Here is a 166,319-nt window from a genome sequence, read left to right as displayed (position 1 = left end):
TCGTTTGTGGCAGTAGCTCCATACGCTGCGGCGTCAGTTGGTACGTTGTCACCAGCATAAATGGTGATTCCGTGAGCGGTAATGTTGGCTTGGTTGGCTAAAACCGTTACTGGCACAAAGAACGTCTTACCGTTTGATGCGGTAATGGATACTTGATACTGGCCGGGTACTTGGTTATTAACTTTAGATGTGTCAATTTTGGTAATCATTGCCTTTGTGCCGTCTTCGTTTGTGGCAGTAGCTCCATACGCTGCGGCGTCAGTTGGTACGTTGTCACCAGCATAAATGGTGATTCCGTGAGCAGTAATGTTAGCTTGGTTGGCTAAAACGGTGACTGGGACATAGAACGTCTTGCCATTTGAGGCAGAGATGGCAACTTGATACTGTCCGGGAACTTGGTTATTAACCTTAGATGTATCAATCTTGGTAATCGTTGCCTTTGTGCCATATTCGTTTGTGGCACTGGCACCGTAAGCAGCTGGGTCCGTTGGCACGTTGTCGCCAGCGTAAATGGAGATGCCGTGAGCCGTAATGTTGGCTTGGTTAGCTAGAACAGTGACCGTAACCGTCATACTTTGACCATTGGAGGCCGTGATGGTTACTGGATACTGACCCGGTACTTGGTTATTAACTTTGGAAATATCGATTTTGGTAATGGATGCTTTTGTGCCATCTTCGTTGGTAGCTCCAGCGTTATAAGCCGCAGCGTCGGTTGGGACAGCATCACCGGCATAGATCGTAGTTCCTTGAGCATGAATTGAGGATTCATCTTTTACTGGATTTCCCCAAATCCATGTTCCGGGATGAGCTTCACCGTTGGTTAATTCATCTGAAGATAAGGCATTCTGACCAGGAATCACGTGGCCATTGGCGTCGACTTGAACCCAACCAGCATATTGACTAGGAACCGCTGGCAAATGGGAATCCAGCAAACCAGTTTCATTGCCTAACTTGAGCTCACTTAAACTTTGATCGTTTGCAAGCATGTCAGTCGTGTTAGTGGTTTGGGTATCAAAGTTGGAAAGGTCCAAACTTTTAAGGTCATAGCAGTTGGCAAACATGTTACTCATCGACGTCACGTTACTAGTGTCCCAGTTGGTAATTCCACTTAGGTCCGTGATGCTTTGATCACCGTTAAACATGTAACTCATGTCAGTTGCTTTACTAGTATTTAAGTTTGAAAGACCTTTGATGTTGAAGCCGTCAGTTAAAACACCGGTTCCGCAGAACATGTAAGCCATATCAGTTACATGACTGGTATTAAAACTACTTACATCTAATCCTTCCAATCGATAAGTAGATTGGAACATGCTGTGCATTACTTGAGCACTATTAGTATTTAGCTTGTTTATACCGTAGATACGCTTCAAAAATTGATCATCTTTAAACATGTTATAGAATCTAGTTACCTTTGATGTATCAATGCCACCAAGGTTTACATATTCAAGTTTAGTTCCGGTCATTCCATCCAAACCAGCGTTGGTGTAAAACATAGCATCCATGTCGGTTACATTACTGGTATTCATTCCCGTCAAATCAACCGACTTAAGTGCATGGTTGTCTAAGAACATATTGGTCATTTTGGTACAGTTCGAGGTGTCAAGGTTGTACAAGTTTTGATAATCTTGAACACCACTCCAATAAGCGAAGAGACCGTTAGCGTCATCAACAATTACCTTGGAATTAAAGACAACGTGTTGAACTTGTTTATAATTTTCTTGCAACCAACTATCAAGTTGAAATTCATTGCCTAAATCTCCACCGTCATTAAAAGAGAGTGTTCTAGTTTGGGCATCATAAACGTACTTAGCAGAACCCCAGGTTCCCTGTTGCGTCTGGTCAGCCAACTGAACATTTTTGACTGGTTGAGCGTTAAATTGAACAGCTTGGTTATTTTGAACGTTGTTAGCAACTGAATTAGCTTGATCATCAATCTTTTCGACTGGTTTTGGTTCTGGATTCGTTGGAACAACAGCCGCTTTGTTTTGGTCCACCTGTGGCTGGTCGGCTTTGACCGGGTTAGTTTGCTGCTTCACACCCTGGTTATCAGCGTTTTGATTGGTAGCTTTTTGATCGGTTACTTGTGATTTGTCGGGCTGAGCGTTTGAAGCATCAGTCGATTGGTTATTAGTTTGGGACTGGTTCTGTTTAGCAGGCTGAACAGTTGATTGACCATTATTTTGCTGGTCATTCTGTTTTACGACTGCCGGTTGATCGTTACCGCTTTGGTCTTGCACTGATGGGATAACGGTGTTCTTCTGAGTCGTTTGTGATTCTGATTGCGTATTATTTGTTGCAGGCTGACTTGATTGGTCATCCGACTTCTGTTCGTTAGCAGTCGGTGCCTTATCAACCTGAGTTTGATTATTAGTTGTCGTTGGGGCAGCTTTAGTAGAATTTACAGAAACTGCGCTCCCCGCCGCTTGTGCATCGGTTTTCACATTATTTGCAGCTGGTTGAGCGGTGGTATCAGCACTCGCTCCGATAGCTAAGCTACCAACAGTAGCAAATGTCACCAGCCCGGCGACCACCCACCGTTTTCCCGCTTTATACATTTTGAAATGTTTCTTTGGATTACTTAACATAAAAACTCCTCCCACTCCATTTAAAAACACGCTTTGTGAAGTAATAATAATTACAATCACGGCAATTAAGGTCCATTACCAATCAAGCAATTAATTAATACTTCACAAGAATAACGTGGATTGAACAAAGTTAACGAAGTATTTTATGAATAATTTATCCAAAATTAAAATAATAAGTTAAGAAATACGTAGAATAGCACTAGTTTGCGTACATCATCACAATTTGAGTGATTTTAAAACATATGTTACATAACATAATATTTGTAACTTTTATCATTGATTATAGGTAATTTGTGAAAAATAACTATGTAATTTCAATAATAATTTAATAATCATTGTTCGCTTATAATCGCCGTCTTATGCGTGATTTCTCTGATTATAATTTTTATTCAATAATAAAAATTGATGTATCACAACATTATTAGCAATTCAAATATGAGAACAAAAATAAAAAGAGTTCACTATCATTTTTGGTAGTGAACCCTTTTGAAGTTGTTATAAACGGTCCTAAGGACTGGTAAAATAAATATATACTATGTGATGGGTGATGTGAACGTGACTAAACCAATTATCAGAAATACCTACAATGCAATGATTATCTTGTTAGCAATAATTTCCATTGTGCTGACCGTTCTTCAGTTCTTAAATAAGCTTAATCTTGACGCTGAACCATACGTGGCTATTGACGATGCCATCTGGGTGATTTTTACCGTCGACTACTTCGGTGGGCTCTTGCTTGCCAAACCAAAATGGCAGTACGTAAAAACTCATCTGTTTGATTTACTCGCAATCATTCCGTTTGGGTACGGCTTATTTTTCTTCAAAATCTCTCGGGTAACCCGATTAACCCGCATCTTCCGACTTTTCAGGGTCGCGGGTGTCCTTGGCAAATTCAAAGAAAGAATCGAACGGTTTTTTAAAACCAACGGCTTTATTTACCTATTACTCATATGTACGATTATTATCTTGCTATCAGCCGGCCTCTACTCCATCGTCGAAAACACGTCGCTCACTAACTCGATCTGGTGGGCCATTGCGACCACCACGACCGTTGGTTACGGCGACATTAGTCCTAAAACCAGGATTGGCAAAGGAATTGCCGTCATTTTGATGCTGGTTGGGATTAACTTTGTGGGGATGCTGACAAGTACCCTCACTACCTTCTTTTCCAAGGAAACAGACCACGGACCCGTTTCAGAGGCAGATGAAATCCGCAAGTTCAAAAAGTTGATGGATGATCACATTATTACTAGAGAAGAGTTTGAACAAAAGAAGCGGGAATTGTTGAGAAAATAGAACATGATTAAGACTTAACGTTAATACTTGCGATTATCAAATATTCATAAACTATTACGACAATATAAAGTAAAATATTGGTACAAGGAGGATATTCATTATGTCAACTCAAAGTTTTAAAACCAATTTAAATTTCACAACAAAGTCTGCTCTTTCACTATATGACGCAATAAACGAATCCAAAAGAGTAGATATTAAAGCGGAAAATCCCGTCAAAGAATTTAGCAGTAAAGATCCTAGTAGTTTACATCAAGAATTTGATTCATTATTTAGGAGAAAATAATTAAGAAGTTATTCCATATAAAACAGTAAACAAACAAAACCTAAAAATCATCAAATGTTTAATTAGATATTTATACCAATAAAGAAAATCATCCTCAAATAGGGATGATTTTCTTGCTTAACTTATACAATTCACATGAAGCTAAAGTAATACAATTAAAAATGCATTCTCTAATCTAAGTCAAAACATTTAATGATTTATAGCTTAACTTTCTTTTTAAAAACAATTGCATTGAAATTAATCTCAGAGTATCATTCTAATCAATCAAGTGGAATTAGACACAAGAGGAGAGGAATTTATACTATGGAAAAATTTGACAAGCAGCACAACCAGATGGCACTTGCCACTGGTGAAAAGAAACAACGTAACAAACTCGTTAAATCTCACAAGGGTTGGCTAAAGGTTACTACCGGAACCATCTTTGCGGCTTCAGGTTTGTTCGTCATGGGATCATTAAATAACCAAGTTAATGCCTCTACTACCCCCCACTCAGCAATCGAGTGTAACTAACGTTGCCTTAGCAGCTGATGCTACACCAAACACGGTTCAAAGTGATCAGGGTAAAGTAGATAATGCTAAGACTAGTGTTAATAATGCTCAAGCTGGAGTAGATAATGCACAAAAGAATGTTGATAATGCTCAAAACAATGCCGACACAGCCCAGAAGAATGCTGACGCCAGTTCTCAAGCAGCTAGTGACCAACAAGGGGTCGTTAATAATGACCAAGGAGCTGTCGATAAAGCTCAAAAAGACGCTGATAACGCAACTCCAGACAACATTAAAAAGACCCAAGACGGAATTACCCAAGCAGGGAATGATGTTGCTAACGATCAAAAACAAGTAGCTTCTGATCAACAAGGAGTTGATCAAGCTCAAAGTGATGTCAATAAAGCCCAAGGTACTGCTGACCAAGCTCAACAGGCACAAAATCAAGCCCAAGATGGGGTTAGTAATGCCCAAAAACAAGTTGATCAAGATTCTAGCAATGTAAACAAAGCACAAAGTGCTGTTGACCAAAATCAACAAAGCACCCAAGACGCCCAAAATAAGCAAAGCCAAGCAGAACAAGATAAGACTAAAGCACAAAGTGATTTGGATACTTTGAACCAAGGTCAAAGTGCCGCACAGCAAAAACAAGATCAAGCTAAACAAGCGGTTTCTAACGACCAAAGCGCGATCAATCAAAAGAATTCTGACATTGCCAATGCTCAAAACCAAGTTAATAACGACCAAGACCAAATTAATCAAACAAATCAACAAATTGATGGTTTGAATCAATCTAAGAGTGCTTACAGTCAGGATATTCATATTCCAGCTGGTATGACGTTGCAAGGATTCCAACAGTGGAAACAACAACACCCTAATGAAGACCCTGAAGACTGGTTTGCTCAATTTGATCAACCCGGTATGACAGGAAACAAGTATCAATCTAGTGACGCAGCTAAACAAGACAAAGTTAAAGTTGTTACTAGTGATAAAGGACAACAAGTAGCACAGTTTACTAGTAATCAATACCAAGAAATGCAAAATTATGTTGGCTGGTTAATTAATCAAATTCATCAACAATTCGGTACTCCTGAAGTTCAAGTTGGTGGAGAGGGCATGGATCAATTTGTTCAAGATATTTTGAATGGATACGATAATGATAACTGGAATATTGATGACCATAAAGATCATGACATTGACGCTATTAATCGTGCAGCCGCAGCTAGTGGATTAGAAACTTATGATGGCATGAATGGATATGAAAATGTTATCTCTGGAGCTATGGGTTTTGATGGCGATACGAATATGAATGATATCTATAGCAGACTGTACTACGCAATTTTAGACTTTATGTTTGAAGATAGTACCGCATATCATGGTCATGAAGTAAGTTTATTAGGAGTTGATCCATACAGTGGCAACGCCAATAACAATAAGTATTTAGGAGTTGGCGTAGACGCATACGGTCAAGTTCATATCATATTTGTTAGCCCTGACCAAATCAAGGACGCTAATAAGTTCAATCAATCTGCTGCTTATGTAGCTAGTCCAGATACTCTGAATCAACAAATTAGTGACGCTCAAACAAAGCTAGCAAGTCAAAAGGATCAACTATCTAAAGATACGCAAGCTCTTCAAGGACTACAAAGTCAACTTCAAGACTTACAAAAGCAGCTAGCTAGTGACCAAAGCGATGTACAAAAGTTTGATCCGGCTAACTACCAAGACAGTATTAATAAGACCAAGGCTCAAATTAATGATCTTAATAATGAGATTAGCCAACAGAAACAAACGATCGCTAATAATCAAGCTGCTCTACCGGGTCTTCAAGCTCAATTAACCCAAGCTAAGCAGCAAACCGCTGGTGACGTTAATAAGTTAAACGACGCTAAAGACACCTTACAAAAAGCAACTACCACTAAGCAGCAAGCACAAAGTGCCTTAACTACGGCTAAACAAGATTTAGCTAATAAACAACAAGCACTCGTACAAGCACAACAACAGCTAAAAGATGACCAAGCTAAACTTGCTGCTTTAAAGCAACAATTAAGCGATTACCAAAATGCTGGTCCTAACTTAGCTGCCGCTAAAGATAAATTGGCAGGGGATCAAGTTAAATTAGCTGATTTGCATAAACAAAGTGACACTGACCAAGCTGCTTTACAGCAAGCCCAAGACGCTTTGAACCAAGCTAAAGCTACTCTTGCTGACAAACAAGCTGACCTTTCAAAGGCACAAGCTGAATTAGCACAAGCAGAACAAGTCGAAAAACAAGATGAAGCTGACAAGGCAGCTAAAGAAGCCGCTAAGAAAGCTCATGACCAAGCTATTAACCATGCGATTGATAACGCCCAGCAAGGTACTCAACCAAGAGCTGCTTATGGTAACCAACAAGGAACCGTTGCTACTGGCAATGTTATTCCTCAAACCTTTAAAGGTGTTACTCAATTGAGTAATGGAACCTACAGCTTTGATAACGGTAAGATTGTAGTTAATGCTAACGGAGACGTTATTAAGCTCAATGGTCAAAACGTTACTGGATTAAAGCTCTTGACTAACGGTGAAATTGTTAATGCTAATGGTAAAGTGATTGCTACTATTGCAACTTCCTCTTCTTCTAATTTCAAATTTTCAATCGATAAGAAAAATTCACAAAATAATCAAAGTCTAAAGAACCAAGTGTTACCACAAACTGGACAATCAGATACAACGTGGATGACAATTGTTGGATTATTAGCAACTATTATAGGAATCTTTGGATTTGCAGGTAACAGACGCAGATTTACAAAATAATATCTAAATAATTATAATAAGTTTTATAATCATATTATAAATATATGGGTTCTAAATCAGTTAGTTTTGTCTAACTATTTAGAGCCCATTATTTTTGATAAAGTAAAGTTTATTACTATTAATAATAAATTAATTTAATATTATACACAATGAAATGGAAAAGATGTTTTAAATGCTTCCATACTAGTGTATTGTAGTAACTGTAGTAAGGAGGTGATGACTATGGCCTCTAAAAACAACAAAAGACTTAGATTAACGGCATTTGAAATCAGCTTCAAATTGCCTTCTCTAAGTCTCACATTTGTTTTTAAATGATAATTCATTTAGGGAGCGATTTGCGCTCGCTCCTTACTACATTTTTAGTATAACACACTATCATCAATTACATATGGGAGGTATGACATGAAAACTAGAGAATGGAAAATTGGAAAACACATAACCATCACGATGACACCACATCGGCCAACGTATAAAGACTGGCTCGGACTAGCCTTAATCGTCTTCATCATCGCTTTGATTATTTGGTGGCTCGTTTAACTTCAACCTGAATACTAGTAAACCAGCGCTTTAAGTGCTGGTTTTTATTTAACAAAATAAAATCAACTCACATAATTATCATTTTTTACTTAAAACAATTGTATTATAAAAATTCATATAGTATTATCAATTATGTAAAATAATTTATAAGCAGAAAGGACTTATGTTATGAGTAAATTTATTAAACATGATAATTGTAAGGTATCAAAAGAAGATAGTCATCAGTCGCACGTGAATCCAGTAAGGCTACATAAACATTGGCTAAGGATTACTACTAGAAGCGCTTTGGTAGCGTCGGGAGTGTTTGCAGTGGGAGTATTCAACAATGCTGCTAGTGCAAACGTCCAGACGCAAGCCACTAGTCAACAGCAAAATGGCACGTCTAATGCCGTCTCAACTGATCAAAACCAGGTCACAAATGACCAGACGGCTGTAAACACCGACCAAAAGAACGTCGACTCCGACTCTCAAGCCATAAGTAATCAACAGGGTGTGGTGAATAAGGACCAAGCTGCCGTTGACCAGGCCCAAAAAGAAGCGGCCGATGCCACTCCCGAAAACATCAAAAAGACTCAGGACCAAATTAATCAGACCGATAACGACATTAAAAATGACCAAAGTCAAGTTGATAACGATCAAAAAGCCGAGAATGACGCCCAGGCGACCGTGGAGAAAGATGAGAAGAACGCTGATAATACTCAGCAGGCCCAAAATCAAGCCCAAAACGCTGTTAATAACGACCAGAATCAGTTAAACCACGATACTGACGCGCAAAATCAGGCGCAAAGTGCCGTTGACAACAACGAACAGAGCACCAAGGACGCCCAGCAAAAACAAGACCAAGCTGAACAACAAAAAGCGGATACTCAGACCACGCTTGACAACCTAGACAAGTGGCAAGCCGCCACCAAGAAAAAGCATGACGAGGCCGAAAACAACGTTAAACACGACCAAGATGCCATCAATAAAACGAACCAAGCAATTAGTAATGCGCAAGACGACATTAGTTCGTGGAACTCGACCCTTAGTGATGCGCAAAGTACCTTAAACGACGAGAAACAGTCCGAGAGTGCCTTTGAGCAAAGCATTCACATTCCCGCTGGCATGACCTTACAGGGCTTTCAGCAATGGAAACAACAACATCCAAACGAAAACGCCTCCGACTGGTTCAACCAGTTTGATAATGCGGCAATGGCTGCCAACCACTATCAACCAAGTGACATTGCGAAGCAGGATTATGTCCAGGTCGGAACTAACAGTAACGGTCAGGAAACCCCACAATTCACCAATAATCAAAAACTCGAAATGGCAGAATACGTCCAATGGCTCATTAATCAAATCCACAAACAGTTTGGTACCACGGACGTTGAAATTGGTAGTTATAGTATGGGCCAATTCGTTGACGACTTGGTAAATGCTTATAACCAAGATGATTGGAACATTAATAACCAAAACGGTTATGACGTCAACGCCATCAACAACTTGGCAGCCAAGTATGGCCTAAAAACTTATCCCGGAGAGGACGGTTATGAAATCGTTACTCCTGGTGACATGACCTTTGATAACTACACCACCATGGATACCATCTACTCCAAACTCTACAGTATGATTATGAACTTGCTGTTTAATGACAGTCAGGCATCGGATGCCCACGAGATGAGTCTTCTGGGTCTCGACCCGCATAACGGAAACGTCAATAATGACAAGTACCTTGGCATCGGTGTTGATAACTATGGTCAAGTTCACTTGGTTTTGATTAGCCCAAGTCAAATTCAGGATTCGAATAAGTTTAATGTAGTTGCTACATTTATTGCGACTCCCGAAAAACTAGAACGCCAAATCGCTGACACGCTCGAATTAATCTCGGACTGTAAAGGAGCAATAAAACGTGCTCAACAAACGCTAGAAAACTTACAAAACAAGCTAGGACGTCTGACCAATCAGTTAAGTAACGATGAAAAACAAGTTACCCAGTACAATCCAGCTCAATGGTCGGCTAACATTCACAAGGCTAAGACCGAAATCAACGACTTAAACAAGCAGATTGCTCAAAAGCAACAGACCATCGACCACAACAACGCTGCCCTTCCTGGCCTCCAGAACAAGTTGGCTCAGGCTAAACAACGGGTCGCAAACGACACCAACCAACTTAATAACGATCAAAACAAGTTACAAAAGGCAACGGCCGCAAACAAACAGGCTCAAAGCAATTTAGACAAGGCTACCCAAGACCTCATCAATAAACAAAAGGCTCTTGAACAAGCAGAAAAGCAACTGCAAAATGACCAAGCTAAGCTAGCTTCTTTACAAAAACAACTGATTAATTACCAAAATGAAGCCAATAACTTAGCGAACGCCAAGGCCAAACTAGCCAACGATAAGGCGAAGTTGGCCGACCTTGAAAAACAAGTGGCCGCTGATCAAGCCGCTCTGGACAAGGCTAAAAGTGAGTTGGCAAATGACCAAGCCGCACTGGCTCATGACGAACAGGCTGCTAACCAAGCTAGTGGTCAAAACACGACCAAAAAGGCGCACGCTCAAATCATCAACCACGCCATTGACCACGCGCAACAGACCACGAAACCACGGGCAGCTTACATCAACCACACGGAAACGGTTCGTCCTGAAAGCGTCCACACCAATGCGTCTGGCGTAACCCCGTTAACCGAAGTTAAGTACCGCATCAGTAATCAAGCTGGTTCTCGTTTAGCCACCTTACCCCTTGTTTATCGTCAATCTGTCAAGATTGATAAGCTGACGAGTAAGAAGCAGGAAAATTCAAACGTGACCCTTCCACAAACCGGACAATCAAGTACCAGTTGGTTGTCAATCGTCGGACTTCTAACCGCTCTGATGGGCATCTTTGGGTTAGCTGACAAGCGCAATAAATACCTCAAATAATCTTTCACTCATTGATATCCTAATAAGCCCTAGTGATAATCACTAGGGCTTATTTTTAATGGTGGTAATGGTACTTTATTTTAAATAATCGAAATTCATGAAAAATTGCTCCCTAAAGTGCGTATCTAAATAATGAACAAACAAAAAAGGAGAAATATCATGGAATTAAATGAATTACCACTGAATCTATGTGAACCACTTAAGCGAAAGATGCGCAACGAATTCGCGGTCGACATCAATTCGATTTTACCGTCACAGGTGAACCGGAAACTAACCAACTACACCATCAACTGGGATTCGGTCCTGTTGCTCATCAATTTAAAGGACGCCCGCAATCAATTTAATTCCCTCGTCGTCGACCGTGTCTCAGGCTTTACCCTCGTGAAGCAAACCACCAACGTCCTGATGAAGGAGTTGTGGCAAAAGAACCACCTGTCCCTTAATAAAATCAAAACACTGGCGGGTCACTGTCAGATTAACAAGAACATCCCGTACGTCAGAAATGACGTCCAACTCCTGCGCCTAAAGTCCATTGACCACTGCAAGCGCAACACGTCGTGGGTTGCCTATCACAACCTCAATCATGTAATTCGCAAGGGAGACGACCGCCTGGAACTGTACTTCAACGACATCGCCACTCCGATCTATCTGGACGGCTCTTTTCCCTTTATCAAGAAACAGGAGGAGTATTCATACAAAATCAGAAGTTTGGAGGAAATGATATCCAGACAAGTGAATAACTTGTTTGGCTGTCAAAATAATGGAAATTCTAACTATCACGGTCCGACTTCAGGTGGATGCGGATGGGAAGACTTAAGTAATCTATTAAAATAATTTAGTAGTCTTTAATGTACCGAAACTCACGATGATACCTGCGACCAGCTAACTTCTGCGCCAGTTGCTTACTACGATAAAAGTGACCACCCTCGTTCATGTTAACGATTGGATTCACCCCGTTATTGACGAACGTCAACATATCAACGTGGTAATCGTCGACCTTTTGGCGTCGTTCTTGAAGATAAATCCCATCACCCGTTGATTGCGTCCAACCGTACAGATTAACGGTGGCCGCCCTTCCCTTTGGACCTGATTGCCAAGGGATGTAACTCATATTACGTAACAACGACCAATTTTCGGTCTTTTTGATGTAATTGTTACTTAGTTTAGTGCGATTACCAATTTCTTTAAAATGGGGCTTATACTTGGTTTGATGGATCGTGACACGATATGTATCTGGTTTGGAATCGACATCGTAAATAGTCGCTGAACTCGTCCTTTTCGTGTTGCGGATGATGCTGTACCGATTGGTTTTAGTTGAATAGGAGTACCAGGTCCCGCGGAATTTCGCTGGAAAACTAGCCATGCTCATCCCTTTACTGGTCTGTTTCTTGTGAGCATGGTGCAATGCTGCAAAACCCGCACCAGCTAAAACCATCATTAACAGTATTAATGCCCCAGTAACGATGAAATATCTTTTCTTTTTCATGGACCCCTCCTGATTAAAGTTAAGTAATTAATGTTAATGGATAATCATTACAGTTTAAGCATAGCGCACTGAGTGGTGATGTACCAGGTAAAATCGTCATTATACAAATTTTTGAAGGAGGAATTACTAATGAAACTTAGAAAAGTTGGAAATAAAAGTGTAATTACGATTCCAAAAAGATTTAGCTATCCTGAAGGCACTGACTTTGACATCAAAAAAGAAAATGATGGGTCATTAAAGTTAACGCCTAAACATCGAAATCCATTTGAAGGAACATGGTATCTAGATGGACTAGATGAAAAACAAAAGAAAGCCCTTAGACAAAGGGAAGAGTTAGGTAAAGCAATGGGAAGAGAGATAATTAAATAATGTGTATACCAAAAAAGTGAGATTATCTCCTTAGATTTTATTCCCAGTGCTGGAAAAAATTAGAAAAAAATAAATATAATAGTTGACAATGATTCAAATTAAAATTATAGTACTTGGCAACAATAACTAAACAAATAATATTTACCAGTTGAGTACAGATTGAAAATTTGTATAGAGAGTTCCCGGGTGATGAAAAGGAATCAAATTGAGATTTGGAATATGGACTGGATTCAAAATTATTAGTGAAATTGATTAGCTAATAACGGTCCTGTATCCGATATCAGTACAAAGTTATACTGGGTTTCCTGGTGCAACTTACTGAGGTTAGATTCAAGAGAATCTAGCAAATTAAGGTGGTAACACGATTAGCAGTCGTCCTTTTATTAGGACGGTTGCTTTTTTATTTGGTTATTGAAATATATTAATTCACATTTTGGGAGGTAGAATCATGAAGAGAAGAACCAAGTACATTATTTTAGGAATTATCGTTGTTTTAGTGGTGTTGGCAGCTTATTTTAGTTTTTTTCATAACACAAGTGCTACTAACAAAAAGAAAACCATTACAGTCGGCATCATGAATGGATCCAAAAAGGATGACCAGATTTATCAATCAGTTGCTAAAACAGCAAAAGAAAAATATGGCTTACATGTCGTTTATAAGAAGTTCACTGATTACTCGCAACCTAACCGTGCATTAGCTGAACATGAAGTTGATCTTAATTCATTTCAACACAGTGCTTTCCTTAATGCTTGGAATAAAGGCAATCACGGTAATATCGTTCCAATTGGAAAAACTTTTATTGGACAAGGTCGGATTTATTCTGACCATTTAAAAAATCTCAAAGACATCAAACCAGGATCAACCATCACGATTCCAAATGATGCAACTAACGAATCTCGTGGTCTCTACATTCTCCAAAGTGCTGGTCTAATCAAACTCGATCCAAATAAGAGTCTGGTCAATGTAAAAGATATCAAGAGTAATCCCAAAAAATTAAAAATTGAAGAAATCGATGCCAATCAGGCACCAAGAACATTACCTGATGTAGCTGCCTCATATGTCCTTGGTAATTTTGCTCAAAGTGCTGGATTAGATCCAAATAAGGCCATCTACGTTGAACCAATCAACAAAATTTCTGCCAAATGGATTAACATCATTGCAGCAAATAAAGATCAACGAAATAACAAGTACTATAAAGAATATGTAAAAGCTTATCAAACCCAAAAAACTAAAAAATTATTAAACAAACTATACGGAAAAGTTGAAATTCCAGCATGGGACATTAATTTAAAATAACGGAGGTTTAGGAAATGCAAAAATATCCAGAATTATTAAATGATTTTCTCAATTATGTAAAAATTAATACGAGATCTGATTCTTCTAAAAATAGCATTCCCACTACCATTGGCCAAACAGAGTTCCTTAAAAAACTCGCAAAACAACTAAATAACAAAAAGCTAACCAACGTTCATTTTAGTGATGGAAGTTACTTATTTGCTACTCTACCTAGAAATACTACCAAAGCTGTTCCAAAAATCGGCTTCATTGCTCACGTTGACACAGCTGACTTCAATGGCGAAAATATTCATCCGCGCATACAAAAAAATTATCAAGGTAAAAACATTCAGCTTAACTCAAAATATCAACTAAACCCAGACGAATTTCCGAACCTAAAAAATTACATTGGCGATACCATCATTACTACTGATGGTTCAACGTTGTTAGGTGCCGACGATAAAGCTGGCATTGCAGAAATTATGAGCATGATTGATTACCTTCAAAAGAACCCAGAAACTAAACATGGTGACATTTTAGTTGGATTTGGACCAGACGAAGAAATTGGTAAAGGCGCCGATCATTTCAATCCAACGGATTTTGGGACCAACATTGCTTATACTCTTGATACAGGAGCTGCTGGTGAAATTAATGATGAAACTTTCAACGCGGCAGAAGCTAATATCACAATTAATGGCACTAGTGTCCATCCCTCTCATGCCAAAGGAAAAATGGTAAGTGCAATCCAATTAGCAATCGAATTTGACAATCAAATTCCTTTATCACAACGCCCTGATGTTACTGACGGAAGACAAGGATTCTATTTTGCAACCGACTTTAAAGCTACTCCTGATGTCGCACATATCAACTACATTATTAGAGATTTCGATAAAATTGCCTTTGAGAATAAGAAAAATCATCTAAAAAAAATCGTCAATCAATTAGATAACAAATACGGAAAAAATCGAGTACAAATCACCTTTCACGACCAGTACTACAATATGAAGAAACTAATTGATCCAAAAATCGTTAAAAGAGCCGAAAAAGCAACCAAAGATGCCGGTCTTAAACCGAAGATTATTCCGTTTCGTGGTGGAACAGACGGATCTAAAATCACTTTCAAGGGTTTGCCTACTCCTAACTTAACTAATGGAAGTGAAAACGCACATGGTAGGTACGAATTTGCAGTATTAGAATCAATGAAGAAAGTTACTGACGTATTAGTTAATATTTCAAAAATTAGTTTATAGTTAATCTGATTTCATCATCTTTGATAGCATAAATGATTCTACACTCGTAAAACAAACCAACAGTGTATTAATGAAAGAATTATGTAAAAACAACCATTATTCCTTATTAAGGAATATCAACATTGCCGCCAATACAACGAATCAAGGTTCTATAATTATAAAATTATAGAAATGTTTTAACAATTTATGAAGAGTATATATTGATTTTCTAATATCTTCTTTCAATAAATTTTTTACTTCACTAATTGTATATTATAAATGAGGGGGTAATTGGAAAAAATTGTTGAAATAAATTTAATCAACAATTATACGTTCATAATTTAATAATTATTTATTAATAAAGGAGATAATAAAATGAAACTTAATGATTTAAGAAATATTCAATACGTTATCGATTTAATACTTCAAACCCAGAGTGATAGAAATGAAGTTAATTCGGAAAACAGTAATGAAAAGCAATTTGAGTTATCAAGTTATGCTTTAGTAGTATATTCACCGGCAATGGGCATCATTCAGTTTGACCCATTTCTTGAAAAACATAATCAAAAGTATGATAAAAATAATTATTCTCCAAAATATTATGATATTCATATTAACTGGGGACTTAATTATAAACTTTATTCAATCGAACACATTAACATAAGTAATGAAAATAAATTTAAATTTATAAATGAACAATTTAAAAGTAATTATGCGCTTAATGATAAAAACACTATCAATAATTTTAGAGAAATAACAAAAAATCCAGAGGTGCTTCTTAGGTTTGCTATCAACTTCATGGAAGAAATTAATAAATTAAAAGATAATAAAGAGAAGTCGTTAATATCCAACTATGATAATGCTATACCAAATCCTGTGGTGTACAATGTAACTCACTTTAGAGACAATATTACTCTAGAATTTGAGATTATGAACAAAGATGAAAATTTTAAAATCATTAGTCTTCAACCAAGGACAAGATTACCTAAAATTAAATAGTTATAGAATAAAGACCCATTCCATTGATATGAAATGGGTCTTTATTAATTCATAAAATAATAACATGATTATGATAGGCAAGTCTCATTACGAATAATTATAATCCAAACCACCAATATTCATAATCATCAAAAAATATTTTTATAGCATCATCACGTAAATTATTAAAATAATCTTCGTATTCAACTCTTGAATTTGTTCGCTTAGTTACATTGCCATTCTTATCTTTTCCAATTCCATTAATAAACCAATCCTTATTAAACAAAGCAGCAAATTGTACAGTAGGTTTAGGCTCTCCATTTAAGTGATTTAAAATATCTTGATATAATTTCCTTTTATTAACAAAGCCAAACATTTTTTCATCCACAGATCCTGGTGTTTGCTGCCACTTCTTTTCGACGATAAATATAGTATTTACTTCTTCATTAAAAAATACTTCGTCTGGTTTCCATCGTTTATTATTTGTGTTATCTAAACCATATATTTCATGAAGAGCGTTATAAAAAGCATATTGTTTAGTTAAAATTCCAACATACTTTTCTTCATGTTTATCATTAGATTTTCTATAAAGATCATAAGAAAGTGTTTTAGTATTTACTATTTTGTCTTTATCATCATATTTATGTAGCTTTAAAATATACTTATTAGATAAATCACGATTAATTCTTGATACCAAATCTGTACTATTTTCAAATTTTAATCCCGAAGCATTAGTATGTGATCCTCCTACACCGTTTTCCTTCAAAAATAACCACTCCCTTTATAAAACAATTATAAAGGAAATGGTTATTTTTATAAAGATTATTAATAATTCGTTATTACGACTTCTCCAACAACCCCTCTCTTCTTACCATTACTATTAATAGATCTTTTAGCTTTTACACTGTTTATCTTAAAGTCTTTATACAAATCCCTAGTTAATTCTGTGTCAGAATTAGAAAGCATTACTTTAACTCCTCTTTTAGACAATTGTTTTGCAAGATTAGCTAACTCTTCCTGCTGGATTAAACCAAAGCCATCTTTCGTGTAACTTGTAAAATTAGAGATTTGATTAATTGGAATGTAAGGAGGATCAAAATAAATAAAATCATTTGCATTTGCATTTGCAACAGCAGCTTTATAATCACCACTTGTTATTTTTACATGTTTTTTTAGATAATCGCTAGTTGAATTAAGTGTATCCGGTAATAAATTTAACGTTTTATGATTTCCAAAGGGAACATTGTTTTGCCCTTTTTGATTAACCCGCCAAAGACCATTATATCCAGCTTTATTTAAATATATAAATCTTGCTGCTCTTTCCGTATCTGACATAGAAGTAATCTTGCCATTTCTATCTACCGATCTTAATTTATAATAAAATTCCTTATTATCTTGCTCTTGATAAATATCCAGAAGAGCTTTTAACTCGATAATATTATTTTTAACTACCTTCCAAGTATTAATTAATTCCTCATTAAAGTCGTTTATATACGCCCTATTTGGAGTTAAAGATAACAAAAGTGCTCCACCCCCAACAAAGGGCTCATAGTAATCTTTAAAATTATCTGGACAATAATATTTTAACTTAGATAAAAGTTGTCTTTTTCCACCTACCCATTTTATGAAAGGGCTTGGACTAGGGTGAATCAAATATTTTTCAAAATTATCATACGACATATTAAGGCTCTCAGAAATCTTAATTAATGTATCTTTATAATTTCTTATTACAGAATCATAAGGTCTATCTATTTGACTAATTAAAGTTGTATAAGGAACATTAATCATTTTGGAAATTTGCTTAAAAGTAAGATTATGTTCTTTCAAAATGTCATTTAAATTATTTTTCATACCATTCTCCCTGTTTCGTATTACGTAACCTAATCATATCATAGAATACGAAACGAATTCATTTTTTATTAAAATAATATTTAATATTATTAAGAATGATATATTTATTAAATATTATTATCTAAACATTGTGCATGATTATACATGTATAAAATACACTTGTATCCAATTATTATCATTTAATAAATAAACATTATGCATATAATCGTTGACATATTAGTACATAGTCACACAAATGCCACTTTCACTAAATTTTATCAAAAAACATTTTTACTGATATGTTTAAAAATTGTGTTATGTTGAACAAAGGTTTAATATAATCAGCGTAACATGCAATTACAATATTAATGTTTTTTATGGAGGCGTTTTTTATGAATACAAGTAGTGATGACGAATATAATTATAAAAATTTGGATTTGAACGCTTTATTTATCGGTGACAAATCTGAGAATGGACAACTCTACAAAGATCTTCTAAATAAATTTGTAGACGAACATCTTGGATGGCGTAGAAACTATATGCCCGCAGATAAACATATGATTACTCCTGAAGATCAATCATCCTCAGAATTTCAAGGAACAGTAAATCATTTAAGAAGTGTAATGGATGTTGTTTCACGAAAACTCCGTTCCCAATCAGTCCCTTGGCAATCAGCCGGAAGATATTGGGGCCACATGAATTCTGAAACCCTTATGCCAGCAATTCTTGCTTATGATCTTGCAATGTTATGGAATGGAAATAATGTTGCTTATGAATCTTCTCCTGCAACTTCTCAAATGGAAGAAGAAGTTGGTAATGATTTTGCCAAATTAATGGGATATACACATGGCTGGGGACATATCGCGGCTGATGGCTCCTTGGCAAATCTAGAGGGATTATGGTACGCAAGAAACATTAAGTCCCTACCTCTAGCAATGAAAGAAATAATCCCTGAACAAGTTAAAGGAAAAACTGATTGGGAACTCCTTAATATGTCAACCAAGGAAATTATGGATATTCTCGAAAATAATCCTGATAAAATTGATGCACTTAAAGCTCATTCAGCACGCAGTGGTAAAAACATTCAAAAACTTGGTAAATTATTAGTTCCACAAACAAAGCATTACTCTTGGCTAAAGGCAGCCGACATTATTGGGGTAGGTCTTGATAACGTTGTCTCTGTTCCCGTTGATAGTAATTACAGAATGGATACTAATGAACTAGAAAAAATCATAAATAAATTAGTGAAAGATAAGACTCCTATTTTGGGTGTGGTTGCTGTAGTAGCATCTACTGAAGAAGGGGCAGTGGATCCCGTAGACAAAATCGTAGATCTCCGTAAAAAGTTTGCTAAACAAGGTGTAAATTTTTATTTCCATGTTGATGCAGCATATGGTGGATATGGGAGAGCGATGTTCTTAAATAAGGATAATGAATTTATTCCTTATAATGAATTAAGCAAAGTTCAATATGATAATAACGATTTTACTGAAGATAAACAATTCTTTAAAGAAGAAGTTTACAACGCGTACAAAGCAATTGAAGATGCCGATTCAGTAACAATCGATCCACACAAAATGGGATATGTTCCATATGCAGCTGGTGGAATTACAATAAAAGATATTAGAATGCGAGATACAATTTCATATTTTGCAACTTATGTATTTGAAAAAGGAGCACATATTCCCGCATTATTAGGTGCATATATTCTTGAGGGATCAAAAGCTGGGGCAACTGCAGCATCAGTATGGGCTGCTCACCACACCTTACCATTAAACGTCGAAGGATACGGAAAACTAGTAGGAGCTTCGATCGAGGGTGCCAATCGTTATTATAATTTCTTGAAAAACCTAGAATTTAAAATTGGAGATAAAACAATTGAAGTCTATCCTCTCACGAAACCGGACTTTAACATGGTTGACTACGTATTAAAGGAAAAAGGAAACAATAGTTTAAGTGATATGAATAAACTAAACCATGATATGTATGACGAAGCATCATATGTGTCTGGCAATTTATATAGTAAAGGATATATCGTATCTCACACAGATTTCCCAAAGAGTGATTATGGAGACAGTCCATTAAAATTCGTCAAATCAACGGGAATTAGCGAAGATGACTGGAATAAAGTAAGGACTGTTACAATCATTCGTGCTTCTGTCATGACGACTTATATGAATAAAAAAGAAAATTTTGAATATTTTGCTCCAAAAATTAAATCAGAAATGCAAGAAGATTTAGAAAAAATATTTGAAAATAAAATTGTGAAAAAATTAGAAAAAGAACATAAATAAGAGAGTTGGTGAATAACAATGGCTAAAAATGCCAAAAAGATTAGCTTAATTACTTTTGTAGGTATGACAATGGCATTATGTGCAACCGTCCGTTCGATTCCTTCCATTGCTGCTAGTGGTTGGACGCAAATAACATATATGTTATTTGCGGTATTATTCTTTGCTCTTCCTATTGCTTTAATATCGGGGGAACTGGGTACTATGATGCAAGCTGAAGGAGGTCCTCAACTTTGGGTAAAGTCAGGACTAGGAGATCGCTGGGGATTTGTTACAGCATGGCTTTTATGGGTTCAAATGTTCCCAGGAATGGTCATGGTTGCTTCAACACTAGGCCCTTTATGGGGAAATACCTTTGGATTCATAGCACTTGGAAATAATCATTGGTTTATATTAGCTAATATATTAATTTTTTATTGGATTATTACCATTCTAAATTTAAAGTTCGACATGGCTAAGGTTGGGGGATCCATAGGCGTCTGGCTTGGAGTATATATTCCAATCGTTGTAATGCTAATAATGGGTGTTTGTGCATTAACAAAAGTAGGAATTATGCCTAATGGATATCTAGGTTCATTTTCATGGAGTAAACTACTTCCCAGCCTGAGCAATGTGTCTTCACTTCAGTACTTTGCTGCTATTGCCTTTGTATTTGTTGGATTAGAAATGTCATCAGTATTTATTCCAAGATTAAAGAAGCCTGAAAAAACATATACTCGTGGTATTTTTATAGCTTTAATTGGTTTAGTATTAATGAATATCATTAATTCATTACTTGTTGCAAATGTTATTCCTAATGGACAAATTCAATTAGCAAATATTACTCAACCAATTCTTTTATGGTGTAAAATTCTTGGCTGGCCAACAATAATCGCTAACATTTTTAGCTTTATGGTGGTTATTGGCGTGATTCTTCAATTATCGGCCTGGGTAACTGGACCATCTCAAACAATTGTACAAGTTGCTCGAGATGGTGAATTGCCACCTAAATTTGGATTCCAAAAAGTAAACAAATTTGGAGTTTCAAAAAATGTTGTTTTAACACAGTCAATTATGATTACGTTGTTTGCTCTTTTATATGGATTAATGAAAAATGTTAATGGTGTATTTTTAATACTAACAAATGCAACCACAATTATATATTCAATCGTATACGTATTAATAGCAATCACATTAATTGTACTGAGAATTAAAAAACCTGAAGCACCTCGTCCTTATAGAATTGGAAAAAAAGGAAATTTCTTAGGATTCTTCACAGCAGCTATTCTTCTCTTTGGAATTGCCGTTATCATAATATCAACTCTCTTAGCTAATAGTTTAATGACAGCAATCTTAGTTATTGTTATCACTGCTGTATTGTTTGTTATTCCGCTTATTATTGATAAATATAAAAATCCAGCTTGGAAATCTAAAGCTGACAAAAACATGTGATTAAGAAGTCCTAAGATATTCATTAATCATTAAATAAATGATGACTCCCAAAGAATTAGTTATAACTAACCTCTTGGGAGTTTTTTAGTTAAACAAATCTTTTTTATATTTAATCAAAATATACTTTTCATAAATACCATTGTTTTAATTAATTTTTAAATTTTGTGTTCTTACTCTCATCTATTTTTCAACTAACATTGAAATTTACATTTAATGTAACCGCTTGCAAAAAAATATTTGAAGGACTATAAATATCTATGTTGGAATATTTATTCTGATTGAAATGAAATCACATTATTAAAAATATAAAATGATAGCTACATTGTTATTTATGTAATTGTTTTCTAAAAATTGTTTATTGATCAATTTCTAAAAAACATTCATAAATAAAGGAGGAAATCTCATGGACACAAAAGCAAAAAACAGTAATTCTAATGATAAAACTGAACCAAAAAGTTTTGCATCACATCTACCAAGTTTAAAAGTAAGTATGATATTTGCAATGACATTCGGATTTTTTGGTGTTAACATGGCATTTTCATTGCAGCAGTCACAAATGGGCCGGATTTTTCAGACCATTGGTGCTAACCCAAACAACTTAGGATTTTTCTTCATCCTTCCACCATTGGCAGGAATGATTATCCAACCTTTAATTGGTAAATATTCAGATCGGACTTGGAACCGTTTTGGCAGAAGGATGCCTTACTTACTTATTGGTGCGCCAGTTGCAGCCATTGTCTTAGTATTGCTTCCCAATGCTGGTTCATTCGGTTTTGGATATGGTTCATCTGCTGCTCTTTGGTTTGCAGCCATTGCTACTCTATTCATGGATCTATCATCTAATGTATGTATGCAACCATTCAAGATGATCATTGGTGATATGGTTAATGAAGATCAAAAAGATATGGCCTGGTCATGGCAACAAGCATTCTCTAACCTTGGTGGTGTTCTAGCCAGCTTGGTACCATTCTTTTTAGCATTCATCGGTTTACCTAATATTGCCAAAAGAGGGGATGTTCCAATTACAGTTAAATTGGCTTACTATTTAGCTGCAGCGGTATTGTTACTAACTTCCTTTTATACTATTGCCAAAGTTCGTGAATATAATCCTGAAGAATATGCTTTTTATCATAATATTGATTTGACTAAACAAAAGAAGCAACCCAGTCTTTGGACTCTAACCAAAAAAGCTCCTCGAGTATTCTGGGAGATTTCAATTGTTCAATTTTTTACCTGGTTTGCCATTCTTTATTCTTGGACTTACGCTACTGGTGCCATTTCATTAAACGTGTATCATACCACTAACCCATCATCTGCAGGTTATCAAGCTGCTGGTAATTGGTATGGTGTTCTTACCTGTATCCAAGCAGTTGCATCAGTTATCTTTGGTTTCTTAGTACAAGCTAAGACAAAGCCAAAAAACAGAAAGGGCTGGTATGTCTTTGGCTTACTTGCTGGAGCCCTTGGATTTATTCTAATTTTCTTTATCCACAGTAAGTTACTCCTAATATTACCATTCTGTTTGATTGGAATTACTTACATTACGATGAATACGCAACCATTTTCATTATTAACTGAAGCGTTAAACGGTGAAAATGAAGGAGCATACCTTGGATTATTCAATTGCGCAATCTGTTTACCACAAATTGCCGCATCACTTTGCAGTTTCTTTATCTTTCCAATGGTCGGACACTCAATGCCAGCAATGTTCTTGGTAGGCGGCGTTTCACTGATAATTGCTGCACTCTCAGTAAGATTTATCCATTCTAAATTGAGTAATCAAGTAATTTAATATAATTATTGATGATAAAATTCCCTAAACAATTAATATATTATGTAAAATTTATGTTTTCATGGATTCATAAAAGGAGGCCCAATACCGATATTCAATCGGTATTGGGCCTCCTTTTTTCTCAAAATTCATTTAATATATTTTTATTATTTCATTCTATACACTTTACTCTCATACGCCCTCAACTTCTTACTAACATCATCAGCGTAATTTCCAATTAACTCTTCAGCCCCATCAGGTACCTCATAATCACGTTCCACCTCGTGGTCAGTGAAATTACTGATAACTAATAAAGTTTCGTCTTGATAGTGACGCTTATACGCAAAGACTTCCTCATCGTCTGGATCCAATAGTTCAAAGTCCCCTTCAATAATGATTGGATTATTCTTACGTAATTCAATTAACTTCTGGTAGTAAGCAAAGACCGAGTTTAGATCATCAACCTCATCTTTCGCGTTAATTTCTTTATAGTTCTTGTTTACCGCAAACCACGGTGTACCAGTGGTAAAGCCAGCGTTTTTTGAATCATCCCACTGCATCGGTGTTCTGGCATTATCACGAGACATATTGGCAAGATATTTCATCATTTTTGTTGGCGAAACAATCTTTTCTTTTTTGACAAATTGGTCGTAGGCATTAATTGTTTCAATGTCTTCATACTGACTCAAGTCCTCTTTATGGGCATTCGTCATTCCGAGTTCTTCACCCTCAAAGATGTACGGCGTTCCTTGCATCATATGAAGCGTGGTGCCAAGCATTTTAGCAGCCAAAACACGATACTTGGGATCATCCGTCGCAAATCGACTCACGGCACGAGGTTGGTCATGATTACTCCAGTAAAGTGAATTCCAACCCTTACCATTTAGCTTCGTTTGCCAGTTATTAAAGACTTGTTTTAATTCAGTTAACTTCACTGGTTGATCGTTCCACTTTCCTAAACGTTTATCTGAATTAGATGATAAAGTAACATGATCAAACTGAAATACCATATTCAATTCATGAGCATCAAATCCAGTGTATTCAATGGCTTGTTTGGGGTTAATGCTCGACATTTCGCCGACAGTCATCACGTCATAATGAGAGAGAACATCTTGATTTAATTCTCTTAAGTATTGATTCAGCTTCGGACCATTAAAGACATCTTGGCCTGGTGCACCATACATGGCGTTTTTAGCCTTATCTACATCAGGCAATCCCACTGGTTTTGAAATCAGGTTAATGGCGTCCATCCGGAAGCCGTCAACCCCCTTATCTAACCAAAATTTCATCAAACTCTTAACTTCTTCTCTGACTTTTGGATTCTCCCAGTTCAAATCGGGTTGACCGTCCGCGAAAAGGTGCAAATAGTATTGACCAGTGGTTTCATCGTATTTCCACGCTGGCCCACTAAAGAACGAACCCCAATTATTCGGTTCGTGGCCATCGACAGGGTCCTTCCAGTAGTAATAATCACGATACGGATTGTCTTTTGATTTCCGACTTTCTTGAAACCACTTGTTTTGATCAGACGTGTGATTAACAACTAAATCCATCACAATTTTAATTCCCAACTCATGCGCCCGGTCTAACAATTTTTGAAATGACTCCATGTCGCCGTACTTCGGATTAATTTTGCGATAATCGGCGATATCATAACCATTATCTTCTTCTGGTGATTCATAGATTGGATTCAACCAAATCACGTTGGCACCTAATTTTTTAATGTACGGCAACCGTTCTCTAATACCATTTAAATCACCGACTCCATCACCATTACTATCCTGAAAGCTCTGTGGATAAACCTGATATACCACTGCATTTTTCCACCATTGCTTGTTTTTCATAATTTCCACCTCTCAACTAAACTTCCGTTAAAAACAGGCCCATCAAGGTATGGTTTGATGAGCCCGGTTTTTATTTACTTAAATAAACTTTTGTTTCGTAAGGACGTAACTGACCTTCAATGTCATCATTGTAGTTTCCAATCAGTTCCTTAACGCCAACTGGAACCTCATAATTACGACTCAATTTTTGACCAGTAAAGTTACTTTCAACGAGTAATGTCTGTCCATTGTAGTGTCGCTTGTACGCAAAAACCTGGTCGTCGTCAGGATCCAACAATTCAAAGTCTCCTTCGATAATAATTGGATTATCCTTCCGTAACTTAATTAGGTCATGGTAATAAGTGAAGACTGAATCTGGATCATCAACTTCATCGGCTGCGTTAATTTCATGGTAATTCTCGTTAACAGCAAACCAAGGTTTCCCCGTAGTAAATCCAGCGTTCTTAGAAGTATCCCATTGCATTGGTGTTCTAGCATTATCACGCGAGATGTTAGCTAAGTAACTCATCATTTTCGTTGGCGATACCAACTTATCCTTGTTGACGAACTGATCGTAAGCGTTCAGTGATTCAATATCTTCATACTGACTCAAATCTTCTTTGTGAGCGTTCGTCATCCCGAGTTCTTCACCTTCAAAAATATAAGGAGTTCCTTGCATCATATGAAGCGTGGTGCCAAGCATTTTAGCAGCCAAAACACGATACTTGGGATCATCCGTCGCAAATCGACTCACGGCACGAGGTTGGTCATGATTACTCCAGTAAAGACTATTCCAACCCTTACCGTTTAGCTTGGTTTCCCAGTTATTAAAGACTTGCTTCAACTCAGTTAGTTTAACGGGTTGATCGTTCCATTTGTCCAGGCGTTTATCTGGATTAGGTGATAGCCCAACGTGATCGAATTGAAAGACCATGTTTAATTCATGAGAATTAAAACCAGTGTATTCCAACGCTTCATCAGGCGTTGATGAAGGCATTTCACCAACAGTCATCACGTCATAATGAGAGAGCACGTCGCGATTTAATTCTTTTAAGTATTGATTCAGGTTAGGTCCATTTAACACGTCTTTGGCCGGTTCAGCATATTTAGCATTTTCAAGTTTGGGTGCATCTGGTAAGCCCTTTGGTTTAGAAATCATGTTGATAACGTCCATTCGGAAGCCATCGACTCCTTTATCAAGCCAAAAACGCATGATGTTCTTGACCTCGCCTCTAACCTTGGGATTATCCCAATTCAAATCCGCTTGTTCATCGGCAAAGAAGTGCAGGTAGTACTGGCCAGTTTTAGGATCGTATTTCCAAGCCGAACCCGTAAAGAAGGAGCCCCAATCGTTAGGTTCATGACTATCAACTGGATCACGCCAGAAATAATAATCACGGTATGGATTATCTTTAGACTTTTCACTTTCCTTAAACCATTCATTATCGGTCGAAGTATGGTTAACCACCAAATCCATCACGATCTTAATGTCTAAGTCATGGGCAGCATCAAGTAACTTATTAAACGATTCCATATCACCGTATTTAGGATTGATTTTCCGATAATCAGCAATGTCATAACCGTTGTCAACTTCGGGTGAGACGTAAATTGGGTTCAACCAAATCACGTTGGCGCCTAATTTTTTAATGTACGGAAGCCGTTCTCTAATCCCGTCTAAATCTCCAACTCCGTCTCCATTACTGTCCTGAAAGCTTTGGGGATAGACTTGATAAACGACTGCATTTTTCCACCATTGTTTATTTTTCATAACTAACTCCTCAACTAAAATTTAAAATTATTTTTTACTTTCAATGGGTTTAACGTGAATAGCACTAACGGCTATCACTCCTAATAACATCATAATTCCAGCAACCAAAATCATGCCAGGCATTGATTTTCCAATAAGCGGGAAAATGGCGAAACTAACTAGTGAAGCAATGATCTGAGGCATGCAAATACTGATATTAAAGAGGCCTAAGTAGGCACCCTCATCCTCACCGTTCAAAGCCTCAGTCACGATTGACAGTGATTCAGACTGCATGGCAAGAAAGGCAATTCCAATTAAAACAAAAGCAACAACTGAAAGAGCTTGAGAATGGATAAATGCCAACCAAACAAAGCCAACCCCACCAGCAAACAGTCCAATCCGATACCACATTTTACGTGAGTTGGGTTTCGTTCGTGACAATACTAAGAATCCAAAGATAGCGGCGGCTAATGCTTCAACTCCTGACAGAATTCCAAACCAGTTCCCGGCTGCTTGATATGCGGCTGACGATGGATCAGTAACATGCCAGATAGTCTTAGCAATTGAACCAGTTCCATAAGTCCATAAGTATTGAAAAGCAAACCAACTAAAGAATTGGACAAACGAGACTTCCCAGAATGGACGAGGCGCCGTCTTTAATAATTTAATTAAACTACTCTTCGTTTTTTGGGCATTAACATCAATGCCATGATACTTGGCGTAGACAGTTGGACTGTATTCATGAACTGACATAACGGTATATAAAGCCGTGATTAGTAAGACAGCTGCAGCAGTATAAAATGCAATCTTAACTGATAATGGAACCACACCTTTAGGTGCTACGTTTGAAATTCCAAGCGCCGTTAAGACGAATGGAAGTAAAGTTGCAAACACTCCACCTAAGTTTGAGAAGGACTGCTGCCATGACCATGCTAAATCCTTTTGGTCTTCATTAACCATATCACCAACGATCATCTTAAATGGCTGCATACATGCATTTGATGAAACGTCCATCATGGCAATCGTAATTGCACCAAATAGAAGAGCTGCAAGCGATCCATAACCAAACCCAAATGAACCAGCATTAGGTAACAATATCAGTACAATCGCTGCAATTGGAGCTCCTACTAATAAATATGGCATTCGTCTACCAAACCGATTCCAGGTTATATCTGAATACTTACCAATCAATGGTTGCACAATCATTCCAGCCAAAGGTGGTAAAAGGAAGAAGAAACCTAACTTTGTTGGATCCGCACCAATAGTCTGAAAGATTCGTCCCATTTGTGAACTTTGAAGCGAGAATGCCATATTGACCCCAAAAAAGCCAAATGTCATCGCAAAAATCGTATACAAACTCAACTTAGGAAGTGTATTCTTCTTAGGCTTGTCAGCAGATTTAGAATTATCCATAACGATCCTCCTATTAATTCATTTATTACTTTTTAACGAATATATTGTGATCACAGTTTTAGTATAGCTAGTTCTTTTATAATGTAAAGCGCTTACATTTAAAATAACAAATAAATTCAATTAATTATGAATATAAAAGTGCATAAAAATAGTCATTGACTAAGCAGTCAATGACTATTAGTTATTTTACTTTTGCTAAGAAGTAATGTTTCTTCCCTCGACGAATAATAACAAATTTTCCTTCAAAATTATCATTAGGATCAATTTGATCATCGACTGAAACTACCTTTTTACCGTTAATCGTGATGGCACCATTATTTACATCTTCTCTAGCTTGTCGTTTGGATTTATCAACCCCAGTTTCAACAAGTAAATCAATAATATTTACAGGATTATTTTCAATCTCTGAAGTAGGAACATTGTTAAATGCCTGACTAACTTCCTCAACAGATAATTTCTCTACATCACCGTTAAATAATATATTACTTATATCTTCAGCTTGTTTGGTTGCTTTTTCACCATGAACAAAATTAGTTACTTCTTCTGCTAATACCTTTTGTGCTTCCCGTTTTTGTGGTTCTTTTTTAACTTTCTCAGCTAGTTCATCTATTTGGTCCTTATTCAAAAATGTGAAGTACTTAAGGTACTTTATGACATCTCTATCGTCTTGATTAAGCCAAAATTGATAGAATTCAAATGGTGAGGTTTTGTTTGGATCTAACCAGATCGCACCACCAGCAGTTTTACCAAATTTAGTTCCATCTGCCTTTAACATCAGTGGGATAGTCAGTCCATAAACTTTAGTTTCAGGACCATCGATTTTGTGTATTAAATCAATTCCAGCTGTTATATTACCCCATTGATCGGCACCACCGATTTCTAATTGAATATTATATTTATTGTGTAATGTCAAAAAATCAACAGACTGTAGTATTTGATAAGTAAATTCAGTAAATGAAATTCCTTGATCTAGACGACTAGCAACTATGTCTTTAGCAAGCATTGAATTAATATTAACTAATTTTCCATAATCTCTAAGAAAATCTAAAAGAGAAATTTTTGATAACCAATCATAATTATTTACAAAAGTTATATTTGAATCTTTACCAAATAATTTTTTCATTTGTTTAGTTAAAGAATCAACATTATGTTGCACTTTATCCATTGTTTGAAGAGGACGTTCTGTTTTACGACCACTTGGATCTCCAATGGAACCAGTTGCTCCACCAATCAAAATGTATGGATGATGACCTGCACGCGAAAATCTTTCCATCATCATAAATGGTATTAGATGTCCGATATGCATGCTGTCTCCAGTAGGGTCAACCCCACAGTATAATGAAATCTTATTATTTTCTGTTAAATCTTCAAGAGCTTTCTCATCTGTTTCTTGATTGATCGCCCCTCGCCACTTTAATTCATCAATAATGTTCATTACAATAACCCCCTTTGAAAGAAATAACTTAATGTTTTATATTAAAAGTTTACTTAATACTAAATAAAAAACGTCCCTGTAGAAAAACTACAGGGACGCAATTTGCGCGGTACCACCCAAATTTGGATAATAAATATATCCACACTCATTAATGTAAGAATTGACTAGTATTGCTTACATTTATTATTTAATTTAAGTAATTCATTTAACTGTCCTGCATGACTCACACCAACCGTCAATTCTCTGATCTCACAAACAGCAAACTAATATAACTTTTAATATGATAAGAATACCACATTAATTTCTTTAAAACAACAATAATGTAAATTCTTTCACATTGTTGTTGTTTTTCTATCTTTATTAACAAACAAATTATAATTCGCAATTATCTACAAATTCCACCTGTTCACCCTTCTATCACAATTAAGTCAAACAATTATTTTACAGAATAAAAATCTTGACTTACCATATGAAAACGCTTACTCTCAAAATAGAAATCACTACAAATAAAATGATTTCTAAGGAGATGTTTTAAATGACCGAGAAAATAACTTCAACTAACAAAATCATTAGTAATTTAAAGGATAAATTTCAAAACTTGTATCAACAGGAACCGACCAAGGCGTATTTCGCGCCTGGCCGAATCAACCTGATCGGGGAACACACCGATTACAACGGTGGTCACGTCTTTCCGTGTGCCATTAGCCTCGGAACGTACGCCGTGGTTACCCCGACTAACGATAAAAAGGTCAACATCTATTCGGAGAACTTCCCGGATACGGGAGTCAACTCGTTTCAAATCGACGACCTAACCATTAACCACGATGATGGCTGGATTAACTATCCCAAAGGGATGTTTAAGGCCTTTGCCGACAAGGGTCACAAGCTGGATCATGGTTTTAACATTCTAATTTACGGCACTTTACCGGACGAGTCGGGGCTATCATCCTCTGCTTCCATTGAGATGCTGTTTGGCAAGATTTTAAACGACCAGTTTAACGACGTCTTCTCGGGACCAGAACTAGCCAAACTCGGACAGCACGTTGAAAACACTGACATTGGCGTTAACTCTGGCATCATGGACCAGTACGCCGTTGAGATGGGCAAAAAAGACACGGCCATTCTGCTCGATACCAACACGATGAAGAGCGAGTTCGTTCCGATTAAACTCGGAAACGATAAAATCGTCATCATGAACACCAACAAGAAACGGGGCCTCAAAGATTCCAAGTACAACGAGCGCCGCCAACAGTGTGAAGACGCCTTAAAACTCGTCAACAAGGTGGCCGACTTCTCCTCGTTTGGTGCCATGTCAAATGATGAATTCGACGAGTACACCTACACCATTAATGACGCAACGTTGTTGAAACGAGCCCGTCATGCGGTTTCCGAAAATCAACGAACCTTAAGAGCCGTGAAGGCTTTACGCAACAACGCCATTGCTGAATTTGGTCGACTGGTGAACGCATCTCACATTTCCCTTGAATACGACTACGAAGTCACTGGTCCGAACTTGGATACGCTAGTTCATGAAGCTTGGAAGAACGGCGCCGTTGGATCGCGAATGATCGGTGCTGGCTTCGGTGGGTGTGCGATTGCAATCGTTCCATCTGACCAAGTCGCAAACTTCACCAAAAACGTTGGTGACACCTACAACTACCGCTTCGGCTACGACGCTGACTTCTACATCGCCAACATCTCGGATGGCCCTAAAGAAATCCAGATTTAGGTGAGGTGAACAACATGGAAAATCTCGTTGAACATTACGCGGACCAGGTCATTGATACCGGACAAACGTACCGACCCACGGATCGCACGTATCTCATAAATTATCTTTACCATTTGGTTGGTGAAAAGAACGTGTCCAATCCGAACTTATCTGACCAATTATTGGTAACGGTCGACCAGTTAATCGACGTGGCCATTAAGAATAGTCAAATTGACGATACCCTCAAAAACCGTGAACTATTAGAGGCGGAACTGACTAATCTCTACACCCCGCTTCCAAGTGCAGTCAATGACAAGTTCTGGAACCTGTATCAGCAATCTCCCGACCGGGCCACAAACTATTTTTACAATTTAAGTCAACAAAATAACTACATTAAAACCGCTCGCATCAAGAAGAACCTGCTCTGGGACATTGACACCAAGTTTGGGGATCTGGAAATCACGATTAACTTGTCGAAACCGGAGAAGGACCCCAAGGACATTGCCAAGGCGGGTCAAAACACTCACTTTGGTTATCCAGAATGTAACCTGTGCGCTCAAACCGAGGGTTACTACGGTAATTCGCAAATTCCGGTGCGGGTTAATCACCGCATCATTGATGTTTTAGTCGGCGGGAACCCGTGGGGCTTTCAGTATTCACCGTACTCCTACTTTGATCAGCACTGCATCTTTTTGGATGAGGTTCACGAGCCGATGAAAATTAGTGCGCAGACGTTTTTCAACTTAACTGAAATTGTTTCGATGTTCCCTGCGTACTTTATGGGGAGTAATGCAGATCTGCCAATCGTGGGTGGTTCAATTCTGAGTCACGAACACTACCAGGGCGGCTATCACACCTTCCCAATGATGAAAGCACAGACCCGGTTCACCTTTGACCTGGACCAGTATCCAGACGTTAAGGCCGAGGTCTTAAACTGGCCGATGTCGACGATTCGCCTGACTGGGACCGATAAACAGGAACTAATTGATTTTGCGACCCATATCTTAAATGAATGGCGCAAGTATTCGGACCCGTCCGTCGACGTGCGTGCCGAAACAAACGGGACACCGCATCACACGGTCACACCGATTGTCCGTATGAACGAGCAGGGACAGTTTGAGGTCTACGTGGTTCTGCGTGATAACCAGACGTCCAAGAAGTATCCCGATGGCATTTTTCATCCCCACGCCGAATACCAACACATCAAAAAGGAAAACATTGGCCTGATTGAGGTGATGGGACGTGCCATCTTGCCCGCTCGTCTGAAATCCGAACTGGCCGAGGTCAAGAAGTATCTACTTGGTCAGCCTAACGACATCGCGGATTATCACGTTGCCTGGGCCAACCAGATCAAACAAAGTTACCAACTCAATCCCGACAACGTCCAGGACGTGATTGACAAAGAAGTCGGGATTACCTTTATGCACGTCTTGGAAAACGCCGGGGTCTTCAAGCTCGATGACCAGGGGACCGCAGCGTTTCAAAAATTCATTCACACACTTTAGGAGGTTATTATTATGAATTGGCTAGCGATATTAATTGGTTTAGGACCAATGGTCGGTTGGGGACTTTTCCCAACGATTGCTTCGAAGGTGGGTGGAAAACCCGCCAACCAAATCTTAGGTGCCACCCTTGGAACCTTAGTCTTTGCGGTCGTCCTGTTTTTCATTGAAGGATTAGCCCTTCCTGGCTGGATCAGCACCACCTTTGGGATTATTTCCGGACTTGGCTGGGGCTTTGGTCAGATCATGCAGTTCAAGGGTTTTAAATTAGTTGGATCATCACGAGTAATGCCGATTACCACGGCCTTTCAGCTGATCCTGACGTCGCTTTGGGGAGTCTTTGTTCTAGGCGACTGGACTGGCATTATCGGAAAAGTCTTAGGATTTACTGCCCTAGTTATCGTAATCCTTGGTGCGACTCTCACCGCTTGGGTCCAAAACCCAGAATCCACCAATAAGGGTGCTTTAAAGAAAGCTACGATCTTTCAGCTGATTGGTGCCCTGGGATACTTAGTTTACTCAGCCGCTCCACAGGTGGTCATCATGCCATCAATGAAATCTTTATTGCCAAACATGCAAGCCATGGACGGAAACCATGCGTTTCTTCCCCAGGCTATCGGAATGGTACTCTGTGCCGTGATTTACGATTTGTGGAACCTAAAAGACGAAAATGTCTTCATTCAATCCGTTTCATACAAGAACATTCTCGCTGGATTATCGCAAGGCTTTGGTATGTTAATGTACTTAATCTCAGCTCAACCTGACATGAACGGTTTGGCCACTGCCAACGTTCTGGGTCAACTAGCCGTCCTCGTTTCCACTCTGACCGGGATTTACTTCTTGCACCAGAAGAAGACGCCAAAGGAAATGACTCTGACCTACCTCGGGTTAGTTCTCATTGTCTTTGCTTCCGCCATTACGGCATTTATTTAATTAAATTGAAATGGTATTATAGAAGTAACGAGGCTCCCTGCGTTAGTGGGAATGGCACCATCTTGTCAATGTCTCCACATTAGCGAGACCTATAGTACCAAAAAGGCTGGAACCAATTTAGGTTTCAGCCTTTTTATGTGAATTTATTGATGGATAAAAAAAGAGCTCATCAGCGACAAACCGATAAGCTCTCGATCATCAATCCTACCGAAAACCGGTGATCATGTATTACTTGTTATGAATATATTATAACCTAACCAGATAATAAGTCAATTATACTGTATAATAATTAGAGTGGGAAATGATTTACCGAAAATCTAACTGTTCCCACTGGTGAAATCATGTATTACTTGTTATTTATTATCGTATCTATCACGATTAGTACTTTATCACATTTAATCATTCGATTAATAGATATGTTATTTGACCGTTTAAACAGACACGATAATTAAAAAGTGCAGCTTCCTAAATGGAAGCTGCATTTTTTAATGCTAAAGACAAACGAATTCATCAGCAATAAACTAACAAACTCTTACTCATCAGCCCTATTAAATCGATGAGTTGATTGCATAATCTTCATTTGTTATTATACAGCATAATTATGTTAAATTAACTATTATTTCAAATGATTCGTTTTTCCATTTTTCAATTGCTTCTTCGAATGTTCCAAGAACTTCAAATTATCACCATTTCCTAAGACAAACAGATTCTCGATCATGCTATCATATTTCTTTTTTGAAACGAGCACCGCCGAATCACCATTCTCACAATGAATGGTAACTTCTTCATAATCCTTCATAACCTGATCCATGTATGTTTCAAAGTTCACTTTGAAATTATTACAATTAACCACTTTCATGTAGTATCATCTCTCTTCATACGTAAAAATGAAATTTTTTATAGTGATGATTATACCATATAGAATAAAAAGTAAAACTAAAAAGAATGTCTTTTGATGTGAATCCTTAAATTGAATTTTTTGTCCAACTTAAGGAAGTCATATCACTCATTTTTTTTATATGTTATATTTCTCCAGAAAAAGTTTTTTATATTTATCCCAGCAAAGTATATTGAAAGTAAAAAAAGTATAAGAAAACAAATAAGATCCCACTTAAAATAACTTACAATATAAATTAAACTAATCCTTGTTCCAATAATAATTATTAATCCTATGATTAATAATGAAAATATTAATTTACTAAAATTATATAAGTATTTTAGATATTGTTCTGCACTTAATCGTTCTATACATTTATTGTCTGGTTTTTGATCTAATGTTCCCTTATATCCATTTTTAGCTCTATGAACATTAATAAAAAATGAAATTCCGATTACTAAGTAAAATATTAAAATTATTACTGTCACTAAAAGTAATATAGTATTAATAATTAAATTATTCGAATTCATAAATTTTAAAATACTTATTTTAATTTGGAAAAATGGATTTATTTTTTTAGATATTGTAATAAAACCATTAAAGCCAAAAGTAACTAATAAAACAATCAACAAAAAAACATTTGATATTGTTGAGTTAAGTCCATCCAAAGTCTTTTTTATCTCACTAGACATATTATTCAACATTACTGATCTCCTTATATTAATATTATGATATTTTATAAATATCTAATTATTAAATTTTAGTAGAATGTAAATTAACTTAAATAAGTCAATAACCATCACAAATTTTATTAAGCATATTCTTGATAAAAAAAGCGCGGTATTTTTAATGTAAACTACTATATCGATATTGAAATTATTAACAAGAGTAACATCTCCTCTATAATTAGAAATTTTTAAACTACCATTAATAATATAGATCTAATCATCATTGATAATGTAGTGTCCTGTCGTACTTCATATTGATATTACTCAAGTGAATTATTGGATTCTAATGAGGCGTTACAACAATCCATTGATGAATTTTTAGCTACGTCAATCAGTCAAACGCTTAACTATGAATTAGTTTATGTTATGTTACATAACCTTAGTAATCAATTTTCGAGGTGGGTTCGTCCTTTAATTCATTATGATCAAGACTTTCATTATCACACTTATGACTATAGTAGATGGATTAAGTGTCACCACTACCAACAAAGTACGTAACATAAAAATTTTCACGATAATTCTCTCATTAAAAGTTATTCCCATTTCTTAAACCGATAATGTTTGAAACGAATTTCGGATAATAAAAAGACTCACATCAATTAAATACCGATATGAATCCTTGAAATTGTATAAATTTATATAAAGTGTCTAACTTTTATATAGCACTTCAGACTCCTCAACAACTATTTCATTTCCGTTTTCTTATCCTTCTTCTCCATTCTCATCTTTTCCTTATGCGTCTTCTTATGCTTCATCTGGAGATGTGAAGTGATTTCTCGATGATGCAACATATCCAACTGGTTATTTGATGAGCAATAGAACGCAATGAAGAAGATCAAAGTCGCAAGTAGTGCATACACGGCTCTTCTAAAATACTTAATGAAGACCGTCTGATCCCAACTGTATCCTTTACCTAAAGCAGCCATAAAGTAGCGAACCAAGTAGTAAACAAACAGGACGAAGGCAATCACAAAGCCAGCAACTGACAAAATGTTTCTGGTGGCGACGGCAAAAGTTACAACAGCAACCAGCATACATACGACAAAGAAGCAGTACGTCCAGCTCTTGATATAACTTTTATCGTCAGCCCGACCGCGATTCGTCCAATACAAATAACAGGCAATGATTAAGGCAATCACTGCGATAATCAATAAAATTGGTTTAAACATCTAATTCCTCCTTTAAATTTTATCTCCCAAGACACAATTTAAACTGTGAATCAGCATTCCGATCACCATCATGTACATTGAGACCATACTGAAACCCATGGCTAATACCACGAAAGTCACAATCCAAAAAACAACTAAAAACCAATTAACAAATCCTTTAAAACTCATTATATTTCATCTCCGATATCCTCTTGTGATTACTTTCATCATACCATTAAATCGCCGTGAGCTGAGGAATTTGCTCAAGTTTTTACATCCTCTATTTGCCCACAAAAAAGAGCTCTCAATGAGAGCTCTTTTTCATACTTATTAAAGTTGAACATCGTATTTATCGAAGAAGTCCTTAAGTGGTAACAAGCCTTCACCACCATATTCTGCGAAGAATTCTGGTAATGTGTAAGTCTTGTTGTCATTCTTGTCCTTCTTGTAGTTTGGACTGATGGTTTCAACAATTTGACCATTTTCAATCTTAACGATCAAATCTTCAACTGGAAGTCCACGGTCTTGGTTAATCTTTGCGTCAATCAAGAATGGGTGACCAGCTTTGGTAACCTTAACGGCCTTGTCAAATGCAGCAGGAAGTTCAGAAACATTATGAACAGTTGTAGCGTCAATTCCCATTCCCTTAGCGATCAATTCAAAGCTTTGACCTTGAAGTTGAAGTCCGAAGAATTGCATTGGTAAATCTTCTTGTTCACCTTCGATGAAGCCTAAGTCTTCGTTTGAAGTAACCACGTTAATAACTGGAAGTTGATACTTCGTCAAAGTTACGAGGTCTTGGATAACCATTGAAAGGGCACCGTCACCGGCAATGTTGAAGACTTGACGATCTGGGTAAGCTTTCTTAGCAGCAATGGCACCAGGAAGTCCAGAACCCATCGTTGCAAACAATGCGGAGATGACCCACTTGTTAGTTGGTTGAATGTCCAAGTATCTGAAACTGTTGATGATGTTGTCACCAACGTCGATTGAGAAGACGGCATCTTTGTCGGCTACTCGGTTAATTTGTTTGTAGATTGGGGCAACTGGCATGGTTGAGTTAGCGTTAGTCATGGTGTCCTTCAAGTGCTTACCAAAGTCCTTGAATTCTTCCATGAAACTACCATTACTCTCATCGGTCTCGTCACTACCAATGTTTAACATCTTGTGAATGTACTCCATCCAGTTAGCTTGGTCAGCAACGGCAGCCTTGTAGAATGGACTTGGAGCAACTTTTTCACTTTGAGCCAATGCCTTGTCAACAAATGAGCCCGCGTCAGACCAGATTGGGAGGTCAACTTCGTGGTGACGACCAAGTTGGATTTGAGAGTCATCAACTTGGATGTAAGCGAATTTGTGACTTGCATAAACTGATTTAGCGAATGGGAAGTCACCACCAATGGCGATAACTAGGTCAGCGGTACTTAAGATTTCGTCAGCGGCCTTTGATGCGGCACGGTTGGCGGTTCCTAGGTTAGCTTCGTAGTTGGCGTCAACGTAGCCTAAAGCTAATCCGTCCATAATAACTGGAATCTGGAGTTTCTTTGAAAGTTCGATTAACTTGTCGCCGTTGCCCTTGATTCCACGACCAACGTGAAGCACTGGACGTTTAGCGTTCTTAATCATCTTAAGGGCTTGATTTACTTCGTCATCAGTTGCGACTGGTTCTGGAGCTGGCTTGTCGTAAGTCTTTGATGCAGAACTGTACGGAACATCTGGAATTTCGTCAAAACCGAAGTCATTTGGAATGACAACTACGGCAACACCTTTCTTTGCGTATGCTTCGTGAATCGCACGGTCAACAACGTGTGGCAAACTTTCAGGAGTCATTACGATACGGTCATAAACCGAAACGTCAGAGAACATTGGGGTCTCTGGAAATTCTTGGAAGTAATTATAGTTCATGTTGTCGTGACCAACTTGGCCAACGATGGCAAGCACTGGAGCGTGGTCTTCCTTAGCGTCATACAAACCGTTTAGTAAGTTGACCGCACCAGGACCAGCTGATCCAAAGGCCACCCCGATTTTACCAGTGAGTTTAGCGTGAGCAGCGGCCGTTAATGCCCCAACCTGTTCGTGTCGAATTTGTACGTAATTAATGTTATCTTTTTCTTGATCGAGCGCAGCAAGCGTTGAGTTAATGGAACCACCAGGGTATCCATAAACGTCCTTAACGCCATATGATTCAATAACTTTAAGCATTGCTACTGCTGCAGGAATTTTCTTTACATCTGTCATAATTTCTTCCTCCCAAAAGTACTTAATTCTTTTGTTGACCCTAATATACTCCCATATGAAAACGGTTGCAATAAAAACGCTTGCTTAATTTATTAAGTCTTTTTAATGTAAATCATGAAATTAACAAAAGGCAATAAATTCCCAATTTAACGGCAATTTGAGCGTGTTATTAGTTATCTTTTGGCGCGTCATATGTAATAATACTAGTAAGGAGGTGAAAAACATGAACTTTTCTGGATTAGTAGAAACTGGCGACGGTCGTTTGATTAACGTGAACAACGTGAACTCAATCCATCCCCGCGAATCAGAAGGTAACATCATTTCATACCAAGTTACCTTCAACAACAATACTACTGAAGAAATCGACATCGATGCTTTTGAAGCCCTTAAGAACATCGCTTTGAACAAAGATAACAAGTAGGATTGGCAATACTTAGAAAAAACAGGCCAACTGTGAGGTTGACCTGTTTTTGTGTGGAATAAGCTTCACGTGAAACAAAAAAATCCTCCAAACATTGGGAGGATTTGATCGTATTTTTAGACACAGTGTTCAATTATTTCTCAGGAATTTCCCACTCATGGTCCTGATTGTGTTTCTTCATGTAATTCATGAACTGTTTGGAGTTGTAAGCCTTCTTGACGTCCTGAGCCCACTTGGTGTGCTCATTCTTTTTGTTTACAACGGCTAGTAGCATATACTGACTCTGTGGATTTTCCTTCAAAAGCATTGAACTAGCGGGAATCTTGGCTCCGTAAGTGTCAGAACCAGGGATGATGGCGTAGTCCACGCTGTTTCTGGAACGTGGTTCGTTGGCCGAATCCATCTCGTCAAACTTCAGGTCGTACTTGTTGTCGATGATGTCATTTTTAGTGGCCTTGATGGGATCCACGCCTTTCTTCAGCTTAATCCAACCGGCTTTTTCCATTACTAGAAAAGCCCGTGACATGTTGGATGGATCGTTTGGAATGGCAACCGTGTCACCCTTCTTAACGTCCTTTAAGCTATGCTTTTTAGCGGGATAAATCCCAGTTGGAATCGTTGGCACCTTGGTTAATGAAACCAAGTTTCCGTGATTTTCCTTATTAAAGTTATTCATGTAGGCGCCGTGTTGTTCAACGTTTAAGTCAACCTGACCCTGGTTTAATGCCATGTCGGCATTCAGTAAGACGGAGAATGATTTATTTTTTACCTTGTACCCGTCTTTTTCAAGAATGGGTTTGATGCCCTTCATAAACAGGTCACTGTAAGGACCGGGTGAACTTGCTAAAGTGATGGTTTTCTTGTTTGACTGTGGTGCATGGGCCTTCTGATACGGCCGATACACAAACGTATATCCAAATAAAATCACGATAATTGCGACTAAAGCGGTAATCCAATATCTTTTCTTCATCCTATTTCTCCCTTTCAACTAAATAATCCTGTTTCTGCCAAAACCTCGTTAAACGAAACAATTAAAAAAATCAGTTAGACTATCCATAAAGTTAGCCTAACTGATCCTTTTTTTCCACGTAAATAGAGTAGATTAGTATATTCGATTGAGTTGGAATTCACCAATCTCAGCTAGACTAACAAAATGTTGTATCTAACTGAGCACAAAATTACTACACTTAGATACAGGCGTTTGATCAACACCCGCATCTAAAACTACGAACGCTGACCTACATGTAACAAGTACAGCAACAGTAAGTATTTTGATAGTTCATAGTAATCGTTGTCATTGGTTTCATCCCTTTCTTATTTTGCATTAATTTAACCACAGAAATCGCGAGTTGTAAAGGATAAAGTTCACAAATCACTTAATCCTGTTTCACTTTCTTCAACTTGCGATGTTTCAGATACAGCATCACCGCAATGGTCACGGGAATGGTCAGAACCACTCCAATGGCGGAAATCAACGTCATGATTAACTCCGACGCAAAAATCTTGTCGTTCATGACCATGCCGATACTGTAGTGCAAACGCGCAAACCAGATGAACAAGCCAACTAACTCCCCGTAGAAACTAAAAAACAGGGTGTTAAAGGCCGTTCCAACAATTTCTTTTCCAATCGAAACTCCGATATAACTGAAGTCCTTATCAGAAATCTTGATGTTATGGTCCTGAATCTCGACTAAACCAGTGGCCATGGCAACGGCCGCTTCGGCCACTGCTCCCAGACAACTCAGAATCGTCATCGCACACGAAACGTTTAGGAATTTCACGCCGATTAAGAGTGACATCCCTTCTAAATCCTCGGTATTCTCGGGTCCAAAGCCTTGCACCTGCGCCCAATGTTCCACCGGAATGATCAACGCAATTACGATTGCCACCACGATTAATGAGGTCACAAACGCCACGTCGGCGTTCCGACCCTGTTCATTACCGAAGTAAATTGTAATGACGAGGATAATGACGGCGTTAACCAGTGTGACCCAGAGGTATGGAATGCCAAACGCAATCAAAACGACGGACATGAAGACCAAACCAAAGTTACACAAAAGACCAATAAAGGCCACGAAACCCTTGGAACCACCCGCCAGTAGCATTGCGAAAAAGAGAATGATTAATAAGACGGTCATGGTACTCATTTAATCACCTTCATTTCACAAAGCGCACTCGCAATCAGGCTGGTAATCGGCACCGTCAGCGTGATTCCAATCGCACTAATCAGACTTTGAATGATTCCAAGTGACATAATCATTGAGAACGAGTAGCCCCAGCTATTGCCGTTTCTTAAAAACAGCACCATCATTGGAAAAGTCCCAGCAACGAAGATAAGGAACAAGACGTTAATCAACGGTCCCATGATTGACCGCCCGATGTTTTGACCATTCTTTAAGAGTTTCAAGAACGAAAGACTGTGGTCTTCCTCGTAAACCGCAAACAGGCTGGACGTGATATCGGCTGAGAGGTCCATGATGGCCCCCAACGACCCAATCATACAACCGACGAAGTAGATTGGCAGTCGTTTTTGGGTCACGTAGTCCATCATCTCAAAGTTCATGCCCCGCTCGTGCGTGACCGACAGGACAATGAACGCTATCAGAATCGCGACCGCGGTTCCTAGAATCGTGGACGAAATCGTCACGACCGTCTCCTTTGACACGCCAAAAATCAAAATGGCGGTGACAATCGTGAAAATTACCGACAAGATGGCAAACAAGATGAACGGATTAAAGCTCGTCCCCACGTCAATTGAGACCGCCAAAAAGAACAGGACCGCGTTGATGATGATACTTAAAAGCGCCATGGAGCCACTGAACTTCAAAATCACCAGCAACAGCATCACCGTTAGCCAGATTAAGAAGACGACCGCGGTGTCCCGCTTAAAGCCATTGATCAAAATCGACGAGGGCTTTAAGTTCTTGTTAGCGACGTGGATAAAGACCTGTTGGCCAGCATGATACTTCATGTCGGTCGCCCCGGCACCAGAATACTGGTTGTTAGCGGTAATCGTCTTGCCCTTGTATTCTCCGTTTAAGACCTTGAGGGTCAGTTTCTGATTTTCTTGGTAGTCATGATTCTTAAATTCATCAGTTTGTGAAGTGCGACCGTAGTTGTGCACGTTTACGACTCGAGCCACCGTCTGTTTGTACATTGGTGCGTCGAAATGGGTAAAGGTTACGGCGACGATCCCCGAGATTAGCACCAAGACGATGGCGAGCCAACGAATCTTTAGCTTTGGATGGATTCGTTTCAAATTCTCATCCCCTAATTATTTACGTTCAGTGTATCATACTAAAATTAAGTTTCGCTAAACTTACGTATTTATAACTAGACAACAAAAAACACCTCTGAATTAAATCAGAAGTGTCATGAATTTTATTTAATAATTACCAAACGAATAATCCAACGATTCCAGCCGAGAGTAATGATACCAAGATTCCGGATAAGATTAAGTATCCAACATTTCTGGAAATAACGTCGTTCTTTTCCCGACTGACTAAGCCTTTCAGACATCCGATAACCATGCCAACGGTACTGAAGTTGGCAAAGGAAGTTAAAAAGACACAGAGTTGGGCTTGGTAGTGAGCTGGGAAAATGTGTAAGTTGTTGATATGGGGAGCAATGGCACCCATGACCACGAATTCGTTGGTCACTAACTTGGTTCCCATGTATTGAGCAAACTGGAAGGCGTGGTTAACGTCCATCCCCATCAGCCATGCAAATGGGAACATTACGATTCCAAGTAAGTGTTGAAGTGACAACCAAGGATTAATGAGTCCCAGTAACTTACTAATTAAGTTAGCAAGGGCCACGAAGGCAATGACGTTAGCAGCGATGATTAATACCAGTTTACCGGCACCTAAGATTGAGTCACCCAAAAATGAGAAGAACGGTTCTTTCTTGGGTTTTTCCGGCTTATCAGCAACCGTCTCTTCAGCCACTTGTTCTGAGGGTTCCGTCATCGTCGCAATTGTGTCTTCTTCAGGAGTAACGTGAACGGGGTTCAGTAGTGAGGTCACGATGATGGCGTTCAAGATGTTAAGCGGAATCGCGGTTAAAACGTATTGCCCAGGAATCATCTGGGTGTAAGAACCAACGATCGCAGCGGTGATACAAGACATCGACATCATGGCAACTGTCAAGAGTCGTTCACTGGATAATTTCTTGAGTTGCAGACTAGAAACAGCTAGGGCTTCCGTGTTTCCCAGAAACATCATTTCAACGGCGTAAAATGATTCGAACTTTGGTTGTCCCGTGACCTTTGATAACGCAATTCCGATCCATTTAATGATAAATGGTAAGATCCCAAAGTATGTAAGGATATCAAACAACGGAACAATCATTAGGATTGGAAGCAGTGCTGAAGTAACAAAGTTCATCTGTTTGACGTGCACCCAGTTAGGAAGCGCGAAGGCAATCCCAGTGTAGGCAACCTGCACGATCCAGTTGAATCCTTCAGCGGCCCCCTTGACAGCGTCTCGACCCAAACTAAAGCGAGTAAGGAGAAACGCGATGACTAGGTTTAAGACTAAAACGACGATAACCGATCGCCAGTTGACGTGCTTGTGATCCTTAGAAAACAAAAAGGCAATTCCGAGGAACACGGCGACCCCAATGATGTTAATGATTAGATAGTAATTCATCGAACTTTCTCCTCCATTTTATATGCAATGTTCGGATATTGTCAGATAACAAAATTCGAACAACCTGTTTTTTATAATAATAGTATTAAACATTAACAATTTCAACCTTCATCGCGGAAATGGTTCACGGATTGGTTAATTTTCCCGTAAAAAAAGACTAATTATCGGTTAAAACCAACAACTAGTCTAATTAATTTATTTCTTTTCTCGTTGTTTATCAATGCGTTCGTCGTACCACGTAAAAATCAGGAGCAGCCCAATCATAATCAGATTGACAATCGACTGCAGGACTTGATCTGGAACTAGTCCATACATTAAAACGGTAATCAAAAACAGCACCAGGTACTTAGCCGAACGCAAATACTCCTGGGTGTAGACGTAGCGCGCAAACTGCATGATTGACAGGATGGCGATGATTAAAAACGAACCATCCCGTAGAACGTGCTTTGACACATCTAGTTTCATATGCGTTAACCCTAAACCTGATCGGTTGGTCGAATCACGATTTCGTTGACCGAGGCATCCTTGGGCATGTCAATGGCGTACAGGATGGATTGCGCAATCCGTTTGGGACTAAGCGGCGTCAAATCGTATGACTCAAACTGCTTCTTGATGTCTGGATCGGTAATGTGATTGGGCAATTCGGTGGCTACCGCGCCGGGTGAAATCATAGTCACCCGAATACCAGACTTAGCCTTAGCCTCTTCCTCTCGGAGTGAATCACTAATCATCTTCACGGCCGCCTTTGTGGCACTGTACACCCCACTGTTAATTCCAGAAGTATGGGCCGCCACCGAAGCGGTGTTGATGTACTGACCGCTACCTTGACCACGCATCGTATCAAGGGAAGCGGTAATGCCATACAAAACACCCCTGATATTGACGTCAATCATGAGATTCCAACCCTTGACGTCACCCTTAATCAGTGGTGATTGGGGCATCACACCAGCATTGTTCATCCAAACGTCGATGCGACCAAACTGGTCAACCGCAGCGGACGCCAGGTTTCTGACCTCATCGAGTTTGGTGACATCGGTCTTCTGAATGGCAGCCACGCCACCGTCAGCTTCGATATCTTCCTGAATCGCACGTAAGCGATCCTCTCTTCTAGCGCCCAGCACGACCTTGGCGCCGTTTTTTGCCAATAACTTGGCGGTTGCTTCACCAATTCCACTAGAAGCTCCCGTAATTACAACTACTTTATCTTTAACAGCCATCTTAATTCTCCCTAACTATTTTAAATTGTTAAGTGCGGTTTCGATACTCATGTCACCACTGTGCATGATGATTACCTTGTCAAAGGCATGTTGGTTATTTAAAACGTCAAACAAGACCTGTGAAACGTCGTTGATTGAGTTCGAACCAGGCTTGTCATCATTAAAGGTTACTTCGCCGGTTCCAGGGGTCTCAAGCAAGGAACCCGGTTGTAAAATAGTGTAATTCAAGTCAGTATCATGAATTAACCAGTGGTCGGCCATGAACTTAGCAGCCTGGTAATCCTGCAACTTGGCGTAGTGTTTCTTTCCTTCCCATTGGTCTGGTTGAAGCGCAAAGGCTGAACTGAGCATGATGTAACGTTTGACGCCAGCTTTTTCGGCGGCCTGCATGGTCTTGATGGCTCCGTAACTGTCAACTAGGACCACGTTGTGTCCACCAGATCCAGCGGTGAAGTAGATGGCATCAAAGCCCTTCATTGCGTCGGCCATTGCGTTAACACTCATGTCGACGATGCTAAACTTCATGGTGTTAATTTTGGGACGTTCCTCAACGGTGTCCACAAACTTGACTTCTTCGGGATGACGAGCCGCAATGGTAACCGAATCGTCAGTGTTTTTTTGAAATTGTTTTACTAGGTCAGAACCGACTCTTCCGGTTCCACCAATAATCATAATCTTCATAATTGAAACCTCCTATATACGTCTAAAGCATAACAAATTCAACTAAACGTTAATAGCGATATGCATGTGAAGTTTATGTTAAAGCCGGCGTTAATTGTGCTACCATTCAATCACATAAAATAAATAAAGATAGACATTTTTATCATGTATGATATACTATGTTTGTACCGCGTAGGCGGTAGTTTTCAAACAAGATGCACTACTCCTTTCTATTTGATGGTTATGACCCACAAGTACCATGAAGTTCCCTTGCAACTATTTTTGATAGTTGCAAGGGAACTTTTTGTTTTAAAGACTAATCACGACATTGGATTACCTCTAACTAGATAAGAATAATCTTTGACATTTCGTTCTTAAATGCTAATATCAAATTGGAAAAATGGTTATAGTCCCGTTGAATCACTTAATAACAACTAAAAATCACCCAAAGACTAGTTCATAGTCATCGGGTGATTTCTTCAGTCGTTATTTTTTAATGACCGTTGCTCGACCATTTTCCTCAAAATCGGCAACGTTGTCTAATGACGTAATCACGGCTTCCTTGCCGGTGTTTTTCACAAACTGCATCGCCGCTTGAATCTTGGGTTCCATTGAACCCTTACCAAACTGACCTTGTTTTAGATACATGTCCAGTTCGTCAAGCGACACGTGTCCCAGTTCTCTTTGATTAGGCCGTCCGAAATTAATGGCCGCCTGGTCAATGCCCGTCAGGATAATTAACTGGTCGGCGTTCACCATTTGTCCGATTAGTGAAGCCGTAAAGTCTTTATCAATCACGGCTTCCACGCCTTCGACGTCCCCGTCATCGGTCATGACGACCGGAACGCCGCCACCACCACCAGCAATGACAGTGAACCCACTGTCAACCAGGGTGCTAATCTGCTTGGCTTCTAAAATGCTGATGGGATGAGGCGATGGAACAACCCGCCTGAATCCGCGACCGGCATCTTCGGCAAATTTCCAGTCCGGATGTTTCATTAAGACGGAATTAACGTCCGCGTAAAACGGACCGATGGGTTTGGTTGGATCCTTAAACGCTGGATCATTGGGATTGACTAATACCCGCGTGACAATGGTTGAACTAGTCATATCATTGTCTGAGAGGGCATCCCCAATCCACAGTCCTAACTCACCTTGAGTCATCGCTCCAACCACGTCAAGTGGCATTGGCGGATTTTCCTTCGTGCTACCGTTTAGTTCTTGGAGTAACAAGTTTCCAACCTGCGGGCCATTGCCGTGAGTAATCACTAACTGAAGGTTCTCAGTTGAATTACGCACGAACTTCACGATTTTTTTCGTGGTTTTTTTTAAAGCTTCTCTTTGCCCTTTTGCAGTTGGATCATCGGTTAAAATCGCATTGCCACCTAGAGCTATCACGATTCTCTTCATTTACGACACTCCTATCTTTCCCATAAATAGAGCAATTACCGCCCCAATGGCAGCAATCGTTATCAATGCCATCATGATCCATTCAAAGGTTGTAATTTTGCGTCCTTGATTCTTGATCGCTTTGATGTAGAAACCAAAGCCTAGAACGTATGCAATTGAGCATAACCACAAGAATTGTAGTCCCGCCACTGCGATTCCGACAACTTCAAACAATAGAGCTAGGATTCCTGGCATCATTTTCTTGACCGAATGAGCCTGCAGTCCAGCCTTAATTTGATCGGCACCAACCAGCGCGTAACAAATCACAATCGCTGCCGTACACAACGAGATTGCCAGGTTGTACGCCTGATCGGTAAATAGTAACGAAATCAAAACAATTTGTACCAAAATCTGAGTTAACCACAATGAGTGTGAAGGTGAATTGTGCTTGTTTAAGTAACCGAACCACCGGGGTAGTAGCTTCTGATCAGCTAGTTGTGACGTCGCTTCAACCGGAAGCATGGTCCATGACAGGAGGGCACCGACCATGGTGATTATAAGTGAGATACTGACAAAAGCCGCACCTATTGGTCCAATCATATCTTTAACAACGTAGGTCAGGGCCGGGTTGCTCAACTTAGCTAGTTTGGCTTGGGGTAAGTAACCATATGGTAGCATCGCAATCACGATGTTGATGATCAAGAGTGAGATGGTGCCAATAATGGTCGCCTTGGCCGCATCAGAACGCTTCTTAGCGCGTCCTGCCATCATCGTGGCACCTTCAATCCCGATGAAGATCCACATGGTGGTGATGATACAGCCTTTGACTTGATCAAATACCCCCATTGTCGTCGCCGGACTATACGTGAAGTTAGTACTAAAATTAGCCCAGAAGTGGGCGGTGAAAACGTTAGCTTTGAATAAGACAATTCCTAAGATTGCGAAAGCAACCAAGGGAATTATTTTTATTACGGTGATAATGGTATTGATGAAAGCCGCGTTCTCAATCCCCATCGTTACTAACCACGTGAGTAGCCACGTGAATACCGACGCAATGATTACCGCTTGAATTGAGTTGCCTGATCGAAAAACCGGAAAGAAATAACCGATCGCTGACATCATCATGGTGGCAAACGCAATATTACCAAGCCATGCCGATAGCCAGTATCCCCAGCCCGATAGAAATCCAGCAAAGTCACCAAATCCATCTCTGGCAAAATCGGAAATTCCAGTCAGTTCTGGTTTATCCTCACTTAGAGACTTCAAACTCATTGCTAGTGCAAAAATTCCGACTCCAGTAATAATCCACGCAACGAGCGCGGGTCCCGGAGTGGCCGCTGCCGCAATCTGTTCACTGGCATTATAAATTCCAGCGCCAATCGCGGAACTAATGACCAGCATGATTAATCCAAATAATGAAACTCCCTTTTTATTTCCCATATAATTTACGCAATCCTCTCAAATCCTAATTTAGGACATGATTGTCTCATTGATAATCCTATTTATGCTTTAGTAAAATTTAATTTTCGTTGTACATACTTAAGTCGCCTAAAGTGGCGGCCATAATTGCCATGATCGAGTGCTTACGGTTACCGGCCTCAACGAACTGGCGCCCGTAAGGACTTCTAAAGACCTCGTCGGTTACTTCCATTTCGGGACTGTTTAGGCCCTTGTATTTTTTAACTGCCTCTTTAGCAGTGGTGGTGTTGCCGTCATGAAAGGCTGGCAGACAGTGCATGAAAATCAATTCATCGTCAGGGGTGCCCGTCTTCTTCATTAAGTCCATGTTGACTTGGTATGGTAGTAGTTGGTCAATTCGTTGTTGCCAGTTGTTTTCACCCATTGACACCCAGACATCGGTGTAGATGATGTTAGAGTCCTTGACCCCCTTGTCAATGTCAGAGGTAATCATGAAGTGTGCTCCTGATTCCTTGGCGTACTTTTCGGCCAAATCGACGACTGCTTTTTCGGGGTGCAGTTCGTCGGGAGCCACGATGTGAACGTTCACACCTAGCATCGAACCAGTCACTAGTAAAGAATTGGCCACGTTATTTCGCCCGTCACCAACAAAGGTCAACGTGAGCCCCTTTAAGTGACCGAAGTTTTCCTTCACGGTCATGAAGTCAGCAATCATTTGAGTGGGATGCCACTCGTTTGAAAGACCGTTCCAAACGGGGACTCCCGAGTACTTGGCCATGATTTCCATGTCGGATTGTTCAAAGCCCCGGTACTCAATTCCGTCAGCCAGTTCGCCAAAGACTCGCGCGGAGTCTTCCACCGATTCCTTTTTGCCGAACTGACTTGAGGTTGGATCAATGTAGGCCGTGTTTCCGCCTAAGTCGTCACCACCAAGTTCAAACGAGAGTCTGGTTCTGGTCGAAGTCTTTTGAAACAAGAGCACCAGGTCCTTGTCGTGTAAATACTTGGTCACCTTGCCGTACTTCTTGTGTTCATTTTTCAAGTTAATGGCAAAATCAATCAAAGCTTCAATCTGGGCTGGTGTAAAATCAGACTCCTTTAAAAAAGAACGTCCCTGCATTGATTTTAATTCCTCTAGTAATGTACTCATTTAATTTGCTCCCCCTCTAATTATTTTTATCAAGTGGTTCACGAATGATTGGTTGTGACATACAACGAGCTCCACCACGGCCACGCGATAGTTCTGAAGACAAAATCTCGTAAACGGTAATACCGTGTTTCCGCATTACATCAATCGTGATTGTGTTGCGATCGTATGTGACCACTTCCCCAGGGGCAATTGCCAAGTTATTTGACCCATCGTTCCACTGTTCACGTGGAGCGGCAACTGGGTCACCATCGCCGGTCTCCATCATGTCAATCTCAGATAATCCAAGAACTTCTTTGAGTGTATCCGGCAGACTTTCACGATGTTCCATGTTGATGGTATTGTTTTTTCCGGGATGAAGGATGTTAATATTCATCTTACCACCGTTCATGATCCCTGGATATACGGTAAATTGGTCGTAGTTGACCATGGTGAAGACCGTATCTAGATGCATCATGGCATGGTTATGCGGAATTTGAACCGCCACGATTGTGTCAAAATGTGACTTGGGATCTTCAAAAAGTTTGTGAGCCAGTTTTTCAATCGAACGAGTTGAGGTTCGTTGTGAGCAACCAATTGCCATGACGTGATCGTTTAAAACGAGTTCGTCACCACCCTCAATCCGAGCATCATTATAGCGGTCCAGCCAAACGTCAACTTTTCCGGCAAACCGTGGATGATACTTCATCACGTACTCCGTGATGAGTGACTCCGGACGCCGCGCCTCAAAAGTCATGTGGTTAATCGTTAAACCAGATCCCATCGAAGCTTGCGGATCCCTGGTAAAGTACGCATTTGGTAGTGGATCCAGTAGGAAAGGATCAAAAGCGTTCGTCCCGGCCACGTCGTGCAAACTTGGGTGAGTAAAATGAATTTTATCTCGTCTTAGGCCGGCATAAATCGTACTGACCAGGTCGTGAATCGAGAGACTCTCAAAGTAGCGTTTGATGTCCTCTGCCGAACTACCCGTGTAGTAGTGTTCACTTAGGTAAGTTGACTCAAAATCATCCCTTACGTCATCCTTTTTCAAGATGTCTTCCAACAAATCCTCGATGTACACAACCTCCACTCCATGATCACGGAGTAGATTGGTAAAATAATCGTGCTCTTTGTCAGCGATTTTTTGATACGGAATGTCATCAAACAACATCTGCTTCATGGTATCCGGAATGACATTTTCAATCTCTTTTCCAGGCCTGTGCATTAAGACAGACTTCAGCTGCCCAATTTCAGAGTTCACTTCAATTGCAGATTTCATAATAATCCTCCTTAAGAATTGTTATTCATGCTTATGGTTAAACGATTTAACCACCCATATCGTACGGGGTTTCGCAATTTATAACAAGCATTTTAACCGACTAGAAAAAGTTTCCTAGTCGTACGTCAATAATGATAACTGTTTCACAAATTTTGTCAAATCGTTCAAAGGTTGATAATTTGTAAAAGCGGGTATGTGTTGATACAATGGGAAAGTTAAACATTTTTGTCAAATTTTAACTAACTTTTTAATAGTTACATGTTTAACAATCATCGCATCAGAAAAATCCTCGAACGTAATATAACTTGGCTCTTAATTAATTAACTTTGTTGAATGTACTGATTAATGATAATCCATTATTAGTTGATACTTAGACCGTTTAAATCAGCCTTAATCGCCAGTACTTGTCAACCATCTAAAATAATTAAAAATAATCTCGCTTTTGTTTTAACGCAATGGTATAATTAGTTCGGTAATGAGAAGTACCAATCAATCTCTTTTGCCATTTTAAAAACATACCTGTGCACCAAATCTATTGAGAGACCTCCACGTCTACTCGGATTTGGTGTTTTTAGTAAAACAGAAAGGGGGTTACTTGAATTGACAGTCTTTAAGGAACTACTTGAACTAGTGATTTTGGTGTTACTAATGGTCTTAACCTTTTTTCATCCCAATCCATGGGTGGGAATTGGTCTAAATGTCCTTTTAATCTTAATCTTGTGGCTCTTCCCCGAGGGAAGTAATAAGATTAACAAACTCTTCAAGTACATAATCACAGCGGTCTTCTTGATCTCGATTATCCTGATCGTCTTGCAGATGATTTTTCAATAAAAAAAGGAGCACTTCAAAAAAATGAAGTGCTCCTTTTGCGTATTTACTTATAAACCTAATTACCTAAAAGCTTGGTGTAAGAAGCAATGTCACTTACGGCATCCTTTAACTGCTGGGAGTAATATTCCACTGATGGCGCATTACTTACAAAATTGCCATCCTTTTCAAAGTTGTCGTCAATGTGGCCAATCATGGTCATGTGTGGCAGCATTACCATTCCCAACATGGATAAAGTGGGAAGGATGCCTAAAGCCGAAGCTTGACCAGACAAGGTACTGCTAGAATACGAAACAATTCGGGCAGGCTTGTCAGCCGTTTCAAAGCCGATGTAATCAAGGGCGTTCTTAAACGCACCAGAAAGACCGTTGTCATAGACTGGTTCAATAAATAGATAACCGTCACCAGCCTTGATGTTATCAATCCACTTCTTGGGGGCCCCCGTTAGTTTCCGGTCAGGATCACCCATTGGTGGAAGTGGCTCATTGAAGATTGGTAAGTCTAAATCACCAATATCAATAAAGTTCAACTTGACCTCGTTGTCAGACTCAAGTTCTTTTGCGTTCTTCTTTAAAAAGTTAAAAATTCCGGCACCACTAGAATTAGATCTGGCACTACCTAAAATTACGTCAACTGTTTTCATTTAATCTCTCTCCCTTTACTCACAAAAAGTAAGTTAATATGTACTTTAATTCTATTTAATTTCCGAAACAAAAGCAAGCAAAAAGCCCGCTTCGTAGTTGGCCTATCACAATTCTTTATAAATTAGTTAACTTTCATTACAATCAAAACCCACTATACTATAATAAGGTGAGAAGTAGATGAGGGGGAAGTAACATGAAGAATTGGCTTAATAAGATTCTCAAATCAGTCCATGGCGATTCTGACAAGAAGTCATCGGATCATGCCGAGAATAAAAATCAAAACACTCCAAATGAAGCAAAAAACAGTGATAGTAAGCAAACCACTGAACAAAACCAAGATCCAAAGCAAATCAAAAACGATAAATTACTTGGAACAAGCAACGCCATTGATAAGTGATTCTTAAGCAAGATGATTGTGATTGATTCAGTTGAACACTATACTTTAGTTAGTAGATAATTTGTAGGAGGTACTAAAATGACGAAAAAAATGGAAGTCCAAGTTTGGTCCGATATTGCATGTCCGTTCTGTTACATCGGACGGGCCCACTTCAAGTCCGCACTAAGTGATTTTGACCATAAGGACGACGTTGAGGTTCATTACAATAGTTTTGAACTTGATCCCAACGCATCTGGTGAACCAGAAACCATGGCTGACCATATGAGTAAGGAAAAGGGAATGTCAAAGGAAAAAGTTTCCGAGTTTCTATCAACCATCACCGAACTGGCAAACGAAGCTGGTTTAAAGATGGATACCGGAAAGATTAAAGTAGTGAACACCTTAAAAGCTCACCGTTTACTTCACTTTGCGGGAACCAAGGGCAAAGAATCCGAACTGATGGATAAGTTGTTTGAAGCTTACTTTGCCGACGGTTTAAACGTTGACGACAACTCCGTTTTAGTTGACCTCGCCATGAGTGTTGGTCTAAATCAGGACGAAGTCAAATCTGTCATAGACAGTGATAAATTCAAGGACGACGTCAGAGCTGACGAAGCCGCCGCTCAACAAGTTGGAATTAACGGGGTTCCGTTTTACATCTTTAACAAGAAGTACGCCGTTTCTGGTGCTCAACCGGTGAAGGTCTTCAAGTCCGCTTTATACAAGGCTTGGGCTAGCTTTCAACCAATTGAAATGGTTGGTGGCGATGACAACCAACAAAAAGGTGCTAACTGCGAAGGCGGCAGTTGCAGTATTGACCCAAATGATAATAAAAATTAATTAAACTAAACGGTCCGTTGGAATAATCCAGCGGACCGTTTTTTATTTAATCAGATGGAGGTGTCTTCCCCAGAGTTCCACAAAAGGACCCGAACACAACGAGATGATGACCGTCATAATTCCAATTGGACCAGAGACGAAGAACGCCAAAAACATGAAAAGCACATCCTGAATCACCCGCACTGACCAGTACGGCATGTGCAGTCTTTGAGAGAAAATGGGAGCAATCGCGTCATACGAGGACACCCCGAACTTGGCCGACATGTAAACGGCAATTCCGACCGTGAATATCAGGAATCCAAGGACAGCGAACAACAATTTCAACCAGAAGTTATCGAACACCAAGTAGGCACCGAACCAGAGCGTGAAATACTGAACCCCGTAACCCACCAGCATGTTAATCAAAGTCCCAAAGCCAATCTGATGGTAATCCAAAATCAGCACGATGACTAACAGAATCATGTAGTCGATGAACTGGATGTTACCTAAGCCAAGCGGTAAATGGTGCGATAATCCGACACTTAATGCGGTAAAGGCGTCCATTCCGAGGTTTTCTTTCCGCATCAACGTCATTCCCAAAGCGATAATCGCCGTTCCAATAGCGGTAATTAGAACTTGAACCAGAAAACGCAGCACCCGATGCGAATTTAAAATTTTCATTATTAATGACATCCTTTCGGCGTGTACGTGTAGTTGAAGCAAATATCCATATTTTACAAATAAAATAATAAAAAAAGCTAATCAGCCTGTTTCCTATTTATGGTACGGACTGCCGCTATTAATCATGAAAGCCCGATAGATTTGTTCGGTCAACACTAAGCGCATCAGCTGGTGCGGTAGCGTAAAACAACCAAATGACAGTTCAAAGTTAGCCCGCTTCAAGACCTTGGGAGCAAGTCCCAACGACCCACCAATCACAAAGGTAATGTCCGAGTGACCGTACGTTGCGAGATCCTTGATTTTCTTCGCAAAGGCTTCAGAGGTCAGTTCATCGCCTTGAATTGCCAAAGCAATCACATACTCGCGGTCTTTAATTTTAGCCAAAATTCGGGTTCCTTCTTGCTCCATCACCTCGTCCATTTCCGCTTGACTAAGGTTCTCAGGCGCCTTTTCGTCGGGAACCTGAACAATCTTAAACTTGCAAAAACGAGAAAGTCGTTTGACGTACTCATTAATTCCGTCTTTGAAGTATTTTTCCTTCAATTTTCCAACTACCACCAATTTAATGTTCATAAGTCGACTCCTTTAAACAGACTATCCACAAAGTTATCCACAGGTACCTTCACAAACTATCACGTTTCTGGAGAATTTAAAGACCTGTTAATATTTCGATTTTGTCAACAACATTTTTATTTATCCACAGAAATAAACAAGACATATGTTCGTTAACGCAATTTTCGTTGTTGTGATATCAACGTTTATCGCGTTCTTTTTTTAATAAAATTTTGTTACATAAACTTATGCACACTTCCTGTGGATAACTTCTTGATACTTTTCCACTATCATTAAAAGCCTAAATTACAGCTTTTGTGTTTTCACAATGAGTTTATCCCCAAAGTTATGCACAGACTTTTACCACTTGACATTTCCAACCACGTATTTTCTGATTATTAATTTTTTTTAAACCAATTTTGTTCGGAGTTTACCGTCAATCCCTCTATCACCGAATTCATAAGTATCGTTACAATCATCACAACTAAAATTCAGGCCTCAAACGGACAATTGCTTCAATTATCGCATTAAGTTATCCGAATGTCAGTTCACTCTTTTCAAACAAAAAATGTTCGCCGCATCTACTCTACGACGAACATTTTTTAAATTACTGCTGTTTTGCTTGCTGATCTAGCGTAATCTCAGCCGTTTTCATTTGTCCATTATGATAATAGGTAACGGAAATCTTGTCGCCAACGTTATGCTCATACAGGATGTCACGCAACTTACCCTGATTGGTAATGTCTTTTCCAGCCAACTTGGTAATCACGTCATTTTTCTTGAGACCCGCATTAGCGGCTGGTGATCCACCTCTAACGTCCATTACTACAACTCCATTGGTAACGTTTGAAGGAAGCTTTAAAATCGATTTCTGCTGCTTAACCGAGATGTTAGCCAGGTCCACGTACTTAATGCCTAGTTCGGGACGAATTACCTTTCCGTTCTTAATGAGCTGGTTGATAATCCGTACGACCTCGTTACTTGGAATGGCAAAACCCATCCCTTCAACACTGGTACCGGAACTATCCTTCGACAGTTTCATTGAGTTAATCCCAACGACCTGTCCGGCACTGTTTAGGAGTGGTCCACCCGAGTTTCCAGGGTTAATGGCCGCATCGGTCTGGATAACCGTTGCGTCACCGGCACTGGCGTTCTGCTGACCGTTCTCGGTGCTAGCCTGCGGCACTTCTCGCTTCTTTGCGGAAATGATTCCCTCAGTCAGAGACGAAGCGTACTCAGAACCAAGTGGTGATCCAATCGCAAGGGCGGTTTGACCCACCTTGATGTCGTCAGAATTACCGAAGTTAGCCACCTTATTGACACCATCACCGTTAATCTTAAGAACGGCAAGGTCGGTTACAGCATCATGGCCAATTAGCTTAGCTTCCTTTTTCTGGCCGTTACTCAAGATGACTTCCAGGTTGGACGAACCAGACACCACGTGATTGTTGGTCACAATGTACGCTGAGCCGTTATCCTTATTGTAGACAACTCCAGAACCCTCACTAATCTGTTGCTGATCCTTTTGGTCTTGACCGCCATTGTCTCCACCATTTCCTCCGAACACGCCACCAAACATGCCCTGAAGTGGATCAGAGTCACTGGACTTGGTCTTCTCGGTGTTAATCACCGAAACAACGGTATCCTTGTTGTCCTTAAAGACTTTTTCCGCCTGATTAGAGGCATTTACCCTTACATTCTCAACTTTTGCGGTTCCGCCACGATTGGAACCCGCAGGGACGGATTGAGTTCCTAGAGACATTCCGCCGTTATACCACGAAATCCCACCATAGGCAATTCCACCGCCCAATAGACCGGCTACTAGTGCCACGATGGCAACTGTTAGTAGCGGATGTGTTCTCTTCATATTTACACCCCATTTAATATTATTCTATCAAATAGTTTTTAAAAAAGTATCAATTATTCTCAAAGAGTTATTAAATCGGATGGTTTTTCAACATCGGTGTCAAACAAATTGAAGTCTTGTCCGACCCCAAAATCTTCATTTTCAAGCATGGAAGCGACGGTAAGATGAGCCAGTGACTTCATGTTGTTATGGTGACTGCGGTGCCCGATGAAGATGTTCTTGGTGTCACGTCCGATGATTTTCATCATGGCGTCCGCCCCGTCTTCATTTGACAAATGACCCTCATCACTCATGATGCGTTGCTTGGTTGGCCACGAATAGTCGCCGTTTCTCAGCATTTCCACGTCATGATTACACTCTAAAACGTACGCGTTGGCGTCTCTTATGACCCCTTCAATGTGATCAGAGACGTAACCTGTATCCGTCAACACCACAAAACTCTTATCGCCGTCGTGAAAATTATAGAACTGAGCGTCGGCAGCATCGTGGGACACACTGAAACTTTCAACGTCCAAGTCCCCAAATGACTTAGTGGTATCGGGATCAAAAATAAACTTTTGTTCCTCAGGAAATTTCCCGATCTTGTTACCCATCGCGTTCCAGGTCTTCTCGTTCGCGTAGACCTGCATGTCATACTTACGCGCCAAGATTCCCACTGACTTGGCATGATCGGTGTGTTCGTGGGTCACAAATAACTTATCAACGTCGGTCAAACTCCGTCCAATTGAATTCATGAGGTTCTCAATTTTTTTGCCCGACAGTCCGGCATCAAGTAAGACCTTGTGCTGGTTCGTCTCAATATAAGTAACGTTGCCGCCACTTCCGCTCGACAATACACTGATTTTCATTGGATCTTCGCTCAACTTATTCCCAGCTTTCTAATTATCTTCTGTCCCACTTGTGATTTTATTTTTAAAGTTCTCCTGAACGTTTTCGGTCTTTAAGACCGACCCAGTGAAGGCGTTAATCCGCCTTATGGAAACGTCCTTGGAGTTGCGGGTCTGGATGGCAATGACCCAAGTAGGGATATAGACCCCATTATTATTAATGTTTAACAATTTAGTGTATGATCTTCTGGTCCAAAGCACCCTGGAGTTGTTGGGAATCTCATTGTACTGGTAGAGCCAGATCAGTGCTCGCTCTTCCGAAATGGTCTCAGAACTCTCGTGTAAAATCTTGATGTTATTAAGTGCCGTTTGCGTATAACTCTTAATATTCCCGTCGTCATCTAAATAGAAGATGATTCTGGCATTATTGTCCATCAAATTACTCGTCAAAGCCTTCTGAATGTAGACAATCTTACTTGAATTGGACTGGTTTTGGTCGTACTCATAATCCTCACCGTTAATCACAAAACTCTTTCTTTTCATGAGCGGGTCCAGCGTGTTCTGTGGGTTCCGATTATCAATGTCAATTGGCGTCCGCAACGTACTTACGACCGCTCCATTTTCAAAGCGCGCGTCCTGATTTTTCAAGTTACCCATCTCATTTGCGAGATTACCATCATTAGAGGCGGAAATGTAGTAACCGTTAGAGCGCTTATTAGAGAGCTTGCCAACGGAAATTTCATCCCTGCGCATTTCTTTGATAATGGTGGAGTTCGCACTATTTTGACTCGTGTTCTCGGACTGCATGTTTTGGTTTTGAACAATCATTAGGACCAAGAAGACGTCTAAAATAATGAAAGCCAGCAAGAAGATCTCTTGAATTCGCTTAAAATTCATTAGAAGCTCTCCTTTCCGTTCCCATTGCCAATCAACTGGGAGTTAATCCAGGTGCCGTCGTAATTAACGAACCAGGATGGCTGCAAGGTGATTAACTGCTTATTGTTCTTTTCGGGAACAACTTGGTAACCAAGGGTGATGGATCTGACCTTCTTCATGTCAATTCCCTGAGCGGATAGTTGGTTTAAGATTGTTCCAGTACTTGGAAGGGTGGTACTTTCAGCGTTCGTTGGAATTGGAATTTGAAAACTTAAAAGTGAAAATTCGTAACGATTGGCTCCACCATTTCCCATCTTAAACGAACACGTCCCCAGCCGCTTCTGATTGAAGACGGGATAACCCTCCACAAACGTTCGGTAGGTGACGGTGTTTTTGACCGGATTATAACTGTCAAAACGAGCATTATCCAGTGGAATCCCCAGCTTAGTAGCGTAGCGATAAGCCGAGTTCAACACTTCCTCGTAACTGTGGCCCCGCTTACTTTGCTGGTAGTCCTGATAAATAACGTTGTCCTCATTGTCAAAGTTTAACGACTGGTCCCGACTACTGTAGGTCGTACTCTTCTTTCGGTGCTTAACGCTGGTATCCGTCGTATTACCCAATACCCGATTAATATAAGCCGTCTGGGACTGTTCTGCGAGTAAGTACCCGTAATTACGCATCTTGACCTGGCTTGGGTAGAAGAGAAACGGGCGATCGTTTAACGTCCGCATCTGAACGTCCACACTTTGAACTTTCGTAGTGAGAATGTTCTGTAACTTGGCTAAATTCCGCTTTTTAGTGGTGACCTGGTACACATGGTAACCGTCATCGCCCAACAGGTAAAAGTGGGTACTGTCATTTAGTGGGATGACCATGCGATCAACGTTGAAATCATTCTTTTTCACCTTGTGATTAAAAATCTTACTTAACAAATTAACTGGAACTTCGCCACCATAATTCAACATCAGCGAATTTTCAGAGTTAAGGGTATCGATATACCGCTTTTGATTATCCTTTGAGACCTCTTTGATTGACTTGACCTGATAGGTCTTGATGTTTTTGACGATTTCACCGGTCAAACTCGTGGTCTCACTTGTGAGCGACTTCTGTTTCCCACTCCTAGTGGTAGTAATAACCTCGGTGGGAGAATAGATATCATAACGATTCTTCGAAGAAACTTCGCTTTTAAGCGTAGCTGATTTATCCTGATGCATTCGACTCCCAAAGCGAGCTGGATTGACCAGTAGTGCCACGATGAGCACCAAACTGACTAGTACGGCAATACACAGTGAAACCGGTAAAATATAAGGTTTAAGCTTCTCCTTCATCCCAAAGATCCTCCTCGACTGGTTCGTTTGGTAGTGAAATATAGAACGTTGAACCCTTTCCTTCAATACTATCGACCCAAATATGGCCGCCAAAGGCTTCCACAATTTCCTTAGAGATTGCGAGCCCAAGTCCACTTCCACCTTGAGCCCGTGAACGAGCTTTATCGACTCGATAGAAACGATCGAAAATGTGTTTAATGGCTTTTCGTGGCATTCCTAGTCCCTGATCAGAAATACTCATGATGATGCGGTTGTTCTGTTCGTACAGCCGACAGGTAATGACACCACCGTCTGGTGAATATTTGATCGCATTATTCATAATGTTATCAATGACCTGGGTAAAACGGTCGGTATCGATGTCAGCCCACAGATCCTGCTTAGTAAAGTCCCGTTTAATGGAATAATTCTTCTTTTTCGGATCGTCATCGGTCTTAATGATCATGTCAAAACGATCCAAGATGTAGTTAAAGAGCTTGTTGATGTTAACTAATTCCGTATCATACTTCTGGGTCCCAGAATCCATCCGCGATAGTGTCAAAAGGTCGTTGATCATTCGAATCATTCGGTCGGTCTCGTCCTGAGTGACCTTCAAAAATTTGGGTGCCAACTTTTTATCCTTCCAAGCGCCGTCCTGCAAGGCTTCAATGTAGGAATGCACACTGGTTAAGGGCGTTCGCAGTTCGTGTGAAACATTGGATACAAACTGCTTCCGATCGTCATCAATCTTTTGTTGCAAGGTGATGTCATGGAACACGCAAACAAGCCCATTAATAAAGCCGGATTCACGCTGAATCAACGAAAAATGAGCTGATAAAATCAGCTTATGGTCGTGATCAGAAAAGTCCAAGTTGACCTGTCCTGGGTCTTCAATCAAGTTTTTAAGGGTGAACCGGTCGCGTAAATGCAAGACATCTAGGATGGACTTACCGATGACCTGTTGCTTACTAACGCCTAGAAAACTAAGCGCCTCATCGTTGATGATGATGACGTTTCCGCGACGATCCGTGGCAACCACCCCGTCGGTCATGTTATCTAAGACCGAATCCAGACGCCTTCGCTCTGACTCGGTTGACTCCTGAGACTCTTCAACCCGTACTGACAGGTTATTGACCGCCTTCGCTAGTTGACCCAACTCGTCATTTCCGTAGACCTTAACGTGCCCCGAATAATTACCGCGAGCAATCTGTTCCGTCTGCTTCTTCATTGCGTCGATTGGCTTCGTAATGGCCCGAGAAATAATGAACGTTAGAAGCAAGCCCAAGATGATGGCGACGATCGCCGCAAACAGGTAGATTAAGGTGATACTGTTGATGTTTTGGTAAACCGGATTCAGATTAGCCCGAACGTAAACGACCCCTTCCATGTTGTTTTCATTGCCCTGACTGTTAATCAAAGGTGTAATCATGGTGTAGTAACGGTTCCCATCACTGTAAGTATTTTTCTCGATGGTTTTACCGTTATTTAAGGCATTCTTGATGTCATTGTCGGTGGTCTTTTGTCCCACTAACGACTGGTCGCTACTCTGATTGGTTCCACGGATGTTGCCCCTGGAGTCCACCACCAGAATATCATCAGAATTGTTGGTATCAACGTCTTCAAGGATCGTCTGAATCTGCTTATTAGCCTTGGTTTGGTTCTTTTTGGCTAACTGCTTTTTAAGGGATGTATTAACGTAAGGCTTCAGTTGGATGGAGTCCTTAAACGTATTCAAATTTTGGTACTCGAGTTGACGCACAAAAACGGCACCCACTACTTCCAAGGTAATGATCATCATTAAGGCGAAAACTAACGCAATCTTAAAATGAATGGACCTTAAAAAGTGCCAACGTCTTTTCTTCTTCATTACATGAATACCTCTAAACTAATCAATTTGGGTTATTCTTCCTTTTCGGAATCCCGCAGGTAATAACCAACCCCACGTCTGGTTACTAACCACTTGGGGTGACTTGAATCATCTTCAATTTTTTCTCGTAAACGACGTACGGTCACGTCGACGGTTCGAACGTCACCGAAGTAATCGTAGCCCCAAACCGTCTGAAGCAAGTGCTCTCTGGTCATCACTTGACCAATGTGTTGGGCTAGATAATGAAGAAGTTCGAATTCTCGGTGGGTAAGATCCACACCCTTCCCACGTTTAGTAACGGAGTAAGAGTCCGGATGAATCACCAGGTCACCGATTTCGATATCGTGATTATCGTCTTTCCCTTCCCCAGCTGAGCCAGTGATGTTCTGCCGTCTCAAGTTGGCCTTAACCCGTGCCACTAATTCACGGTTGGAAAATGGCTTAGTAACGTAATCATCGGCACCGAGCTCTAGACCCAATACCTTGTCGAGTTCAGAATCCTTGGCAGTCACCATGATAATTGGCATGTTGTGGGTCTTTCGAACTTCCTTGGCAACTTCTAAGCCATCGACCTTTGGTAACATGAGGTCAAGAATAATGAGATCGGGTGTATTACTATCAACCTTATCAAGGGCCTCTTGCCCATCGTGTGCGACGTCAACGTCAAATCCTTCTTTGGTTAAACTAAATTTTTCAATGTCTGTAATTGGTTTTTCATCATCGACAACTAGAATTTTTTTCTTCATAATATTATTTGTCTCCTTTGAACTGCTGGCAGTCCCTATATCAATCAAGTTTGGGATCAAGGCTTATTTTACGCTCAATCCTAGTTAAATTGTAACACATCAAATTACTCGCTTCACGTTATTCAACAACGGTTGTTAATTAATAACAGCTCTTTTCAGTATTTCTTCCGTATCTGCAATTTCGTCTTTTTTGTAAATTAGTGTTGCATGGGGTTTTGCGGTATGCTATTATAATAAATGTACTTTTGATTTGGGCAGTTAGCTCAGCTGGCAGAGCAACGGACTCTTAATCCGTGGGTCCAGGGTTCGATCCCCTGACTGCCCATCACATATAATGATCATGGTTAACGCCATGATCTTTTTTTATATCATTAATTTCACTAAAAAAGGAAAGACCATCTTCGTTAATTGCGAAGGATCCTTCCTTTTTTATTTTTTAATTGCTAAAATCTCGGTTAAAATTGCTAAAGCAGCACAAAAGCCGGCCATCGCCAGACCAATCCAAATCAAGCTTTGATCCTCAATAAACGGAACGAGGATCAAAAACATTGCCGCCAAAAAGGCCAAGATTAACGATAGGACATGTTGCTTCTTCACGCTTAACACCTCTAATCCTTGAACACCATGGGATTACATCAATTGTTTCACGTGGAACAATTATCATTTAAAACAGTGAAACCTGTTGATAGGCAACTTCATCTAATTCTTTCAACTGATTAATCACAACTTGGACACCTTTGGTGGTAAAAGCCGCGTTTACGTATAGTTTATCCGCTCCACATGGTTGAGGCAAGTTAAAATGACCAATTTTTGGTACCATTAACTGCTTTTTCACACTCAGGTCACTGGGGCTATTATTTCCCTTGAGCCATTTGATGGTGTAGTGATGGGCTCTTAAGAACTGGTAAAACTCACGTTTCGTCATTTCCATCCTACTTACGTGTAACTCACCGTAAACGTCATCAATTGATTTAGTGATCTGATTCTGCTTTAAACTATTTCCGTAACGCAACACGATTGGTTTTACCTGCTGCTGAATCCAGCGCATTAGTCGGTCAGCACGTGGATAATTACTAAGGGAAGCAAGACGACACGTTCCCGCCACGGTTAATTGGTTAACTCCATTTTCATCAGTCACTAGTTCACTGTCTGAAAGTGAAACCATTTTGGGCTTCAATAAATTAATTACATCTAAGTAGTCAAAATAGACGTTCGCCCCATCGAAATAAACGGTCAGTGGATGCCCCCGAAAACCACCTACATCAATTACCTGCACGTTCTCACCTCCAACTAGTCCTTAATGTCGTTTAAGATCCATACTGAGATTGCCGCCAAAACCATGGTAACCGCCGCAATCGCAAAGATGTTAGCAATGGATCCGATTGCCATCACAACTAGTGGACTGGCAAGTGAAGCCACAATTTGGGGAATACAAATTTGAACGTTAAACAGTCCCATGTACACACCAATGTACTTTCCTGGAATCTCACGGGTTACAAAAGTCAACGGGTAGACCGAAACGCCAGCCCATCCAATGCCAATCAAAATAAACGCAAGCACCTGCAAGAAAACGGTGTGGGAGAATGCTGACATCAAAAAGCCGACTCCGCCAATTACCAAACTAATTGAAAAGAGCAACTTGTACTTTCGTTGGGGGATTCTTGATAGTAAAAGTGAAAAAATAACAGCTGATAAAGCATAAACGGCCGATAAAATTCCAAATAAATTACCACCGGACTGATAACCACTGCTCATCGGATTGGTTGTGTTGAAAACGTTTTTGGCAATGATACTCGTCCCGTACATCCACATGTAGGCAAAGCCAATGTAGGCAAAAAGTTGGATGATGGATACCACCCAGAAAACGCGTGGAGCATCTTTTAAAAGCATCCACGTACTCTTTTTGGCCCGTTCGCCATTCTGCTCCAGTCCATGATAATCATTAAACTGTCTAGGGGGGTACTCATCAACCTTCATGACGGTAATAAACGTACAGAAGATTAAAACGATCACCGCAACGTAGAACGAAAAAATGACTGAATTAGGAATCATCCCTTTACTAGCGGTGTTACTGACCCCGAGCTCGGTGAAAACCCACGGCGATAAACACGCTAACACACTCCCAATGTTTAAGAAAAAACTCTGAATTGAGTAAGCAAACCCACTCTGGCGTTGATTAACCATGTCACCAATCAACATCTTGTAGGGTTGCACACACATATTGAACGCAATCATCAAAACCAACGTGATGACGGCGGCCAGTGAGATCGTAATAATGCTCGGCCAGCCAAAATCACCAACGTTTGGTAAAAGAAACAGGGTAATGGCGGAAGCAACGGTCCCAATAATGAGATAGGGAATTCTTCTTCCCCACTTGGGCACCCAGGTTCGATCGGACCACGCTCCCACTAACGGTTGGACAAATAATCCCGCAATTGGAGGAATAATAAACAGAAGCCCTAAAAGACTCGGAGAAGTCCCGAGGGTCTGAAAAATTCTTCCCAGTTGCGAATTCATTAAGCCAAACGCCATTTGGACTCCAAGAATTCCAAAGGATAGAAACCAGATTGCGGCCGTGGTAAGTTTTGGCAACCCTTGTGTCTTTTCATTGTTATTCATTGAAAATCCTCTCAATCATTCTTAATTTTAATAAAAAGACCACTTACTCTGTAAGTGGCCTTTTACTGTACACCATCGTTTGAAGCGTATGAAATCGATGAAAACTTATTATACGATTTAATAAAGAGCAGTTTAACCGTTCCACGTGGACCCGAACGGTTCTTTTCGATAATAACTTCAACTTCGCCAACGTTATCATCGTCATTTTCAACATCGGAACGTGGATCTTGGTCCTCATCGTCTGAATCGTGTTCATAATAATCCTCTCGGTATAAGAATGCAACAATGTCAGCATCCTGTTCGATTGACCCCGATTCACGGATATCAGACAGTACCGGACGCTTGTCCTGACGCTGTTCCACTCCACGCGAAAGCTGAGATAACGCAATCACTGGCACCTGTAATTCATTGGCCAGTTTTTTAAGTTGTCTGGAAATCTCAGACACTTCCTGTTGCCGGTTTTCTTTATTACCACCCTCAATTAACTGGAGGTAGTCGACCACAATCAGCCCTAAGTTCCCCGTTTGTTTTGCCAAACGACGACAGTTGGCCCGAATTCCAGCCATTTTATTGCCGGGAGTATCATCAATGTAAATATGGGCCTTAGAAAGACTGCCCATCGCAATGACTAGGTTCTGCCACTCCTCTTCGGTCAACTGACCCGTTCTAAGGTGATTGGCGTCAATGCTACCTTCAGCACACAACATTCGGTTTACTAACGATTCGGCACTCATTTCCAAACTGAAAATGGCCACCGTCTTGTCGGTCTTGGTTCCCACGTTTTGTGCAATGTTTAGCGCAAAGGCGGTTTTACCAACGGCCGGTCTGGCAGCTAGAATCATCAATTCGCCGGGATGAAGCCCGGTCGTCATCTTGTCGAGCTCATGATAACCGGTCGCAAGTCCCGTGATGTCGTCGCCACCATTTTGAGAAAGTTGGTCAATCTTTGTAAATGATTCGTTTAAAACGTCCTTGATGTTCTTAAATCCCGACTGATTACGGTCCTCAGAGACGTTCATAATGTCACGTTCGGCATTATCTAAGAGGTCTTCGACGTCTTCGGACTGTTCGTATCCCTGAGTGGCAATGTTGGTAGCCGTCTGAATCAAGCGCCTGAGCAAGGCTTTATTTCTTACAATTTTAGCGTAGTAGACCAAGTTAGCGGCCGTTGGCACGGCGTTGGTCAGATCAATGATGTAAGGCACACCACCAACGTCTTCCAGCTGGTCACGCTGCTTCAAAAGATCGGTCACGGTGACGGCATCAATGCCCTGATCGTCATCATTTAGATCCAACATCGCCTTAAAAATTAATTGATGCGCCCGCTTATAGAAGTCATCTGGATTCAGATATTCCATCGCGTCAACTAAACCGTCGGTACTCAGAAAAATGGAACCCAAAACGGCCTTTTCGGCCTCAATATTTTGTGGTGGCGTGTGATCATTTAAAGTATCGTTGTTCATTATCGACTCTTTTCTAACTGCAACTTACGACTATTTTTCGCTGACGTGAACCCGAATTTGAGCGGAAACCTGGGGATGAACCTTAACGGGAACATCGGTGTAACCCATGGTCTTGATTGGCTCACTTAATTCAATCTTCCGTTTATCCAGTTTAATGTTGTATTGATCCAAAAGTCCCTGGGCAATCTGTTTACTGGTAATAGAACCGAACAAGCGACCGTCAGACCCAGCCTTGGCTTTCAACTCAACGACGGTTTTGTCATTTTCAAGTTCTTTTTTTAGTTTCTTGGAATCTGCTAGTTCCTCTTGCTCGTGCTCCTGTTCAACGTGTTGTTGAGCCTTTAATTCACTGATAGCCTGCTTGGTAGCTTCTTTAGCCAAGCCCTTCTTAATCAAAAAGTTGTTAGCATACCCAGATGGCATGTCCTTAACGTCGCCCCGGTTGCCCTTGCCTTTAACATCGCTTAAAAAGATTACTTTCATTTTAAATCCCTCCTTGTTTACTAATAATTTAACAGATTTAAACTAATTCTGCTATTGGTCGGTTTTATCATCGTTATTAACGATTTTATCAATGGCACCTAGCAGTGTCTTCTTAACCTCTGAAACACTTTCGTCGGGAATTTGCGTAGCTCCCGCTGATAAGTGGCCACCTCCACCAAGTGCTTCCATAATCAACTGAACGTTAATGTTACCATTACTTCGCGCCGAAATCCCAATGTTCCCGTTCGTCCGCTTAAAGACGATAAACGAGGCTTCCACTCCGTCAATCGTCAGTAGCGAATCAACGGCTTGCGCGGCAATGACCGAATCATATTCCTTATCATCTTCAGCGGTAATCAGGGCCATGTTCTCATCAATCTGTTCCATCATGGAAATCAGGTGGTTTCGGGCCATGTAATTATTGATACTTTCCTTCATGAAGTCGGCCATTTCGTCAGCGTTGGCACCCGCTGACCGCAGATAACTCGCCGCATCAAACGTTCTCGTTCCCGTTCTAATCGTAAAGGATTGGGTGTCAACCACAATCCCACTCAGCATGGCAGTCGCCTCTAACTGGTTGATTGGATCGGCGTCCTGAGACTGGTACTCAAACATCTCGGTAATCAGTTCGCAGGCTGACGAAGCGTAGGGTTCAATGTAAACCAGGATCGGATTCTCAGGAAAGTCCTCACCACGCCGGTGATGGTCGATGATGACCACGCGGTTCTTTAAGCGTTTGTAAAGGTCCCCAGAAACACCCATGTCAGGTTTGGAATGGTCAACCATAATCAGCAAACTGTTGTCAGTTGCCTTTTTCAACGCCTTATCTGGAGTAATAATTGATTCTTTAATGTCTGGATAATCATCAATCGCGTTTAATAACCGCTTGATGTCTGAGTGCGGTTCTTCGTCATCCATCACAATCCAACACTGCTTCCCGTTCATCTGGGCAATCCGTCTGATTCCCATGGCGGCTCCCATCGCGTCCATGTCAGGCTGTGCATGACCCTGCACAAAGATTTGATCCGATTCTTTCATTAACTCTTGTAAAGCGTGGGAAATCATTCGCGCCCGGACCCGAGTCCGTTTCTCCATTGGGTTCGTCTTTCCACCATAGTAGCGGGCCTCTTTATCCTTGGCCTTAACAACCACCTGATCGCCACCACGACCGAGGGCTAAATCAAGGTTACTCTGAGCCTGGTCGGCTAAGTTGTTCAGATTATTATCATCGTATGCAATCCCAATACTAAGGGTCAAAGGAAGGTTCTGTTTCGAGGTATCTTCTCGAATCACGTCTAAAATCTTAAATTTATCCGCCTCAATTTGATTCAACGCGGAAACGTACAACAGGATAAAGTAATGATCCGCATCAATTCGCTTTAGAAAAATCCCGTATTCCTGCGCCCACGAGCTCAGTTCGTTGGTGATGTAGTTTCTAAGGTTCGAGACGTCCTGGTCGCTCATTGACTGCGTAATTTCGTCAAAGTTATCCAGAAAAATCTGGCCGACCGCAATTTTACCGTTTTCGTACTTCTTTTCAATCTCAGCATAGCGGGTAATGTCCATCATGTAGACGGTGTTGTACTCTCTTTGAATCAACATGTCGAACATGTGACCGCGCCAGGTGACCTCAATTGGCTTGGTCTGGTCAAGGTTTGCCTGAATGATGTCAAAGAGGTCTGGAGCAGAATGGTCAAGTGGATATCCGACCACCTCCGTACTATCAAAGTATGGCTGTAAATATGGATTAATCCACTCCACCACGTGGTTATCATCAAGGATTAAGATCCCAATCGGCATCTCAAGCAGTGACTCCTGTTGTCCGCGCATGATTTGATAGGACAAATCGTTGATGTACTTATCGGATTCTTCACCCACGCGGTTCATCGTGTTAATGGTATAGACGAGCCCCACACAAGCAATCAGTAAAAGAACGATTCCGATAAAGAAGTTGTAGAGAAAGGCAATTACTAGTCCCAAAATCAATGAAATTGCAATAAAAATCGTAATTTTTCTTAATCGTGTATTTTTTAAAAATGGCGGCAACGTCATTTGTGAAAAGAATTTCTTCATAGTAACTCCCATCTTTGCTCCATTATAGCTTCTATTTTATCACATTGAGGCAACCCAATAATCGGATAAAAAAAAGACCTAACTAAATTAGTTAAGTCTCAAATTCTTAATTAGTCACCAACTACGAATGGCATTAAGCCCATGATGCGGGCACGCTTGATCGCAATGGTCAACTTACGTTGGTTTTTAGCGCTCGTTCCGGTAACTCGACGAGGTAAAATCTTACCACGTTCTGATACGAAACGTCTTAACAAATCAACGTCTTTGTAATCAATGTATTCAATGTGATTAGCGGCGATAAAGTCAACCTTACGGCGACGATGGCCACCTCTTCTTTGTTGAGCCATGTGTAATTCCCTCCTAAAACATTAATCAAATCGTTCCATTAAAATGGAAGATCATCATCGGAAATATCAATCTGGTCTCCAGAGTTAGCAAACGGATCCTTCGAATTGTCGTTACCTTTGCTATTGTTAGGAGTGGCCTGACCACTCGTCTTTGGAGTTCCAAACGGATTTTCGCTAGGAGCGTGATTGCCACCGTTGTTAACTTGACCCTGACCATTTCCGTTCTGTGAACGTGGTTCAAGGAGAGTGAAGTTCTCAACGACTACTTCGGTAACATAAACTCGTTGGCCCTGCTTGTTTTCGTAATTTCGGGTCTGAATTCGACCTTCAATTCCAACCAGGGAACCCTTATGCACAAAGTTGGCAAAGTTTTCAGCTGATTTGCGCCAAATGACACAGTTGACGAAGTCAGCTTCCCGATCACCATTTGAGTTAGTGAAACGACGGTCAACAGCTAGCGTAAAAGTACCCACTGCTGCGCCGTTTTGGGTGTATCGCAAATCAACGTCTCGTGTTAAGCGTCCAGTAAGAACTACTGTATTAATCATACTGAAAAACTCCTTTCATTCTAATTATTTGTCGTCTCTTCTTACGATCATATGACGTAAGATGTCTTTGTTAAACTTAGCAAGACGGTCAAACTCGTCTAGACCTTGGTCGTTGTCGCCTTCTTCAACGTTAACAATGTGGTAAGTACCTTCATTGTAACCGCCGATTTCGTAAGCAAGACGACGTTTTTGCCAGTCTTTTGAATCGATTACGTTTGCACCGTTATCAGTCAAGATCTTATCGAAGCGGTTGACCAAGTCAGTCTTGGCAGCATCGTCGATATCTGGTCTGATGATGTAAGTAATTTCGTATTTGTTTTCCATGAATTACACCTCCTTGTGGACTGTCGGCTCTTCAGTGATTTGAAGAGCAAGGGGAGTCAATTAAAATCTAATTAAACTCACAACGATTGATTATATCATTGATTGTTTTTTACTTCAACAGGACATTCGAGACGTTGACTTGCGATACATGATTAAATACGAAGCTTTTTTTAAATCTTTTTTTAATCACCATTATAAATTGAATTTTTTACGACCACGTAATCAACTTTTCTAATGGCATCAATGTCTTTTCCACCAGCATAAGAAATTGATGACTGCAAATCTTCCTGCATTTCTCTTAAAGTGTCGTAGATGCTGCCCTTAAACGGAACCAGCAACTTCTTACCCTCGACGTTCTTGTAGGCACCCTTTTGAAATTGCGATGCGGAACCAAAGTACTCTTTGTATTCCTTACCGTCTTTTTCAACGTTTTTACCGGGCGACTCTTCGTGGCCCGCAAACATCGATCCAATCATGCACATTGTAGCACCAAAGCGAATTGATTTCGCAATATCACCATCGGTCCGAATCCCACCGTCAGCGATGATGGGCTTTCTGGCACCCTTCGCACAGTAACGAATGGCAGCTAGTTGCCATCCTCCCGTCCCAAAGCCAGTCTTTATCTTGGTGATACAGGCTTTCCCGGGTCCAATTCCAACCTTGGTAGCGTCCGCTCCGGCATTTTCAAGTGCCCGCACGGCTTCTGGCGTTCCAACGTTTCCAGCAATCAGGAAGGTGTCAGGCATCTGTTCTTTGACGAATTTAATCATATTGATAACCGAGTCCGAGTATCCGTGAGCAATGTCAATCGTAACGTATTCAGGAAGCTGGCTGGCTTTGACCAACTCTTTAATGAAGTCATACTCGCCAGGCTTGACCCCAATGCTGATAGAGGCAAAGACCCCGTCAGCGTGCATCTTTTTAACAAAATCAAGTCGTTTCTCAGGTTGAAAACGGTGCATGACGTAAAAATAACCGTTTTTTGCGAGGCTTTCGGCTAAATCAGCATTAATGACCGTCTGCATGTTGGCGGGTACGACCGGAATCTTGAACTTACGGCCACCAAATTCCACGGAAGTATCACACTCACTTCTAGAATTGACCACACACTTATTCGGAATCAGTTGAATATCTTCGTAATCAAACACGTCCATCTTCATAACTCTCCTTGATTATTTTACGAACTATTTTGTCAAATTTAGTTTAAATGTTTCAAACACAACCAATATCATAATCGAATTGCACCATTTAATCAATATGAAAGTGCCAATTTACGAATGTTAACCATAAATTTAGGCAAAAAAATAGCACTACCGTTAACGTAGTGTTATTTTTAAAAATTATTCTTCGGATCGATCAGTAGATGAAGCTGGTTCATTGACCTTTGATTCGTTTTCTTCATCCTTAGCAACGACTGCCATCGTCGCAACTTTGGCATTATCGTCGACCCGGATTAAGTGAACTCCAAGGGTGGCACGACCAGTCTCTGAAACGTTATTAACCGCAAAACGAATCATAACACCCATGTTAGTGATTAACATGATGTCTTCATCACCCGTTACGGTACTCAATCCGACTAGGGGACCATTCTTCTTGGTAACGTTTGACGTCTTGATTCCTTTACCACCGCGACCCTTGATCGGGTAGTCGGAGGCTTTCGTGCGTTTCCCGTATCCATTTTCAGAAATGACAAACACGTCACTATCAGGTGTCAAGATGGCCGCTCCAACCACATAGTCGTTTGGTCTGAGTCGAACTCCTCTCACTCCTGAAGCGGAACGTCCCATAGAGCGAACGTCATCAGCTCTAAAGCTAACGGCGTAGCCCAAATGAGTTCCAATGATCATGTTGTCGCCGTTATCCACGATGGATACGCCAATCACTTCATCATTATCGTGCAAGTGAATGGCCTTTAAACCATTCTTTCGAATGTTCAAGAAGTCAGAGACTGGGGTTCGTTTAACCGTTCCCAGTTTCGTTGTAAAGAACAGGTACTTGTCCTCGTCATTATGCTGGGACGAAATACTGATAACCGTTTGAATCTTCTCATTTTGACCCAAGTTTAGGAGGTTAACGATTGGAATTCCCTTCGCTGATCGTCCATATTCCGGTACTTCGTAAGCTTTCATACTATAAACTTTACCAGCGTTGGTGAAGAACAAGAGTCGATCATGGGTTGCCGTTGACAGGAGATGTTCAATGAAATCGTCCTTATTGACACCCATTCCTTGAATTCCACGACCCCCACGGTTCTGAGCCTTGAACTCATCGGTTGGTAGTCGTTTAATGTAACCGTTGTGGGTCAAAGTAATTACGACGTTTTCCTCTTCAATTAAATCTTCGTCCTCAATACTGGTAATTTCACCAACCAGTAATTCGGTCCGCCGTTTGTCACCAAACTTCTTCTGAATCTCAAGGAGTTCATCGTAAATAATGCCGTTGATCCGATCCCGACTGTTTAAAATGTCTTTGTAATCTTTAATGTTAGCCAGTAATTTGTTGTGCTCGTCGGTAATCTTGCCACGTTCCAGTCCGGTTAATCGAACCAGCCGCATGTCTAAGATGGCCTGAGCTTGCTTGTCGTCTAAATCAAAATTGCTAATCAGTTCGTTTTTGGCGATATCGCCAGTCGCGGAATTACGAATAATCTTGATGACGGCATCAATGTTGTCAAGAGCAACCAGTAACCCTTCCAGAATGTGAGATCGAGCTTGAGCCTTACGTAAGTCAAACTTCGTTCTTCTGGTAATAACTTCCACCTGATACTCCAGGTAGTACTGCAAAATTTGTTTCAGACTCAAAACTTTCGGCGCACCATCAACGATGGCTAGCATGTTGAAACTAAAGGAGGTTTGCATCAGGGTTAACTTGTAAAGATTGTTCAAGATAACTTCGGCTGAAGCATCCCGTTTGACATCAATCACAACCCGCATTCCGTCCTTATCGGACTCATCGTTAATGGCGGTAATGCCCTCAATTCGTTTGTCCCTTACTAGTTCAGCAATCCGTTCGATTAACTTGGCCTTGTTGACCATATACGGCAATTCAGTCGCAATAATGCGCTGCTTGCCGTTTTTTTGTTCCTCAATGTCAACCTTAGCCCGAACAATGATACTACCACGACCTGTTTCGTAGGCTCTTCTGATTCCGGATTTACCCATGACTACTCCCCCAGTGGGGAAGTCAGGTCCGGGCAGAGCTTCCATCAGATCATTGGTGGTAGCGTCTGGATTTCGCATCAAAATGTGAATTGCACTAATTACTTCGCTTAAATTGTGAGGTGGAATGTTAGTGGCCATTCCAACCGCAATCCCAGAAGCTCCATTTAAAAGGAGGTTCGGAATTCTAGCCGGTAAGACCACTGGTTCACGTTCGGTGCCATCGTAGTTGGGCTGAAAATCAACGGTGTCCTTGTTGATGTCTCGCAACATTTCCATCGCAATCTTGGAGAGTCGTACCTCGGTGTAACGCATGGCAGCGGCACCATCACCATCGACGGAACCAAAGTTTCCGTGTCCGTCAACTAACATGTAACGATAACTAAATTCCTGAGCCATTCGAACCATGGCCTCATACACGGAACTGTCACCGTGAGGATGAAACTTTCCTAGAACATCCCCAACAATTCGCGCGGATTTCTTGTAAGGCTTATCCGGTGTAACTCCTAGTTCGTGCATATCGTACAGGATTCGACGATGAACCGGTTTTAAGCCGTCACGAACGTCAGGAAGCGCACGGGACACAATCACACTCATTGCATAATCCAAGAATGATGATCTCATCTTCTTCGATAATTCAATGTTTTGAACTCGACTTGGTTTATTATTTTCTTCATTTGCCAAGAGATTTTGCCTCCATTCCTTGTTAAATCAGTCAATTAACCTAATTGTTTCACGTGAAACAATTTATACATCCAGGTTTTCAACAAAGGTTGCGTTGTCTTCAATAAACTTCCGTCTTGGAGCCACCTTTTCACCCATTAACATGGTGAAGGCTTCTTGAGCAGCCGAAGCATCATCAGAAGTAACCCTTAGTAAACGACGATGATCTGGATTCATGGTGGTGTCCCATAACTGTGAGGCATCCATTTCGCCTAAACCTTTGTATCGTTGAATTTGTGGTTTTGGTGAAGCCGGAAGTTGAGCTAACAACTCCTGAAGTTCCTCATCAGAATCAACGTATCGTTGGAATTTGTTTCCCTGACGAACTCGGTACAACGGTGGCTGGGCAATGTAGACGTATCCAGCATCAATCATTGGACGCATGTAGTTATAAATTAAGGTTAGAAGCAAAATCTGAATGTGGGCCCCATCAACATCGGCATCGGTCATGATGATTAACTTGTGGTAGTTAACCTTACTAATGTCGAAGTCACTGCCAAAGCCAGTCCCCATCGCGGTAAACAAAGAACGAATTTCTTCGTTAGCCAGAATTTTTTCCATCGTGGCCTTTTCAACGTTTAAAATTTTGCCACGAATTGGCAGGATGGCCTGCGTCAGTCTAGAACGACCTTGTTTAGCGGAACCCCCGGCCGAGTCACCTTCGACAATGAACAATTCGGAGACTTTCGGGTCCTTACTGGTGTTGTTAGCCAACTTCCCGGGTAAACTGTTGATTTCAAGTCCGCTTCGTTTTCTGGTTACTTCACGAGCCCGTTTTGCTGCGGCTCGCGCTTTAGATGCCACGGAACCCTTTTCAACAATCTGTTCGGCAATCTGAGGATGTTCCATCATGAACTTGGAAAATTCCTGACCGAAAATGTGGTTCGTAGCGGTTCTCGCATCAGAGTTACCAAGTTTGGTCTTGGTCTGACCCTCAAATTGAGGATCGGGATGCTTAACCGAAACGACCGCGGTCATTCCTTCTCGAACATCGTCACCAGAAAGGTTCGGTTCGCTATCCTTAATTAAATTGTTGTTTCTCCCGTAGTTATTGATAATTCGGGTCAAAGCCTGCTTGAACCCTTCTTCGTGGGTTCCACCTTCATAGGTATTGATGTTATTAGTAAACGTCAAAAGAGTGCTGTGATAATCGTTAGTGTACTGAATGGAAACTTCGACCGTGATGCCATTTTCCTGACCCTCAATGTAGATGGGATCCTTGAAGATTGGAGTGCGACCCCGATCGAGGAATTCAACGTAGTGCCGAATTCCACCTTCGTAGAAGAAATCGTGTTCCACGGGTTTTTCGGGGCGATCGTCTCTAATTGTGATTCTTAACCCCTTGTTTAAAAAGGCCAGTTCTCTGACACGCGTGGTCAAAGTCTTCATGTTAAAGGTCGTGGTCTCGGTAAAGATGTCTGGATCGGGAACAAAGTGAACCTTAGTTCCGTGAGCATCCCTGGGTGCGTCCCCAATGACTTTCATTGGCGTCTTGACGTGACCCCTTTCAAAGTCCATGTAGTACCGCTTGCCACCTTTAGTAACAACAACGTCCAGTTCCTTTGACAAGGCGTTTACCACTGAGGCTCCAACTCCGTGAAGTCCACCAGAAACCTTGTATCCGCCACCACCGAATTTACCACCAGCGTGAAGGATAGTGAAGACGGTCTCTAGTGCCGATTTACCGGTATCTTTTTGGGTATCCACGGGAATCCCACGACCGTTATCAACGACCGTAATACTGTTATCCTTTTCCACGGTAACGTTGATTTCGTCAGCAAAACCCGCCAACGCTTCGTCAATTCCGTTATCGATAATTTCCCAAACTAAGTGATGGAGTCCCTGTTCGTTAGTGGCTCCAATGTACATTCCGGGACGCTTTCTGACCGCTTCTAGTCCCTTTAGGACTTGGATTTGACTAGCGTCGTACTCCCCGGCTCGTTCTCTTTTTGCTTCTTTTTCTTGATCAGTCACTACAATTCCTCCTCAACTACGTTACTCGGATACAATGACTCCCTTTTCAATGTGAAAAGTCTTGGGATTGTTGATTAAATCAGATGCGACCCCACTCATACTTGTGGTGGTTAGAAAGGTTTGAACCCGATCCTGAATGGCAGTCAGCAAGTGGGTCTGCCGACTTTCATCAAGTTCAGACAAAACATCATCAAGTAGTAAAACCGGGTACTCGCCGGTTTCTTCTTTCATTAAATCGATCTCGGCCAACTTCGTGGATAATGCCGCCGTTCGCTGTTGACCCTGTGAACCAAATATAGAGACATCCTTACCGTTAACCATGAAGTGTAAATCGTCACGATGCGGCCCAAAGATCGTCGTTCCTTGCCTCACTTCTTTATCTCGATTGGCCTTAAATTTAGCCAGCAGACTCTGATAGATTCGTTCCACCGACGTTAAATCGGTCTTTTTTAGCGCGGTGACGTATTTAAATCGCAACGTTTCCTTTTGCTGTGAAATTTCGTAATGGATGGCCGAAGACCATTTCTGTAATTTGGCAATCAGTTGGATGCGTTGAAAAATAATCTTGGCCGCATACGCTGAAAGCTGGTCTGACAATACATCCAGGTAGACCAGATCACTCTGTTTGTGAAGTAATAGTTCACGTAAATAGGCGTTTCGTTGTTTCAAAATTCGACGGTACTGGGTCATGTTGTATAAATAGCGATTACTCATCTGGCCAAACTCCATGTCCATAAAGTGCCTTCTAATCTGAGGCGAACCCTTTACAATCGACAAATCTTCGGGAGCAAACAAAATCACGTTCAGCTGCCCGACGTAAGACGATAGCTTGGGCTGTTCAATGTGATTGACCTTAGCTCGCTTGCCATTTTTACCAAAATCAAGCTCTAGTTCAGTGGTAGTATGGTTCTTTTTAACTCGACCCCACAATTGCGCATGGTGTTCTTCCCAATTAATCAAATCACGATTGGTAGTGGTCCGATGACTTTTGGTAAGGGCGAGCGCGTAAATTGCTTCAAGTAGATTGGTTTTGCCCTGGGCGTTTTGTCCAAGTAACACGTTCACTCCATCTGAGAAATGAACGTCAGCATCTTTATAATTACGAAAATTGCGTAATTTCAATTCTTCTAGCTGCATGCTTAACCCTACTTTGTCTTAATAAAAAACATCCCTACGTCTGGAATTGAGACCGTATCACCCTGGTAGAGTTTCTTGCCACGTCGATTCTCAGGCTCATCGTTTAGATACACCATATTTTCCTTTAGGTACCACTTCGCTTTGCCACCTGATTCAACAATGTTCTCTTCTTTTAAGAGTTGCCCTAAAGTTATGTACGGAGTCGTTATGAAAATGTCTTTTTTCATGAATTCACCCACTTTCAATCTATTTCTATTATACGCTAAAATTTGGTAAAAGTACATAAATCGGGCGATTTTATGCGTTTTATGCGCGTGTACGCATTTCTAGACAAAAATGCCTCAAATGATCTAAAAAGCTCATATTCGTAAATAAATGGAAATATGAGCTTTTTTAATATTTTGAGGTCTTTGGTAAATATAATTTGGTTTCATTTTAAAGACATAAAAAAAACGACCTCAAAATGAAGGTCGTTAATAATCATTCTTAATTAAAAGGTTCGAACTGGGGTAATCAATTGGATGAAATCTTCTTTATTTTCGGTTGGAACCAGCGTGAACGGACGAAGAGCTGAGGTAAACGCAATCTCAATGTCAGTTTGCCCAAAAACTCTGAGAGCTTCCTTCATGTAATCGGGGTTAAACGAAATTTCAAGGTCATCGCCCTCTGAAGTCTTTGGCTTTAAATCCTCTTCAACGGTTCCAACGTCAGGAGAATTCCCCGAAATGGTAACGACCTGGTCGGTTGGTTTAATCGTCAACTTAATGACGTTATTTCGCGATTCATGTGACAACAGCGAAGCCCGCTCGATTGCGGCGAGCAAGTCACCGGCCGCAAACTCCATCTTAGTACTTGAAGTCTTTGGAATCAGACGCGAAGTATCCGGATAATTGCCCTCAAGTAAACGTGAGTAGAACCGGGTGTCGCCGAGGGTAAAGAGGACCTGATTCTCTGACAGGTTCATCTGGATGTTTTGATCGATTCCGTCAAGCATGTGTGAGAGTTCTTTTAAACTGTCACCTGGGATGACCACGTCAAACTTACCGTCGTCATCAGCTGGAAGACTAACTCTTCGTTGGCTTAAACGGTGACTGTCGGTTGCAACCGCAAGCAACTTATTGTTAGCAAGCGTGAAGTGCACCCCAGTCAAGATTGGCCGACTTTCCTGTTTTGAAACCGCAATGACCGTCTGGCCGATAACCTGTCTGAAAATATCAGCCGCTAAATCAACCGTATTCTCGGAATCAATTTCAGGTAGATGTGGGTAACCGTTCGCATCAAGACCGTTGATTGTAAATTCTGAGTTGCCTGACTTAATCGTGGTCTGAAAGTTGTCACCAACTTCTAATGACATGGTTTTATCGGGTAACTTTTTAACGATCTCACTAAAAAAACGAGCTGGTAAGACGATGCTACCAGTTGAGTTAATCGTGAGTTCATTATCTGGATTAGAAGCTTGAATGCTCGTTTGAATTGAAACGTCAGCGTTACTACCAGTTAGTAGAATGTCACTTTCTGATACGTCTAATTTTAAACCCGTCAAAATTGGAATGGTCGTTTTTGATGAGATTGCTCTTGATACGGTATTTAGTGCTTTGATGAAAGCATTACGGTTAATTACGAATTTCATTGCCAAATTTCCCCCTCAAAATGTGGTGCATGTTTATTTACTTAATTAAAAAGATAAAAAACAGTAGAAGCAGTAGGCACTGTTAATACTGTGGATAACTCAATGATTAGTTACGGAATAAAAGTTATCAACTGTGGATAACTTTGTGGGTAAATCAACGGTTAAATTCCCGTTTATCCACACCCGTCATTATAACATTTTTAAACCGAGCAACGCTTAGTGCTGGAGTTCCGTCTTGATGTCTGAGATTTGCTTACTCAGATCAGAGTCATTTGCGGCCATTTTACTAATCTTGTCGTAGGCGTGAATGACGGTAGTGTGATCCTTACCACCGAATTCGTCGCCAATCTTTGGAAGCGAATTGTCGGTCATTTCACGTGACAGGTACATGGCAACCTGTCTAGGAACCACGATGGCCTTGACCCGTTTGGTGCCCTTAATTTCCTTTACACTAATGTGATAGTAAGAGGCGACTTTCGAGATAATGTCTGATACGGTCAGAGCCGAGCGCGCCTTGGCCAACTTCAGCGGCCTTAGGGCGTTTGCCACTAGTTCAGTGTCAATGGGAGCGTTATTGAGTTTGGAAAAAGCCTGCACCCTTGATAACGCCCCCTCCAGTTCTCTGACGTTAGACTCAATTTGACTCGCGATGTAGCCTAATGCGTCCGCTGGAATGTTCATGTTGTCAGCTTTGGCCTTGGCCCTAAGGATAGCGGTTCGTGTCTCTAAATCGGGAGCAGTAATGTCAACGGATAGTCCCCACGCAAATCGTGATACCAACCGGTCTTTTAGTTTTGGCACTTCGTTTGGCAAACGGTCAGACGTTAGCACAATCTGCTTGTGATTGGAATATAACGCTTGAAAGGTGTTAAAAAACTCATCCTGAGTTCCTTCTTTATTACCAAAAAACTGGATGTCATCAACTAAGAGGACGTCGACGTTTCGGTAAACGTTTCTGAAATCATCCATCTTATTGTTTTGGATGGCACCGATAAAGTCGTTGGCGAATTTCTCACTTGTAACGTACATCACCCGCTGACTCGGGTCGTGTTTGATAATGTTGTTGCCAATCGCGTGCATCAAGTGGGTCTTACCTAAACCAACTCCACCATATAAGAAGAGTGGATTGTACAATTTTCCGGGTGATTCACTGACCGCTAACGCTGCGGCCTGAGCCATCTTGTTACCCTGTCCAATCACGAAGGTTTCAAAGGTGTAATTGGGCTCTAAGTGCGTGTCGGTGTAACTATATGATTTTTCGTTCTCATCTTCCGGTGTAGGAGCTGGGGTTTGCTTCTTTTTTAATTCTTCTTCTAGAACAAATTTTGGTGAAATGTTCTTGTAAGTAATGGCATAAGCGTACTCAACCAGCTGACTTTTAAGCATTTTCTCCCAGTAGTCACGGTGAAGCGAGGATGGTAATTCGAGTGTTAGGGTATCGCCCTCATATGAGATTGGGTTCACGGTGGCGATCCATGTATCATATGTCGTTCCCTCAAATTTCGGATCCGCTTTAAATTTACTTTTAATTTTGTTCCATAATTCGTTTTGATCCATTGAGAGTGACTCCTTGTGTTTAAATTATGAATGTATAATATCATTTTTAAAAAAAGTTTTCCACAGAAAAAACAGGGTGTGGACAAATGTTTCACACCTTGTTTACTGTTTATCCACAGCATTGTTAATAAATATCAAAATCACGCGAATATTTTAGGTAATTAACACGAAAATGTGGACAACTAATTATTAATGTGACGGGGATGTCAGCGTGATTATTGATTTTATCCACAGATTGTGGTTAACGTTGTTAACATGCTGTGTTTTTGTTTAAAAACGTGTTGAATTCGTGTTAATTACGGGATGAGTTATCCACAATAATCCACAAGTAAATTTTATGAAACTTTTTTGAATCGAACGGAGTGTTACCTATGAATTTAAAATCCCTATTTGAAGATTGGTCGATTTGTGATACTATAAGTTAGAAAAGCTATTGAATAAACAATTTAATATAGGCGATTAATTAGTAAGGAGGGTTAGTAATGAAAAGAACTTACCAACCAAAGAAACGTCGTAGAAACCGCGTTCATGGATTTAGAAAACGTATGAGCACTGGCAAAGGTCGCAAAGTGTTAGCACATCGACGTCAAAAAGGTAGAAAAGTATTATCGGCATAGGCCACTGACCATTCAGTGGTCTTTTTCATTATTTTTTGAAAATACTTGGAGATTATTCATGAGAAAATCGTACCGTGTCAAAAAAGAAGCTGACTTTCAAAGGGTTTTCGAAAAACATGATTCGGTTGCTAATCGACAATTTGTCGTGTATCAACTGGAAAAGCCGGGACAAAAACACTTCCGCATCGGGATTTCCGTTGGAAAGAAGATTGGAAATGCCGTGCATCGCAACTGGGTTAAACGTAGAATTCGCCAGTCGATCACCGAATTAAAGCCAGACCTAAAAACGGACGTTGATTTTTTAATCATTGCGAGACCGAGAGCGGATGCGATGTCACAAAAAGACGTTAAGGCAAGTCTAATTCATGTTTTAAAGTTAGCTCATTTACTAGATTCTGATTATAGCGAGGAATAAAATTGAAAAAACTTAAACGAATCGCTACTACACTTGCGATTGCCAGTATTGGTCTGGTGCTCACGGCATGTAGTAACGCCCCAATTACTAGTCATAGTAAAGGAATTTGGGATGGCTTAGTTGTCTTGAATTTCTCAAGAGTGATTATTTGGTTATCAAAGTTCTTTGGCGATAACTATGGAATTGGAATTATCCTCTTCACCATTTTGGTTAGAATTATTCTTCTTCCATTAATGATGTATCAGACCAAGAGTATGAAGAAGACCCAGGAAATTCAGCCCCAATTGAAGGCCCTGCAAAAGAAGTACTCCAGTAAAGATTCAGAGACCATGGAAAAACTGCAGACCGAGCAGCAAAAGCTCTATAAGGAAGCAGGAATTAATCCATGGGCCGGCTGTTTGCCAATGGTAGTCCAGTTGCCAGTGATCTTCGCCTTGTATCAAGCCATCTGGCGAACTCACATTCTTCGAACTGGTCACTTCTTGTGGTTACAGCTGGGAACTCCAGATCCGTACTACATTCTGCCAGTTTTGGCCGCCGTGTTCACGTTCTTTAGTTCGTGGTTGTCAATGAAGGGTCAACCCGAATCAAACGGAATGACCACGATGATGACGATTGGGATGCCAATCATTATCTTCTTCACCGCGTTAAACGTGCCATCAGCTTTGTCACTATACTGGGTGGTAACCAACGCGTTCCAAGTAGTTCAAACGTTATTGATTCAGAACCCTTGGAAGATTAATCGTGAACGTGAAGAAAAAGAACGTGAAAAGCGTCAACACGATCGCGCCGTTAAAAAGGCCATTCGAAAGGCCAAGCAGAGTAAACATCACAAATAGATTACTAAACAAAAAGCAGACGTTGGTCTGCTTTTTTTATTTTTGTGACAAATGTAATATTACATCTCTAAAATCCTATTCCAACAGCTATTTAATTTGTGCTAAGATTAATAGCGTTAGACGTTTACAAAAATAGGAGAACAATAATGACGAAATACACCGGAGCCACCATCGAAGAAGCCGTTAAAAATGGCTTAAAATCACTTGATACTAATCGAAATAATGTTGAAATTAAAGTTATTAAAACCGCAAGTAAGGGATTTTTCGGACTTTTTAAACATCCCGCAGAAGTTGAAATGGAATTGAAATCATCTGCTCCAGACCCAAAACCAGCAGGTGGCAAGTTAAAAATTAAAAGAGAAGCGAGCACAGCGGTTGCTAATCCAGTTCAAACAGAGGATCGTCACGCTAGAAACGTTGAAGCTATTAGTGGACTAATTAAATATTTACAAGCAATTACTGATCAGATGGGGATTGAGGCCGAACTAAGTTATGAGATGCCCAACAATCGGCACGTGATCATTAATTTTGATACGCCCAAAGAGGGGCTTTTGATTGGCAAACACGGTCGGACCATCAATGCCTTACAGGAATTAAGTGGGATTTATTTAAATAATATGGGGATTAGCTACCTTGAAGTTGAGCTGGATACGGCTAATTATCGCAGTCGGAGACTTCAGATCCTTACCAGTCTAGCTGAGCGAACCGCAAGAGAGGTCGCTGCCACCGGCAAGCCGGTCTATCTGGACCCGATGCCATCTTTTGAGCGCAAACAGATTCACGTGACGCTGGAAGATAACCCCTACGTGATGACATATTCGGCAGGACGGGAACCCCATCGTTCAATCGTAGTAGCTCCACGGTAAAATGATTGACAAAATAAAACTTTCGTCCTATTATGTGTAGGATTGTAAATTCGAATAGGTAAAGTAGTGAAAGTACTTTATCCACGCAACGGGCGTGGTTTAAGTACTTTTTTTATGCGATTAAAAATGAGAAAGGAGTTTTCAAATGGCACTGACAACGACTGATTACGATACCATTGCGGCAATTTCGACCCCACCTGGTGAAGGTGGCATTTCGATTGTTCGGGTTAGTGGATCGGATGCAATGAAAGTGGCTGAAAAGATTTATCGGGGCAAGAACCTCGAAAAGGTGGCGTCAAACACGATTAACTATGGTCACATTGTTGATCCAGCAGACCACAACAGTGAAGTTGATGAAGTGATGGTATCGGTCATGAGAGCGCCTAAGACGTATACCAAGGAAGATATCATTGAGATTAACTGTCACGGTGGGATTGTGGCAACCAACAAGATTTTGCAGTTGGTTTTAAGTAACGGTGCCAGAATGGCAGAACCCGGTGAATTCACTAAGCGGGCCTTTTTAAACGGACGTCTGGACCTTTCACAATCGGAAGCCGTCATGGATCTGATTGAGGCGAAGACTGACGAATCGATGAAAGCGGCTTTAAATCAGCTCGATGGGAACCTGTCTCATTTAATTAAGCACCTGCGTCAAGACATCTTAGACGTGCTGGCTCAGGTCGAAGTCAACATTGACTACCCGGAGTACGATGACGTGGAGACGATGACGTCGAAGCTTTTAATGGATAAGTCCAAGGAACTAAAGGCGCAGATTGACCAATTGCTAAAGACGGCTAAACAAGGAAAAGTCTTACGAGACGGTTTAAACACCGCTATCATTGGACGTCCCAACGTGGGTAAGTCGAGTTTATTGAACCGTCTCTTACACGAAGAAAAGGCGATTGTAACCGACGTGCCGGGGACTACGCGGGATGTTTTAGACGAATACGTGAACGTTTCTGGCGTTCCCTTGCACCTAGTTGATACCGCTGGGATTCGTGATACTAACGATAAAGTTGAAAAAATTGGAGTCGATCGTTCTAGAAAAGCCATCAAGCAGGCTGATTTGGTACTACTAGTGTTAAACGCTAGTGAACCGTTGACTGACGAAGATCGGGAACTTTTGGATCTGACGCAGCACAGCAAGCGGATTATCCTATTGAATAAAACGGATTTACCAGAAAAAATTGATGTTGATGAGTTAAAGAACCGCTATCATGCTGATAACGTGATTAAGACCCAAGCCGTAAAGGATAACGGAACCAAATCCTTAGAGGATACGATTTCGAAGATGTTCTTTACTGGTGGCATTAAGAGTTCTCAAAACGACGTCATGGTTACTAATGCCAGGCATATTAGTCTCTTACAACAGGCCAGTGATTCCCTTCAGTCCGTTGAAAATGGGTTAAATAACGGGATGCCCGTTGATTTAGTTCAGATTGACATGACGAACGCTTGGGATTTACTTGGTGAAATTACCGGTGATAGTTACGATGGCGAATTACTGGATCAATTATTTAGTCAGTTCTGTTTGGGTAAATAAGACTTTGACTCAATGGAGGTTTTTAAATGAATAAAATGATACAGCAAGAAGTGAAGCAGACCTACAATGGTGGCGATTACGACGTCATCGTCGTTGGAGCTGGCCACGCTGGCTGTGAAGCCGCACTAGCCGCTGCCCGCATGGGTCAAAAAACACTGCTTGTGACAATTAATCTTGATATGGTGGCGTTTATGCCATGTAATCCGTCGGTTGGTGGCCCCGCTAAGGGAACGGTCGTAAGAGAAATCGACGCCCTTGGTGGTGAGATGGGGAAAAACATCGACAAGACCTACATTCAGATGCGGATGTTAAACACCGGGAAAGGTCCCGCCGTCAGAGCTTTACGGGCGCAAGCTGATAAGCACGCCTACCACCATGAAATGAAAAACACCCTGGAAAAAGAGCCCAATTTGACGCTCCGCCAGGGAATCGTAGAACGTCTGATCGTGAAAGACGGTCAGGTTGAGGGTGTGGTTACCAATACGGGTGCCAAATATCACTCCAAAGCCGTGGTCATCTGTGCTGGTACGGCCGCTCGTGGTAAGATCATTATTGGTGAACTGATGTATTCCTCGGGCCCAAACAACTCAATTCCAGCCATTCATCTTTCAGAAAACCTGGAAGATTTGGGCTTTGAACTAAAACGATTTAAGACGGGAACGCCACCGCGTGTCAACGGTGATACCATTCACTACGATGAAGCGGAGGAGCAACCGGGCGACGAAACGCCCCATCATTTCAGTTACACCACTCCGTATGCCGATTATTTACCGGTTTCAAAGCAAATTTCGTGCTGGTTGACGTACACTAATGAAGAAACCCATCAGATTATCAAGGATAATTTGGATCGCGCACCGATGTTTACTGGGGTCATCGAAGGGGTCGGTCCCCGTTACTGTCCATCAATTGAGGACAAGGTCGTTCGTTTTGCGGACAAAAAGCGCCACCAGGTCTTCTTGGAACCAGAGGGACGCCATAATGAGGAGTGGTACGTTGATGGGATGTCAACCTCTCTTCCAGAAAAAGTTCAACAACAGATGTTACATTCTGTGAAAGGCCTTGAAGACGCGAAGATGATGCGTCCTGGTTATGCGATCGAGTATGACATTATCTCTCCATATCAATTGAAGCCAACGCTTGAAACCAAGAAAGTTAGTGGATTATTTAGCGCGGGTCAAACCAACGGAACCTCGGGATACGAAGAGGCCGCGGGACAAGGCTTGATCGCTGGAATTAATGCCGCTCTTAAAATTCAGGGGAAAGACCCGTTGATTTTGCAGCGAGACCAAGGATACATTGGCGTTCTAATCGATGACCTGGTTACGAAGGGAACTAACGAACCGTACCGTCTCCTGACGAGTCGGGCTGAATATCGACTCCTGCTTAGAAACGACAATGCTGACATGCGGCTGACGCCAATTGGTCACCAGTTGGGTCTGATTTCAGATGAACGTTATGACAAGTTTGTTGAAAAACGTAATGCCGTTGAGGATGAAATCAAGCGTTTGAACACCGTACGGATTAAACCAAGTGAAAAGGTCAACCAGTTCGTTGAAGCTCAGGGTGATAAACCGTTAAAAGACGGGATCATCGCAGCCCAGTTCTTACGTCGGCCGTACGTAAATTACGAAAAGTTACTTGATTTTATTTCGGGACCCGACGAAAAATTGGATCCAGAAGTGGTGGAACAGGTCGAAATCAGAACGAAGTACGCTGGCTACATCAAAAAAGAAGAAGATAAGGTCGCCCGCATGAAGAAGATGGAGTCAAAGAAGATTCCTGATAAGATTGATTACTCCGTAATTGATGGGATCGCAACTGAGGGTCGCCAAAAATTGGAGAAAATCCAACCGGAGACGATCGCACAGGCCGCCCGAATCAGTGGGGTCAATCCTTCTGACATTGCCATTCTCTCCGTTTACATTCAACAGGGAAAAATTGCGAAGAAAAAATAAGATCAAGCTGGACTACGTGAATAGTCCGGCTTTTTGTTATTTCTAAGTTAAGTTTTTAACAATTTTTATGATAAACTATTGCAATCAATATGTAAGCGCTTTATACTATTAACAATAAACGATACAAAAAAATGGCAAAGGGGATCATTTTTATGCGATATGGAAGTATTGAAGCAGGTGGAACAAAGTTCGTTTGTGCGGTTGGTGATGACGATTTCAATATTGTTGATAGTGTTCACATTCCAACTACGACACCAGAAGAAACGTTAGCAAAGGTCGTTGAGTATTTTAAGAAGTTTGATCACATTGATGCATTTGGGATTGCATCATTTGGACCAATCGACGTTCGAAAAGACTCTGACAAATACGGTTGGATTATTAAAACCCCTAAAAAGGGTTGGAGTAACGTCAATTTTGTTGGAACCATGAAACGTGAATTTGGGGTTCCAATTTACTGGACGACCGACGTTAACGGTTCAGCTTACGGTGAATACATCAAACGTAAACAGGCTAATAAAAATATTGAAGCCGTTAGTTACATCACTGATGGAACTGGGATTGGTGCTGGAACCGTCATCAAAGATGAATTCTTAGGGGTTCGTGGAACTCCTGAATTTGGTCACATTCGAGTTAAGAGACACCAAGATGACATGAACTTTCCTGGGATTTGTCCTTATCATGGTGACTGTCTTGAAGGGGTTGCTTCTGGTCCTACTTTTGAAGCTCGAAACAACATTAAGGGTCAAGATACCCCGCCAGATGATCCAGTTTGGAACATCATTGCGTACTACATTGCCCAAGGGGTTATCAGTTTAACGGTTAACTTCCGTCCCGACCAAATTGTGCTTGGTGGAGGTGTATGTACTCCTCAATTTGTTCAAAAGGTTAGAGACCAATTCAATCTGTTATTTGATAACTATTTAGACGTTGGTCCTCTTGATGAATACATTAGTCGTCCAGTCGTACCACACAACGGTTCCGCTACTTTTGGTGATTTCGTATTAGCTAAAAAGGCTTTAGACGAATCAAAGAAATAATTAATTAAATTGTTTGAAAGGGATGCCTGCGGGTGTCTCTTTTTTTGTGTAAATTGGCATTTATGGTATCTTAAAAATAAGGAGGATTAATCATGATGTTTATTAGTAGGTCACAAATTAGTTTTAGAGTAGATGCTGAAACAAAAAACAATTTGATGCTCCAAATGAACGTTTAACTAAAGCAATTAAAAGTAATGATTATAAGAAGTTTGATAATCCTGGTGAAGGGTTGAAGTGGCTAAATGAGTGAAAATTCATATGTTTATAAACTTGCTATTGAAAACAAGTTTAAAAAACATCATTTTAGCTAAATCTATATACAACTATTTCCCGCAATGATATGATATACATAATGAAAGCGGTTGCAAATAGGGAGGCAGTAAAATGAGTAAAAAAGTTGTTGTGATTGGATCTACCAACGTTGATAAGGTTCTAAACGTTGACAAATATGCGTTACCTGGTGAAACCTTGGCGGTGAAGAATCACCAAGAATCTCATGGTGGCGGAAAGGGTGCCAATCAGGCAATTGCTGCGGCAAGATCTGGCGCCGATACCACTTTTATCACTAAGTTAGGTGATGACGAAGACGCTAAGTTCATGATTGAAGGATTTAAAAAGGACGGGATGAACCTTGATTCCGTGATTACTACGAAGGAGCAACAGACTGGACAAGCTTACATTACCGTTGATAGTACTGGTCAAAACTCGATCTATGTCTATGGTGGAGCCAACATGGCCATGACACCGGAGGACGTTGACCAACACGAAGACGCCATTAAGAATGCGGACCGTGCGATTGCGCAACTAGAAATTCCAGTACCAACGATTATCGAAGCATTTAAGATTGCGAAGAAAAATGAGGTTCAGACCATTTTGAACCCAGCACCAGCCAAGAAGTTACCAGAAGAATTACTTCAATTGACTGACATTATTACCCCTAATGAGACTGAAGCAGAGGCCCTCACTGGGATTAAGGTGATTGACGACGATTCCATGATGAAGAACGCGGAGTACTTCTTTAAACTAGGCATTAGAATGGTCATCATTACCGTTGGTGACAAGGGTTCGTTCTACGCAACCCCAGCCAGTCATGCCTTCATTCCAGCCTTCAAGGTCAAAGCTGTTGACACGACTGCTGCTGGTGATACTTTCATTGGAGCCTTGGCATCACGATTAGATTTAAACAGTGCTAACATCAAGGATGCAATGTTGTACGCCAACCACGCCTCATCACTGACGGTTCAAGTGGCTGGAGCGCAGAACTCCATTCCTTATGAAAAAGACGTCTTGGATGTCATCAGCAAAACTTCCAAGACCAAAGAAGTGATCGAAAAAGAGAAGAAACAAGCTGCTGAATACGCCGCTGCTCAAGTTCCAAATCACATTGTGCTAGGACTTGGATCTGGTAGTACGGCTGCCTACTTCGTCAAATCCATTAACGAACGAATCAAAAAAGAAGGCTTAGACGTTCAATGTGTCGCCACTTCGGTTGGTACCGAAAAGTTAGCCGAAAGTCTTGGCATGCCGATGCTTGACGTTAATACCATTGATCGGGTGGACTTGACGGTTGATGGCGCCGACGCCGTTGACGACAAGCTCAACGGAATCAAGGGTGGTGGAGCTGCCTTACTCTTTGAGAAATTGGTCGCAACCATGTCAGACAAGAACGTTTGGATCGTTGATTCGACCAAGTACCACAAGACCTTGGCTGGCCAAAAGTTGCCGGTTGAAGTCATTCCGTTCGGTGGGATGGGTGTCTTCCGATACTTAAACGAAGCTGGATACAAGCCAGAGTTCCGCTTCAGAGATGACGGTGATATTCTTCAAACTGACTCAGGAAACTACCTAATCGACATTACAATTCCAGAAGATGCTGACTTACAAAAGTTAGCTCACAACTTGAAGAACTACACCGGAGTTGTTGAACACGGTCTGTTCTTAAATATTTGTGATCAGTTAATTATCGGTGGCGATAAGGTGAAAGTAATTGATCGTCCGAAAAAAGAAGAAGCTAAGAAATAGTTGATAAGTAAATTTCCGGATTGGCGATAAAGCTGGTTCGGTTTTTTATTTTGATTTTAAAGGTATAATGATTAGAAAATGGGTTGAGGTGATGTTTAATGACAATTAACGTTATTTTAAGTAGTTCAAGAAAGGTTAGTCTGGGACGTCGGATCTTTAAGTACTTACGTAATCGACAGGGTGATTTTGAGCGGATTAATGATGCTGATTTCAATTTTATTAGTTTGGCGGACTACGATTTGCCGTTTTTCTACGAAGATGTTGCGCCAATGGACAATCAAAATCGAAGTTTAAAACCTAATGAACAAAAATGGGTGGATGACATGCGAAACGCGGATGGTTATCTCTTTTTGGTTCCTGAATATAATCATTCGTTTCCAGCTGTACTAAAGAATGCGCTCGACTTTTTGGCGTTTGAAGCCAAGGGCAAACCGGCCAAGATTATTACCTATTCTAATAATTCACGAGGTGGCCAATCTTCCTATCCAGCTTTGTTACCAACGCTTGGACAACTGGGCCTATTTACCCTGCCAAAGCCAACTTTAATTCGAAAGGTCGATAAAAATTTTGCTGACGATGGGAGCTTTTTAAAAGACGCTCCCGGTAAAACTGTGGACATAAAGAAATTAAATCGGGCTTTTTCCGAAATCGCGTTTTACAGTCAGTTATTTAAGGACCATCCCTTTAAATATGATGCCAGTATTTATGATAAATAAACAAAGTTAAGATAGTTTCACATGAAACAATTTGCCAAAGCTCCTGTCACTACTGGCTTGAAGTGACGTGGTACACTTATTAACATAAAAATAAATTGAAATGAGGAAATTCAAATATGAAAGCAGTTGCAGTATTTTGTGGTGCGGCTCCTGGCAATGATCCAGCATACCAAGAAGCCACCAAAAAATTGGCAAAATGGTTGGTTAACCATGACTTAGCGTTAGTTTATGGTGGTGGCGGTGTTGGTCTCATGGGATTGCTTGCCAAGACAGTTTTAGAACTTGGTGGAGTAGTTCACGGCATCATGCCAAAAGAGTTAGTTGAGCGTGGGGCCAGCATGGACGGGCTGACTAGTTTGGACGTAGTGCCTAATATGGATATTCGCAAACAAAAAATGTTGACTCAATCGGATGGTTGTATCGCACTTCCAGGTGGTCCTGGGACTCTAGAAGAGATTTCTGAAGCTTTTTCATGGGCTCGAATTGGCGACAATGATGATCCATGTGTGTTGTATAACGTTCAGGGATACTACGATCCGCTTAAACAAATGTTTGATGAAATGACCGAAAAGGAATTTTTGACGGTGGAAGATCGCAAAAAGTTACTTTTTTCGGATTCGTTGTCTGAAATCTATGAATTTATGACCACATACACAGCACCAAAGATTAGAACCTACACAAAATAAGATACGAAAAACATCCTCACTTTTTTGGAAGGGGGATGTTTTTTGAGTTTTATTCAATTATTAATAATAAATAATGTGTATATCATGTTTTCATTGTTTACATAATGCCTTACTATTGATTTAAGGGGATGGACATTATGATAAGAAGAAAAGCTGAAAGTAATATACGCGATGATAAAGATACTTTAGCAAATATTCAAGCTAGAAATGATGCTCTTAACGGCAAAACTAATAAAATTGGAAATATTGATGATTTTGATAAGTGGGCAGACAACTTATGATGAAGAGGTGAGTCGCTTGAATACAGAATAAAGTAGGTTACTGGGATTGTACCACTAGCAATAGTGGTTCTTATTATCTCGTGTGCGACCATTAATTGTGCTAAGGCATACGCGATAATAAAAAAGCTAACCGCAAAGATTAACTTTTTACCCAAATAACACATAAATCTGCGCGGGAAGAGATGGTAACGACATCTCTTCCTTTTTTATTACTCTTCAATTCTATTTCTAATTTATAAATCTGTCAATTATTTTATTATTTGGCATGAAATAATCATCAAAATAGTTTCACGTGAAACAGAAAATAATTTTATCTACCAAAATTTTCTTAAGGACAACTCGTACTTATTGGTGTTGTCTTTTTTGTTTGCTCTAATTACACTGATTACTAATATTCGTTAATTAATTAATATATTGGAAAACAAAGAATATATTGAGTGCATATTTAAATAAAATACGAACAATTAAAAGATATTTATTGAAAATTGTATGTATCATGATATGATTAATTTGTCTGGTACAACAATTTTTTGGGAGGGACTCGTAATGAAACTCAAGCAAGCTTTGAAATGGATCACAGCAGGTGCTGCCATTACATTTTTGTCGGTTGGATTAGTTGCATGTGGGAAACAATCTAGTAACTACAAACCAAAGAAATTGACGGTTGGTTTTACGCCGTCAGTGAACGCTGGGCAGGCCAATGCCGAAGCCAAGCCGCTCGCCAAACAGTTAGAAAAACAGCTCCATATCCCGGTCACGGTCAAGGTTTCAACTGACGGGAATTCACTTATTCAGGCCATGGGTTCAAAGACGTTGGATGTTTCTGAAATGAATCCTGGGGACTTTGTCTTAGCGCAAAAGAATTACAAGGTGGTTCCCCTCGTTCAAGCGACGCGCCAAGCACGCGATCCGAAGACTTTGCAACTTACTAACAAGTCATCAGATCACTTTTATTCCACAATTGTTGTCAGAAAAGATAGTGGTATCAACAACATTAACGATTTAAAGGGCAAAAAGATTGCCACTGGTACTACGAATTCAACGGCGGGTTATATTTACCCGGTCGTTGAACTTATGAAACACGGAATTAATATCAACAAGGATGGCATCAAGACCGACGTTATTAATGGTTATGATCAAGCTGTACTGTCCGTTTTAAACAAGAACAACGATGCTGCCTTTACTTTCCAAGGAGCTCAAACCTTAGTCCAAAAGGACAATCCGAACGTTATGAAGGATACCAAGGTTATTTACACGACTAAGGCTATTCCAAATGACGTGGTTGCTTGTCGAAGTGACATGTCGAAGTCGTGGCAGAAGAAGATTGCCAAAGCCTACGAGAACATGGCGAAGACTAAAGAAGGTCATGACGTTATCTTTAAGATTTATCAAGAAGAGGGCTACGTTCCGTACAAGAAGTCAGAATTTAAGCAACTTCATTCATACATGGACAAAGCCAACAAGATTAGTAAAACCAAAGAATAGGCGAGAGGGATTAAATTGAGCGATTCGGATATTTTACAAGTTAATCATGTTACCAAAACTTATCCTAGTGGTATTAAAGGATTAGATGATATTAGTTTTAACGTCAAACGCGGTGAATTCATCGCTGTCGTTGGACTTTCAGGTGCGGGGAAAAGCACCCTGTTTCGTTCCCTTAATCGGATGCAAGATATCAGCGACGGCAAAATTATCATCAACGGGACTGATATTTCTAAATTGAAGGGGAAAGCGCTCCGTCACTTTCGCCGAAAAATTGGAATGATTTTTCAAAGTTTCAACTTAGTGAACCGGCTTACGGTTCAAAAAAACGTTTTAAGTGGAAGAGTTGGTTACTATCCAGTATGGAAAACACTTCTCGGTTTGTATAGTAGAGAAGACAAGGAAAAGGCGGTTCGATCACTGGACCATGTTAACATGCTCAAAAAATTATACGATCGAGCGGACTCCCTTTCTGGAGGACAGATGCAGCGGGTCGCCATCGCACGAACAATGATGCAAGAACCTGATTTGGTTCTGGCTGATGAACCCGTTGCTTCCCTCGATCCCAAGACTAGTCACGGAGTTATGCAGGATTTGAAGAATTTAAACGTCAAGGATCACGATACTGTTCTGGTGAACCTCCATTCAGTTGAACTAGCACTTGAATTTGCGGACCGAATTATTGGAATTCGGGATGGAAAATTAGTGTTTGACAAGCCAGCGGCTGATTCTACTCCAGAAGATTTGAAGGCGATTTACGAAGGAGGCAATAGCTAATGCACACTAGCGACATGCCGAAGATGTCCTTTGTCAAAAAGTATCACGTTAAGGGCATCATTGTAATTGCCATTTTGATCGTTTTGTTTATTTACTCCATGAAAATTTGTGGGGTTGATCCCAGCTTGTTTATCTCGAACATCGCCCAGTTTGGGGTTCTGATTGGTCAAATGAGTAACCCGGATTGGTCGTACTTTAGTTTTATCTGGGACCCACTGGTTCAGACCGTTCAGATGGCAATCCTTGGAACTACGATTGGAACCGTCTTTGCGATTCCAGCTGCATTTCTGGCCGCGCGGAATCTTGATCACAGTAAGGTTATTCACGGCACGTCTCGGTTCGTACTGGACATCGTCAGAACGTTACCGTCACTTCTGTTGGCAGCTATCTTAGTTGCCATCTTTGGGATTGGTCCAACGACTGGAACCATCACGCTAGCCATCTTCTCATTTGGGATGATTTCCAAACTGTTCTATGAAGTACTAGAGACGGTCGACATGGGGCCAGCTGAAGCCATGAAAGCTTCCGGTGCCCGCATCCTTCAGATTATTCGTTTGGCCATTATTCCCCAGATTGCAGGTCAATTTTGTAGTTTCTTCCTGTACACGTTGGAAGTGAACGTTCGTTCTTCAACCGTCTTAGGATACGTTGGTGCTGGAGGACTTGGGTTGTATCTTCAACAAACCATCGATGAATTTAACTACTCCGAGACGGCGGTTGTGATTCTGGCAACCTTCGTAACGGTTCTGGTGATTGACATCCTTAGTAATTACTTGAGGAGGAAACTACAGTGACCATTCCAAAAATTAACGAAAAACAAAAACGATGGGACCGCTACAGCTGGACCATTTGGGCAATTGTCATTATTTTGATCTATGGCTGGTGTTTTTCAGACATGAAATTTAGTCAGATTCAGGAATCAGCTGGCACGGTTTCTAAGTCCATCTTCATGGGACTAATTCACCCTGATTGGTCCTATATTTACAACGGCAGTGGTGAAGATTTAGTGTCCCAATTAATTATGACGCTTGCCATTGCCTTTTTGGGAACCATCATTGCCGCTGTCATCAGTGTTCCGTTTGCGTTCTTCGCTGCTCATAGTAAGAGTAGTAAGTATAACGTAACGTCTAAGGTGGGAACCTTCCTTTTGACGGTCATTCGAGCTTTTCCTGAAATTGTTTTAGCGATTATGTTCATTAAAGCGGTGGGACCTGGTAGTTTTGCCGGAGTCATGGCCCTTGGGATTCACTCCATCGGAATGCTAGGGAAACTCTTCTCAGAATCCATTGAGGAAATGAATCATAGTTCGGAGTATTCCATCGTGGCGGCTGGCGGCAGCAAACCACAGGTCTTCGCACTATCGACGTGGCCGACCATCCTGCCAGCTTTGATTTCATACACTTTGTACAGCTTTGAAATTTCAGTTCGAGCTGCCTCAATCCTTGGTTTGGTTGGTGCTGGCGGAATCGGGGCGCCAATGATTATGGCATTGAACACTCGGAATTGGCCGAGAGTAGGAATCATCCTATTGGGGATCGTCATCATGGTCATGGTGATTGATGGCTGTTCCGGATACATTAGAAGGAAATTAATTTAATGAATAGTCAAAAATACCAACTAATTCCAAATGGGAGTTAGTTGGTATTTTTTTCGTTTATAGTATAATTTACCTAAGTAACGAATTTAATTGAGAGAAGAGTGTCTACATGCGATTTCTTAAGTCATTAGGTAAGTTTATCTTGGCACCATTGCTTTCGGCTTTGATTGTTTTCGGTAGTTTTCCAGAATTGTTTGCGGTTATAAACATTAAGACTAGCCTCACCCTTAGTCCCGCCATGTTTTTGATTATTTTAATCTACGGAATGGTGGTGTTTGCCGTGGTTTACGCTTTGTTTTATAACGTCTTGTTTAAAAAAGGTAAGCCAAGTTCGACTAAATACAGTAAGTATGCCTCAGTCGGTACGCTTATCATCAACCTGATTTATGTGGTTTCCGCGTTGCTGCTTGGTTTGATCATGATCGGAATGAAAATGCCGCAATTTATTGATCCAATTGTAAGTAGTATCACGATTATTGGCCTACCGATTTTACTAATCCTCAACTTGATTGTTTTCTTGTGTTATCCAACCAAGAAAACGTACGTAATTAATGGAATTTTCTTTGCGTTTGCCACTATTGTTTATGTAATGTTGTGGTGGAACTAAACATCAATATTGAATAACGAAATATTTTGATTGAGCTAATCAGTGATGATTGGCTTTTTATTTTTAATGGCATATTTTGATTATTTTATTAATTTAGTACAATAGACGTATAAGTGTTATCTACAAAAAATATCATTTAATAAAAAGAGGTCATTTGATTTTGAAAAGTAAAAAACATCAATTACTGACGCTGAGCGTGATATTTTCGCTGGTGTTTTTAATCATGCCGCTGATCTTCAATCCTAGTACGGTCGATGCTAGTAACAAAGAGCCGCCCATTTCACAGAATGAAATTAACATAAAGGCCAAAAGTGCCATTGCCGTTGATGCCACCAGCGGCCAGATCATTTATAGCAAAAACGCTAACCAAGAGTTGCCGATCGCATCCGTTAGTAAACTTATTACTACATATATTGTGTTAAACCAAATAAAAGCAAAAAAGATCTCGTGGGACAGTAAGGTTAAAATTAGCGCTGGAGTTGCTAATTTGAGTCAGAAGGATGATTTTACTAACGTTCCGTTGAAAGCTGGTCAATCATACACGGTTAAACAACTGTACGACGCGAGTCTGGTTTGTTCTGCTAACGGTGCTGCCATGGCACTTGGCGAATATTTGGCAGGTCCTAACCACGACTTCGGTAAAATGATGAATCAAGAAGTCAAAAAATTGGGAATTAAGAACGGGCAATTCTATAACGCATGTGGATTGGCTAATCACGATTTAGGCGCGCTAAAGAATCCTAAATTAAGTGATGACGCTGAGAATACGATGTCAGCTAAGGAATTAGCTCAATTGTCACAGAAATTAATTACTCAATACCCGCAAATCTTAAAGACTACCTCAATGACCACGTTGGAATGGGATGGAAAGACGCACAAGAACACTAACTTACTTCTGGGCCAAACTAATCCATTTAAGATTGACGGATTAAAGACAGGGACCAGTAATACCGCGGGTGAGAATTTTGTGGGAACCGGTACCAGTAACAACGATCGGGTCATCACCGTGGTTTTAGGGGCACCAAAGGAGCAGCGCTTTGCCCAAACCCAATTAATGCTCAATCAAATCAGTCAAAGTTTGGAACCAATTACGATTGGTGACAACGTGATTAAAAATAAAACTGTCAACGTTGTTAACGGACAAAATCCTAAAACTAAAATTGGCTTGACAGCACCTCAAACGTACTGGTTACCGCAAGGTGAAAAATTAAAGACAGACTTTGTCTCTACCAACCACTCTAAGGTTTTCAAAACGCCACTTGCTCCAATTACGAAGGGCGAGAGGGTTGGAACGTTTAACATCCAGGCGTCTCAAAATGAATTAGACTTATTACCAAACAGTTCCATGAGTGTCCCCGTCGTTTACAAATCGACCAATCCAGTAAATGTGATGAAGATGGTCATGGGCGCGATTGAATTACTGGTTATCCTTCTGTTGTTAGTCTACTTAATTCTGCAAATCAGGAAGTTTAATCGACATCGTCGCTAGTAATTAAAATTATGAAGTTTTCATTAATCGACTGCAAAAAGTGTTGTCGGACGTGCTAATATGCATTATACTAGTAAATGTAATTGAGTTTTGCTTGCGAGCGGCTAGCTCAACTTGTTAGAGCAACGAATTCTTTATTCGTGAGATTGAGGTTCAAGTCCTTGGCTGCTCATATAAATATAAAAAAATGATTGCCTGGTGGGGCAATCATTTTTTTATGGATTTTATTTAAATTGACATCTAATTATTTATTCCATATAATAAAAACGAGAAGAAATCTCTAACTTTTTTCTCATCGCAAGTTGGATGCGATTATCATAGGTGAGTTAGTCCACTATGATTGGCTTTTTTATTATTACGTCTGCTGTGGCGATTTTAATTGCTGACAGTATTAAAAACACACCGTAACTGCTAGAAGACTAGTGGTTATGGTGTGTTTTGGTTTTAACTGTATTTTTCAACGTTCTTTTTGATAAAGTTGGCGGAAGCTTGGAGTTTGTCTTTCTCTTCATCGGTTAAATCAAGTGGGACATCTTCAATGATGCCGTCTCTTCCAACTACAACTGGATAGGAGAAGTATACGCCATAGTCGGAACGGTAGTTTGAGACTGGCAAAACGGTGCGGGCATCAGAGAGAACGGTGTTGGCGAGCCGTACTGCAGCACTGGCCACCCCATAACTGGTGTAGCCTTTACCTTGCATTACTCTAAAACCGCCGTGGCGTGCTTCCTGATCTAAAGTGTCGAGATCAAGATGACGACTTTGGGCTAATTTTTCAATTGGTTGATCAAGAGCCCGAACGGTCGACCATGCGGTAAACTGGGAGTTACCGTGCTCACCAAGATTGTAACCAGTGACCGAGCGTGAATCAATCCCTAGTTTTTCGCCAACGGCACGTTTCATTCTGGCGGAATCTAGGAGTGTTCCCGTTCCAATGACGTGCTTTTTCGGTAAACCAGTAATTTGTTGGTACAACTGGGTAATCACGTCAACTGGATTGGTAATGGCAATCAAAACGCCATTAAAACCGGAATCACGAATCTTAGGTGCGACCTCTTTGACCTGTTCGATGTTGTAGGATAATTCGGCAAAACGATTGTCACTGTCGTTATTTGACAGTTTAATCTTACCAAGGGCTGAGATAACAACGTCAGCGTCCCTTAAAGCGTTGTAATCATTCACAATGATATTGGTGTGAAAGGGTAAATTAGGCATGCCCTCCCGAAAATCAATTGCGTCAGCGTTGACCTTGGCGTCGTTTTTATCAATCATTACTAAGTCATCGGCGAACCCACTTACAACGATGTAATTTGCCACCGTTGATCCCACGTGACCGTCACCAATGACTCCAATTTTTCTAGTCATAATATGCCTCCCATTAATTATTTGGTTTCAGTTTAACAGATTGAGGTTGATTGGGAGTAAAAAAAGTTGGATTGACATTTATACGTTTATCACATACAATAATAGTGTAATAAAAAAGGAAGAGATGTGTGAGATCTCTTCCAAGCGCGTATTTCAGGTGCGTTAATTTGGGTAAGCTAATCAGTGATGATTAGCTTTTTTTATTATCGCATATGCTTTGGCAAGGTAGAAAATGGCTTTTGAAATTGTCATTACTATCTGTGACGTGGCATATGCTAATAATATCCAAATAACGCACACCTCTCGATCTGTTCATCATACTCCTCCTTATTCAGGATGTTTTGGGAAGCAATGTAACACATCTGTACGCTGAGGCATTTGAGCCTGTATATCAATTCTACAGGATAAAACAATTCAAAACACTTAACTCCTTAAGTAATATTGTGTGGTTTAATCGTTGATATAATGAAGGAAAAACTTTTTAAATTTTTTGGCTTCTTTAATTTGATTAAAAAATATCATTCGGCAAAATAAAGAAGCTAGCATATTCGTATCTAAATATGCTAGTTCTTTACTTCCTAAATTTTATCAAACGCCTTTTTCAAATCGTCTAGTAAATCTTCTTTATCCTCAATCCCAACTGACAAGCGAATTAGACCGTCAGAAATCCCGTCCTTTAAACGTTCTGCTCTTGGAACGGAATCGTGGGTCATGACCGCAGGAACCTCAATCAAGCTTTCAACACCACCAAGACTTTCGGCCAAGGTGATAATTTGAAGATTTTCGACAAACGTCTTCGCTGAAAGTCCTGGTTGGAGTTCAAACGAAATCATGGGACCAAAGTTACGCATCTGTTTCTTTGCCACTTCGTAGTTCGGATTGTCAGGATCACCGGGATAGTAAACCTTCGCCACTTTTGGTTCATTTTTGAGAAAATCAAGAATGGCGTTCGTGTTGTCTTGGTGAACCCGCATGCGAGCACCAAGCGTCTTAATGCCACGTTGAACCAACCAACTGTCATCTGGTCCAAGCGTACTACCGATGGAATTCTGCAGGAAGGCCAACTGTTCGGCAATCTGGTCATCGTTAGTAACGGCAACGCCCGCCACGACGTCACTGTGTCCGCCGAGATACTTGGTGGCGGAGTGCACCACCACGTCTGCACCCAAATCCAACGGGCTCTGATTATAAGGGGTCGCAAAGGTGTTATCAACGATGGTTTTGGCACCGTGTTTTTTCGCCATTTCGGATAATTTATGAATGTCGGCTACCGTCAGCAGTGGGTTCGTAGGAGTCTCAAAGTAAATGGCCTTGGTGTTGGGCTGAAAAGCAGCCTTGACGGCGTCTACATCTTGCATGTCAACGGCCGTAAACTCTAGTCCAAAACGTTTCATTACTTGATTAATTAGACGAATCGTCCCACCATACAGGTCTTGGCCGACAATGATGTGATCACCCTTGGAGTACATCGAGAGGATGGTGTTGATGGCAGCAGTCCCCGAACTAAAGGCAAAACCAGCGGTTCCGTTTTCGAGTTCTGCCATCTGGGTTTCAAGGGCGTACCGGGTCGGATTGCCCGTCCGTGAGTATTCCCAGCGTGGATTCCCGCCAAGCTTAGTTTGTTTGAAAGTTGAGGCGCGATAGACCGGGACGGAAACGGCTCCCGTTTCCTTGTCACCAGTGATCCCTCCGTGAATTAATTTTGTATCAATGTGCAAATTAAAAACCTCCTTGAATGTGACTATTAGGATTGATTATAGACTAGTGGTGAAAGTTAGAAAAGAAATGGCATTATAGAATTTAATTTTGTAAAATCGGTTTTATCGTTTCGTGACATGTGTTAGACTTTCCCTATTCAATTAACGTTAGGGGTAGTTTATCATCATAAAAAAATTAGAAAACAAGAAAATCGTATACTGTCTTTTAGCGATTATTGTTGTTATTGGATTAGTGATTCTGTTTAAAGATTATTTTCCACAGATTCGGATGTTTTTTGATCCGAGTCAGAGGGGCGTGGCCGTTAAAGAAATTCATGAACATGGGTTTATCGATGCGGCTCTATTTTTAATTGTTTTAACGTTTGCGACGTTGTTACCGTTTGTTCCTTATCAAGTAATCTGTGTGTTAGCCGGCATTTGTTTTGGAAACGTTCTGGGCTTTTTTATTAATTTAATTGGATTAACCCTTGGTGGACTATGCAGTGTTAAGTTGATTAAGTCCGTTCGTAATATCGCAAGTAATTATCGAGATAAAGAATTGAGTTTTAGTAACGTTAAGCATCCCTTTATCATTCTATGTATTGGTTATGCCATCCCATTCTTCCCCGTTTATTTAATTAGTTACGCGGCTTCACGGTTCAAAATATCACGCAAACTACTGGTTCTAGCGGTCGTGATTGGGTCAATTCCACAGTCAATTATTTATATCGTTGGTGGGATGTACATCATTAACGGGAGTTTGAAGCGAATTGTCGGCGTCCTAGTTGGTGCCATCCTGTTTATTATTGTTTTACACATGGTCATTAATCACTTTACAAATAAAGATAGTTCTAAGAATAAGCATCAAGAAACAGCGAAAGATAGTCAAAGCAAATCGAACTAGATTAATTAGGCAATCCATCCGGGTTGTCTTTTTTTACGTTCAAAATTTGGCTTCTGGTAATGATAATGGTGTTATAATCAAGCCGTTCAATTGTTTGTAACAAAAAACTAAATAACGAGGGTTGCTTCCGATACGCCTCGCTAAAAACAATGAGGAGATGTTCATAATGTTACATGCATTAGCAAAAAGTCGATGGTTTGACCTAGTTGGAGTCGCAATCGTGGTGATTGCGTCGATTGCGAGTGGTTATCTGACGGAGAATCTGGCAGACGTCACGCACTGGGGCTCCTGGGCGGTCTTTGTTCCGTTTGGAATTATTTCGATCGTAAACGCCGTCCTCTCCATTTATTCAACGCGTTTAACTGGGAGAATGAATAACCTCGGCAACGTGATTGGCATCATTAACGTAGTTCTGTCCGGCTTTATTGATTACGTTTTAGGTAATAAAGCGGCGGTCGTTACCTATCCGGTGACTTTCATCATCTACACGTTTGCGATTAATAAGTGGATGAAGACCGCTAAGTACAAGGCGACCAAACCGTATACGGGAATCAAGAAGTGGGTCGTCATGACCAGCATTTTACTTTTGAGTCTGGTATTTTCGTTTGAAGCCAATCTGGTTGGTTGGCCTAACGGTTACACGCATTTGTTATTCTGGATTGTCGTGATTGCGTTTGATTTGTCGCTGACTGCGAACATTTTAAACGCCATGAAACTGACCGTTCAGTGGAAATACTGGTTCGTCTATAATCTGATCCAGTTACTAAAAGCCATCGTGCAGGGCAACTTCGCAAACGTTGGCAAATACATTTATTACATTATCAACTCGATTTGTGCGCTTGATTTCTGGGAGAAGCCAATCTTGAAGCCAGCGAAAATTAAATAATTAAGTAAAGGGAATCCATTTATTGGGATTCCCTTTTTTATACATAATTAAAGTTTATTCCATCACAATATTGGGGAATTTTTTTGGCTTTTGACTCTACTAGAAACACAAGGGTTTGAAAGAATAATTTCTTAGATAATTATGATTTTGATGTGTTATAACTTGAATTTTTTTAGAAGACGAGTATAACAATCTGTAAGCGGTTACAGATCAAACCAATCATTTCGAAAATTCCAATCCTGTTTTATAGAAAAGAGTTTAAAAAATCAATTGTTGATTAATGAAATCAGCTTTTTCTTTGATCATAATTGCTCAATAATTAACAATTTTACATTATGGGAGGGTTTACTTATGAAGATTGAAGCAGCGGTCGTTAATAAGAAAAATGGCAAGTTCGAAATTAAAGATGATGTCGAATTAGCCAAAATGCAACCAGATGATTTACAAGTTCACATGGTTGCAACTGGAATTTGTCACTCAGATGAAGCCTTGAGAAAGGGCACGGCTGAGATTGGTTATCCGATTATTCTGGGTCATGAAGGTTCTGGGATTGTCGAAAAGGTTGGTTCGGAAGTAAAAGACTTTAAGCCCGGCGATCACGTCGTTCTGTCATTTTATGGTTGTGGAAACTGCATTAACTGTTTAAGGGGAATTCCCACTCAATGTTTAAACTATGCGGCCAATAACCTATCGGGGGTTCGTCCCGACGGCAGTGCGCACTTTACCGAAAATGGGCACGATGTTGCCGACATGTTTGACCAATCATCGTTTACCACGACCACGGTGGTTCGTGAACGAAACGCCGTTAAGGTCTCAAAGGACCTCGATTTGAGAAAGTTAGGACCATTAGGTTGTGGCTACGTGACTGGTAGCGGAACGGTCTTTAATACTTTAAAGCCCGAACCCGGCTCAACGATTGCGGTCTTTGGAACTGGAGCCGTTGGGTTAGCTGCCATGATGGCTGGTCGCATTTCCGGATGTACCAGTGTAATTGCCGTTGACATCGTTCCTTCCCGTTTGAAGTTGGCCAAGGAACTCGGCGCCACTGATGCCATCAACAGTAAAGACGAGGATCCCGTTGAAGCCATCAAGAAATTAACTAATGGGCACGGAGTTGACTACGCCGTTGATACCACTGGTGTTAAACAGGTCATGGAAAGTTCGATTCAAGCCTTGGCTCAAGGCGGAACAACGGCTACGATTGCCGTAACCGACCAGCACATTAACTTGGATACTTGGAACGACCTTTGTACCAGTGATCGCAAGGTTGTCGGTGTTAACATGGGTGATTCGATCCCGCAAGTCGACGTTCCACGTTTAATTCGTTTTTACCAATTAGGCATGTTCGACTTTGATAAGACCGAGAAGTTCTACCCATTTGATGAAATCAACGAAGCCAATGCTGATTCCATCAGCGGAAAGACGATTAAACCGGTATTAGTAATTGATAAGGACTACCAACCCGGCAAATAAGGTTGATTAAATCACTTTAACATGATTGTTGAAATTAAATGTTATTGAAAGGAAGCATCATATTATGGCTGAATTAAAACATTACCAAATGTACATTAACGGAGAATTTAAAGATTCAGATTCAGGAAAAGTATTAACGGTACTCAATCCAGCGACGGGACAGGCAATCTCAACCGTTCCTAGTGCTAGTAAGGAAGAGACGAAAGCGGCCATCGATGCCGCAGCTAAAGCCGAAGAATCATGGAAGAAGGTTCCAGCTGCCACTCGTGGTCAGTATTTGCACGCGGTCGCAAACGAAGTTCGCAAACAAAAAGACCATTTGATTTACATGCTTCAAGAAGAACAGGGCAAGATTAAGTCACTTGCCACCACTGAGATCCTATTCTCAGCCGATTACTTTGACTACATGGGAAGTGCCAGTCGAACCTATGAGGGAGAAATCCTTCAATCTGATAACGAAGACGAAAGTATCATGATTGAAAAGCAACCAATTGGCGTTGCGGCCGGCATCTTACCATGGAACTTCCCGTTCTTCTTAATTGCCAGAAAGATGGGTCCAGCACTAGTCACCGGGAATACCATTGTGATGAAACCAAGTTCTGACACCCCTAACTTAGCGCTTGAATTCGCTAAGATCGTTGAAAAAGTTGGCATTCCTAAGGGCGTTGTTAACATTGTCACGGGACCAGGTTCGGTCGTTGGCGACGAATTATCAAAGAACAAAAAGGTTGGCATTATCAGTCTGACTGGTTCGGTTGAGTCAGGGAAACGAGTCATGACGAGTGCCGCTACCCATTTGGCCAAAGTGTCACTTGAACTTGGTGGAAAAGCTCCCGCCATTGTATGTAAAGACGCTGATATTGACCTGGCGGTTCAATCCATCATTGATTCCCGAGTTGATAATAACGGTCAGATCTGTAATAACTGTGAACGAGTATACGTCCAAGAAGACGTGGCCGACGAATTTATCAAGAAATTATCGAAGAAAATGTCAGAAATTACGGTTGGCGATCCGATGAAGGACGAAAACGTTGGGATGGGTCCGTTGATTAATCAAGGAGCTTTGGATAAAGTTTCGAAAATGGTTGACCGAGCCGTTGAAGCTGGCGGTAAGGTTACCGCTGGTGGTCACAAGTTGAACATCGAAGGTGGCTTTTACTACGAACCAACGGTCATCACGAACGTCAAACAGGATTCTGAGATTATTCAGGATGAAATCTTTGGACCGGTTCTCCCAATTGTGACCTTCAAGACCTTAAGTGATGCCATCAAGATGGCTAACGATAGTGACTTTGGCCTTACTTCATCAATCTTTACCGAGAATCTGGATAACGCTCATCGAGCCGCAAATGAACTCGAAGACGGTGAAACCTACATTAACCGTTACAACTTCGAAGCCATTAATGGTTCACATTCTGGTTGGAAAGAATCTGGAATTGGTGGCGACGATGGTAAACATGGAATTGATGAATTCTTAAACACCCACACCATTTACTTGCAGGGACACCCCGATAAGGCAAAATGATAATCAATATTAATAAATAGAAACGGGATGAACTCATAGAGTTAGACCAAAAGTCGACTTTATGGGTTCATTTGTTTTAGTTCTGTTTCTTCTTCATAAATTGTCAAAGTGGCGAAAGATTGATAAGATTTAGGCACTAATTAAAAGACAACCGAGGAATAATTAATGAAATTACGTGCTTTAGAGAAAACTGATTTACCCAAGCTCCACGAACTTTTTAATGATAAACGCGCCATGGACTACTGGTTCACCGAACCGTATCTTTCTGTGTCGTCCCTTAACGAAAGATACGAGCGTGAAAACAACGACCCCGCTATTCGCAATTTTGCGATTGACGTCAAAGGCAAGTTCGCTGGAATCGTGGCGTTGATTGATATTAATCCACGCGATCGAAACGCTGAGATTGAGATTGCGCTTGGTGACGAATTCGTTGGCAACGGCATTGCCCAGGCGGCGTTTGACGCTTGTGTGAACTATGGATTTGAGACGTTAAACCTCCACAAGATTTTCTTGTACGTTGACGTGCAAAACAAGCCCGCCGTTCATATTTACGAAAAGTTTGGGTTTAAGATTGAGGGAACCTTAAAAGACCAGTTTTACGTCAACGGAAGTTACCATGACGTGTACTGGATGGCAAAATTTGAAGATGAATCGGTTTAAGACAGCCAATCTTTGGTTGTTTTTTCTTTTCGACAAAACGCTTTACTTGCATTCAAGTCCAAGTAAAGGTGTAAATTATGGGTAGTCAATAAATAACAAATAAGGAGAGTTATTATGGAATACTTTACATTAAATGACGGCAACCAAATGCCCGCAACTGGTTTTGGGACCTTTCAAATCACCAACCCCGAAGAGGCCGAACAATCGGTTATCGACGCCATCGCCTCGGGTTATCGTTTAATCGATACGGCCCAATACTACCAAAACGAGGAAGCCGTGGGTCGGGGGCTAAAGAAGTCTGGCGTAAAACGCGAGGATTTATTTGTCACCTCTAAAGTCTGGTTCACTGACAGTGGTTACGACAAAACCATGAACATGTTTGAAACCAGCCTCAAGAAATTGGGACTGGATTACCTTGATTTATACCTGATTCATCAACCCTACGGCGATACCTTTGGTTCATGGCGAGCCCTTGAAGAACTTCAAAAAGCGGGCAAAATTAAGTCCATTGGGGTTTCCAATTTCTACGATGATCAGATTACCAATTTGGCATTATTTAACGACGTTAAGCCCGCCATCAACCAGATTGAGATTAATCCGTGGGAACAACAAAAGACCGCCGTCGACTATCTGGAATCATTTGATGTTCGTCCAGAAGCTTGGGCCCCATTTGCGGAGGGCAAACACGCCATTTTTAACAATGAAACCCTGAAAGCAATCGGTGACAAGTACAAAAAGAGTGTCGGTCAGGTCATCTTACGTTGGGAATTTCAACGTGGAATCGTGACCCTGGCTAAATCAACTCATAAGAATCGGATGGAAGAAAACATCGATATCTTCGACTTTGAATTAAGTGACGATGATATGAAGGAGATCGCCAAGTTGGACAAGGGTGAAAGCCAATTCTTTGATCACCGTGATCCAAAGACCATTCAAAATTTCGTTAAATAATGAGAATGCGAAAGGCATAATTTATGAAGAAAATTTTAATTATTGGAGCGACCGGAAACGTCGGTCAAGAGGTCAGAAAGAACCTGTTGGAAAAGACCGATGATTTTTTGACACTCTTTTCAAGAAGTGCAGGTCAAAGGTTTAGTGATGATGATCGTGAACGAGCCGTAAGTGGCGACGTAAATGATTTATCTGACCTTGAAAAAGTAGTGCATGGTCAGGATGAAGTGTTTGTGGCGCTTAGTGGCAACTTACCGGAAATGGCCAGGAACGTTGTGTCCGCCATGGATGATGAAAACGTCAAACGCCTAGTCTTCATTACGTCAATGGGCATTTATAATGAAGTCCCTGAAGAAATTTCGGCAAGTGGAAACCTGAAAAATAATCCGCGACTGGCACCGTATCGTGAGGCGGCCGATGTGATTGAAAGTTCTGATTTAGATTACACGTTAATTCGACCGGGATGGTTTGATAACGGCAGTAGTGAATACGAAATTACGTATAAAGGTCAAGATGTTAGCGGTAATCGGGTAGCCGTTGCCAGTATTGCTGACCTAGCGACGCGCCTGCTTCAAGATGACCAGCTGGATGTAAGAGAAAGTTTAGGAATTAATCGAAAAGCTTAGTTAAATGAATGTGAGGAATTGAAATGAAAGCAACGGAATTTATCAAACCGGGCGATGTTGAACTCGTTGACACGCCCAAACCCAAGATTGAAAAACCAACCGATGCCATTATCAAGGTGGTACGGGCCAGCGTTTGTGGATCCGACCTCTGGTGGTATCGTGGCATTGACGAACGAAAACGCGATACCTTTGTGGGCCACGAAGCCATTGGAATTGTGGATTCAGTTGGATCAGACGTCAAGGACGTTCAACCCGGAGATTTTGTGATTGCCCCATTTACCCATGGTTGTGGTCACTGTGCCGCTTGTTTGGCGGGTTTTGACGGTAACTGTATGAATCAGGAAAAGGGTGCCAACATTGGTTATCAAGCCCAGTACTTCAGATACATCAACGCGAACTGGGGACTCGTCAAGATTCCGGGTCAACCATCGGACTATTCGGACGAAATGTTGAAGTCACTGGTTACCCTTTCTGACGTCATGGCAACGGGTTATCACGCCGCTGCCAGCGCCGAAGTGAAGGACGGTGACACCGTTGTCGTCATGGGTGACGGGGCCGTTGGCCTCTGTGGTGTAATTGCGGCCAAGTTGCGTGGTGCAAAGCGTATCATTGCCATGAGTCGTCATGAGGATCGCCAAAAGTTAGCCAAGGAATTTGGCGCAACGGATATTGTTCCTGAACGTGGAGATGAAGCGGTTAAGCACGTGATGGAACTGACCAATGGTGCTGGCGCTGATGCCATTTTGGAATGTGTTGGAACCGAACAGTCGGTTGATACCGCAACTAAGGTCGCTAGACCAGGTGCTGTCGTTGGTCGAGTGGGCATTCCCCAAAAGGCCGAAATGAACACCAACAACTTGTTCTATAACAACACGGGTCTCCGTGGCGGCATTGCACCCGTTACCACTTACGACCGTGATGTATTACTGCAGGCGGTTCTTGATGGCAAGATTAATCCCGGAAAAGTCTTTACCAAGGAATTTGATTTAGATCACGTCAAGGATGCTTATGCCGCCATGGATAAGCGGGAAGCCATTAAATCGTTGTTGATTGTTGATAAGGATTAATTATGTTTGACTGAACAATAGTTTAATGAAATTAGAATGACTAGTTTTCCAAAAAAATGAGCCCTTACTCGATTTGAGTAAGGGCTTATTTGGTATATTCACTTACACATCCTGGTCGGTTGGACGAACCAAGACTTCGTTAATATCAACGTTTTCTGGTTGACTCATCATGAAGACCGCGATTTCCGCGATGTTTTCGGGACTCAACCAGCCATGCTTGTCAGCTTCAATCTGTTTTTTAATCTTGTCATCGTTGATGGTGTTCATCAGGTTCGTGTCGACAAAGCCGGGTGAGACAATCCCAGTCCGAATTCCATTTTGGTGTTGTTCCTGACGGAGACCTTCCATGACGGCTTTGACGGCGTACTTGGAACCGTTATAAACGGCGGAATTAGGGTAAACTACGTGACCAGCGACGGAATCGGTGGCCATGATTAAACCTTGACCCTGTTGTTTCATTTGTGGGACCGCCGCCACAATCCCGTTTAAAACGCCCATGATGTTGGTGTCAATGGCTTTTTTCCAATCGGCTAAACGATCCGGGTCATCGACAGGTCCCTGTGGCATAATGCCAGCGTTGTTATACATGACGTCTAGCTGGCCGTACTTGTCGATTGCCATGCCGGTCAGTTCCTGAACGTCTTCTTTCTTAGTAACATCCGTAATTTTGTAAGAAAAGTTTTTTGGATTATCAACTTCGGTGGAAAGCTCTTCAAGTTGTTCCTCGTTTCTAGCACCGACGACCACTTTGGCTCCCCGAGACAAAGCTAACTTGGCGGTGGCAGCTCCCATCCCAGAACTACCACCGGTGATAACTACAACTTTATTTTCGATTGTCATAATAAAACCCCTCTTCCAACTTATGACTTCCAATACGAGATCATTTAACGCTAAATTTAGTCCTGATTCAAGTAAATGGGTTTCAAAATTGATTAAGATTCTGTGACAAAAAACTCCTACTCATTGAGTAGGAGTCAAATCAAAGTTTTATTAGATGTTTTGGTCGGTTGGGCGAACCAGGACTTCGTTAATGTCAACATTTTCTGGTTGACTCATCATGAAGACGGCAATTTCTGCGATGTCGTCAGGTTCTAACCAGCCATACTTGGTGTTGTTATTTTGTTCAATACTCCTTTGGATTTTATCGTCGTGAACGGTTGACATCAGGTTGGTATCAACAGCGCCGGGTGACACAATCCCGGTCTTGATGCCGTTTTGGTGTTGTTCCTGACGCAACCCTTCCATGATGGCTTTGACGGCGTACTTGGAACCATTGTAGACGGCTGACCCAGGGTAAACCACGTGACCAGCGACCGAGTCGGTGGCCATGATTAAACCATGACCTTGCTTCTTCATTTGAGGAACCGCGGACACAATGCCGTTCAATACTCCCATAATATTGGTATTTAAAATATCCTGCCATTCGCTCAATTTAGCTGGATCGTCAACCATTCCCTGCGGCATGATGCCAGCGTTGTTATAAATTACGTCGAGCTTGCCAAACTTTTTGATGGCTAAATCGACTAAGGATTGCACCTCGTCTTTTTTCGTAACGTCAGTTTGTTGGTAGGCAAAGTTTTCGGGATGGTCAACTTCATCGGCCATTCGTTCTAATTTTTCTTCATTTCGTGATCCAACGACCACTTTGGCACCTCTTTTGAGGGCCAACTTAGCGGTTGCTTCTCCCATTCCAGAAGAGCCACCGGTGATGACAACTACTTTATCTTTAACAGACATCATAACAACTCCCTTCTTAATACAGGTAAAGGGTAAACCCTCATATGGCGTAAACGTCAAGAAAGGCGACTTGATGAAACTTTTCCGTCTTTCATGTAACGTTTTGAGACATTAAACCTGTTCAAATGAGAATTAAAGCCTAGACTATTGGTATACTAAATTGATGAACGGGCGTGACTTACATTGCAGCAAACGAGGTTTTTGTATTTATCTGTACGATTTTGGTGTTCTTCATGACACCGGGACTGGCGTTTTTCTACGCCGGGATGGTTTCAAGGAAAAACGTGGTGAACACCCTGATGTCGGTCTTCATCATGTGCAGCATCCCCGTTCTTTTGTGGGTCATCATTGGCTACTCGCTCTCGTTTTCGGGGAACTACTTCAACGTTATCGGTGGGCTGCATGATTTCATGTTACATAATTTCAACTTTACCGCACCAGCAACTGCCGGTCTCATCTCCAACGGTTCATACATGCTGTTTCAGATGATGTTTGCCATCATCACGCCAGCCCTTTGGATTGGTGGAATTGTTGGCCGGATGAAGTTTAAGTTCTTGATTATGTTCACGATTGCCTGGTGTATCTTGATTTACTATCCACTCGTCCACATCGTGTGGGGTGGTGGTTTCTTACAACAGATGGGAGTTTTGGACTTTGCTGGTGGAACGGTCATTCACATTAACGCGGGAATTACCGCCCTAGTATTGGCCATCATGCTAGGACGACACAAACGCGGCAAAAACGACAAGGCTTATAATCTGACCTGGGTCTTTTTGGGAACGGTCATCTTGTGGCTCGGTTGGTACGGTTTTAACTGTGGATCAGCACTCGCCATTAATCACATCGCTTTTCAGGCCATGCTAACGACCACGATTGCCACGGCAACCTCGATGTTAACGTGGATTATTTTAGACGTCTTTATCTTAGGCGCACCATCCCTGATGGGCGCATGTACCGGAACTTTGTGTGGCCTGGTTGCCATCACTCCGGCCTGTGGGTTTGTCGGGATTGGCAGTGCGATTGCAATTGGCATCATTGCCACGTTATGTAGTTACACCTTCATTAAATACTTAAAGCCCCGTTTGCACGTCGACGATACGTTGGATGCGTTCGGTTGTCATGGGGTATCTGGAATCGTTGGTAGTCTTTTGACCGGACTGTTCGCTAGTAAGGCAATCAATCCGCAGGTGAAGTTTAGCGGGATTTTCGCTGGTGGTTCACTCCATCAGTTTTGGATTCAGCTGCTGGCAACTGGTTTCAGTATCGTGTTTGTGACCGTCATGGTTTTCTTGATTGTGTTAGTGCTAAAGCACGTGATAAAGATGCGAGTAACACCAGAGGAAGAGGCTGAAGGACTAGACCTGAGCGAGCATAAGGAACGAATTGATTGTGATGCGATTAATCGCTAGGATAACATGAAAGAAAATAATTTTATGTAGCTTGCCTATTAAGTAAAAAAGCTCCTTCCTAAAGTGAAAGGAGCTTTTCTCTAGTCTTTAGTTCCAGAAAAATAGTTAAGTAAAAAGTCAATTAATTTTTCAATCAAATGAGTTAATAAATTAATTATTACTGGAATAATGACTGATAGTAAGAGATACATCAAATCACCGACGAGTATAGTTAGTATTGTGGTGTAAATACTCGCCTTAATTAGGATATCATTGACTAAATAATAATATTAGATATAATTAAAACAGTAAGAGATACACAAGTCACCAGTTTGTGGTGAACTGATGATTGAGCTTATCAGCTAAAGCTGGTGGGCTCTTTTTTGTCTTACTATCGAAGCTAATGCCAATTGAATTACCACGTTTTTGATTTTATTTTTTTCATTTTAAAACTAACATTGTTAATATTGTCTATTCAGTTTGATTATTCTATCTCTATATACTTCACTTGAAATTGTGGGAATAAAATTTTGAACCCAGAATAGTTTAGATAACCATAAATGCCAATGCTTTTGTTGCCAATTGATCCTACATAATAATGAAGATTAACTGACCCTTGATCATCTGATAAATTTTTTAATGTCTCATATTTATGGCGTTTTATGTAGTTATAAGTGGCTAAATTCTTGCTAAACTTTTTAATTTTAGTATTTGATAAAGTTATTGCTCTCATTTGAATGCTTACTGCTGCATGGTCAGCAAATAAAAGGTCAAAAGCAAAAAAACCAATCGATAAAATGATGGTGAGTGATGTTGATATAAGAATTGTTTTAGCTTTCATTTTGTAGTCCCCTTAATTTATTATTTTTCGTGATAATATTTTATCACGAAATGTTATTTATGTAACATAACACCTATGAAAACGGATAAGTTAATTTTGTTTGTTGTAATTTCAATTTTCTCGGTGCTTTTGGTTGTTTTTAGTAATATTAATTCAAATCCAATTAATATTTTTAGCAAGGACTTAATGAGCATGGACACGGAGTCAAAGACTGCTCATCAGGGAAGAGTCAAAAGAAACGACATCACAATTGGCCTAAAACTGCATGGTATCGAAATTAGAAAAAGTACTATTAGATATTATAGGTAGGCATTTATGTGATTTTCTGTTTCTCATTATAATGATGATACAATTGTCACAGGAGCCTTTATAACTCTAAAAAACAAAAATCGAGGTAGATATCTATGTCACAAGAAGATGATCTTTTAAAAGCCGCCTTAAACGGTGGAACGTTTGACTTTCGTGACCCGTCATTTAAACCAATTTTTGATATTCATTTTAAAAATGCTGAACTATTGAAACAGTTTAACAGTGAACCAGATCCAGTTAAGCAACAGGAAATCTTGACGAAAATTACTGGCAGAGAAGTACCGGAAAACGTGATTGTCTTTCCACCACTTCAGACTGATTTTGGTCGCAACATTTTCCTAAAACCAGGGGTCTTAATCAACACTGATTGTCTGTTTGACGACGCTGGTGGGATTTATCTCGATGAAAACGTTTTGATTGGACCACGAGTTTCACTGATCACGCTTAACCACGATACGCGACCAGACCACCGAAATTTGATTACCGCTAGTGCCATTCATATTCACAAGAATGCTTGGCTGGGAACTGGTGTCATTGTCCTTCCAGGCGTTACCATTGGTGAGAATGCCATTATCGGTGCTGGCTCGGTTGTCAATAAGGATGTTCCCGCCAATTCAACTTACGTAGGTGATCCGGCTAAACCAATTAAGCGGCATGACTAAGAGTGAAATTGATTTTAGCGTTTTGAAACGTGGAATGATATGATAATACTGTTAGTACTAACAATATGAATGCCAAAGCCTCTAACTAATTCGATAGTTAGAGGCTTTTTGTGGCGTATCAGTTTTTTATTACTATTTGTTTTATCCCTGGCTAGGGAAATTAAAGATCTGACCTACTAATTGTTCTATGATTAGTAAGTCGTATTGAGTTAATTTTTCAATGAATTTAATATTTCTATCACTGTTGCTAGACCAATCATAACTTGCTAGTTGACTAGTTATAACCTGACCATGTGTTTTGTATCCATTTAAATTAAAATTACCAGCATAGTTTCTAATTGTACTCGTAATTGGACAAACAACAGCAAAACGAGTTGCGTCATTAAAGGCTTTGGTACTGATTACTAGGCCAGGACGTCTTTTTTTAATTTCGTTTCCTCTACTGGGATCAAAATCAATCCAAACAACGTCTCCTTGATTTGGACAATACGATTGATTATTCAAATCATTTCACGTCCCTCTAGTTGACTTTTATTATTAATGGGAGACTGGTAAAGTTTTCCGTTGGCATATTTTTTGTCGCCATAAATTTGTTTTATTTTTGGGACCAACATAAGTGCTCCCTGTTGATCTTTAGTTAGAAAGTATTCTTGTCCCAAAGCTAATCCATATTCTTTTTGAGTCTCACTATTGAAGTTAATACCAATTGAGTTTCCACGTTTTCTGATTTTAACTTTTTCCATCAACATCATCTCCTCAATTACATTGTATCACATGTAACACTGAAGAACATAAGAGTACATAGTTTTTCTTTTTTTATTGTTAATTAAACTTTTTAATATATTTAGAACCTCTTAATTGGTTTTGAATTTTTGGTATTTTATTTCTCATTATTGGTGGCTGTTGTACGTTTTTGGAGGATTTATAGGATGGTTTGTTCCTGAAATTGTTAATGTATTTAAATAAATAAAGCGAAGTGCCAGATATAGAAATTTAACTTTATCTGGCACTTCGTTTTATTTTTATGGTTTTTATTAAATAATTTCACTTCATCTCAATCACTATCTTGCCAGTAGCGTGGTGTGATTCCAGTAGTTTATATCCCGCTAGCACGTCACTAAACGGGAAGACCTTGTCAATAATCGGCCTTAACTGCTGGTCTTCAATCATCTGGGTTAAAATGTCCAGTTGAGGTCCACTGGGATGCATGATGAAGAAGGTGTATTCAACGTGATGTTTTTTGGCTAAAAGTCGCAAGGGATCACTAGCAATCCCAAATAAAATCGATTTAAACCAACCAAGATGGTGTTCCATTCCAAATTTGAAGGTTGGAAGTCCGTTGATGGTGATTAGCTTGCCACCAGGTTTTAAGATTTTAAAGGTATCTTTGAGGGTTTGGCCGCCACGACTGTCAAATGCAATGTCGTAATCACTTAACACCTCGGAAAAATCCGTCGTATGATAATCAATCACTTGATCGGCACCTAAAGAGCGCATTAACGCCACGTTCTTTTGACTCGTGGTTGTCGCAACGAAGGCACCTCGCGCTTTGGCAATCTGAATTGCCATGGTACCAACGCCACCAGATCCGGCTTGAATGAAGACTTTTTGGCCCTTTTTCAGTTTGCCAATTTCAATTAAGGCCTGGTAGCTCGTTAATCCGGTTAGGGGAACGGCACTGGCGTCAACTAGACTCAAGTTACTAGGCGTTTTAGCGATGTCGTTCTCGTCAATCGCGATGAATTCAGTTAGAGTGCCACTTTGATAATCATCAGGACGCCCGTACACCTGGTCACCCAGTTGGAATTTAGTTACCTTTTTGCCGACTTTGACCACCGTTCCGGAAAATTCATTACCAACGGTGATCGGTAATTTGTAAGGCATGATGATTTTTACTTTACCAGATTGAATCGTATAGTCGATTGGGTTGAGTGACGAGGCCGCAATTGACACTAAGACCTCGTTGTCATTGATTTGAGGAACGGGAATGGTGTCTTTTACAAAGGGCGTTCGGTATTTCAGCAGTTGCAGCGCAGTCATTTGTTTGGGAATGTTAGTCATATTAGGCACCTCCTACATAAATTTGGGGATTAGGCGATCCATCAGTCTCGTTGGTAAAACGGCGTTGAAGAACGCGGTTGGTTTCGCACCGAACCCAATGAGATATCGTGGTCTGGGATTTCTGGCTAAAACGACTTTTTGAATTGTTTTGGCAATCAGAGTGGGTTGTGACGCTAATTTTGAAGCATAAATTTTATTAGTTTTCTCGGCCATTTCTTTCGCGGCTGCTTCGTACTTGGTTCCCTTAGAGGAATTAACCAGCTTGTTCATAGCGATTTTGGACCAGTTACTTTTAACGACCCCAGGTTCAATTAGGACCACCTGGATGCCAAATCTTCTTACTTCCATTCGAAGTGAATCACTTAAAGTTTCAAGCGCATGTTTGGATGCGAAGTACCAGCCGGCGAGTGGACTACTGAACCGGCCCGCCATTGAAGAAATATTGATGATTTTGCCCGCGTGTTGTTTTTCCATGTAGGGTAAAACGAGTTTGGTTAGGGCAACTAACCCGAAGACGTTGACGTCAAATTGGCGTTTGGCTTCTTCAGTGCTTACGTTTTCGATAGCGCCAAAAGAACCATAACCAGCCCCGTTGATCAAGACGTCAATCTTGCCGGCAGTTTGAATAACTTGATGAACACCTTTTTGCATCGAATTTTGGTTGGTAACGTCCATGTTAATTGGAGTAACCCCTAAAGCCTTTAAAGGTTCCACTGCGTCCGTGTTTCTGGCAGCTCCAAAAACTTGATAACCGGAGTTTGCCAGTCGTTTAGCGGTTTGATATCCCATTCCGGAGCTAGCTCCTGTGATTAAGATTGTTTTCATTAGTTACCTCCTAAATGATATAAGTTTCGTTGATTAAGTTACACGAGTATATTATAATACAACTGTTGCATTTGCAACTATGAACTTAAAAAAGGTGATTATTAATGGAAAAAAAGATTGACAGAAGAGTTCGAAAGACCCAAAAAGCCATTCAAGACAGCTTTCGTGAACTATTGCAGGAGAAGCCTAGTTTAGATCAAATTTCGGTGAAAATGATTTGCGATCAAGCCGACATTACGAGAAAAGCCTTTTACGACCACTATTCTGACAAGTCGGCGCTGGTTTTGGACTTTATGAATTCATATTTCAAAGAGTTGAGGTTGACCTGTCAGAATGTCGACGACACGAAAGTCCAAGAAAAGATTGAACTTTGGATTAATTTCTTCACTCAGGACCGTAACTTCTTTCGTAATCTATTAAAAAGTCAAGATTCGTATCAGTTCAGAAAAGAATTCAACGATTTTACTAGGGAACAACTGGTGTTTGTCACTAAAGACGTCAGTCAAACGGAACTAGACTTCATTTGCTACGGAATTGATGGCATCATCGAAGAGCTGGTTTTATCAGACGAGCAGGTTGATAAGGGTAAGCTGGCCAAGAGAGTGAAGGCAATTTTAGTGCCATATCTGAGTCAAGATAAATAGGAGGATGATGCGATGAAAAAAATTTTAGTGGTCGAGACTAACACGACTAATTTTCCCAAGAGTAATCGACTGACTGGTCTGTGGTTGGGTGAATCAGCTGAGTTTGTGGCGGAAGTTCAAAGGGCTGGATACGAAGTGGACTATCTTAGTCCGAATGGGGCATACATTCCGATTGATCCAAGAAGTATGAAGTCGTCGTATGTTGATGCTGATACTCTAAAAATGTATCAAGATCGGGACTATCAGAATCGTGGATTGTCTAACACTATGAAGCCAACTGACATTAACCCAGAAGACTATTTGGCGATTTACTATACCGGTGGTCACGGAGTAATGTGGGATTTTCCCGATGACCCGCAGTTACAGAAAATCAGTTTGGAAATCTACAATAACGGTGGATACATCTGTTCGGTGTGTCATGGCATTGCTGGAATCCTTAACATTAAGCTGCCGAATGGGAAATATCTCATTTCTAATAAAAAAATTACTGGTTTTACGACTGCTGAGGAAGTTTTAAGTGGCAACTATAAAAGAGTGCCGTTCTTAAATGAGAAGGTTGCCAACAAACACGGCGCTCATTTTGAAAAAGTACGACCATTTAAAAGCCATGTCGTAAAAGACGGACGCTTAATTACGGGACAAAATCCGCAATCACCGAAAGCGGTGGCAAAGGAGCTTGTGAGGGCGATAAATATAAGCAAGAAATAAAAAGATATATAAATACTAATTATTAATTTAGCTAAAAAGAGGCTCACAATGATTGCCATTGTGAGTCTCTTTTTAATAAGAATGATTAATTTTCCTTTTCTTTTTTCATTTGCTTATATATTTCTAATTTTTTGTTTATAAAATTGATGTAATTATTTACGATATTTTTGTTTTCAATAAGATGTTTTTTATGTTCATTTAATAAATAAATTCTTTCATCAATTGACCTGTTACCCTTTTTTCGTAACATTGAATATTTAACAATTGTTTTTAATGGCATTCCAGTTTGTTTCAATCTTTTTATGAATTCAATCCATTTTATGTCTTTTTCTTGGTACGTTCTTCGATTGCTTTTAGATCTTTTCGGATTCAATAATCCCAATTTTTCATAGTACCGTATTGTATCCATTTAAAGGTTTACTTTTTTAGAAAATTTACCAATATTCATAATTAATTATCCTATTCTGTTGATATAGATCTAAAATTGTATTTATATTAGCATTAATTATACTATATAATAATTTATCTTTAACAGTAAAAGGCTAAATAAATTAACGTGATTTAAATACAGTTTTAGCTACTTCAATTGCATTCAACACTTTAGGAAATCCAACATATGGTATGCACTGGATAAACGTTTCGATTATTTCATTCTTTGTAAGACCAACATTTAGACTTCCATTAATATGAACTTTTAATTGCTCTTTAGTGTCTCCTTGTGTTAATAGGGAAGTGATTGTTATCATTTCTCGTTGCTTTAAGTTTAAGGTTCCTCTTCCATAAACATCGTTAAAAGCAAATTCAATAATCATTGATCCAACATCTGGAGCAACCTCATTCAATGACTCCATAACTTGATCGGCTGAAGACGCATCGATCTTATCTAACAATTTTTTGCCATTTTCAAATCTTTTGTTATCCATAAAATAATATCTCCTTTATTTTTGTTAATTAGATAATATCTTATGGAGTCAACTCCATGTAAAGCGTGATTTTAGGATATTAAAAATATCATTTCAATTACGTACTACTAATAAGGTCATAATTTAAATTATTATAGATAATTGTAGAGAAATAAGTTTATAATTAAGATGAATAATTAGAAAGATAGGAGATTAAGAAATGATATTACATAAATATTTAAAATTATTATTATTAATTTTTATCTCACTTGGAATCTTTTTTTGCGGTTCTCAAGTAATTAATAAAAGTGTTCATGCTGATGATGTGAATAATCAATCAGTTACGCTACAAATTAATTATCTTGATAGTGAAAGCTATCAACCAATCTCGTCGTCTACTTCTATAACTGGAAATGCAGGCTCTTCTTATCACATTACTCCTTCACAAATTAGTAATTATAAGTTTTTTGGTAGTAGTGACCCAATTAATGGTATTTTTACTTCTGGTGATAATGTAATTAATTTATATTATAGTAAGACTCTTGCAGCTAGTTCAAACTCATCTAATTCCAGTAGTTCAAAAACTGGTAAAGAGGCTCAAAGTCCCGCTAATTCTAAGAATTCGTCCAGCAATAACAGTCCTATGAAAAATGGATCGAAAGCAGCAATTAATAACTCAAATAATCCAAATAAGTCTAGTAATACAAATGATTCAAGAAAATCGAAAGTCAATAAAAAGAATGCTAGTTCATCTCCGGTTACTAGTAAAACGGATGATAATGGTAAGAATGCTAGTAGCAAAAACAAAGTCAAAAAGGCTGGTCATGAAAATAAAGATACGAATAAAAAACCAACTAAGCATGATAAAAGGAATAAAAGTAGTAAAAGTAGTAAAACACCATGGATTATTGCAATTATTGTGTTAATTTTAGTTGGTGCAGTTGGTGGATTCATCTGGCATCGTTTCCACAAATCAGAGCACTTTAAACATTAATTTTAATAAGAACTGAATATCAGTGAAATACAACTAATTTATGATTAGTTGTATTTTTTATGATTTATGTTTTATTTAAGTGTGAAATTTGAAATTATATAGAAAGTAGTACCATTATTTCTGTCGTTCATAATAAGTCTGAACTACAGTACTTTGATCATGCAATTAATCTAAATAGCTTAATTTGATAGTCATCCTCAGGCCACTAGCGGTTTGGGGGTGATTTTATTTCCGAACAATTCGTGTGATTTTCATTTTTATTTCGTTTTATCAAAACAATTATTGTGAAATTATTATTTATGTTAATTTATTTCAGAATAAAATGAGAATCAAAATGATTTAAAATATTGATCTTAGTATATTTGCTGATCCAGAAGCGCTTGTGAAGTTGTTATTTATTGCCATGCCAATAGTGTAAGCGGTTGCATTATTAAAATTCCGAGTATATATTGAATGTGTAAATAAAAACAAGCGCTTATTTTACTTACTATTAATTAATACTAAATTTAACATGATAAAAAGAGGCTATTTATTATGAACGATAAAATGAATGCTTTAGTAATGACTGCCAAACAGAAGATGAAGATGGAGCAGATTGACACTCCAACTCCAAAAGACGATGAAGTTTTAGTTGAAACAGCCTATGCCGGAATCTGTGGGACTGATAATGGGCTGTTCAACGGACTACCAGGCTCCACTGACGCCACCCCACCAATCGTGTTAGGTCACGAAAATTCTGGGATTGTTGCCGCCGTTGGTAAAAACGTCCAAGAATTTAAAAAGGGTGATCGGGTGGCCGTTGACCCCAATATTTATTGTGACAAGTGTTTCTATTGTCGAACTGGTCGTTATGAACTCTGTGACAACTTGTCAGCCATTGGAGTAACTCGTAATGGTGGACTTGCTCAATACTTTACAGCACCTGAAAAAGTGGTTTACAAGTTACCAGATTCAGTCTCACTTCAAGCTGCATGTTCACTTGAACCAATCTCTTGTGTGGTTCACGCAATGAAGATTACCGAGAACATTACCCCTTACCAACACGCTTTAATCATTGGTGATGGTTTCATGGCTCGTCTGTTCGCTCAAATTCTGCGTGACTACGGGATTCAACGAATTGATTTAGCCGGGATTCTAGACGACTCAGTGCTTGACCGTTTGAAGACTGAATTAAAGTTAGACAACGTGATTAACACGACGAAGACCCCAATTAAAGAAAATTATGACTTTGTGGTTGAAGCCGTTGGTCGTCCTGAGACTCAAGAAGAGGCTGCTGAGCACACCAACAAGGGTGCTCAAGTGCTGATGTTTGGAGTCGGTAAACCTGATCAGACCTTCTCAATGAATACTTACAACGTCTTTAAGAAACAGTTAACGATTAAGGGATCGATTATTAATCCCCATGCCTTTGAAGATGCGATTGCTTTACTGGCATCCGGTGCCGTTAAGACCACTCCGTTCCAGGATAATATTTTAAAGCTTGACGAAGTTGAAGGAGTTCTAAATCACACGACCCCTAAGATGGGGAAGTCGATTGTCGCAGTTAACCCAGAACTTAAATAGAAAAATGTGGTGATTGTTATGACTGCAAAGAAAACACCACGAACGATTTCGATGAGTGCTTCGATTATTTATTTTATTATTTCAATCATCATCAATTCACTTGGAAACGTTCTGACGTTGGTCACCAGTGCCAAGGTGGTTCCCCAGTTTTTGGGATCCGCCTACTGGACGGCGGCCGAAACCAACTTTAGTATTGCGATTCATTGGAATCTTTTTTGGACTTTCGTCCTGATCGGAGTCGCCATCATCATTTTGAATGCACTCTTGCTTGGAAAATGGGACTGGGGCAGAGCCATTGGAAACATGATTTTCATGATTCCGTTTTCCTGGTTAGTTCAGGTATTCTATGACCTTTTGACCGAGATTATCAAGTTACCGGAGGCCCGTTCGTTGGGCTTAATCACCGTTTACGTGCTGGTCAACTTTATCGGAGTTGCATTTATTGCGATTGGAATTTCGATTTATCAACGGGTCAACCTGGTCTTACACCCAAATGACGATCTAATGCAGATCCTACGTTTCAAGTATTTTAAGGGGAACGCCGCTGAAGCAATGTGGGCTTCATACATCCCACCGACTGTTATCGGAATAATTGCGATTTTGATCACACATCGAATTGAATACTATGGGATTGGAACGATTTTTGCCTTTCTTTTCCAGGGTGGCATTACCGGAATTGCCGATAAGGTCGTCTTTCCAAGCCTCAAGCACCAAGCGTTAGATACGTCTAATGGCATAGAAGATTCAACGGTGGCAACCGACGTTGATAATGATGAACACCAATTATCGCATAATAAAAAGGGGAGTAAGAAAATGAATATTAGTGATTACTTTAATGGTCTTCAACACGTAGGAATTCCTACCAAAGACCTTAACAAAACCATTCAGTACTATGAAAAACTTGGATTTAAAAAGATTGGCGATTTCCCAAATGGTAACATTCACTGTGCCTTTATGAAATACGACAACCTCACCCTTGAAATTTGGGAAGGCGAGCCAACCAACCCAGTTGATGGCGCGATTAACCACTTTGCCTTAAATACCACTGACATTGAAAGTGCCTTTAAGGCCGCTAAAGAAATGGGACTGAACGTCGATGATGATCAAATTCAATACATTGGGGCATACTGGACGAAAGGAATTAAATTCTTTAACGTCTATGGTCCTAACCATGAACGCATTGAATTTTGTCAGATTCTGAAGTAACGATTGATTGCCATTAAATTATTAAAACCTCAATTTTTAAAACCCATACCAAAAAGGGGATGTTGAACAATTTGTTCAGCATCCTCTTTTAATTTTATAGGGCTTTTTCTAATTTTTGTAGGTGAGACATGTGTTGGTTGAACTTGTTATGGATGTGTCGTCTTACGAAGTACTTTCTGACCTCATCGATTAGAACCAGTGGAATTGGGATGGCAATCAGATAGATCCAGTCACTGACACCAATTGCGGCGGTTCCAAAGACACTTTGAAGGAACGGAACGTAGATTAGAAGGGTGATTAGGACAATCTGAAAGGCGATGCCCCACATGATGCGGTGGTTACTAAAGATCCCAATTTTAAATAGGGAAGTCGAATCAGTTCGACAGTTAAGGACGGCAGCGATTTGACAGAAGCCGATGGTAGCTAGTGTCATGGTAGTGGCTTCGGCGTAAAATGTGCCACTGCCAGCTAGCGGAATCTTGGGCCAACCGTGTTGGTAGTTGGCAAAGAAGTAACCGCCAGTTGACAAGATAGACGCAAATAGTCCGTACCAACCAAACGCTTTGATAATAAGTCCTTTGTTTAACAGGTGCGAGCTTCTTGAACGTGGTGGCCGTTTCATGATTCCCGGTTCACTCTTTTCGGTTCCAAGTCCCAGAGCTGGCAGGAGATCAGTCCCCAGGTCAACGGTTAAAATCTCCATAACCGTCAGTGGGAGTGGAATGGCACCGTTAGAGATTAGAAACAGAATTGATGGAAAGGCTTCGGCCATATTACTGTTCAAGATGTAAAGGAGGAACTTCTGGATGTTGCTGTAGACGGTTCGACCTTCTTCAATGGCAGAAACGATGGAGGCAAAGTTGTCGTCGGTTAAAATCATGTCGGCGGCATCCTTGGCGACGTCGGTTCCGTTAACCCCCATGGCGATGCCGATGTTAGCTTTCTTTAGAGCTGGAGCGTCGTTGACACCGTCACCAGTAGCGGCAACCACGTCACCGTTTTTTTGACACATGGAGACGATGCGATATTTGTCTTCCGGAGCCACTCTGGCAAAGATGACTTCACCCTTGACGGCTTCTTGAAGTTGATCGTCTGACATCTTGGTTAATTCTTCTCCGGTGATGACCCGCGCCTTGTTAGAGGTAATGCCGATTTGGACAGCAACGCTCTTGGCAGTTAAAGAACTGTCTCCGGTGACCATGATGATTCGAATGTCGGCACTGTGACACTTCTTAACCGCGTCGAAGATTTCCTCTCGTGGGGGATCGGACATGACGGCTAGACCAACAAACACAAGGTTCTTTTCGGTGTTGTCAATCGTGGCTTGTTTCGGATCATCAGTATCGTTATCGCGGTAGGCAAAAGCGAGTGAACGCAGGCCTTGTCTAGCGTAATCGGCATTGGCCTGGTTAATCTTTTCCTTATCAGTTGCGGTGATGGGGCGCACCTGACCGTTTACGAGGATTTTGTCACAAATCGAAAGAATGTTATCAAGGGCACCCTTGGTGTAAATGACGTTATCTCCATCTGACGACGCTTTTTGAATCGTGGTCATGCGCCGCCGATTAGCATCAAATGGGAGTTCTTTCAGCCTCGGAGTTTGTTTGGCCGCGTCATCGCGGTTTAAACCAGCTTTGTCGGTCAAGATGTTCAATCCGGCTTCGGTTGGAGTTCCTAAAATTGACGGAGCTTTCTTGTTGTCTGGGTCGTACTTAATGGCCGTGTCATTATTTAATAGGGCAATCTTTAACAAAAGGTCCAAATCCGGTTCGTCAGCGAGATTGACATCTTTGCCGTTAAACTGGATTTTGCCGTTATTGAAGTACCCCGTTCCGGTAACGGTGTACTCCTTGTCTGGAAGCCAGACGTGGTTAACCGTCATCTGATTTTGGGTCAGCGTTCCGGTCTTATCAGAACAGATGACGTTGGTTTCACCCAAGGTCTCAACGCTGTCTAAGTCTTTTAATAGGGCGTGGCGTTTGGCCATGACCTGAGTTCCGTGGGCTAGAGACAACGTGACGGTCGGAAGGAGTCCCTCCGGGATGAAAGCCACGATCATTCCCAGTGCGAAGATAAACGACTTGGCAAGCGGGTAATGAACAAAGTAAATTGCCAGGATAAAGAACGTAATCCCAATCGCAAAGGCGATAATCGAGATTTGACGAGTGAGACGGTTCAGTTCCTTAGTAAGTGGTGAGTCCGTCTTCTTCTGGTTTTGCGTCAGGCTGGCAATCTTACCAAATTCGGTGTTCATCCCGGTCTTAACGGCTAAGACGGTCGCCGTTCCGTTGGTAACGACGGTTCCGGCGTAGACCACGTTACTGATGGCAAACTTGCCGTCACCGTGTTGGTACTTATTGTTCTTATCAACCGGAAGTGATTCACCGGTTAGAGCGGATTCGTCCACCTGTAGTGATGAAGAATGGACTACGACTCCATCCACTGGGATGGCGTTACCGGCTTGTAGTTGTAGTAGGTCGCCGGCGACAATCCCATCAGCGTTGATTTGAACTGATTTCCCGTTTCTGATGACGTTGACGTAGGTTGGCAGTAGATTACTCAGGGCGTCAGTGGCCTTTTTGGCCGCATGTTCCTCCCAAAATGAGAAGAGGCCATTAATAATGTTGACCGTCCAAATTGCGATTCCAAGGTCGACGGTTCCCGCCAGAATGGCAATCACACCACTGACCCACAGCAGCATGGCCATTAGTGAAGTGAAGTTTTTAAGGAAGGCGATTAAAACCGATTCCTGCTTACCTTTCTTGATGACGTTGGATCCGTTTTTTTGTAACTTTTGTTTGGCCTCGCTGGTAGTTAGACCTTTGGTGCTCGATGTGTCTAGCGTGCTAGTGAGATCTGACAATGACATTTTGGCGTAATCATCGTCAGTTAGAATTTTGTTATCCAATGTTTCTCACCCCTTTTTCCAAATATCGCTTAGAATGTGCTTCTAAACAACCGTGGACTGATTTTAGCCTCTTTTTTTAAAAAAGCAATAGAAAAAACTGACTTTCGTAAAATAAATTAATTTAACCTGGGTCAGGGTGAAACCATCACGATTAAGTAGGAATAATTGCCGCCCTTCTGCTTTTGAATTATCATAAAATTAACTACTTCAAAGGAGTCTTAAAATGGTTAAATTCATTGAACGTGAACATAAATTTTCACCAGCCGATTCTGACTTCGTGGACCGCAAGTTCATCGATGTGGCCTATGCGGAAGGCAAACGACACAAACTTGACGTTTACCTCCCAAACGAAAAGCGGGACCGTTATCCGGTCATCATTGATGTGCATGGCGGTGGGATGTACTTTGGACAGAAGAGTTCCTTTAAATTAAACGGTGCTTTGGAACTGTTAAAGCGCGGTTATGCGGTTGTCAGTCCCAATTATTCGCTTAGTTACATGAAACCATTTCCCACCGCAATCTACGAATTAAAAGCCGTGGTGCGCTTCGTGAAAGCTCACGCTGATAGTTATCACTTTGATAGTAACGCAGTTTTCATGATGGGTGAATCATCAGGGGCTCAATTAGCGATGTTACTGGCAGCTTCTGAAGCCAGTGGCCACCTTGAAAGTGATTTTGGTAGTCATTTTGACTATTCAAGTCAGGTTGATGGCGTGATTTCTTCGTACGGATTGTACGAAATGGATCTTTTAAAGCCGGAGTTTGAGGCGCTCGGTCAAAAACCCAATTTTTATGAAACCGGTGACGCCGACTCTTTTGAGGGTGCCATGCTGGGATTTCACCGACCGATTGACGTTCCTGATTTAGTTGCCGAGGCCAATCCGATGACGTACCTAAATGAAGCAATGGTTCCGGCACTTCTGTATGCGGGAACTGGTGACCGCGTTGTTCCTTACGTTCAGACGATTAACATGGCGGCCGAACTCATCAAGTTCATTGGCAAACAGAACGTTGAGGTTCACATTGTTGACGGTGTTCCCCACGGTCCGAGTGGTTTTATGAATGAGACCGTGTTTGACCAGAAGGATCAGTTCATGAAACGAGTTATAAAACAAAAGAAAAATGCATCCCACTAGGATGCATTTTTGTTAATTAATGAAAGAAATGGGCAATCGTTCCGTTTTGAACTAAAACGGAGACTCCCAAAAGGATGTACACGATTGATGACAGGTAACGGCCGTATTTTCCTAACAGATTTTTAATCCGTTTATTGTCCTCAATGAGGATGGCACAGAAGAAAAAGATGACCGCCATGATGAGCATGGTGATTAGGGCCACCAGTAATTCTAGATTAGTCTTTCGGATGAAGATGGGGATGAAGACGGCAACGTTATCAGCACCACACGCGGTGATGGTGATTGCCACGACTTTCATCACGATTTTGAATTTCGATCCCTTACTGGTACTGATGTCACTACTAGAGTGGGGTTTGGGTGGAAATAACTCCTTAATTCCAAATAAAATGGGGAAGATCCCAAGAAGGCCGAGAATCCACATCTGGGGAACAGCCCCGAGAATCCGTGCAATCGCCATTGGTAGGATAGTTAATCCTACCGTTCCAATTAAGTCACCGGTTAGGACTAACTTGGGATTCCTGTATGCTCCTAACAAGAGGACTAAGACGAGTAAGTAATCCAGATTGGTTGAAAAATAAGCCACGATTGAGCTGAAAATAATTTCGATCATTAATTCACTCCTTAAAATGCTCGAACGGCAATGACGATGCCATCGGCGACGAAGAACAAGGCCAATAAGATGACCATTTTTGAGGTGGAGACAAACGACAGAATGGTGAGGGCAACTGAAACGATAATGCCCAAAATCCCGAGGCCAATCACGACTACGTGGTACCACTTCCGAACTTTAGGAATGAATCTGACCGTTAAAAGTTCGGTGAGGGAGTCCACGATTATCCAGGCAAATATTAAGATCAGGACCACGTGAAAGTTCAAGAATTGATGAAAAAACAAGATGGTACTGATTACGATTTCAATCGTTCCCGTTACAATCAAGGTCTTATTAATCACATTGAAATAGTTGGACAACTCGTAGTACAGAACGTAGCGATAGATTCCGGCTAGTAGGGTTCCAAGCGCCATAATGGTGATTAAAGAGCCAATTGGTCGGATAAATAGGAGGAACGCAACAAATAAAAAGTAGAGTCCGACTACAAGTGAGAAGGAGTCGAAGCGTTTGTTTTTGGTGGTGAGCATGGGGGGTGTTCTCCTTATTGATAGAATAAATCTGCAGAAAACCTGCAGAAAAGATGATGTAAAAACGTTGATTTGATAGTCTTTGTGTACTTAAGGGTGCTGAAAACCTGCAGAAAACATGAAGAAAACCTGCAGAAAAAATTAATGATTTTGCTTTATTTTCTCACAGTTTTGGGTCTGACCAACAATAAATTAATCAGAATCATGGCAATTAAAATGATGAGTCCCATTGGCAAATACGTATTTTCACCCATGATACCAACGAGTGGTGAAACAATTCCACCCATGGCGTTTTGCGTTAGACCCACAAGAGCTGAGGCACTGCCGGCGTTCTTACTGGCAGCGTTCATGGCGACGGTCGTGGATAACGTCAGCATGGCACCGATAAAGATGAGAATGATGAAGACTAGGATAATAACCACTAACAGGTTTTTAAACCAGATGGCACTGAGAATCAGGATGAAACTAGTGATGATGGTGGCCTTAATGAACCATTTTAATAGGGTGATGGAGTCGGTTTTCATTACCAAACGACCCGGCAACGCACTACCAATCCCAATTGCAACTCCGTTTATGGCGTATAAGAAGCTAAATTCGGTGACTGACATGTGAAACTGACTCTGAAAGACAAAGGAAGAGGAAGAAATGTAGCTAAATAGCGACCCGTAGGCCAGTCCGGTTGCGAGCACCAGGCGGAGAAACTTGGGATCCTTTAGTAGGTAAAACATCTGTACTTCGGATTGAAAAAGGGAACCGGTGCTGCGGTTTTCGGGCGTCAAGGTTTCGGGAATGCCAAAGAGGCACATGAAAACGATGACGATTCCGATCACCCCTAAAATGAGAAAGATTCCCTGCCAGTCGGTAATTTTAATGATTAAACCACCAAAGATGGGAGCAATGATTGGGAAGATGCCGTTAACAGCAGTCAATAGTGAATAAAAACGGGTCAGGATTTTTCCTGAAAACATGTCACGAGCGACGGCTCTAGAAATGACTTGACCGGTTGCTCCAGCGATTCCTTGAATGAGTCTTAAAGTGATTAAGGCATAGATATTGGGAATGAACGCGATCATTGCAGATGAGACACTAAATAGGACAAAACCGATGATTAGTAGTGGTTTTCTACCATAATGGTCACTTAAGGGGCCGATGATGACTTGTCCAACCGCCAGGCCAATCAGACAAGCAGTGATGCTTAGTTGCATCATGGAGGCGTTGGTGTGAAACGTTGCCATCATCTGTGGAAGAGCCGGCATGTATAGGTCCATTGAGAGTGGACCAGTTGCGCTCACGATCCCAAGGAGGACCGCTAACCAAATGACATGACTTTTCTTTGTTTCCATTTTTTCATCCCTAGTAAAAAATTTGCGATCAATGACGCACTAATTGCTATTATAAGGTATACTTACTAAATATATAAAGGAAATTTTCGGGATGGATTTCATCCCTGACAAATCATTAGTGATAGAATAAAATTATACATAATGATTGAGGAGAATCTGAAATGAAATTTTTTAAGAGCGTCATGAGTTGGGTGATTCCGATTGTGATTGGACTGATCCTAGCCTTAATAATCAGACAATATCTATTTACGCTGGCCAAGGTTGATGGACCGTCGATGCAGCCGAACCTTGAAAATGGGGAACGGATCATGGTCTTCAGACAGGCGAAGATTAAGCATCGAAGTGTCGTCGTGTTTAATGCGGCGGGAGAGGATCCCACTGCTGCCCCAAACACCGACTACGTTAAGCGGGTGGTTGGACTTCCTGGTGATACTGTTGCCTTTAAGGGTGGCAGTATCTACGTTAACAACAAGAAGGTTAACCAGGATTACATCAGTAAGAGTCAGCAGCAACAGGGAACCTACTACAACCGGATGCCTGGTGACTGGGATCTAACTAGTTTATCCAAGAACTGGCCTAAGAATAAGGGCGCTGTCAAGGTGCCAAAGGGAGAGTACTTCGTTTTAGGTGACCACCGCAGTGTCTCAAATGACAGTCGTTACTGGGGCTTTGTTCCAAAGAAGAAGGTCGTTGGGGTTGTCAAGACCTTCCCATGGAGTACCACCAAGCAAAAGCGGTATAATATTAATGAATTAGGATATTAAATCAATAAAAAGCTCATCATAAATATGATGAGCTTTTTATTTAAATTAATTTTTGGGGGATTATATGAAGGGATTGATGAAGAAGCTTTTATTTGTGATGTGTCTGCTTTTTGTTGGAGTAGTCGTCATTTTTTACCTTTTAGAATTTATGAAATCAAATCAAAATGAGACCCAATCATCAAAACAAGCACACGCCTATCAGGTAGTTGACAACAAGGATTACTCACGGGGCTATTATCCATACGAATCGGCCTATAAACCAAATGAGAACTATCCGAACACTTTACATACGATTCGGGGTGACGGTCATTCTGACTTTGTTACCCAGTACTTTTTACCTACTTATACCAGTAGATACGCGCGTTTGAACGACCGCAATCACCGGTTGATGCGTAATCCACAGAGTGTGGTGCTACATGGACAGTATGCGTACGTTATGTACACCTTCTACGGTGGCTCCAACACCGGGTTCGTGGTGCGTTATGATTTGAAAAAACTAAACGAATTGGGATTTGACCTGCCAGGCTATATGGGGAAGTTTCGTCATAGTAAGACCGAATTGGCCGCCATCAAGGTTGGGCCCGTCTTTCACACGGGGCACGGGCAGTCGATGGCCTATAACCCTAAGAATAAACAGATGTGGTTTATCAAACAGAATGGGTTTAAGCCGGTTGTCCAACGTCTGAACATGGAGACTTTAAAGCCAGAACAAAAAGTCAGAGCACAGGTTCAGTCGACCATTCCTGGTAAGGTTCCAATGGGAATGGTCCTCGCCTTTGATAAAACCGGTCGGGCGTATTTTTACAGCATTACTCATCACGGCATCGCTCCAAGGGGAGCCGTCAAGATTTATCGCGGTCAGATTAACGAACGGGGAGCTAAGTTCAAACTAATTCCGCAGTTAATCCGACACGCTCCTGGGATTGTACCCCAGTCACTGGCGTATAACGGTCAGAATAATAACCTTTACCTCGTTTCTAATGGTGGGGTCATGCGAATTCCGGTCAGCAAGTTAGGTCACCTCAAGACCAGCGACATCCGGACGATTATTACCGACGGTCACCGCGAGTTTGAGGGACTGTCGTTTGAAAACGGGAAGGGCATGCTACTGGTAAACCGAGGTCCCGAACTGATGCGGATGACGAATCCTAATTTTTAGTCCCTTCGCTTGTAAAACGATTAGTTGAGACTTAGAATTACAATTAACTAATTAATCGAAAGAAAGGACAAAAATAATGACAGAATTTAACCACCCAATTACACCAGATGACGTTGATCAAATGCAGGCCGATCTGGAAGTGCAACCAAAAAATGAAGTGATCTCACGGGCCATCATGACCAACGGGATTGATAAAGCTTCAGAGGACCCTAATACGGCGGTGCGCTTAAACCGCACCTTTTCAATTGACATTGATACGGGAACGGTTTCTAATCAGAAACACAGTGGCCGCTGTTGGCTATTTTCATTGTTAAATACTTTGAGACACAAATTTGCGGTTAAGTATAACAAGAAAGACTTTGAGTTATCCCAAAACTATCTGTTCTTCTGGGACAAGATTGAACGGGCTAACATGTTTTACGACCGGATGATTGCACTGGCCGATCGTAAAACGAGTGACCGGGATGTTGATTTTTATTTGAGTATGCCAGGTGAAGACGGTGGTCAATGGGCCATGGCTGCGGCACTGGTTCAAAAGTACGGCGTTATGCCAAAAGAGGCCTTTCCTGAAACGGCTGTGACTGATGACACCACTGATTATGATGAAGTGATGGACAGAAAGTTACGTCATGACGGGATGGTCCTCAGAAACTTGGTTAATTCCGATGCCTCAGACGATGATATTAATCAAATGAAACAGAAAATGATGACAGAGGTCTACCGCATGACGGCTTACTCATTTGGTGTTCCACCAAAGACCTTTGACCTTGAATATCGTGATGATGATAAGAAGTATCATTTAGACCAGGGTCTGACTCCCAAACAATTTTACGACAAGTACATCGGCGTTGACCTAAACGATTATGTCGTTTTAACCAACTCACCTGACAAGAAAATGGATGAGATGTATTCCCTTCCAAGTCAAAACAACGTTGAGGGTGGCATGCCAATTGAGTTCTTGAACGCTCCAATGGACGAACTGAAGGAAGCCGCCATTAAGCAACTTAAAGATGGCGAGACTGTTTGGTTTGGAAATGATGTTTTGCATCAAATGAACCGACAAAAGGGTTACTTGGATAGCAAACTCTACCGTCAATCTGCCTTATTCGGGGTTGATATGACCATGACCAAGGCTGAACGCCTCAAGTACCACGAAGCTGAAGTTTCCCACGCCATGACGTTGACCGGTGTTGATTTAATCAACGACGTTCCAACGAAGTGGAAAGTTGAAAACAGTTGGGGCAAAAAGGTGGGAGACGACGGCTACTTCGCGATGACCGACGAATGGATGCAGGATTTCGTTTACGAAGTGGTTGTTAAGAAGAGTTATCTAAAGCACACCCAAAAAGAGGTTCTGAAGAAAGCCCCAATCAAGTTGGATCCATGGGATTCATTACAATAAAAATTGATTTAACACCCTTCCGATGTGGAGGGTGTTTTTTATGGATTATTTTATTCCATATGATAATATATAATTATAAAAAAGCAGTCGCATTGATATACAGCTGCCAGTACAATGGCTTCATACTTTAATGAATCGTTATTGGGATGCATAGCTAGGACAGTTATTGGTCACAAAATGTTATTGGTAAAAACACGTAAATATTCCATTTTTGGTTTTAACGTAAGTTCGTTTCACAGTAGGTTACCTCTTTTTTTAGATTTACATTCGTTGTTTTGACATGAAAAAAGTGTTTGTGACATTATACACTATTACAATCCATTTAACAGCGGGTTAAAATTCCAAAACACCGCTACTAAGCGGTAGACACCGATTTATATTGCTTGTATAATTTGCATCAATAATTATTAAACAAGCAGTAGAATAGGTGGGAGAGTAGGATGAAGTGGTTTTTAAAAATTGGATTGTACGTCGTTGAATTTATGATATTTGGATCGTTATCTTTGGTACTAATTAGTCTCCCCATCGATTACTTTCCGATGCTAATACTGCTTTTCTCCAGTTTGGCATTCTTGTTAATCATTAATCAACGTGTTCAGAGTACAATTAATCATCATTATCGATATAAATGAACAAATAATAAAAAGTGTTCCGTAGTTGTGAACGATGTTTACTAATCGCCAACTATGAAACACTTTTATTTTTTCAAAAACAATTGATAAACTAAGATCGCGATTACTATGGCGGCAAAGACCACAGTTGCGACCTGCGGATTGGCAATCAGGGCGTTGACTAATCGATGAAGAATCGAAAAACTGTGTACACCATGTAGTCCAAGGACAAAGTAAGAATTCATTTTCATCACCTGCTATTTCATGCGAAGTACATATTATTTTAATCCATCGTTAGCAAAAAAGTAAGCAAAGTCTTTTAAAATTATGTATTATAGACGTATAAAACCTAGGAGGATCTACAATGGCAATTGATTGGATGTTAATTTGGCACATTATCGTCATCGGTAATGCGATTTTTGCGATTATTACCGTGTTCAGGCAACCCCGAGACATCGCCGCAACGTGGGCATGGCTTTTAGTACTGGTATTTCTACCATTACTAGGTTTCATTATTTACGCTTTCTTTGGGAGAAAACTACCTAAGAGTAAGTTCTTTCGGTTAAAGGGTAGCGTGAAAAAACACGTGAGACACGAACTTAGTGAAGAAAAAGCAATGCTTAAAAAACCGAAAGATGCTGACACACCATCAAAACGGATTGCGTGGGAGTCAGCTAACATGGTTCGCATGTTTATGAATTCTGATACGTCTCCGCTCTATGACAACAACAAAATCGACGTTTTCACTAATGGCGACAAGTTGATGGATCAGATGTTTTCAGACATTAAGAACGCGAAAAGTTCCATTAACCTTGAGTTCTACACTTTTTATGCTGATAAAATTGGGAAAAAGGTCTTAGCGGCATTGGTTGAGAAGGCCAAAGAGGGCGTTGACGTCCGGGTCATCTATGACTCATGGGGTTCAATGGGAACCACACAAAAGTTCTTTAAGCCGCTGTTTGAAGCGGGCGGTCATGCTTACCCATTTTTACACACCCATTCTAATTTCTTTGATTTCCGGGTTAACTTTCGAGATCACCACAAGATTTTAGTGATTGATGGTGAGCATGCTTACGTCGGTGGGTTTAACATCGGCGACCAGTACATGGGTTGGAGCAAGAAATTTGGCAATTGGCAGGACTGTTCAATTCGAATTCACGGAAACGCCATTTATGGACTCCAGTCCCAGTTTATTTTGGATTGGAACGCCACTGATGGGAAACTCCAAATTAATCCCAACAACCCAGAAATGATCAAGAAGTACTATCCAATCATTCATACCGACGGTGAAGCGGTCATGCAGATTGTTTCCAGTGGCCCTGATACCAGTATGGAACAGATTAAGATTGGCTATATTAAGATGATTGAAATGGCCAAACACAAGGTCCAGATTACTACGCCATATTTAATCCCTGACCCATCGGTCTTAGACGCCCTGAAGATTGCGTCCATGTCAGGAGTGGACGTCCAAATCATTGTGCCAGACATGCCAGATCATCCGTTCGTATACCGTGCCACCCAGTACTATGCACGTCAGTTAACCAAACTGGGGGTCAAAGTCTACTACTACAATAACGGCTTTATGCACGCTAAAACGGTGGTCGTTGATGATAAAATTGTCTCAGTTGGGTCCGCTAACATGGATTATCGTAGTTTTAAACTAAACTTCGAGATTAATTCATTTACCTATGATGAAGCATTTGGAAAACAAATGGGAGCAATTTTTGAAGAGGACTTGAAGAATAGTACCCTTCAAACAACAAAGATGTTTGAATCAGAGTCATGGTGGTTAAACTTCAAGCAACACTTTAGCCGCTTGTTGTCACCAATTCTATAAAAATAACAAAAGACACTAGACGATTTCGTCTAGTGTCTTTTATATCGGGGAAATGGACATCAATGATGTTCATTTTTGTTTTGGGTTATTTTTCTGGGTCAGTGGCAACCAGTGCACCTGCCAGGTTATGCATATCTGGTTCTTGAGCGGTAACGATCAATTGTTGATTGACGAAGGCCATTTGACCAATGTCACTCATTTCTCTCCCGTAGCCAGAACCCTTTACACCACCGAATGGTAATGCTGGAAGGGAAGCGAGGAAGTTGTTAACAAAGACCATCCCGGTTTCAATCTGGTCGGCAACCTTGGCGCCGTGTTGGGGATCGCCAGAGAAGACGATTCCACCTAGTCCATAAGGGTTGTCGTTTGCAAGGTCAATGGCTTCTTGTTCACTGTGGGCCTTGTAGACCGAAGCAACTGGACCAAAGAATTCAGTGGTATAACCAGGGTTAGACTTGTCGATGTCGGTAAGAATGGTTGGCATGAAGAATTGACCCGGGAGATCAACTGGTTTGTTGCCATAGACCACCTTAGCACCGGCTTTAATGGTGGCATCAACTTGGGATTGAAGTTTGTCCTTAGCCTTCTTGGAGTTCATTGGAGCAAGCGTTGTGGATGGGTCCATTGGATCGCCCATTTTAACCTTACTGAAGTCTTCCTTTAATTTCTCAACAAACTTGTCGTAGACGTTGTCCATGACGATGAAACGTTTGTCAGAGCAGCAGACCTGACCGTCGTTATAGAGACGAACCCGCCAAGCAATGTCTTCCGCTTTGTCTAAATCAGCGTCATCTAGAATCAGGAATGGATCCATTCCACCCAGTTCCATTGAGTTTTTCTTGAGGTTCTTACCAGCAGCCTCAGCGACTGAAGATCCACCTCGTTCGGAGCCAGTTAGTGCTACTCCTTGAACCCGTTTGTCTTCGATGGCTTTTGTGACCTGGTCGTATGATAGGAACATATTGGTTAAAGCGCCCTTTGGTGCCCCAGCCTTTCTGATGACGTCCGCAAATGATTGAGCTGAGTCTGGGATGTTTGAAGCATCCTTTAAAATCATTGGGTTTCCGACCATAAAGTTGGGAGCGAAGACTCGCATAATTTGGTAGTAAGGGAAGTTCCATGGCTCAACCATGACTAACGTCCCGAGGGCGTGGTAGTGAACTTCAGCCTCACCAGTTACAATTGAAGAGATGGCCTTTGGTTGAAGCAATTCTTCGCTGTGGTCGGCGAACCAATCAGCAATGATGGCACAAAGTTCAACTTCACCTTGAGATTCGCGGAACAACTTGCCCATTTCAATGGTAGCGGTCTTAGCTAGATCGTCCTTGTTGTCACGCAAAGCCTTGGCAACGTTGTGAAGGATTTTAGCTCGTTTTTTAATGTCTTGTTTTTTAGTACTTTGATAAAGCGCTTCGTCAGTTTTTAGGACTTGCTCTAATTCTGCGTCGGTAGCGTTTGGATAAGTCTTAATTGTTTCGTTGTTAAATGGATTTACAGTCTCATATGCCATAATAACTCTCCCTTATTATAAATAAACTTGAATTAAACTTTAGTGACCAAATAACTATGAGAATCAGTTAGCTAACTCGGATCTCACCTTGAGTATAATCCATTCGGAAGCGGTTACAATGAAATTGGCTTAATTGTTTTGAAAAAATTATTTACCTATATATTTACGAAAAAGATACAAAAATCTTGCAAGTGGGAAAAGAACAAAAAATAAATATATCCTTGATAAGGGGAGAATATAATGAATAAGTTAGAAAAGTATGTCTTAGATAGAGATAAAAAAGAACCCGGCTTTAAGAGTGGGGTTCAAAAAGAAGAAGGCAATTAGAAGGTGCTGTTTCAGTTATGAAAGCACGAAAAGATGCGGGATATTCTCAAAGAGAACTTGCTAAAAAGGCTAGAATTCCTCAGTCAACTGTTAACCGCGTTGAGAAGGGTGATAACGTTAGTGTAAAGACGCTTTCAAAAATTGCGACGGCGTTAGGTAAAAAAACTTAGTATTACCATTTCTTAAAAAAGCCCCAAAATGAACTTTCAAATTCATTTTGGGACTTTTTGTTATTTAATGTTTAGTATCCACAAGAAGACTAGGAAGATAATTGCTAACGAGTACATCATCCAACCGACTTCTTTACCACGTTTAGCGGCAATCATGGTAATTGGGTAGGCGATGAAACCAAGTGCAATTCCGTCAGAGATACTGTACGTTAGTGGCATTCCAATTGCGATCAGAAAGGCTGGGGCTGCCACTTCAAACTTGTTCCAATGAATGTTACCAAGTGACTTGGCCATCAAGATTCCAACGATAATTAGTGCTGGAGCAGTGACTTGACTGGTAATGACGGTCAAAAGTGGTGAGAAGAACATCGCTAACAAGAATAGAATTCCGGTCACAATGACGGTAAAACCAGAACGACCACCAACTGCGATGCCAGCTGAAGATTCGACGTAGGCACCCATTGGCGAAGTTCCAAGAAGTGAACCAACCAGCATGGTAACGGAGTCGGCACCTAAAGCACGACCAATGCGGGGAATCTTGTTGTTTTCCATGTAGCCAGCCTGTTCGGCTAATCCAACTAACGTTCCGGCGGTATCAAAGAAGGTTACCAAAAGGAACGTCAGCACAACGACAATTAACTGGGGCGTGTTGATCTTGTCAACGTTGAATAATCCTACTAGGAAAGTGGATTTAATGCTTGGAACCGCCGAGACGATTCCGGTAGGCATTTTGATTAATCCGAAAAGGACTCCAATTACGGCTGAAGCAACCATCCCAATGAAAATTGAGGGTGGGACGTTAGCGGCCATCAAGAACAAGGTGATGACTAAGCCGGCAACCGTCAGTAAAGTGAGTGGGTTACTGAACGAACCAAGTCCAACCAGCGTGGACTTGTTGGCAACCACTAGTCCGCCATTGTTTAACCCTAAAAAGGCAATGAACAGGCCAATCCCACCCGCAATGGCTGACTTTAAGTCAGATGGGATCGAATCGATGATCTTTTCTCGCAACTTGAGCAAGGTCAAGATGACGAAAAGAATGGAGGCAACAAACACGCCGGCTAGTGCGGTCTGCCATGGAATCTTCATCCCAATACATACGGAGTACGCAAAGAAGGCGTTGAGCCCCAGACTGGCGGATAATGCAAACGGATAGTTTGCGATGATTCCCATTAGGAAACAGCCAAAGGCAGAGGCGAGGGCCGTTGCCGTAAAGACGGCACCTTTATCCATTCCTGCGGCACCCAAAACGTTCGGGTTTACGAATAAAATGTACACCATGGAAACAAAAGTCGTAACTCCCGCAACCGTTTCACGGGTGAAGTTAGTTCCTAATTCCTGAAAGTGAAAAAACGAGGCAATTCGATTAGCCATTTCCACAACTCCTATCAAATTAATATTCGGTTTTTCAAAAACGAATTACGATAATAGGATAACACAAAGTTAAAATGTGTCAAATCACGAACGATACTAATTACAAGGCAAAAATCGTGCATTAACGTCCGTTGACATGTTTGTTAGAATTAGAGTATGAATGGAGTTTTAGAGATGAAGAAGATTTTATTATTAGGAAATACTCCGGCCGAACAAATGGTCTTTAACTACTTTAATAGAAGTAATAAATTTCAGGTTTTTGAGATTACCGCGGGCGATTTTACTAAGGAACGGACGTATCGGGGACACTTAAAGGATGTTGATATCGTGGTTTCTTTTCTGGGACCGATGGACGTTGATTTGGACATGGAAGCGTTGTTTTCCGTGATTTATTCGCACCGCCTTCAACTAGAACGAGTTATTTTTCTTTCGGTAGCAGGCATTGACAAAGAAGTTGACGGGGAACTGGATTATCCCGGGGTTGAAGATGTTTCCGAATTTTTAAAGCAGCAGCAGTATGCCATAAAAGTAATTGATGAATCAGAAATTCCATACACCGTTTTTCGCCTGGTTAACGTAGTTAATACCAAACACAACGATGGTTACACGATTGATGAGGGAAAGTCCGTTCCGGTTGGAGACGTTTCCCATGAAACGGTTGCACATTTTGTAATTGACGCAATCGTGAACGAGAAATTTATCAATCAGTCACAAGCACTCATTGAGGAGCGTTCAGAAAGGAAAGCATAATGGCACTACAATTTGTCTTAGGCAAAGCCAGTAACGACCATTTTAAAAAAGTGGTCGGAAATCTTGATCAGTCCATGCAGCAACATCCAAATGATGCTTATTTTTATTTGGTACCGAATCACATCAAGTTTGAGTCCGAACTAGGGACGCTGAAACAATTGAATCATAAGCAGCGGAGCACATTTGCTGAGACACGGGTCCAGGTCTTTTCCTTTTCACGATTGATGTGGTATTTTCTTGGCAACAGTAAGGAATATCAACTACCTCGGCTTTCAAAAGATGCCATTAACATGATAATTTTCCAGATTATTGAAAATCAACAAGAGCAATTATCCGTATTTAAGGGTGAAGGAGCCCAAACAGGTTTTATTTCGCAGGTGGCTGATCAGATTAACGAACTGCAGCAGGGTAAGATTGACCCCGATACGCTGGATAAGATTGCTGATCTTGATCCTGGAACGATTAATCCCGAATTACAGGGAAAACTGAAAGACATTAGCGTGATTTATCGCGAATTCTTGAAAAAAACGGACGGAAAATACGTCTATAGCTCACAGACTTTGACAATGTTAAACCAGTACCTACTGAACACCGACCTGTCCCAGATGCATTTTTACATCAGTGGTTTCTCCCAATTTTCTGCTTCGGAACTAGACATCGTCAAAACGTTGATTGATAAGGCCAAAGACATCACGATTGACCTCAACTTGGACCGTTCGTATCCAAATGAAATGCCCGATAACTCGGCCTTCTTTTTGCGTTCGGGAAGACTGTACAACCAGCTGTACCAGTACGCTAAGGCAAGCGGTGTCAAAATCATGACCGATCAGTACGCGGGCGACTGTCGTTGTAGTGACGGCATTAAGGAACTGGAAGACTACTGGATTTCAAGTAGTCAGGTGGGCTCCACAATTTCGCCGAACACGAATGGCAACTCGGACCTCGAACTTTTTCAGGCTGATTCCAATTACGACGAGTTGATGAACATTGCGACCATGATTCGTCAGATGGTTGCTACGGGCCGTTTTCGTTACTCCGATTTCATGGTAGTGACTAGACATCTAGACAAGTATCAAAACGTTATTGATCCCATTTTTCAGATGCAACAAATTCCGTATTTCGTGGACATTCAGAAACACATGGACAATCATCCCTTAGTGGAACTAATCGACGCGTTGTTTTCCACCTATCGTACCGATCGGAAACGGAATTACCGCTACGACGATGTGATGCGATTACTAAAGTCAGAATTGTTACTGCCAAGGGATCAAGACGGAAAGCCGATGAACATTGATCGTTACCGTCGCTGTCTTTCGTTGTGTGAAAATTTAGTCCTAAAGAATGGCTACGAGGGGAAACGTTGGACTCAGGACGAAGACTGGGAGTACGCCGCTGTTTCTGATAATGATACGGGGATTGTGTCAAATCGAAATAAGGAAATCTCCACTGACATCAACGTCATTCGCCACTTTGTAAAAGAAACGTTACCACCATTTTATAAGAAAATGGCGAAGGCCAAGACGGGGAAAGATGCTGCCAACCTGCTGTACCAATTTTTGGATAAAAATGGTGTAATTAATGAACTAAAACACTGGCAGGATCATGCCACTGAACGTGGTGACCTACAGGAAGCTGGTCAGTCGGAACAAGTTTGGAACACACTGTGCGGTTTACTGGACGACTTTGTTACTTTTTTGGGTGATCATCCCTTTGAAATGGACACCTTCCTGGACCTCTTAAAGGCTGGTTTTGAAGGGGCTTCGTACTCCCAGATTCCATCAACCTTGGATCAGGTCACAATCTCTGAAACCGGACTAGTCCAATTGAACGATAAAAAAGTGACCTTTGTAATGGGAGCTGACGACAATAGCATGCCAGCCACGATTGAAAACAATAGTCTTTTTAACGACGCTGATCGTGACCAGATGAATGATCACTTTACTAATGACCAGTATTTAAATGACAACAGTGAGACCCAGATGGTCAACGAACCCTACTTAAATTATTTAGCCTTCATGACCCCATCTGATAAATTGGTCTTTTCGTACAACTTGGGTGGCGGAAAGGAAGACGTGACTCAGTCCATCTCACCGTACGTCGCCAGAATTAGGGATCACTTTAACCTAAAAGAGCAACATGTAAGTGGGACGCCAGCATCTGATTCTAACGATGTTCGGCAGTTCATTGGTTCCAAGCGTGCCACCTTAAAGTTCTTGGTCAAGGCCGCACTCGATGCTAAGGTTAGTGGTAAAAAATTGAGTCCAGCTTGGAATCAGATTAAAGCGAACCTTGAAAATGACCCAACGATGCGGACCATCACGCAGAAGTTACTTGGTAGTCTGAAGTATGAGAACGTGCCAGCTTCTTTGAAGCCACAAATTGTGACGGGGGTGTACGGGAACACGATTAATACCTCCATTTCTAAGCTAGAAGAATTCTACTATGATCCGTACGAATACTTTTTGAAGTATGGACTACGACTAAGAGAACGAGACGAGTTTAATCTTGACCCCAGCAGTACGGGAACGTTCTACCACGAGTCCCTTGATGAGTTGGTCAAGAAGATTAATGCCAAACACATTGACATTACTAAGTTAACCAACGAACAGATTAAAAACATGGTAACTGAAATCACTGATACCATTATTGAAAACGACCCGAACCTGCAGTACGAAATCCTGAAGAGTTCCAATCGGATGGAGTACATTGCTAGGCAGTTAGTTCAAACTGTGATCCAGATGGCGACGGCACTTAGAGACCAGTCCCATTACACCAGAATGCGACCGAAAAACACCGAGGTCATCTTTGGTGAACCCGGAAAACCGAATGGCATTGACGGTCTGAACTTTGATTTAGGCAGTCAACACTCGGTGAACGTGCGGGGCCGAATTGACCGGATTGACCAGATGTTCATTGATGGGACTGAGTATCTCGGGGTGGTCGACTATAAATCCGGTGAAAAGAAGATTGATTTATCGGAAGCCTATGACGGAACGCGGATGCAGATGATGACTTACCTTGATGCGGTGCTACAAAATCAGGACAAGCTGTCTACTACTGACAAGGTGAAGTTAGCGGGAGCGCTTTACATGCACATCTTTGACCCGATTTTGAAGCCGCAGGACGTCAAGAATTTTGATGATCCGAAGCAGCTGGAAGCTGCATTGATGAAGGCTCATAAGTACACGGGCCTCTTGGTTAATAACGACGGTATGTTAAAAGACATGGTCAATAACGTTGACGATGCCGGTAATATTTATCCATATCAGTTTACCAGTAAGGGTGATTTATACAGTAATGCGGTCAAGACCAGCATTGTTGAACCACGTGACTTGGACCTTCTACTGAAACGGACTGAGGATCGGATTAAGAATGCCGGTAAGCAGATTTTTGCCGGAAACATTAAATTGGAACCGTCTCAGTATAAAGACCAATCCAAGATTATTTATTCTCCCTATAAACCGGTGATGCAGTTTGACCCATTATTAACTGAAAATAATTATCGCATTGTTAAGGACATGGGGAACAACAAGGACGTGATTGACTTCTTAAGAAAGGAGGCACGTGATAATGGCGAACAATAGTATGAATTTTACCCCCGAACAAGAAAAAGCTATTACGGAAAAGTTCCCGGGGAATGCGCTAGTGTCGGCCTCGGCTGGCTCGGGAAAAACCCGAGTGCTGGTTCAACGAGTCCTAAATAAGGTCGAACACGGCGTTGACGTCGATCATCTATTGATTGTGACGTTCACGAAGGCCGCTGCTAAGGAGATGCAGGACCGCATTAAAAAAGGTCTCCAGGATCAAATTAATCAGATCAGTGACAATGCACAAAAACGAAACTTGGTCAAACAAATTCGGAAGTTGTCAGTGGCCCACATTTCAACGATGGATGCTTTTTGTCAGTGGTTGGTCCAGAAGTACTACTACGCCATTGACCTAGATCCCAACTTTCGGATTTTGGCCGACCGAACGGAGCTGGAGATGCTCCGGGATACCGTTTGGGAAGACGTTCGCGAAGACCTGTACGGAGACGATGAGGATGGGTCATTTGCCAGATTAACCCGCAATTTTTCAAGTGATCGGGGTGACGACGGTTTAACCGACGTGGTTCTGGGACTTTATGATTTCGCAAACGTTGATCGAGATCCAGTGGCGTGGTTAGATAAGCTTTCAGGTTTGTACCAGATGGACGGTAGTATAACTCGGAGTGCGTTTTACCAGAAGTACCTCCTCCCAGAACTTCAAAACAAAATGAAGCAGGCTCTTAGTTTACTTGAACAGTCCCGTCAGGAATTTTTAAACGGTGCCATGTCTGATCGGGCCGATTTGGTTGAATCCGACATTAAAAAGTTGAATCAGATTTACGATCGGTTGAAAACGGCGGACTGGGATGCCCTCTATGATGTATTTCATGATTTTAAACTGGGAACCATGTCTCGGAAAAAGGTGGATGATTCCCAAAAAGAATTCAAGAAACGAGCCATGGAACTGCGTAAAAATGCTGATGATACGATCAAAAAGAACCTTACCAATCGGTACTTTTTTGCCAAACAAGCTGACAATCTGGATGTGATTCATCATTCTGAAACCATCGTTAACAAGTTAGTGGACGTCGTTAAGACGTTTTCGACGCGCTATGCTGAAGTCAAAAAACAAAAGCACGCCTACGAATTTATTGATATTGAACACTTTGCGTTAAACATTTTAACTGGGAACAGCAAGGACAGTCCTGAAATTCAACATCAGTTTCAGAACTACTTTAATGAAATCATGGTTGATGAGTATCAGGATAATAACCGACTGCAAGACGCCATTTTAAACGCCATGAAGAATCCGAAACACGAGAACATGTTCATGGTGGGTGACGTGAAGCAGTCGATTTATCGTTTCCGGTTGGCCGATCCCGGGATGTTTCTGGAAAAACTCGATAATTATCAAGAATCAGATAATCCGGATACGGCGGTCGTTTTGGCCGATAATTTCCGTTCGGCCAAAAACGTCGATGACTTTACCAACTTAGTCTTTTCTCAAATCATGGACCGGGGTCTTGGTGAAATGAACTATACCGGCAACGCCAAGTTGAAGTACGGGGCCACTTACTACGGTGATGACGTTCAATCAAACGCCAATATCATGATGTACGTTGATGATTCAGACCATGATGACGACGATCTGACCCTTGAACCAGACAGTAGTTCTGAAGGTCAGGTTAAAATGGTGGCCGATCAAATCCAGGACTTAATGAAAAAGAAGATGCAAATCTACGACAAGGCCACGCACGAGATGCGTGACATTCGTTACGGTGATATTGCCATCTTGGAACCAACCCGTAAGAACAATTTGGATATTTCCAAGGAATTTGCCCAAAAACAGATCCCACTTTCAATTGATGGTGGCGAGAGCTACTTTAAAACCACTGAAGTTCAGATTATGATGTCACTCTTACAGATTATTGATAATCCTTATCAAGATATTCCGCTCGCGGCGGTCCTGCGTTCGCCAATCGTGGGAATGGATGAAAATGAGATGGCTTATCTGCGAATTAACCACAAGACCGGTGACTATTTTACGTCGCTTCTTGATTTCTACCACAACTATCCGACACAGGAACCAACCGAATTCGGGAATTTGGTTTCCAAAAAAGTGCAGTTGTTCTTGGATCAATTGAATGATTTTAAGGACTTTGCGACAAAACATGAACTTTCAGATTTGATCTGGCACGTTTACAGTGTGACTGGTTTCTTGGACTACGTTGGTGGGATGCCAGCCGGAAAGAAGCGCCAGGCTAACCTGCACGCTTTATACGAACGGGCCGCTGAATACGAAAAGAGTAGTTTTAAGGGTTTATTTGCCTTCGTGCAGTTTGTCAAACGATTGCAGGACAAGGACGACGATTTAGCGGAGGCCCCTTCAGAAGTTGAGACCGACTCGGTCCACGTCATGACAATTCACGGTAGCAAGGGACTGGAATTTCCGGTGGTCTTTTTGATGGACGCCACCAAACGGTTCAATAACTCTGACAGCCGGGGAAACTACATTTTCAATAATAAATTGGGAATTGGGGTTAAATACTTAGACCAAAAAAAGCATGAACTGTTGCCCAGTTTGCAGTACGTGGCCATTAATGATTTAGAGTACAACAGTATGTTAGCCGAAGAGATGCGGCAGTTGTACGTTGCGCTGACTCGGGCTGAGCAGCAACTCTACATTACTGGGATTGTTAAGAACAAGAAGTCGGTCGAAGATGAGACCAAGAAGTGGGAGCGCGCCTATCAGAGTTCAGACCTGGTCTTAAATCAGTCCACGAGAAGTAGTGCGAATAACTTTATGGACTGGATTGGGGCCGCCCTTGTTCGTCACCCGAACTATTATCAGGACCGCGGAAAAGTTGATGCCACCCACATCTTAGAGAAGGATCCGACGAACTTTAAGGTCGAATTTGTGACGGCGAAGGATTTGAAGCAACCTGGGACGACCGAAACAAAGTCGGCCACAGAGGAACAGGAACTTCCAGCTGATCAAATTGATCAATCACAAATTAAGCAGATTATGGGGTTCAAATATCCATACAAAGCAGCAACTACTACCACGGCCTATCAGTCCGTTTCGGAAATCAAACGATTGTTTGATGATCCGGACAACATTCAGCTGGGAAGTGTCGCCGAGAGTCGCAACATGATTTTAAGACGAACGCGATACAATAACTCAACGTTTATGCAGCCGCAGTTCATGCAATCAGTCGGACAACCCAACTCGATGGAGATTGGAACGGCAACGCATTTGATTTTGCAGAAGATTAACGTCAAAGAACCAGTTAATCACGTGACGGTTTCAGAATTATTAGCGCAGCTGATTAATGATAAGTTAATTACGCCGGAGGTTGCCAAAAAGGTCAACGTTGATTCCGTTGTCGAGTTTTATCAAAGTGACCTAGGCAAACTAATTAAGGCTCATCCCGATCAACTTCATCGGGAAGTTCCGTTTTCACTGCTGGTTTCAGCCGACCAAATCTTCTCTGAATTTGAAAACGATTCAAAACAAAAGTTGTTGGTCCACGGAATTATTGATGGTTATCTTGATTTAGACGATGGACCCGTTCTGTTTGATTACAAGACCGATTTCGTTAATCCGAAGAAGCCGGATGAAAGTGTCAAGAAGATCATTGACCAGTATCGTGGTCAGGTAAATATCTATGGAATTGCTTTATCAGACATTTTGGGTAAACCAGTTAAAGACGAATATTTATACCTGCTATCAAATAATACTTTGCAGCTGGTTAGGGCTAAAAAATAAATAATAATAACGTCAGTCAAAAATGATTGGCGTTTTTATTTTAATAAAAAGCGAACAATATTGGCTAGCCGACTTAATTGATTCAAAGAAAAACGAATGATAAAATTTGTGGTAACTTAATGATTTACCTAATGTAATTTAGAATTTTCGTAATTGAGGAGGCGTTCGAATTATTCGTTGTGAAGGATTCTTTCAGTGGTATACTTGAAATAAGTTGCAAATACGACCATCAGACAGTAAACCAAACCAGTCGTTAATAATTGGAGGATAAAATGGAGCGAAATAAGAAGTATGCATTTGAGTCAATCCCAATTTCCGAACGAGACATGAACTATTGGGATATGTTTGCCACGTGGTTCGGAGCGAACGCTAACAACGGAACCTGGTTCATTGGTGGCGTGATTGCCGCCGCTGGTTTCTTTGGCGGAATTAGTTCCGCCGTCATTGCTTCGGCAATTGCTTTCGCGTTTTTGAGCATGGTGGGCTACATGGGATACCAAACGGGAGCATCGACCACGATTTTGTCCAGAGCTCCCTTTGGAATTCGGGGAAGTGTCGTGCCATCAGTCATTAACCTGACGCTCTTTATGGGGTGGACGGCCGTTAATACGTTTATCGCCGCCACGTCACTTGCGTATCTGTTTCACAGTATGTTTGGCTGGGCGTTGTTTGGTCAACCTGGCGGTTACTTTGGGATTATTGTTGGAATTATCATCATGAGCATTCTGCACTTACTTAGTATTATTGCTGGTCCCAAGTCCGTTCAAATTATCGAACGAATTGGAGTGATTTTGGTAATTATTTTTGTGATTATCGAAGTCATCGTGGTCTTTCGTGACGTTTCGTTTTCACAGATTGCCAAGTATCAAGTTCCAATGAAAGCCCGGATGCCATTTGGGGTCGCCCTCGATACGATTGCTGCGGCTGCCCTTGGCTGGGTAGTTGGTGGAGCTGACTTTACCCGGTTCACTTCCAGTAAACGCATTGCCACCCAGGCTCCATACGTCGGTGCCATTCTTGGGATGGTCAGTTTCGTCATCATCGGTCTGTGCACGACGCTGAGTGTTGCTTTGACGTCCGGGGTCTTTAATCCTAATAACTCCGATCCTAGTACGGTTGCTAATAAATTGGGACTGGGTGTCATCGCGATGGTTGTCATTGTTTTGACCAGTATGACTGCTAACGCCGTCAACATTCAGTCTGGTGGCTCCGCTCTAAATAACCTGATTCCTAAGATTAGTTTGAATAAATCGCTGTTCATCGTTACCATCTTGTCCATGATTTTGACGCTGGTTCCTTTGATTAACGGTAGTTTCCTTGATGCCTTTACCGCATTTCTAAACTATACTGGGATGTTCCTTGGTCCAATCATTGCCATCTTGGTGGTTGATTACTTTGGGTTGTCAGATGGGAAATACGATTTGAAAGCTTTAGAAACTCCCGCAGGGAAATATTGGTACAAAAATGGAATTAACTGGTTTGCGATGTTATGTATTGCCATCGGGGTGGTATTGTACATTGCGTTAAACATGTTGCCAATTATTAAGGCGACGGTTGGTGCCACCTTCATTTCCATGATTGTGATTGCCATTATCTACTATGTCGGTAGTAAGTTAATGAGAAAAGCGTAATTAAATAACAAACTAAAAAAGCATCAAATCATTATGTAATGATTTGATGCTTTTTTAGTTTTTATCAATGAATTGTTCATTTACGAAGCGATGATATTCTGGAACTCGATTCATTAATTCTTCGTGGTTTCCAAAGCCTAATATTTTGTGACGGTCTAGAAAGTATATTTTATCGGCATTTATAATGGTTGAAAGTCTGTGTGCAATGGCAATAATTGTTTTGCCGGTCATCATCTTATCAATTTCATGTGTTACTAATTGTTCAGAATCAGAGTCCAGACTAGAAGTTGCTTCATCAAGAATTAGGAATTTAGGATGTTTTAAATATGCTCTAGCAATTTGTAATCGTTGTCTTTGTCCTCCAGATAATTTAAGTCCTTGTTCACCAATGATTGTTTTTATTCCATCTGGTAATGATGATACACAATTTTCTAAATCAGCAATTTTAATTGCTGTTGATATTTCTGATTTGCTTGGGATATTTACTAAACCAAGAACTAAGTTATCATAAAATGTTCCAGAAAAAATAGTGTTATCTTGAGTTACTACTCCAAAAAGCGAACGCCATTGCGAAATAGAAAAATTAGAAGCGTCATTGTCATCAAACAAGAGTTTTCCATATTGGATTGGATAAAGTCTTGTTAATAAATTGATAATAGTGGTTTTCCCAGCGCCTGAGGGACCAACGATTGCAATTTTATCACCAGGAGTAAAATCCATTGAAACATTACTTAGTACTAGGTGATTTTCATAAGAAAAAGATACATTTTTTAATTTAATAACTGAATTTTTTGAAGTGTTTTTAATAACAGGATTTTTATAGTTATTTTCTGGACTTAACTGTAAGATTCTAGTAATTTGTTTTGTTGCTCCCTTTGCTTGCTTGTAGCTTGCATAGAAATCAGCTATGACATTAATTGGTCCAATTACTTGGAATAGATACATTAGAAAAGCGACTAGGGTTCCAATGGAAAGAGTTCCAGCTGATACCCGAACACCACCGTACCAAATGATTATAATAATCAATAAAAGTCCAAACATGGTTTGAATTGGACCTGTTATAGCAAAAATTGCATTCATTTTTAGTGATAAATGATAAAGTGCATTTACGTCTTTTTTGAATTTATTTTGGATACTATGTTCTGCGTTATTTAATTTAACCGCTCGAATGTTTCTAAGACTTTCAGAACTGGTTTCATTCATTTGAGCTAGTTTCTCTTGAGATTTAATTGAAACCTTCTCATCAATTATTCCAATTGGGATGGTAACCATCGCGTCTAGTGGAAATGCAATTAAGATAAGTAAAGATAGTTTCCAATCAAGTGAAAATAAAATTGCAAATGTTCCCACCACAGTAATTATTCCACTAATTGAAGAGGGAATTATTTCAGTAGTAAAGTTTTGAATTATTGAGGCATCATTAATAACTCTACTAGAAAGTTTTCCACTTAATTGGTTATCAAAATAGGTAGTTGGTAAATAAAGAAGATGATCTTGAATACGAGTGCGAATATTTGCAATTTGTTTGGCTCCTGAACGACTAAGCAAATATCCACTAATTGCTGTAAAAATGGCACTAAAAATTAGCAAGGCCAAAATTCCAATAATTGTCCACGTATTATTTTTTTGACTGAGTAACGATTTAATGTTGATAGCCTTACCAATTAATAGGGGAATAAATAAAGAAACTATTGTTCCAATCAGACTTAAACCGAGTCCAACGAAGAAGCCGGCATCTAGTTTAATGAAATTAATTTTTGTCTTTTTCATTATTTTCCTACTTTTAATTTATTTAAGAATTAATCATAATAAATGATTTTATACGATGACATTAATTTAATTTTGATTAGGAAAGAAACAGTTGATTTAAGACAGATTTAGGCACTGGCATCCATTTCCAAGCGTTATTATCTTTAATGCCTTGTAAGACAGTCATTAGACCAGCATTTCCAGTAAACAAATCATTTGAAAAACGATATCCATATGTTCCGGGTGACATAATATTATTATTAGAATCTACAAGCAGATAGTTTTCTAATGACTGGACTAATTTATCGATGTCGGATAATTTGTTTTTATTATCAATTCCTATAAGGATAATTCCACTGATCCCTCTGGTTAGTCCAGATGAGTATGTGCAGTAAGTTTGGAGATTTTTAGTGAATTGTTCTTGAAGGTTTAAATATTTTTCGTTTTGAAATTCATGTAAGCGTCTAATAAATTGGCTCAATACTAATCCGACACCAACTCCTCCTTCTCCTAGATATGGAAGTATTCTGGGAAAACCAATTGAATTATCCAAAATCTCTGCAGATTGTGAGTCGGAAATTTCAATGTTTTTATCTAGTTCAAAATTCAACATATCTTTGGCATTTTTCAGAGTTTCTTTGTTTTTTGTTACATCAAATAGTAGTAATAAAAATAAACTCGCGCCTGACCATCCATTCATTAATCCATAAGGAATGGTATCTTCATCATCTGGTTGAGTTCCCGAACCATTTATAAATAATGTATTTAAGCGGATCGCGATTAATTTACTCATTTCTAAAAATTTATTATTATTATTTTTTTTAAAGAAGGCTAGTAAACTTAAACCAATTCCGCTTAATCCAGAGTAAAGAGTGTAATCTGTTTCTTTTAAAATTCTATTTTTTTGATCAAGTATAAATTCAAGAAATTGGTTTGAATGTTCCTGTAAGTTTAAATCATCTAAAATAGACGCGATTCCTGAAATACCATTAAATAGTCCAAGACTGGTGTCTTCATTGAAGTGGCTAATAAGATTTTTGCTGCTATTATTAGCCCAATTGATTTCTTTTGTTAACTTTGTATTACTCCGATTTAATGCCATTAGTATTCCAAAACCACCATTAGCGATGTTAACTTTTCCAAGCTTGTCAATAAATTGTCTAATGTCACCACCTGAAAAACTATCATTTTGATTTGATGAATATTCAATTATTCCGGTTTTTAACCCATTGATGAGTTTGTCTACTGCTTTTATATTGATTTCAAATTTTGGGACGTCGAAAATGTTCTTTAATTTTGGAATGAAATTTTTACAATCCTTTTCTGTATTTTGTAATATATCAAGTGCTTTTTCTCCAAAATAATCTGTTATCCATTTATTTTGATTTTCTTCAATTTTTAAAGACAAATCAGAAACGAACTCAATCGGTAGTAACAAAAATCTTGAGATCCTCATGTAAGCAAACCAATCAGCACTTTTAAAGTCACTAATTTTAGAATTAACGTATCCCATAGTTTGTAGTTCTGGATGATATTCATTTGAGAGGAGGGTAGCAGTCTCAAAATCGATTAGTTTAATGTTATTGTTAGGAGTAACCATAATATTATTTGGATTTAAGTCACCAATAGCAAAACCAGCCTGATGAACTTCTGTGATTGCCACTTTTAATTGTTTGATTAATTGATCTATAAGTTTTAAATATTCATTTCGATTCTTTTCGTATGAGAAAGGAAAGTTTTCTGGAATGAAATCGGATAATGAATTTCCAGGAACAAATTCTTCAATCAAGTAATTATTTTCCCATATCTCAAAATAATCATAGACCTTAACTGTTCTGTTAATCCCATTTAATTTTTTTAGGGTATTGTATTCATTCTTTACACGGAAAAAACCATCATTCCCTTGTGCATCAATTCCAGACTGTTTTCGTCCCTCCTTCATTACATAATTTTTACCATCTTTTGTGACTTGATAGACGCCGCCACCATTACTAAAGTGAATTGCGGAAATAACCTCATAGCGTTTGAATTTAGTTAAATCAATTTTGGAATATTCAATCGTTTGTATTTTATCCATTTTTTTAATTTCTTTTGGTTCAGAAATAAATGAGGGAACGTTATAGTATGGAACCCTTAAGTCTGGCACTAACTCTCCATTTGGATTTTTGATTCCCATGATCGTTTTTCCATCATGTACCATTGGCATTCCAATAAATCCCCCATACCTAAAGAAGATGTTGGAATTGTACCACTGTTTATCGTTTAAAATATATGCACCCTTGGGGATGTCATTGGTTAGGTCAGTTAGGGGACTTAATAGTTGAATAAATTGATCTTCATCTTTGGGGTAAATTGTTATGAATTTTCCACATGCAGATCGATCACCATATTTTGAATTTTTCATAATTAATTCTTTTTTGGTAGGAACAAATTTAAAAGAAATGTTATTTTCTATCAAATACGGTGTGATTTGGTCCAATGTTTTTTGCGCGTAATCAATGGGAGATGTTACATGAATTTTCCACCCTTGGTTTGGCAGTTGTCTATTTTTATTGATAAAATAATTCCAATTTTTATCGATATGATGATTCCATTTATCCTTGTCGTGAATAGTAACTTTATAAATTAAACTGTTTGTTTCGGCTGTGGTGGGTTGATAAAATAATGATCCTTTTTTTAAATAATCTAAATATCTTAAATCCATAACTACATCCTTTAAGTTTAAAATAAAAAGAGAGTCCTATTAGGGCTCTCTTATCTCTTGCATATAAGAATACTAACGTCACTGTTAATTGTGCATCCAACGCTCAGATGAGAACCCTTACGTCCTTTTCGGCGCTTTTTTCTTAATGCTACATTATCAAGTTGTTGTAATTGCAGAATAGGTTTCATGAAATGCTCCTATAGTATTATTTGCACATAATACTAATATTGCTGTTGTTGCCACATCCCATAACACTAATATGAGAATCTTTTTTCCCGCCAACAAGCTTCTTGGCATTTTTACCCACAGTCTTTTGGAGGTCTAGCAAAGTTTTCATAATAAATACACCTATTGTTAAATTACTGACAGAAGACACTTACATTGCTTCGAACATCACATTGAACACTGATATTACTTCGTACTCCGTGATGGTGATGACGACGCTTCTTCTTTAACTCCACGTTTGGTTGTGCTTGTAAATTAAGCAAGTACTTCATATTAAATCTTCCTTTCTTGTGAGAGGTTTAATTACCATAATTAATATAAATTAAACGATATAGAAAGTCAACAATTTTTTAAAAGTTATAAAAATTGTTTTTTATAGTTGTGTAATTACACTGAAAATTCATTTGAGTATTCGATATTTGACTTATGTAGATTTAATTAAAATATTGTTTAAAGCTTTATCAAGATTATTATTTGTATTAAAAAAGCATCAAATCATTACATAATGATTTGATGCTTTTCCATTTAATTAAACGTCTAACTTAGTTTCGCTATCTTTTTTGGTACTTGCTTTGGTTGTTTTCTTAGTAGTGGCCTTATTGTCAGTTGACTTGGATTTTGCATCCTTGTCACTGTCATCGTCCTTTGATTCTTCATCATTGGCAATGCCATAGGCTTCTCTGACCTTGTTCTTGATTTCTTCGACCATCTCAGGTTTGTCACGCAGATTGGCCACGGTCTTATTTAGGCCTTGTCCCAGTCGTTCCTCACCGTATGAGTACCATGATCCAGATTTGTCGACGATGTCTTTGTCAACGGCTAGGTTGACCATGTCAGCAATCGGTTCGATACCCTTTCCAAAACTCATCAAAGTGTCAACGGTCTTGAATGGGGGAGCCACCTTGTTCTTTACGACTTTAATCTTGGTTTCTCGACCAACGACGTCTTGACCTTCCTTTGATTGCTTACCAGAACTAACACGGAGTCGCACACTTGAGTAGAACTTAAGGGCCCGACCACCAGGAGTTGTTTCTGGGTTACCGAACATCACACCAACTTTTTCTCTTAGTTGGTTAATGAAGATAACGACGGTATTGGTCTTGTTGATACTGGAAGCTAGTTTTCTAAGTGCCTGTGACATTAGACGAGCTTGTAAACCAACGTGAGAATCACCAATGTCACCCTCAATTTCAGACTTCGGAACTAGGGCAGCTACTGAGTCGACAACGATTAAGTCGATAGCACCGGATTGTACCAGTGCATCGGCAATTTGCAGTCCTTCTTCACCGGTTCCTGGTTGCGATAACAAAAGGTTGTCAATGTTAACTCCCAGGCTGTGAGCGTATTCCGGATCCATCGCGTTTTCGGCATCGATGTATGCGGCCGTTCCGCCAGCTTGTTGGAGGGCAGCAACGGTCTGAAGGGCAATCGTGGTTTTACCAGATGATTCGGCACCGAAGATCTCAACGACTCGGCCACGAGGGAAACCCCCAATGCCAAGGGCGATATCTAAGGATAAAATGCCGGTTGAAATGGAATCAACGTTTTGGTTAGGGGATTCGCCCATCCGCATGATAGCGCCAGTTCCAAATTCTTTTTTGATTTTGCTGAGTGCTTTATCGAGCTCGATTTGACGCCCGTCGACACTGTTTTTAGAATTTGCCATAAAATTCCTTTCTTTTTACATATTACGTAATTGCGAACATACGTTTGGTTATTTAATATAATCAATTGTACACTAATAATTACGTAATTTCCAATTAAATTAAATCAATTAATTAGATTCGTTTATTAACGTAATAGGGCGAAGTTTGATCGTTATTTTTAGCATCTGATTGAGCGTTATCCGAAAGGAAAATATCGAATGATTTTTTGTCTTTTCCATGAACTACTACGACGTTTTTGGCCTCCACTTGTTTGTCACGGTAAAGTTGAGCAGAACGAACTGCATCATTATAGTCGTGAAAGTTTCCAAGTGAGTCGCCGGGATTGAAAAATACTGTTTCTGGCATAGTAATTACCACCTTTCTTCTACTATATTGTACCAGATTACGACCTTAATTATCTATTCGCAGGCTGACATGTGAGTTGCTTAATGGTTGACGTAAGAACATTAATTAAATAAATTATTAAATCAAATTGATAAGTTACATTCCAACTTTTGGGTACGTTATAATATAGATATAAGCATATGTGAAACTGCTAACATAGAGACAAATGCTTACTACGTATTTAAATCTAGGAGGTTTAATATGACTAAGAAAAAAGCAATTATGATTGGTGCCGGCATTTCCAACATGGCCGCCGCCGTTTACTTGATTCAAGAAGGTCACTGGGACGGAAAGAACATTACTTTCTATTCATTAGACGACCATGGCGCAAATGATGGTGCCAAAACGGACGTGACCGGTAATGAATACTGGAATCGCAATCACGAAACGTCTGACCAGACTGGCTTTGTCGCTCGTGGGGGAAGAATGTTGAATTACCGGACCTACGTTGATTTGATGGATCTCTTAAGTCGGGTTCCGTCAGCCACCGAAGAGGGAATGACGGCTGCAGAGGACACTCGTGACTTTGATTCTAAGCATCGGACCTACGATAAAGCGCGTTTGATGGAAGGCGAAAAGGGCATTATTAATTCCGCTAAAATGGGATTTAACAACAAGGATCGGCTCCTATTGACGAAGTTAATCATGATGCCAGACGACAAAGAAACCGAACTTGATAACGTCTCCATTGCTGATTACTTCAAGGACGATCCCCACATGTTTCAAACTAACTTCTGGTACATGTGGGAGACAACCTTTGCCTTTCGTACCCAGAGTTCAGCTCAAGAACTCAGGCGTTACATGCACCAAATGATTTACGAATTTACCCAAATTAACACGCTCGTGGGGGTTAACCGAACTCGATACAATCAGTACGAAAGTTTGATGCTACCATTAATTAATTACTTGAAGAAACAAGGCGTAACGTTTGTCTTGAATCGTCGGGTTAATGATTGGGACTTCAAAGAAACCCCAATGAACGAAGAAATTACCGTTAAGGGCCTAGAAATGGAGAACGTTGACACTGGTAAAGATGAACACATTGATGTCGATGATGATACTGCGGTCTTCTTCACCAATGGTTCCATCACCGATTCGGCTACGCTTGGAGACTTCAACACCCCGTCCGGTGAGAACACTGATTATGGGGCTGCCTCAAGTTTGTGGAAGAAAGCCACCAATCACTTCTACAACTTAGGTAATCCGGACAAGTTCTTCGCCGACCGGAATGCCAGTGGCTGGAGTAGTTTTACCGTAACCACTAAGGATCATACTTTCTTAAACGAAATCACCCGTATTACTACGCAACTGCCTGGGAATGCTTTGAACTCCTTCCTATCAACGAGTCCAATTACTCCGTTAGGTCAAAAAGACGTGAGAATGTCGATTGTGGTTCATCATCAACCTCATTTCACCGACCAAAAGCCAAACGAAACCGTTCTTTGGGGTTACTTCTTGTATCCATACCGTCGCGGTGAATTCGTTGACAAGCAGTACATCAAGATGACTGGAAAAGAAATGGTTCAGGAGTTGATCGGACAGCTTTCAAAGGTCGACCCGGGTCCCGTAAATATCCGTGATAAAGAAAAGGAAATCATGGATTCAATTGTCAACTCCGTTCCGGTGTACATGCCATACGCTTCGGCATTGTTTAACAACCGTGCTAAAATTGACCGTCCCAAGGTCATCCCTGACCATTCAACGAATCTAGCATTCACCGGTGAGTTTGTTGAACAACCTTACCAAATGGTCTTCACCGAACAAAGTGCCGTTCGTTCTGGTGAAATGGCCGCTTACCACTTTGCTGGTGTTCCAATGTCAAAACTCGTGGACAACCCACGATTTGATAAGAATCCGAAGATTCTGGCCAAGGCCGCTAAAAAATTATTTGAATAGATGATCGTAAATGAAAAGCTCAACTTCGAAATGAAGTTGAGCTTTTTTGATGTTTCAATCAACATAGTCTTTAATTTCAGTAAAACACACGTCACGTAGTGAATCCGGGATGGCAAATAAATCCATGAATTCCTCTAGGTTAAGCTGGTCAATTTCCTTGTTGTCAGCGTAGAAGGGAACTAGAAGCCTAACGGCATTCACGTTGGCCTTCTGTTCGTACTTGGGATTCATCAGAGTGGTAAAACTAAGAATGGCATCATCCTGATCGCACTGCAGGACGTGGCTAATTTCGTGCGCAATGATAAATGGAAGTTGTTTTCGTAGCTGCCAGTTGGCATTAATCACAATTGAATGGGAACGAACGTCCGCAAAGGATTGAGTATTTTGATGGAGTTTGTCCGTGTATACAACGGCAATGTCATTATCTAACGCATAGTTAAAAAGACTATTGATGATTTCGTGCATTTCGAAGTTTCCTTAAGATTTCCACGACTGTTTCACGGTCTTCTTCTGGGATGGGTTTGCCCCCAAACATCATGATCGTTGAGAGGTCATCTAAGTCAGCCGAGTTACCAGTTGAGTTTCCTAAGAGATAGTCAACGGAGACGTTGAAGTAGTTGGCAACTTTTTTGAGTTTTTGCGAATTAGCGGTTTGGTCCCACTTTTGCATGGTTCCGTTGGAGAACCCAAGTTGATGCTCTAATTCGCGAATGGAAATATTTTTATTTTTAGCAAGCTCTTTAACCCGTTGATAGATCGACATTTTTGACTCCTTTTAATTATTTACATAGAAAATTAATCTATGAAATTGTTGACATGTAGAAATAATGGATATATGATTGTTCTTGTAAACAGATGAGAAATCAAGCAACAACCTCGAAGAGATGTCGGTTTAGATTATTTCAGCTGATTTTCTTTACCATCATTGTAGAACTTTTGTCTATAAGATTCAATGATTATTCTACATGATTGCAAATTGATTTTGATGTGTTTACGTGCGAGTTAGCGCTAGCTCTTAAATTTTATAAAGAAAATTTTAGGAGGAAATAATTATGGATGAACAAGTTTTAAGCGTTCAAAAGTGGTTGAACCAAGAATACGGTAATGTTTCAGGATTTGATAAGGTCAAGGAAAATGGAAAGACGGGTTGGCCAACTATTTATGCTTTAAGAATGGGACTTCAGCATGAACTAGGGATTAGTCCACTTGGTAGTGGTTTTGGTGATAAAACCAAGAAAGCACTAAGTGGAATGGTCGATCAGTTGAAGGTCGGTTACAAGGGCAAGATTGCGAAGTTAATTCAGGGTGCTTTTTGGTGTAAGGGAATTAGCCCGAATGCGTTTGATGAGAAATATACCAAAGATACACAGAATGCAGTAAATAAATTACGTAATGATGCTGGATTAGATAAAGGTGGGGTTACTGTTCCATTAATGGCTGGTCTATTTGATATGGCTGCCTTTGAATTACTTGATGGTGGTAAAAAGAAATATCGTCAAATGCAACAATATTTAAACCATAACTATTTAGATTATTTTGGTGATGATCTTGGCTTGGTTCCAACTGATGGTTTGTATCAACGAAATACAAACACAGCTTTGATTTATGCCCTGCAAGCTGTTGAAGGAATGACACCTGGACAAGCAAACGGAGTTTATGGACCTGGAACCATTAATAAAACGCCAACTTTAACTGAAGGGGACAAAGGTGCAGGCGTTAAGCTACTTCAATATGGATTAATGGTTAATGATTTTCTGAGTGGATCTGTTGATGGAGTATTTAATAATTCGGTTGCTGAAGATGTGGTTAATTTTAGGAAGTTTATGAATTTACCACCATTTACAGGGAAAGCTGATTTAACCGTTATCAAGGGGTTGCTTACCAGTAATGGGAATACTAATCGAGATTCAAATGCTTGTGATACTTCATTTCAATTAAGTGATAAAGACGTTAAAAACATCAAAAATTATGGCTTTGAAATTGTTGGTCGCTATTTAACTGGATCAGTTGGCACTGGCTCAAAACGTCGTAACAAAAATCTGACTGATGATGAACTGAAAAGAATTACTGATGGTGGCCTAAAGGTGTTTCCAATCTATCAAGATAATGATGGCAGTCAGGAATACTTTAAATACGGCCAGGGTTGTGCTGATGCAGGAATTGCAAATGCAACAGCACAACGGCTTGGATTCCCAAAGGATACTATTATTTACTTTGCTGTTGATACTGATATTCAAGCTGGTGACATTGATAGTACGGTTATTCCATATATGGAGGGAGTCAAAAAAGCATTAGGCGGCTCAAGTTATCAAGCAGGAATTTACGGAACCAGAAATGTTTGTGCTCAAGCCCTTGGTAAAGGACTTGCAAAAACGGCGTTTGTATCTGATATGTCAACTGGATATAGTGGAAATTTGGGTTATCAGATGCCTAAAAATTGGGCAATTGACCAATTTGTTGAATACAGTTTAGGTGACATTGCGATTGACCAAGATGCGTCGTCTGGTAGAGATGATGGTACTAATAAGATTAAGCCAACGGGAATTGGAGAAATGTCTGCTAAAGAAGCTTTAAAGAATATTGTTGATAATACACAGGTAGAAATTGATGTTCCTTATGTGCTATACAATGATAATAAATCATTAAAAATTACTTTAGTAGGTGAAGCTGATATTAAGCCAGTCCATGGATCTGGGATGTTTACCATTAGTAATGGGAAATTACCACTAAAATTTATGTTTGATTGGGTCATGCAAAGTTGTAATAACAATGTTAATGCTGGCGTATACATCGTTAGTTTATTTAATAAGTGGGAATTTGTTCAAAAAATTGAAGATGGTCAAGTTTCAATTGAGATTGTAGAAACTAAAGACGGTTGGAGTATATCAGTAGAATTTAATATTTTTAAGTTAAAAATTAATAATAAAAGTTTTGATACAGAGCTTTCTATTTCAATAGATATTGATTCTCATCCACATGATTATCCTGACTTTAAGAGTTATGAAAAAGCTTATGATGAGGTTACCGATAAATTAGGAGAAAAGACTGATACGCTTGCGTTGACACCGGCATATGTAAGATATGCAATTGAGGGTGAAAGTGTTGGTATTGCTGTAATAATTGCATTTTTAGCGGCACTAGTAGGATGATATATGTCATTATTTGCGTAATTTATGTTGTATTAAAATGATTAAATAAATGGACCTGTAATTTGTAATTACAGGTCCATTTATTGATTTATATCTCAATTACTTATTTCATCTTTTTAATTCCCTCAGTAAGTTCTTTTGAATATTTCTTTTTCCGATATTTTAAGGTGCTTTTAGAAAGATAATATAATAAAAATCCAGAGCAAATTAAAAACGTTGGCAGCATTGGAGATTCATATGCCTCCCATAAATTGTTTGAAAGTAATAGTATTTCAATTGATCCAATGAAAACAAAAATTCCAAAACACAGAAATAAAATAATGACCCATAAACAATAATAATGTTTTAACCTTGAAGGTCGCATATGCTTAATCTTATATTTTTCTATCATTAATCTTATTGTAGTTCCTAGTGCGGTAATAAATAGCGAGAATGTAATTCCATCGATTGTCCCCATGATCCAAAGGATGAATTTGTTTGCATGCATATTAAGGAGAATGGATCCCAAAGTGAAGGTAATGATTACCAATATAATGGATGGTAGCAATAAGCGTGACATAATGTGGTATTTATGTAAGTATTCTTGGTAGTCTTTGATGTAGTCCGGTTTTTCTGACATTTATCTTCCTCCTCACAATTAGGATATTACCTTATTAGTAAAATACAAAATGATAGATTATTCCTAATGCAACATTAATAAATGAAATTATGCAAGTAAATATAATTAATATATAGATATAGTTAATATGTTTAAAAAATGATTGTTTCAGTTGCTTAATTAATTTTGGTTGTTGGTTCCCATTATTGTAAATGTTCCAGCGTTTGATTGTCATGTACAAAACAATACTAGTCAGAATAATTACGTATGACATTAGCATAATTAGTCCACTAGGGTTCCCGATTAAATAATTCCAGCGATCTGTTAATGTTTTGTTCCACATATAATTATCAGTTAAAGTATGTCCAATGATATTGTTAGAGGCAAAATATAGAAAAAGAATCAAAATGTATATTAGGGGAGAAATATTGTTAAATATTTCTCCCCTTTTTCTTAAATAATGTCTGGAACGCTCATAGGCAACAATTTCATAGATAATTACTATAAGCATACAAAAAAAGAATAATTTAGCCAGCAGATAATAACCTAATTGAAAATATGATTGCAAAATAATTCCTCCAGTAAAAGTGTTCATTAGGGCTTTTCTATTAAACTGAGTAGGTTGCCTTAATTATGTTAGCACTAGTATGCTTGAAGTAACAATAGTATCAGCGATTAGAAGGTATTTGACATGTAAAGAGAAAATAACATCGAAATATTACTTTTCTTCATTTATAAGAACGTTTATTGAATTTCTTCATATGTTCCATTTTTATTAACACGATAAGTTCCTGCAGTTCCAGATCCACCTTGATCTCTGTAGGATTTAATTACCAATTGGATATCATAGTAAGATCCATCAGTTGGTAAAGATCCGTATTCCATATCGTCACCAAAACCTAAGCCATTTTTTAGGACATTAATAGCTTGTTCAGGATTGTTGACTACATTATTTTGCGCTTGATTGGACTGATTTGGTTGATTGTTTCTTTGATCAGAGTTGTTAGAGGAATGTGTAGATTGAGCCTCATTAGTAGAAGAGGATGAGTTGTCATTGGAACTAGAGGGAGTGTCTGAACTCATATTACTTTGACTATCTGTTGTAGATGATGTCTGTGATGAGTTTTCAGAGCTATCCTTGCTATTGCTTGTTTTTTTATCCTTTGTTTGCTCTACTTGTTTCGTCCTATTATATGTTTCATTATGACCTGAATTTGAATACACGATAAATCCAATCCCAATTATTAATACGATAATAACGACGAATACGATTGTCTTTTTGTGTTTCATTAAAATTCTCCTTAACTAAATTAATGGTGTTAAGTGTAGTAAAGTTTCAGTGTTTACACAAACTGATGATTAAAAATTTCAAAACAAAAGGCCCAACCCATGAATATCACAGGTTGAGCCTTTTTTTATACCAGAATAATTAGGACGATAATGAAACAAATTGCCAACACTGATAATGCCAAAAAACGTTTTGACGTCAATTTGTGGGTCTTGTGATAGGTCCATCCCATGCATCCCAAAATTACGATCAATCCGAACGTTGCCATTATGATTAATTTGATTAATACCGCTGTGTCGCCCAATTTGGCCACTTCCTAGTTATTATTTTAGTTCGATTTGGTAAGCGAAACGTTTTGTTCCATGACTCTTTTTACCGTTTGCGTAAATGATACCACGTTTAGTGAAACCATTTGAGAGAATGACGTGCTGCATTCCCTTGTTGTCTGGATGAGTGTCGATTCTGACGTCTTTAAAACCACGAAAGGCTGAGATGGTGAATAGACCACTGATGAATTTGGATGCTAGTCCCTGACCACGATAGTCGTTTGAGACAGCGATACGGTGAATGGCGGAGTAGTGACCTTGGTCGCCATTTTCCCACTCTCCACCCTCAAGGTGTAAGTAATCGGGGTCGATTCCTAAATGCAGGGTTGCGGTTCCAGCAACTTTTCCGTCAACGTCTAGGACGTATGAGATGCCAAATTTAACGTCTCTGGCTAAATCCTCTTCACTCGGGTAATCACTTTGCCATTGGTCGATGCCTTGTTCGCCCAAAAACTTCTTGGCGTTTTTGATGATAGTGTAGATATCGTTTAAGTCAGCTTCAGTAGCTTTTCTTACGTAAATAGTAGACATAATAACACTTCCTTACTTTTATTATCAGACGATAAATAATTATAGTGAAGCTCATGTGGTTTTTCAACCACCAAATTAATTATGGAGCCGGCTTTTTTTCTGGTAAAATGCATTGAACAGTAATTTAGGAAAGTTGGAGAAAACTTGGAAAAGAAATTAAGTGTAAGGCAGATTATTTACGTTGGAATTATGTTGTTTGGGATCTTCTTCGGCGCTGGCAATTTGATTTTTCCCGTTAATATGGGACAGATGGCTGGTGGCAACGTTTGGTGGGCAACCCTCGGATTTGTTTTAACTGGAGTGGGTCTCCCCATCCTAGGCATCATTGCGTTAGGGGTTACTGATAGTTCTGGAGCCTTTGAAATTTCTTCAAACGTTGGCAAGTCGTTTGCGTACGTCTTTACGATTTTAATTTCTTTTATAATGGGACCACTTTTGGCCATTCCGCGTTTAGCAGCCACTTCATTTCAGATTGGAATTGCACCATTTCTTAGTTCTGGTCGTCAGCAGTTAGGCTTAATCGGCTTTATTTTAATTTTCTTCGTTGCCGTTTTTTTACTCTCGTATAATCAAGGGCGCTTACTGGAATACATCGGAAAATTTTTGACCCCGTTGTTTTTGATTTTACTAGCGGTCATCATCGTCATGTCGATTATTAAGCCAATGGGTTCACCACGTTTCTATCATCCAATGGGTGAATACGGTCATTCCCCACTTCTTTCAGGTTTCGTTGAGGGATACAACACGCTAGACGGGGCCGGATCGATTGCTTTTGGGATTGTGATTGTGGAAACCGTGCGTGGATTAGGGGTTAAAAGTCCCAAGCAGTTAGCCGTTAGCATCGGAAAGGCCGGCTTGATTGGTGGATTGATGATGGCAGTTGTCTACGTTCTATTAAGTTACATGGGCGCTAGCAGTCTGGGCGATTTTCGGCCGTCGGCGAATGGTGGCATTGCCCTTGTTCAGATTGCGACGCATTACTTTGGCGGGTATGGAAACATTTTGTTGGCGCTAATTGTGATTGTGGCCTGTCTTAAGACAGCGATTGCGATGAGTAGTGCCTTTGCGGATACAATGTCTGACGTCTTCCCGAAGCTTAAGTACCTTCCCGTTCTGATTTTTGCGGTGGTGATGTCAGCGTTTTTGGCAACGCTTGGTCTGACTGAAATGATTAAGTTTATCATGCCAGTCTTGATGATTGTTTATCCGTTTTCCATCTGTCTGATTTTGATTTCGTTAATTAAACCATTACTTAAAAACTCTAAGATTGTTTACCAAATGACGATCTGGTTCATCGCCATTCCAGCTTTTCTAAGTGGAATTACCACCATTTCAGAGTTGAAACACGTGCCAGAATTAGCTTGGTTATTTAAAATTAATGACCTTTTGCCGCTGGCGCAGTACGGAATGGGATGGGTTTTGTTCGCATTGATTGGATTTGCGATTGGATTGGTTCTTTCGGTGAAAAAGACCAGAAAACAATTGAAGCAAGGATAAATAAAGACCCCGGTAGTTAAAAATGAATCTAACTACTGAGATCTTTTTTTGTTTCTTCATTATAATGTGTGAACGGTCATTGCCATTCCCATTCCACCACCGATACAGAGGGTGGCCAGTCCCTTAGTCTGACCAGTCCGTTTGAGGTTGTTGATTAAGGTGATGAGGATTCTCGAACCGGAATCGCCAAGGGGGTGACCCATTGAGACGGCACCACCGGTAATGTTAAGCTTGTTATCGGGAAGATTGAGGTCACGCGCTACCGCTAAACTTTGAGAGGCAAAGGCTTCGTTTAGTTCAAACAAATCAAAGTCACTGATTTGTTGACCCGTCTTATCCAGTAGTTTATTAACGGCGTAGTAGGGGGCATATCCCATGATTTTAGGGTCACATCCGGCTTCGGCGTAGTCATCCAGCACCGCCAGCGGAGTTAGACCAAGCTCGTTGGCCTTACTTTGCTTCATTAATAGGATTGCAGAGGCTCCATCATTTAGGCTAGCGGCGTTTCCGGCCGTCACCGTTCCGTTTTCTTTAAAGGATGGCTTTAACTTTTTTAATTGTTCCATTGAGGTGTCAAAACGAACGCCCTCATCCTTATCAACCACGGTGCTTCCGTGGCGATTCTGAACTTCAATTGGGATCATTTCTTCATTAAAGTAACCATTTTGTTGAGCTTTGCTGGCTTTTCGATGGGACTGAAGGGCAAAAGCATCCTGATCCCTTCTTGAAATGTTGAACTGGTCGGCAACGTTTTCGGCGGTCATTCCCATCGGTTTTCCACTCCAAGCGTCGTTTAGTCCGTCTTTTTCAATGCTGTCTTCTAAAGTGATTGGGCCAAATTTGTGGCCCTTTCTTTCGTTCACATTTAGGTATGGAGCGTTCGACATGCTTTCGGTTCCCCCGACAAGGACGATGTCAGCATCGTCCATTTGGATGGCGGATTGCCCCAGTCGGACCGCTTTCATACCGGAACCACAAACTTGGTTAATGGTGGAGGCGGTGGCTGTGTCAGAAATGCCAGCGTTTAACTCGATTTGTCTGGCGACGTTTTGTCCACCACCCGCTTGAATTACATTTCCAAAGATGACTTGGTCGATTTGTTTCGGATCAATTTCTGCGTCTTTGATGGTTGCCTTGGCGGCAATAGTTCCAAGATCAACCGAAGTCAGGCTAGCGAGGGTGCCGTTGATTTTACCAATCGGAGTCCTCTTTGCGCTTACAATTACGATATTGTCATTCATAGATTCGATGCTCCTTTGACATGATTCGTTGATAATTATACATGTTTTTACTTAACTTTTTTTAAAGTGCAAAAGTTAATGTTAATTTCGAGTTTCTACTATAATAAAGTGAATAATAAAAATACTTTAGGAGATGAAGTCATGGATAAGGATGAAGAAGTACAACAAGTAGGGGAAATGATCGATCGTTGGTTAGATGATATTGATGATGAACCTGATGTCTTAGAGAAGACGCAGGATGAGATTGACGAGATTGATACCATCATTGATAGTTTTGCTGAAATTGCGATTGTTGGGTTGGGAGTTCAGCCTAAGAACTGGAACGTCGATTTGGTTACTAACGTAATGTTTAATCGTTTTACCTTGATGCTAGATAGTGATGAAAAAACGGACTCGCTGTTTCAACTAATTCCCTTTGCCTTAATCCATTTATTTTCTTATTTAAACGATCAGGGAATTATTAGTAATGGTCCTAGTTTGAATAAATGGGTAGAAAATAATAGTAAAGCATTACGTTCAATGTACGATTCTAATTTTGATGCCTTTTATAAGAAATTGGTTAGTGCGATGGAAGATGCTGACGTTGATTTAGAGGATAAGAGTGCAGTGGATGCTTTTACGACGCGTTATCTAAGACAACACCCGCAAGATGGAATTGACTTATATTCAAAGAAAAAGTAGGCCAATTTTCTTGATAAAAAATGAAAATTAAAAAAGTTTGACCTTTTTTGACCAAAAGTGTTGACAAATGATTTGAGCGCATGTATAGTAGTAAATGCTCAGTGAGGGAGACAAAGTGATTTGATAATAATCGATTAGTCACTGATTATGAACTGAATTAATTATTTTAATCATTTCTCTTGCATCTTCATTATGAGCGTTGTATAATAGTCTTTGTTGTCTGGGTTCTCCGGATACAATGCTTGAACAAATAAATTTAAAATAATTGAGTTTATCTGTTGACATTTAAAACGCAACGTAGTATAGTTAAACATGTTGCGTTAAGGAAGAATCAAACAGCAACAATCAAGAGTAGATCTTTGAAAACTGAACAAGATTTTGATTACAAGTGTAAGGTAATTTTAAGTTGTAGAACTTAAAATTAA

Annotated in this window: 148 protein-coding genes, 2 tRNA genes and 1 pseudogene; 71 read left to right on the top strand and 80 right to left on the bottom strand. The window is 40.5% G+C overall.

What is annotated here, in order from left to right:
- Positions 1 to 2,585: BspA family leucine-rich repeat surface protein (locus AC6UD4_RS06655; protein WP_500694140.1), on the bottom strand; the 2,585-nt coding region annotated here is incomplete at its 3' end.
- Positions 2,586 to 3,140: 555 nt separating this feature from the next.
- Between AC6UD4_RS06655 and AC6UD4_RS06650 the strand changes: the two genes are divergently transcribed.
- From AC6UD4_RS06650 to AC6UD4_RS06620, 7 genes are all read left to right on the top strand, one after another.
- Complete coding sequence (locus AC6UD4_RS06650) at positions 3,141 to 3,881, top strand: ion channel (protein WP_500694141.1); 741 nt, start codon at positions 3,141 to 3,143, stop codon at positions 3,879 to 3,881.
- A 100-nt stretch (positions 3,882 to 3,981) separates the two neighbouring features.
- A complete protein-coding gene (locus AC6UD4_RS06645; protein ID WP_500694142.1) occupies positions 3,982 to 4,164 on the top strand; it encodes a hypothetical protein in 183 nt (60 codons plus the stop codon).
- A gap of 303 nt (positions 4,165 to 4,467) precedes the next feature.
- Positions 4,468 to 4,674, top strand: coding sequence for a hypothetical protein (locus AC6UD4_RS06640; RefSeq protein ID WP_500709643.1), 207 nt, complete (start codon positions 4,468 to 4,470; stop codon positions 4,672 to 4,674).
- On the top strand, positions 4,634 to 7,444 hold the full coding sequence (locus AC6UD4_RS06635; protein WP_500694144.1) for an SEC10/PgrA surface exclusion domain-containing protein: 2,811 nt from the start codon (positions 4,634 to 4,636) through the stop codon (positions 7,442 to 7,444). The genes AC6UD4_RS06640 and AC6UD4_RS06635 overlap by 41 nt, the downstream gene beginning before the upstream one ends.
- A 402-nt stretch (positions 7,445 to 7,846) precedes the next feature.
- Positions 7,847 to 7,981: a hypothetical protein gene (locus AC6UD4_RS06630; protein WP_500694145.1), complete on the top strand. Its 135-nt coding sequence runs from the start codon at positions 7,847 to 7,849 to the stop codon at positions 7,979 to 7,981.
- A gap of 168 nt (positions 7,982 to 8,149) precedes the next feature.
- On the top strand, positions 8,150 to 10,882 hold the full coding sequence (locus AC6UD4_RS06625) for an LPXTG cell wall anchor domain-containing protein (RefSeq protein ID WP_500694146.1): 2,733 nt from the start codon (positions 8,150 to 8,152) through the stop codon (positions 10,880 to 10,882).
- A gap of 159 nt (positions 10,883 to 11,041) precedes the next feature.
- Positions 11,042 to 11,716 carry a hypothetical protein gene (locus AC6UD4_RS06620; protein ID WP_500694147.1) on the top strand — a complete coding sequence of 225 codons (675 nt, stop codon included), beginning with the start codon at positions 11,042 to 11,044 and terminating at the stop codon, positions 11,714 to 11,716.
- A 1-nt stretch (position 11,717) separates the two neighbouring features.
- On the opposite strand, the gene AC6UD4_RS06615 is transcribed toward AC6UD4_RS06620, so the two are convergent.
- The gene (locus AC6UD4_RS06615; RefSeq protein WP_500694148.1) at positions 11,718 to 12,368 is read right to left on the bottom strand and encodes a hypothetical protein; all 651 of its coding nucleotides are present in this window, start codon (positions 12,366 to 12,368) and stop codon (positions 11,718 to 11,720) included.
- A gap of 129 nt (positions 12,369 to 12,497) precedes the next feature.
- Between AC6UD4_RS06615 and mazE the strand changes: the two genes are divergently transcribed.
- From mazE to AC6UD4_RS06595, 4 genes are all read left to right on the top strand, one after another.
- Positions 12,498 to 12,737, top strand: coding sequence for a type II toxin-antitoxin system PemI/MazE family antitoxin (gene mazE, locus AC6UD4_RS06610; RefSeq protein WP_500694149.1), 240 nt, complete (start codon positions 12,498 to 12,500; stop codon positions 12,735 to 12,737).
- A 448-nt stretch (positions 12,738 to 13,185) separates the two neighbouring features.
- On the top strand, positions 13,186 to 14,034 hold the full coding sequence (locus AC6UD4_RS06605; RefSeq protein WP_500694150.1) for a MetQ/NlpA family ABC transporter substrate-binding protein: 849 nt from the start codon (positions 13,186 to 13,188) through the stop codon (positions 14,032 to 14,034).
- Between the two features lie 14 nt (positions 14,035 to 14,048).
- Entirely contained in the window at positions 14,049 to 15,263 is a 1,215-nt protein-coding gene (gene pepT, locus AC6UD4_RS06600) for a peptidase T (RefSeq protein WP_500694151.1), read from the top strand.
- A gap of 354 nt (positions 15,264 to 15,617) precedes the next feature.
- The gene (locus AC6UD4_RS06595; RefSeq protein ID WP_500694152.1) at positions 15,618 to 16,241 is read left to right on the top strand and encodes a hypothetical protein; all 624 of its coding nucleotides are present in this window, start codon (positions 15,618 to 15,620) and stop codon (positions 16,239 to 16,241) included.
- Between the two features lie 97 nt (positions 16,242 to 16,338).
- Here the strand turns inward: AC6UD4_RS06595 and AC6UD4_RS06590 are convergent, their stop codons facing one another.
- Both AC6UD4_RS06590 and AC6UD4_RS06585 read right to left on the bottom strand, forming a co-directional pair.
- Entirely contained in the window at positions 16,339 to 16,986 is a 648-nt protein-coding gene (locus AC6UD4_RS06590; RefSeq protein WP_500694153.1) for a PD-(D/E)XK nuclease superfamily protein, read from the bottom strand.
- 59 nt (positions 16,987 to 17,045) lie between these two features.
- Positions 17,046 to 18,071, bottom strand: coding sequence for a DNA adenine methylase (locus AC6UD4_RS06585; protein WP_500694154.1), 1,026 nt, complete (start codon positions 18,069 to 18,071; stop codon positions 17,046 to 17,048).
- 371 nt (positions 18,072 to 18,442) lie between these two features.
- Between AC6UD4_RS06585 and tdc the strand changes: the two genes are divergently transcribed.
- The 3 genes from tdc (at position 18,443) to AC6UD4_RS06570 (ending at position 23,564) form a co-directional block, all read left to right on the top strand.
- Positions 18,443 to 20,344: a tyrosine decarboxylase gene (tdc, locus tag AC6UD4_RS06580; protein WP_500694155.1), complete on the top strand. Its 1,902-nt coding sequence runs from the start codon at positions 18,443 to 18,445 to the stop codon at positions 20,342 to 20,344.
- An 18-nt stretch (positions 20,345 to 20,362) separates the two neighbouring features.
- A complete protein-coding gene (gene tyrP, locus AC6UD4_RS06575) occupies positions 20,363 to 21,772 on the top strand; it encodes a tyrosine-tyramine antiporter (protein ID WP_500694156.1) in 1,410 nt (469 codons plus the stop codon).
- 403 nt (positions 21,773 to 22,175) lie between these two features.
- Positions 22,176 to 23,564, top strand: coding sequence for an SLC45 family MFS transporter (locus tag AC6UD4_RS06570; RefSeq protein WP_500694157.1), 1,389 nt, complete (start codon positions 22,176 to 22,178; stop codon positions 23,562 to 23,564).
- Between the two features lie 146 nt (positions 23,565 to 23,710).
- Here the strand turns inward: AC6UD4_RS06570 and AC6UD4_RS06565 are convergent, their stop codons facing one another.
- From AC6UD4_RS06565 to tyrS, 4 genes are all read right to left on the bottom strand, one after another.
- Positions 23,711 to 25,387 (bottom strand): glycoside hydrolase family 13 protein, encoded by a 1,677-nt coding sequence (locus AC6UD4_RS06565; protein ID WP_500694158.1) that lies wholly within the window; start codon positions 25,385 to 25,387, stop codon positions 23,711 to 23,713.
- A 70-nt stretch (positions 25,388 to 25,457) separates the two neighbouring features.
- Positions 25,458 to 27,134, bottom strand: coding sequence for a glycoside hydrolase family 13 protein (locus AC6UD4_RS06560; RefSeq protein ID WP_500694159.1), 1,677 nt, complete (start codon positions 27,132 to 27,134; stop codon positions 25,458 to 25,460).
- 27 nt (positions 27,135 to 27,161) lie between these two features.
- On the bottom strand, positions 27,162 to 28,526 hold the full coding sequence (locus tag AC6UD4_RS06555; RefSeq protein WP_500694160.1) for an SLC45 family MFS transporter: 1,365 nt from the start codon (positions 28,524 to 28,526) through the stop codon (positions 27,162 to 27,164).
- Between the two features lie 181 nt (positions 28,527 to 28,707).
- Positions 28,708 to 29,961, bottom strand: coding sequence for a tyrosine--tRNA ligase (gene tyrS, locus AC6UD4_RS06550; protein ID WP_500694161.1), 1,254 nt, complete (start codon positions 29,959 to 29,961; stop codon positions 28,708 to 28,710).
- 535 nt (positions 29,962 to 30,496) lie between these two features.
- Here tyrS and AC6UD4_RS06545 point away from each other — a divergent pair.
- Genes AC6UD4_RS06545 through rbsU form a run of 3 tightly spaced genes read left to right on the top strand, consistent with a single transcriptional unit; the run spans position 30,497 to position 34,104 of the window.
- Positions 30,497 to 31,690 carry a galactokinase gene (locus tag AC6UD4_RS06545; RefSeq protein WP_500694162.1) on the top strand — a complete coding sequence of 398 codons (1,194 nt, stop codon included), beginning with the start codon at positions 30,497 to 30,499 and terminating at the stop codon, positions 31,688 to 31,690.
- Between the two features lie 14 nt (positions 31,691 to 31,704).
- Positions 31,705 to 33,174 (top strand): UDP-glucose--hexose-1-phosphate uridylyltransferase, encoded by a 1,470-nt coding sequence (gene galT / locus AC6UD4_RS06540; RefSeq protein ID WP_500694163.1) that lies wholly within the window; start codon positions 31,705 to 31,707, stop codon positions 33,172 to 33,174.
- Between the two features lie 12 nt (positions 33,175 to 33,186).
- The gene (rbsU, locus tag AC6UD4_RS06535) at positions 33,187 to 34,104 is read left to right on the top strand and encodes a ribose/proton symporter RbsU (protein ID WP_500694164.1); all 918 of its coding nucleotides are present in this window, start codon (positions 33,187 to 33,189) and stop codon (positions 34,102 to 34,104) included.
- Between the two features lie 616 nt (positions 34,105 to 34,720).
- Here rbsU and AC6UD4_RS06530 read toward each other — a convergent pair.
- The 5 genes from AC6UD4_RS06530 to AC6UD4_RS06510 all read right to left on the bottom strand — a co-directional run bounded on the left by AC6UD4_RS06530 (position 34,721) and on the right by AC6UD4_RS06510 (position 39,095).
- Positions 34,721 to 34,963 carry a type II toxin-antitoxin system Phd/YefM family antitoxin gene (locus AC6UD4_RS06530; protein ID WP_500694165.1) on the bottom strand — a complete coding sequence of 81 codons (243 nt, stop codon included), beginning with the start codon at positions 34,961 to 34,963 and terminating at the stop codon, positions 34,721 to 34,723.
- A 143-nt stretch (positions 34,964 to 35,106) separates the two neighbouring features.
- Complete coding sequence (locus AC6UD4_RS06525) at positions 35,107 to 35,685, bottom strand: hypothetical protein (RefSeq protein WP_500694166.1); 579 nt, start codon at positions 35,683 to 35,685, stop codon at positions 35,107 to 35,109.
- A gap of 707 nt (positions 35,686 to 36,392) precedes the next feature.
- Positions 36,393 to 36,878 (bottom strand): hypothetical protein, encoded by a 486-nt coding sequence (locus AC6UD4_RS06520; protein ID WP_500694167.1) that lies wholly within the window; start codon positions 36,876 to 36,878, stop codon positions 36,393 to 36,395.
- Between the two features lie 12 nt (positions 36,879 to 36,890).
- Positions 36,891 to 37,046, bottom strand: coding sequence for a hypothetical protein (locus tag AC6UD4_RS06515; RefSeq protein ID WP_500694168.1), 156 nt, complete (start codon positions 37,044 to 37,046; stop codon positions 36,891 to 36,893).
- Between the two features lie 141 nt (positions 37,047 to 37,187).
- On the bottom strand, positions 37,188 to 39,095 hold the full coding sequence (locus tag AC6UD4_RS06510) for a thiamine pyrophosphate-dependent enzyme (protein WP_500694169.1): 1,908 nt from the start codon (positions 39,093 to 39,095) through the stop codon (positions 37,188 to 37,190).
- 223 nt (positions 39,096 to 39,318) lie between these two features.
- Between AC6UD4_RS06510 and AC6UD4_RS06505 the strand changes: the two genes are divergently transcribed.
- Entirely contained in the window at positions 39,319 to 39,516 is a 198-nt protein-coding gene (locus AC6UD4_RS06505; RefSeq protein WP_500694170.1) for a hypothetical protein, read from the top strand.
- Positions 39,517 to 39,649: 133 nt separating this feature from the next.
- Here AC6UD4_RS06505 and AC6UD4_RS06500 read toward each other — a convergent pair whose 3' ends face one another.
- From AC6UD4_RS06500 to AC6UD4_RS06450, 11 genes are all read right to left on the bottom strand, one after another.
- Positions 39,650 to 40,486 carry a MetQ/NlpA family ABC transporter substrate-binding protein gene (locus AC6UD4_RS06500; RefSeq protein ID WP_500694171.1) on the bottom strand — a complete coding sequence of 279 codons (837 nt, stop codon included), beginning with the start codon at positions 40,484 to 40,486 and terminating at the stop codon, positions 39,650 to 39,652.
- A 406-nt stretch (positions 40,487 to 40,892) separates the two neighbouring features.
- Positions 40,893 to 41,663, bottom strand: a complete 771-nt coding sequence (locus AC6UD4_RS06495; RefSeq protein WP_500694172.1) for a YibE/F family protein — start codon at positions 41,661 to 41,663, stop codon at positions 40,893 to 40,895.
- Positions 41,660 to 42,775 carry a YibE/F family protein gene (locus AC6UD4_RS06490; RefSeq protein WP_500694173.1) on the bottom strand — a complete coding sequence of 372 codons (1,116 nt, stop codon included), beginning with the start codon at positions 42,773 to 42,775 and terminating at the stop codon, positions 41,660 to 41,662. Before AC6UD4_RS06490 ends, AC6UD4_RS06495 begins: the two co-directional genes overlap by 4 nt.
- Before the next feature lie 133 nt (positions 42,776 to 42,908).
- Positions 42,909 to 44,165 (bottom strand): NupC/NupG family nucleoside CNT transporter, encoded by a 1,257-nt coding sequence (locus AC6UD4_RS06485; protein WP_500694174.1) that lies wholly within the window; start codon positions 44,163 to 44,165, stop codon positions 42,909 to 42,911.
- 195 nt (positions 44,166 to 44,360) lie between these two features.
- Positions 44,361 to 44,630, bottom strand: coding sequence for a hypothetical protein (locus tag AC6UD4_RS06480; protein ID WP_500694175.1), 270 nt, complete (start codon positions 44,628 to 44,630; stop codon positions 44,361 to 44,363).
- An 11-nt stretch (positions 44,631 to 44,641) separates the two neighbouring features.
- Entirely contained in the window at positions 44,642 to 45,382 is a 741-nt protein-coding gene (locus AC6UD4_RS06475; protein ID WP_500694176.1) for an SDR family oxidoreductase, read from the bottom strand.
- 15 nt (positions 45,383 to 45,397) lie between these two features.
- The gene (locus AC6UD4_RS06470) at positions 45,398 to 46,063 is read right to left on the bottom strand and encodes an SDR family oxidoreductase (protein ID WP_500694177.1); all 666 of its coding nucleotides are present in this window, start codon (positions 46,061 to 46,063) and stop codon (positions 45,398 to 45,400) included.
- A 465-nt stretch (positions 46,064 to 46,528) separates the two neighbouring features.
- Positions 46,529 to 47,452, bottom strand: a complete 924-nt coding sequence (gene arcC / locus AC6UD4_RS06465) for a carbamate kinase (RefSeq protein WP_500694178.1) — start codon at positions 47,450 to 47,452, stop codon at positions 46,529 to 46,531.
- Positions 47,453 to 48,871, bottom strand: coding sequence for a basic amino acid/polyamine antiporter (locus AC6UD4_RS06460; protein WP_500694179.1), 1,419 nt, complete (start codon positions 48,869 to 48,871; stop codon positions 47,453 to 47,455).
- A gap of 79 nt (positions 48,872 to 48,950) precedes the next feature.
- Positions 48,951 to 50,000, bottom strand: coding sequence for an ornithine carbamoyltransferase (argF, locus tag AC6UD4_RS06455; protein ID WP_500694180.1), 1,050 nt, complete (start codon positions 49,998 to 50,000; stop codon positions 48,951 to 48,953).
- A gap of 16 nt (positions 50,001 to 50,016) precedes the next feature.
- Positions 50,017 to 51,255 carry an arginine deiminase gene (locus AC6UD4_RS06450; RefSeq protein ID WP_500694181.1) on the bottom strand — a complete coding sequence of 413 codons (1,239 nt, stop codon included), beginning with the start codon at positions 51,253 to 51,255 and terminating at the stop codon, positions 50,017 to 50,019.
- Between the two features lie 600 nt (positions 51,256 to 51,855).
- On the opposite strand from AC6UD4_RS06450, the gene AC6UD4_RS06445 reads away from it, so the two are divergent.
- Complete coding sequence (locus AC6UD4_RS06445; RefSeq protein WP_500694182.1) at positions 51,856 to 52,086, top strand: hypothetical protein; 231 nt, start codon at positions 51,856 to 51,858, stop codon at positions 52,084 to 52,086.
- Between the two features lie 55 nt (positions 52,087 to 52,141).
- On the opposite strand, the gene AC6UD4_RS06440 is transcribed toward AC6UD4_RS06445, so the two are convergent.
- Positions 52,142 to 52,726 (bottom strand): NADPH-dependent FMN reductase, encoded by a 585-nt coding sequence (locus AC6UD4_RS06440; RefSeq protein ID WP_500694183.1) that lies wholly within the window; start codon positions 52,724 to 52,726, stop codon positions 52,142 to 52,144.
- Positions 52,727 to 52,920: 194 nt separating this feature from the next.
- On the opposite strand from AC6UD4_RS06440, the gene AC6UD4_RS06435 reads away from it, so the two are divergent.
- Positions 52,921 to 53,124, top strand: coding sequence for a hypothetical protein (locus tag AC6UD4_RS06435; protein WP_500694184.1), 204 nt, complete (start codon positions 52,921 to 52,923; stop codon positions 53,122 to 53,124).
- A gap of 78 nt (positions 53,125 to 53,202) precedes the next feature.
- The gene (locus tag AC6UD4_RS06430) at positions 53,203 to 53,943 is read left to right on the top strand and encodes a DsbA family oxidoreductase (protein WP_500694185.1); all 741 of its coding nucleotides are present in this window, start codon (positions 53,203 to 53,205) and stop codon (positions 53,941 to 53,943) included.
- Between the two features lie 42 nt (positions 53,944 to 53,985).
- Here AC6UD4_RS06430 and AC6UD4_RS06425 read toward each other — a convergent pair whose 3' ends face one another.
- From AC6UD4_RS06425 to yycF, 8 genes are all read right to left on the bottom strand, one after another.
- Positions 53,986 to 54,603: a YczE/YyaS/YitT family protein gene (locus tag AC6UD4_RS06425; protein WP_500694186.1), complete on the bottom strand. Its 618-nt coding sequence runs from the start codon at positions 54,601 to 54,603 to the stop codon at positions 53,986 to 53,988.
- 93 nt (positions 54,604 to 54,696) lie between these two features.
- Positions 54,697 to 55,176: a 23S rRNA (pseudouridine(1915)-N(3))-methyltransferase RlmH gene (rlmH, locus tag AC6UD4_RS06420; protein ID WP_500694187.1), complete on the bottom strand. Its 480-nt coding sequence runs from the start codon at positions 55,174 to 55,176 to the stop codon at positions 54,697 to 54,699.
- A gap of 586 nt (positions 55,177 to 55,762) precedes the next feature.
- The gene (locus tag AC6UD4_RS06415; protein ID WP_500694188.1) at positions 55,763 to 57,022 is read right to left on the bottom strand and encodes a S1C family serine protease; all 1,260 of its coding nucleotides are present in this window, start codon (positions 57,020 to 57,022) and stop codon (positions 55,763 to 55,765) included.
- 59 nt (positions 57,023 to 57,081) lie between these two features.
- A complete protein-coding gene (locus AC6UD4_RS06410; protein WP_500694189.1) occupies positions 57,082 to 57,870 on the bottom strand; it encodes an MBL fold metallo-hydrolase in 789 nt (262 codons plus the stop codon).
- Between the two features lie 30 nt (positions 57,871 to 57,900).
- The gene (locus AC6UD4_RS06405) at positions 57,901 to 58,746 is read right to left on the bottom strand and encodes a two-component system regulatory protein YycI (protein ID WP_500694190.1); all 846 of its coding nucleotides are present in this window, start codon (positions 58,744 to 58,746) and stop codon (positions 57,901 to 57,903) included.
- Positions 58,746 to 60,056 (bottom strand): YycH family regulatory protein, encoded by a 1,311-nt coding sequence (locus AC6UD4_RS06400; RefSeq protein WP_500694191.1) that lies wholly within the window; start codon positions 60,054 to 60,056, stop codon positions 58,746 to 58,748. Before AC6UD4_RS06400 ends, AC6UD4_RS06405 begins: the two co-directional genes overlap by 1 nt.
- A complete protein-coding gene (gene walK, locus AC6UD4_RS06395) occupies positions 60,040 to 61,899 on the bottom strand; it encodes a cell wall metabolism sensor histidine kinase WalK (RefSeq protein ID WP_500694192.1) in 1,860 nt (619 codons plus the stop codon). Before walK ends, AC6UD4_RS06400 begins: the two co-directional genes overlap by 17 nt.
- Positions 61,900 to 61,931: 32 nt before the next feature.
- Positions 61,932 to 62,645, bottom strand: coding sequence for a response regulator YycF (gene yycF, locus AC6UD4_RS06390; protein WP_039143559.1), 714 nt, complete (start codon positions 62,643 to 62,645; stop codon positions 61,932 to 61,934).
- Between the two features lie 252 nt (positions 62,646 to 62,897).
- On the opposite strand from yycF, the gene AC6UD4_RS06385 reads away from it, so the two are divergent.
- Positions 62,898 to 62,970, top strand: a tRNA-Lys gene (locus AC6UD4_RS06385).
- 104 nt (positions 62,971 to 63,074) lie between these two features.
- Here the strand turns inward: AC6UD4_RS06385 and AC6UD4_RS06380 are convergent.
- The 16 genes from AC6UD4_RS06380 to dnaA form a co-directional block, all read right to left on the bottom strand.
- A complete protein-coding gene (locus AC6UD4_RS06380) occupies positions 63,075 to 63,242 on the bottom strand; it encodes a hypothetical protein (RefSeq protein ID WP_500694193.1) in 168 nt (55 codons plus the stop codon).
- 67 nt (positions 63,243 to 63,309) lie between these two features.
- The gene (locus AC6UD4_RS06375; protein WP_500694194.1) at positions 63,310 to 63,921 is read right to left on the bottom strand and encodes a hypothetical protein; all 612 of its coding nucleotides are present in this window, start codon (positions 63,919 to 63,921) and stop codon (positions 63,310 to 63,312) included.
- Between the two features lie 14 nt (positions 63,922 to 63,935).
- Entirely contained in the window at positions 63,936 to 65,264 is a 1,329-nt protein-coding gene (locus tag AC6UD4_RS06370; RefSeq protein ID WP_500694195.1) for an MFS transporter, read from the bottom strand.
- A 62-nt stretch (positions 65,265 to 65,326) separates the two neighbouring features.
- Complete coding sequence (gene dnaB / locus AC6UD4_RS06365; RefSeq protein ID WP_500694196.1) at positions 65,327 to 66,727, bottom strand: replicative DNA helicase; 1,401 nt, start codon at positions 66,725 to 66,727, stop codon at positions 65,327 to 65,329.
- Between the two features lie 30 nt (positions 66,728 to 66,757).
- Entirely contained in the window at positions 66,758 to 67,210 is a 453-nt protein-coding gene (rplI, locus tag AC6UD4_RS06360) for a 50S ribosomal protein L9 (protein WP_500694197.1), read from the bottom strand.
- Positions 67,211 to 67,261: 51 nt separating this feature from the next.
- Positions 67,262 to 69,283, bottom strand: coding sequence for a DHH family phosphoesterase (locus tag AC6UD4_RS06355; protein WP_500694198.1), 2,022 nt, complete (start codon positions 69,281 to 69,283; stop codon positions 67,262 to 67,264).
- A 110-nt stretch (positions 69,284 to 69,393) separates the two neighbouring features.
- The gene (rpsR, locus tag AC6UD4_RS06350) at positions 69,394 to 69,630 is read right to left on the bottom strand and encodes a 30S ribosomal protein S18 (RefSeq protein WP_010022194.1); all 237 of its coding nucleotides are present in this window, start codon (positions 69,628 to 69,630) and stop codon (positions 69,394 to 69,396) included.
- Between the two features lie 38 nt (positions 69,631 to 69,668).
- On the bottom strand, positions 69,669 to 70,178 hold the full coding sequence (gene ssb / locus AC6UD4_RS06345; protein WP_500694199.1) for a single-stranded DNA-binding protein: 510 nt from the start codon (positions 70,176 to 70,178) through the stop codon (positions 69,669 to 69,671).
- A 24-nt stretch (positions 70,179 to 70,202) separates the two neighbouring features.
- The gene (rpsF, locus tag AC6UD4_RS06340; RefSeq protein ID WP_500694200.1) at positions 70,203 to 70,502 is read right to left on the bottom strand and encodes a 30S ribosomal protein S6; all 300 of its coding nucleotides are present in this window, start codon (positions 70,500 to 70,502) and stop codon (positions 70,203 to 70,205) included.
- A gap of 182 nt (positions 70,503 to 70,684) precedes the next feature.
- Positions 70,685 to 71,656 (bottom strand): GMP reductase, encoded by a 972-nt coding sequence (locus tag AC6UD4_RS06335; protein WP_500694201.1) that lies wholly within the window; start codon positions 71,654 to 71,656, stop codon positions 70,685 to 70,687.
- A gap of 186 nt (positions 71,657 to 71,842) precedes the next feature.
- A complete protein-coding gene (gene gyrA, locus AC6UD4_RS06330; RefSeq protein ID WP_500694280.1) occupies positions 71,843 to 74,284 on the bottom strand; it encodes a DNA gyrase subunit A in 2,442 nt (813 codons plus the stop codon).
- 123 nt (positions 74,285 to 74,407) lie between these two features.
- The gene (gene gyrB, locus AC6UD4_RS06325; RefSeq protein ID WP_500694202.1) at positions 74,408 to 76,357 is read right to left on the bottom strand and encodes a DNA topoisomerase (ATP-hydrolyzing) subunit B; all 1,950 of its coding nucleotides are present in this window, start codon (positions 76,355 to 76,357) and stop codon (positions 74,408 to 74,410) included.
- A 21-nt stretch (positions 76,358 to 76,378) separates the two neighbouring features.
- Complete coding sequence (recF, locus tag AC6UD4_RS06320; protein WP_500694204.1) at positions 76,379 to 77,494, bottom strand: DNA replication/repair protein RecF; 1,116 nt, start codon at positions 77,492 to 77,494, stop codon at positions 76,379 to 76,381.
- Positions 77,495 to 77,502: 8 nt separating this feature from the next.
- A complete protein-coding gene (gene yaaA, locus AC6UD4_RS06315; protein ID WP_500694205.1) occupies positions 77,503 to 77,721 on the bottom strand; it encodes a S4 domain-containing protein YaaA in 219 nt (72 codons plus the stop codon).
- A 263-nt stretch (positions 77,722 to 77,984) separates the two neighbouring features.
- Positions 77,985 to 79,124 carry a DNA polymerase III subunit beta gene (gene dnaN / locus AC6UD4_RS06310; RefSeq protein WP_500694206.1) on the bottom strand — a complete coding sequence of 380 codons (1,140 nt, stop codon included), beginning with the start codon at positions 79,122 to 79,124 and terminating at the stop codon, positions 77,985 to 77,987.
- A 216-nt stretch (positions 79,125 to 79,340) separates the two neighbouring features.
- The gene (dnaA, locus tag AC6UD4_RS06305; protein ID WP_500694207.1) at positions 79,341 to 80,681 is read right to left on the bottom strand and encodes a chromosomal replication initiator protein DnaA; all 1,341 of its coding nucleotides are present in this window, start codon (positions 80,679 to 80,681) and stop codon (positions 79,341 to 79,343) included.
- 482 nt (positions 80,682 to 81,163) lie between these two features.
- Here dnaA and rpmH point away from each other — a divergent pair, with 482 nt between their 5' ends.
- The 18 genes from rpmH to AC6UD4_RS06215 all read left to right on the top strand — a co-directional run bounded on the left by rpmH (position 81,164) and on the right by AC6UD4_RS06215 (position 97,782).
- Entirely contained in the window at positions 81,164 to 81,298 is a 135-nt protein-coding gene (gene rpmH / locus AC6UD4_RS06300) for a 50S ribosomal protein L34 (RefSeq protein ID WP_500694208.1), read from the top strand.
- A gap of 58 nt (positions 81,299 to 81,356) precedes the next feature.
- Entirely contained in the window at positions 81,357 to 81,713 is a 357-nt protein-coding gene (gene rnpA, locus AC6UD4_RS06295) for a ribonuclease P protein component (protein WP_500694209.1), read from the top strand.
- Between the two features lie 2 nt (positions 81,714 to 81,715).
- Entirely contained in the window at positions 81,716 to 82,552 is an 837-nt protein-coding gene (locus AC6UD4_RS06290; protein WP_500694210.1) for a YidC/Oxa1 family membrane protein insertase, read from the top strand.
- A 146-nt stretch (positions 82,553 to 82,698) separates the two neighbouring features.
- A complete protein-coding gene (gene jag / locus AC6UD4_RS06285; protein WP_500694211.1) occupies positions 82,699 to 83,418 on the top strand; it encodes an RNA-binding cell elongation regulator Jag/EloR in 720 nt (239 codons plus the stop codon).
- Between the two features lie 145 nt (positions 83,419 to 83,563).
- Entirely contained in the window at positions 83,564 to 84,961 is a 1,398-nt protein-coding gene (gene mnmE / locus AC6UD4_RS06280) for a tRNA uridine-5-carboxymethylaminomethyl(34) synthesis GTPase MnmE (protein ID WP_500694212.1), read from the top strand.
- Between the two features lie 26 nt (positions 84,962 to 84,987).
- Positions 84,988 to 86,916 carry a tRNA uridine-5-carboxymethylaminomethyl(34) synthesis enzyme MnmG gene (gene mnmG / locus AC6UD4_RS06275; protein ID WP_500694213.1) on the top strand — a complete coding sequence of 643 codons (1,929 nt, stop codon included), beginning with the start codon at positions 84,988 to 84,990 and terminating at the stop codon, positions 86,914 to 86,916.
- A 152-nt stretch (positions 86,917 to 87,068) separates the two neighbouring features.
- On the top strand, positions 87,069 to 87,953 hold the full coding sequence (locus tag AC6UD4_RS06270) for an ROK family protein (RefSeq protein WP_500694214.1): 885 nt from the start codon (positions 87,069 to 87,071) through the stop codon (positions 87,951 to 87,953).
- Between the two features lie 384 nt (positions 87,954 to 88,337).
- The gene (gene rbsK / locus AC6UD4_RS06265) at positions 88,338 to 89,975 is read left to right on the top strand and encodes a ribokinase (protein WP_500694215.1); all 1,638 of its coding nucleotides are present in this window, start codon (positions 88,338 to 88,340) and stop codon (positions 89,973 to 89,975) included.
- A gap of 98 nt (positions 89,976 to 90,073) precedes the next feature.
- On the top strand, positions 90,074 to 90,691 hold the full coding sequence (locus AC6UD4_RS06260; protein ID WP_500694216.1) for an NADPH-dependent FMN reductase: 618 nt from the start codon (positions 90,074 to 90,076) through the stop codon (positions 90,689 to 90,691).
- Between the two features lie 116 nt (positions 90,692 to 90,807).
- Positions 90,808 to 91,377: an LOG family protein gene (locus AC6UD4_RS06255; RefSeq protein ID WP_500694217.1), complete on the top strand. Its 570-nt coding sequence runs from the start codon at positions 90,808 to 90,810 to the stop codon at positions 91,375 to 91,377.
- A gap of 137 nt (positions 91,378 to 91,514) precedes the next feature.
- Entirely contained in the window at positions 91,515 to 91,658 is a 144-nt protein-coding gene (locus AC6UD4_RS06250) for a hypothetical protein (RefSeq protein ID WP_500694218.1), read from the top strand.
- Between the two features lie 546 nt (positions 91,659 to 92,204).
- Positions 92,205 to 93,143 (top strand): phosphate/phosphite/phosphonate ABC transporter substrate-binding protein, encoded by a 939-nt coding sequence (locus tag AC6UD4_RS06245; RefSeq protein WP_500694219.1) that lies wholly within the window; start codon positions 92,205 to 92,207, stop codon positions 93,141 to 93,143.
- Between the two features lie 9 nt (positions 93,144 to 93,152).
- A complete protein-coding gene (gene phnC / locus AC6UD4_RS06240) occupies positions 93,153 to 93,917 on the top strand; it encodes a phosphonate ABC transporter ATP-binding protein (protein WP_500694281.1) in 765 nt (254 codons plus the stop codon).
- The gene (gene phnE, locus AC6UD4_RS06235; RefSeq protein WP_500694220.1) at positions 93,917 to 94,711 is read left to right on the top strand and encodes a phosphonate ABC transporter, permease protein PhnE; all 795 of its coding nucleotides are present in this window, start codon (positions 93,917 to 93,919) and stop codon (positions 94,709 to 94,711) included. Before phnC ends, phnE (AC6UD4_RS06235) begins: the two co-directional genes overlap by 1 nt.
- A complete protein-coding gene (phnE, locus tag AC6UD4_RS06230; protein ID WP_500694221.1) occupies positions 94,708 to 95,514 on the top strand; it encodes a phosphonate ABC transporter, permease protein PhnE in 807 nt (268 codons plus the stop codon). Before phnE (AC6UD4_RS06235) ends, phnE (AC6UD4_RS06230) begins: the two co-directional genes overlap by 4 nt.
- Before the next feature lie 109 nt (positions 95,515 to 95,623).
- Complete coding sequence (locus AC6UD4_RS06225) at positions 95,624 to 96,121, top strand: hypothetical protein (protein WP_500694222.1); 498 nt, start codon at positions 95,624 to 95,626, stop codon at positions 96,119 to 96,121.
- A 160-nt stretch (positions 96,122 to 96,281) separates the two neighbouring features.
- Positions 96,282 to 97,610, top strand: a complete 1,329-nt coding sequence (locus AC6UD4_RS06220; RefSeq protein ID WP_500694223.1) for a D-alanyl-D-alanine carboxypeptidase family protein — start codon at positions 96,282 to 96,284, stop codon at positions 97,608 to 97,610.
- A gap of 98 nt (positions 97,611 to 97,708) precedes the next feature.
- Positions 97,709 to 97,782 (top strand) — tRNA-Lys (locus AC6UD4_RS06215).
- 272 nt (positions 97,783 to 98,054) lie between these two features.
- On the opposite strand, the gene AC6UD4_RS06210 is transcribed toward AC6UD4_RS06215, so the two are convergent.
- Positions 98,055 to 98,975, bottom strand: a complete 921-nt coding sequence (locus AC6UD4_RS06210; protein ID WP_500694224.1) for an L-lactate dehydrogenase — start codon at positions 98,973 to 98,975, stop codon at positions 98,055 to 98,057.
- Positions 98,976 to 99,553: 578 nt separating this feature from the next.
- A complete protein-coding gene (locus AC6UD4_RS06205; protein WP_500694225.1) occupies positions 99,554 to 100,693 on the bottom strand; it encodes a trans-sulfuration enzyme family protein in 1,140 nt (379 codons plus the stop codon).
- 232 nt (positions 100,694 to 100,925) lie between these two features.
- On the opposite strand from AC6UD4_RS06205, the gene AC6UD4_RS06200 reads away from it, so the two are divergent.
- The 8 genes from AC6UD4_RS06200 to AC6UD4_RS06165 all read left to right on the top strand — a co-directional run bounded on the left by AC6UD4_RS06200 (position 100,926) and on the right by AC6UD4_RS06165 (position 108,764).
- Positions 100,926 to 101,576 (top strand): TVP38/TMEM64 family protein, encoded by a 651-nt coding sequence (locus AC6UD4_RS06200; RefSeq protein WP_500709642.1) that lies wholly within the window; start codon positions 100,926 to 100,928, stop codon positions 101,574 to 101,576.
- Between the two features lie 166 nt (positions 101,577 to 101,742).
- Positions 101,743 to 102,462, top strand: coding sequence for a nicotinamide mononucleotide transporter (locus AC6UD4_RS06195; RefSeq protein WP_500694227.1), 720 nt, complete (start codon positions 101,743 to 101,745; stop codon positions 102,460 to 102,462).
- 351 nt (positions 102,463 to 102,813) lie between these two features.
- Entirely contained in the window at positions 102,814 to 103,935 is a 1,122-nt protein-coding gene (locus tag AC6UD4_RS06190) for an NAD(P)-dependent alcohol dehydrogenase (protein WP_500694228.1), read from the top strand.
- A gap of 64 nt (positions 103,936 to 103,999) precedes the next feature.
- Positions 104,000 to 105,460, top strand: coding sequence for an aldehyde dehydrogenase (gene aldA, locus AC6UD4_RS06185; protein ID WP_500694229.1), 1,461 nt, complete (start codon positions 104,000 to 104,002; stop codon positions 105,458 to 105,460).
- Positions 105,461 to 105,625: 165 nt separating this feature from the next.
- On the top strand, positions 105,626 to 106,120 hold the full coding sequence (locus AC6UD4_RS06180; protein ID WP_500694230.1) for a GNAT family N-acetyltransferase: 495 nt from the start codon (positions 105,626 to 105,628) through the stop codon (positions 106,118 to 106,120).
- A 114-nt stretch (positions 106,121 to 106,234) separates the two neighbouring features.
- The gene (locus tag AC6UD4_RS06175; protein WP_500694231.1) at positions 106,235 to 107,071 is read left to right on the top strand and encodes an aldo/keto reductase; all 837 of its coding nucleotides are present in this window, start codon (positions 106,235 to 106,237) and stop codon (positions 107,069 to 107,071) included.
- 23 nt (positions 107,072 to 107,094) lie between these two features.
- The gene (locus AC6UD4_RS06170; protein ID WP_500694232.1) at positions 107,095 to 107,697 is read left to right on the top strand and encodes an NAD(P)H-binding protein; all 603 of its coding nucleotides are present in this window, start codon (positions 107,095 to 107,097) and stop codon (positions 107,695 to 107,697) included.
- A gap of 23 nt (positions 107,698 to 107,720) precedes the next feature.
- A complete protein-coding gene (locus tag AC6UD4_RS06165) occupies positions 107,721 to 108,764 on the top strand; it encodes a zinc-dependent alcohol dehydrogenase family protein (RefSeq protein WP_500694233.1) in 1,044 nt (347 codons plus the stop codon).
- 102 nt (positions 108,765 to 108,866) lie between these two features.
- Here the strand turns inward: AC6UD4_RS06165 and AC6UD4_RS06160 are convergent, their stop codons facing one another.
- Together AC6UD4_RS06160 and AC6UD4_RS06155 are read right to left on the bottom strand one after the other, a co-directional pair.
- On the bottom strand, positions 108,867 to 109,604 hold the full coding sequence (locus tag AC6UD4_RS06160; protein ID WP_500694234.1) for an SDR family oxidoreductase: 738 nt from the start codon (positions 109,602 to 109,604) through the stop codon (positions 108,867 to 108,869).
- Between the two features lie 150 nt (positions 109,605 to 109,754).
- Positions 109,755 to 110,501, bottom strand: coding sequence for an SDR family oxidoreductase (locus AC6UD4_RS06155; RefSeq protein WP_500694235.1), 747 nt, complete (start codon positions 110,499 to 110,501; stop codon positions 109,755 to 109,757).
- A gap of 182 nt (positions 110,502 to 110,683) precedes the next feature.
- On the opposite strand from AC6UD4_RS06155, the gene AC6UD4_RS06150 reads away from it, so the two are divergent.
- Complete coding sequence (locus AC6UD4_RS06150; RefSeq protein WP_500694282.1) at positions 110,684 to 111,910, top strand: ammonium transporter; 1,227 nt, start codon at positions 110,684 to 110,686, stop codon at positions 111,908 to 111,910.
- A 463-nt stretch (positions 111,911 to 112,373) separates the two neighbouring features.
- On the opposite strand, the gene AC6UD4_RS06145 is transcribed toward AC6UD4_RS06150, so the two are convergent.
- On the bottom strand, positions 112,374 to 112,730 hold the full coding sequence (locus AC6UD4_RS06145) for a hypothetical protein (protein WP_500694236.1): 357 nt from the start codon (positions 112,728 to 112,730) through the stop codon (positions 112,374 to 112,376).
- A 404-nt stretch (positions 112,731 to 113,134) separates the two neighbouring features.
- On the opposite strand from AC6UD4_RS06145, the gene AC6UD4_RS06140 reads away from it, so the two are divergent.
- On the top strand, positions 113,135 to 113,701 hold the full coding sequence (locus tag AC6UD4_RS06140; RefSeq protein ID WP_500694237.1) for an LbetaH domain-containing protein: 567 nt from the start codon (positions 113,135 to 113,137) through the stop codon (positions 113,699 to 113,701).
- Positions 113,702 to 113,842: 141 nt separating this feature from the next.
- Here AC6UD4_RS06140 and AC6UD4_RS06135 read toward each other — a convergent pair whose 3' ends face one another.
- From AC6UD4_RS06135 to AC6UD4_RS06120, 4 genes are all read right to left on the bottom strand, one after another.
- Positions 113,843 to 114,205: a type II toxin-antitoxin system PemK/MazF family toxin gene (locus tag AC6UD4_RS06135; RefSeq protein ID WP_500694238.1), complete on the bottom strand. Its 363-nt coding sequence runs from the start codon at positions 114,203 to 114,205 to the stop codon at positions 113,843 to 113,845.
- Positions 114,202 to 114,444, bottom strand: coding sequence for a hypothetical protein (locus AC6UD4_RS06130; RefSeq protein ID WP_500694239.1), 243 nt, complete (start codon positions 114,442 to 114,444; stop codon positions 114,202 to 114,204). Before AC6UD4_RS06130 ends, AC6UD4_RS06135 begins: the two co-directional genes overlap by 4 nt.
- Positions 114,445 to 114,745: 301 nt before the next feature.
- Complete coding sequence (locus AC6UD4_RS06125; RefSeq protein ID WP_500694240.1) at positions 114,746 to 115,762, bottom strand: NADP-dependent oxidoreductase; 1,017 nt, start codon at positions 115,760 to 115,762, stop codon at positions 114,746 to 114,748.
- A 12-nt stretch (positions 115,763 to 115,774) separates the two neighbouring features.
- Positions 115,775 to 116,587, bottom strand: a complete 813-nt coding sequence (locus AC6UD4_RS06120; RefSeq protein WP_500694241.1) for an oxidoreductase — start codon at positions 116,585 to 116,587, stop codon at positions 115,775 to 115,777.
- A gap of 104 nt (positions 116,588 to 116,691) precedes the next feature.
- Here AC6UD4_RS06120 and AC6UD4_RS06115 point away from each other — a divergent pair, with 104 nt between their 5' ends.
- Both AC6UD4_RS06115 and AC6UD4_RS06110 read left to right on the top strand, forming a co-directional pair.
- The gene (locus tag AC6UD4_RS06115; RefSeq protein WP_500694242.1) at positions 116,692 to 117,231 is read left to right on the top strand and encodes a TetR/AcrR family transcriptional regulator; all 540 of its coding nucleotides are present in this window, start codon (positions 116,692 to 116,694) and stop codon (positions 117,229 to 117,231) included.
- A 12-nt stretch (positions 117,232 to 117,243) separates the two neighbouring features.
- Positions 117,244 to 117,939 carry a type 1 glutamine amidotransferase domain-containing protein gene (locus AC6UD4_RS06110; protein WP_500694243.1) on the top strand — a complete coding sequence of 232 codons (696 nt, stop codon included), beginning with the start codon at positions 117,244 to 117,246 and terminating at the stop codon, positions 117,937 to 117,939.
- An 85-nt stretch (positions 117,940 to 118,024) separates the two neighbouring features.
- Here AC6UD4_RS06110 and AC6UD4_RS06105 read toward each other — a convergent pair whose 3' ends face one another.
- Together AC6UD4_RS06105 and AC6UD4_RS06100 are read right to left on the bottom strand one after the other, a co-directional pair.
- Complete coding sequence (locus AC6UD4_RS06105) at positions 118,025 to 118,348, bottom strand: MerR family transcriptional regulator (protein ID WP_500694244.1); 324 nt, start codon at positions 118,346 to 118,348, stop codon at positions 118,025 to 118,027.
- A gap of 142 nt (positions 118,349 to 118,490) precedes the next feature.
- Entirely contained in the window at positions 118,491 to 118,862 is a 372-nt protein-coding gene (locus AC6UD4_RS06100) for a carboxymuconolactone decarboxylase family protein (RefSeq protein WP_500694245.1), read from the bottom strand.
- Positions 118,863 to 119,061: 199 nt separating this feature from the next.
- Between AC6UD4_RS06100 and AC6UD4_RS06095 the strand changes: the two genes are divergently transcribed.
- The 4 genes and pseudogenes from AC6UD4_RS06095 to AC6UD4_RS06080 all read left to right on the top strand — a co-directional run bounded on the left by AC6UD4_RS06095 (position 119,062) and on the right by AC6UD4_RS06080 (position 122,604).
- The gene (locus AC6UD4_RS06095) at positions 119,062 to 119,835 is read left to right on the top strand and encodes a MucBP domain-containing protein (RefSeq protein ID WP_500694246.1); all 774 of its coding nucleotides are present in this window, start codon (positions 119,062 to 119,064) and stop codon (positions 119,833 to 119,835) included.
- 546 nt (positions 119,836 to 120,381) lie between these two features.
- On the top strand, positions 120,382 to 121,398 hold the full coding sequence (locus AC6UD4_RS06090; RefSeq protein WP_500694283.1) for a zinc-dependent alcohol dehydrogenase family protein: 1,017 nt from the start codon (positions 120,382 to 120,384) through the stop codon (positions 121,396 to 121,398).
- Between the two features lie 18 nt (positions 121,399 to 121,416).
- Positions 121,417 to 122,139, top strand: a pseudogene (locus AC6UD4_RS06085) (DUF6198 family protein); the annotation flags it as partial.
- Positions 122,140 to 122,211: 72 nt separating this feature from the next.
- Complete coding sequence (locus AC6UD4_RS06080) at positions 122,212 to 122,604, top strand: VOC family protein (protein WP_500694284.1); 393 nt, start codon at positions 122,212 to 122,214, stop codon at positions 122,602 to 122,604.
- A 94-nt stretch (positions 122,605 to 122,698) separates the two neighbouring features.
- Here AC6UD4_RS06080 and AC6UD4_RS06075 read toward each other — a convergent pair whose 3' ends face one another.
- Positions 122,699 to 125,473 carry a cation-translocating P-type ATPase gene (locus AC6UD4_RS06075; protein ID WP_500694285.1) on the bottom strand — a complete coding sequence of 925 codons (2,775 nt, stop codon included), beginning with the start codon at positions 125,471 to 125,473 and terminating at the stop codon, positions 122,699 to 122,701.
- Positions 125,474 to 125,735: 262 nt separating this feature from the next.
- Between AC6UD4_RS06075 and AC6UD4_RS06070 the strand changes: the two genes are divergently transcribed.
- Positions 125,736 to 126,647 carry an alpha/beta hydrolase fold domain-containing protein gene (locus AC6UD4_RS06070; RefSeq protein ID WP_500694247.1) on the top strand — a complete coding sequence of 304 codons (912 nt, stop codon included), beginning with the start codon at positions 125,736 to 125,738 and terminating at the stop codon, positions 126,645 to 126,647.
- Positions 126,648 to 126,663: 16 nt separating this feature from the next.
- On the opposite strand, the gene AC6UD4_RS06065 is transcribed toward AC6UD4_RS06070, so the two are convergent.
- The 3 genes from AC6UD4_RS06065 to AC6UD4_RS06055 all read right to left on the bottom strand — a co-directional run bounded on the left by AC6UD4_RS06065 (position 126,664) and on the right by AC6UD4_RS06055 (position 129,127).
- Positions 126,664 to 127,257 carry a cadmium resistance transporter gene (locus AC6UD4_RS06065; RefSeq protein ID WP_500694248.1) on the bottom strand — a complete coding sequence of 198 codons (594 nt, stop codon included), beginning with the start codon at positions 127,255 to 127,257 and terminating at the stop codon, positions 126,664 to 126,666.
- Positions 127,258 to 127,268: 11 nt separating this feature from the next.
- A complete protein-coding gene (locus AC6UD4_RS06060; RefSeq protein WP_500694249.1) occupies positions 127,269 to 127,784 on the bottom strand; it encodes a hypothetical protein in 516 nt (171 codons plus the stop codon).
- Between the two features lie 155 nt (positions 127,785 to 127,939).
- The gene (locus AC6UD4_RS06055) at positions 127,940 to 129,127 is read right to left on the bottom strand and encodes a multidrug effflux MFS transporter (RefSeq protein ID WP_500694250.1); all 1,188 of its coding nucleotides are present in this window, start codon (positions 129,125 to 129,127) and stop codon (positions 127,940 to 127,942) included.
- Between the two features lie 161 nt (positions 129,128 to 129,288).
- Between AC6UD4_RS06055 and lepB the strand changes: the two genes are divergently transcribed.
- The 4 genes from lepB (at position 129,289) to AC6UD4_RS06035 (ending at position 133,084) form a co-directional block, all read left to right on the top strand.
- The gene (gene lepB / locus AC6UD4_RS06050) at positions 129,289 to 129,891 is read left to right on the top strand and encodes a signal peptidase I (RefSeq protein ID WP_500694251.1); all 603 of its coding nucleotides are present in this window, start codon (positions 129,289 to 129,291) and stop codon (positions 129,889 to 129,891) included.
- A gap of 76 nt (positions 129,892 to 129,967) precedes the next feature.
- Entirely contained in the window at positions 129,968 to 131,050 is a 1,083-nt protein-coding gene (locus tag AC6UD4_RS06045) for a hypothetical protein (protein WP_500694252.1), read from the top strand.
- A 76-nt stretch (positions 131,051 to 131,126) separates the two neighbouring features.
- Entirely contained in the window at positions 131,127 to 132,452 is a 1,326-nt protein-coding gene (locus AC6UD4_RS06040; protein ID WP_500694253.1) for a C1 family peptidase, read from the top strand.
- A gap of 440 nt (positions 132,453 to 132,892) precedes the next feature.
- Entirely contained in the window at positions 132,893 to 133,084 is a 192-nt protein-coding gene (locus AC6UD4_RS06035) for a hypothetical protein (RefSeq protein ID WP_500694254.1), read from the top strand.
- A 65-nt stretch (positions 133,085 to 133,149) separates the two neighbouring features.
- On the opposite strand, the gene AC6UD4_RS06030 is transcribed toward AC6UD4_RS06035, so the two are convergent.
- Positions 133,150 to 133,308, bottom strand: a complete 159-nt coding sequence (locus AC6UD4_RS06030; RefSeq protein WP_500694255.1) for a hypothetical protein — start codon at positions 133,306 to 133,308, stop codon at positions 133,150 to 133,152.
- A gap of 119 nt (positions 133,309 to 133,427) precedes the next feature.
- Between AC6UD4_RS06030 and cls the strand changes: the two genes are divergently transcribed.
- Positions 133,428 to 134,900, top strand: coding sequence for a cardiolipin synthase (cls, locus tag AC6UD4_RS06025; RefSeq protein WP_500694256.1), 1,473 nt, complete (start codon positions 133,428 to 133,430; stop codon positions 134,898 to 134,900).
- Between the two features lie 85 nt (positions 134,901 to 134,985).
- On the opposite strand, the gene AC6UD4_RS06020 is transcribed toward cls, so the two are convergent.
- On the bottom strand, positions 134,986 to 136,410 hold the full coding sequence (locus AC6UD4_RS06020) for an NAD-dependent succinate-semialdehyde dehydrogenase (RefSeq protein ID WP_500694257.1): 1,425 nt from the start codon (positions 136,408 to 136,410) through the stop codon (positions 134,986 to 134,988).
- A gap of 344 nt (positions 136,411 to 136,754) precedes the next feature.
- Between AC6UD4_RS06020 and AC6UD4_RS06015 the strand changes: the two genes are divergently transcribed.
- Positions 136,755 to 136,907 carry a helix-turn-helix domain-containing protein gene (locus AC6UD4_RS06015; protein WP_500694258.1) on the top strand — a complete coding sequence of 51 codons (153 nt, stop codon included), beginning with the start codon at positions 136,755 to 136,757 and terminating at the stop codon, positions 136,905 to 136,907.
- 60 nt (positions 136,908 to 136,967) lie between these two features.
- Here the strand turns inward: AC6UD4_RS06015 and AC6UD4_RS06010 are convergent, their stop codons facing one another.
- Positions 136,968 to 138,281, bottom strand: a complete 1,314-nt coding sequence (locus AC6UD4_RS06010; RefSeq protein ID WP_500694259.1) for an NCS2 family permease — start codon at positions 138,279 to 138,281, stop codon at positions 136,968 to 136,970.
- 174 nt (positions 138,282 to 138,455) lie between these two features.
- On the opposite strand from AC6UD4_RS06010, the gene AC6UD4_RS06005 reads away from it, so the two are divergent.
- The 4 genes from AC6UD4_RS06005 (at position 138,456) to AC6UD4_RS05990 (ending at position 147,958) form a co-directional block, all read left to right on the top strand.
- Positions 138,456 to 139,031 (top strand): NAD(P)H-binding protein, encoded by a 576-nt coding sequence (locus tag AC6UD4_RS06005; protein WP_500694260.1) that lies wholly within the window; start codon positions 138,456 to 138,458, stop codon positions 139,029 to 139,031.
- On the top strand, positions 139,031 to 142,615 hold the full coding sequence (locus tag AC6UD4_RS06000) for a PD-(D/E)XK nuclease family protein (protein WP_500694261.1): 3,585 nt from the start codon (positions 139,031 to 139,033) through the stop codon (positions 142,613 to 142,615). Before AC6UD4_RS06005 ends, AC6UD4_RS06000 begins: the two co-directional genes overlap by 1 nt.
- Positions 142,602 to 146,327, top strand: a complete 3,726-nt coding sequence (gene addA, locus AC6UD4_RS05995) for a helicase-exonuclease AddAB subunit AddA (RefSeq protein ID WP_500694262.1) — start codon at positions 142,602 to 142,604, stop codon at positions 146,325 to 146,327. The genes AC6UD4_RS06000 and addA overlap by 14 nt, the downstream gene beginning before the upstream one ends.
- A gap of 272 nt (positions 146,328 to 146,599) precedes the next feature.
- Entirely contained in the window at positions 146,600 to 147,958 is a 1,359-nt protein-coding gene (locus AC6UD4_RS05990; RefSeq protein WP_500694263.1) for a cytosine permease, read from the top strand.
- A gap of 54 nt (positions 147,959 to 148,012) precedes the next feature.
- Here AC6UD4_RS05990 and AC6UD4_RS05985 read toward each other — a convergent pair whose 3' ends face one another.
- From AC6UD4_RS05985 to AC6UD4_RS05955, 7 genes are all read right to left on the bottom strand, one after another.
- A complete protein-coding gene (locus AC6UD4_RS05985) occupies positions 148,013 to 149,728 on the bottom strand; it encodes an ABC transporter ATP-binding protein (RefSeq protein ID WP_500694264.1) in 1,716 nt (571 codons plus the stop codon).
- A gap of 76 nt (positions 149,729 to 149,804) precedes the next feature.
- Positions 149,805 to 152,411, bottom strand: a complete 2,607-nt coding sequence (gene lanKC / locus AC6UD4_RS05980) for a class III lanthionine synthetase LanKC (RefSeq protein WP_500694265.1) — start codon at positions 152,409 to 152,411, stop codon at positions 149,805 to 149,807.
- Positions 152,412 to 152,461: 50 nt separating this feature from the next.
- A complete protein-coding gene (locus tag AC6UD4_RS05975; RefSeq protein WP_500694266.1) occupies positions 152,462 to 152,599 on the bottom strand; it encodes a class III lanthipeptide in 138 nt (45 codons plus the stop codon).
- A 17-nt stretch (positions 152,600 to 152,616) separates the two neighbouring features.
- Positions 152,617 to 152,748, bottom strand: a complete 132-nt coding sequence (locus AC6UD4_RS05970; protein WP_500694267.1) for a class III lanthipeptide — start codon at positions 152,746 to 152,748, stop codon at positions 152,617 to 152,619.
- Positions 152,749 to 152,770: 22 nt separating this feature from the next.
- Positions 152,771 to 152,908, bottom strand: coding sequence for a hypothetical protein (locus AC6UD4_RS05965; RefSeq protein WP_500694268.1), 138 nt, complete (start codon positions 152,906 to 152,908; stop codon positions 152,771 to 152,773).
- A gap of 257 nt (positions 152,909 to 153,165) precedes the next feature.
- Positions 153,166 to 154,302, bottom strand: a complete 1,137-nt coding sequence (gene recA / locus AC6UD4_RS05960; protein ID WP_500694269.1) for a recombinase RecA — start codon at positions 154,300 to 154,302, stop codon at positions 153,166 to 153,168.
- A gap of 112 nt (positions 154,303 to 154,414) precedes the next feature.
- Positions 154,415 to 154,648 carry a hypothetical protein gene (locus AC6UD4_RS05955; RefSeq protein WP_500694270.1) on the bottom strand — a complete coding sequence of 78 codons (234 nt, stop codon included), beginning with the start codon at positions 154,646 to 154,648 and terminating at the stop codon, positions 154,415 to 154,417.
- Between the two features lie 195 nt (positions 154,649 to 154,843).
- Between AC6UD4_RS05955 and AC6UD4_RS05950 the strand changes: the two genes are divergently transcribed.
- Positions 154,844 to 156,583 carry an oleate hydratase gene (locus tag AC6UD4_RS05950; RefSeq protein ID WP_500694286.1) on the top strand — a complete coding sequence of 580 codons (1,740 nt, stop codon included), beginning with the start codon at positions 154,844 to 154,846 and terminating at the stop codon, positions 156,581 to 156,583.
- Positions 156,584 to 156,637: 54 nt separating this feature from the next.
- On the opposite strand, the gene AC6UD4_RS05945 is transcribed toward AC6UD4_RS05950, so the two are convergent.
- The gene (locus AC6UD4_RS05945; protein WP_500694271.1) at positions 156,638 to 157,048 is read right to left on the bottom strand and encodes an ImmA/IrrE family metallo-endopeptidase; all 411 of its coding nucleotides are present in this window, start codon (positions 157,046 to 157,048) and stop codon (positions 156,638 to 156,640) included.
- Positions 157,029 to 157,346: a helix-turn-helix domain-containing protein gene (locus AC6UD4_RS05940; RefSeq protein ID WP_500694272.1), complete on the bottom strand. Its 318-nt coding sequence runs from the start codon at positions 157,344 to 157,346 to the stop codon at positions 157,029 to 157,031. Before AC6UD4_RS05940 ends, AC6UD4_RS05945 begins: the two co-directional genes overlap by 20 nt.
- Positions 157,347 to 157,635: 289 nt before the next feature.
- On the opposite strand from AC6UD4_RS05940, the gene AC6UD4_RS05935 reads away from it, so the two are divergent.
- Positions 157,636 to 159,732, top strand: coding sequence for a glycoside hydrolase domain-containing protein (locus AC6UD4_RS05935; protein ID WP_500694273.1), 2,097 nt, complete (start codon positions 157,636 to 157,638; stop codon positions 159,730 to 159,732).
- A gap of 103 nt (positions 159,733 to 159,835) precedes the next feature.
- Here the strand turns inward: AC6UD4_RS05935 and AC6UD4_RS05930 are convergent, their stop codons facing one another.
- From AC6UD4_RS05930 to AC6UD4_RS05920, 3 genes are all read right to left on the bottom strand, one after another.
- A complete protein-coding gene (locus AC6UD4_RS05930; RefSeq protein ID WP_500694274.1) occupies positions 159,836 to 160,351 on the bottom strand; it encodes a hypothetical protein in 516 nt (171 codons plus the stop codon).
- Between the two features lie 723 nt (positions 160,352 to 161,074).
- Positions 161,075 to 161,620, bottom strand: a complete 546-nt coding sequence (locus tag AC6UD4_RS05925; protein ID WP_500694275.1) for a hypothetical protein — start codon at positions 161,618 to 161,620, stop codon at positions 161,075 to 161,077.
- Between the two features lie 321 nt (positions 161,621 to 161,941).
- The gene (locus tag AC6UD4_RS05920) at positions 161,942 to 162,475 is read right to left on the bottom strand and encodes a GNAT family N-acetyltransferase (protein WP_500694276.1); all 534 of its coding nucleotides are present in this window, start codon (positions 162,473 to 162,475) and stop codon (positions 161,942 to 161,944) included.
- Positions 162,476 to 162,619: 144 nt separating this feature from the next.
- Between AC6UD4_RS05920 and brnQ the strand changes: the two genes are divergently transcribed.
- Positions 162,620 to 163,972, top strand: coding sequence for a branched-chain amino acid transport system II carrier protein (gene brnQ, locus AC6UD4_RS05915; RefSeq protein ID WP_500694277.1), 1,353 nt, complete (start codon positions 162,620 to 162,622; stop codon positions 163,970 to 163,972).
- Positions 163,973 to 164,031: 59 nt separating this feature from the next.
- On the opposite strand, the gene AC6UD4_RS05910 is transcribed toward brnQ, so the two are convergent.
- The gene (locus AC6UD4_RS05910; protein WP_500694278.1) at positions 164,032 to 165,213 is read right to left on the bottom strand and encodes a thiolase family protein; all 1,182 of its coding nucleotides are present in this window, start codon (positions 165,211 to 165,213) and stop codon (positions 164,032 to 164,034) included.
- A 141-nt stretch (positions 165,214 to 165,354) separates the two neighbouring features.
- Here AC6UD4_RS05910 and AC6UD4_RS05905 point away from each other — a divergent pair, with 141 nt between their 5' ends.
- The gene (locus AC6UD4_RS05905; RefSeq protein WP_500694279.1) at positions 165,355 to 165,894 is read left to right on the top strand and encodes a hypothetical protein; all 540 of its coding nucleotides are present in this window, start codon (positions 165,355 to 165,357) and stop codon (positions 165,892 to 165,894) included.
- Positions 165,895 to 166,319: the final 425 nt, after the last annotated feature.

Source organism: Fructilactobacillus sp. X3R5C2, assembly GCF_059901175.1.
Note: the sequence above shows the minus strand (reverse complement) of the source record. Positions and strands in the feature narration are given on the sequence as shown.

What these genes read in the sequence shown, in the direction of transcription:
- AC6UD4_RS06645 (WP_500694142.1), top strand. Translation starts at nt 3,982, where the DNA reads ATGTCAACTCAAAGTTTTAAAACCAATTTAAATTTCACAACAAAGTCT.
- AC6UD4_RS06640 (WP_500709643.1), top strand. Translation starts at nt 4,468, where the DNA reads ATGGAAAAATTTGACAAGCAGCACAACCAGATGGCACTTGCCACTGGT.
- AC6UD4_RS06635 (WP_500694144.1), top strand. Translation starts at nt 4,634, where the DNA reads ATGCCTCTACTACCCCCCACTCAGCAATCGAGTGTAACTAACGTTGCC.
- AC6UD4_RS06630 (WP_500694145.1), top strand. Translation starts at nt 7,847, where the DNA reads ATGAAAACTAGAGAATGGAAAATTGGAAAACACATAACCATCACGATG.
- AC6UD4_RS06625 (WP_500694146.1), top strand. Translation starts at nt 8,150, where the DNA reads ATGAGTAAATTTATTAAACATGATAATTGTAAGGTATCAAAAGAAGAT.
- AC6UD4_RS06620 (WP_500694147.1), top strand. Translation starts at nt 11,042, where the DNA reads ATGGAATTAAATGAATTACCACTGAATCTATGTGAACCACTTAAGCGA.
- AC6UD4_RS06615 (WP_500694148.1), bottom strand. Translation starts at nt 12,368, where the DNA reads ATGAAAAAGAAAAGATATTTCATCGTTACTGGGGCATTAATACTGTTA.
- mazE (WP_500694149.1), top strand. Translation starts at nt 12,498, where the DNA reads ATGAAACTTAGAAAAGTTGGAAATAAAAGTGTAATTACGATTCCAAAA.
- AC6UD4_RS06605 (WP_500694150.1), top strand. Translation starts at nt 13,186, where the DNA reads ATGAAGAGAAGAACCAAGTACATTATTTTAGGAATTATCGTTGTTTTA.
- pepT (WP_500694151.1), top strand. Translation starts at nt 14,049, where the DNA reads ATGCAAAAATATCCAGAATTATTAAATGATTTTCTCAATTATGTAAAA.
- AC6UD4_RS06595 (WP_500694152.1), top strand. Translation starts at nt 15,618, where the DNA reads ATGAAACTTAATGATTTAAGAAATATTCAATACGTTATCGATTTAATA.
- AC6UD4_RS06585 (WP_500694154.1), bottom strand. Translation starts at nt 18,071, where the DNA reads ATGAAAAATAATTTAAATGACATTTTGAAAGAACATAATCTTACTTTT.
- tdc (WP_500694155.1), top strand. Translation starts at nt 18,443, where the DNA reads ATGAATACAAGTAGTGATGACGAATATAATTATAAAAATTTGGATTTG.
- tyrP (WP_500694156.1), top strand. Translation starts at nt 20,363, where the DNA reads ATGGCTAAAAATGCCAAAAAGATTAGCTTAATTACTTTTGTAGGTATG.
- AC6UD4_RS06570 (WP_500694157.1), top strand. Translation starts at nt 22,176, where the DNA reads ATGGACACAAAAGCAAAAAACAGTAATTCTAATGATAAAACTGAACCA.
- AC6UD4_RS06565 (WP_500694158.1), bottom strand. Translation starts at nt 25,387, where the DNA reads ATGAAAAACAAGCAATGGTGGAAAAATGCAGTGGTATATCAGGTTTAT.
- AC6UD4_RS06560 (WP_500694159.1), bottom strand. Translation starts at nt 27,134, where the DNA reads ATGAAAAATAAACAATGGTGGAAAAATGCAGTCGTTTATCAAGTCTAT.
- AC6UD4_RS06555 (WP_500694160.1), bottom strand. Translation starts at nt 28,526, where the DNA reads ATGGATAATTCTAAATCTGCTGACAAGCCTAAGAAGAATACACTTCCT.
- tyrS (WP_500694161.1), bottom strand. Translation starts at nt 29,961, where the DNA reads ATGAACATTATTGATGAATTAAAGTGGCGAGGGGCGATCAATCAAGAA.
- AC6UD4_RS06545 (WP_500694162.1), top strand. Translation starts at nt 30,497, where the DNA reads ATGACCGAGAAAATAACTTCAACTAACAAAATCATTAGTAATTTAAAG.
- galT (WP_500694163.1), top strand. Translation starts at nt 31,705, where the DNA reads ATGGAAAATCTCGTTGAACATTACGCGGACCAGGTCATTGATACCGGA.
- rbsU (WP_500694164.1), top strand. Translation starts at nt 33,187, where the DNA reads ATGAATTGGCTAGCGATATTAATTGGTTTAGGACCAATGGTCGGTTGG.
- AC6UD4_RS06530 (WP_500694165.1), bottom strand. Translation starts at nt 34,963, where the DNA reads ATGAAAGTGGTTAATTGTAATAATTTCAAAGTGAACTTTGAAACATAC.
- AC6UD4_RS06525 (WP_500694166.1), bottom strand. Translation starts at nt 35,685, where the DNA reads ATGTTGAATAATATGTCTAGTGAGATAAAAAAGACTTTGGATGGACTT.
- AC6UD4_RS06520 (WP_500694167.1), bottom strand. Translation starts at nt 36,878, where the DNA reads ATGTTTAAACCAATTTTATTGATTATCGCAGTGATTGCCTTAATCATT.
- AC6UD4_RS06515 (WP_500694168.1), bottom strand. Translation starts at nt 37,046, where the DNA reads ATGAGTTTTAAAGGATTTGTTAATTGGTTTTTAGTTGTTTTTTGGATT.
- AC6UD4_RS06510 (WP_500694169.1), bottom strand. Translation starts at nt 39,095, where the DNA reads ATGACAGATGTAAAGAAAATTCCTGCAGCAGTAGCAATGCTTAAAGTT.
- AC6UD4_RS06505 (WP_500694170.1), top strand. Translation starts at nt 39,319, where the DNA reads ATGAACTTTTCTGGATTAGTAGAAACTGGCGACGGTCGTTTGATTAAC.
- AC6UD4_RS06500 (WP_500694171.1), bottom strand. Translation starts at nt 40,486, where the DNA reads ATGAAGAAAAGATATTGGATTACCGCTTTAGTCGCAATTATCGTGATT.
- AC6UD4_RS06495 (WP_500694172.1), bottom strand. Translation starts at nt 41,663, where the DNA reads ATGAGTACCATGACCGTCTTATTAATCATTCTCTTTTTCGCAATGCTA.
- AC6UD4_RS06485 (WP_500694174.1), bottom strand. Translation starts at nt 44,165, where the DNA reads ATGAATTACTATCTAATCATTAACATCATTGGGGTCGCCGTGTTCCTC.
- AC6UD4_RS06480 (WP_500694175.1), bottom strand. Translation starts at nt 44,630, where the DNA reads ATGAAACTAGATGTGTCAAAGCACGTTCTACGGGATGGTTCGTTTTTA.
- AC6UD4_RS06475 (WP_500694176.1), bottom strand. Translation starts at nt 45,382, where the DNA reads ATGGCTGTTAAAGATAAAGTAGTTGTAATTACGGGAGCTTCTAGTGGA.
- AC6UD4_RS06470 (WP_500694177.1), bottom strand. Translation starts at nt 46,063, where the DNA reads ATGAAGATTATGATTATTGGTGGAACCGGAAGAGTCGGTTCTGACCTA.
- arcC (WP_500694178.1), bottom strand. Translation starts at nt 47,452, where the DNA reads ATGAAGAGAATCGTGATAGCTCTAGGTGGCAATGCGATTTTAACCGAT.
- AC6UD4_RS06460 (WP_500694179.1), bottom strand. Translation starts at nt 48,871, where the DNA reads ATGGGAAATAAAAAGGGAGTTTCATTATTTGGATTAATCATGCTGGTC.
- argF (WP_500694180.1), bottom strand. Translation starts at nt 50,000, where the DNA reads ATGAGTACATTACTAGAGGAATTAAAATCAATGCAGGGACGTTCTTTT.
- AC6UD4_RS06450 (WP_500694181.1), bottom strand. Translation starts at nt 51,255, where the DNA reads ATGAAATCTGCAATTGAAGTGAACTCTGAAATTGGGCAGCTGAAGTCT.
- AC6UD4_RS06440 (WP_500694183.1), bottom strand. Translation starts at nt 52,726, where the DNA reads ATGAAAACAGTTGACGTAATTTTAGGTAGTGCCAGATCTAATTCTAGT.
- AC6UD4_RS06435 (WP_500694184.1), top strand. Translation starts at nt 52,921, where the DNA reads ATGAAGAATTGGCTTAATAAGATTCTCAAATCAGTCCATGGCGATTCT.
- AC6UD4_RS06430 (WP_500694185.1), top strand. Translation starts at nt 53,203, where the DNA reads ATGACGAAAAAAATGGAAGTCCAAGTTTGGTCCGATATTGCATGTCCG.
- AC6UD4_RS06425 (WP_500694186.1), bottom strand. Translation starts at nt 54,603, where the DNA reads ATGAAAATTTTAAATTCGCATCGGGTGCTGCGTTTTCTGGTTCAAGTT.
- rlmH (WP_500694187.1), bottom strand. Translation starts at nt 55,176, where the DNA reads ATGAACATTAAATTGGTGGTAGTTGGAAAATTGAAGGAAAAATACTTC.
- AC6UD4_RS06415 (WP_500694188.1), bottom strand. Translation starts at nt 57,022, where the DNA reads ATGAAGAGAACACATCCGCTACTAACAGTTGCCATCGTGGCACTAGTA.
- AC6UD4_RS06410 (WP_500694189.1), bottom strand. Translation starts at nt 57,870, where the DNA reads ATGAAAATCAGTGTATTGTCGAGCGGAAGTGGCGGCAACGTTACTTAT.
- AC6UD4_RS06405 (WP_500694190.1), bottom strand. Translation starts at nt 58,746, where the DNA reads ATGAATTTTAAGCGAATTCAAGAGATCTTCTTGCTGGCTTTCATTATT.
- AC6UD4_RS06400 (WP_500694191.1), bottom strand. Translation starts at nt 60,056, where the DNA reads ATGAAGGAGAAGCTTAAACCTTATATTTTACCGGTTTCACTGTGTATT.
- walK (WP_500694192.1), bottom strand. Translation starts at nt 61,899, where the DNA reads ATGAAGAAGAAAAGACGTTGGCACTTTTTAAGGTCCATTCATTTTAAG.
- yycF (WP_039143559.1), bottom strand. Translation starts at nt 62,645, where the DNA reads ATGAAGAAAAAAATTCTAGTTGTCGATGATGAAAAACCAATTACAGAC.
- AC6UD4_RS06370 (WP_500694195.1), bottom strand. Translation starts at nt 65,264, where the DNA reads ATGAATAACAATGAAAAGACACAAGGGTTGCCAAAACTTACCACGGCC.
- dnaB (WP_500694196.1), bottom strand. Translation starts at nt 66,727, where the DNA reads ATGAACAACGATACTTTAAATGATCACACGCCACCACAAAATATTGAG.
- rplI (WP_500694197.1), bottom strand. Translation starts at nt 67,210, where the DNA reads ATGAAAGTAATCTTTTTAAGCGATGTTAAAGGCAAGGGCAACCGGGGC.
- AC6UD4_RS06355 (WP_500694198.1), bottom strand. Translation starts at nt 69,283, where the DNA reads ATGAAGAAATTCTTTTCACAAATGACGTTGCCGCCATTTTTAAAAAAT.
- rpsR (WP_010022194.1), bottom strand. Translation starts at nt 69,630, where the DNA reads ATGGCTCAACAAAGAAGAGGTGGCCATCGTCGCCGTAAGGTTGACTTT.
- ssb (WP_500694199.1), bottom strand. Translation starts at nt 70,178, where the DNA reads ATGATTAATACAGTAGTTCTTACTGGACGCTTAACACGAGACGTTGAT.
- rpsF (WP_500694200.1), bottom strand. Translation starts at nt 70,502, where the DNA reads ATGGAAAACAAATACGAAATTACTTACATCATCAGACCAGATATCGAC.
- AC6UD4_RS06335 (WP_500694201.1), bottom strand. Translation starts at nt 71,656, where the DNA reads ATGGACGTGTTTGATTACGAAGATATTCAACTGATTCCGAATAAGTGT.
- gyrA (WP_500694280.1), bottom strand. Translation starts at nt 74,284, where the DNA reads ATGAGATCATCATTCTTGGATTATGCAATGAGTGTGATTGTGTCCCGT.
- recF (WP_500694204.1), bottom strand. Translation starts at nt 77,494, where the DNA reads ATGCAGCTAGAAGAATTGAAATTACGCAATTTTCGTAATTATAAAGAT.
- yaaA (WP_500694205.1), bottom strand. Translation starts at nt 77,721, where the DNA reads ATGAAAAAAGACATTTTCATAACGACTCCGTACATAACTTTAGGGCAA.
- dnaN (WP_500694206.1), bottom strand. Translation starts at nt 79,124, where the DNA reads ATGAAATTCGTAATTAACCGTAATGCTTTCATCAAAGCACTAAATACC.
- dnaA (WP_500694207.1), bottom strand. Translation starts at nt 80,681, where the DNA reads ATGGATCAAAACGAATTATGGAACAAAATTAAAAGTAAATTTAAAGCG.
- rpmH (WP_500694208.1), top strand. Translation starts at nt 81,164, where the DNA reads ATGAAAAGAACTTACCAACCAAAGAAACGTCGTAGAAACCGCGTTCAT.
- rnpA (WP_500694209.1), top strand. Translation starts at nt 81,357, where the DNA reads ATGAGAAAATCGTACCGTGTCAAAAAAGAAGCTGACTTTCAAAGGGTT.
- jag (WP_500694211.1), top strand. Translation starts at nt 82,699, where the DNA reads ATGACGAAATACACCGGAGCCACCATCGAAGAAGCCGTTAAAAATGGC.
- mnmE (WP_500694212.1), top strand. Translation starts at nt 83,564, where the DNA reads ATGGCACTGACAACGACTGATTACGATACCATTGCGGCAATTTCGACC.
- mnmG (WP_500694213.1), top strand. Translation starts at nt 84,988, where the DNA reads ATGAATAAAATGATACAGCAAGAAGTGAAGCAGACCTACAATGGTGGC.
- AC6UD4_RS06270 (WP_500694214.1), top strand. Translation starts at nt 87,069, where the DNA reads ATGCGATATGGAAGTATTGAAGCAGGTGGAACAAAGTTCGTTTGTGCG.
- rbsK (WP_500694215.1), top strand. Translation starts at nt 88,338, where the DNA reads ATGAGTAAAAAAGTTGTTGTGATTGGATCTACCAACGTTGATAAGGTT.
- AC6UD4_RS06260 (WP_500694216.1), top strand. Translation starts at nt 90,074, where the DNA reads ATGACAATTAACGTTATTTTAAGTAGTTCAAGAAAGGTTAGTCTGGGA.
- AC6UD4_RS06255 (WP_500694217.1), top strand. Translation starts at nt 90,808, where the DNA reads ATGAAAGCAGTTGCAGTATTTTGTGGTGCGGCTCCTGGCAATGATCCA.
- AC6UD4_RS06250 (WP_500694218.1), top strand. Translation starts at nt 91,515, where the DNA reads ATGATAAGAAGAAAAGCTGAAAGTAATATACGCGATGATAAAGATACT.
- AC6UD4_RS06245 (WP_500694219.1), top strand. Translation starts at nt 92,205, where the DNA reads ATGAAACTCAAGCAAGCTTTGAAATGGATCACAGCAGGTGCTGCCATT.
- phnE (WP_500694220.1), top strand. Translation starts at nt 93,917, where the DNA reads ATGCACACTAGCGACATGCCGAAGATGTCCTTTGTCAAAAAGTATCAC.
- AC6UD4_RS06225 (WP_500694222.1), top strand. Translation starts at nt 95,624, where the DNA reads ATGCGATTTCTTAAGTCATTAGGTAAGTTTATCTTGGCACCATTGCTT.
- AC6UD4_RS06210 (WP_500694224.1), bottom strand. Translation starts at nt 98,975, where the DNA reads ATGACTAGAAAAATTGGAGTCATTGGTGACGGTCACGTGGGATCAACG.
- AC6UD4_RS06195 (WP_500694227.1), top strand. Translation starts at nt 101,743, where the DNA reads ATGTTACATGCATTAGCAAAAAGTCGATGGTTTGACCTAGTTGGAGTC.
- AC6UD4_RS06190 (WP_500694228.1), top strand. Translation starts at nt 102,814, where the DNA reads ATGAAGATTGAAGCAGCGGTCGTTAATAAGAAAAATGGCAAGTTCGAA.
- aldA (WP_500694229.1), top strand. Translation starts at nt 104,000, where the DNA reads ATGGCTGAATTAAAACATTACCAAATGTACATTAACGGAGAATTTAAA.
- AC6UD4_RS06180 (WP_500694230.1), top strand. Translation starts at nt 105,626, where the DNA reads ATGAAATTACGTGCTTTAGAGAAAACTGATTTACCCAAGCTCCACGAA.
- AC6UD4_RS06175 (WP_500694231.1), top strand. Translation starts at nt 106,235, where the DNA reads ATGGAATACTTTACATTAAATGACGGCAACCAAATGCCCGCAACTGGT.
- AC6UD4_RS06170 (WP_500694232.1), top strand. Translation starts at nt 107,095, where the DNA reads ATGAAGAAAATTTTAATTATTGGAGCGACCGGAAACGTCGGTCAAGAG.
- AC6UD4_RS06165 (WP_500694233.1), top strand. Translation starts at nt 107,721, where the DNA reads ATGAAAGCAACGGAATTTATCAAACCGGGCGATGTTGAACTCGTTGAC.
- AC6UD4_RS06160 (WP_500694234.1), bottom strand. Translation starts at nt 109,604, where the DNA reads ATGACAATCGAAAATAAAGTTGTAGTTATCACCGGTGGTAGTTCTGGG.
- AC6UD4_RS06155 (WP_500694235.1), bottom strand. Translation starts at nt 110,501, where the DNA reads ATGTCTGTTAAAGATAAAGTAGTTGTCATCACCGGTGGCTCTTCTGGA.
- AC6UD4_RS06145 (WP_500694236.1), bottom strand. Translation starts at nt 112,730, where the DNA reads ATGAAAGCTAAAACAATTCTTATATCAACATCACTCACCATCATTTTA.
- AC6UD4_RS06140 (WP_500694237.1), top strand. Translation starts at nt 113,135, where the DNA reads ATGTCACAAGAAGATGATCTTTTAAAAGCCGCCTTAAACGGTGGAACG.
- AC6UD4_RS06130 (WP_500694239.1), bottom strand. Translation starts at nt 114,444, where the DNA reads ATGGAAAAAGTTAAAATCAGAAAACGTGGAAACTCAATTGGTATTAAC.
- AC6UD4_RS06125 (WP_500694240.1), bottom strand. Translation starts at nt 115,762, where the DNA reads ATGACTAACATTCCCAAACAAATGACTGCGCTGCAACTGCTGAAATAC.
- AC6UD4_RS06120 (WP_500694241.1), bottom strand. Translation starts at nt 116,587, where the DNA reads ATGAAAACAATCTTAATCACAGGAGCTAGCTCCGGAATGGGATATCAA.
- AC6UD4_RS06115 (WP_500694242.1), top strand. Translation starts at nt 116,692, where the DNA reads ATGGAAAAAAAGATTGACAGAAGAGTTCGAAAGACCCAAAAAGCCATT.
- AC6UD4_RS06110 (WP_500694243.1), top strand. Translation starts at nt 117,244, where the DNA reads ATGAAAAAAATTTTAGTGGTCGAGACTAACACGACTAATTTTCCCAAG.
- AC6UD4_RS06105 (WP_500694244.1), bottom strand. Translation starts at nt 118,348, where the DNA reads ATGGATACAATACGGTACTATGAAAAATTGGGATTATTGAATCCGAAA.
- AC6UD4_RS06100 (WP_500694245.1), bottom strand. Translation starts at nt 118,862, where the DNA reads ATGGATAACAAAAGATTTGAAAATGGCAAAAAATTGTTAGATAAGATC.
- AC6UD4_RS06095 (WP_500694246.1), top strand. Translation starts at nt 119,062, where the DNA reads ATGATATTACATAAATATTTAAAATTATTATTATTAATTTTTATCTCA.
- AC6UD4_RS06090 (WP_500694283.1), top strand. Translation starts at nt 120,382, where the DNA reads ATGAATGCTTTAGTAATGACTGCCAAACAGAAGATGAAGATGGAGCAG.
- AC6UD4_RS06080 (WP_500694284.1), top strand. Translation starts at nt 122,212, where the DNA reads ATGAATATTAGTGATTACTTTAATGGTCTTCAACACGTAGGAATTCCT.
- AC6UD4_RS06075 (WP_500694285.1), bottom strand. Translation starts at nt 125,473, where the DNA reads ATGTCATTGTCAGATCTCACTAGCACGCTAGACACATCGAGCACCAAA.
- AC6UD4_RS06070 (WP_500694247.1), top strand. Translation starts at nt 125,736, where the DNA reads ATGGTTAAATTCATTGAACGTGAACATAAATTTTCACCAGCCGATTCT.
- AC6UD4_RS06065 (WP_500694248.1), bottom strand. Translation starts at nt 127,257, where the DNA reads ATGATCGAAATTATTTTCAGCTCAATCGTGGCTTATTTTTCAACCAAT.
- AC6UD4_RS06060 (WP_500694249.1), bottom strand. Translation starts at nt 127,784, where the DNA reads ATGCTCACCACCAAAAACAAACGCTTCGACTCCTTCTCACTTGTAGTC.
- AC6UD4_RS06055 (WP_500694250.1), bottom strand. Translation starts at nt 129,127, where the DNA reads ATGGAAACAAAGAAAAGTCATGTCATTTGGTTAGCGGTCCTCCTTGGG.
- lepB (WP_500694251.1), top strand. Translation starts at nt 129,289, where the DNA reads ATGAAATTTTTTAAGAGCGTCATGAGTTGGGTGATTCCGATTGTGATT.
- AC6UD4_RS06045 (WP_500694252.1), top strand. Translation starts at nt 129,968, where the DNA reads ATGAAGAAGCTTTTATTTGTGATGTGTCTGCTTTTTGTTGGAGTAGTC.
- AC6UD4_RS06040 (WP_500694253.1), top strand. Translation starts at nt 131,127, where the DNA reads ATGACAGAATTTAACCACCCAATTACACCAGATGACGTTGATCAAATG.
- AC6UD4_RS06035 (WP_500694254.1), top strand. Translation starts at nt 132,893, where the DNA reads ATGAAGTGGTTTTTAAAAATTGGATTGTACGTCGTTGAATTTATGATA.
- AC6UD4_RS06030 (WP_500694255.1), bottom strand. Translation starts at nt 133,308, where the DNA reads ATGAATTCTTACTTTGTCCTTGGACTACATGGTGTACACAGTTTTTCG.
- cls (WP_500694256.1), top strand. Translation starts at nt 133,428, where the DNA reads ATGGCAATTGATTGGATGTTAATTTGGCACATTATCGTCATCGGTAAT.
- AC6UD4_RS06020 (WP_500694257.1), bottom strand. Translation starts at nt 136,410, where the DNA reads ATGGCATATGAGACTGTAAATCCATTTAACAACGAAACAATTAAGACT.
- AC6UD4_RS06015 (WP_500694258.1), top strand. Translation starts at nt 136,755, where the DNA reads ATGAAAGCACGAAAAGATGCGGGATATTCTCAAAGAGAACTTGCTAAA.
- AC6UD4_RS06010 (WP_500694259.1), bottom strand. Translation starts at nt 138,281, where the DNA reads ATGGCTAATCGAATTGCCTCGTTTTTTCACTTTCAGGAATTAGGAACT.
- AC6UD4_RS06005 (WP_500694260.1), top strand. Translation starts at nt 138,456, where the DNA reads ATGAAGAAGATTTTATTATTAGGAAATACTCCGGCCGAACAAATGGTC.
- AC6UD4_RS06000 (WP_500694261.1), top strand. Translation starts at nt 139,031, where the DNA reads ATGGCACTACAATTTGTCTTAGGCAAAGCCAGTAACGACCATTTTAAA.
- addA (WP_500694262.1), top strand. Translation starts at nt 142,602, where the DNA reads ATGGCGAACAATAGTATGAATTTTACCCCCGAACAAGAAAAAGCTATT.
- AC6UD4_RS05990 (WP_500694263.1), top strand. Translation starts at nt 146,600, where the DNA reads ATGGAGCGAAATAAGAAGTATGCATTTGAGTCAATCCCAATTTCCGAA.
- AC6UD4_RS05985 (WP_500694264.1), bottom strand. Translation starts at nt 149,728, where the DNA reads ATGAAAAAGACAAAAATTAATTTCATTAAACTAGATGCCGGCTTCTTC.
- lanKC (WP_500694265.1), bottom strand. Translation starts at nt 152,411, where the DNA reads ATGGATTTAAGATATTTAGATTATTTAAAAAAAGGATCATTATTTTAT.
- AC6UD4_RS05975 (WP_500694266.1), bottom strand. Translation starts at nt 152,599, where the DNA reads ATGAAACCTATTCTGCAATTACAACAACTTGATAATGTAGCATTAAGA.
- AC6UD4_RS05970 (WP_500694267.1), bottom strand. Translation starts at nt 152,748, where the DNA reads ATGAAAACTTTGCTAGACCTCCAAAAGACTGTGGGTAAAAATGCCAAG.
- AC6UD4_RS05965 (WP_500694268.1), bottom strand. Translation starts at nt 152,908, where the DNA reads ATGAAGTACTTGCTTAATTTACAAGCACAACCAAACGTGGAGTTAAAG.
- recA (WP_500694269.1), bottom strand. Translation starts at nt 154,302, where the DNA reads ATGGCAAATTCTAAAAACAGTGTCGACGGGCGTCAAATCGAGCTCGAT.
- AC6UD4_RS05955 (WP_500694270.1), bottom strand. Translation starts at nt 154,648, where the DNA reads ATGCCAGAAACAGTATTTTTCAATCCCGGCGACTCACTTGGAAACTTT.
- AC6UD4_RS05945 (WP_500694271.1), bottom strand. Translation starts at nt 157,048, where the DNA reads ATGCACGAAATCATCAATAGTCTTTTTAACTATGCGTTAGATAATGAC.
- AC6UD4_RS05940 (WP_500694272.1), bottom strand. Translation starts at nt 157,346, where the DNA reads ATGTCGATCTATCAACGGGTTAAAGAGCTTGCTAAAAATAAAAATATT.
- AC6UD4_RS05935 (WP_500694273.1), top strand. Translation starts at nt 157,636, where the DNA reads ATGGATGAACAAGTTTTAAGCGTTCAAAAGTGGTTGAACCAAGAATAC.
- AC6UD4_RS05930 (WP_500694274.1), bottom strand. Translation starts at nt 160,351, where the DNA reads ATGTCAGAAAAACCGGACTACATCAAAGACTACCAAGAATACTTACAT.
- AC6UD4_RS05925 (WP_500694275.1), bottom strand. Translation starts at nt 161,620, where the DNA reads ATGAAACACAAAAAGACAATCGTATTCGTCGTTATTATCGTATTAATA.
- AC6UD4_RS05920 (WP_500694276.1), bottom strand. Translation starts at nt 162,475, where the DNA reads ATGTCTACTATTTACGTAAGAAAAGCTACTGAAGCTGACTTAAACGAT.
- AC6UD4_RS05910 (WP_500694278.1), bottom strand. Translation starts at nt 165,213, where the DNA reads ATGAATGACAATATCGTAATTGTAAGCGCAAAGAGGACTCCGATTGGT.
- AC6UD4_RS05905 (WP_500694279.1), top strand. Translation starts at nt 165,355, where the DNA reads ATGGATAAGGATGAAGAAGTACAACAAGTAGGGGAAATGATCGATCGT.